This is a genomic window from Streptomyces asoensis (assembly GCF_016860545.1).
GTDB lineage: Bacteria > Actinomycetota > Actinomycetes > Streptomycetales > Streptomycetaceae > Streptomyces > Streptomyces asoensis.
The window spans coordinates 450,942-681,627 of the sequence record NZ_BNEB01000003.1 but is presented as its reverse complement, the minus strand read 5'-3'; the positions used below and the strand labels follow the sequence as shown (position 1 = coordinate 681,627).

Annotated in this window: 181 protein-coding genes, 2 tRNA genes, 3 rRNA genes, 1 other RNA gene, 2 pseudogenes and 1 riboswitch (2 of these 190 only partly in view); of the genes and pseudogenes, 108 read left to right on the top strand and 81 right to left on the bottom strand. The window is 72.0% G+C overall.

The window, feature by feature from the left end; genetic code table 11:
* From Saso_RS15740 to Saso_RS15730, 3 genes are all read left to right on the top strand, one after another.
* Positions 1–3, top strand: partial view of a helix-turn-helix transcriptional regulator gene (locus Saso_RS15740; protein WP_189920787.1) — the end only. It extends 702 nt beyond the left edge of the window; 3 of the gene's 705 nt are visible here — the last part of the coding sequence; its start codon lies off the left edge, out of view; the stop codon is at positions 1–3.
* Between the two features lie 5 nt (positions 4–8).
* On the top strand, positions 9–509 hold the full coding sequence (locus Saso_RS15735) for a hypothetical protein (protein WP_189920785.1): 501 nt from the start codon (positions 9–11) through the stop codon (positions 507–509).
* Between the two features lie 108 nt (positions 510–617).
* Complete coding sequence (locus Saso_RS15730) at positions 618–887, top strand: hypothetical protein (RefSeq protein ID WP_189920783.1); 270 nt, start codon at positions 618–620, stop codon at positions 885–887.
* A gap of 137 nt (positions 888–1,024) precedes the next feature.
* Here the strand turns inward: Saso_RS15730 and Saso_RS15725 are convergent, their stop codons facing one another.
* Both Saso_RS15725 and Saso_RS15720 read right to left on the bottom strand, forming a co-directional pair.
* The gene (locus Saso_RS15725; protein WP_189920781.1) at positions 1,025–1,414 is read right to left on the bottom strand and encodes a hypothetical protein; all 390 of its coding nucleotides are present in this window, start codon (positions 1,412–1,414) and stop codon (positions 1,025–1,027) included.
* Between the two features lie 36 nt (positions 1,415–1,450).
* Positions 1,451–3,142 (bottom strand): sodium:solute symporter family protein, encoded by a 1,692-nt coding sequence (locus Saso_RS15720; protein WP_189920779.1) that lies wholly within the window; start codon positions 3,140–3,142, stop codon positions 1,451–1,453.
* A gap of 148 nt (positions 3,143–3,290) precedes the next feature.
* On the opposite strand from Saso_RS15720, the gene galT reads away from it, so the two are divergent.
* From galT to galK, 3 genes are read left to right on the top strand one after another with little or no spacing between them, the layout of a single operon-like run.
* Positions 3,291–4,352 (top strand): galactose-1-phosphate uridylyltransferase, encoded by a 1,062-nt coding sequence (gene galT, locus Saso_RS15715; protein ID WP_189920777.1) that lies wholly within the window; start codon positions 3,291–3,293, stop codon positions 4,350–4,352.
* The gene (galE, locus tag Saso_RS15710; RefSeq protein WP_189920775.1) at positions 4,349–5,335 is read left to right on the top strand and encodes a UDP-glucose 4-epimerase GalE; all 987 of its coding nucleotides are present in this window, start codon (positions 4,349–4,351) and stop codon (positions 5,333–5,335) included. Before galT ends, galE begins: the two co-directional genes overlap by 4 nt.
* On the top strand, positions 5,335–6,492 hold the full coding sequence (gene galK, locus Saso_RS15705; RefSeq protein WP_189920773.1) for a galactokinase: 1,158 nt from the start codon (positions 5,335–5,337) through the stop codon (positions 6,490–6,492). Before galE ends, galK begins: the two co-directional genes overlap by 1 nt.
* A 49-nt stretch (positions 6,493–6,541) precedes the next feature.
* Here the strand turns inward: galK and Saso_RS15700 are convergent, their stop codons facing one another.
* On the bottom strand, positions 6,542–7,027 hold the full coding sequence (locus Saso_RS15700) for a GNAT family N-acetyltransferase (RefSeq protein WP_189920771.1): 486 nt from the start codon (positions 7,025–7,027) through the stop codon (positions 6,542–6,544).
* A gap of 281 nt (positions 7,028–7,308) precedes the next feature.
* Here Saso_RS15700 and Saso_RS15695 point away from each other — a divergent pair, with 281 nt between their 5' ends.
* Complete coding sequence (locus Saso_RS15695; RefSeq protein ID WP_189920769.1) at positions 7,309–8,076, top strand: LuxR C-terminal-related transcriptional regulator; 768 nt, start codon at positions 7,309–7,311, stop codon at positions 8,074–8,076.
* Here Saso_RS15695 and Saso_RS15690 read toward each other — a convergent pair.
* A complete protein-coding gene (locus Saso_RS15690) occupies positions 8,035–8,532 on the bottom strand; it encodes a MarR family winged helix-turn-helix transcriptional regulator (protein WP_189920768.1) in 498 nt (165 codons plus the stop codon). The two genes, Saso_RS15695 and Saso_RS15690, sit on opposite strands and share 42 nt — an antisense overlap.
* An 89-nt stretch (positions 8,533–8,621) precedes the next feature.
* On the opposite strand from Saso_RS15690, the gene Saso_RS15685 reads away from it, so the two are divergent.
* From Saso_RS15685 to Saso_RS15675, 3 genes are all read left to right on the top strand, one after another.
* Entirely contained in the window at positions 8,622–9,419 is a 798-nt protein-coding gene (locus tag Saso_RS15685; protein ID WP_189920766.1) for a trans-aconitate 2-methyltransferase, read from the top strand.
* Positions 9,420–9,788 (top strand): VOC family protein, encoded by a 369-nt coding sequence (locus Saso_RS15680; RefSeq protein WP_189920764.1) that lies wholly within the window; start codon positions 9,420–9,422, stop codon positions 9,786–9,788. It begins immediately after the preceding gene.
* Positions 9,789–9,853: 65 nt separating this feature from the next.
* Positions 9,854–10,027, top strand: a complete 174-nt coding sequence (locus tag Saso_RS15675; protein WP_189920762.1) for a CsbD family protein — start codon at positions 9,854–9,856, stop codon at positions 10,025–10,027.
* A 249-nt stretch (positions 10,028–10,276) separates the two neighbouring features.
* Here Saso_RS15675 and Saso_RS15670 read toward each other — a convergent pair whose 3' ends face one another.
* Both Saso_RS15670 and Saso_RS15665 read right to left on the bottom strand, forming a co-directional pair.
* Positions 10,277–10,963, bottom strand: coding sequence for a TetR/AcrR family transcriptional regulator (locus Saso_RS15670; RefSeq protein ID WP_189920760.1), 687 nt, complete (start codon positions 10,961–10,963; stop codon positions 10,277–10,279).
* A complete protein-coding gene (locus Saso_RS15665) occupies positions 10,960–11,973 on the bottom strand; it encodes an acyl-CoA desaturase (RefSeq protein WP_189920758.1) in 1,014 nt (337 codons plus the stop codon). The genes Saso_RS15670 and Saso_RS15665 overlap by 4 nt, the downstream gene beginning before the upstream one ends.
* Before the next feature lie 311 nt (positions 11,974–12,284).
* Between Saso_RS15665 and ppc the strand changes: the two genes are divergently transcribed.
* Positions 12,285–15,026, top strand: a complete 2,742-nt coding sequence (gene ppc / locus Saso_RS15660) for a phosphoenolpyruvate carboxylase (RefSeq protein ID WP_189920757.1) — start codon at positions 12,285–12,287, stop codon at positions 15,024–15,026.
* Between the two features lie 99 nt (positions 15,027–15,125).
* Here ppc and Saso_RS15655 read toward each other — a convergent pair whose 3' ends face one another.
* The 6 genes from Saso_RS15655 to Saso_RS15630 form a co-directional block, all read right to left on the bottom strand.
* Positions 15,126–15,587: a hypothetical protein gene (locus Saso_RS15655; protein WP_189921404.1), complete on the bottom strand. Its 462-nt coding sequence runs from the start codon at positions 15,585–15,587 to the stop codon at positions 15,126–15,128.
* Positions 15,588–15,821: 234 nt separating this feature from the next.
* Complete coding sequence (pth, locus tag Saso_RS15650) at positions 15,822–16,424, bottom strand: aminoacyl-tRNA hydrolase (protein WP_189920755.1); 603 nt, start codon at positions 16,422–16,424, stop codon at positions 15,822–15,824.
* A 127-nt stretch (positions 16,425–16,551) separates the two neighbouring features.
* A complete protein-coding gene (locus Saso_RS15645) occupies positions 16,552–17,136 on the bottom strand; it encodes a 50S ribosomal protein L25/general stress protein Ctc (RefSeq protein ID WP_189920753.1) in 585 nt (194 codons plus the stop codon).
* 187 nt (positions 17,137–17,323) lie between these two features.
* A complete protein-coding gene (locus Saso_RS15640) occupies positions 17,324–18,298 on the bottom strand; it encodes a ribose-phosphate diphosphokinase (protein WP_189920751.1) in 975 nt (324 codons plus the stop codon).
* A gap of 134 nt (positions 18,299–18,432) precedes the next feature.
* Positions 18,433–19,881 (bottom strand): bifunctional UDP-N-acetylglucosamine diphosphorylase/glucosamine-1-phosphate N-acetyltransferase GlmU, encoded by a 1,449-nt coding sequence (gene glmU, locus Saso_RS15635; RefSeq protein ID WP_189920749.1) that lies wholly within the window; start codon positions 19,879–19,881, stop codon positions 18,433–18,435.
* 115 nt (positions 19,882–19,996) lie between these two features.
* Positions 19,997–20,068 (bottom strand) — tRNA-Gln (locus Saso_RS15630).
* 248 nt (positions 20,069–20,316) lie between these two features.
* On the opposite strand from Saso_RS15630, the gene Saso_RS15625 reads away from it, so the two are divergent.
* The gene (locus Saso_RS15625) at positions 20,317–21,597 is read left to right on the top strand and encodes a sensor histidine kinase (RefSeq protein ID WP_189920747.1); all 1,281 of its coding nucleotides are present in this window, start codon (positions 20,317–20,319) and stop codon (positions 21,595–21,597) included.
* 111 nt (positions 21,598–21,708) lie between these two features.
* Here Saso_RS15625 and Saso_RS15620 read toward each other — a convergent pair whose 3' ends face one another.
* Positions 21,709–22,203, bottom strand: a complete 495-nt coding sequence (locus tag Saso_RS15620) for an SUKH-3 domain-containing protein (RefSeq protein WP_189920745.1) — start codon at positions 22,201–22,203, stop codon at positions 21,709–21,711.
* 96 nt (positions 22,204–22,299) lie between these two features.
* Positions 22,300–22,887, bottom strand: coding sequence for a YwqJ-related putative deaminase (locus Saso_RS15615; RefSeq protein WP_189920743.1), 588 nt, complete (start codon positions 22,885–22,887; stop codon positions 22,300–22,302).
* A gap of 307 nt (positions 22,888–23,194) precedes the next feature.
* Between Saso_RS15615 and Saso_RS15610 the strand changes: the two genes are divergently transcribed.
* The 3 genes from Saso_RS15610 (at position 23,195) to Saso_RS15600 (ending at position 28,224) form a co-directional block, all read left to right on the top strand.
* Positions 23,195–24,193: an SMI1/KNR4 family protein gene (locus tag Saso_RS15610; protein WP_189920741.1), complete on the top strand. Its 999-nt coding sequence runs from the start codon at positions 23,195–23,197 to the stop codon at positions 24,191–24,193.
* Positions 24,194–24,201: 8 nt separating this feature from the next.
* Positions 24,202–27,084, top strand: coding sequence for an SUKH-4 family immunity protein (locus Saso_RS15605; protein WP_189921402.1), 2,883 nt, complete (start codon positions 24,202–24,204; stop codon positions 27,082–27,084).
* 255 nt (positions 27,085–27,339) lie between these two features.
* Entirely contained in the window at positions 27,340–28,224 is an 885-nt protein-coding gene (locus Saso_RS15600) for a cellulose-binding protein (protein WP_189920739.1), read from the top strand.
* 95 nt (positions 28,225–28,319) lie between these two features.
* Here Saso_RS15600 and Saso_RS15595 read toward each other — a convergent pair whose 3' ends face one another.
* From Saso_RS15595 to Saso_RS15585, 3 genes are all read right to left on the bottom strand, one after another.
* Complete coding sequence (locus Saso_RS15595) at positions 28,320–29,930, bottom strand: sodium/solute symporter (RefSeq protein ID WP_189920737.1); 1,611 nt, start codon at positions 29,928–29,930, stop codon at positions 28,320–28,322.
* Positions 29,927–30,355 carry a DUF485 domain-containing protein gene (locus Saso_RS15590; protein ID WP_189920735.1) on the bottom strand — a complete coding sequence of 143 codons (429 nt, stop codon included), beginning with the start codon at positions 30,353–30,355 and terminating at the stop codon, positions 29,927–29,929. Before Saso_RS15590 ends, Saso_RS15595 begins: the two co-directional genes overlap by 4 nt.
* A gap of 203 nt (positions 30,356–30,558) precedes the next feature.
* Complete coding sequence (locus Saso_RS15585) at positions 30,559–32,073, bottom strand: MFS transporter (RefSeq protein WP_189920733.1); 1,515 nt, start codon at positions 32,071–32,073, stop codon at positions 30,559–30,561.
* Positions 32,074–32,527: 454 nt separating this feature from the next.
* Between Saso_RS15585 and Saso_RS15580 the strand changes: the two genes are divergently transcribed.
* The 3 genes from Saso_RS15580 (at position 32,528) to mfd (ending at position 39,721) form a co-directional block, all read left to right on the top strand.
* Positions 32,528–33,316, top strand: coding sequence for an ABC transporter ATP-binding protein (locus tag Saso_RS15580; protein ID WP_189920731.1), 789 nt, complete (start codon positions 32,528–32,530; stop codon positions 33,314–33,316).
* Complete coding sequence (locus Saso_RS15575) at positions 33,313–35,892, top strand: ABC transporter permease (RefSeq protein WP_189920729.1); 2,580 nt, start codon at positions 33,313–33,315, stop codon at positions 35,890–35,892. Before Saso_RS15580 ends, Saso_RS15575 begins: the two co-directional genes overlap by 4 nt.
* A gap of 280 nt (positions 35,893–36,172) precedes the next feature.
* Complete coding sequence (gene mfd, locus Saso_RS15570; RefSeq protein WP_189920725.1) at positions 36,173–39,721, top strand: transcription-repair coupling factor; 3,549 nt, start codon at positions 36,173–36,175, stop codon at positions 39,719–39,721.
* Between the two features lie 153 nt (positions 39,722–39,874).
* Here the strand turns inward: mfd and Saso_RS15565 are convergent, their stop codons facing one another.
* Complete coding sequence (locus tag Saso_RS15565) at positions 39,875–40,060, bottom strand: antitoxin (protein ID WP_189920724.1); 186 nt, start codon at positions 40,058–40,060, stop codon at positions 39,875–39,877.
* Positions 40,061–40,250: 190 nt separating this feature from the next.
* On the opposite strand from Saso_RS15565, the gene Saso_RS15560 reads away from it, so the two are divergent.
* A complete protein-coding gene (locus tag Saso_RS15560) occupies positions 40,251–41,003 on the top strand; it encodes an HNH endonuclease family protein (RefSeq protein WP_189920722.1) in 753 nt (250 codons plus the stop codon).
* A 43-nt stretch (positions 41,004–41,046) separates the two neighbouring features.
* A complete protein-coding gene (locus Saso_RS15555; RefSeq protein ID WP_189920720.1) occupies positions 41,047–41,790 on the top strand; it encodes an N-acetyltransferase in 744 nt (247 codons plus the stop codon).
* 21 nt (positions 41,791–41,811) lie between these two features.
* On the opposite strand, the gene arr is transcribed toward Saso_RS15555, so the two are convergent.
* On the bottom strand, positions 41,812–42,237 hold the full coding sequence (gene arr, locus Saso_RS15550; RefSeq protein ID WP_229901211.1) for an NAD(+)--rifampin ADP-ribosyltransferase: 426 nt from the start codon (positions 42,235–42,237) through the stop codon (positions 41,812–41,814).
* Between the two features lie 36 nt (positions 42,238–42,273).
* Positions 42,274–42,678 carry a hypothetical protein gene (locus tag Saso_RS15545; protein ID WP_189920718.1) on the bottom strand — a complete coding sequence of 135 codons (405 nt, stop codon included), beginning with the start codon at positions 42,676–42,678 and terminating at the stop codon, positions 42,274–42,276.
* Positions 42,679–42,953: 275 nt separating this feature from the next.
* Here Saso_RS15545 and Saso_RS15540 point away from each other — a divergent pair, with 275 nt between their 5' ends.
* From Saso_RS15540 to Saso_RS15485, 12 genes are all read left to right on the top strand, one after another.
* Positions 42,954–43,784: a glycoside hydrolase domain-containing protein gene (locus tag Saso_RS15540; protein ID WP_189920716.1), complete on the top strand. Its 831-nt coding sequence runs from the start codon at positions 42,954–42,956 to the stop codon at positions 43,782–43,784.
* A 190-nt stretch (positions 43,785–43,974) separates the two neighbouring features.
* Complete coding sequence (locus Saso_RS15535; RefSeq protein WP_189920714.1) at positions 43,975–44,619, top strand: SurA N-terminal domain-containing protein; 645 nt, start codon at positions 43,975–43,977, stop codon at positions 44,617–44,619.
* 79 nt (positions 44,620–44,698) lie between these two features.
* Positions 44,699–45,751 carry a nucleoside triphosphate pyrophosphohydrolase gene (locus tag Saso_RS15530; RefSeq protein ID WP_229901210.1) on the top strand — a complete coding sequence of 351 codons (1,053 nt, stop codon included), beginning with the start codon at positions 44,699–44,701 and terminating at the stop codon, positions 45,749–45,751.
* 109 nt (positions 45,752–45,860) lie between these two features.
* On the top strand, positions 45,861–47,156 hold the full coding sequence (locus tag Saso_RS15525) for a cytochrome P450 family protein (protein WP_189920712.1): 1,296 nt from the start codon (positions 45,861–45,863) through the stop codon (positions 47,154–47,156).
* A gap of 205 nt (positions 47,157–47,361) precedes the next feature.
* Positions 47,362–48,414, top strand: coding sequence for a LysM peptidoglycan-binding domain-containing protein (locus Saso_RS15520; protein ID WP_189920710.1), 1,053 nt, complete (start codon positions 47,362–47,364; stop codon positions 48,412–48,414).
* A 205-nt stretch (positions 48,415–48,619) separates the two neighbouring features.
* A riboswitch (cyclic di-AMP (ydaO/yuaA leader) is annotated at positions 48,620–48,806 on the top strand.
* Positions 48,807–48,809: 3 nt separating this feature from the next.
* Entirely contained in the window at positions 48,810–49,523 is a 714-nt protein-coding gene (locus Saso_RS15515; protein ID WP_189920708.1) for a LysM peptidoglycan-binding domain-containing protein, read from the top strand.
* A 433-nt stretch (positions 49,524–49,956) separates the two neighbouring features.
* Positions 49,957–51,249: a phosphopyruvate hydratase gene (gene eno / locus Saso_RS15510; protein WP_189920706.1), complete on the top strand. Its 1,293-nt coding sequence runs from the start codon at positions 49,957–49,959 to the stop codon at positions 51,247–51,249.
* A 112-nt stretch (positions 51,250–51,361) separates the two neighbouring features.
* Positions 51,362–51,838 carry an FtsB family cell division protein gene (locus Saso_RS15505; RefSeq protein WP_189920704.1) on the top strand — a complete coding sequence of 159 codons (477 nt, stop codon included), beginning with the start codon at positions 51,362–51,364 and terminating at the stop codon, positions 51,836–51,838.
* Positions 51,839–51,882: 44 nt separating this feature from the next.
* The gene (locus tag Saso_RS15500) at positions 51,883–52,428 is read left to right on the top strand and encodes a DUF501 domain-containing protein (protein WP_189920702.1); all 546 of its coding nucleotides are present in this window, start codon (positions 51,883–51,885) and stop codon (positions 52,426–52,428) included.
* On the top strand, positions 52,425–53,366 hold the full coding sequence (locus Saso_RS15495) for a Ppx/GppA phosphatase family protein (protein WP_189920700.1): 942 nt from the start codon (positions 52,425–52,427) through the stop codon (positions 53,364–53,366). Before Saso_RS15500 ends, Saso_RS15495 begins: the two co-directional genes overlap by 4 nt.
* A 454-nt stretch (positions 53,367–53,820) precedes the next feature.
* The gene (locus Saso_RS15490; protein ID WP_189920698.1) at positions 53,821–55,215 is read left to right on the top strand and encodes an NAD(P)/FAD-dependent oxidoreductase; all 1,395 of its coding nucleotides are present in this window, start codon (positions 53,821–53,823) and stop codon (positions 55,213–55,215) included.
* Positions 55,216–55,409: 194 nt separating this feature from the next.
* On the top strand, positions 55,410–56,699 hold the full coding sequence (locus Saso_RS15485) for an SAM-dependent methyltransferase (protein WP_189920697.1): 1,290 nt from the start codon (positions 55,410–55,412) through the stop codon (positions 56,697–56,699).
* A gap of 78 nt (positions 56,700–56,777) precedes the next feature.
* Here the strand turns inward: Saso_RS15485 and Saso_RS15480 are convergent, their stop codons facing one another.
* The gene (locus Saso_RS15480) at positions 56,778–59,306 is read right to left on the bottom strand and encodes an ABC transporter permease (protein WP_189920695.1); all 2,529 of its coding nucleotides are present in this window, start codon (positions 59,304–59,306) and stop codon (positions 56,778–56,780) included.
* 89 nt (positions 59,307–59,395) lie between these two features.
* Positions 59,396–60,166 carry an ABC transporter ATP-binding protein gene (locus Saso_RS15475; RefSeq protein ID WP_189920693.1) on the bottom strand — a complete coding sequence of 257 codons (771 nt, stop codon included), beginning with the start codon at positions 60,164–60,166 and terminating at the stop codon, positions 59,396–59,398.
* Between the two features lie 414 nt (positions 60,167–60,580).
* On the opposite strand from Saso_RS15475, the gene Saso_RS15470 reads away from it, so the two are divergent.
* The 3 genes from Saso_RS15470 (at position 60,581) to Saso_RS15460 (ending at position 63,115) form a co-directional block, all read left to right on the top strand.
* Positions 60,581–60,664 (top strand) — tRNA-Leu (locus Saso_RS15470).
* Between the two features lie 181 nt (positions 60,665–60,845).
* Positions 60,846–62,021, top strand: coding sequence for a 4-hydroxybenzoate 3-monooxygenase (locus Saso_RS15465; protein ID WP_189920691.1), 1,176 nt, complete (start codon positions 60,846–60,848; stop codon positions 62,019–62,021).
* Between the two features lie 203 nt (positions 62,022–62,224).
* Positions 62,225–63,115 carry a Bax inhibitor-1/YccA family protein gene (locus Saso_RS15460; RefSeq protein WP_189920689.1) on the top strand — a complete coding sequence of 297 codons (891 nt, stop codon included), beginning with the start codon at positions 62,225–62,227 and terminating at the stop codon, positions 63,113–63,115.
* A gap of 132 nt (positions 63,116–63,247) precedes the next feature.
* Here Saso_RS15460 and Saso_RS15455 read toward each other — a convergent pair whose 3' ends face one another.
* Positions 63,248–63,475, bottom strand: a complete 228-nt coding sequence (locus Saso_RS15455; protein WP_109005477.1) for a DUF4287 domain-containing protein — start codon at positions 63,473–63,475, stop codon at positions 63,248–63,250.
* Positions 63,476–63,579: 104 nt separating this feature from the next.
* Here Saso_RS15455 and Saso_RS15450 point away from each other — a divergent pair, with 104 nt between their 5' ends.
* Positions 63,580–63,891 carry a hypothetical protein gene (locus Saso_RS15450; RefSeq protein ID WP_189920687.1) on the top strand — a complete coding sequence of 104 codons (312 nt, stop codon included), beginning with the start codon at positions 63,580–63,582 and terminating at the stop codon, positions 63,889–63,891.
* A gap of 3 nt (positions 63,892–63,894) precedes the next feature.
* Here Saso_RS15450 and Saso_RS15445 read toward each other — a convergent pair whose 3' ends face one another.
* The 3 genes from Saso_RS15445 to Saso_RS15435 form a co-directional block, all read right to left on the bottom strand.
* Positions 63,895–64,695, bottom strand: a complete 801-nt coding sequence (locus Saso_RS15445; RefSeq protein WP_189921398.1) for a hypothetical protein — start codon at positions 64,693–64,695, stop codon at positions 63,895–63,897.
* Between the two features lie 305 nt (positions 64,696–65,000).
* Entirely contained in the window at positions 65,001–66,221 is a 1,221-nt protein-coding gene (locus tag Saso_RS15440) for an acetyl-CoA C-acetyltransferase (RefSeq protein WP_189920685.1), read from the bottom strand.
* Positions 66,222–66,629: 408 nt separating this feature from the next.
* The gene (locus Saso_RS15435; RefSeq protein ID WP_189920683.1) at positions 66,630–67,658 is read right to left on the bottom strand and encodes an SGNH/GDSL hydrolase family protein; all 1,029 of its coding nucleotides are present in this window, start codon (positions 67,656–67,658) and stop codon (positions 66,630–66,632) included.
* A 161-nt stretch (positions 67,659–67,819) separates the two neighbouring features.
* On the opposite strand from Saso_RS15435, the gene Saso_RS15430 reads away from it, so the two are divergent.
* Entirely contained in the window at positions 67,820–69,208 is a 1,389-nt protein-coding gene (locus tag Saso_RS15430) for a cystathionine beta-synthase (protein WP_189920681.1), read from the top strand.
* 399 nt (positions 69,209–69,607) lie between these two features.
* Here the strand turns inward: Saso_RS15430 and Saso_RS15425 are convergent, their stop codons facing one another.
* A complete protein-coding gene (locus Saso_RS15425; protein WP_189921396.1) occupies positions 69,608–70,033 on the bottom strand; it encodes a hypothetical protein in 426 nt (141 codons plus the stop codon).
* A gap of 331 nt (positions 70,034–70,364) precedes the next feature.
* On the opposite strand from Saso_RS15425, the gene Saso_RS15420 reads away from it, so the two are divergent.
* Both Saso_RS15420 and Saso_RS15415 read left to right on the top strand, forming a co-directional pair.
* A complete protein-coding gene (locus Saso_RS15420; protein ID WP_229901209.1) occupies positions 70,365–71,291 on the top strand; it encodes a MurR/RpiR family transcriptional regulator in 927 nt (308 codons plus the stop codon).
* Between the two features lie 97 nt (positions 71,292–71,388).
* Entirely contained in the window at positions 71,389–71,973 is a 585-nt protein-coding gene (locus Saso_RS15415) for a hypothetical protein (protein WP_189920679.1), read from the top strand.
* Positions 71,974–72,077: 104 nt separating this feature from the next.
* Here Saso_RS15415 and Saso_RS15410 read toward each other — a convergent pair whose 3' ends face one another.
* The 4 genes from Saso_RS15410 to Saso_RS15395 are packed head-to-tail and all read right to left on the bottom strand — an operon-like array spanning position 72,078 to position 74,420.
* On the bottom strand, positions 72,078–72,452 hold the full coding sequence (locus tag Saso_RS15410; protein ID WP_054244176.1) for a roadblock/LC7 domain-containing protein: 375 nt from the start codon (positions 72,450–72,452) through the stop codon (positions 72,078–72,080).
* 21 nt (positions 72,453–72,473) lie between these two features.
* The gene (locus tag Saso_RS15405) at positions 72,474–73,013 is read right to left on the bottom strand and encodes a roadblock/LC7 domain-containing protein (protein ID WP_189920677.1); all 540 of its coding nucleotides are present in this window, start codon (positions 73,011–73,013) and stop codon (positions 72,474–72,476) included.
* Between the two features lie 34 nt (positions 73,014–73,047).
* The gene (locus tag Saso_RS15400; RefSeq protein ID WP_189920675.1) at positions 73,048–73,944 is read right to left on the bottom strand and encodes a transcriptional regulator; all 897 of its coding nucleotides are present in this window, start codon (positions 73,942–73,944) and stop codon (positions 73,048–73,050) included.
* Positions 73,941–74,420, bottom strand: a complete 480-nt coding sequence (locus tag Saso_RS15395) for a hypothetical protein (RefSeq protein WP_189920673.1) — start codon at positions 74,418–74,420, stop codon at positions 73,941–73,943. Before Saso_RS15395 ends, Saso_RS15400 begins: the two co-directional genes overlap by 4 nt.
* Positions 74,421–74,909: 489 nt before the next feature.
* Between Saso_RS15395 and hutU the strand changes: the two genes are divergently transcribed.
* The 4 genes from hutU (at position 74,910) to hutI (ending at position 80,531) form a co-directional block, all read left to right on the top strand.
* Positions 74,910–76,574 carry a urocanate hydratase gene (hutU, locus tag Saso_RS15390; protein WP_189920671.1) on the top strand — a complete coding sequence of 555 codons (1,665 nt, stop codon included), beginning with the start codon at positions 74,910–74,912 and terminating at the stop codon, positions 76,572–76,574.
* A gap of 140 nt (positions 76,575–76,714) precedes the next feature.
* Complete coding sequence (locus Saso_RS15385) at positions 76,715–77,917, top strand: allantoate amidohydrolase (protein WP_189921393.1); 1,203 nt, start codon at positions 76,715–76,717, stop codon at positions 77,915–77,917.
* Entirely contained in the window at positions 77,914–79,263 is a 1,350-nt protein-coding gene (locus Saso_RS15380; RefSeq protein ID WP_189920669.1) for a formimidoylglutamate deiminase, read from the top strand. Before Saso_RS15385 ends, Saso_RS15380 begins: the two co-directional genes overlap by 4 nt.
* Positions 79,264–79,334: 71 nt before the next feature.
* Complete coding sequence (gene hutI / locus Saso_RS15375; RefSeq protein ID WP_189920667.1) at positions 79,335–80,531, top strand: imidazolonepropionase; 1,197 nt, start codon at positions 79,335–79,337, stop codon at positions 80,529–80,531.
* On the opposite strand, the gene Saso_RS15370 is transcribed toward hutI, so the two are convergent.
* The 3 genes from Saso_RS15370 to Saso_RS15360 form a co-directional block, all read right to left on the bottom strand.
* On the bottom strand, positions 80,471–81,463 hold the full coding sequence (locus Saso_RS15370; RefSeq protein WP_229901208.1) for a DMT family transporter: 993 nt from the start codon (positions 81,461–81,463) through the stop codon (positions 80,471–80,473). The genes hutI and Saso_RS15370 overlap by 61 nt on opposite strands.
* Before the next feature lie 203 nt (positions 81,464–81,666).
* Entirely contained in the window at positions 81,667–83,205 is a 1,539-nt protein-coding gene (locus Saso_RS15365; protein WP_189920663.1) for an RICIN domain-containing protein, read from the bottom strand.
* Positions 83,206–83,535: 330 nt separating this feature from the next.
* A complete protein-coding gene (locus tag Saso_RS15360; protein WP_189920661.1) occupies positions 83,536–84,468 on the bottom strand; it encodes an RNA polymerase sigma factor SigF in 933 nt (310 codons plus the stop codon).
* 237 nt (positions 84,469–84,705) lie between these two features.
* Between Saso_RS15360 and Saso_RS15355 the strand changes: the two genes are divergently transcribed.
* From Saso_RS15355 to Saso_RS15330, 6 genes are all read left to right on the top strand, one after another.
* Positions 84,706–85,101: an STAS domain-containing protein gene (locus Saso_RS15355; RefSeq protein WP_189920660.1), complete on the top strand. Its 396-nt coding sequence runs from the start codon at positions 84,706–84,708 to the stop codon at positions 85,099–85,101.
* 203 nt (positions 85,102–85,304) lie between these two features.
* Entirely contained in the window at positions 85,305–85,853 is a 549-nt protein-coding gene (locus tag Saso_RS15350) for an ATP-binding protein (protein WP_189920658.1), read from the top strand.
* A gap of 1,652 nt (positions 85,854–87,505) precedes the next feature.
* Positions 87,506–88,228, top strand: coding sequence for an LPXTG cell wall anchor domain-containing protein (locus Saso_RS15345; RefSeq protein ID WP_189920656.1), 723 nt, complete (start codon positions 87,506–87,508; stop codon positions 88,226–88,228).
* 33 nt (positions 88,229–88,261) lie between these two features.
* Positions 88,262–89,092: a COG1470 family protein gene (locus Saso_RS15340; RefSeq protein WP_189920654.1), complete on the top strand. Its 831-nt coding sequence runs from the start codon at positions 88,262–88,264 to the stop codon at positions 89,090–89,092.
* Positions 89,089–90,216, top strand: a complete 1,128-nt coding sequence (locus Saso_RS15335) for a hypothetical protein (protein ID WP_189920653.1) — start codon at positions 89,089–89,091, stop codon at positions 90,214–90,216. Before Saso_RS15340 ends, Saso_RS15335 begins: the two co-directional genes overlap by 4 nt.
* 64 nt (positions 90,217–90,280) lie before the next feature.
* Complete coding sequence (locus tag Saso_RS15330; protein ID WP_189921391.1) at positions 90,281–91,558, top strand: hypothetical protein; 1,278 nt, start codon at positions 90,281–90,283, stop codon at positions 91,556–91,558.
* 85 nt (positions 91,559–91,643) lie between these two features.
* Here Saso_RS15330 and Saso_RS15325 read toward each other — a convergent pair whose 3' ends face one another.
* Positions 91,644–93,140 (bottom strand): oligopeptide:H+ symporter, encoded by a 1,497-nt coding sequence (locus Saso_RS15325; RefSeq protein ID WP_189920652.1) that lies wholly within the window; start codon positions 93,138–93,140, stop codon positions 91,644–91,646.
* A gap of 528 nt (positions 93,141–93,668) precedes the next feature.
* Here Saso_RS15325 and Saso_RS15320 point away from each other — a divergent pair.
* Together Saso_RS15320 and Saso_RS15315 are read left to right on the top strand one after the other, a co-directional pair.
* Entirely contained in the window at positions 93,669–94,346 is a 678-nt protein-coding gene (locus Saso_RS15320) for a response regulator transcription factor (RefSeq protein WP_020128522.1), read from the top strand.
* Positions 94,347–94,482: 136 nt separating this feature from the next.
* Complete coding sequence (locus Saso_RS15315) at positions 94,483–95,757, top strand: ATP-binding protein (protein WP_189920651.1); 1,275 nt, start codon at positions 94,483–94,485, stop codon at positions 95,755–95,757.
* Between the two features lie 28 nt (positions 95,758–95,785).
* Here Saso_RS15315 and Saso_RS15310 read toward each other — a convergent pair whose 3' ends face one another.
* Positions 95,786–96,307, bottom strand: coding sequence for a GtrA family protein (locus tag Saso_RS15310; RefSeq protein WP_189920650.1), 522 nt, complete (start codon positions 96,305–96,307; stop codon positions 95,786–95,788).
* 198 nt (positions 96,308–96,505) lie between these two features.
* Here Saso_RS15310 and Saso_RS15305 point away from each other — a divergent pair, with 198 nt between their 5' ends.
* The 4 genes from Saso_RS15305 (at position 96,506) to Saso_RS15290 (ending at position 100,823) form a co-directional block, all read left to right on the top strand.
* Positions 96,506–97,678, top strand: a complete 1,173-nt coding sequence (locus Saso_RS15305) for a 5-(carboxyamino)imidazole ribonucleotide synthase (protein ID WP_189920649.1) — start codon at positions 96,506–96,508, stop codon at positions 97,676–97,678.
* On the top strand, positions 97,675–98,214 hold the full coding sequence (purE, locus tag Saso_RS15300) for a 5-(carboxyamino)imidazole ribonucleotide mutase (RefSeq protein ID WP_189920648.1): 540 nt from the start codon (positions 97,675–97,677) through the stop codon (positions 98,212–98,214). Before Saso_RS15305 ends, purE begins: the two co-directional genes overlap by 4 nt.
* A gap of 5 nt (positions 98,215–98,219) precedes the next feature.
* Positions 98,220–99,398: a dipeptidase gene (locus tag Saso_RS15295; protein WP_189920646.1), complete on the top strand. Its 1,179-nt coding sequence runs from the start codon at positions 98,220–98,222 to the stop codon at positions 99,396–99,398.
* Between the two features lie 156 nt (positions 99,399–99,554).
* Complete coding sequence (locus tag Saso_RS15290) at positions 99,555–100,823, top strand: dipeptidase (RefSeq protein ID WP_229901207.1); 1,269 nt, start codon at positions 99,555–99,557, stop codon at positions 100,821–100,823.
* A gap of 79 nt (positions 100,824–100,902) precedes the next feature.
* On the opposite strand, the gene Saso_RS15285 is transcribed toward Saso_RS15290, so the two are convergent.
* Both Saso_RS15285 and Saso_RS15280 read right to left on the bottom strand, forming a co-directional pair.
* Complete coding sequence (locus tag Saso_RS15285) at positions 100,903–101,301, bottom strand: VOC family protein (RefSeq protein ID WP_189920644.1); 399 nt, start codon at positions 101,299–101,301, stop codon at positions 100,903–100,905.
* A gap of 62 nt (positions 101,302–101,363) precedes the next feature.
* Positions 101,364–101,723 carry a VOC family protein gene (locus Saso_RS15280; RefSeq protein ID WP_189920642.1) on the bottom strand — a complete coding sequence of 120 codons (360 nt, stop codon included), beginning with the start codon at positions 101,721–101,723 and terminating at the stop codon, positions 101,364–101,366.
* Positions 101,724–101,827: 104 nt separating this feature from the next.
* Between Saso_RS15280 and Saso_RS15275 the strand changes: the two genes are divergently transcribed.
* Positions 101,828–102,361, top strand: coding sequence for a CGNR zinc finger domain-containing protein (locus tag Saso_RS15275; protein ID WP_189920640.1), 534 nt, complete (start codon positions 101,828–101,830; stop codon positions 102,359–102,361).
* A gap of 131 nt (positions 102,362–102,492) precedes the next feature.
* On the opposite strand, the gene Saso_RS15270 is transcribed toward Saso_RS15275, so the two are convergent.
* Positions 102,493–103,836, bottom strand: coding sequence for a UDP-glucose dehydrogenase family protein (locus Saso_RS15270; protein WP_189920638.1), 1,344 nt, complete (start codon positions 103,834–103,836; stop codon positions 102,493–102,495).
* 200 nt (positions 103,837–104,036) lie between these two features.
* On the opposite strand from Saso_RS15270, the gene Saso_RS15265 reads away from it, so the two are divergent.
* A complete protein-coding gene (locus Saso_RS15265; protein WP_268253210.1) occupies positions 104,037–105,194 on the top strand; it encodes an acyl-CoA dehydrogenase in 1,158 nt (385 codons plus the stop codon).
* Between the two features lie 130 nt (positions 105,195–105,324).
* Here the strand turns inward: Saso_RS15265 and Saso_RS15260 are convergent, their stop codons facing one another.
* Complete coding sequence (locus Saso_RS15260) at positions 105,325–105,885, bottom strand: acyl-CoA thioesterase (RefSeq protein ID WP_189920636.1); 561 nt, start codon at positions 105,883–105,885, stop codon at positions 105,325–105,327.
* Between the two features lie 120 nt (positions 105,886–106,005).
* Between Saso_RS15260 and Saso_RS15255 the strand changes: the two genes are divergently transcribed.
* Positions 106,006–107,286, top strand: a complete 1,281-nt coding sequence (locus Saso_RS15255) for an LCP family protein (protein WP_189920634.1) — start codon at positions 106,006–106,008, stop codon at positions 107,284–107,286.
* Positions 107,287–107,350: 64 nt separating this feature from the next.
* On the opposite strand, the gene Saso_RS15250 is transcribed toward Saso_RS15255, so the two are convergent.
* Together Saso_RS15250 and Saso_RS15245 are read right to left on the bottom strand one after the other, a co-directional pair.
* On the bottom strand, positions 107,351–107,713 hold the full coding sequence (locus Saso_RS15250) for a four-helix bundle copper-binding protein (RefSeq protein WP_189920632.1): 363 nt from the start codon (positions 107,711–107,713) through the stop codon (positions 107,351–107,353).
* A gap of 131 nt (positions 107,714–107,844) precedes the next feature.
* Positions 107,845–109,302: an LCP family protein gene (locus Saso_RS15245; RefSeq protein WP_189920630.1), complete on the bottom strand. Its 1,458-nt coding sequence runs from the start codon at positions 109,300–109,302 to the stop codon at positions 107,845–107,847.
* 133 nt (positions 109,303–109,435) lie between these two features.
* Between Saso_RS15245 and Saso_RS15240 the strand changes: the two genes are divergently transcribed.
* On the top strand, positions 109,436–110,482 hold the full coding sequence (locus Saso_RS15240; protein WP_189920628.1) for a glycosyltransferase family 2 protein: 1,047 nt from the start codon (positions 109,436–109,438) through the stop codon (positions 110,480–110,482).
* A gap of 36 nt (positions 110,483–110,518) precedes the next feature.
* On the opposite strand, the gene Saso_RS15235 is transcribed toward Saso_RS15240, so the two are convergent.
* The 4 genes from Saso_RS15235 to Saso_RS15220 form a co-directional block, all read right to left on the bottom strand.
* Positions 110,519–112,162, bottom strand: coding sequence for an LCP family protein (locus Saso_RS15235; RefSeq protein WP_189920626.1), 1,644 nt, complete (start codon positions 112,160–112,162; stop codon positions 110,519–110,521).
* Positions 112,163–112,242: 80 nt separating this feature from the next.
* Positions 112,243–114,024, bottom strand: coding sequence for an LCP family protein (locus tag Saso_RS15230; RefSeq protein ID WP_189920624.1), 1,782 nt, complete (start codon positions 114,022–114,024; stop codon positions 112,243–112,245).
* Between the two features lie 243 nt (positions 114,025–114,267).
* A complete protein-coding gene (locus tag Saso_RS15225) occupies positions 114,268–115,497 on the bottom strand; it encodes an LCP family protein (RefSeq protein WP_189920622.1) in 1,230 nt (409 codons plus the stop codon).
* Between the two features lie 150 nt (positions 115,498–115,647).
* Positions 115,648–116,406 (bottom strand): TIGR03089 family protein, encoded by a 759-nt coding sequence (locus Saso_RS15220; RefSeq protein ID WP_189920621.1) that lies wholly within the window; start codon positions 116,404–116,406, stop codon positions 115,648–115,650.
* A gap of 139 nt (positions 116,407–116,545) precedes the next feature.
* Here Saso_RS15220 and Saso_RS15215 point away from each other — a divergent pair, with 139 nt between their 5' ends.
* Positions 116,546–118,132: a peptidoglycan recognition protein family protein gene (locus Saso_RS15215; RefSeq protein WP_189920619.1), complete on the top strand. Its 1,587-nt coding sequence runs from the start codon at positions 116,546–116,548 to the stop codon at positions 118,130–118,132.
* Between the two features lie 231 nt (positions 118,133–118,363).
* Entirely contained in the window at positions 118,364–119,446 is a 1,083-nt protein-coding gene (manB, locus tag Saso_RS15210) for a mannose-1-phosphate guanylyltransferase (protein WP_189920617.1), read from the top strand.
* Between the two features lie 611 nt (positions 119,447–120,057).
* Here the strand turns inward: manB and Saso_RS15205 are convergent.
* From Saso_RS15205 to Saso_RS15190, 4 genes are all read right to left on the bottom strand, one after another.
* A complete protein-coding gene (locus Saso_RS15205) occupies positions 120,058–121,062 on the bottom strand; it encodes a DNA-3-methyladenine glycosylase family protein (RefSeq protein ID WP_189920615.1) in 1,005 nt (334 codons plus the stop codon).
* A 131-nt stretch (positions 121,063–121,193) separates the two neighbouring features.
* Positions 121,194–122,507: a coenzyme F420-0:L-glutamate ligase gene (locus Saso_RS15200; RefSeq protein ID WP_189920613.1), complete on the bottom strand. Its 1,314-nt coding sequence runs from the start codon at positions 122,505–122,507 to the stop codon at positions 121,194–121,196.
* The gene (gene cofD / locus Saso_RS15195) at positions 122,504–123,463 is read right to left on the bottom strand and encodes a 2-phospho-L-lactate transferase (RefSeq protein ID WP_189920611.1); all 960 of its coding nucleotides are present in this window, start codon (positions 123,461–123,463) and stop codon (positions 122,504–122,506) included. Before cofD ends, Saso_RS15200 begins: the two co-directional genes overlap by 4 nt.
* Before the next feature lie 81 nt (positions 123,464–123,544).
* Positions 123,545–124,117, bottom strand: coding sequence for a cysteine dioxygenase (locus tag Saso_RS15190; RefSeq protein ID WP_229901206.1), 573 nt, complete (start codon positions 124,115–124,117; stop codon positions 123,545–123,547).
* A gap of 729 nt (positions 124,118–124,846) precedes the next feature.
* Here Saso_RS15190 and Saso_RS15185 point away from each other — a divergent pair.
* The 3 genes from Saso_RS15185 (at position 124,847) to Saso_RS15175 (ending at position 130,711) form a co-directional block, all read left to right on the top strand.
* On the top strand, positions 124,847–125,116 hold the full coding sequence (locus Saso_RS15185) for a WhiB family transcriptional regulator (protein WP_020128551.1): 270 nt from the start codon (positions 124,847–124,849) through the stop codon (positions 125,114–125,116).
* Positions 125,117–125,402: 286 nt separating this feature from the next.
* Positions 125,403–129,161, top strand: coding sequence for a glycosyltransferase family 2 protein (locus Saso_RS15180; protein ID WP_189920609.1), 3,759 nt, complete (start codon positions 125,403–125,405; stop codon positions 129,159–129,161).
* On the top strand, positions 129,158–130,711 hold the full coding sequence (locus Saso_RS15175) for a DUF5719 family protein (protein ID WP_189920607.1): 1,554 nt from the start codon (positions 129,158–129,160) through the stop codon (positions 130,709–130,711). The genes Saso_RS15180 and Saso_RS15175 overlap by 4 nt, the downstream gene beginning before the upstream one ends.
* A 74-nt stretch (positions 130,712–130,785) precedes the next feature.
* On the opposite strand, the gene Saso_RS15170 is transcribed toward Saso_RS15175, so the two are convergent.
* Complete coding sequence (locus tag Saso_RS15170; RefSeq protein WP_189921385.1) at positions 130,786–131,238, bottom strand: metallopeptidase family protein; 453 nt, start codon at positions 131,236–131,238, stop codon at positions 130,786–130,788.
* A gap of 293 nt (positions 131,239–131,531) precedes the next feature.
* Here Saso_RS15170 and Saso_RS15165 point away from each other — a divergent pair, with 293 nt between their 5' ends.
* The 8 genes from Saso_RS15165 (at position 131,532) to Saso_RS15130 (ending at position 140,318) form a co-directional block, all read left to right on the top strand.
* Positions 131,532–131,951 (top strand): DUF3499 domain-containing protein, encoded by a 420-nt coding sequence (locus tag Saso_RS15165; RefSeq protein ID WP_189920605.1) that lies wholly within the window; start codon positions 131,532–131,534, stop codon positions 131,949–131,951.
* A 391-nt stretch (positions 131,952–132,342) separates the two neighbouring features.
* A complete protein-coding gene (locus tag Saso_RS15160; RefSeq protein WP_189920603.1) occupies positions 132,343–133,719 on the top strand; it encodes a phosphomannomutase/phosphoglucomutase in 1,377 nt (458 codons plus the stop codon).
* A gap of 184 nt (positions 133,720–133,903) precedes the next feature.
* The gene (locus Saso_RS15155) at positions 133,904–134,077 is read left to right on the top strand and encodes a Trm112 family protein (RefSeq protein WP_189920601.1); all 174 of its coding nucleotides are present in this window, start codon (positions 133,904–133,906) and stop codon (positions 134,075–134,077) included.
* Positions 134,078–134,271: 194 nt separating this feature from the next.
* Positions 134,272–135,405 carry an SIS domain-containing protein gene (locus Saso_RS15150; protein ID WP_189920600.1) on the top strand — a complete coding sequence of 378 codons (1,134 nt, stop codon included), beginning with the start codon at positions 134,272–134,274 and terminating at the stop codon, positions 135,403–135,405.
* Between the two features lie 59 nt (positions 135,406–135,464).
* The gene (gene manA / locus Saso_RS15145; RefSeq protein WP_189920598.1) at positions 135,465–136,616 is read left to right on the top strand and encodes a mannose-6-phosphate isomerase, class I; all 1,152 of its coding nucleotides are present in this window, start codon (positions 135,465–135,467) and stop codon (positions 136,614–136,616) included.
* A 141-nt stretch (positions 136,617–136,757) separates the two neighbouring features.
* Positions 136,758–137,738 (top strand): cation diffusion facilitator family transporter, encoded by a 981-nt coding sequence (locus tag Saso_RS15140; RefSeq protein WP_189920597.1) that lies wholly within the window; start codon positions 136,758–136,760, stop codon positions 137,736–137,738.
* A gap of 344 nt (positions 137,739–138,082) precedes the next feature.
* Positions 138,083–139,540, top strand: a complete 1,458-nt coding sequence (ahcY, locus tag Saso_RS15135; protein ID WP_189920596.1) for an adenosylhomocysteinase — start codon at positions 138,083–138,085, stop codon at positions 139,538–139,540.
* A 163-nt stretch (positions 139,541–139,703) separates the two neighbouring features.
* The gene (locus tag Saso_RS15130) at positions 139,704–140,318 is read left to right on the top strand and encodes a hypothetical protein (RefSeq protein ID WP_189920595.1); all 615 of its coding nucleotides are present in this window, start codon (positions 139,704–139,706) and stop codon (positions 140,316–140,318) included.
* Between the two features lie 21 nt (positions 140,319–140,339).
* On the opposite strand, the gene Saso_RS15125 is transcribed toward Saso_RS15130, so the two are convergent.
* On the bottom strand, positions 140,340–141,386 hold the full coding sequence (locus tag Saso_RS15125; RefSeq protein ID WP_189920594.1) for an RDD family protein: 1,047 nt from the start codon (positions 141,384–141,386) through the stop codon (positions 140,340–140,342).
* A gap of 129 nt (positions 141,387–141,515) precedes the next feature.
* Here Saso_RS15125 and Saso_RS15120 point away from each other — a divergent pair, with 129 nt between their 5' ends.
* The 4 genes from Saso_RS15120 to rrf all read left to right on the top strand — a co-directional run bounded on the left by Saso_RS15120 (position 141,516) and on the right by rrf (position 148,260).
* Positions 141,516–142,523, top strand: coding sequence for a stage II sporulation protein M (locus Saso_RS15120; protein ID WP_189920593.1), 1,008 nt, complete (start codon positions 141,516–141,518; stop codon positions 142,521–142,523).
* A gap of 568 nt (positions 142,524–143,091) precedes the next feature.
* Positions 143,092–144,617: ribosomal RNA gene (locus tag Saso_RS15115) — 16S ribosomal RNA — on the top strand.
* A 318-nt stretch (positions 144,618–144,935) separates the two neighbouring features.
* Positions 144,936–148,058 (top strand): 23S ribosomal RNA (locus Saso_RS15110).
* An 85-nt stretch (positions 148,059–148,143) separates the two neighbouring features.
* Positions 148,144–148,260 (top strand): 5S ribosomal RNA (rrf, locus tag Saso_RS15105).
* Together the 16S, 23S and 5S rRNA genes form the textbook arrangement of a ribosomal RNA operon.
* Before the next feature lie 108 nt (positions 148,261–148,368).
* Here the strand turns inward: rrf and Saso_RS15100 are convergent.
* From Saso_RS15100 to Saso_RS15080, 5 genes are all read right to left on the bottom strand, one after another.
* A complete protein-coding gene (locus Saso_RS15100) occupies positions 148,369–149,679 on the bottom strand; it encodes a DUF58 domain-containing protein (protein WP_189918441.1) in 1,311 nt (436 codons plus the stop codon).
* Positions 149,679–150,668, bottom strand: coding sequence for an AAA family ATPase (locus tag Saso_RS15095; protein WP_372442443.1), 990 nt, complete (start codon positions 150,666–150,668; stop codon positions 149,679–149,681). Before Saso_RS15095 ends, Saso_RS15100 begins: the two co-directional genes overlap by 1 nt.
* Complete coding sequence (locus Saso_RS15090) at positions 150,668–151,864, bottom strand: DUF4350 domain-containing protein (RefSeq protein WP_189918438.1); 1,197 nt, start codon at positions 151,862–151,864, stop codon at positions 150,668–150,670. The genes Saso_RS15095 and Saso_RS15090 overlap by 1 nt, the downstream gene beginning before the upstream one ends.
* Positions 151,861–152,607 carry a DUF4129 domain-containing protein gene (locus Saso_RS15085; protein WP_372442470.1) on the bottom strand — a complete coding sequence of 249 codons (747 nt, stop codon included), beginning with the start codon at positions 152,605–152,607 and terminating at the stop codon, positions 151,861–151,863. The genes Saso_RS15090 and Saso_RS15085 overlap by 4 nt, the downstream gene beginning before the upstream one ends.
* Before the next feature lie 103 nt (positions 152,608–152,710).
* Positions 152,711–154,078 (bottom strand): glycerophosphoryl diester phosphodiesterase membrane domain-containing protein, encoded by a 1,368-nt coding sequence (locus Saso_RS15080; RefSeq protein WP_189918436.1) that lies wholly within the window; start codon positions 154,076–154,078, stop codon positions 152,711–152,713.
* A 153-nt stretch (positions 154,079–154,231) separates the two neighbouring features.
* Here Saso_RS15080 and mtnA point away from each other — a divergent pair, with 153 nt between their 5' ends.
* Entirely contained in the window at positions 154,232–155,377 is a 1,146-nt protein-coding gene (mtnA, locus tag Saso_RS15075; RefSeq protein WP_189918434.1) for an S-methyl-5-thioribose-1-phosphate isomerase, read from the top strand.
* A 101-nt stretch (positions 155,378–155,478) separates the two neighbouring features.
* On the opposite strand, the pseudogene Saso_RS39065 reads toward mtnA, so the two are convergent.
* Positions 155,479–155,673, bottom strand: a pseudogene (locus Saso_RS39065) (FUSC family protein); the annotation flags it as partial.
* Between the two features lie 326 nt (positions 155,674–155,999).
* Positions 156,000–156,363 (bottom strand): annotated as a pseudogene (locus Saso_RS15065) (aquaporin); the annotation flags it as partial.
* 648 nt (positions 156,364–157,011) lie between these two features.
* On the opposite strand from Saso_RS15065, the gene mtrA reads away from it, so the two are divergent.
* The 6 genes from mtrA (at position 157,012) to Saso_RS15035 (ending at position 164,888) form a co-directional block, all read left to right on the top strand.
* Positions 157,012–157,701, top strand: a complete 690-nt coding sequence (mtrA, locus tag Saso_RS15060; RefSeq protein WP_187281934.1) for a two-component system response regulator MtrA — start codon at positions 157,012–157,014, stop codon at positions 157,699–157,701.
* 1 nt (position 157,702) lies between these two features.
* Positions 157,703–159,868 carry an MtrAB system histidine kinase MtrB gene (mtrB, locus tag Saso_RS15055; protein ID WP_189918432.1) on the top strand — a complete coding sequence of 722 codons (2,166 nt, stop codon included), beginning with the start codon at positions 157,703–157,705 and terminating at the stop codon, positions 159,866–159,868.
* Positions 159,843–161,693 carry an LpqB family beta-propeller domain-containing protein gene (locus Saso_RS15050; RefSeq protein WP_372442442.1) on the top strand — a complete coding sequence of 617 codons (1,851 nt, stop codon included), beginning with the start codon at positions 159,843–159,845 and terminating at the stop codon, positions 161,691–161,693. Before mtrB ends, Saso_RS15050 begins: the two co-directional genes overlap by 26 nt.
* Positions 161,694–162,035: 342 nt before the next feature.
* Positions 162,036–162,929 carry a ComF family protein gene (locus Saso_RS15045; protein ID WP_189918585.1) on the top strand — a complete coding sequence of 298 codons (894 nt, stop codon included), beginning with the start codon at positions 162,036–162,038 and terminating at the stop codon, positions 162,927–162,929.
* Positions 162,930–163,242: 313 nt separating this feature from the next.
* Complete coding sequence (hpf, locus tag Saso_RS15040) at positions 163,243–163,935, top strand: ribosome hibernation-promoting factor, HPF/YfiA family (protein WP_189918428.1); 693 nt, start codon at positions 163,243–163,245, stop codon at positions 163,933–163,935.
* A 206-nt stretch (positions 163,936–164,141) separates the two neighbouring features.
* Positions 164,142–164,888, top strand: coding sequence for a response regulator (locus tag Saso_RS15035; RefSeq protein ID WP_189918426.1), 747 nt, complete (start codon positions 164,142–164,144; stop codon positions 164,886–164,888).
* Between the two features lie 99 nt (positions 164,889–164,987).
* Here the strand turns inward: Saso_RS15035 and Saso_RS15030 are convergent, their stop codons facing one another.
* On the bottom strand, positions 164,988–166,187 hold the full coding sequence (locus Saso_RS15030) for a winged helix-turn-helix domain-containing protein (RefSeq protein WP_189918424.1): 1,200 nt from the start codon (positions 166,185–166,187) through the stop codon (positions 164,988–164,990).
* 134 nt (positions 166,188–166,321) lie between these two features.
* A complete protein-coding gene (locus tag Saso_RS15025) occupies positions 166,322–166,912 on the bottom strand; it encodes a GNAT family N-acetyltransferase (protein ID WP_189918422.1) in 591 nt (196 codons plus the stop codon).
* A gap of 280 nt (positions 166,913–167,192) precedes the next feature.
* Here Saso_RS15025 and secA point away from each other — a divergent pair, with 280 nt between their 5' ends.
* Entirely contained in the window at positions 167,193–170,039 is a 2,847-nt protein-coding gene (secA, locus tag Saso_RS15020; protein WP_189918421.1) for a preprotein translocase subunit SecA, read from the top strand.
* A gap of 198 nt (positions 170,040–170,237) precedes the next feature.
* Here secA and Saso_RS15015 read toward each other — a convergent pair whose 3' ends face one another.
* Positions 170,238–170,897: an Rv3235 family protein gene (locus Saso_RS15015; protein ID WP_189918419.1), complete on the bottom strand. Its 660-nt coding sequence runs from the start codon at positions 170,895–170,897 to the stop codon at positions 170,238–170,240.
* Positions 170,898–171,229: 332 nt separating this feature from the next.
* Between Saso_RS15015 and Saso_RS15010 the strand changes: the two genes are divergently transcribed.
* Entirely contained in the window at positions 171,230–171,745 is a 516-nt protein-coding gene (locus tag Saso_RS15010) for a DUF6912 family protein (RefSeq protein WP_189918417.1), read from the top strand.
* An 85-nt stretch (positions 171,746–171,830) separates the two neighbouring features.
* Positions 171,831–172,496: an HAD family hydrolase gene (locus Saso_RS15005; RefSeq protein WP_189918415.1), complete on the top strand. Its 666-nt coding sequence runs from the start codon at positions 171,831–171,833 to the stop codon at positions 172,494–172,496.
* A gap of 423 nt (positions 172,497–172,919) precedes the next feature.
* Here the strand turns inward: Saso_RS15005 and Saso_RS15000 are convergent, their stop codons facing one another.
* Positions 172,920–173,486, bottom strand: a complete 567-nt coding sequence (locus Saso_RS15000; protein ID WP_189918413.1) for a DJ-1/PfpI family protein — start codon at positions 173,484–173,486, stop codon at positions 172,920–172,922.
* Between the two features lie 881 nt (positions 173,487–174,367).
* Here Saso_RS15000 and Saso_RS14995 point away from each other — a divergent pair.
* Positions 174,368–179,320, top strand: coding sequence for an NAD-glutamate dehydrogenase (locus Saso_RS14995; RefSeq protein ID WP_189918411.1), 4,953 nt, complete (start codon positions 174,368–174,370; stop codon positions 179,318–179,320).
* Positions 179,321–179,496: 176 nt separating this feature from the next.
* Here the strand turns inward: Saso_RS14995 and Saso_RS14990 are convergent, their stop codons facing one another.
* Both Saso_RS14990 and Saso_RS14985 read right to left on the bottom strand, forming a co-directional pair.
* Positions 179,497–180,336, bottom strand: a complete 840-nt coding sequence (locus tag Saso_RS14990) for an ABC transporter ATP-binding protein (RefSeq protein WP_189918409.1) — start codon at positions 180,334–180,336, stop codon at positions 179,497–179,499.
* Positions 180,329–181,243, bottom strand: coding sequence for an ABC transporter permease (locus tag Saso_RS14985; RefSeq protein ID WP_189918407.1), 915 nt, complete (start codon positions 181,241–181,243; stop codon positions 180,329–180,331). The genes Saso_RS14990 and Saso_RS14985 overlap by 8 nt, the downstream gene beginning before the upstream one ends.
* Before the next feature lie 171 nt (positions 181,244–181,414).
* Here Saso_RS14985 and Saso_RS14980 point away from each other — a divergent pair, with 171 nt between their 5' ends.
* Together Saso_RS14980 and Saso_RS14975 are read left to right on the top strand one after the other, a co-directional pair.
* The gene (locus Saso_RS14980) at positions 181,415–182,062 is read left to right on the top strand and encodes a TetR/AcrR family transcriptional regulator (RefSeq protein WP_189918406.1); all 648 of its coding nucleotides are present in this window, start codon (positions 181,415–181,417) and stop codon (positions 182,060–182,062) included.
* 5 nt (positions 182,063–182,067) lie between these two features.
* Complete coding sequence (locus Saso_RS14975; RefSeq protein ID WP_189918404.1) at positions 182,068–182,712, top strand: response regulator transcription factor; 645 nt, start codon at positions 182,068–182,070, stop codon at positions 182,710–182,712.
* 20 nt (positions 182,713–182,732) lie between these two features.
* Here Saso_RS14975 and Saso_RS14970 read toward each other — a convergent pair whose 3' ends face one another.
* Positions 182,733–183,230, bottom strand: coding sequence for a MarR family winged helix-turn-helix transcriptional regulator (locus tag Saso_RS14970; RefSeq protein WP_189918402.1), 498 nt, complete (start codon positions 183,228–183,230; stop codon positions 182,733–182,735).
* Positions 183,231–183,373: 143 nt separating this feature from the next.
* Between Saso_RS14970 and Saso_RS14965 the strand changes: the two genes are divergently transcribed.
* A complete protein-coding gene (locus Saso_RS14965) occupies positions 183,374–183,787 on the top strand; it encodes an organic hydroperoxide resistance protein (protein WP_020132372.1) in 414 nt (137 codons plus the stop codon).
* Here Saso_RS14965 and Saso_RS14960 read toward each other — a convergent pair.
* The 9 genes from Saso_RS14960 to Saso_RS14920 all read right to left on the bottom strand — a co-directional run bounded on the left by Saso_RS14960 (position 183,777) and on the right by Saso_RS14920 (position 201,430).
* Positions 183,777–185,420, bottom strand: coding sequence for a hypothetical protein (locus tag Saso_RS14960; protein ID WP_229901047.1), 1,644 nt, complete (start codon positions 185,418–185,420; stop codon positions 183,777–183,779). The two genes, Saso_RS14965 and Saso_RS14960, sit on opposite strands and share 11 nt — an antisense overlap.
* Before the next feature lie 105 nt (positions 185,421–185,525).
* A complete protein-coding gene (locus tag Saso_RS14955; RefSeq protein WP_372442440.1) occupies positions 185,526–186,815 on the bottom strand; it encodes a hypothetical protein in 1,290 nt (429 codons plus the stop codon).
* On the bottom strand, positions 186,812–189,043 hold the full coding sequence (locus tag Saso_RS14950) for a bifunctional glycosyltransferase/CDP-glycerol:glycerophosphate glycerophosphotransferase (protein WP_189918400.1): 2,232 nt from the start codon (positions 189,041–189,043) through the stop codon (positions 186,812–186,814). The genes Saso_RS14955 and Saso_RS14950 overlap by 4 nt, the downstream gene beginning before the upstream one ends.
* 8 nt (positions 189,044–189,051) lie before the next feature.
* On the bottom strand, positions 189,052–191,256 hold the full coding sequence (locus tag Saso_RS14945; RefSeq protein ID WP_189918399.1) for a bifunctional glycosyltransferase/CDP-glycerol:glycerophosphate glycerophosphotransferase: 2,205 nt from the start codon (positions 191,254–191,256) through the stop codon (positions 189,052–189,054).
* A 213-nt stretch (positions 191,257–191,469) separates the two neighbouring features.
* On the bottom strand, positions 191,470–193,746 hold the full coding sequence (locus Saso_RS14940; protein ID WP_189918398.1) for a bifunctional glycosyltransferase/CDP-glycerol:glycerophosphate glycerophosphotransferase: 2,277 nt from the start codon (positions 193,744–193,746) through the stop codon (positions 191,470–191,472).
* A 177-nt stretch (positions 193,747–193,923) separates the two neighbouring features.
* Positions 193,924–194,751, bottom strand: coding sequence for a carbohydrate ABC transporter permease (locus tag Saso_RS14935; RefSeq protein ID WP_229901087.1), 828 nt, complete (start codon positions 194,749–194,751; stop codon positions 193,924–193,926).
* Positions 194,752–194,771: 20 nt separating this feature from the next.
* Complete coding sequence (locus Saso_RS14930) at positions 194,772–196,115, bottom strand: carbohydrate ABC transporter permease (RefSeq protein ID WP_189918396.1); 1,344 nt, start codon at positions 196,113–196,115, stop codon at positions 194,772–194,774.
* Between the two features lie 7 nt (positions 196,116–196,122).
* Positions 196,123–197,508: an ABC transporter substrate-binding protein gene (locus Saso_RS14925; RefSeq protein ID WP_189918395.1), complete on the bottom strand. Its 1,386-nt coding sequence runs from the start codon at positions 197,506–197,508 to the stop codon at positions 196,123–196,125.
* A 220-nt stretch (positions 197,509–197,728) separates the two neighbouring features.
* Positions 197,729–201,430, bottom strand: a complete 3,702-nt coding sequence (locus Saso_RS14920; protein ID WP_189918583.1) for an FHA domain-containing protein — start codon at positions 201,428–201,430, stop codon at positions 197,729–197,731.
* 335 nt (positions 201,431–201,765) lie between these two features.
* On the opposite strand from Saso_RS14920, the gene Saso_RS14915 reads away from it, so the two are divergent.
* From Saso_RS14915 to Saso_RS14900, 4 genes are all read left to right on the top strand, one after another.
* Positions 201,766–203,463 (top strand): serine/threonine-protein kinase, encoded by a 1,698-nt coding sequence (locus tag Saso_RS14915; RefSeq protein WP_189918394.1) that lies wholly within the window; start codon positions 201,766–201,768, stop codon positions 203,461–203,463.
* Between the two features lie 131 nt (positions 203,464–203,594).
* Complete coding sequence (locus Saso_RS14910) at positions 203,595–204,842, top strand: serine/threonine-protein kinase (RefSeq protein ID WP_189918392.1); 1,248 nt, start codon at positions 203,595–203,597, stop codon at positions 204,840–204,842.
* Between the two features lie 57 nt (positions 204,843–204,899).
* On the top strand, positions 204,900–206,003 hold the full coding sequence (gene prfB / locus Saso_RS14905) for a peptide chain release factor 2 (protein ID WP_189918390.1): 1,104 nt from the start codon (positions 204,900–204,902) through the stop codon (positions 206,001–206,003).
* 270 nt (positions 206,004–206,273) lie between these two features.
* Positions 206,274–207,128 carry a hypothetical protein gene (locus tag Saso_RS14900; protein ID WP_189918388.1) on the top strand — a complete coding sequence of 285 codons (855 nt, stop codon included), beginning with the start codon at positions 206,274–206,276 and terminating at the stop codon, positions 207,126–207,128.
* Positions 207,129–207,213: 85 nt separating this feature from the next.
* Here the strand turns inward: Saso_RS14900 and Saso_RS14895 are convergent, their stop codons facing one another.
* Complete coding sequence (locus Saso_RS14895) at positions 207,214–207,408, bottom strand: hypothetical protein (protein WP_189918582.1); 195 nt, start codon at positions 207,406–207,408, stop codon at positions 207,214–207,216.
* Between the two features lie 236 nt (positions 207,409–207,644).
* Between Saso_RS14895 and ftsE the strand changes: the two genes are divergently transcribed.
* The 5 genes from ftsE (at position 207,645) to ssrA (ending at position 211,684) form a co-directional block, all read left to right on the top strand.
* Complete coding sequence (gene ftsE, locus Saso_RS14890) at positions 207,645–208,334, top strand: cell division ATP-binding protein FtsE (RefSeq protein ID WP_020132390.1); 690 nt, start codon at positions 207,645–207,647, stop codon at positions 208,332–208,334.
* Between the two features lie 60 nt (positions 208,335–208,394).
* Entirely contained in the window at positions 208,395–209,312 is a 918-nt protein-coding gene (gene ftsX, locus Saso_RS14885; RefSeq protein WP_189918386.1) for a permease-like cell division protein FtsX, read from the top strand.
* 68 nt (positions 209,313–209,380) lie between these two features.
* The gene (locus Saso_RS14880) at positions 209,381–210,547 is read left to right on the top strand and encodes a S41 family peptidase (protein WP_189918384.1); all 1,167 of its coding nucleotides are present in this window, start codon (positions 209,381–209,383) and stop codon (positions 210,545–210,547) included.
* Positions 210,548–210,642: 95 nt separating this feature from the next.
* Entirely contained in the window at positions 210,643–211,179 is a 537-nt protein-coding gene (gene smpB, locus Saso_RS14875; protein ID WP_189918580.1) for an SsrA-binding protein SmpB, read from the top strand.
* 118 nt (positions 211,180–211,297) lie between these two features.
* Positions 211,298–211,684: a transfer-messenger RNA gene (ssrA, locus tag Saso_RS14870) on the top strand.
* Positions 211,685–211,759: 75 nt separating this feature from the next.
* Here the strand turns inward: ssrA and Saso_RS14865 are convergent.
* From Saso_RS14865 to Saso_RS14845, 5 genes are read right to left on the bottom strand one after another with little or no spacing between them, the layout of a single operon-like run.
* On the bottom strand, positions 211,760–212,770 hold the full coding sequence (locus Saso_RS14865) for a LacI family DNA-binding transcriptional regulator (RefSeq protein WP_189918382.1): 1,011 nt from the start codon (positions 212,768–212,770) through the stop codon (positions 211,760–211,762).
* Positions 212,764–215,046: an alpha-xylosidase gene (gene yicI, locus Saso_RS14860; protein ID WP_189918380.1), complete on the bottom strand. Its 2,283-nt coding sequence runs from the start codon at positions 215,044–215,046 to the stop codon at positions 212,764–212,766. The genes Saso_RS14865 and yicI overlap by 7 nt, the downstream gene beginning before the upstream one ends.
* Before the next feature lie 30 nt (positions 215,047–215,076).
* On the bottom strand, positions 215,077–215,907 hold the full coding sequence (locus Saso_RS14855; RefSeq protein WP_189918378.1) for a carbohydrate ABC transporter permease: 831 nt from the start codon (positions 215,905–215,907) through the stop codon (positions 215,077–215,079).
* Entirely contained in the window at positions 215,904–216,872 is a 969-nt protein-coding gene (locus Saso_RS14850) for a carbohydrate ABC transporter permease (protein ID WP_189918376.1), read from the bottom strand. The genes Saso_RS14855 and Saso_RS14850 overlap by 4 nt, the downstream gene beginning before the upstream one ends.
* On the bottom strand, positions 216,869–218,179 hold the full coding sequence (locus Saso_RS14845; RefSeq protein ID WP_189918375.1) for an ABC transporter substrate-binding protein: 1,311 nt from the start codon (positions 218,177–218,179) through the stop codon (positions 216,869–216,871). Before Saso_RS14845 ends, Saso_RS14850 begins: the two co-directional genes overlap by 4 nt.
* Before the next feature lie 847 nt (positions 218,180–219,026).
* Between Saso_RS14845 and Saso_RS14840 the strand changes: the two genes are divergently transcribed.
* From Saso_RS14840 to Saso_RS14800, 9 genes are all read left to right on the top strand, one after another.
* Positions 219,027–219,698 (top strand): hypothetical protein, encoded by a 672-nt coding sequence (locus Saso_RS14840; protein WP_189918373.1) that lies wholly within the window; start codon positions 219,027–219,029, stop codon positions 219,696–219,698.
* Between the two features lie 1,078 nt (positions 219,699–220,776).
* The gene (locus tag Saso_RS14835) at positions 220,777–222,855 is read left to right on the top strand and encodes a glycosyltransferase (protein WP_229901086.1); all 2,079 of its coding nucleotides are present in this window, start codon (positions 220,777–220,779) and stop codon (positions 222,853–222,855) included.
* A complete protein-coding gene (locus Saso_RS14830) occupies positions 222,855–224,135 on the top strand; it encodes an acyltransferase family protein (protein ID WP_189918370.1) in 1,281 nt (426 codons plus the stop codon). The genes Saso_RS14835 and Saso_RS14830 overlap by 1 nt, the downstream gene beginning before the upstream one ends.
* Positions 224,136–224,382: 247 nt before the next feature.
* On the top strand, positions 224,383–225,777 hold the full coding sequence (locus tag Saso_RS14825; RefSeq protein ID WP_189918368.1) for a nitrate/nitrite transporter: 1,395 nt from the start codon (positions 224,383–224,385) through the stop codon (positions 225,775–225,777).
* Between the two features lie 99 nt (positions 225,778–225,876).
* Positions 225,877–227,049, top strand: a complete 1,173-nt coding sequence (locus Saso_RS14820; protein ID WP_189918366.1) for a uroporphyrinogen-III synthase — start codon at positions 225,877–225,879, stop codon at positions 227,047–227,049.
* A gap of 141 nt (positions 227,050–227,190) precedes the next feature.
* Positions 227,191–227,790, top strand: coding sequence for an ABATE domain-containing protein (locus Saso_RS14815; RefSeq protein WP_189918364.1), 600 nt, complete (start codon positions 227,191–227,193; stop codon positions 227,788–227,790).
* Positions 227,791–228,124: 334 nt separating this feature from the next.
* On the top strand, positions 228,125–228,646 hold the full coding sequence (locus tag Saso_RS14810) for a sigma-70 family RNA polymerase sigma factor (RefSeq protein ID WP_010039908.1): 522 nt from the start codon (positions 228,125–228,127) through the stop codon (positions 228,644–228,646).
* A gap of 50 nt (positions 228,647–228,696) precedes the next feature.
* Positions 228,697–229,479, top strand: coding sequence for an anti-sigma factor family protein (locus Saso_RS14805; protein WP_189918362.1), 783 nt, complete (start codon positions 228,697–228,699; stop codon positions 229,477–229,479).
* 64 nt (positions 229,480–229,543) lie between these two features.
* Positions 229,544–230,686: the 5' portion of a HelD family protein gene (locus tag Saso_RS14800; RefSeq protein WP_189918360.1), read on the top strand. It continues 1,224 nt past the right edge of the window; the window shows 1,143 of its 2,367 coding nt (coding positions 1–1,143); its start codon is at positions 229,544–229,546; the stop codon falls past the right edge of the window.

Sequence of the window (230,686 nt, the reverse complement as noted above, 5' to 3'; positions counted from 1 at the left end):
TGAGGGACGTGCGGACCCGTGCGGTCGTCGGGCGAGGCGCCCGCTTCGGCCTCCTCGTCGGAGCGTGGCCCGCGGGCATCGCCGGTGTCCTGTGCCTGGTGGCCGCGTTCGTCTTCCTGGTGGGCGGTCTGCGGGGCACGGCGTACGCGCTGGCGCTCGCCGGCGGCTGCGCCGTCCTGGGCGGCATGGCGGCGGGCGTCACCGTGGGCACGGCCACCGGCCTCGCCCTGGCGCTCGCCCCGCGGTGGCTGCTGGTCCGCCCTTCCTTGCGCGCACTGCTCGCCGCGCTCGTCGCGGGGGCGCCGGTCGCGGGCCTCGGCGTCCTGTCCCTGACCGGGGACGGCTACACCCTCGCGAGCTATCCGCCCTCGATCCACGTCGTCGTCTGGTCGGTGACGTCGGTGGTCGCGCTGGTGGCGGCGGCCCGCAGCGAGGACATCGCCGGACGCGGGGCTGCCGGCGGCCCGGGAGCGGGCACGGGGACGGGCCACCGGAGTGGCGCGGGGTGAGCCCCCGGTGGCGTGAGGTGCGGGATGGATGATCGCGACATACCGTCTGTAATCGTAACGTTTCGTTCTGTGACGAAACATGACCGCTCAGACGGAAAAGGGAAAGTAATGCGCAAGCTTCGCAACGCCGCTCTCGTGGCCGCCATGATCGGAAGCCTCGGCCTGGCAGGGGCCGGCTTCGCCTCCGCCACGGTCGCCGGCGCGGACGGGGACTCCCGGGAGTGCGCCAACCACGTGGAGAACATCTCGTTCGGGCTCATCAACATCCCGAACCTGAACCTCCCGCTGCTCGGCCTCTCGTCCAACCAGGACGCGACCCAGCAGATCTGCAACAACGGGGACGACGCCGTCAACGCGAACGTCGCCGACCACGGCTAAGCGGGACGGGACGGCTGCGGGGTCCTGAACAACGGTGACCCCGTGAGCCGGCTCCGCCTCGTCGAACGGGTCCGGGCCCGGGGCGCGCGCCCCGGGCCCGGACCCGTGTCCGTCCGCCGACGGCCCCGGGCCCGCCGTCAGCCGCCCCGCGGGGCGTCCCCCGGCTGCCCCTCCACCGCCTCCGGCGGCAGCGTCGGCGTCACGGGCGCCGCCGGCCGCAGCTTCAGCCAGGCCAGGAAGAACAGGCCGAGGGCCAGCATGCCCAGGCCGGTCCACAGGTTGATGTTGATCCCCTGGGCCTTGTCGATCTCCGCGTCGCTGTCCGTGAGCCCGGCGATCGTGACGATCACGCCGTAGACGACGAACAGGCCGCCGATGATGCGGCGCAGGTCGAAGATGCGGGCCGCGGTGGCGGACTTCTCCTCGAGCGCGGTGACCTCCCGCTGGAGGTCGGCCTCGGAGTAGCCCGCTCGCCGCAGCCGCTCGGCGGCCGGGTCGCGCTCGGACGGTTCGAATTGCTCGGACATGGTCTCTCCAGTCTCCCGCGTCGGTCGCGGCCGGGCTCAGAACGAGAACGGGATGTAGCAGGCGGCGGCCAGGATCACCGCACCCCAGCCCAGCAGGGCCGGACGCCGGTACCAGGCGTCGTCGCCCGCCGCCGGCGGTTCGGCCATGCCGGGGGAGACGGTGCCGTAGACCAGGCCCTGGAGCTCCTCGGCGGGCTTGGGGGCCGTGAACAGCGACACGACCACCATCACGACCGCGCCGGCCACGAAGCCCGCGATCGCGGAGACGAAGTTGGCGCCCTGGTCGGTGGGGATGCCGATGATGTCCTGCTTGTAGAGGACGAAGTAGTTCACCATCGCCGCCGTGGTGCCCGCGAGGAGCCCCCAGAAGCCCGATTTCTTCGACGCCCGCTTCCAGAACATGCCGACGATGAACACCACGAACATCGGCACGTTGAAGAAGCTGAACAGCGTCTGGAGGTAGCTCATGATGTTCGAGAACGACGACGCGAGGAACGCCGTGCCCACCGAAGCCGCCACGCCGATCGCCGTGATCAGCCGGCCGAAGCGGACGTAGTAGGCGTCGTCGCGCCCCAGCACCACGTACTTCGCCCAGATGTCCGTCGTGAACACCGTGTTGAACGACGAGATGTTCGCCGCCATGCCCGCCATGAACGCCGCCAGCAGACCCGTCACCGCGATGCCCAGTACCCCGTTCGGCAGCAGTTCCTGCATGAGGTACGGGATCGCGTCGTTGTACTGGAGGTCCGAGCCGCTGGTGCCGATCTTCGGTACCAGCACCGCCGCCACCAGGCCCGGGATCATCACCAGGAAGACCATGAAGATCTTCGGGTAGGCGGCGATGAGCGGGGTGCGCTGGGCCGCCGACAGGTTCTTCGCCGACAGGGCGCGCTGCACCTCCGCGAAGTTCGTCGTCCAGTAGCCGAAGGACAGCACGAAGCCGAGGCCCAGCACGATGGTCAGCCAGTTGGCGCCCAGCGGGTTGTCGCTGCCGATGCCGGTGCCGCCCCAGGCGGTGACGAAGTCGTCCCCGTGGCTCGCGGTCAGCTTGTCGGTCAGGCCGCCCCAGCCGCCCACCTTCTTCAGGCCGAGCACGGACAGCGGAATGAGGGCCGCCAGGATCACGAAGAACTGGAGGACCTCGTTGTAGATCGCCGAGGACAGGCCGCCGAGCGTGATGTACGCCAGCACGAAGAAGCCCGCCACCACGATCGCCACCCACTGCGGCCAGCCCAGCAGCGCCTCCACGACGATCGCCAGCGCGTAGAGGTTCACCCCGGCGATGAGGATCGCGGCGAAGGCGAACAGGGCCGAGCTGAGCAGGTGGGCCGCCTTGTCGAAGCGCAGCAGCAGCATCTCCGGCACCGAGCGGACCTTGCTGCCGTAGTAGAACGGCATCATCACCAGGCCCAGGAACACCATGGCCGGGATGGCGCCGATCCAGTACCAGTGGACGGTGTACGCGCCGTACTGCGCGCTGTTCGCGGCCATGCCCAGGATCTCGGTGGCGGCCAGGTTCGCCGAGATGAACGCGAGGCCGGTGATCCAGGCGGGCAGGGAGCGGCCGGACAGGAAGAAGTCGAGGCTGGTCTTCACCGAGCGCCGGGCGGCGAAGCCGATGCCCAGGACCACCACGAAGTAGATGCCGAGGATCGTGTAGTCGAGCCAGTTCGTCGGGAGGCGTAGCTCCGCCGCCAGCCGTGCTGCCGAGTGTGTGGGGGTTCGCATGCCCTGCTCACTTCTTTTGGTGTTCTTTGTTTGGTTGTGGTGGTGACTCGCGTGGGGGTTTATGGTTTTATGTGTTTGGTTCTGTTGGAAGCTTCGCTAGGTGTACGGATCTGGGTCCGCGGGTCCAGAGGTACGGAGGAGAGTCGCGGTGAAGAAGACCTCGACCCGCTTGGCCGACGGTCGTGAGCTGATCTACTACGACCAGCGGGACGACTCGGTGCGCGACGCGGTGGACAGGCGTCCGCTGGACCCCACCGTCACCACTTCGGAGGTACGGCGGGACCCGCTGCTCGGCGATTCCATCGCCGTCGCCTCGCACCGCCAGGGGCGCATCTACCACCCGCCGGCCGACGAGTGCCCGCTCTGTCCCTCCCAGGGCGACCGGCTGAGCGAGATCCCGGACTCGTCGTACGACGCCGTCGTCTTCGAGAATCGTTTCCCCTCCCTGGCCGGGGACTCCGGGCGCTGTGAGGTCGTCTGCTTCACCTCCGACCACAACGCGTCCTTCGCCGACCTCACCGAGGAGCAGGCGCGACTGGTCCTCGACGCGTGGACGGACCGGACGTCCGAGCTGTCGCATCTGCCCTCCGTGGAACAGGTGTTCTGCTTCGAGAACCGCGGCGCCGAGATCGGCGTGACACTGGGTCACCCGCACGGGCAGATCTACGCCTACCCGTTCACCACTCCGCGCACCGCCCTGATGCTGCGTTCGGTGGCGGCGCACAAGGAGGCGACCGGCGGGGAGAACCTCTTCGACGACGTCCTGCGGCGTGAACTCGCCGACGAGCGGGTCGTCCTGGAGGGTGAACACTGGGTCGCGTTCGTGCCGTACGCCGCGCACTGGCCCTACGAGGTGCACCTCTACCCCAAGCGCCGGGTGCCGGACCTGCTCGCCCTCGACGAGGACGCGCGCACAGAGTTCCCCCAGGTCTATCTGGAACTCTTGAGGCGCTTCGACCGGATCTTCGGCGAAGGTGAACCGCCCACGCCGTACATCGCCGCCTGGCACCAGGCGCCGTTCGGCGCGCTGGAGGAGTTCGAGGGCGTCAACCGGGACGACTTCGCGCTCCATCTCGAGCTTTTCACCATCCGCAGGACTTCCGGCAAGCTGAAGTTCCTCGCGGGCTCCGAATCCGGCATGAACGTCTTCATCAACGACGTGCCGCCGGAGGCCGCGGCCCGGCGACTGCGAGAGGTAGCGAGTTCATGAGCGGCACGAGCGGCAAGTATCTGGTCACGGGCGGCGCGGGCTACGTCGGCGGCGTGGTCGCCCAGCACCTGATCGAGGCCGGCCACGAGGTCGTCGTCCTCGACAACCTGTCCACCGGGTTCCGCGAGGGCGTCCCGGCGGGCGCCTCGTTCATCGAGGGCGACATCCGCGACGCGGCCAAGTGGCTCGACGGCTCCTTCGACGCCGTTCTGCACTTCGCCGCGTTCTCGCAGGTCGGCGAGTCCGTCGTCAAGCCCGAGAAGTACTGGGACAACAACGTCGGCGGCACCATGGCCCTGCTCGCCGCGATGCGCGAGGCGGGCGTGCGCCGGTTGGTCTTCTCCTCCACGGCGGCGACCTACGGCGAGCCCGAGCAGGTCCCGATCGTCGAGTCCGCGCCCACGAGGCCGACCAACCCCTACGGCGCCTCCAAGCTGGCCGTCGACCACATGATCAGCGGTGAGGCGGCGGCCCACGGCCTGGGCGCCGTCTCCCTGCGGTACTTCAACGTGGCGGGCGCCTACGGCGCACAGGGCGAGCGTCACGACCCCGAGTCGCACCTCATCCCGCTCGTCCTCCAGGTCGCGCAGGGCCGCCGCGAGTCCGTCTCGGTCTTCGGCGACGACTACCCGACGCCCGACGGCACCTGCGTGCGCGACTACATCCACGTCGCCGACCTCGCCGAGGCGCACCTGCTCGCCGTCGCCGCCGCGAAGCCCGGCGAGCACCTCGTGTGCAACCTCGGCAACGGCAACGGCTTCTCCGTGCGCGAGGTCATCGAGACCGTGCGCGAGGTCACCGGCCACCCGATCCCCGAGGTCGTGGCCCCTCGCCGCGGCGGCGACCCGGCCGTCCTGGTCGCCTCGGCGGCCACCGCCCGCGAGCAGCTGGGCTGGAACCCGTCCCGCGCGGACCTCGCGGGTATCGTCGCGGACGCGTGGGAGTTCGCGCAGCACATCGCAAGCAGCGCAAGGGAGTCGTAGTGGGGGCACAGGAAGTCCGCGAGGGGTTCGTCCGGCTGTACGGGGCCGAGCCCGACGGGGTGTGGGCGGCGCCCGGCCGCGTCAACCTCATCGGTGAGCACACCGACTACAACGACGGCTTCGTGATGCCCTTCGCGCTGCCGCACATCGCCGTCGCGGCGGTCTCCCCGCGCACGGACGGCGTGCTGCGACTGCACTCGGCCGACCTCGACAGCGGCGTCGCCGAGCTGCGCCTCGACGACCTGTCGCCCGGCTCCGACAGCAAGTGGACGGCGTACCCGGCCGGTGTGGTGTGGGCGCTGCGCGAGGCCGGCCACCCGGTGACCGGCGCCGACGTCCACCTGTCCTCGACGGTCCCGTCGGGCGCGGGCCTGTCGTCGTCCGCCGCCATCGAGGTCGTCGTGGCCCTGGCGCTGAACGACCTCTTCGGGCTCGGGCTCCAGGGCTGGCAGCTGGCCCGGCTGTGCCAGCGCGCCGAGAACGTCTACGTCGGCGCGCCCACCGGCATCATGGACCAGACGGCGTCCGCCTGCTGCGAGGCCGGCCACGCGCTGTTCCTCGACACACGCGACCTGTCCCAGAAGCAGATCCCCCTCGACCTGGCCGCCGAGGGACTGCGCCTGCTGGTCGTCGACACCCAGGTCACGCACGCCCACAGCGGCGGCGAGTACGGCAAGCGGCGGGCCGGCTGCGAGAAGGGCGCCGCCCTGCTCGGCGTCGACGCGCTGCGCGACATCGCGTACGCCGACCTGGACGCGGCGCTCGACCGCCTCGGCGACGAGGAGGAGGTGCGCCGGCTGGTGCGCCACGTGGTGACGGAGGACCAGCGCGTCGAGCAGGTCGTCGCCCTCCTGGAGTCGGGCGGCGACACCCGCGCCGTCGGCCCGGTCCTGACGGCGGGTCACGCCTCCCTGCGGGACGACTTCCGGGTCTCCTGCCCCGAGCTGGACCTCGTCGTCGACACCGCCCTCGCGGGCGGGGCGCTCGGTGCGCGGATGACGGGCGGGGGCTTCGGCGGATCGGCGATCGTGCTGGCCGAGGCCGCCGACGTCGAGGGCCTCACCAAGGCGGTCCAGGAGGCCTTCGCGGTGGCCGGGTACAAGGCCCCCCGGGTCTTCGAGGCCGTTCCCTCCGCGGGCGCGCGCCGACTGGGCTGAGCGGAGCTCTTCGGGGCGGTGGGGGCGCGGACCGCGCCCCCACCGCCCTTCACCGTCCCGGCCCCCCGGCCCCGGTCGGGCCGGGGGCGGCCCGCCCCAGTCGCTTGGTCAGGGTGTACTCCGTCAGGCCCGGGGGGTAGTCCTCGATCGTGCACACGATGTCGTACCCCTGCCGCCGGTAGAACTCCGGTGCCTGGAAGTCCCAGGTCTCCAGGCGTACGCGGTCGCAGCCGCGTTCCGCGCGCGCGACGCGCTCCGCCTCGGCGAGGAGACGGCCGCCGAGGCCCCCGCCGCGGTGCCGGGCGTCGACCCAGAGGTAGGTGACGTGCAGCCAGGTCGTCCAGGTGTGGCCCACCAGGCCGCCGGCCAGCTCGCCCTCGAGGTCCGAGGCCCAGATGTGCAGAGGCGACTCGCGTTCGGCGGGGGTGCCGCGCAGCGCGCGCAGCGTGGGGGAGGCCTCCGTGTTGGTGGCGAGCAACCGCGAACGGAGAAGATCGCGACGGGCCTTGTCGATTTCTGTCTCAAGACGAAACATGCGGCACACGATAAACGCGGCCCCGGACCAGTTCTGCTATTTGCCTTCCGCTGTACGCCCACAGCCCTACCCTGTGAACAGTGCCGGTGGGGGCCGGTGCTCATCAGGGGGCGAGACAGTCGGGTACGACGCCCGCGGTGGGGGTAGCAGTCTCTGCACGGCGGCGGCCGTTGCGGCAGCGGCACCCTCTCCGGGCGTCGTGCCCGCGCCGGTCGTCGTTCTCCGTCTCCGGACCTTGGGGTATCCCCAGCTCTTTCAAGGAGCTCGGGGAAGGGGGTTTCGTGGTTCGCATTCGTGTACTGGTCGTCGACGACCACCGCATCTTCGCCGAGTCGCTCGCCGCGGCGCTGGCCGCCGAGCCCGACGTGGACGTGTCCGCGGCCGGCAGCGGCCCGGCGGCGTTGCGCAGCCTGGAGCGCGCGGCCGCCGAGGGCCGCCGCTACGACGTGCTGCTCGTCGACGCCGACCTCGGCGGCACCCTGCCGGGCATACGGCCCGCGGTGCCCGTGCAGGAGGTCGGGGAGGACGGCCTCGTCGACGGGATCTCCCTGGTCGCCGGGGTCCGCGGCGCGCAGCCGCAGGTCCGTGTCGTCGTCCTCGCCGAGAAGGACGACCCGCGTCGCGCGGCTCTCGCCCTCCAGGCCGGGGCGTCCGGCTGGGTGGCGAAGGACTGTTCGCTGTCCCGCCTGCTGACCGTGATCCGCGGGGTGCTGCGGGAGGAGACCCATCTGCCTCCGGCCCTGCTCACCGGTGTCCTGCGGGAGTTGACGGCGGCCCGCAAGCACCGCACCGAGAGCGAGCGGCTGGTGGAGTCCCTCACGCCGAGGGAGCGGGAGGTGCTGCGCTGCATGGTCGCGGGGCTGGGCCGCAAGGCGGTGGCCGACCGGCTGTTCCTCTCCCCGCACACCGTCCGCACCCATATGCAGAACGTCCTGGGCAAGCTGGGCGTCCACTCCACCCTCGCCGCGGTCGCCCTCGCCCGGCGCGCGGGTGTCGGACCGGTGGACCTAGCCGGGGATGTTGTCGAACGGGGCGGTCAACTGGCGTAGCAGTCCCGCCAGTTCACCGCGCTGGGTCTGGGAGAGCTCGGCCAGGATGGCCCGTTCCTGGTCGAGCAGTCCCGCGAGTGCCTGGTCGGCGCGGTCCTTGCCGTCGTCCGTGAGCCGCACGAGCACGCCCCGGCGGTCGCTCGGGTCCGGCAGGCGCTCCACCAGGCCCTTCTTCGCGAGCCGGTCGATACGGTTCGTCATCGTGCCCGACGTCACCAGCGTCTGCGTCAGCAACTGGCCCGGCGAGAGCTGGTAGGGCGCCCCCGCGCGCCTGAGCGCGGTCAGCACGTCGAACTCCCAGGGCTCCAGCTGGTGCTCGGAGAAGGCCAGCCGGCGTGCGCGGTCCAGGTGCCGGGCCAGTCTGCTCACCCGGCTGAGTACTTCCAGCGGCTCCACGTCGAGGTCCGGGCGCTCCCGGCGCCACGCTGCGACCAGCCGATCGACCTCGTCCTCCATGACGATCAGTGTAGTGGTTGTGTCGACATGAAGTCTCTTGATATCAAGTCTCTTGACATCGAGAGAAAAGCGGGGGGAGGGTGGGAGGCATGACGACCAGCCCCACCTGGGACCCCGCCCAGTACCTGCGGCACGCGGGCCACCGCGCCCGCCCCTTCGCCGACCTCCTCGCCCGCGTCCCCGCCCTCCCCGGCGAACCGCCCCGCATCGCCGACCTCGGCTGCGGCCCCGGCAACCTCACCGCCCTCCTCGCCGACCGCTGGCCCACCGCCCGCGTCACCGGCTACGACAGCTCGCCCCGGATGCTCGCCGACGCGGCCGCGCACGCCGGCGCACGCCTCGACTTCGCCCACGCCGACCTGACCACCTGGGCGCCGGCGGAGACCTACGACCTCCTCCTGTCGAACGCCGCGCTGCACTGGGTCCCCGGCCACCTCGACGCCTTCGCCGGCTGGCTGGACGCCCTCGCACCCGGCGGCACGTTCGCCTTCCAGGTCCCCCACAACCTCGACGCGCCCCTGCACGCCCTCATGCGCGAGCTCGCCGGCACCGCACGCTGGAAGGGCCGCCTCGGCGACGTCCTGCGCCAGGAGGACTCCGTCCACGACCCCGGCGTCTACCTGGACCGGCTGGCCCGCCTCGGCTGCGCCACCGACGTCTGGACGACCACCTATCTGCACGTGCTCCAGGGCGAGGACCCCGTCCTCGACTGGGTCGGGGGCACCGGCCTGCGTCCCGCCCTGGACGCCCTCGCCGACGACCCCGAGGCCCGCGACGCCTTCGTCGCCGCATACCGCGACCTGCTGCGCGAGGCCTACCCGAGCGCCGGGTACGGCACCGTCCTGCCGTTCCGCCGCCTGTTCGCCGTGGCCACGAAGGAGGCCTAGATGCTGACCGCCGTCGACCACGTGCAGCTCGCCGCCCCGCCCGGCTCCGAGGACCGGCAGCGCCGCTTCTACACCGGCGTCCTCGGCATGACCGAGGTGCCCAAGCCGCCGGCGCTCGCGGCCCGGGGCGGCTGCTGGTTCCGCGCCGGGCCCGTCCACCTGCACCTGGGGATCGAGCCCGGTTTCCGCCCCTCGGACAAGGCCCACCCCGGACTGCGGGTCACCGGCATCGAGGAGCTCGCCGCCCGCCTGGAGGCCCACGGCACGCCCGTCACCTGGGACACGCTGCTGCCGGGACACCGCCGCTTCTACGCCCACGACCCCGTCGGCAACCGGCTGGAGTTCCTGGAACCCGACAGCGGGGTTTGACCGGCGCGAGGCGGGTCACCCGTAGTTCTGAGATCACACGCAGACCTGACTGGGAGTGATGAACGGTGGCAGGCGAGCAGAAGTCCAAGGCGAAGATGGAACAGGCCAAGGGCAAGGCGAAGGAGACCGTGGGCCGCGCCGTCGGCAACGAGAGGCTCGAGGCCGAGGGGCGCGCCGAACAGGCGAAGGGCGACGCCCGCCAGGCCAAGGAGAAGACCAAGGACGTCTTCAAGCACTGAGCGACACCGGCGGGCGCCGGGGTGCGGACGGGTGCCGGCAGGCACGGCAGGAAGCCACGGCGCCGGCGGGCACGGACGCGCTGTGGGGCGCCGACGGTACATGTACGGGCGGGGTCCCGGCCTTGGTGGCCGGGACCCCGCCCGTACATGTGTGCCGCGCGCCGCCCGCGCCCTCGAGCCTGGCTGCTCCGGCGGCCGGGTCGCTCATGATCCGCGCGGTGGGGACCTGCGTGGTCGAGGCCCGCGTGCTCAGGACTTGCGGCGGCCTATCAGGTGCGGCTTGGCCTCCAGGCGCTCCAGGCCGTGCCAGCACAGGTTCACCAGATGCGCCGCCACCTCCGCCTTCTTGGGACGGCGCACGTCCAGCCACCACTGGCCCGTCAGGGCCACCATGCCGACCAGGGCCTGGGCGTAGAGGGGGGCCAGCTTCGGGTCGAAGCCGCGGTTCTTGAACTCGCGGCCCAGGATGTCCTCGACCTGCGTCGCGATGTCGGAGATCAGCGAGGCGAACGAGCCCGTCGACTGCGGGATCGGGGAGTCGCGCACGAGGATGCGGAAGCCGTCCGTGTACTCCTCGATGTAGTCGAGGAGCGCGAACGCCGCCTGCTCCAGCAGCTCCCGGGGATGACCCGCGGTCAGCGAGCTCGTCACCATCTCCAGCAGGCGCCGCATCTCCCGGTCCACCACGACCGCGTACAGCCCCTCCTTGCCACCGAAGTGCTCGTACACCACCGGCTTGGAGACCCCGGCCTTCGCCGCGATCTCCTCCACCGACGTGCCCTCGAACCCCTTCGCCGCGAACAGGGTGCGACCGATCTCCAGCAACTGCTGCCGGCGCTCCGCACCCGTCATACGCGTGCGTCGCGCCCGGCGCGGCTTCGGCTCACCACTGGGACTGGAGGTACTGCTGGGATCGGTCGCCACGCTGTCAATCATGCCGCCTCGGCGGTCGTCCTCTCCCGCCGGGAACCGTCCTCACCCGAGTTGCGGCGCGAATCGATACGCGAGCGTGACGGCCAGCGCACGTCGTACGCCCACCCCAGCATCTCGAACCAGCGGATGAACCGCGCCGAGGAGTCCACCTGGCCCCGCATCACCCCGTGGCGTGCCGAGGTCGGGTCCGCGTGGTGCAGGTTGTGCCAGGACTCGCCGCAGGACAGCACCGCCAGCCACCACACGTTGCCGGAACGGTCCCGCGACTTGAACGGGCGCTTGCCCACCGCGTGACAGATCGAGTTGATCGACCAGGTCACGTGGTGCAGCAGCGCCACCCGCACCAGCGAACCCCAGAAGAACCCCGTGAACGCGCCCCACCAGGACATCGTCACCAGGCCGCCCACCAGCGCCGGCAGCGCCAGCGACAGGATCGTCCAGTACACGAACTGCCGGGAGATCGCGCGGATCGCCGGGTCCTTGATCAGATCCGGCGCGTACTTCTCCTGCGGGGTCTGCTCCTCGTCGAACATCCACGCGATGTGGGCCCACCACAGGCCCTTGACCAGCGCCGGGAACGTCTCGCCGAACCGCCACGGCGAATGCGGGTCGCCCTGCGCGTCGGAGAACTTGTGGTGCTTGCGGTGGTCCGCCACCCAGCGCACCAGCGGCCCCTCCACCGCCATCGACCCCATGACCGCGAGCGCGATCCTGAGCGGCCGCTTCGCCTTGAACGAACCGTGCGTGAAGTACCGGTGGAACCCGATGGTGATGCCGTGGCAGCCGAGGAAGTACATGAAGACGAGCAGGCCCAGATCCAGCCAGCTCACCCCCCAGCCCCAGGCGAGCGGCACCGCCGCCAGCACCGCGAGGAACGGGACGACGATGAAGATCAGCAGCATGATCTGCTCGATCGAACGCTTCTGCTCGCCCCCCAGAGTGGCGGAGGGCGTGGGGGTGCCGTCCGGCGCCTTCGAAGGGTCATCGATCACGTTGGAGCTGCCTGTGGCCATGCGCGTCCCCTGGGGGGTCTTGGGATGAGGGTGATGCCGTGACACGGCAACCACGGAAAGCCACGGAACAAACGCATACGGCTCTCCCTACGGTTCCGTAACCTACGGCAACGTAAGTATGGCAGCGCGCCGCCCGGCGGCAAGAGCCCGCCAACCTGCGCGTCCCGGCGGACACCTATCCTTGGAACGGTCGGACAGCGCGGTCCGCTCTCTTTTCTTCCCGGATGTCCGGCCCCTGTGCGACGCCCGCCGCGGGGCCGACGACCGGGTTCCCACCCGGACGAGCTTCAACACTGCAAGGAGCCGCACCTGTGAGCAGTGCCGACGACCTTGGCCAGGCCATCACAACGAACAGCACCGAGCTGCGCGCCGACATCCGCCGACTGGGTGACCTCCTCGGGGAGACCCTCGTCCGGCAGGAGGGCCCCGAGCTCCTCGACCTCGTCGAGAAGGTGCGCCGCCTCACCCGCGAGGACGGCGAGGCCGCCGCCGAGCTGCTGCGGGGCATCGAGCTGGAGACCGCGGCCAAGCTGGTACGCGCCTTCTCCACGTACTTCCACCTCGCCAACGTCACCGAACAGGTCCACCGGGGCCGCGAGCTGCGCGACCGCCGCGCCGCCGAGGGCGGCCTGCTGGCCCGCACCGCCGACCGCCTCAAGGACGCCGACCCCGAGCACGTCCAGCAGACGGTCCGCCACCTCAACGTCCGCCCCGTCTTCACGGCGCACCCCACCGAGGCCGCGCGCCGGTCGGTACTCAACAAGCTCCGGCGCATCGCGGCGCTCCTCGAGACCCCCGTCATCGAGTCCGACCGCCGCCGCCACGACACCCGTCTGGCGGAGAACATCGACCTCGTCTGGCAGACGGACGAACTGCGCGTCGTGCGTCCCGAACCCGCGGACGAGGCCCGTAACGCCATCTACTACCTCGACGAGCTCCACGCCGGCGCCGTCGGTGACGTCCTCGAGGACCTCACGGCCGAACTCGAACGCGTCGGCGTCAAGCTCCCCGAGAACACCCGCCCCCTCACCTTCGGCACCTGGATCGGCGGCGACCGCGACGGCAACCCCAACGTCACCCCCCAGGTGACCTGGGACGTCCTCATCCTCCAGCACGAGCACGGCATCAACGACGCCCTGGAGATGATCGACGAACTGCGCGGCTTCCTCTCCAACTCCATCCGCTACACCGGAGCCACCGAGGAACTCCTGGAGTCGCTCAAGGGCGACCTCGAACGCCTGCCCGAGATCAGCCCCCGCTACAAGCGCCTCAACGCCGAGGAGCCCTACCGGCTCAAGGCCACCTGCATCCGGCAGAAGCTCGAGAACACCAAGCAGCGCCTCGCCAAGGGCATCCCCCACGAGGAGGGCCGCGACTACCTCGGCACCAGCGAACTCCTCGCGGACCTCACCCTCATCCAGACCTCCCTGCGCGAACACCGCGGCGGCCTGTTCGCCGACGGCCGGATGAACCGCACCATCCGCACCCTCGCCGCCTTCGGCCTCCAGCTCGCCACCATGGACGTCCGCGAACACGCCGACGCCCACCACCACGCCCTCGGCCAGCTCTTCGACCGGCTCGGCGAGGAGTCCTGGCGCTACACCGACATGCCCCGCGACTACCGCACCAAGCTCCTCGCCAAGGAGCTCAGGTCCCGCAGGCCCCTCGCGTCCAGCCCGGCCCCCGTCGACGCCGCCGGCGAGAAGACCCTCGGTGTCTTCCTCACCGTCAAGCGCGCCCTGGAGGTCTTCGGGCCCGAGGTCATCGAGTCCTACATCATCTCCATGTGCCAGGGTGCCGACGACGTCTTCGCCGCCACGGTCCTGGCCCGCGAGGCCGGACTCCTCGACCTGCACGCCGGCTGGGCGAAGATCGGCATCGTCCCGCTGCTGGAGACCACCGACGAGCTCAAGGCCGCCGACACCATCCTGGAGGACATGCTCTCCGACCCGTCGTACCGCCGGCTGGTGGCACTGCGCGGAGACGTCCAGGAGGTCATGCTCGGCTACTCCGACTCCTCCAAGTTCGGCGGCATCACCACCAGCCAGTGGGAGATCCACCGCGCCCAGCGCCGCCTGCGCGACGTCGCCCACCGCTACGGCGTGCGGCTGCGGCTCTTCCACGGCCGCGGCGGCACCGTCGGCCGCGGCGGCGGCCCCTCCCACAACGCCATCCTCGCCCAGCCCTGGGGCACCCTCGAAGGCGAGATCAAGGTCACCGAACAGGGCGAGGTCATCTCCGACAAGTACCTCATCCCGTCCCTGGCCAGGGAGAACCTGGAGCTGACGGTCGCGGCCACCCTCCAGGCCTCCGCCCTGCACACCGCCCCCCGCCAGTCCGACGAGGCCCTCGCCCGCTGGGACGCCGCCATGGACGTCGTCTCCGACGCCGCCCACGCCGCCTACCGCACCCTCGTCGAGGACCCGGACCTGCCGACGTACTTCCTCGCGTCGACGCCGGTGGACCAGCTCGCCGACCTGCACCTGGGCTCGCGGCCCTCCCGCCGCCCCGGCTCCGGTGTCTCGCTCGACGGCCTGCGCGCCATCCCGTGGGTGTTCGGCTGGACCCAGTCCCGCCAGATCGTCCCCGGCTGGTTCGGCGTCGGCTCCGGCCTCAAGGCGCTGCGCGACGCCGGCCTGGACAGCGTCCTGGACGAGATGCGCGACCAGTGGCACTTCTTCCAGAACTTCATCTCCAACGTCGAGATGACCCTCGCCAAGACCGACCTGCGGATCGCCCAGCACTACGTGGACACCCTGGTCCCCGACGACCTCAAGCACGTCTTCGACCGGATCAAGGCCGAGCACGCCCTCACCGTCGCCGAGGTCCTCAAGATCACCGGCGAACAGGAACTGCTCGACGCGACCCCCGTGCTGAAGCAGACCTTCACCATCCGCGACGCCTACCTCGACCCGATCTCCTACCTCCAGGTCACCCTGCTCAAGCGCCAGCGCGACGCCGCCGCGGCCGGTGCCGAGCCCGACCCGCTCCTCGCCCGCGCCCTCCTCCTCACCGTCAACGGAGTCGCCGCCGGCCTGCGCAACACCGGCTGACCCGGGCGCCCGCCGCCCGGCACGCACGAAGGGTGCCCCCGGATCCGCACGGACCCGGGGGCACCCTCACGTCATGGGGCCGGCCACGGCCCGGCGCGCTCACACGGCGACGAACGCCGCCGTCAGCAACGCCACCCCCGACCCCGCCAGCACCCAGCCCGCCCGCACCCGCCCCAGACCGCCCGCGACCACCACCGACGCCAGCAGCAGCGCCCCGCCCAACGGCACCCACGCGTACAGCACCCCGGCCGGACCCGACCGAACGGCCTCGTCACCGCCCGGCTTGATCACCACCGTGTAGACCCCGCCCTTGCGGACCGCCACCGACTTCTCGATCACCACGCGCGCGCGTGCCGTCGACCCGGCGGACAGCGGCGTGTACGGCCCCGCGCACGTGTCCGCGCCGCACCGCGTCACCACGACCGTGCCCTGCTCCCGGCCCTTCGTCAGCATCACGTGCTGGGCGGACCCCCAGGAGCCCCACACCCCCGCGACCAGGATCAGCACGGCGATCACACTCATCGCCACCACCCGCCCGAACCGCAACGCGGCCACCGGCACGGAGGCCCGCGCCCCACCCGGACCACGGGCACCGCCCGGGCCGGGCGCCCCGGCCGCACCCCCGGCGGACGTCTTTCCCGGACCCTTGGCCGGGCCCGCGCCGCCCGCGGCCCGGCCCTTGGCCGAACCCTTGCGGGAGTGCGCCCGATGGCGAGGGGACGAAGCGGCGGTGGCAGGCATGGCCGGGATCATTGGCCATGCCTGAACGGCCCGTCAACCTCTCCGGGCGACAAGTCAGGAGTTGTACGTGCTCTGGGCCCGCTCCAGGCCCTCCAGCACCAGTGCCTCCACCGCGTCCGCCGCACGGTCCACGAAGTAGTCCAGTTCCTTGCGCTCGGCCGAGGAGAAGTCCTTCAGCACGAAGTCCGCCACCTGCATGCGCCCCGGCGGCCGCCCGATCCCGAACCGCACCCGGTGGTACTCCGCGCCCATCGCCTTGGTCATCGACTTCAGGCCGTTGTGCCCGTTGTCCCCGCCGCCGAGCTTGAGCCGCAGCACGCCGTAGTCGATGTCCAGCTCGTCATGGACCGCCACGATGTTCGCCACCGGGACCTTGTAGAAGTCCCGCAGCGCGTTCACCGGACCGCCCGACACGTTCATGAACGACATCGGCTTCACCAGCACCACCCGCCGGCTCCCCGGACCCGGCGGACCCAGCCGGCCCTCCACCACCTGGGCCTGCGCCTTCCCCGCCCGCTTGAACCGGCCCCCGATCCGCTCGGCCAGCAGATCCGCCACCATGAAACCGACGTTGTGCCGGTTCATGGCGTACTCCGGACCGGGATTGCCCAGGCCCGCGATCAGCCAGGGGGCACCGGCATCGGTCGTCACGTCCATGTCTCCTCGACTCCACGCAGCGGCTGCACACACGAAAAGGCGCCCCCCGGGCCGCACCCGCGGGGGCTACACGCAGGCCGCCGCTCCCCGGGGGAAGCGGCGGCCGACGGGATGAGAATCCGGAGGATCAGGCCTCGGTGGCCTCGGCCTCGGCCTCGGCCGGGGCCTCCTCCGCCTGGGCGGCCAGGACCTGGAGGACGACCGCGTCCTCGTCGATCGCCAGCGTCGTGCCCTTGGGGAGCGGGATGTCCTTCGCGAGGATGGAGGCGCCGGCCTCCAGGCCCTCGATGGAGACCGTGACCGACTCGGGGATGTGCGTGGCCTCGGCCTCGACGGTCAGCGTGCTCAGGACGTGCTCGAGCAGGTAGGCACCCGGGGCCAGGTCGCCCTCGGTGTGGACGAAGACCTCGACGTTGACCTTCTCGCCGCGCTTGACGAGCAGCAGGTCGACGTGGTCCAGGAAGCCCTTGATCGCGTCGCGCTGCACGGCCTTCGGGATGGCCAGCTGCGTCTTGCCGTCGATCTCCAGGCTCAGCAGGACGTTCGGGGTGCGCAGCGCGAGCTGGAGCTCGTGGCCCGGCAGCGTGATGTGCACGGGGTCGACACCGTGGCCGTAGACCACGGCGGGAACCTTGCTGTCACGGCGGATACGGCGGGCGGCGCCCTTGCCGAACTCGGTGCGGGTCTCGGCTGCGAGCTTGACCTCGGCCATGTTCACTCCTCGTAGAAAAGGGGGGAAGGTGGTCACCCGGCCAAACCGTCGGCCTGCTACGAAGAGCGCGTCGATAACGGACCGCCGTACACACGCGGAACACACGTGTACGGCCTCCCTCGCCGAGCAACTGGGACAGTTTACGCAGCGGGAAGGCCGTACACGAAATCGATCTAGACGGGGACCGTCACTGCTCGTCGAAGAGGCTCGTCACCGAGCCGTCCTCGAACACCTCGCGGACCGCGTTGGCGATCGTCGGCGCGATGGACAGCACCGTGATCTTGTCGACCTCCAGCTCGCCCGGGGTCGGCAGGGTGTTGGTGAAGATGAACTCGCTCACCTTCGAGTTCTTCAGGCGGTCGGCCGCCGGACCCGACAGCACACCGTGCGTCGCCGTCACGATCACGTCCTCCGCGCCGTGCGCGAACAGCGCGTCCGCGGCGGCGCAGATCGTGCCACCGGTGTCGATCATGTCGTCGACCAGCACACAGACCCGGCCCTTGACCTCGCCCACGACCTCGTGGACCGTCACCTGGTTCGCCACGTCCTTGTCGCGCCGCTTGTGCACGATCGCCAGCGGCGCGCCCAGCCGGTCGCACCACCGGTCCGCGACCCGGACCCGGCCCGCGTCCGGCGACACGACGGTCAGCTTCTCGCGGTCCACCTTGCTGCCGACGTAGTCGGCGAGCAGCGGCAGCGCGAAGAGGTGGTCCACCGGGCCGTCGAAGAAGCCCTGGATCTGGTCCGTGTGCAGATCCACGGTCAGGATGCGGTCCGCACCCGCCGTCTTCATCATGTCCGCGATCAGACGGGCCGAGATGGGCTCACGCCCGCGGTGCTTCTTGTCCTGACGGGCGTAGCCGTAGAACGGCACGATCACCGTGATCGAACGGGCCGACGCGCGCTTCAGCGCGTCGATCATGATCAGCTGTTCCATGATCCATTTGTTGATCGGAGCCGTGTGGCTCTGGATCAGGAAGCAGTCCGCGCCACGCGCCGACTCCTGGTAGCGCACATAGATCTCACCGTTGGCGAAATCGAAGGCCTTGGTCGGAACGACCCCGACCCCCAGCTGGTGGGCGACCTCCTCGGCAAGCTCGGGGTGGGCGCGGCCGGAGAAGAACATCATCTTCTTCTCGCCGGTCGTCTTGATCCCGGTCACAGCACTGTCTCCTCAGAGGTGTCTCAGCTGGATGTCGAGATACCTCGCCGCTGGGCGCGACGGGGCCGTCTCAGCTGGTGGGGTGCGGGTGTGCACTTATCACGGTACGCCGTGTTCGACGCGCCCGTTTCCGGTCAGCTTTCGCTTTCGGCCTGGCGGGAGGCCGTCTCGGCCGCCTTCGCCGCGGCGCTGCCCGGACGCTTACGGGCCACCCAGCCCTCGATATTGCGCTGCTGACCACGGGCCACGGCCAGCGAACCGGGCGGCACATCCTTGGTGATCACGGACCCGGCGGCGGTGTACGCGCCGTCCCCGACCGTGACAGGAGCCACAAACATGTTGTCCGAACCCGTCTTGCAGTGCGAGCCGACGGTGGTGTGGTGCTTGCTCTCCCCGTCGTAGTTCACGAAGACGCTGGCCGCACCGATGTTGCTGTAATCACCGATCGTCGCGTCCCCGACGTAGGACAGGTGGGGGACCTTCGTGCCCTCGCCGATGGAGGCGTTCTTCGTCTCCACGTACGTGCCGATCTTGCCCTTCGCCCCCAGCCGCGTGCCCGGCCGCAGATAGGCGTACGGCCCCACCGACGCGTCCGGGCCGAGGTCGGCGCCGTCGGACACCGTGTTGTTCACCCGGGCCCCCGCACCCACCCTCGTGTCCTTCAGCCGGCTGTTCGGACCCACCTCGGCGCCCTCGCCGAGGTGCGTGGCGCCCAGCAGCTGCGTACCGGGGTGCACGACGGCGTCCTGCTCGAAGGTGACGGTGACGTCGACCCAGGTCGTCGCCGGGTCGATCACGGTCACCCCCGACAGCATCGCCGCGGTCAGCAGCCGGTCGTTGAGGATCCGGCGCGCCTCGCTCAGCTGCACACGGTTGTTGATCCCGGCGATCTCGCGGTGGTCGGCGGCCACGGAAGCCCCGACCCGGTGACCGGCCTCCCGCAGGATCCCCAGCACGTCGGTCAGGTACTCCTCGCCCTGGCTGTTGTCCGTGCGGACCTTCTTCAGCGCGTCGGCCAGCAGCTGCCCGTCGAACGCGAACACCCCGGAGTTGATCTCCCGGATCGCCAGCACGGCCTCGGAGGCGTCCTTGTGCTCGACGATCGCGGTCACGGCGCCCGAGGCGTCGTCGCGCACGATGCGTCCGTAGCCCGTCGCGTCCGGCACCTGTGCCGTCAGCACGGTGACGGCGTTGCCGTCCGCGTGGTGGGTGGCCGCCAGCGCCGCGAGGGTCGCGCCCGTCAGCAGCGGGGTGTCACCGCAGACGACGACCACCGTGCCGTCGACGCCGCCGCCGAGCTGCTCCAGGCCCATCCGGACCGCGTGCCCGGTGCCGTTCTGCTCCTCCTGCACGGCGGTGCGCACGGCCGGGTCGATCCCGCTCAGGTGCGCGGTGACCTTCTCGCGCGCGTGCCCCACGACGACGACCAGGTTCTCGGGGTCCAACTCACGGGAGGCGGCGAGCACATGGCCCACGAGAGAGCGGCCGCTGATCTCGTGCAGGACCTTCGGTATGGCCGACTTCATACGGGTGCCCTCACCCGCTGCGAGAACGACGACGGCTGCCGGGCGATTGGCGCTCACGGAAGATGCCCTTCGGCTGTGGAGTGGGGTGGGACATCCGAAGGATACCGGGGCGTTTCCGGGGGGACATGAGAGCGGGCCCTGACAGTGCTGTCAGAGCCCGGTTCTGGTAAAGCTCCCCCGCCAGGACTCGAACCCGGACAGATGGCACCAAAAGCCACAGTGCTGCCAATTACACCACGGGGGAATGAAATCGACCGGACCGGACATTCGGCCGGGCCGTCGAGTGGCGCCCCCCACTATGCCGTACCACCGACCCTCGATGCGACGGTGTAGGTCGGCTTGCGCACTGAATGTGCCGCGGGCATACCGTGCGTGCGGAACGATCGATTCCGGCATCGAACGGTCCTGGATCGCCTGTTCGAGCGATATCGGTGGGATTCGGCCGCAGAAAGTCGCCGGAAAAGCCGGGTGCCGCGCCCGTAGGCTGGAGCCATGACCACGACGGGGGAAGAGGACACCGCGGCCCGGGGAGGGCCGCTGTGGTGGGCCAGACGGCGGAGCGCGGCGTTCGACTGGAGCCTCGGGCTCGTGTCCGCCGTGGAGTGCGCGGTGGAGGGCGTCCCGTTCGCGCGGGACGCGGGGATCCCGCCCGCGGCCGGGGTGGTGTTCGGGCTGCTGGCCGGTTCGGTGCTGGTGGTCCGGCGCAAGTGGCCCATCGCCGTGGTGCTGGTGTCGATCGCGATCACGCCCGCCCAGATGGGCTACCTGATGGGCATCGTGGGGCTGTACACGCTGGCCGCTTCGGAGCTGCCCCGGCGGATCATCGCCTCGCTCGCCGGGATGCAGCTGGTGGGCACGCTGATCGTGACGTTCGTGCGGGTACGCCAGAGCATGGACCAGGGCCGGCTGACCATCGGCGACTGGTTCATCCCGTTCGCCGCCATCACGACCTCGCTGGGACTCACGGCGCCGCCCCTGCTGCTGGGGATGTACGTCGGCGCGCGGCGGCGGCTCATGGAGAGCCTGCGGGAGCGGGCCGACAGCCTCGAGCGGGAGTTGCAGTTGCTCGCGGAGCGGGCGGAGGAGCGCGCGCAGTGGGCGCGGGGCGAGGAGCGCACCCGGATCGCGCGGGAGATGCACGACGTGGTGGCGCACCGGGTGAGTCTGATGGTGGTGCACGCGGCGGCGTTGCAGGCGATCGCGCGCAAGGATCCGGAGAAGGCGGTGCGCAACGCCGCTCTGGTGGGCGACATGGGCCGGCAGGCGTTGACCGAGCTGCGGGAGATGCTCGGGGTGCTGCGCAGCGGCGGGGCGGGGGAGCGGGCGGCCTCGGTGCCGTTGGTGGCGGTGGCCGCCGCCGTGGTGGTGGAGGAGGGGGAGGGGCCGTGTCTGTCGGAGCTGGAGGAGCTGGTCGGGCAGTCGGCGGCCGCGGGGATGGTGGTGGAGCTGTGGGTGGAGGGTGAGGTGCGCTCGTACGCGCCGGAGGTGGAGCAGACGGCGTACCGGGTGGTCCAGGAGGCGTTGACGAACGTCCACAAGCACGCGGTCGGCGCGAAGGCGCATGTGCGGTTGGCGCACCGGGCGGGGGAGATCGCGATGCAGGTGGAGAACGGGGCGCCGCCGGAGATGGGGTCGGTGTCGGCGGGGCTGCCGTCGGGGGGCAACGGCCTGGTGGGGATGAAGGAGCGGGTGGTGGCGCTGGGCGGGGTGTTCGTGTCCGGGCCGACGGAGGCGGGCGGTTTCCGGGTGTCGGCGGTGATTCCGGCGTCGTAGGCCCAGGGCTCCCGGGCCGGGGCTCGCTGCCGGCGCGGGCGGGTGCGCGGGCCCGGACGTGGGAGCGGGCGCGGGCGTGTGGGGGGTGCCCGGCGCGGGGTGGCCGGTCGGTCAGCCTGCGGTGAGGCGTACGGGTTCGATGCCGCCGGTGAGTGCGCCGAGGGCTTGGTCGATGTCGGGGCCGAGGTACCAGTCGCCGGTGTGGTCGAGGGCGTAGACGCGGCCGATGGCGTCGATGGCGAGGAGCCCCTGGGTGTCGGTCTCGGTGCCGAGGGGGGCGACGTCGGTGTCCAGGGCGCGGCCGAGGTCGGCGAGGGTGCGGGCGAGGTGGAGGCCGTGCAGGGGGTCGAGGTGGAGGGTGGGGGGCGCGACCTGGCGGCCGGGTCCCGCGGGGGTGATCGTGAGACCGCCGAACTCGGCCCAGGCTTCGACGGCCGCGGGGAAGACCGCGTGGCGGTGGCCGGCGGGCGAGGTGTGGTCGCGCAGGGTGTCGGCCCAGATCTCGGCCTGTTTGATGTCCCACCGTCCGGGCTGCCAGCCGGCGGCGCGCAGGGCGGCGTCCACGGGGACGGGGAAACGGGTGGTGGAGGTGCGGTCGGGGTGCATCGGCCCTTCGTTCGTCGAGCTGGTGGTGCGGGGCCCGGTGGGGCCGTCGTGCCGTTCTGTGCGGGGGCGGACGGGGGGACTGGGGTGGTCGTGGGTTCAGCTGCCGTCGGCCGAGGGGTCGACGATCCGGACGCCGAAGTGGTCGCTGAGGGCGGTGCACGCGCGGCAGGGGGTGGCGAAGCTGCCGTGCAGGGGGTCACCGTCCTCGCGGATGCGGCGGGTGGTGAGCTTGGCCTGTCTGAGGGTCTTGCGGGCTTCGCCGTTGGTCATGGGGCGGCGGGCGGCGCGTCTGCTGCGGGCGGCGTCCGCGGCGGTCAGATGGCGGGAGATGAGCAGCGCCTCGGCGCAGCGGCCGGTGAAGCGGTCGCGCTGGGCGCTGGTGAGGGTGTCGAGGAAGTCCTGGACGAGCGGGTGCAGGGCGGGGGCCCGGTCGCCGCGCGCGGCGGTGCTGGTGAGGGTGGCGCCGCGGACGGAGAGGGCGGCGGCGACGGTGGGCAGTATGCCGTCGCGGCGGTGGCGCAGGACGGGGGTGCCGGGGCCCTCGGTGGCGGACCAGCCGATGCGGGGATCGCCGGACGGGCCGGTGCGCGGGCCGTCGTCGGGCCCGGTGCCGTGGGCCGCCGTGTCGCGGGTGTGCAGGTCGTCCGGCCTGCCGGTGTGCGGCCCCGTCTGTGTCGCGTTCATGATCGTCTTCCCCTCCCGTGCATCCCCCCGGACGTCACAGAGTGCCAAATGGCGTGGCCGGTGGGGAAGCTGGGGCGGTGCGACACGCCCGGGTCCGGGCCGGTCGTGACGGCGGGGTGACGGCTGGTCACGGAAGCGGAGGGCCGGTGACCGCCGTCGTCGTACCGCATAGGCTGTCGGCACCGTCGGCGCGCGGTTGACGCGCGTTGGAGATTGTTGGAGACAGTCGATACGGGGCGTGGTGGGCGGGTCCGGAAACGGAACCGGCCGCCGCGGGCCGTACAGAGTGCCGCAGGGGGCAACCGCCATGACGACAGGTCGGCTCGGGCAACAGGCCGCGCCGCCGAACGCGGCCTACGCGGGGCAGGTCGTGCATTTCCCGGACCCGGTCCGGGCGGCACGGCACCCGAGGGGTGTGCGGATGGACGAGCGGGGCTACCCGGATTTCTCGCCGTACGCGCGAGCGGCGGCGGAGATCGCGGATCCGCCGGAGGGCTTCGGCGTGGACGAGCTGCGGCTGACGGACTACGTCTCGGCGAACGCGGCCCTGGCGGCCTCGGGGCACACGCTGTGGGACACGGTGCCGAGCGTGGCGACGCCGCACGGCTGGACGTGGCACCACGTGGTGGGGTCGCGGCGGCTGGAGCTGGTCCCGGTCGAGGTGAAGGCGCTGCTGCGGCACCACGGCGGGGTGTCGTCGGCGGTGGTGGACCAGGCGAAGCGGGGGACGCGGCCGTTGCAGGAGACGCGTCCGGCGCACTTCGGTCTGCCGAAGTCGGGTGTGGCGGTGACGGAGCAGCAGGTCCAGGGCGTCGAGGAGGACCTCGGCTACCGGCTGCCCGGGGCGTACCGGTCGTTCGTGAAGGCGGCGGGCGGGTGCGCTCCGGTGGGCACGGCGCTGGACGCGGAGCTCGGGCTGCTGGTGGACCAGCCGTTCTTCACGGTCCGCGACGAGGCCGCGGTGAACGACCTGGTGTACGTGAACAAGTGTCTGCGCGACCACCTGACGAAGGACTATCTGGGTGTCGGGTTCGTGCAGGGCGGCCTGCTGGCCGTGAAGGTGCGGGGCGAGCGGGCCGGTTCGGTCTGGTTCTGCGCCTACGACGACGTGCGGGACGTGGATCCGGCGTGGTCGCCCGCCGAGCGCATGGAGCGGCTGCTGCTGCCGTGCGGTGAGGACTTCGACGCCTTCCTGTCGCGGCTGGCGGGCAGCCCGCCGGAGTTGGAGACGGTGGCGAATCTGATGGTGGACGGCGGGTTCGCGCGTGCGGTGCCGGTGGACGCGGCGTCTTCGGTGGGGGAGTGAGCTGGACGATGGTGACGTTCGCGCAGGCGCAGGAGCGCGCCGAAGAGTGGATCAACGGGGACGTTCCGGCGTACCAGCACCGTGAGGTGCGGGTACGGGAGTTCGGACTCGGGTTCGTGGTGTGGGCCGAGGACCGGGCCGAGGGCCCGCGTTCGGACGGCGGCGCGCAGCGGCTGGTGATCGCCCGGGACAGCGGGGAGGCCACGCTGTGGCCGGCGGTGCCGGTGGGGGAGGTCGTCCGCCGGTACGAGGAGGAGTACGGCCGTCCGGACGCTCCCGCGGACGCGGTGCCGGCGCCCGCGGCCCGGGTGGACCTGAACCAGACGTCGTTCCTGCTGTCGCCGCCGGAGTGGTTGCAGGAGGCGGCGGACAAGCTGGGCATCGCGGACCGGGCCGAGGGCGAGCGGGCGGATGCCGGGGCCTCCCCGGACGCCGCTCGGGCCTCCGGTGCGGACACGGGTCCGGGCTCCGGCGCGGATTCCCGCGCGGATTCCGGTGCGAACTCCGTACGGGACTCCGGTCCGGTGCCGGGTCCCGCGGCGGGGCCGTCGTCCGGCGCGCCCGGTTCCGGCGGTGGTGTGCCCGCCGGTGGTGACCCCTCGCTTCCGCGGACCCAGGGCGGCGTGCCGGGGAGCGGGCTGCCCGAGACCCAGGCCGGGGTGCCGGGGGGTGCGGGTGCCGGCTCGGCGCCGGGGGCCGGGGGACCGGCCGGTCCCGCCGCGCCCGCCGCTCCGGTCGGTGCGACACCGTGGGCGGGTACGGACACCAACGCCGACGCCGGTGACGACCGTTCCGTTCCGCTGCCCGCCACCGTGTCCGCGCCGCCGTTGAGCGGCTCCGACGACGAGGCGGTGCCGCCGGTCTCCGCGCCGGACGCCAAGACGGCGCTGATCTCGGGCGGCAGCCGGCTCCCTCCGACGGCGGTCTCGCCGGCGCTGGGTGCTCCGGGACAGGGCGGCTCGGGACCGGGCGGTGCGGGCGCCGGGAACACCCCGGCTCCGTCGTCCTCCGGCCCGGCGGCCGCGTCGTACGGCTATCCGCAGACGCCGGGTGCGCCCGGCGGACCGGGGACACCGCCTCCCGTCGGCGGGTCCCACGGTCATCCGCAGGGCGTGGACGTCCCGCCGCCCCCGGCCGGTCCGGGCACTCCCCTGCGGCCGCTGGCGGCGAACGCCGGTGACATCGCCGACGCCGCGACCAGCAAGGCGGCGCCCCCGCCGCGCCGCAACCGGGGCGCGGGGTCGCAGCCGCCGCCTCCGCCGGGCGCGCCGGGAACCCCGGGCGCCCGCCCGGGCGACACGCCCGCGCCGCCGCCTCCGGGACCGGGTGCGCCCGGCGCCCCGGGGGGCGCCTACGTGCCCACGCAACTCGTGTCGTCCCTGGGTCCCGACGGCATCGGCGCTCCGGTGGCACCGGGTACGGCAGGCGCGCCGCAGCCGCCGGGACCGCCCGGCGCACCCGGCGCTCCCGCCGGCCCGAACGCGCCCGGGGGCACGCCTCCCGGTGGCGTCCACCATGCCGCGACGATGCTCGCCGACCCCGGTCGCATGGGTCCGGGCGCGCCGCAGCCTCCGGGCGGCCCCGGTGCGCCCGGTGCTCCTGGTGCGCAGCCGGTTCCGGGTGCCCCCGGCGCGGGTTCCCCGGGCTTCCCGGGTGCTCCCGGTGGGCAGGGCGCCGTCCACCACGCGCAGACCATGCTGGCCGGGCCCGGCGCGGGCGGTCCCGGCGCGCCCCCGCCCCCGCAGGCTCCGGGCGCTCCGGGTGCCGGTTTCCCGGGTGGTCCCGGTGGCCCCGGCTTCCCGGGCGCCCCCGGTCCGGCTCCCGCCGCCCCCGGTGCTCCGCGTCCGCCGGCCCCGCCGCAGGGCGGGCCGGTGCCGGGGCAGCCGCCCGCGTACGGGTATCCCCAGCAGCAGGGGCTGCCCACCGTGGGTCCGGGCTACCAGGCGGTGCTGCGCTACCGCGCGCAGGACGGCTCGGAGCAGCAGCTGATCCGGCGTTCGGCGCCGGGGACGCCGCACCCGGAGTGGCAGATCTTCCACGAGCTGCGGGCGATGAACGTGCCCCCGGACCAGGTGCTGGAGCTGCACACGGAGCTGGAGTCGTGCGAGCTGCCGGGCGCCTACTGCGCGCGGATGATCCGCGAGCAGTGGCCGCAGGCGCGGATCACGAGCATCGCGCCGTACGGCACGGACCACGCGAGCCGGCAGCAGGGCATGCAGCAACTGCTCGCCCATCAGGGCGAGTTGCATCAGGTGGCGGACGGTCCGGCGCGTCCGGCGCCCGTCCGTGCGCCGCTGCCGCCCGTGCAGGCGGTGCCGCCGGTCCCGCCGGAGGCGATCGGCCAGGAGCTGGCGGGGGTGTTCGGGCCCTCGGTGTTCCGCTTCGAGCAGGCCGCGGTGTCCCGCCAGGGCGTGCCGCCGGTCGTCGCGCACACGCTGGTGGTCGCGGGTCTCCCGGCGGACCTCGGGCCGTTCTTCTGGGCGCAGGCCCAGCCGGGCAGGCCGGTGCCGACGCTGGCGGAGATGGCGGCCGAACGCGGCGTGCAGCCGGCGTCCGACGCGGGCTCGTATCTCGTCATGGGCACCGACTTCGGCAAGGCGATCTGTGTGCAGTACGGGACGGCGAACATCGTCGCCGTGCCGGTGGAGGCGGGTCCGGGCGGTGCGCCCGTACCGCCGCAGTTCGTGAACACCGGGCTGCCGGAGTTCGCGCGCTGCCTGGCGCTGCTGGGGCGGATGTGGCGGCTGCGGTTCGGCCTGAACCAGGAGCAGGCGGGCCGCTGGACCGTCGACTTCCAGGCGCAGCTGGCCTCGCTCGACCCGGCGGCGCTGGGTTCGCCCGAGAGCTGGTGGTCGGTCCTGCTGGAGCAGATGTGGGACGGGCTGCTGTGAGACGCGGCCGCCGTGTCCCGCGGCGGCGGCAGCGGCGGCGGGTCGCCGACGCGTGAGGGCCGGGCCCGATCGGATGATCGGGCCCGGCCCCTTTTCTGTCCGGTCCGGCCCCTTCGGGCTCGCGCCGGGACCTCTTGTGTCCGGGTTCGGCCGTGACCATGGGCGGAGTGTCGCGTTATGAACACTTGGTCCCGATACATCAAGATGTGCGCGGCATCATCGTGTCGTGTCCGTCGGGTGGCGAGGGGTTCCAGGATGAGCAGCGCATCGGTGTCACCGCCGGGGTTCGTGACCGTTCGCGGCCGCGGATACCGGCCGGAACAGGTCGAGGCCCACACCGCCGCGCTCTGCGCCGACCGGGACGCCGCCTGGGAGCGGGCCGCCCGGCTCACGGTGCTCGCCCGGGAGATGGAGGCCGAGGCCGGGCACCTGCGCGAGGTGGTGACACGGCTCGCGCCGCAGACGTACGAGGCCCTGGGGGAGCGCGCACGACGTCTGCTCCAGCTCGCTCTGGAGGAGGCGGCGGACGTCCGCGACCGCGCGCGGGGCGAGGCGCGGGAGCACGTCGCGCAGGCCGAGGAGCGCGCCCTGGAGGTGCGCCGGGCGGCACAGGAGGAGGCGGACGAGCGGCGTGCGGAGGCCGAGGAGCGCGCCCGTCTGTGGCTGCTGGCCGCGCGCGCCGAGGCCGACGAACTGCGCGTCGGCACCCGGCGCGACGTCAAGGAGTACCGCGGCGAGGCGCTGGCCGCCCTGCGCGAGGTGCGCCAGCGCACCGCGGGCATGCTCGCCGAGCAGGAGAAGGAGCACGCCGAGCGGTGGGCCGCGGCGGAGCGCGAGGCGGCCGGGCGGGCGGAGGCGCTCGACGCGCGGCACGAGCGGTCGGTGGCCCGCGCGCAGACGGCACTGTCCGAGGCCGAGCGGGCGTTGGCGGAGGCCGGGGAGTCGGCCCGGCTGCTCCAGGAGGAGGCACACGCGCGTGCGGCCGAACTCCTCGCCGAGGCACGCGCGCGTGAGGAGCGCACCGCGCGCGAGACCGAGCGGCTGCTGCGGGAGCACGGCGAACGGCGGGACGACGTGCAGGCGCACATGGACCACGTCCGCAACAGCCTGAGCGCCCTCACCGGCCGCGCGGTCGACTGAACCGCGCGCGCCTCCGCTCACTACACCCCGCTCACTTCACCCCGCTCACTTCGCTCACCGCACCTCGCTCACCGCACTCCACCACTCGACCCCGTTCATTTCTCCCCCCGTACCGCGCCCGCGAGGATGCGGCCCTCGACCGCCTCGTAGTGGCGGCGCTGCTCGTCCGCCTTGTGGCGGCCGGAGGCCACCGTGCCCAGCCAGCCGAGGGCGAAGCCGAGGGGGACGGTGACGATGCCGGTGGTGGTGAAGGGGAACCAGTTGAAGTCCGCCTCGGGGAAGGCGGAGACCGGTGAACCCGACACGAGGTTCGTGCCCGGCATGAGGACCAGGACGGAGACGGTGCCGCCGATGAGGGTGGCGAGCAGGCCCGTCCGGGTGTAGCGGCGCCAGAAGAGGCTGTAGACGAGGGCGGGGGCGAGGGCCGAGGCGCCGAGGCAGAAGGAGAGGGTGACCAGGGGCTGGAGGCTGCGGTGCTGGACCTGGGTGGCGAGCAGGATCGTCGGGGCGCCGACGGCGAGCGCGGACAGCCGGGCCAGGAGCATCTCGCGGTGCGGGGCCGTCTTGGTGGCGCGTGCGGCGAAGACGTCGTGGGCGAGGGAGTTGGCGCAGGCGAGGATCATGCCGGCCACCGAGGCGAGGACGGTGAGGAAGATCGCCGTCGTGACCGCGGTGAACAGGAGGGCCTCGCCCGTGGAGACCCCGTTGCCGAAGGCGGCCCGGGAGCCGAGCAGATAGGCGGTGTTGCCCTGCGGGTCCGCCCGGGCGATCACCACGCGGCCGACGAGCGCCGTCGCGCCGAAGCCGACCACCGTCATGACCAGCACGAACAGGGCGACCGCGGACACCGCCCAGGACATCGAGCGGCGCACCTGGCGGGCGCTGGAGGCGGTGTACATGCGCATGGTGATGTGCGGCAGACAGGCACCGCCCAGGACGACGGACAGCTGAGCGGTGATCATGTCGACGCGCGGGTAGGGGCCGCCGGCGAACTCCAGCCCCGAGCGCAGGAAGGCGTCGCCGACACCGCTGCCCTCGGCCGCCGCGTCGAAAAGGGTGCCCGGGTTCCAGTCGAAGCGGTGCAGGACGAGCGCGGCGACGGCGGCGCCGGAGCCGAGCAGCATCACGATCTTCATCATCTGGATGAGCGCGGTGCCCTTCATGCCGCCGATGGCCGCGTAGCTGATCATCAGCACGCCCATGCAGACGACGCAGCCCGTCTTCACCGAGGCGCCCGAGAAACCCAGGATGAAGGCGAGGAGCTGGCCGGTGCCGGCGAGCTGCACGAGCATCATCGGCAGCAGCGCGGCGAGCGTCACCGCACAGGCCGTGATCCGCACGGCGCGTCCCGGCATACGGCGGGCCAGCGCGTCGCCCATCGTGAACCGGCCCGCGTTGCGCAGCGGTTCGGCCAGCAGGAACATCAGCAGCATCAGGGAGAGCGCGGTGCTGAGGGCGAGGACGACACCGTCGTAGCCGCACAGGGCGATCACGCCGCCGGTGCCGAGGACGGTGGCGGCCGAGATGTAGTCGCCCGCGACGGCCAGGCCGTTGCGCAGCGGGGACAGGGACCGGTAGCCGGTGTAGAACTCGTCGAGGTCGTCGCGGTCGGGCCCGGTCATCACGCACAGCAGCAGGGTGATCGTCGCGATCGCGGTGAACGCGACGAGGGACATCGTCTGCGCGCTGTCGCTGAACTCCGTCATCGTCCGGCCTCCCTGGGGCGGTTTCCGCGCGCGTCCCGCTTCGCGTCGATCTCGGAGAGCTTGCGGATGCGGTCCGCGAGGGGGTCCACCTGGCGGCTCGCGGTCCGTTCGTACAGGGCGATCGCCAGCAGGGTGACGGGGAGTTGGACCAGGGCGAGCAGCAGTCCGGCGGGCACGCCGGCGGTCACCGAGGCGGTCATCAGGGACGGCGCGAACGCCGACAGGACCAGGAAGACGACGAAGTAGCCGAGCGCGGTGAGCGTGGCCACCCGCCGCTGGCGTCGGTAGGCGCCGCGCAGGACCCGCAGGTCGCTGTGGCGGCCCGGCGGGACGCGGTCGGGCGACGGGCGCGGCGGGGGCTCGGGCGGGCGGGGCGGCGGCTGCCACGGGTAGGTGGGGGCGGGGCGTGACGGGTCGTGTGACATCCCGTGCTCCTTGCGCGGCTCGGGTCCGTGGCGGCGGACCGCAGGGAGTGGGGGGCGGGGCGAGGGACGCACGTTACTCGGGAGTACGAGGGCTGCGAAGGGTTTTCACCAAACTGGTCGGTCGGTATGCGCTTACTGCGCGAAATACCCTCTGAGCTGGGGTGTTACCCGCGTTAACCCGTGCGCCGAGGCCTGCGGAGGTGTCACTCCGTCAGCACGGGGAAGCGACGCGGGGCCACGCACAGCAGGACCAGGAAGGCCAGCGCCGCCGCGCACGCCGCGCCCAGGTACACGGCGTGCACGGCGCTCGCGATGGCGTGCCGGGTGACGTCGGGCGCCGTCCCGGCGTCGAGGGCGCGGGTGACGGAGTCCAGGTCTCCCGCGCCGCCCAGCCGCGCCGCCAGGACCCCGTTGGCGACCGCGCCGAACACCGACGCGCCGATCGTCTGCCCGGTCTGGCGGCAGAACAGCACCGAGGCCGTCGTGGTCCCGCGTTCCGACCACCCCACCGTCGACTGCACGCCGACCAGCAGCGGGAGCTGGAAGAGGCCCAGCGCCGCGCCGAGCAGCAGCATCAGCAGGGCCGGCTGCCAGGCCGCGCCCGGGTACGGCAGGAACGGGAACGCGAACAGGATCAGCGTGGCCGCGCCGATGCCCAGCAGCGCGGTGTCCCGGAAGCCGATGCGCCGGTAGACGTGCTGGCTGAGGGCGGCGGACAGCGGCCAGCTCAGCGTCCAGACGGAGAGCACGAACCCGGCGGCCACCGGCTCCAGCCCCAGCACCGACTGGGCGTACGTCGGCAGGAACACCGTGGGGGCCACCATCAGCAGGCCCAGCGCGCCCAGCGCGAGGTTGACCGCCGCGATCGTGCGCCGCCGCCACACCCAGCCCGGGATGATCGGCGCGGCGGCCCGGCGTTCGACGACCACGACGAGCCCGGACAGGGCCAGCCCCGTGCCGAACAGGGCCAGCGACGGCCACGACAGCCAGGGCCACGCCACCCCGCCCTGTACCAGCGCGATCAGCAGCACCCCGCCGCACGCGAACACGGCGAGCGCCCCCGCCCAGTCGACACGCGCGCGTACGGGCGCGTTCCCCGCGGACGGCGCCGGTTCGCGCCGCGGCTCGTGCAGGTGACGGACGATCAGCCACAGGGCCACCGCCCCGATGGGCAGGTTGACGAGGAAGATCCAGCGCCAGTCCGCGTAGGCGGCCAGGATCCCGCCCAGGCCGGGCCCCGCGACCGCGGAGACCGCCCACACCGTCGACAGCTTCGCCTGGATCTTCGGCCGCTCCTTCAGCGGGTACAGATCGGCGGCCAGCGTCTGCACCGTGCCCTGCAACGCCCCGCCGCCCAGGCCCTGCACGACCCGGAACGCGATGAGCGCGCCCATGTTCCAGGCCAGCGCGCACAGCAGCGAGCCGAGCAGGAAGAGGGCCGCCCCGGCGATCAGCACCGGCTTGCGGCCGAAGGTGTCGGACAGCTTGCCGTAGACCGGCAGGGTGACGGTCACGGCGAGCAGATAGCCGGAGAACAGCCAGGAGAAGACGGAGAAGCCGCCCAGGTCGCCGACGATCTGCGGGACTGCGGTGGAGACGACGGTGGAGTCGAGCGCGGCCAGGGCCATGGAGAGCATGAGGGCGGCGACGACCGCCCGCCGTCCGTGGGGCGCGGCCGCCCGCGCGTCCTCGCGTGTCGCCGGTCGGATGTCCCCCACCTGATGCCCCCCGCCGTTCCGGTGCCCCTTGCACCCACTTCGCCGGAGGTCAGCTTCCCACTTGATCCTCACGTCACGGGAGGACGGATCCTGGACGGGCCGGACCGCGTCCGCCGGCGCCGGTCGGGGGCGGCGGGTGGAGACAACCCCTAGGGAGCCTCCACCCCGCGGTGGACGGCCCCTAGGGGTAACTCCGTCCTACGGCCCGGGGAGGGTTCGTACCGGCGGAGGAGGAGAAGGCCAGGACCCGTCCTTAACCTGGCTTTATGCCGCTGGGGGGCGGCAGGCACCACGTCAGGGGGGTGGGGTTAACCCCCCCGGGAAGACGGGCCCGAGCACCAGCGCGCGGGACCCCCTCCCGCCGACAGACTCTTTCGCACGGCGCCTCGCACATCCGGCACCTGTCCGACGCGCCACCCATTCGTCAGCGCATTCCGACATGAGGAGAACTACCGTGACTTCGGCTGTGACCATTCCCAGGCACGGGGGCACTGGAGGGCGAACGGCCGTAGCCGCGCGGGCGCGGCAGGTCGTCAAGGCCTACGGGTCCGGTGAGACCCGTGTCGTCGCGCTCGACCACGTCGACGTGGACATCACCCGCGGTCAGTTCACCGCGATCATGGGACCCTCCGGGTCCGGCAAGTCCACCCTGATGCACTGCCTCGCCGGTCTCGACACCGTCTCGTCCGGGCAGATCTACCTGGACGAGACCGAGATCACCGGGCTGAAGGACAAGAAGCTCACCAAGCTGCGCCGGGACCGGATCGGGTTCATCTTCCAGGCGTTCAACCTGCTGCCCACGCTGAACGCGCTGGAGAACATCACGCTGCCGATGGACATCGCCGGCCGCAAGCCCGACAAGGCCTGGCTGGACCAGGTCGTTCAGACCGTCGGTCTCGCCGACCGTCTCAGGCACCGGCCCACCCAGCTCTCCGGCGGCCAGCAGCAGCGCGTCGCCGTCGCCCGCGCCCTCGCCGCCCGCCCGGAGATCATCTTCGGGGACGAGCCGACCGGAAACCTCGACTCGCGCGCCGGCGCCGAGGTCCTGGGCTTCCTGCGCCGTTCCGTGGACGAGCTGGGCCAGACCATCGTGATGGTCACGCACGACCCGGTGGCGGCCTCGTACGCCGATCGTGTGCTGTACCTCGCGGACGGCCGGATCGTCGACGAGATGTTCAAGCCGACCGCCGAGACCGTCCTCGACCGGATGAAGGACTTCGACGCGCGGGGGCGTACGTCATGACCGTCCTCAAGACCTCGATGCGCAACTTCTACGCGCACAAGGGACGCATGGCCCTGTCGGCCGTGGCGGTCCTGCTGTCGGTGGCGTTCGTCTGCGGGACGCTCGTCTTCACCGACACGATGAACACCACGTTCGACAAGCTCTTCGCCGCGACCTCCTCCGATGTCACGGTGAGCGCCAAGGGTGCCTCCGACACCGGCGAGACGACCGCAGACAACGGCAAGCCGCCGGTCATGCCGGCCGCCGTGCTCGGCGAGGTCCGCAAGGCGCAGGGGGTGAAGTCGGCGGAGGGGACCGTCTTCTCCACCTCCGTGACCGTGGTCGACGCCGACAAGGACAGCCTGTCGCCGTCCAGCGGCGCGCCCACCATCGTCGGCAACTGGAACGCCAACGACGCCCGCACCATGAAGATCACGGACGGCGCGGCGCCCAAGGGCTCCGACCAGGTCATGGTCGACGAGGACACCGCCGACAAGCACCATCTCAAGCTCGGTGACGAGATCGGTGTGATCACCGCGGTCGGCACGCACACCGCGAAGATCTCCGGCATCGCCGCCTTCCAGGTCACCAACCCCGGCGCGGCGATCTTCTACCTGGACACCGCGACGGCCCAGAAGGCGCTGGTCGGCGAGCCGGACGTCTACACGAACGTCAACGTGACGGCCGCGGCCGGCGTGAGCGACGACCAGCTGAAGAAGAACGTCGCGGCCGGGATCGGCGCCGGCTACAAGGTGCAGACGGCCAAGGAGACCGCGGACGCCAACCGGCAGGACGTCGGGAGCTTCCTGGACGTGATGAAGTACGCGATGCTCGGCTTCGCCGGGATCGCCTTCCTCGTCGGCATCTTCCTGATCATCAACACGTTCTCCATGCTGGTCGCCCAGCGCACCCGGGAGATCGGCCTGATGCGGGCCATCGGCTCCAGCCGCAAGCAGGTCAACCGGTCCGTCCTCGCGGAGGCCCTGCTGCTGGGCGTGGTCGGTTCGCTCCTCGGGGTCGGCGCGGGCGTCGGTATCGCGGTCGGCCTGATGAAGCTCATGGGCATGACCGGCATGAACCTGTCCACCGACGACCTGACGGTCGCCTGGACGACCCCGGTGGTCGGCATGGTCCTCGGTGTCGTCGTCACCGTCCTGGCCGCCTACCTCCCCGCCCGCCGCGCCGGCAAGGTCTCCCCGATGGCCGCGCTGCGCGACGCCGGAGCCCCGGCCGACGCCCGGGCCGGCGTGGTGCGGGCCGTCATCGGCCTGGTCCTCACCGGTGCGGGCGCCGCGGGTCTCTACCTCGCCTCCGCCGCCGACAAGGCCACCGAGGGCTCGCTCTGGCTGGGCCTCGGCGTGGTGTTCAGCCTGATCGGCTTCGTGGTGATCGGCCCGCTGCTCGCCGGCGTCGTGGTCCGGGTGCTCGGCGCGATCGTCCTGCGCGCCTTCGGTCCGGTGGGACGGATGGCCGAGCGCAACGCGCTGCGCAACCCGCGCCGCACGGGCGCCACCGGCGCGGCCCTGATGATCGGCCTCGCCCTGGTCGCCTGTCTGTCGGTGGTCGGCTCCTCCATGGTGGCCTCCGCCACCGAGGAGCTCGACAAGAGCGTCGGCACGGACTTCATCATCCAGAGCGACAGCGGCCAGCGGATGACCCCGCAGGCGGTGCAGGCCATCAAGTCGACGGCCGGCCTGGAGCGGGTCACCGAGTACAAGTGGACCGAGGCCGACTTCACCACCCCCGACGGCAAGACCCTCGACAAGACGGCCATCACGGCGGCCGACCCGACCTACGCGACCGACCTGCGCGTCGAGACCGTCGCGGGCGACCTCGCCGACGCCTACCGGCCCGACTCGATGTCCGTCCACGACGAGTTCGCCAAGGACCACAAGATCACGATCGGTTCCACGGTCTCCGTCGCCTTCAAGGACGGTTCCACGGCCCGGCTGACGGTCCGCGCCATCACCAGCAGCGACGCCGTCATCGACCAGGGCGCGATGTACACCTCCATCGACACCCTGAAGAAGTACGTCCCGGCCGACAAGCTGCCGCTGGACCAGCTGGTCTTCGCCACGGCGAAGGACGGACAGCAGGACACCGCGTACACCGCGCTGAAGAAGGCGCTGCACGACTACCCGCAGTACAGCGTCCGCGACCAGACCGACTACAAGCAGGAGCTGAAGGACCAGATCGGGCAGCTGCTGAACCTGATCTACGGCCTGCTCGCCCTCGCGATCATCGTCGCGGTCCTCGGTGTGGTGAACACCCTGGCCCTGTCGGTGGTGGAGCGCACCCGGGAGATCGGCCTGATGCGGGCGATCGGCCTCTCCCGCCGCCAGCTGCGCCGCATGATCCGCATGGAGTCCGTCGTCATCGCCCTCTTCGGCGCCCTCCTCGGTCTCGGCCTGGGCATGGGCTGGGGCGCGACCGCCCAGCAGCTCCTCGCCCTCCAGGGCCTGGACGTCCTCGAGATCCCGTGGCCGACGATCATCGGCGTGTTCATCGGCTCCGCGTTCGTGGGCCTGTTCGCCGCCCTGATCCCGGCGTTCCGCGCGGGCCGCATGAACGTCCTCAACGCGATCGCGACGGACTAGACCGCACGACCCACGGGGGCTCGGGGCCCGGCATCGAGGAGGACGGGGGTCTTCTCGGTGCCGGGCCCCGTGCTGTGCGGCCCCCGGGGAGCGGCCGGTGCGGGCCCCGTCCGTCCCGGGGGTTGTCCACAGCCCCGGCGAACGTCACCGCCCCGACGTACTCTGGACACCCCCGGCCCGTGACACGCGTCGGGCCCTTCGCGTTGCCCACCCCGGACCGGTGCGCCCCCGCTCCCGACAGGGACGGGGCGGACCCGGCCCCTCGGACGGAAAGCCCTCCATGAGCCTGCACGGTCTGCTCGACGCCGTCGTCAAGGACACCGCCCTCGCGGAAGCGATCCCCGCGGCCGCCGACGGCAACCGCATGCACATCGACCTGGTCGGCCCTCCGGCGGCCCGCCCGTTCGCCATCGCCGCCCTCGCCCGCGAGACCGGCCGCACGGTCCTCGCGGTGACCGCCACCGGCCGCGAGGCCGAGGACCTGGCCGCCGCCCTGCGCTCGCTGCTCCCGCCGGACGGCGTGGTCGAGTACCCCTCCTGGGAGACGCTGCCGCACGAGCGGCTCAGCCCGCGCAGCGACACCGTCGGCCGGCGCCTCGCCGTCCTGCGCCGGCTGGCCCACCCGCGCCCCGACGACCCCGAGACCGGCCCCGTCTCGGTTGTCGTGGCACCGGTCCGCTCGGTGCTCCAGCCGCAGGTCAAGGGCCTCGGCGAGCTGGAGCCGGTGGCCCTGCGCACCGGCGGCACGGCCGACCTGAACGAGGTCGTCGAAGCCCTCGCGGCAGCCGCCTACGCGCGCGTGGAGCTCGTCGAGAAGCGCGGCGAGTTCGCCGTACGGGGCGGCATTCTGGACGTGTTCCCGCCCACCGAGGAGCACCCCCTGCGCGTCGAGTTCTGGGGCGACGACGTCGAGGAGATCCGCTACTTCAAGGTCGCCGACCAGCGCTCCCTGGAGGTCGCCGAACACGGCCTGTGGGCCCCGCCCTGCCGTGAACTCCTCCTCACCGACGACGTCCGCACCCGCGCGGCCGCCCTCGCCGAGGAGCACCCCGAGCTGGGCGACCTGCTCGGCAGGATCGCCGAGGGCATCGCCGTCGAGGGCATGGAGTCCCTCGCCCCCGTCCTGGTCGACGACATGGAGCTCCTGATCGACGTCCTGCCCAAGGGCGCGATGGCCGTCGTCTGCGACCCGGAGCGGGTACGCACGCGTGCCGCCGACCTCGTGGCGACCTCCCAGGAGTTCCTCCAGGCGTCCTGGGCGGCCACCGCGGGCGGCGGCGAGGCCCCCATCGACGTCGGCGCGGCGTCCCTGTGGTCCATCGCGGACATCCGCGACCACGCGCGCGAGCTGGACATGATGTGGTGGTCGGTGTCGCCGTTCGCGGCCGACGAGTCGTTCACGGACGCCGCGGGCTCCGCCGACACGCTGAAGCTCGGCATGCACGCCCCCGACACCTACCGGGGCGACACGGCCAAGGCGCTGGCCGACACCAAGGGCTGGCTGGCCGACGGCTGGCGCGTCGCCTTCGTCACCGAGGCGCACGGCCCGGCGGCCCGCACCGTGGAGGTACTGGGCGGCGAGGGCGTCGCGGCCCGTCTGGACTCCGACCTGACCGAGCTGAGCCCCTCCGTCGTCCACGTCTCCTGCGGTTCCATCGACTACGGCTTCGTCGACCCGGCGCTGCGCCTCGCCGTCCTCACCGAGACCGACCTGACCGGCCAGAAGGCCGCCGGCAAGGACGGCGCCCGGATGCCCGCGCGCCGCCGCAAGACCATCGACCCGCTCACCCTCGAGGCGGGCGACCACATCGTCCACGAGCAGCACGGGGTGGGCCGTTACATCGAGATGGTGCAGCGCACCGTCCAGGGCGCCACCCGCGAGTACCTGGTCGTGGAGTACGCGCCCGCCAAGCGCGGGCAGCCCGGCGACCGCCTCTACATCCCCACCGACCAGCTGGAGCAGATCACCAAGTACGTCGGTGGCGAGGCGCCCACCCTGCACCGGCTCGGCGGCGCCGACTGGACGAAGACCAAGGCCCGCGCGAAGAAGGCGGTCAAGGAGATCGCCGCCGACCTGATCAAGCTGTACAGCGCCCGGATGGCGGCACCGGGCCACGCCTTCGGCGCGGACACCCCCTGGCAGCGCGAACTGGAGGACGCCTTCCCCTACGCGGAGACGCCCGACCAGCTCACCACCATCGCCGAGGTCAAGGAGGACATGGAGAAGACGGTCCCGATGGACCGCCTGATCTGCGGCGACGTCGGCTACGGCAAGACCGAGATCGCGGTCCGGGCCGCCTTCAAGGCCGTCCAGGACGGCAAGCAGGTCGCCGTGCTGGTGCCCACGACCCTCCTCGTCCAGCAGCACTTCGGCACCTTCAGCGAGCGCTACGCCCAGTTCCCGGTGAACGTCAGGGCGCTGTCCCGCTTCCAGACGGACACCGAGGCGAAGGCCACCCTGGAGGGGCTGCGCGAGGGCGCGGTGGACATCGTCATCGGCACCCACCGTCTGTTCTCCTCCGAGACCAAGTTCAAGGATCTGGGGCTGGTCATCGTCGACGAGGAGCAGCGGTTCGGCGTCGAGCACAAGGAACAGCTGAAGAAGCTCCGGGCGAACGTCGACGTCCTGACGATGTCGGCGACCCCCATCCCGAGGACCCTGGAGATGGCGGTGACGGGCATCCGCGAGATGTCGACGATCACCACCCCGCCGGAGGAGCGCCACCCGGTGCTCACCTTCGTCGGGCCGTACGAGCAGAAGCAGATCGGCGCCGCCGTCCGCCGCGAGCTGCTGCGCGAGGGCCAGGTCTTCTACATCCACAACCGGGTCGAGTCGATCGACCGGGCTGCGGCGCGGCTGCGCGAGATCGTGCCCGAGGCGCGCATCGCCACCGCCCACGGGCAGATGTCGGAGACGGCGCTGGAACAGGTCGTCGTCGACTTCTGGGAGAAGAAGTTCGACGTGCTCGTCTCGACGACGATCGTCGAGTCCGGCATCGACATCTCCAACGCCAACACGCTGATCGTGGAGCGCGGCGACAACTTCGGCCTGTCCCAGCTGCACCAGCTGCGCGGCCGGGTGGGCCGGGGCAGGGAACGCGGCTACGCGTACTTCCTCTACCCCCCGGAGAAGCCCCTCACGGAGACCGCGCACGAGCGGCTCGCCACCATCGCCCAGCACACCGAGATGGGCGCGGGCATGTACGTGGCGATGAAGGACCTGGAGATCCGGGGCGCCGGCAACCTGCTGGGCGGCGAGCAGTCCGGCCACATCGCCGGTGTCGGCTTCGACCTGTACGTCCGCATGGTCGGCGAGGCCGTCGCGGACTACCGGCGCCAGCTGGAGACCGGCGGGGTCGAGGAGGAGCCGCCGCTCGAGGTCAAGATCGAGCTGCCCGTCGACGCGCACGTCCCGCACGACTACGCGCCCGGCGAGCGGCTGCGGCTCCAGGCCTACCGGGCCATCGCGTCCGCCGATTCGGAGGCCGACGTCAAGGCCGTCCGCGAGGAACTCGTCGACCGCTACGGCAAGTTGCCCGAACCGGTGGAGAACCTGCTGCTGGTGGCGGGACTGCGGATGCTGGCACGCGCGTGTGGCGTCGGCGAGATCGTCCTCCAGGGCAACAACATCCGCTTCGCGCCCGTGGAACTGCGCGAGTCGCAGGAACTGCGTCTGAAGCGGCTGTACCCCGGTTCGGTCGTCAAGGCGGCCGCGCACCAGGTCCTGGTGCCCCGCCCGAAGACCGCGAAGGTCGGCGGCAAGCCGCTGCTCGGCCGGGAACTGCTCGGCTGGGTCGGCGAGTTCCTGGCGGCGATCCTGGGTTCGTAACCCCGGCGGCCGGCAGAGCGGCCTGTCCGGTTCACCGGGGTCGCCCCGGTGAACCGGACAGGCGGGCCGCCGGTCCGGCCGCGACGGGCCGGAGCCGGACCGGCGGGTGCGCGCCGCGCGACGAGTGAGGGGCGGGGGCCGCCGTGGGGCCGGTTACGGCCGGTCCGGGCGGTCCTCGTCCATGCCCATCCGCTCGTGCATCTTCTGCTGGGCGGAGTCGATCTGCGACTCGTACTTGTCGCCCGTCTTCTCGTTCGCCTTGCGCTCCGCGGCGTCGGACATGTCCCTGGCCTTGTCCTGTGCCGCCTTGCTGCTCTTGAACCGGTCGAAGATGCCCATCCGGAGCTCCCTTCCCGAAAATGACTCCCCACCGACGATATTCCCGGTAAGTGCGGTATGCCCAGTTGGGCCGGCGCGGTGCGGACCTCCCGGCTGCTTCCGGGCGCCCCCTCGCTACCGTGTGTGGCACCGCCCGCCGGGGGAATGCGCCCTGTGCGGGGTCGCAGCCGGCGGGCAAGGGGAGGGGCGCGTGAGGCGTCTGAGGGGTGGGGCGGCGGTCGCCGTCGCGTTGATGTGTGCCGTGACGGTGGCCGGCTGCAAGGAGCAGGTCACCGGCTCGGGTACGGGCTCCGGCGGCGCGGGAGCGACGGCGGGCGGCGGACCGGGCGGCGGATCGGGCGGCGCTGCCCTCGCGGCGGCCGAGGCGCTGCCCGTGAAGGGGCGGGCCCCGAAGACCGGCTACGAACGGGAGAAGTTCGGCACCTCCTGGGCGGACACGGACTCGAACTCCTGCGACACCCGCGACGACATCCTCAAGCGGGACCTGGCCCGGGTGAAGTTCACCGGCGGTGTCTGCAAGGTCTCGTCCGGGGTGCTGGAGTCGGACCCGTACTCCGGCAAGGACGTGACGTACCGGCGCGGCAGCAGCAAGGTCGACATCGACCACGTCGTCGCCCTGTCCGACGCCTGGCAGAAGGGCGCCAAGTACTGGGACGCCGGCAAGCGGATAGCGCTCGCCAACGACCCGCTGAACCTCCTGGCCGTCGACTCGAGCACCAATCGCTCCAAGGGCGACGGCGACACCGCGACCTGGCTGCCGCCCAACAAGGCCTACCGGTGCACGTACGTCGCGGCGCAGGTCGCGGTGAAGAAGAAGTACGAACTGTGGGTCACCGCGGCGGAGAAGTCCGCGATGGAGAAGGTCCTGGAGACGTGCCCCGGCCAGAAGCTGCCCACCGGGGGCAACCCCACGAAGGCGCCGGACCGTTTCCGCGCGGGCTGAAACGCGGAGGCGGGGGCCGTCGCCCCTCGCCTACGGTGACCGCATGGAAACCGAGGTGCTCAGTCTCGCCGACCGTCCCGACCTGCTCGGCCCGGTCCGGGAGATGCCGGACAGCTGGCCGGAGTTCGTCCGGCACGACCCGGTGGGCGACGCGCACTACGACCGGATCCCGGTGGAGTTCCCGGAGTACGTGCTGTTCGCGCGGGACGGGCACGGGCAGGTCGTCGCCCACGCCTACAGCGTGCCGTTCGCCCTGCACGCCGACGGCCCGGGGACGCTGCCCGCGCGGGGCTGGGACGAGGTCCTCGTCCGGGCCTTCGCCGGCCGGCGCGCCGGGGTGCGGCCCGACACGGTGAGCGCGATCTCGATCGTGGTCGCCCCGCACGCCCAGGGCCTCGGCCTGTCCGGCCGGATGCTCTCGGCGATGCGTGAGGGCGCCCGGGCGAAGGGCTTCACCGAGGTCGTGGCCCCGGTCCGGCCGAGCGCCAAGCACCGGGAGCCGCGCACGCCGATCGAGGAGTACGCGCACCGGGTCCGCGAGGACGGTCTGCCGTACGACCCGTGGCTGCGGGTGCACGTCCGCGCGGGGGCGAGCATCGACCGGGTCGCGCCGGCGTCGATGACGGTGGCGGGTTCCCTCGCGCAGTGGCGCGGCTGGACCGGGCTGCCCTTCGACACACGGGGCGACGTCGAGGTGCCCGGCGCGCTGGTGCCGGTGAGGTGCGAGCCGGAGCGCGACCACGCGGTGTACGTCGAGCCCAACGTGTGGATGCGGCACCCGCTCTGACGTGCCGTCAGCGGCCGGTTCTCAGTTGATGATCTCGGCCCGGTCGTCCAGCCGGATCGCGGCCAGCCGGTCGCGCCACATACGGAGGGCCTCGGGTGTCAGCCGCGTCCAGTCGGTGACCTCTCCGACGATCCGCAGGGGCTCCCCGCTGCGGTAGGAGCGGGTGGGGTTGCCGGGGAACTTCCTGTCGGTGACGTTCGGATCGTTCTCGAACGCCCCGGTCGGTTCGACGAGGTACACCCGCGGGGCCCCGTCGCCCGCGGCGAGTTCGGCGGCGAGCCCCGCGCCGTCGCGCAGCGCGGTGAAGTAGATGTGGTTCATCACGATCTCGGGCCGGTAGTTGGAGCGGAAACCGGCGGTGAGACGGTCTCCGACCCGCAGATCGGCCTTGGTGCCGTGGTAGAACGGCCCGTCGTCCAGCACCTCGTCGTCCACCGTCTCGTCCAACTCCTCGTCCAGCCCCCCCGGTCCGTCGCCCCCGGGTCAGCGCCCGTACGGATAGCCCTGCTGATACGGCTGTCCCTGCGAGGGCAGGGCGGTGCCGTAGGAGGGCCGGGCGGCCGGGACGCTCTTGTCGAACATCGCGAACAGCAGCAGGCCCGTCGCCGTCAGCAGGCTCACCATGATGGCGATGCCGAGGTACGGGTCCCCCTCGCCGTCGGCCGTCATCACCGCCCACGGCAGCGTCACGCACTCGTACAGCGCGAACGAGGCGAAGGCCGCCCAGTCCGAGGAGTGCCCGCGGCGGATCGCCACGTAGAGGAAAGGCACCCAGACCAGCAGGCCGAGCGAGCCCCACACCAGGAACCCCCAGGCGAGCCGCTGGGCCCAGCCGCCCGCGAGTCGTCTCTCCGTGCCCGCCGCCGTCGGCGCAGTCGGCATCGTCATGTCGCCCCCCAAATCACCAGGGGCTAAGGGTAGGACACCGGCGGCCCGCCGCACCCCGCCGCATCTTTACTGTGACATGGGCGAATCTTGTGCCGATGGGGGAGCTGTGTTTCCTGATCACTGGGGTGGCCCGGGTTACGGTGCGATCCGCCGGTGCGCACGTCGAGTCGACACCGTATCGTCGCATCGGCTCAGGGGACTTCGGCCCGGCACGGACACGTGTCACGGGTCCGCGCGGCACAGGGCCGTAGACGGAGACGAACGATGGGGTGGGGATGGCCGAGCACCGGCAGTCCAGGAAGCGCAGATACATCACGTGGGGCGTGGCCGGCGCGGCCGTCCTCGCAGGGGCCGGCATAGCGGCGCAGACCTCGATGGCGGCCACCACCTGGCCCGCCCAGAAGACGTACACCGGCCGCGCCTTCGACGCCTGCACGGCGCCGTCGCTCGCCGCCATGAAGGCCTGGAAGACCGACGGGTACTACGGGGGCGCCGCCGTCTACGTCGGTGGCAAGAACCGTGGCTGCGCGCAGCCCAACCTCACCGCCTCCTGGGTGAAGTCGGTCAACACGGCCGGCTGGAAGCTGATCCCGCTCTACGTCGGCGCCCAGCCGCCCTGCCAGACGGGCTCCAGCCCCGAGAAGATCACCGCCGCCACGGCCACCTCCCTCGGCGCGACCGACGGCGCGGACGCGGTCGCGAAGGCCTCGGCGCTCGGCATGAAGGCCGGCAGCCCGATCTACCTCGACATGGAGGCGTACGACATCACGAACAAGGCGTGCAACGACGCCGTGCTGGCGTACGTGCGCTCCTTCACCAAGACCCTGCGCGCCAAGATCTACCGGAGCGGCTACTACGGCTTCAGCAGCTCCAGTGCGAAGGCCGTCGCCACCGCGACCGACAAGACGGACCTGCCGGGCAACCTCTGGTACGCGCTGTGGGACAAGAAGGACACGACGACCACGGACTGGCCGTGGGGCGCCACCCAGTTCACCGGCCACAGCCGCGGCCACCAGTACCAGGTCAACAGCAAGGAGACCCGCGGCGGCTACACGATCACCGTGGACCGCGACTCCTGGGACGCCCCGGTCGCCATCGTCGGCTGACCCGGATCGCGCGGCGCGCGGCGCGCGGGGCTGAGGCCTCGCACCGACGAGCGGACGGCGAACGGGCGCGGCGGTGCCCGAAGTCCTGGTGAATCGTTGGTCGAATGGGTTGGCCCCGGCCGTCCCACTGCCTAACATCGATCACCGCAAGACTTTGTGCACCGTCGCACAATCTCCTCGGGAGGTTCCCTTGCACCGCCGTCGTCGCACCGCGCTCCTGCTGTCCGCCGCGATCGTGGCGGCCCCTCTCCTCGCCGCCTGCGGGAACGACGCGCATCCGGGCGCGGCGGCCGTCGTGGGCGGCCAGCGGATCACCGTCGCCCAGCTGGAGAGCCGGGTGGACGAGGTGCGCACCGCCCAGCGCGCCGCGGTCACCGACGAGGCCCAGTACAAGCAGGCCGTCGCCCAGACCGGCTCCCTCGCCCGCGACACCCTGCACGGCATGGTCCTCGACAAGGTGCTGCACCGTGCCGCCGAGGACGCGGGCATCACCGTCAGCCGCCACGAGGTCCAGGAGATGCGGGCCGGCCTGGAGCAGCAGGCGGGCGGCGCGAAGGGACTGGAGACGGCGTGGCTCCAGCAGTACGGCGTCCCGCCGCAGCGCCTGGACGAGAACCTGCGCCTTCAGCTGGAGGCCCAGAAACTCGCCGCCCGGCTGGGGACGAACACCAGCCAGCCCGCGTTCTGGAACGCGCTGTCCAAGTCGTCGAAGGCGCTCGGCGTCGACCTCAATCCGCGCTACGGGAACTGGGACGCGCAGAAGGTGGCCCGCGTCGACGCGAAGACACCGTGGGTGCGCGAGATCTCGACGGCGGGCACCCAGCAGGCATCGTGACCGTGTGATCGTATGACCGGGCGACCTGTCCTGTGGACAACCCCGGAGGCCGCCGGCGGCCGTGGGTTACGTTCGGGGGGTGAACGCAACCAGCTCCGCCGCCGCCCACGCCGAGGACGCCACCCCCGGCCGGGTCGTCCTGCTCACCACCAGCCACCGGGTCGCCCCCGGGCTGCTGTCCTGGCCCGCCTGGCAGGCCCTGCGCGCGGCGGACCGGGTGCTGTGCGCGGACGGCGCGCACCCGCAGCTCCCCTATCTGCGGGAGGCGGGCATCACGGTCGAGGAGGACTCCCCGACCGCCGAGGAGCTGCTCGCCGCCTGCGCCGGCGGCCGCACGGTCGTCGTCGTGGCCACGGGTGAGGGCGAGCCCGCACTCACCGACGGGCTGGCCCGGCTGGCCGGGTCGGGCCGTGTGTCGATGCCCGAGCTGGAACTGCTGCCCGCCTCCTACGACCTGCCCGGCGCCCGCCTCCTCGACCTCGTCCAGGTCATGGACCGCATCCGTGTCGAGTGCCCGTGGTCCTCGCGGCAGACCCACGAGGGCCTGGCGAAGTACGCCGTCGAGGAGTCCTACGAACTGGTCGAGGCGATCGAGGACGGCGACCGCGACGAACTCCGCGAGGAGCTGGGCGACGTCCTGCTCCAGGTCGTCTTCCACTCCCGGATCGCCGAGGAGGACGCGGAGGCCCCCTTCTCCGTCGACGACGTCGCGGGCACGATCGTCGCCAAGCTCGTCCACCGCCACCCCCATGTCTTCGGCGACGCCACCGCCACGACCCCGGAGGAGGTGAAGGAGCACTGGCTGCGCACGAAGGCGGCGGAGAAGCGGCGGGAGTCCGTGACCGACGGCGTCCCCCTCCATCAGCCCGGACTGGCCCTCGCGGCGAAGCTGGTCGCCCGGGCCCGCACCGCACGCCGGGAGGTGCCGCTCCCCGCGGCCGAGGGCATCGGCTACGAACTCCTCGCCCTGGCGGCCCGCGCCGAAGCGGAGGGCACGGACCCGGAGGCGGCACTGCGCGCGGCGGCCCGCACGTACCGGGACGCCATCCGCGACGCCGAGGGCATCACGAACAGGGACACCGACACGGATACGGACATGAACACGGACATGAACATGGACACGGACACCTGACCCCCGCCCGGCCGAAGCGCTCCTCGCGCGCAGACGCCTCCCGCGCAGGCTCGCCCTACGCAGGCCCGCCCCGCGCGGGGCCCCTCGGGATCCCCGATACCGTCGTGGGGTGACCGACCAGCAGCGCCCCCCGACCGACGTCCCGGCCGCCCCCGACCTGTTCACCTGGGAATTCGCCACCGACCCCTATCCCGCCTACGCCTGGCTGCGTGAGCACGCGCCGGTGCACCGCACCACCCTGCCCAGCGGGGTGGAGGCCTGGCTGGTCACCCGTTACGCCGACGCGAAGCAGGCCCTGGCCGACCAGCGGCTGTCCAAGAACCCCGCGCACCACGACGAACCGGCGCACGCCAAGGGCAAGACCGGTATTCCGGGGGAGCGCAAGGCGGAGCTGATGACGCATCTGCTCAACATCGACCCGCCGGACCACACCCGGCTGCGACGCCTCGTCAGCAAGGCGTTCACGCCCCGCCGGGTGGCCGAGTTCGCCCCCCGGGTGCAGGAACTGACGGACCACCTCATCGACCGGTTCGCCACCGAGGGGAAGGCCGACCTCATCCACGACTTCGCCTTCCCGCTCCCCATCTACGCCATCTGCGACCTCCTGGGCGTCCCCCGCGAGGACCAGGACGACTTCCGGGACTGGGCCGGCATGATGATCCGGCACGGCGGCGGCCCGCGGGGCGGGGTCGCGAGGTCGGTGAAGAAGATGCGCGGATATCTGCTGGAGCTGATCCACCGCAAACGCGCCGCGCTCCCGGCCGAACCGGTTCCCGGCGAGGACCTCATCTCCGGCCTCATCCGCGCCTCCGACCACGGCGAGCACCTCACCGAGAACGAGGCCGCCGCCATGGCCTTCATCCTGCTGTTCGCCGGATTCGAGACCACGGTCAATCTGATCGGCAACGGCACCTACGCCCTCCTCACCCACCCCGAGCAGCGCGAACGCCTCCAGCGCTCGCTGACCGGGGAAGGCGGCGACCGCACGCTCCTGGAGAGCGGCGTCGAGGAACTCCTGCGCTACGACGGCCCCGTGGAGCTGGCCACCTGGCGGTTCGCGACGGAGCCGCTCGCCCTCGGCGGGCAGGACATCGCGCCGGGCGACCCGGTGCTCGTCGTCCTGGCGGCCGCCGACCGGGATCCGGCCCGCTTCACCGATCCCGACACCCTCGACCTGCCCCGCCGGGACAACCAGCACCTCGGCTACGGCCACGGCATCCACTACTGCCTGGGCGCGCCGCTGGCCCGGCTCGAGGGCCAGACCGCGCTGGCCACCCTCCTCACCCGGCTGCCCGACCTCCGACTCGCCGTGGATCCGGCCGAGTTGAGATGGCGCGGCGGGCTCATCATGCGGGGACTGCGCACCCTGCCGGTCGAGTTCACTTCGGCGCATACCCGTTCATAAGGGCCGCGTACCTGACCGGATGTCAGCCGGAGTGTGACCGTTCGGCGGAGCAAAGGTGACCGACACTCAACTCTGTGATCTTCACGTGATCTGCGCGGCATGAACTTGTGACAAGTGATCGTCTGCCGATACGTTCACTCGTCAGCGCGACGCATCGGTCCCACGCGCCGCGCCGGTCAGTGCTGTCCAGAGAAAGGCCCTCCGCATGCTCTCCGGGAACGGTCGTCACCGTCGCCCCCGCCAGGCCCCGGCCCTCCTCGTCGCGGCCGGAGTGACGGGCTCCGCCATCGCCATCCCGCTGCTCGCCGCCTCCGGTGCGAGCGCCGCGGAGGGCACGGTCTGGGACAAGGTGGCGCAGTGCGAGACCGGCGGCTCGTGGAGCGCCGACCAGGGCGACGGTGAGTACGGCGGCCTGAACCTCACCCAGAAGGACTGGGAGGCGTACGGCGGTCTCGACTACGCGGCGAGCCCCGATCTGGCCAGCCGCAACCAGCAGATATCCGTGGCTCAGAAGGTGCTGGCCGCCAAGGGCGTCGGTGCCTGGGGCACCTGCGGGCTGACCTCCGGACTCACCCAGGAGAACGGCGCGCTGAACGTGGACACCGGCGTGGCGGACGACTCGTCCGGCTCGTCGGACTCGTCGGGGTCGTCCGGATTGTCCGACCTGTCCCGGGGGTTGTCGGGATCGTCCGGCTCCTCGGGCTCCTCGGCTTCGCCGGGCTCGTCGAGCGGTGACGGCGCCTCGACCGGATCGTCCGACTCCTCCGGTTCGGCAGCCGATTCCTCCGGTTCGCCCTCCGCGTCCGCTTCCTCACCTTCCTCCTCTTCCTCCGCGACCGCGGACGGCTCCGGCGCCTCCGGCGGTTCGGCCGGGCGCGACGCCGGGAAGGCCGGCGACGATGCGGCCTCGGTGTCACCGGAAGCGGACTACTCGGACAATTCCGGTCAGGAGGCGGGCTCTTGGAGCCTCGTCGACACCGGCTCCCTCGGTTCCGGCCGTCACCGCGGCGCCACCGCCGACGAGCCCGCGCCCAAGAGTGCGACCGACGACGTCGTGGACGGCACCAGCACCGCGTCCACCGGCCGGCACGCCGCGGCCACCTACCTCGTCCAGGAGGGCGACTCCCTGGAGTCCATCGCCGACTCCCTTGGCCTGGACGGCGGATGGCGCGCCCTGTACGCCGAGAACCGGGATGTCATCGGCGCCGACCCGAGCGACATCACCCCCGGTCAGACCCTCGACACAGGGGTCGAATAGGGCGCAAAACCCAAGAAAAACAGCGGGAGTTCACGTCACGCTTCGCGCCGAATGTCCGCTTTGGTGAAAGTGTGGGATGAGTCTCAGAAGCCCTGATCGTCTTTGAAATTCCGTCGATCGCGTGTCTACGGTCGAGGCCGCTCGGCAACCCGAGCCCCGGCTTCCGCAACGCCGAATCCTGCCAGCGGCCGCCCGGGAACAGTCGTCGCGTCAAGCGCCGCAGGCAGGAGCGGGGGACCCAAGGTAAGTGCCGGACCGGGGTGGTCGACCGGAACGGCTCGGGGTGAAGCCACACCTCCCACGGAGCAGCGCTCCGGCGGGTGAGGGGTGGCCGGGCAACTCACACGGCCCGAACCCGACAGCTCACCTCGCAGGCGTCGGTGAGGGGATCCACCATGCTGTTTTCCGCCAAGGGCAAGCACCGCCGTCCCGCCAAGGCCACCCGCGTCGCCGCACTCGCCGGTGTCACCGGTGTCGCCATCGCCGCCCCGCTGATGGCGGCCGGCAACGCCTCCGCCGCCACCACCTCCGAGTGGGACGCGGTGGCCCAGTGCGAGTCCGGTGGCAACTGGTCCATCAACACCGGCAACGGCTACTACGGCGGCCTCCAGTTCTCGGCCTCGACCTGGGCCGCGTACGGCGGCACGCAGTACGCCGCGCAGGCCGACCAGGCCTCCAAGTCCCAGCAGATCGCCATCGGCGAGAAGGTCCTCGCGGGTCAGGGCAAGGGTGCCTGGCCGGTCTGCGGCACCGGCCTGTCCGGCGCCGCCTACGACGGCGGCGCCGCGAGCTCCGGTTCCTCGAACTCGTCCGGTTCCTCCAGCTCCGCCGGCTCCTCGGACAGCGGCAGCAGCACCCGCTCGACCGAGAAGCAGAGCTCCTCCCGCTCGGCCGACCGCCCGGCCGCCTCCAAGACGGTCACCACCCCGACCGGCAAGAAGGTCAAGAAGGGCGACGGCGAGTACAAGGTCGTCAAGGGCGACACCCTCAGCTCCATCGCCGGCGCGCACAAGGTCAAGGGCGGCTGGGAGAAGCTGTTCAAGCTGAACAAGGACATCGTCACGGACGCCGACCTGATCTACCCGGGCCAGCAGCTCCACCTGAAGTGACACCCGGCCCCCGGAGAAGCCACAGCGCCCTCACATCCGAGGTCGGCACACTGAAGACCTCGTGAGGGTCACCCCCGTCCCCACGGGCTCCCCGCTCCGGTGCGTGTTCCCCCGTACGCACCGGGGCGGGGTTTCTCTTTGCGCCCGCGCGCCCGCGCGCCCGCGCGCCCGCGCGCCCGCGCTCATGCCCGCGCCCGCACGCGCCCCCACCCCCTCGTCACCGCCCAGCTGTTCGCCGGTCCGACACCTCCTGGCCGCCTTTCTCGGCCACCCCCTTTGTTCCGGGCGGAAACAATGGGTACGGTCTGTCTGTCCACGGGACGGTCGGTCGGCTGCCGACGGCCCCGGGGCGGTTAGGCTCTAGTCGCAAGGCTCACCAAGGGCTCATCGGCCCCCGGGCCCCGCACAACCAGCGTCACATCCCAAGAAGGAGATGCTCGTGCCGTCCATCGACGTCGTCGTAGCCCGGGAAATCCTGGACTCCCGAGGCAACCCCACGGTCGAGGTCGAGGTCGGCCTCGACGACGGCAGCACGGGTCGTGCCGCCGTTCCGTCCGGCGCCTCCACCGGTGCCTTCGAGGCCATCGAGCTCCGTGACGGCGACCCCAACCGTTACCAGGGCAAGGGTGTCGAGAAGGCCGTCCTCGCCGTCATCGAGCAGATCGGCCCGGAGCTCGTCGGCTACGACGCCACCGAGCAGCGCCTGATCGACCAGGCGATGTTCGACCTGGACGCCACCGACAACAAGGGCTCGCTCGGCGCCAACGCCATCCTCGGCGTCTCGCTCGCCGTCGCCCACGCCGCCTCCGAGGCCAGCGACCTGCCGCTGTTCCGCTACCTGGGCGGCCCGAACGCGCACCTGCTGCCCGTTCCGATGATGAACATCCTGAACGGCGGCTCGCACGCCGACTCCAACGTGGACATCCAGGAGTTCATGATCGCTCCGATCGGCGCGGAGTCCTTCTCCGAGGCCCTGCGCTGGGGCGCCGAGGTCTACCACACCCTCAAGAAGGTGCTGAAGACCAAGGGCCTGTCCACCGGCCTCGGCGACGAGGGCGGCTTCGCGCCGAACCTCGAGTCCAACCGTGCCGCGCTCGACCTCATCATCGAGGCCATCCAGCAGGCCGGTTACGTCCCCGGCGAGCAGATCGCGCTCGCGCTCGACGTCGCCGCGTCCGAGTTCTACAAGGACGGCAAGTACGAGTTCGAGGGCAAGTCCCGCTCGGCCGCCGAGATGACCGAGTACTACGAGGAGCTCGTCTCCGCGTACCCGCTGGTCTCCATCGAGGACCCGCTGTACGAGGACGACTGGGCCGGCTGGAAGGTCATCACCGACAAGCTGGGCGACAAGGTCCAGATCGTCGGCGACGACCTCTTCGTGACCAACCCCGAGCGCCTCGCCCGCGGCATCGAGGAGGGCTCCGCGAACGCCCTACTCGTCAAGGTGAACCAGATCGGCTCGCTGACCGAGACCCTGGACGCCGTCGAGATGGCCCAGCGCAACGGCTTCAAGTGCATGATGTCCCACCGCTCCGGCGAGACCGAGGACGTCACCATCGCCGACCTCGCCGTCGCGGTGAACTGCGGTCAGATCAAGACCGGCGCCCCGGCCCGCTCGGACCGCGTCGCCAAGTACAACCAGCTGCTGCGCATCGAGGAGATCCTCGACGACGCCGCGGTCTACGCCGGCCGCTCCGCGTTCCCGCGGTTCCGCCCCGCGAACTGACCGGCACAGCAAGGGCCCGGTGAAGGCCCCGCCAGTCGTACGTACGTCCCCGTACCCGGTCCCGTACCGTGTGCGGGGACGTACGCACGTGTGAGACGGGAGGCGGGAAACAGTGGCCGTGAAGGACCGGGACCGTTTCTCCACCGCGACCAGGATCAAGCTGCTCGGCGAGCAGACCGCGGCCCGGGTCTACCGCTCACAGACCAAGCGCCAGGCCCGCCGCTCCCGGCTGACCGGCCGCGCCGCGCTCCTCGCGATGGTCCTGTGCACGCTGATCGTGGCCCTGGCCTACCCGATGCGCCAGTACGTCTCCCAGCGCGCCGAGATCGCCGACCTGGAGCGCGAGAAGCAGCAGGCCGCCGAACGCGTCGAGCAGCTGCGCGACCTCAAGGCGCGCTGGCAGGACGACGCCTACGCCGAGCAGCAGATCCGGCTGCGGCTGCACTACGTACTGCCCGGGGAGACCGGGTTCGTGGTGATCGACCCGGACGCCGCCCGGCAGTCCCGCGCCGACCTCGGGGCGGCCGACCGCCCGTGGTACTCCAACGTCTGGGACGGCGTCGACAAGTCCGACGCCTCCGACAGGTGATCCGACCGCCGGTGGACCGACCGGTGAACTAGAGAAAGACAGGCATGGACACGCCCCCGCCGACCACCCCGCGCACCGAGCCCACCGACGCGGACGTCGAGGCCTTCCAGCAGCAGCTCGGCCGCCCGCCGCGCGGCCTGCGCGCCATCGCGCACCGCTGCCCGTGCGGCCGGCCGGACGTCGTGGAGACGGCCCCCCGGCTGCCCGACGGCACGCCCTTCCCGACGCTGTACTACCTGACGTGCCCCAAGGCCAACTCGGCCATCGGCACGCTGGAGGCGAACGGCGTGATGAAGGAGATGACGGAGCGGCTGCGCACCGATCCCGCACTGGCCGCCGCCTACCGTGCCGCGCACGAGGACTACATCCGGCGCCGGGACGAGATCGAGGAACTGAAGAACTTCCCCAGCGCCGGGGGCATGCCGGACCGCGTGAAGTGCCTGCACGTGCTCGTGGCGCACTCCCTGGCCGCCGGCCCGGGGGTCAACCCGCTCGGCGACGAGGCCCTCGGGATGCTCCCGCAGTGGTGGCGCAAGGGCAGCTGTGTGACACCGGTGGCGCAGGACGGCGCGCAGGAGGCCGGACGGTGACCCGGGTCGCCGCCGTCGACTGCGGCACCAACTCGATCCGGCTGCTGGTGGCCGACGCCGACCCGCAGACCGGTGAGCTCGTCGACCTGGACCGCCGGATGACGATCGTCCGTCTCGGCCAGGGCGTCGACCGCACCGGCCGGCTCGCCCCCGAGGCGCTGGAGCGGACCTTCGCGGCCTGCCGGGAGTACGCGGCCGTCATCAAGGAGCACGGCGCCCAGCGGCTGCGTTTCGTGGCCACCTCCGCCTCCCGCGACGCGGAGAACCGGGACGAGTTCGTGCGCGGGGTGCTGGACATCCTCGGTGTCGAGCCCGAGGTCATCACGGGCGACCAGGAGGCCGAGTTCTCCTTCATGGGCGCCACGCGCGAGCTCGACGGCCGGGCGGACCTCGCGGGGCCGTTCCTCGTGGTGGACATCGGCGGCGGCTCGACCGAGTTCGTCGTCGGTGACGACCGGGTGCGGGCCGCGCGCTCCGTCGACGTGGGCTGTGTGCGGATGACCGAACGGCATCTGGTCGTGGACGGGAAGGTCACCGACCCGCCCACCGCCGGGCAGGTCGCGGCGATGCGCGCCGACATCGAGGCCGCGCTCGACCTCGCCGGGCGGACCGTCCCGCTGCGCGAGGCGCACACCCTGGTCGGCCTGGCGGGCTCGGTCACCACGGTCGCGGCGATCGCGCTGGGACTGGACGCGTACGACTCCGCGGCGATCCACCACTCGCGGATCGGCGTCGAGCGGGTGAAGGGCATCAGCGACGCCCTGCTGAAGGCCACGCACGCGCAGCGCGCGGCGCAGCCGGCGATGCACCCGGGCCGGGTCGACGTGATCGCGGCGGGCGCGCTCGTCCTGCTCGCGATCATGGAGCGGACCGGTGCGCGGGAGGTCGTCGTGAGCGAGCACGACATCCTCGACGGCATCGCCTGGTCGATCGCGTAGCGGTCGTACGGCCCGGTAGGCGCACTCTGCTGAGCAGGCAGGATGCCCGGATGAGCAGTCCCGGGGGGCCCTGAGCGGCCCCCCGGACGCGTTCTGGGGGCACCCCCTCGGGAAAGTTCGTGAAGTTCTTCACAAGGAATTCGGCCCTGTCGGAGGACGGAGAGGTGCCGGTTGACCCTTCCGGGGGCCCAAGACCCGTGTGAACGTGTTCAAAAGAGACGCGCGGGTGTCCCCCGCGGGGCGGTCGGAAGGGGGTGTCGCGGGGCCCTCACGGAGGCTCCCTGAGCCCGGAGAGGCAGCTCACGCGGCATTGACAACGCCATGCCCTACACGCTGGTTCCCGTCCGGCGCCATGACGTGGATCACGCGGGCCGCGGAGGATAGCACACACCCCCTCGAAGCTTGTGAAGGGGCGCACGAGCGACCCCCCTGGGGCGGGTGGATACTCGATGGCATGAGCACCACGGAGCGTCCCAGGATCCTCGTAGTAGGCGGTGGGTACGTAGGCCTGTACGCAGCTCGGCGCATCATGAAGAAGATGCGCTACGGCGAGGCGACCGTCACGGTCGTCGACCCCCGGTCGTACATGACCTACCAGCCCTTCCTCCCCGAAACCGCCGCCGGCAACATCTCCCCGCGTCACGTCGTCGTCCCGCTGCGACGCGTGCTGCCCAAGGCGGAGGTTCTCACCGGCCGGGTCACCACCATCGACCAGGACCGCAAGGTCGCCACGATCGCCCCGCTGGTCGGCGAGGCGTACGAGCTGCCCTTCGACTACCTGGTGATCGCGCTCGGCGCGGTCTCCCGCACCTTCCCGATCCCCGGCCTCGCCGAACAGGGCATCGGTATGAAGGGTGTCGAGGAGGCCATCGGCCTGCGCAACCACGTCCTCGAGCAGCTCGACAAGGCCGACTCCACCACCGACGAGGAGATCCGCCGCAAGGCGCTCACCTTCGTCTTCATCGGCGGCGGCTTCGCCGGCGCGGAGACCATCGGTGAGGTCGAGGACCTGGCCCGGGACGCGGCCAAGTACTACAAGACGGTCTCCCGCGAGGACATGCGGTTCATCCTCGTCGACGCCGCCGACAAGATCCTTCCCGAGGTCGGCCCCAAGCTCGGCCAGTACGGCAAGGAGCACCTCGAGGGCCGCGGTGTGGAGATCTACCTCTCCACCTCCATGGACTCCTGCGTCGACGGCCACGTCGTGCTGAAGAACGGCCTCGAGGTCGACTCCAACACGATCGTGTGGACCGCCGGCGTCAAGCCCAACCCCGTCCTGGCCCGCTACGGCCTGCCGCTGGGCCCCCGCGGTCACGTCGACACCGCCCCGACCCTCCAGGTCCAGGGCACCGACTACATCTGGGCCGCCGGCGACAACGCCCAGGTCCCCGACATCGCCGCCCGCAAGGCCGGTGTCGAGAACGCCTGGTGCCCGCCGAACGCGCAGCACGCGCTGCGTCAGGCCAAGGTCCTCGGCGACAACGTGATCTCCGGTATGCGGGGCTTCCCGCAGAAGGAGTACGCGCACTCCAACAAGGGTGCGGTGGCGGGCCTCGGCCTCCACAAGGGCGTCGCGATGATCGTCATGGGCAAGATGAAGATCAAGCTCAAGGGCCGTCTCGCCTGGTACATGCACCGCGGCTACCACGGCCTGGCCATGCCGACGTGGAACCGCAAGATCCGCGTCTTCGCCGACTGGACCCTCGGCATGTTCCTCAAGCGCGAGGTCGTGGCGCTGGGTGCGCTCGAGTCCCCGCGCGAGGAGTTCTACGAGGCCGCGAAGCCGGCACCGGTCGCCGCGAAGCCGGCCGCCGAGAAGACCGAGAACGAGAAGGCCAAGGCCTCCTGACCCTCGGTCACCGATCCACCCCCGAAGGGGCCGTCCGCCATCCGTGGTGCGGGCGGCCCCTTCGGCCGTGCCGGGCACATGTGGTGTGCATGTATTTTGCCGAGCCGTAACGGCCGCGCGGGACTGGACAGCGCGCTTCTCCGTGTTTACGTGGTGTCAGGACATTGCGGGATCTCTGTCACGGAGGTTGCATCATGGCTGACGCCGCGCCGCGGCTCCATGCCCTCGTCGAACAGCTGCTGGGTGCTCCCTTCCCGGTGCGCGTGCGCACCTGGGACGGTTCGCAGGCGGGCCCGCCCGGCGCGCCGATCCTGGTCGTACGCAACCGCAGGGCCCTGCGCCGGCTCCTGTTCAAACCCGGCGAACTCGGCCTCGCCCGCGCCTGGGTGGCCGGTGACGTGGAGATCGAGGGAGACCTCTACCGCGCGCTCGACCTGCTTTCCGGCCTGCTGTGGGAGCGGGGCGAGGACGCCCCCACCCTCGCCCGTTCCCTGCGCGACCCCCGCTTCCGCGCGGCCGTCTACGGCCTGCTGAGACTCGCCGGACCACCGCTGCCGCCCGCCCCGCCGCGCGAGGAGATCCACCGGACGGGCCACCGGCACACCCGGCACACCGACCGGCGCGCGATCAGCCACCACTACGACGTCGGCAACGACTTCTACGCGCTGGTCCTCGGCCCCTCGATGGTCTACTCGTGCGCCTACTGGGAGTCCGAGGACAGCACCCTCGAACTCGCCCAGCGCGACAAGCTCGAACTCGTCTGCCGCAAGCTGGACCTGCGCCCGGGCTCCCGGCTGCTGGACGTGGGCTGCGGCTGGGGCTCACTGGCCGTCCACGCGGCCCGCGAGCACGGGGCGACCGTCGTCGGGGTGACGCTCTCCCAGGAGCAGGCGGCGTTCGCCCGCAAGCAGGTCGCCGAGGCCGGACTCACCGACCGCGTCGACATCCGCGTCCAGGACTACCGGGACGTCACCGACGAGCCGTTCGACGCGATCTCCTCCATCGGCATGGCCGAACACGTCGGCTCCGCCCGGTACCTCGAGTACGCGCAGGTCCTGTCCGCGCTGCTGCGCCCCGGCGGCCGGCTGCTCAACCACCAGATCGCCCGCCGCCCGCAGCGCGACGAAGCGGCCTACGACGTGGACGCGTTCATCGACGCCTACGTCTTCCCGGACGGCGAGCTCGCCCCCGTGGGCACCACCGTCACCCAGCTCGAACGCGCCGGTTTCGAGGTCCGGGACGTCGAGTCGATCCGGGAGCACTACGCCCTGACGCTGCGCCGCTGGGTGGAGCGCCTGGAGGACGGCTGGGACCGGGCCGTCCGCCTCACCGGCCCCGGCCGCGCCCGGGTCTGGCGGCTGTACATGGCCGCCTCCGCGGTCGCCTTCGAACGCAACCGGATCGGCGTCAACCAGGTCCTGGCCGTCCGTACCCCCGCGTCGGGCGGCTCCGGCATGCCGCTGCGGGCCCGCACCTGGAACTGACGGCCCGCCCGGTCCCGGTGGCCGCGCACGCACGAGGGCCCCGCCGCACCGCGCGACGGGGCCCCGGCCGGGTCCGCGCTACTCGGACTTGATCGCGGCCAGCATGTTCAGACGGGACGCCCGCCGGGCGGGCCACAGCGCCGCCAGGATGCCCACGCCGGCGGCCAGCAGCAGGAAGACCGCCATCCGGGCCCACGGCACGACGAGTTCGTACGTCGCCATGCGGGTGCCGAGGAGTTCGCCGGCCGCCCAGCCGAAGAACACGCCCAGGCCGATGCCGAGCACTCCGCCGAAGAGGGAGATCACCAGGGACTCCAGCCGGACCATCCGCTTGACCGAGCGCCGGTCCAGGCCGATGGCCCGCAGCATGCCGATCTCCTGGGAGCGCTCGAAGACCGACATCGCGAGGGTGTTGACGACCCCGAGGACGGCGACGATCACGGCCATCGCGAGCAGCCCGTAGAGCATGTTCAGCATCAGTGTGAACATCTTGGCGACCTCGTCGGACAGGTCCTGCTTGCTCTGCACCTTGACGGCCGGGTTGGAGCCGAGGGCCTTCTCCAGCTTGTCCTTCGTGCCGTCCGAGGCGCCGCCGGACGTCTTCACCATGACCCGCATGTCGGTCGGGTCGGCCAGATGCGGGGTGAGGGAGGCGTTGTCCAGCAGGATGCCCTCGATCAGCTCGTTGCCCTCGTAGACCCCGGAGACCGTCAGCTGCTGCTTCTTGCCGTCCTCGTAGTTCACGGTGAAGACCGAACCGGCCTTCCAGTGGTGGGAGCTCGCGGTCCGGTCGTCGACGACGACGCGTGCGCCCGCGACCTCGAAGGCGCCGTCGCGCACGGTGAGGTCGGTCAGCTCGCCGATCGTGGAGCCGGTGACACCGGTGAGGTACTCGGTGGTGCCGTCGATCCTGGCGGGCGCGTTGCGCATCGGGCTGGTGGCGGTCACCCCGTCGGTGGCCCGCAGCTTGCCGTCGATGTCCGCGGAGAGGTAGTTGCCGTTCGCCATCGACACGACGTAGTCGGCGCTGATCGCGGAGGACGCCATCTTGTCGATGGACTTCTGGAGGCTGCCCGCCATCACCGTCATCCCGGTGATCAGGGTCAGGCCGATCATCAGCGCGGAGGCCGTGGCCGCGGTACGGCGCGGGTTGCGCACCGAGTTCTGCCGGGCCAGTTTTCCGGACACCCCGAAGACCCGCAGGAGGGGCGCGGAGGCCGCGATCAGCGGCCGGGACAGCAGCGGGGTCAGGATGAAGACGCCGATGATCAGCAGGACCGCGCCGAGACCCATGGGGGCCTGTCCGTCGGAGCCGCTCATCGTCGTCGCGGCCAGGACCACGGCGACGCCGGCCGCCGAGAACAGGGCGCCCAGGGTGTTGCGCAGCACCAGGGAGCGGGTGGTCGCGGTGGCGTGCACGCTGCTCATCGCGGCGACCGGCGGGATCTTCGCGGCCCGGCGGCCGGGCAGCCAGGCGGCGAGCATGGTGATGACGACGCCGACGACGAGGGCGGCGGCGACCGTGCCGCCCGAGACGACGAGCGGCCCGTCGGGGACCGTCGCGCCCAGCTTGCCCAGCAGCGCGCGCAGTCCGGCGCCGATGCCGATGCCGGCGATCAGCCCGGTCACCCCGGCGACCGTGCCGACGACGAACGCCTCGATCAGCACCGAGCGGGTGACCTGCCGGCGGGAGGCGCCGACGGCCCGCATCAGCGCGAGTTCCTTGGTGCGCTGGGCGACCAGCATGGTGAAGGTGTTGGCGATGATGAACGTGCCGACGAACAGGGCGATCCCGGCGAAGACCAGCAGCCCCTGCTTCATCCCGCTCATCGACGCGGAGATCGCCTCGGCCTGGTCGTCGGCCAGCTGACGGCCCGTCGTGGTCTCGACCAGGTCCTTGGGCAGCGCGCTGTCCAGCGCGGACTTCAGCGCGCCCTGCGAGGTCCCGGCGGCCGCCCGCACGTCGATCTCGTCGTAGGTGCCGGGCTTGCCGAAGAGCTTCTGCGCGGTCGCCGTGTCGAACAGGGCGAGGCTGCCGCCGGCCGCGACGTTGCCGTCGTCGGTGGTGAAGACGCCGGTGATCCTCGGGGTGAGGACGGGACCGTCGACGGAGATCCGGACGGTGTCGCCGACCGCGTACCCGGCCCGCTCGGCGGTCTTCGCGTCGACGGCGACCTCGTCCGCGCCGTGCGGGGCGCGCCCGGAGGCGAACGGGTACCGGGCGTCCTTCTCGCCCCAGTAGTTCCCGCCCTGCGACTGGAAGCCGCCGCCGATGAGCTTGCCGTCCTTGTCGGCGATGGCGGTGAAGCCGGTGACGACGCCGACCGCGGAGGCGGCGCCGGGGACCTTCGCGCTCCGCTCCAGCAGGGCCTGGGTCAGCTCGGGCGTCTTGACGATGCGGTCGCCGACGTCGGCCTGGGCCTCGGCGGTGACGGCGACGTCGACCTGGTCGAAGCCCTTGGCCGAGCTGTTCTGGAGGGCGCCGGAGAGGGTGTTGGTGAAGACCAGGGTCCCCGACACGAAGGCCACGCCGAGCATCACGGCGAGCACGGTCATCAGGAGCCGGGCCTTGTGCGCGAGCACGTTGCGCAAGGCGGTACGGAACATGGGTGTGTCTTCTCAGTCCTGCTCGTGGTCGAGCGGTCGGTCCCGGTCGGGGATCGGCGGGTGCGGCCCTGGGCGGCCGGACCCGGGGATCAGCTGGTGCGGCCCTTGGCGTCGAAGCGCTTCATGCGGTCGAGCACCGAGTCGGCCGTCGGCCCGTGCATCTCGTCGACGATCCGGCCGTCCGCGAGGAAGACCACGCGGTCCGCGTAGGCGGCGGCCACCGGGTCGTGCGTCACCATCACCACGGTCTGGCCCAGCTCCCGCACCGAGTTGCGCAGGAAGCCCAGGACCTCGGCGCCCGAGCGCGAGTCCAGGTTCCCGGTCGGCTCGTCGCCGAAGATGATGTCGGGCCGGGAGGCGAGGGCGCGGGCGACGGCGACCCGCTGCTGCTGGCCGCCGGACAGCTGCGAGGGCCGGTGGCCCAGCCGGTCGGCGAGCCCCACCATCGCGATGACCTTCTCCAGCCACTCCTTGTCCGGCTTACGGCCCGCGATGTCCATCGGCAGCGTGATGTTCTCGAGCGCCGTCAGCGTCGGCAGCAGGTTGAACGCCTGGAAGATGAAGCCGATCTTGTCCCGGCGCAACTTGGTGAGCTGCTTGTCCTTCAGCGAGCCGAGCTCGGTGTCGCCGATGCGCACGGAGCCGGAGGAGAAGGTGTCGAGACCCGCCACGCAGTGCATCAGCGTGGACTTGCCGGAGCCGGACGGTCCCATGATCGCGGTGAACTCGGCCTGCCGGAAGTCGACCGAGACCCGGTCCAGGGCGACCACCTGGGTCTCGCCCTGTCCGTAGATCTTGGACAGGTCCGTGGCGCGCGCGGCCACGGCGGTGGTCCGGTCGGCGAGGGGGCTGGTGGTCACGGGCGTGGCTCCTGACGGGACGACGGCTTGTCTGGGGGACGTGAACCATCGTCGCCGCCGGGGGCCGCCGTGTAGTCAGCCGCTGTTCCGGTTCCGAAGGGAGACTCGGGGCGGACGGTGGGCCGTCGTGTCATACCTGGGTATGACTCCCGGCCCCTACGCGCTCCCGCCGCCGTCCGAGGGCCGGACGTTCGTCGAGAACCGGTGGAGCACCCTCGTTCGGGCGGTGAAATTCCGTCATTCCGCATACGCAAGCGGTTGCCGCACGCCAGGCTATTGGCAAGTGCAGATGGCGAGTTCCGGGTGCTGATGCACCCTCAGGCGCCAATAAAATAAGACAACATCGGTCCGCTGCTCCGCTGTCCGGGTGACGGATCCCGATAGGGTCTGAAGCTCAAGTGGAGCCCTCGGCCTGCCCAGATGGTGGAATGCAGACACGGCGAGCTTAAACCTCGCTGCCCCTTCGCGGGCGTGCCGGTTCAAGTCCGGCTCTGGGCACTTCCGACGTCCCGGCGATCGCTGCGTCCTCCCTCGGGGCACTGACCGCCGCGGCGGTCGGCCCCCTCGCCGTCCCGACCGTTGACACCCGGTGCACTCGGGCGCAGACTCACGTCCCAAGACGGTGAAGAAAACTTCACTGTGCGAACAAGTCTGTTCGAATCCCGAAGGGAATCGCCCGATGCGCACCACCGTCGGCATCGTCGGCGCCGGCCCCGCCGGCCTCCTCCTCGCGCGTCTGCTCCACAACGCCGGTATCGACTCCGTCGTACTGGAGAGCCACGACCGCGCCTACGTCGAGCAGCGGCAGCGCGCCGGGATCCTCGAGCAGGGCACGGCGGACGTCCTGCGCGCCGCCGGGGCCGCGGACCGCATGGACCGGGAGGGGCTGCGGCACGACGGCATCGAACTGCGCTTCTCCGGGCGGCGCCACCGCGTCGACTTCCCCGCGCTCACCGGCGGCCGCTCCGTGACGGTGTACGCGCAGACCGAGGTGTGCAAGGACCTCATCGCCCTGCGGCTGGCGGACGGCGCCCCGCTGCTGTTCGAGGCGGAGGCGCTGGCCGTCGAGGACGCGGACACCGACCGGCCGCGGGTCCGCTTCCGGCACCGGGGCGTCGAGGACGTCCTGGAGTGCGACTACGTCGTGGGCTGCGACGGCTTCTGGGGCATCGCCCGCCGGGCGGTCCCGGCTGCGGCGGCCCGCGTCTTCGAGCGGACCTACCCCTTCGGCTGGCTCGGCATCCTCGCCGACGTGCCGCCCTCGCACGACGAACTCGTCTACGCCCGCCACGACCGCGGCTTCGCCCTGCTGTCCATGCGCTCCCCGGCCGTCTCCCGCCTCTACCTCCAGGTGCCGGAGGGCACGGAGGCGCAGGCATGGGGCGACGAGGAGATCTGGGACGAGCTGGAGCGCCGCTTCGCGACCGACGACGACTGGAAACTGGAGCGCGGCCCGATCACCCAGAAGTCGGTCACCCCCATGCGCTCCTGGGTCCACGAGCCCATGCGGCACGGCCGCCTCTTCCTCGCCGGGGACGCGGCCCACATCGTGCCGCCCACCGGGGCGAAGGGGCTCAACCTCGCCGTGGGGGACGTCGTCACGTTCGCGCGCGCCCTCACGCACCTCAGGGACACGGGATCCGCCGCCCTGCTGGACGCCTACTCCGAGACCTGTCTGCGCCGGGTCTGGCAGGCCGAGCGCTTCTCCTACGACATGACGACCCTGCTGCACCCCGCACCCGGCGCGACCCCCTTCGAGGACCGCCTCCAGCTGGCCCGGCTGGAGCGGATCGTCTCCTCCCGCGCCGCCGAGACCGACCTGGCCGAGGCGTACACCGGGTTCCCGTTCGGGTGAGCGGACGGCACGGTCTCCGTGCGGTACCGGCCAGGTCCCGGCTTGGTCATGAACACAGCCCTCCGGCCCGGGGAATCAGGGCGCCGCGTAGCGTGTTGCGCAGCAGCAACAGGGAAAGATCCTCCCCAAGCACTAGGGTCAATCCTTTGCCTACCTATTACCCTTGAGCTCAAGGCCGCGCAGGGCGGCCACGGAGGAGTGCAATGAGGAGCAGAAACCCGGTCTTCTCGCGACGGGGGTTCAGCCGCGACAACGGCTACGCGGGCTTCAACGCCGCGCCGCAGGCCGGGGGACCAGCAGTCGGCACCCAGCCGGGCAACCCGTACGCCCAGCAGGCCGGCAACCCGTACGCGCAGAACCCCTACGCGCAGCAGGACCTTCAGTACGGCGCACCGCCGCAGGCACCGGCCGCCGGCCGGATGACCATGGACGACGTCGTCGCGCGCACCGCGACCACGCTCGGCCTCGTGGTCCTCACCGCGGTGCTGTCCTGGGTGCTGCTGCCGGTCGACGAAGCCAACATCAACAAGTCGTACGGCATCGGCGTCGCCGCCGGTCTGGCGGCGATGGTGCTGGCGCTGGTCCAGTCGTTCAAGCGCCGCGCGGCGCCCGCGCTGATCCTGTCGTACGCCGCCCTCGAGGGCGTCTTCCTCGGCGTGATCTCCAGCGCGGTGTCCACGTACATCGCGGACGGCGTCGTCGCGCAGGCGGTCCTGGGCACCATGGCGGTCTTCGCCGGTGTGCTCGTGGCCTACAAGGCGGGCTGGATCCGCGTCAACCGGCGCTTCTACGGCTTCGTGATGGCCGCGGCGCTCGGCTTCGTGCTGCTCATGGTGGTGAACCTGCTGTTCACCGTCTTCGGCGGCGGTGACGGCCTCGGCTTTCGCAGCGGCCCCCTCGGCATCGTCTTCGGTGTCATCGGCATCCTGCTCGGCGCCTGCTTCCTCGCCCTGGACTTCAAGCAGGTCGAGGACGGCATCGCCTACGGCGCCCCGCGCGAGGAGGCCTGGCTCGCCGCCTTCGGTCTCACGATGACGCTGGTCTGGATCTACATGGAGTTCCTGCGACTCCTGTCGATCCTCAACAGCGACTGACCGCACGCACCCGGCGGCCGCCCGGCCGCCGCGCCGGACCACCGGCGGATGTGACGCAGCAGCGGGAAGGGCCCCGGGATCTCGATCCCGGGGCCCTTCCGCGTAGCCGTGGCGTGGTGTGTCGCGAGCGCGCTAGAGGAGTTTGCGCGCGGCCCTCCTCAGGTCGTACTCGTGGATGATCGCCTTGGCGTGGCCGTACGCGAGGTCGTGCTCGGCGCGCAGCCAGCTGACCTTCTCCTCGAAACGGAGGGCGGGGCCTTCGTCGACGGTGCGCAGCCAGTCGGAGACCTCACGACCGGTGCAATGGGGGATGCGGGCCAGTATGTTGCGGTGGGTCTCCTCGGAGAGGACATGGGACATCGGCGCCTCCGGTAGCAAAGGGGATGTAGGCCGGTCCTTCAGGTCACGGTGCCTGAGTGTTCGCCCGTTGGCAACAGTCCCGGTGCGACGCGTACCCTCACGGCGTGGCTGATACGACGTCCCTGACCCGTGCGGTGGACCACTTCGCCGACCGTCTGCGTGCCGCTCCGCAGAGCCGGCTGCAAAGAAGCGCGGCCGGCGAGGCGCTCGCCCTCGCCAGGGAGCTGGCCCGGCGGGCGCAGCTCATCGAGGATCCCGCGGCGCCGCCCCGCGAGATGCCGGACGCGGGCATGTTCGCCGCCGCCGACCAGATCACCGTCGCCGCGCACGACCTGGCCCTCGTCCTCACGGACGAGGGCCAGGTGCGGGAAGCCGTGGAGTTGGTCGCGCAGGCGCAGAAGCGGGCCGGGGTGTGAGCCTCACAGGCTCGCTATGACCCGGTCGGCCAGGATGTAGACGTTCTCCGCGCCGCACTGGAACGTCAGGGTGTAGGCGCCCGATATGCCCGAACCGCCCAGCAGGAACGGCGTCTCGCCCGCGGTGAGGGCCGCGGCGAGGCGTTCCGCGGTCTCGCGGTGACCCGGCGTCATGCACAGCGTGGTGCCGTCGGCGAAGACGTAGACGTCGAGGGTGCCGAGCGGACCCGGGCGGACGTCGGTCAGTTCGGTCCGGTCCGCGGCCAGTTCCTCCAGGGCCGCCACCGTGCGCTCGTGGTCGTTCACGACCGGTGACTGCACCGGGACGAAGTCCGGGTGGGAGGGGTGCCGGCGGCGGGCCGCGGCCAGTTCGGCGGAGTCCCCGGCGAACTCGTCGGCGTCCGAGGACGGTTCGGAGACGGGCTCCAGCGGCTCCAGACCCACGAAGTCGGCCTGCCGGGGCAGGAACAGCTCGCTGTCGGGGAGACCCAGCAGGGAGGGTGCGTCGGAGGCGTCCCGGGATTCCTGGGCGGCCCAGAACGCCCGTGCCTCGGCGAGTTCGCGCTCCCGCTCCTCGGCGAGCGCCTCGGCGACGGCGGCGCGTATCTCAGCCGCGTCGGCCGTGGTGCGGGCGGCCGGGACGAAGCCGCGCAGTTCGGCGGCCGTCTCCTCGGCGTTCCTGGCATCCCTGGCCAGCTGGTGGTGCAGGGCGGCGACCTGCCGGCGCAGCTGCACCAGCGTGCGCAGGACGGCGACGCCCACGGCGCCGGTGGCGGCCGTGGTGACCAGCAAGGCGATCGGCATGGCGCTCACTGACGTACTCCCGGTTCAAAGTCGACCCCCGACTTCCTACATCAGCTTGAAGGGCGGACTATCCAGCTGTCAGTGCGTAACGTCACGAAACGGGCAGGATTTCGGGCCCGGGAATCGGTGCCGAGCGGCGCTGAGCTGCGTAAATCCTCCGGAGAGGGAGATAGGTCACATCCTGGAGGAGATTGAATCACCAAATGGCCCGGAGTCCGGGGGCTTTCCGGACTCCGGGCCATTCGGTCACGGCAGGTGCCGGGACGGTCACGCAGGGGCCCTGTGCGGCCCCCTCGCGGGGGTGATCAGCTCAGGCGCTCGATGACCATCGCCATGCCCTGGCCGCCGCCGACGCACATCGTCTCCAGACCGAACTGCTTGTCGTGGAACTGGAGGGAATTGATGAGGGTGCCGGTGATGCGGGCGCCCGTCATGCCGAAGGGGTGGCCGACGGCGATGGCGCCGCCGTTGACGTTGACCTTGTCGAGGTCGATGCCGAGGTCGCGGTAGGAGGGGATCACCTGGGCGGCGAACGCCTCGTTGATCTCGACCAGGTCGATGTCGCCGACGGTGAGGCCGGCGCGGCGCAGGGCCTGCTTGCTGGCCTCCACCGGTCCCAGGCCCATGATCTCGGGGGACAGTCCGGAGACGCCGGTCGAGACGATCCGGGCGAGCGGGGTCAGGCCGAGCTCGCGGGCCTTGGTGTCGCTCATGACGACGAGGGCGGCGGCGCCGTCGTTCAGCGGGCAGCAGTTGGCGGCGGTGACCATGCCGTCGGGGCGGAAGACCGGCTTCAGCCCCTGGACGCCCTCCAGGGTGACGCCGGCGCGCGGGCCGTCGTCCTTGCTGACGACCGTGCCGTCGGGGAGCGTCACCGGGGTGATCTCCCGCTCCCAGAAGCCGTTCTTGATGGCTTCCTCGGCGAGGTTCTGCGAGCGGACGCCGAACTCGTCCATGTCCTGGCGGGTGACGCCCTTGAGACGGGCGAGGTTCTCGGCGGTCTGGCCCATCGCGATGTAGGCGTCCGGCACGAGGCCGTCCTCGCGCGGGTCGTGCCAGGTGGTGCCCTCCTGCGCGGCGACGGCCGCGGTGCGGGCCTCGGCCTCGGCGAAGAACGGGTTGTGCGTGTCGGGCAGGCTGTCGGAGTTGCCCTTGGTGAAGCGGGAGACCAGTTCGACGCCGGCCGAGATGAAGACGTCGCCCTCGCCGGCCTTGATGGCGTGCAGGGCCATGCGGCTGGTCTGGAGGGACGAGGAACAGTAACGGGTGATCGTGCAGCCGGGGAGGTGGTCCATCCCCATCTGCACCGCCACCACGCGGCCCAGGTTGTTGCCCTGCTCGCCGCCGGGCAGACCGCAGCCGAGCATCAGGTCGTCGATGTCCCGCGGGTCCAGCTCGGGGACCTTGGCGAGGGCCGCCTGCACGATGGTGGCGGTGAGGTCGTCCGGGCGCAGGTCCTTCAGGGAGCCCTTGAATGCGCGGCCGATGGGCGAGCGGGCGGTCGAGACGATGACGGCTTCGGGCATCACGGCTCCATTGGCGAGGGGTTCGTACGGGCGGGACTGTCTGGGAAGTTACCCGTACGTATGGGCTGGGTCACTGGTGTGGCCGTGTGACTCGCGCCGCAATTTACTAAGCGCTTGCTTGGGCCTTCGGCGGTTGGCCGAGATCGTGCGGGCGGGACCACGCACCGGGCCCCCGGGGGCGCAGCCCCCGGACCCCTTCCCGGGGCGGTGCCCCGGGCCCGCTTCCGGGGGCTGCGCCCCCGGACCCCCCCTTCGGCCCCGAAAGGGCCTCGTCCTCAAGCGCCGGACGGGCTGGTGGGTCGGGCCCTGGTCGGGAGAGGGGCCGGACGGGCTGGTGGGTCGGGTTGGCGTCGGGGGAGGGGCCGGGCGGGCTGGTGGGTCGGGCCGGCGTCGGGGGAGGGAGGAGGGTCAGGCTTTTGTGGGGGTGGTGGGTTCTGTTTCCGGGACGCGCCGGCGGCGGCGGCGCTTGAGGAGGGCCCAGGGGCCGCGGGGGCCCGTCGGCATCGCCGCGGTCACCTCGGTACCGGGCTCCGCGGCCGCTTCCGCCGCCGCCCGCGCCACCGGCAGGAAACCCTCGCGACGGGTGACGTCCGGGCGTTCCTCCTCCGCCGGCCACAGGCCGAGGGCCGCGCAGACCGTGGGCAGGACCGCCATCGCCGCCGTCGCGTACCCCTCCGCCGAGGGGTGGTAGTGGTCCGGCCCGAACAGCTCCCGCGGGTTGGCCTCGAACTCGGGGCCCAGCAGGTCGCCCAGCGACACCGTGCGGCCGCCCTGCTCGACCGCGCCGATCGTCTGCGCGGCCGCCAGTTGCCGCGACGCCCGACGGGCCAGCCAGCGCAGCGGCTGCTGGACCGGCTCGATGGTGCCCAGGTCGGGACAGGTGCCGACGACGACCTCCGCCCCGGCCGTGCGCAGCCGCCGTACCGCCGAGGACAGATGACGCACCGAGCGGGTGGCCGGCATGCGGTGGGTGACGTCGTTGGCGCCGATCATGATCACGCAGACGTCGGGCACCCGGTCGGTGTCCCCGAGGACCAGGGCGACCTGGCGGTCGAGATCGTCGGACCGGGCACCGGGCAGTGCCACGTTGCGCAGTTCCACCGGGCGTTCGGCGACCGCCGCGAGCCCCGACGCCAGCAGGGCGCCCGGGGTCTGGCCGGAGCGGTGGACGCCCTGGCCCGCCGCCGTGGAGTCGCCCAGCATCGTCAGGCGCAGGGGTTCCTTGCCGGGTCCGGGGGCGTCGTAGGCGACGCCGTAGCGGCCCTCCGCGTGCGGGACGTGCGGCCGCGCCCCGTTGTTCACCTGGCGCCGGGCCAGATGCGCCTCCGCCACCACCAGCCCGACCGCCGCCGCCCCGGCCAGGCCGATCCCGCCGCCGCCGTAGGCCGCGCCGGCCGCGATGCGCCGGGCCACTCTCGCCCTCGACATGCTCGTCATGCCTCGACGCCACCTCCTCGTGTCCGTACACCCACTCCTTGCCCCGTACGCACCGTCGGTCAATCTCCACCGGGAGTGAACGTGCCGCCCCGGCCGCTGCCCGGGCCGTACCCTGGCGTAACCACTACGACCACTGTTTTTGCAAGCAACCGGAGACAACGGTGCAATTCCACGACTCGATGATCAGCCTCGTCGGCAACACCCCGCTGGTGAAGCTCAACAGCGTGACCAAGGGCATCCGGGCGACCGTCCTGGCCAAGGTGGAGTACTTCAACCCGGGCGGTTCCGTGAAGGACCGCATCGCCCTGCGCATGATCGAGGCCGCCGAGAAGAGCGGGGAACTCCTGCCGGGCGGCACCATCGTCGAGCCGACCAGCGGCAACACCGGGGTCGGGCTGGCCATCGTGGCGCAGCAGAAGGGGTACAAGTGCATCTTCGTGTGCCCCGACAAGGTGTCGACGGACAAGATCAACGTGCTGCGGGCGTACGGCGCCGAGGTCGTCGTCTGCCCCACCGCCGTGGACCCCGAGCACCCGGACTCCTACTACAACGTCTCCGACCGGCTGGTGCGTGAGACGCCGGGCGCGTGGAAGCCGGACCAGTACTCCAACGCCAACAACCCGCTCTCCCACTACCACTCCACCGGCCCCGAGCTGTGGGAGCAGACGGAGGGGCGGATCACCCACTTCGTCGCGGGCGTGGGCACCGGCGGCACCATCTCCGGGACCGGCCGCTATCTGAAGGACGCGAGCGACGGCCGGGTGCAGGTCGTCGGCGCCGACCCCGAGGGGTCCGTGTACTCCGGCGGCAGCGGGCGGCCGTACCTCGTCGAGGGCGTCGGCGAGGACTTCTGGCCGTCCGCCTACGACCGGACCGTCGCCGACGAGATCGTCCCGGTGTCCGACAAGGACTCCTTCCAGATGACCCGCCGGCTGGCGAAGGAGGAGGGGCTGCTGGTCGGCGGTTCCTGCGGGATGGCCGTCGTGGCCGCCCTGCGCGTCGCCGAGCGGCTCGGTCCGGACGACGTCGTGGTCGTGCTGCTGCCGGACAGCGGCCGCGGCTACCTCTCCAAGATCTTCAACGACGAGTGGATGGCCGACTACGGCTTCCTCGAGGACGAGGGTCCCAGCGCGCGGGTCGCCGACGTCCTCAACGACAAGGTGCACGGCGCCATCCCGTCCCTCGTCCACATGCACCCGGACGAGACCGTCGGACAGGCCATCGAGGTGCTGCGCGAGTACGGCGTCTCGCAGATGCCGATCGTGAAGCCGGGCGCCGGTCACCCGGACGTCATGGCCGCCGAGGTCGTCGGTTCGGTCGTGGAGCGGGAGCTGCTGGACGCGCTGTTCACCCAGCGGGCCTCGCTCGAGGACCCGCTGGAGAAGCACATGTCGGCCCCGCTGCCGCAGGTCGGTTCCGGTGAGCCGGTCGGCGACCTGATGTCCGTGCTGGGCACCGCCGACGCGGCGATCGTCCTCGTCGAGGGCAAGCCCACCGGGGTCGTCAGCCGCCAGGACCTCCTGGCTTTCCTGGCCAAGGGCGGTAAGTGACATCAGGGCGACGGGGGCCGCACCCACGGGGAAACCTGCGGTGAACGGCCCCCTCGGGCGCTGAACTTCCGTTTGCCTACCGAAGTGGTGGACTTCGCGGAAGTGGTACGAGCGTGTCACGTGTACGCAGCACCCGGTTAACACGCGTCCGGCATATTTGTGGGTGTCGGCAGGGCGGGAGCGGCTCCCCGCCAGGCCGGCAACGAAACGGCGTCACGGACCTCCGGAGCGGCTCCCGGACCTCCCACGACGCCTCGGACGCGCCAGCCCGGCCTGACCCGGCACGCGTCCCTCGCGGGGACCGCCGTCGTCCCGCCCCCCGGTAACGGGGGTGCGGCGGTCCCCGCGCAAGCTTCCCCGCGCGCGGACGCCGTCACGGGGCGTCCGGCGCGGCGGGTCTCACTCCTGCCAGTCGCCGTCCTTCGAGGCTCGGCGGCGGGTGCCGAAGAGGCCGGGGTGGGAACGGGCGGCCTGGACCGCGTTGACGCCGACGATGCCCACCCAGGAGACGATCAGGCCCGGCAGGTGTGCCGTGCCCGCGCCGATCGCGGACAGCGGGACGGCCAGCACCAGCGAGACGATCCCGAAGCCGAAGCGCTCGCCCCAGGAGTCCGTCGCCCCGGGCGAACGGGCGTCGCGGGCGGCCACCATCTGCTGCTCGGCGAACTGCCGCCGCACCCGCCGCTCGACCGCGCCGTCGATGCGCTGGTCGACCTTCTCCAGGAACGAGTCCACCAGCGCGGACTCGTACTCCTCGCCCAGTTCCCTGCGGGTCTGCAAGGTGGCGTCGAGGTCCTTCTTCAGGTCAGTGTCCCGCGCTTCCATGATGGTCTCCCGTCCCGTCATGAGGACCAGGCTAGGGAGCGGGGAGGCCCACCGCACTGGGGGTAACCCCCGTGTCCGCGGTGGGGCCGGCCCGCTTCGCCGGTCCGTTCCGCTGGATCACGCGTTCGATCGCGGGGCGTCCCTTGCCCGGCTGTATGACGTCATGCAGAGTTCTCGGTAGATGAATAGCCGGTCGGGGGCCGGGAAGGCCGCCGGACCCGGCCGAGGCGGCGCTCGACGCGGGACGGCCCGGCCGCCGCGCACGGACGACGTGCGCGCGGCGGCCGCACTGCCGGACCGGTTTCACGGAGATCTGGAGGGGGAGCGGGGCATGGGCGCGGAGACGGGGACCGGCGGCGCAGTACCGGGGGCGGGACTGCCGGACGCCGGCGCGGGGGACGCCGACCCGCCGGGCGCCGGTGCGCCGGACAGTCCCGCCGCCCGGTTGCAGGCGCTCTTCGAGGGGCACCGCCTGACACCGACCCAGCGGCGCATCGCGCACAGCATGGTGCGCCGCGCCTCCGACGTGCCGTTCCTGTCCAGCGTGGAGCTGGCCGAGCTCGCGGGCGTCAGCCAGCCGTCCGTGACGCGCTTCGCGGTCGCCCTCGGCTTCGACGGCTACCCCGCCCTGCGCAAGCACCTGCGCGAGGTGGCCCCCGCCGAACAGACGGCGGGCTCGGCCTCGTACAACGAGTACCAGCAGGCCGTCGAGGCCGAGATCGAGAACCTGCGGCACCTCGCCGAACTCCTCGCCGACCCCCGGCCGGTGCAGCGGGCGGGCCGGCTGCTGGCGGCCTCGCGCCCGCTGCCCGTGCTCGGACTGCGGGCCGCCGCCTCCCAGGCGTACGGGTTCGCGTACTTCGCCGCCAAGGTCCACCCGGACGTCCGGCTGCTGAACGAGGGCGGCACCATGATCCAGGACCGGATCGACGCCGCCGTCCGGGCGGGCGCCTCGGCCCTGCTCTGCTTCGCGCTGCCCCGGCATCCGCGCGAGGTCGTCGACACCCTCGCCTACGCCCGGGAGGCGGGCCTGAGCGTGGTGACGGTCGCCGACTCCGCCTTCGCGCCGGTCGCCAAGGTCTCCGACCTGCTGCTGCCGGCCGCCGTCGGCACCGGCCTCGCCTTCGACACGGCCTGTGCGCCGATGCTGCTGGGGCGGGTGCTGCTGGAGGCGATGTGCGACGACCTGCCCGACGCGCAGGGCCGGCTGGAGGAGTTCGACGCGCGGGCCGCGGCACGGGCGCTCTTCGTCGACTAGCCGCGGCTGCCTTCCGCGCTTTCTCTCAGACTTGTCTCACGTTCGCTCACTAGTCTGAACGGCCACGGAATTGTGCCGGAGAGACCAGGAGGCGGACGTGGCGCGCGGAGGGCAGGGACTGGCTCGGGTGGCCGTCGTCGTACGGGCCGGAGCCGCGCCGTTGTGGTGGTGCGGGGTGTTCGCGGCGGGTGTCGGGGTGCTGGTGCCCGGCCTCACCGGGCGGCGGATCGGCGTGCTCGCCGGGGCCGCGCTGTTCGTCGTCGCCGTCGCCGTGGTGGCGACGCGCGGGCGCCGGCGGCTGACCGCGCTCGGCCGGGGCGCCGCCCGGGCCGGCAAGCACGACGTGCTCCAGGACCGGGGCGTGACCGTGCGCACCTGGCGGCGCGGTCACCGCTGGTGGCTGCTGCTCGCCTTCGCGGCCGCGCTCGGCAGCTCCTTCGCGGTGCCCGCGGCGGCCGGCCTGCTGCTCGCCGGCTGCGGCACCGGACTGCGGCTGAAGGCCGCCTGGCTCGGGCGCCTCGAACGGGCCGAGGACGCGCTGCTCTGGGTGCGCGTCGACTGGCTGGACCGGCGCGGCGGACGCCCGGCCGGCAAGGCCGTCAAGGCGTACCGCAGCACCGGCATCGCGGCCGGCGACGCGGCGCCGGGCGGATCGCGCCGCCGTACCGCGGCGCTCGTCTAGGGCGGGTCCCGCCCCGGCCGTGCCCCCCTGGAAACGGACCGGACCCGACCGGTGAGCCGGTCGGGTCCGAGCGCGGCGGCCGTGCGGCCGGGCCGCGGGGCCGGTCACACCTCGAGGTCCTCCTCGATCTTCTTCAGCTGGTGGCGGGCCATCGCCAGGTTGGCCCGCTTGGCGTCGAGCACCAGGTACATGAAGAGCCCGTTGCCGCCGCGGCCGCTGATCAGCCGGATCAGGTGGTACTGGTCGGCCAGGGTGATCAGGATGTCCTCGATCTGGCCCTTGAGCCCGAGGTGCTCCATGGTGCGCATCTTGGCGCGCACCACGTCGGTGTTGCCGGCGGCGGCGACGTTCAGGTCGAACGTCTTGCTGCCGCCCAGCGTGCCCAGCGCCATGCCGCTGGTGTAATCGACGAGCGCCACTCCGGTCGCGCCCTCGATCGAGGCGAGACATTCCTTCAGGGTGGTTTCGGTGTTGGCCATGACTGTGCTCCTGGTTCCTTCTCAACTATCCGAGGTGGTACGCGCGCTGGTCGTCGCCGACCCGCGCGCCGATCTGGTCCGTACGACAGGTGGCTTGGCGGGCGTGCGCACGGGCGGCTTCGCGGGGGTCTTCGCCGGCGCCCTGGCCGACGCGTCCGCGGAGGCCGTCCTCGCCTCCCGCGCCCGCACCTCCCACGCGTCGACGAGCTCCCCGATGCGGGCCCCGGCCCGGCGGCCCTCCAGATGCAGCCGGCCGACGTTGACGCGGTCCTGCGCGAGCAGGGTCAGGACCGCGCTCTCGCCGGCCGCGTAGGTGGCCACGTAGCCGTGGACACCGCGCACGAGCAGTTCGCGGAAGTCCCCCTGGCCCGTGGTGTCCGCCATCCGCACCGCGACCCCGAGGGCGGCGGCCGTCAGCGCGGCCACCACCTCCGGTTCCACACCGGGTGTGTCGTGGGCGAGGACGAGACCGTCCACCCCCGCCGTCAGCGCGCCGGTCAACTGGGGCACCCGGGCCCGCAGCCGCCGCAGTTCGTCGAGTATCTCGGGCTCGGAGACCATCAGCTCGCTCCTCTCGGCGCGCGGTCGCTGCCGTTCAAAGGGCCTCCAGCGCATCCCTGAGCCTCTTCAGCAGGGTGATGTCGGGGTCGTTGACACGGGGCAGGGTGATGCCCGGTGCCGGGTCCGGGGCCGCGGGGCCCGCGGTCGGACCGGGGTGGACCGGGGGCCCGGGCGGCCGCCGGTGCGGCCGGGGCGGCGGGAAGAGGCCGGTCAGCAGGCCCGCCGCCGCCAGCCGTCGCACGTCCACCAGCGTGTGGAAGGCCTGCCGGCCCAGCTCCCGCGCGATGTCCGAGGCGGTGCGCACGCCGTCCGCCAGGGCCAGTACCGCGCTCTGCCGGGCGGTCGGGGTGGGTGCGGCGGTGGTCTCGGAGCGCCGCAGCGGCGCCCCGTCCGTCAGCGGGTCGGGCCACAGCCGGTTCAGAAGTTCGCGCCGGCGCAGCGTCTCGCGCTCCACCGCCTCGACCGGGACCGGCCGCAGCGCGCCCAGCCAGTGCCCGGCGCCGTAGCGGAAGTGGCCCGGGGTGCTGCTGGGGGTGAGCGCGAAGTAGGCCGCGTCGTACACGGCCTCCAGGTGGCACAGCTCCAGCGCACCCCGCGGCACGCGGCCTGCGTCGAGCAGGAGGCGGGCGGCGCCGTACTCCTCGTCGGCCCGGTCGACCGCGTCCTGCCAGACGGCGGACGCGAGGGTGCCGTGGGCCAGGAGGAGCACGTCGAGGCCCGGGGCGAACGGGCTCTCGGCGTGCACCACCCGGCCCTCGGCGAGATACAGCGAACCGCGCTCGCGCTCCAGGACGCCGGTGGCCCGTTCGGCGGCGAGCCGGGTCAGCATCGGCGACAGGCCGCCGCCGCGCTCCCGGGGCGCCGACTTCTCCCGGACGGGCAGCCGGGGCGGCGGGGTCGTCCCCTGGGGGGGCGTTCTCACCGCGGTCACCCCAGCACCAGCCGTCCGGCCATCTCGCCCAGCCGGATCCGGGCCAGCGCGAGGTTGCCGTCCGGCCGGCCCAGCCACACGTGCAGGAACACGCTGCTGTCGAAGGAGGTCGGTACGAAGCGCAGCACGTGGTAGCTGTCGCGGTTGCTGATGATCAGGTCCTCGACCGGGGGATCGGCGGCCCCGGACCCGGGCCCGGCCGCGGTCCCGGGGGCCGAGGGCTGCGTCCCGTCGCCGACGGGTCCGCCGGGGCCGCCGTAGCCCTCGGCACCGCCGTAGCCGTCGGGGCTGAACGCACGCTGTTCCGCCGTCAGCCGGGCGACCTCCGCGGCCTCGGCGGCCGCCGCCTCGTGGTCGCCGCCGGGGAACTCCCCGACCGAGCCCAGGGCCAGCCCGCTCGTCCAGTCGACCAGCGCGGCGCCCCTGGCACCGGGCAGCCGCATGGCCTCCAGTAGACACTCGTCGATTCCGGGCATCGTTGGGCTCCCCTCCCGCCTGCCGTTCGGCTGAGTGATGGAGACGCTACGCAACGTATGCGGGAAGGATGAGTCTTCTGGCATTTTCCGGCGGAACATGCGGCGAGGAGACTAAGGTGGGTCGGCTGTCCCCGTCCCGGCCCCTTCCGGCGTCCCGGCTGCCCCTCCCTCCCCGTTCAACACGGGCCCACCGGCGCATGTCAACGGCGTGCGGTGGTGCGAGGGGTGGTGAACGCAACCCGCGCGCCCCCTGTCCGGCCCCGCCACGCCTGATGCTGCCCCGCTGCCCCGCTGCCCCGCTGCCCCGCTGTCCGTCGGCTCCGGGTCCGCGCTCCCGGCCCTGCCTCCGCCCCGGCTGCACGGGGCGTCCACTACCGGCCACTCCCCGCTCGTGGGCGCCCGGCGTATTGACTAGTTCTATTCATCGGGTCAGGATGTGAATAACAAGAGGAACATCGTCGGGATCACCCGTCCGCAAGGAGGCAGACCATGTCAGGACCCCGCCCCGTACGAGCGCCACGCGGTACGGAACTGAGCGCCCTGGGATGGCAGCAGGAAGCCGCCCTGCGGATGCTCCAGAACAACCTCGACCCCGAGGTCGCCGAACACCCCGACAAGCTCGTCGTCTACGGCGGCACCGGCAAGGCGGCCCGTGACTGGCGCTCCTTCGACGCGATGGTCCGCACCCTGCGCACCCTCAGGCAGGACGAGACCATGCTCGTCCAGTCGGGCCGCCCGGTCGGCGTGATGCAGACCCACGAGTGGGCCCCGCGCGTCCTCATCGCCAACTCCAACCTCGTCGGCGACTGGGCCAACTGGGAGGAGTTCCGCCGCCTGGAGCAGCTCGGTCTCACCATGTACGGCCAGATGACGGCCGGTTCGTGGATCTACATCGGCACCCAGGGCATCCTCCAGGGCACCTACGAGACCTTCGCCGCCGTCGCCGCGAAGAAGTTCGGCGGCACCCTCGCCGGCACGATCACCCTCACCGCGGGACTCGGCGGCATGGGCGGTGCCCAGCCCCTCGCCGTGACGATGAACGACGGCGTCGCGATCTGCGTCGACTGCGACCCGCGCGCCATCGACCGCCGTATCGAGCACCGCTACCTGGACGTGAAGGCCGACAACCTCGACCACGCCCTCCAGCTGGCCGTCGAGGCCCGCGACCAGCGCAGGCCGCTCTCCATCGGCGTCCTCGGCAACGCGGCCGAGCTGGTCCCGCAGCTGCTCGCGATGGGCGCCCCGATCGACATCGTCACCGACCAGACCTCGGCCCACGACCCCCTGGCTTACCTGCCGACCGGGATCGCCTTCGAGGACATGGCCGACGCGGCGGCGAAGGACCCGGCCGGGTTCACCACCCGGGCCCGCGAGTCGATGGCGAAGCACGTCGAGGCGATGGTCGGCTTCCTGGACGCCGGCGCCGAGGTCTTCGACTACGGCAACTCCATCCGCGGCGAGGCCCAACTGGCCGGATACGACCGGGCGTTCGCTTTCCCCGGGTTCGTCCCCGCCTACATCCGCCCGCTCTTCTCCGAGGGCAAGGGCCCCTTCCGCTGGGCCGCCCTGTCCGGTGAGGCCTCCGACATCCACAAGACGGACAAGGCGATCCTCGACCTCTTCCCGGAGAACGAGTCGCTGCACCGCTGGATCAAGCTGGCCGGTGAGCGCGTCCACTTCCAGGGACTGCCCGCCCGCATCTGCTGGCTCGGCTACGGCGAGCGCGACAAGGCCGGCGAGCGCTTCAACGACATGGTGGCGTCGGGCGAGCTGGCGGCCCCCCTCGCCATCGGCCGCGACCACCTCGACTGCGGTTCCGTCGCCTCCCCGTACCGCGAGACCGAGGCCATGCTCGACGGCTCCGACGCGATCGCCGACTGGCCCCTGCTGAACGCCATGGTCAACGTGGCCTCCGGGGCGTCCTGGGTGTCGATCCACCACGGCGGCGGCGTCGGCATGGGCCGCTCCATCCACGCCGGCCAGGTCACCGTCGCCGACGGCACCGCGCTCGCCGGGGAGAAGATCCGCCGCGTCCTCACCAACGACCCCGGCATGGGTGTCATCCGGCACGTGGACGCCGGGTACGACATCGCCGAGTCCGTCGCCGACGAACGCGGTGTCCGGGTCCCGATGCGCGAGGGTGACGACGCGTGACCCTTCCGGGAGACGAGCGGGGCGGCGCGCGGCCGGTGCGGGACGAGCTCTCGGTGCCGGACCCCACCGCCCCGCGCGGTGACCGCCGGCCGGCGGCCGCGGGCCCCCGCCCGGCGGCGGCCCGCGCGTCCTTCCAGGACATGTGGCGCGAGCTTTCGCCCATCGGCCGGCACGCCGACTCCGGCGGCTACCGCCGCTACGCCTGGACCGCCGCCGACACCGACTGCCGCGCCTGGTTCCGGACCCAGGCCGAGGCACGCGGCCTGACGTACGAGGTCGACCGCAACGGCAATCAGTGGGCGTGGCTCGGCGACCCGGCCGCCGGGGACGCCGTCGTCACCGGGTCGCACCTCGACTCCGTGCCGGACGGCGGCGCCTTCGACGGCCCCCTGGGCGTGGTGTCCTCCTTCGCCGCCCTCGACGAACTGCGCGCCCGGGACGTCACGCTCGGCAGGCCGCTCGCCCTCGTCAACTTCGGCGACGAGGAGGGGGCCCGCTTCGGGCTCGCCTGCGTCGGCTCCCGGCTCACCGCGGGCCGGCTCACCCGGGAGCAGGCCCACCGGCTCACTGACGGCGACGGCGTCACCCTCCCGCAGGCCATGGAGGCCGCCGGGCACGATCCCGACGCCATCGGCGCGGACCCGGAGCGGCTCGCCCGCATCGGCGCCTTCGTCGAACTGCACGTGGAGCAGGGGCGTGCGCTCGACCTGAGCGGGGACCGGGTCGGCCTCGCCAGCGCCATCTGGCCGCACGGCCGCTGGCGGTTCGACTTCCGCGGCGAGGCCAACCACGCGGGCACCACCCGGCTCGTGGACCGGCGCGACCCCATGCTGCCGTACGCCGAGACCGTGCTGGCCGCCCGCCGCGAGGCGCGGTTCGCGGGCGCCGTCGCCACGTTCGGCAAGATCTCCGTCGAACCGAACGGCGTCAACGCCATCCCCTCCCTGGTGCGCGGCTGGCTCGACTCGCGGGCCGCCGACCAGGCCACCCTGGACACCGTGGTCACCGGCGTCGAGCAGGCCGCCCGCGAGTACGCCGGGGCCCACGGCATCGACCTGGACGTCGTACGCGAGTCGTTCACGCCCGTCGTCGAGTTCGACCATGCCCTGCGGGACGAACTCGGCCGGATCCTCGGCACCGACACCGACCTCAAGGTCCCCGTCCTGGGCACCGGCGCCGGACACGACGCCGGAATCCTCTCCGGGACCGTCCCGACCGCCATGCTGTTCGTGCGCAACCCCACGGGCGTCTCGCACTCCCCGGCCGAGTTCGCCGCCGAGGACGACTGCGTGGCCGGGGTGCACGCCCTCGCCGACGTACTGGAAGGACTGGCCCGCAGGTGACCTCCCCGCAGCGGACACGGACGTACTGGCTGGAGCACGCCTGGCTCGACACCGCCGTCGAGCCGGGCGTCGCCCTGGAGGTGACGGGCGGCCGTATCACCGCCGTCCGGACGGGAACCGGCACCCCGCCGCCCGGCGCCGAGATCCTGCGCGGCCTGACCCTTCCCGGCCTCGCCAACGCCCACAGCCACGCCTTCCACCGTGCCCTGCGCGGCACCGTCCAGGTCGGCTCCGGCACCTTCTGGACCTGGCGCGAGGTCATGTACGCGGTCGCCGACCGGCTCACCCCGGACACCTACCACCGGCTGGCCCGCGCCGTGTACGCCGAGATGGCGCTGGCCGGCATCACGGCCGTCGGCGAGTTCCACTACCTGCACCACGCCCCCGGCGGCACCCCGTACGCCGATCCCAACGCCATGGGCGAGGCCCTGATCGAGGCCGCCGCCGAGGCGGGCGTCCGGATCACCCTCCTCGACACCGCCTATGTGTCCTCCGGGTTCGGCAAGGCCCCCGACGCCCACCAGCTCCGCTTCTCCGACGGCGACGCGGACGCCTGGGCCGAACGCTGTTCACTTCTCAAGGAACGGGATCACGCGAGGATCGGGGCCGCCGTCCACTCCGTACGGGCCGTGCCCGCGGACCAGCTGGCGACCGTGGCGGGCTGGGCGCAGGAGCGCCGGGCGCCGCTGCACGTGCACCTGTCCGAGCAGACCGCCGAGAACGACGCCTGCCTCGCCGCCCACGGCCGCACGCCCACCCGGCTCCTCGCCGACCACGGCGTCCTCGGGCCGGGCACCACCGGTGTCCACAACACCCATCTCACCGACGAGGACATCGCCCTCCTCGGCCGGTCCGGCACCGGCACCTGCATGTGCCCGACGACCGAACGGGACCTCGCCGACGGCATCGGCCCGGCCGTCGCCCTCCAGGCCGCGGGCTCACCGCTCTGCCTGGGCTCCGACAGCCACGCCGTCATCGACCTCCTCGAAGAGGCCCGCGCGATGGAGCTGAACGAGCGGCTGCGCACCCGCACCCGGGGGCACTGGACGGCGGCCGCCCTGCTGCGCGCGGCCTCCGCCGACGGGCACGCCGCCCTCGGCAACCCGGACGCGGGCACCCTGGAGACGGGTGCGGCCGCCGACTTCACGACGATCGCGCTCGACTCGGTCAGGACCGCGGGCCCGGTGCCCAGGCTCGGCGCCGAGACGGCCGTATTCGCGGCGACCGCGGCGGACGTGCGCCATACGGTCGTGGCCGGACGGCACGTCGTACGCGACGGGGCGCACACCCTCGTACCGGATGTGCCGCAGGCCCTCGCGCGGGCCGTGGCGGCCCTGCACTCCTGACCGCCGCCCGCCCGGCCCCGGCGGCCGCGGCCGCCCCTTCTCCCGCCCCCGTCGACCACGAGGACACGACGATGAACAGCAGCACCGGCACGACCGGCACGAGCACCGCCATCACGGGCATCGCCACGCTGGTCACCAACGATCCCTCCCTCGGCGACAACTCTCCCCTGGGTCTGATCCGGGACGCGGCCGTCGTCGTCGAGGGCGACCGCGTCGTGTGGACCGGTGAATCAAGCAAAGCACCCGCCACTGACAACCGGGTCGACGCCGGCGGCCGGGCGGTCCTCCCGGGCTTCGTCGACTCCCACTCCCACCTGGTCTTCGCGGGCGACCGCACCGAGGAGTTCAACGCCCGCATGTCCGGCCGCGGGTACACGGCGGGCGGCATCCGCACGACGGTGGCGGCGACCCGGGCGGCCACCGACGCGGAACTCGAGGCGAACCTCACCCGTTTCCTGTCCGAGGCCCTCCGCCAGGGCACCACGACCTTCGAGACCAAGTCCGGCTACGGCCTGACCGTCGCCGACGAGGCCCGCGCCCTGCGCCTGGCCGCCGCCCACACCGACGAGGTCACCTACCTCGGCGCCCACATCGTCTCCCCCGACTACGCCGACGACCCGGCCGGTTACGTGGCCCTGGTCACCGGCGAGATGCTCGACGCCTGCGCGCCGCACGCCCGCTGGATCGACGTCTTCTGCGAGAAGGGCGCCTTCGACGGGGACCAGGCCCGCGCGATCCTCACCGCAGGCAAGGCGAAGGGGCTGCACCCCCGCATCCACGCCAACCAGCTCTCCCACGGGCCCGGTGTGCAGCTGGCCGTCGAGCTGGACGCGGCCAGCGCCGACCACTGCACCCACCTCACGGACGCGGACGTGGACGCCCTCGCGAGCGGTGATACGGTGGCCACGCTGCTGCCCGGCGCCGAGTTCTCCACCCGCGCCGAGTGGCCGGACGCCCGGCGGCTGCTGGACGCGGGGGTCACCGTCGCCCTCTCCACGGACTGCAACCCGGGCTCGTCCTTCACGTCGTCCGTGCCGTTCTGCATCGCGCTCGCGGTGCGGGACATGGGGATGACCCCGGACGAGGCGGTGTGGTCGGCGACGGCGGGCGGGGCCGCTGCCCTGCGCCGCACCGACGTGGGACGGGTGGCGCCGGGCGCGTACGCCGACCTGACGCTCCTCGACGCCCCGAGCCATGTCCACCTGGCCTACCGGCCCGGCGTACCGCTCGTTTCGGGCGTCTGGCGACGCGGCGTACGGCTCGTCTGAGCCGGGCTCTCCTCGGGGTCCCGTGCCCGGTCCGGTTCGCCGCGCCGGTCCGCCACCGACCGTCCCCACCCGGTGCCGACGAGCACGAGCACCGAGCCCACCAGGCCGGGCCACCCCGGCCGGTCCCCGGCGAGCGCGATGCCCAGGGCCGCGGCCCACACCGGTTCGGTGCCCAGCAGCAGACCGACCCGGGACGGCGACGTACGGCGGACCGCCCACATCTGCACGAAGAACGCGAACAACGTGCAGAACACCGAGAGGTAGAGCAGCCCCAGCCAGTCGCCGCCGTCGAAGTCCACCGCGGCCGCCCACGGGGACGCGCCCGTTCCCGGCACCGCTGCCAGCACCGCGAACACGGCGACCGCGGAACCCAGTTGGACCGTCGTCAGCGACAGCGCGCCGGCGCCCCGAACCGAGTCCGCGCGGGCCATGGCCAGCACGTGCACGGTACGGGCGACGGCCGCCCCCAGCATCAGCAGGTCGCCCCCGGATGGTGCGGTGAACCCGGCGCCCTGGGTCAGCAGGGCCACGCCGAGCACCGACAGCCCCGCCGCCGCCATGAAGGCCCCGGGCAGCCGCACCCGGCGCACCCGGCTCTCCGCGATCGGGGTGAACACCATGGTCAGGCTGATGATCAGACCGGCGTTGGTCGCGGAGGTGTGCACCACGCCGTACGTCTCCAGCAGGAAGATCGCGGCCAGGATCAGCCCCAGCATCCCGGCTCCGCGCCACTGCGGCCCGCTCAGCGCCCGCAGCCGCCGCCGTCCGGCGACCACCAGCACCGGCAGCACCACGGCGAACCGCAGCACCAGCACGGCCGTCACGGTGTCCGCCGTCGTCACGCCCTTGGCGGCGAGATAGCTGGAGCCCCAGACGGCGGCGACGAGCAGGACGGGGACGTCGGCTAGCCGCCCGAGTCGGGACGGCGACACGGAGGATGAGAGGGAGGCAGGTGATGCAGGCGGCGCAGTTGATGCAGGTGAATCGGGCACGGGCTTCGGGCTCCTCAGGGCAGATGACGCGTCCGGCCCAGCGGCTCTGCTGGTCAGAGGGCTGGGCCAGCGTAGTCACCGGCGCGATTCCGGCCGACGGGATTCCGGCATGAGGACAGCCGCCCGCGTACGACCCGGGTGGCTCAGGCGGCTCCGGCCCGCCACAGCTGGTCCCCGGCCTCGTCCAGCGGTTCCAGCGACACCCCGCCGCCCACGTCGGCCGTCAGCGCCGTCAGGATCGCGACGGCCGGACGGACGGTCCCGTCGGCGTCCACGGTGAACCGCAGGTTGGCGCCGTGGTCGCCCTCCACGGAGGCGCACTCCCACACCCCCACGCCCTTGTCCACGGACCCCCTGCTGTCCAGACAGAAGTCCTGGTCGGCGTAGGACTGGAGCACCCCGCGCCCCGCGTCCACCCGCCATCGCTGGCTGGGCGAGGCGGAGCACGGGACCGTCACCACGTCGGTGCCGTTGTCGAAGTCGCCCCCGACCTCCAGGCAGAGTCCGCTGGCCACGTTCACGACCTGGGCGTACGCCGCGCCGGGCGCACGCGTCGGGGACGCCGTGGGGGTGGGCTTCGGCTTCGGCGGCGCGCTGGTGCGGGACGGCGGCGAACTGGGCGTCGGGGAGGGGGAGGGAGCCGCGGGGGAGGACACGGGCGGTGCGGAGACCGTCGCCGTCACGGTCACCGGCGGCGGTGCGGCCGGCGTTCCGGTGGTGACGTTCCCCGCCGTGTCCTGGTTCGGGGAGCCCCCTTGGGCGACGAGCAGGACCAGCAGCGGCACCACGGCGATCCCGAGCGCCGCCGAGGCCAGCACGGCCCGGCCGGCCGGTCTGCGCGCGGCGCGCGGGGCCGGGCCCGGCGGCTCGCGCTCGTCCGTCAGGTACGCCGTCGCGCCCCACGGCAGCAGCCCCTCGGCGAGGGCGGCGCGCGGGGTGTCGCGCAGCGCGCACTGCTCCTCGTAGGCGGTCGCGCAGTGCGGGCAGTGCGCCCTGTGGGCGTCGAGGTCGGGGCTGTGTCGCGGGGCGTCCGGGCGCACGGACCCCTCGATCAGACGGCGGAAGTCCACGCAGCGCGGGTCGTCGGAGGCGGCGAGGCGGTGCCGCAGACAGGCCTGGGCCAGCGCCTGGAGTGCGGGGCCGGTGCCGTACGCGACGTCCTCGGGGGTCAGGCCGAGCAGCGTGGCCGTCCGTTCCGCGGGCTCGCGTTCCACCACGCCGTACCAGACGAGGCCCCGCGCGCGGGAGGGCAGCGAACGGAACGCGGCGAGCAGGGGCGGGACCGGGCCGCCGGGGGCCGCGTTGCTGAGGACGAGCAGCAGTCCCGCGTCCAGCCCGGCGGCCCGGTCGTCGGCGGCCCAGGCCGTGGCCACCTGCCAGGACAGCAGGAGCAGCTGGTGCCGCCAGGGGCCGCCGGGGTCGTTGCCGCGGGCCGTCTCCCGGGCGGCGACGGTGAACGCCTCGGCCGCGAGGCGCCGCGCGGCCGGTTCGCTCGTCGTGCAGCCGCGGGCGTAGGCGAGGACGGCGGGATGGTGGCGGGCACGCAGCACGCGCAGCGCCGGGTACGCGGCCGCGGGGGCGGCGCGGAGCCGGTCGGTGAGGTACGCGTCGGGACGGTCGTGACCGTCGGATCCGCCGGCGTTCACGTCGTCGCCGTCGCCGACACCGTCGGCAGGGGCCATGGGGGTCGCCTCCTCGCCGGATGCCGGGGCAGCATCCGCTTGCTGACGTACTGGTCAGTCTGGGGTGAGGGTGACCCTAGCGGCGAGAGGGGCCCGTGGGGAGGTTTCCCGGGGTAACGAGAAGACCACCGCCCCGGCCCGGAGGTCGCGCGCACGGAGTCGGGACGCCCGTGGGCTTCGATGTCCGTGGCCGGCGGGGCCGGTCACGGACATCGGTGCGGGGTGCGGGGTGTCGGGTACGGGTGCGCGCCGCACGGGGCGCGCGGGAGTGCGGACGCGTCGCACGCGACGACGGGCAGCGCCGTGGGGCTGCCCGCGCGTGCCGCCGTCCTACTCCTCGACCGTCAGGCCCTTGCGCAGCCGCACCAGCGTTCGCGACAGCAGCCGTGACACGTGCATCTGCGAGATGCCGAGCTCCTCGCCGATCTCCGACTGGGTCAGCCCGGCGACGAAGCGGAGGGAGAGGATCTGCCGGTCGCGCGCCGGGAGTTCGGCGATCAGCGGCTTCAGCGACTCCATGTACTCGATGCCTTCGAGCCCGTGGTCCTCGTAGCCGATGCGGTCGGCGAGGGTGCCCTCGGAGTCGTCGTCCTCCTGCTGGGCGTCCAGCGAGGCGGCCGTGTACGCGTTGGAGGCGGCCATGCCCTCGACGACCTCGTCGTGGGTGATGCCGAGGCGTTCGGCGAGCTCCACGACGGTCGGCGCCCGGTCGAGCTGCTGGGCGAGTTCGTCGCCCGCCTTGGCCAGTTCGAGCCGCAGCTCCTGGAGCCGGCGCGGCACGCGCACCGACCACGAGGTGTCACGGAAGAAGCGCTTGATCTCGCCGATGATGGTGGGCATCGCGAACGTCGGGAACTCGACGCCGCGCGCCAGCTCGAACCGGTCGATCGCCTTGATCAGGCCGATGGTGCCGACCTGGATGATGTCCTCCATCGGCTCGCTGCGGGAGCGGAAGCGGGAGGCGGCGAACTTGACCAGCGCGAGGTTCAGTTCGACGAGGGTGTTACGGACGTACGAGTAGTCGTACGTGCCCTCTTCGAGGGACTCGAGCCGCGCGAACAGCGTCTTGGACAGGGCCCGTGCGTCGACGGCCGTGACCTCGTCGTACGGGGGGATCTCCGGAAGGCCGGCGAGGGCGTCGGTGGGGTCGACGTCCGCCGCGTCCCGCGCGATGGGTTTCGGATTTTCGTGTTCCGGAGGGGGTGTCGACGTCGCTCCGCGGGTAGGCGGTGCGTCGAGCCGGGGTGACATGATGTCCTCCATCGTTCTCGGCGTATGGCTGCCGAAGCCAGTCAGCGCACTTCGGTGTGCGGCGCCTCCAAAGCCGGCCGTGTCGGTTGCGTGTCCCCCTAGCCCTACCCGCTTTACTTGCCCCGCCGCAAGTGCATTTTGTAGGGTTATGTCCGTTTGTGTGCGATTGTTCGGGTGTTGAGGCGCGGGCCGAAGGCGTAAGGTTCGAGGGCGTCAGCAAGAGTCAACAACCCCAGGAGAAGAGACGGCATGGACCGCGGGACGGTCGGCAGCGCACAGTCTGGCCGGCTTCTGGTCGAGGTGCGGCAAGAAGGCTCCAGCGCCGTGGTGACCCCGGCGGGTGAGCTCGATCACCACACCGCCGAACTGTTGCGTGAGCCACTCGACGACTGCCTCTCCAAGGGGATCAGTCGCCTCGTGGTGGACTGCGCCCGTCTGGAGTTCTGTGACTCCACCGGGCTGAACGTGCTGCTCGGCGCCCGCCTGAAGGCGGAAGCGGCCGGTGGCGGGGTCCATCTGGCGGGCATGCTGCCCGTGGTGGCGAGGGTCTTCGAGATCACCGGAGCGGACGCGGTTTTCACCGTGCACGCCACGGTGGAGGAGGCCCTGGCGGACGGGCACGACGAGAGCGGCACGGACGGCTGAGTCGCGCCGTCCGCCGGAAACGGGTGAGAACGGACGTGAACGGGGGGTGTTCCGGCGGCTCTCTCGGGCAGGAGACATCCTGAGCCCGAACGGGGCGGCGGGGAGACCGAGGTGAACGCCGTCCGTCCACGGACAGACTCTGTAGAGATTCGACTCTTGAATTGTGAACTGGTGAATCGGGGAATCGGTGAGGTGAAGCGCTGATGAGCACCACCCGGCCTTGCTCGCCGGGCGATCGCGGCCCGGAGCCCAGCGGCGCTTCCGAGGCGTCCGGGGCGGGCGCACAGGGGACCGTTGCGCCCGAAGGGGGAGCGGCGACCGTCGCGTCGGGATCGCCGAGCGGCCGTCAGGTACGCCGCCTGAGCTTCGACGACACCGGCGGGGTCGTCCCGCTCGCCCGTGACTTCGCCCGTCAGGCGCTGTACGCGTGGGACTGGCTGCCCGCCGCCACCGCGGACCGGCGTGCCGCCGCGGAGGACGTGCTGCTCGTCGTCTCCGAGCTGGTCACCAACGCGTGCCTGCACGCCGAGGGGCCGGAGCTGATGGTTCTCAGCTGCGACAACAAGGTGATCCGGGTCGAGATCTCCGACCGGGGCGCGGGCCAGCCGGCGCCCCGGACCCCGCACCGCGCTGGCCGCCCCGGCGGTCACGGCATGTTCATCGTCCAGCGACTCTGCCTGGACTGGGGTGTCGTCCGTACGCCGGGAGTCACCGGCAAGACGGTCTGGGCCGAACTGGGCGCCCCGGCCTGACCCCTTCGGGCCCGGCCCCACCCCCGGGCCCACCCGACCGAAGCCGTCCCCGCCGGCCGACCGACGCCGGACCGCCTTGGCCGGACCGTCCCGCCGACCGGGCCGGGGTGCGCCTCGCCGACCGGGTCGGGGCAGGCCCCGTCGGCGGACTCCGGAAGGCGCCACCCCGGACCCCGGGCCGCAGTGGGACCCGTCCCACCGGCGTCGGAGCCGCCCGGCCCCCTGGGCCGACTTCCCGTTCCGCCGTGCCGTCGTGCCGCCGCGCAGGCACATGCCGGGACCGCTGCCCGGTGCCGCCGTTCCCCCCGGATGTTCCGGCGGGACCGCCCGCCTGCCGGGCCGCTGACCGACTCCTGACCCCGGCACACCGGCGCTGCCTCGGCCCGGCCCGCTGGCCGACGCCTGCGTCCCGTCCGCGGGCCGACATCCGCGCGCGGCCCTCGATGGATTCCTGGGTTCGGCTGCCCGGCCGGATCCGCAGGCTCGCCCCGGACAACTCCCCTGCCGGGCCGACCGGCCGAGGTTTGCGTCCGGCCCGCCCACCCGAACCTGTGCTCGGCCCGGCGACCGCTTCCGGGGCCCGGTCCGCAGGCTTGCTCCGGGCCGACTCATCTGCACGGCCTGCCGGTCGACGTCCGTGCCTACCGCGCCGGACGCGATTCCTGGCTCGGCCCACCGACCCGATACGCAGACTGACCCCGCATCAACTCCCGCGCGCGGCAGTTCGGTCGACATGTACGTGCGCCCCCGGCCGATTCCCGAGTTCGGAGGCCCGGCCCGGTCCGCGGGCCTGCCCCGGCCCAACTCCCGTGCGCAGCAAGTCGGTCGACATGTGCGTGCGGCCCCCGGCCGATTCCCGGGTTTGGTCGCCCGGCCCGCCCCGCGGGCCCGCCCCGGCCCAACTCCCGTGCGCGGCAAGTCGGTCGACATGTGCGTGCGGCCCCCGGCCGATTCCCGGGTTTGGTCGCCCGGCCCGGTCCGCGGGCCTGCCCCGGCCCAACTCCCGTGCGCAGCAAGTCGGTCGACATGTGCGTGCGGCCCCCGGCCGATTCCCGGGTTTGGTCGCCCGGCCCGCCCCGCGGGCCCGCCCCGGCCCAACTCCCGTGCGCGGCAAGTCGGTCGACATGTGCGTGCGGCCCCCGGCCGATTCCCGGGTTTGGTCGCCCGGCCCGCCCCGCGGGCCCGGCCCGGCCCAACTCCCGTTTCCGGCAAGCCGGTCGACCCCTTGCGCCTCGCCCCCGGCCGGTACCCGCCCCCCCGGGGCGACACCCGTACCTGCCCGCCGACCGGCACCCGCACCAGCCCCCCCCGGGGCGACACCTGCACCTCGTCCACTGGCCGACACTCGCCCCGGCCTCGGCCAGCAGCTGCACCCGCCCGCCCCCGGCCGGCACCCGTACCCGCCCCCCCCGCCGGTACCGCACCCCGGTCCCCCCCGCCGCACCGCGCCCCGCGCGGCCGCCGTGCCCCGGGCCTCGTGGGCCTTCCGGGCCGTCGGGGTCGGGTCTTGTGGGTCCCCGGGGCCGGGCCCGGGTCGGTGGGACTTCGGGGCGTGCGTTCTCTTCCTTCCTCAACGGCCCGGGCGTACCTTGACGGCTCAATCTGATGCCTCGTCAGTAAGGGCGGGGCGGTGGGAGTGAGGGGACGGGACCGTGTCGAACCGGAAGCGAACCGCCGTGCTCGCGACTGCCGCGGCCCTGGCCAGCTCGGCGGTGTGGACGGCCGCCCCCGTGGCCGTGGCCCAGGTCGTGAACGTCAACTACGCCTGTCAGACGCCCATCGGTGCCAAGAGCGCCGTGTCGCCCATAGACATCAGGAGCGTCAGGAGCGGCAGCGGCTACAGGATCACCATGTCCTGGCAGAAGGGCGTCTCATCCAGCCCCGTCGAACTCGGCGCGGGCTCCATGGAGCCCAGCGCCACCATCAAGCTCGGCGGCGCCGACAGCGGCACCCTGAACGTCACCGGCTCCGCCAACCAGGCCGCGATCCCCGAGAACACCCCGATCAAGATCAACGACCTGAGCGGCACCTACACCCCGAAGAAGACCGGCAAGGTCACCTTCACGGCCGGTGTGCTCACCATCAAGGCGCTCGGCACGACCACCACCTGCACCCCCGGCAACAACCCCGGCCCCTCGCTGACCCTCGACGTGACCGCCGCGGGCGGCGGGGGCGGCACGAGCGGCACGAGCGGCGGGAGCGGCGGCTCGGACGGCACGACGAGCGACGGCGGTTCCGGCGGCGACCTCCCGCAGACCGGCCCCGAGGACTCCGCCATAGCCCTCGGCACCTTCGGCGGCACGGTGCTGCTCGCGGGCGCCGCGGGCGCCCTGTGGCTGACCCGGCGGGGCCAGACGGCACGCGCCCGCCGCTGACACCGCCCGCCCGTACGAGTGCTGGAGCCGCCGATGCCGTACGCCGCCGCCCGTGTCCTGCTGCTGACCCTGTCGCTCCCGCTGCTGCTCGCGGCCGGTCCGGCCACCGCCGGCGGCTGGTCGGCCGCGCCCTCCGGCGGCGGGCGGCCGTCGTTCTACGCGGAGGGCATCCCCGGGGCGTCGCTGCGGGACACGGTCTGGGTGACCAACCGGGGCACGCGGCCGCTCACCGTGCGGCTGCGCGCCACCGGGGACGGCCTGCGGGTCGCCTTCGTGGAGCGGGCCCTCGCGGTGCCCGCCCGCACCCGCGCCGAGGTGCCCTTCACGGTGACGGTCCCAGCGGACGCCCCGCCCGGCGACCGGTCCGCCGAGGTCGTCGTACGGGACGCGGGCGGCCGGGAGTCGGCCGTCCCGCTGCTGATCCGGGTCGGCGGCCCCGCGCTGGCCGCGCTGACCGTCGAGCACGTGACCGTGCGCGGCGACCGCATCACGTACGAGCTGGTCAACCGGGGCACGACGGCCCTCGTGCCCCGGCTCGCCGTGCACGCGGACGGTGTCCTCGGCGCCGTCCTGGACCGGGCGCCGCGCACCCTGCCCGTCCGCCTGGCCCCGGGCCGCCGCCTGGAACTCGACGAACCGTGGCCCGACCGTCCCGCCCTCGACGCGGTCACCGTCCGGCTGACGGTGACGGCGCCGGGTGCGGCACGCGCCACCGGGCGGGCGTCGGCCCGGTTCGTGCCGTGGGGCGCGGCGGCGGGCACGGCCGCCGGCGTGCTGCCGGCCGCGGTGGCCGCCGTGGCCGTACGACGACATCGGCGCCGGACGGCCACGGTCCGGGCCGGGACGAGGGGAGCGCGGACGTGAGAGGCAATGCGCGGACCGCGGTGCCGTTGGCGGCGCTGCTCCTGACGCTGCTCCCGCTCTGGCCGGTGCCGGCGCACGCCTCCGCCACGGCGGACGGAAAACCGGCCGTCACCCTCTCCACGGCACAGGCGGGGACGGGCGGCTCGGTCACCGTCAGCGGCAGCGGATGGCGGTCGCGCACCCTGCTGATGCTGCTGGTCTGCGGGCAGGCGACACCGGCCCGGGGCCTGGTCGGCGGGACCAACTCCTGCGCCAACGCCGACGGCCGGGCCGTCACCACCGACGCCGACGGCCGCTTCAGCCGGGCGCTGCCGGTGGCCGAGCCGCCGGTGCCGTGCCCCTGTGTGGTGCACGTGGCCACCGCGACCGGAGCGAAGGCGCAGGCCGACGCGGTGTTCCAGGTGGCCGGACACCCCGTCGAACCGCTGCCCGCGCAGACTGCCGGGGGGCGCCTCTCGGTGCTCAGCGACACCCGGCTGGACGGCTCGGGCTCCCTGCTGACCTGGTTCGGGGCGCCGCCCTCGCGCACGCTGGTCTTCACCGTCGGCAACGCGGGCACCGCGGCCGTCAAGGACCCCGTCTTCCAGGTGGGCACCGCGCACGGGGTGTTCGCCCCGGAGTGGGACGAGCGGCAGTGGCACGGCACGCTCGGCCCCGGCGAGAGGGCCCGGGTGGAACTGCCCGTCGAACTCGCCGCCGGCGCGCACGGCGACTACACCGTCTCCCTGAAGTACGGCGCGACGGTCCTCGCCGAGCAGCCGTGGGGCGTGGGCCGTCCGTGGGGCGTGACCCTGTTCTGGATCCTGCTCTGCCTGGTGGTGCCGGCCGCGGTCTTCCGCGTCGGCATGGCGGTGGTGGACCGGGTGCGCCCACCCCGCGCCGCCCGGCGGCCCGCCCACGCGCCGGCGGCTACGCGGCGCGCCCCGGGCCGCGGGCGCCGGCGCCGGACGGCGGGTCCGCCCTCGCGGACCGCGCCCTCCGCCACGCCCTCCGCCCCGAACACGACCCTGCCCTGGTTCGGCCCGGACACCGGTCCGGTCGGCCCGGCGGGCCGGCTCTCCGCACCGCACGAACAGCGACCGACGAACCCCACGACTCCCGCAGGAAGGGATCCACGTGAGTGAGAGAGCCGTATCACCCGACCGCGCGCCCGTACGCAGGAGAGCGGCGGCGGCGGGCGCCGCCGTCCTGTTCACCGGGGCGGCCGTCCTGCTGGGCGTGAGCGCCGGACAGGCGCAGGCCGCCGAGGTGTCCTACGCCACCAAGTGCGTACCGCCCTCGGGCATCGGCCTGCCGGACGTCAACGGCACCACCAAGGTCGACATCACCGCCCCGGCCACGGCCGAGGTGGGCGACACCGTCGACATCGTCTGGAAGTTCACCCAGGCCGCCTCGAAGAATCCCGACATCATCGACCTGCCCGCGAACTCGGTCCAGCCGTCCGGCACCCTGAAGGCGGCCGGCGCGCAGAGCGCCGACATCGCGATGCAGGGGCCGCGCGAGAACCCGGCGATCCCCAAGGGCGGCGCGATGACGCTGTCCGACATGAAGGGCACGCTGAAGCTGACGGCGGCCGGGCAGGTGACGCTGACGCCGGACGCGTACGTCGTCAACGCGCTGTCCACGGACACCAAGTGCGCGCCGACGGAGGCCGTCCGGCCGGCGGTGACCATCACCGTGACGGCGGGGGGCGGCGGTTCGGGTTCCGGCTCGGGTTCGCCCTCGACGAGCACGTCCCCCGACCCCTCGCAGAGCCAGAGTCCGTCGCCCTCGACGAGCCCGTCGGGCACGCCCGGCACCTCGCCGTCGGCGTCCGCGACCGGCGGGGACGGCGGACAGACCGACTTCACGGGGAAGGTCGTCGACATCCCCTACACCTGCGCCTCACCCATCGGGGAGAAGAGGGCGACCTCGCCGATCCAGATCAACGCCAAGAAGAGCGGCGGGAGTTACGACCTCACCGTGCAGTTCAAGAAGTCGGTGATGGACAGCCCGATCGACATCCCGGCCGGCAAGGTCAAGCCGACGATGCAGATCGTGCTGGGCGGCGCGGACACGGGCTCGGTGACGGTGGAGGGGCCGCTGAACGCGGCGACGATCCCGCAGGGCACACCGATCGAGATCCCGGACCTCAAGGGCGTCTACAAGCCCGGCGCGACGGGTGACTCCACGCTCTCCCCGGGTGTCCTCACCATCGAGGCCATGGGGACGAAGACCGTCTGCACGCCGGACAGCACGGCCGTCTCGCTCACCCTGAACACGGCGGAACAGGCGAGCGGCGCGTCCGGCGGCAGCGGTTCGTCCTCGTCCTCGTCCTCCGGAGGGGCCGCCTCCACGAGCGGCGGCCTCGCGGAGACGGGATCCGGCGACCACGGCGCCCTGAAGGCGCTGGGCTTGGTGGCGGGCACGGCGATCCTGCTGGGCGGTGCGGTCTTCACGTTCATGCCGGGACGCAGGACCCGCTGACCGCGCGGAACCACCGGAACGGGCGGAGGGCCGCCGCACCCCCCTCGGGTGCGGCGGCCCTCCGCGTCGTCGCTCGGGACGGGCGTCAGCGGACGGCGCCCATGAGCTCCTTGACCTTGTTGCGGTACATCCACACCGCGACACCGGCGACCACGGCGAGCGTGGCCTCCAGGGCGACGATGCCCGTCTTGTTGAGGTCGACGCCGGCGATGGACAGCAGGCCGGTCGTGGCGTCACCGGCGGTGACGGCCAGGAACCAGACGCCCATCATCTGGGAGGCGTACTTGGCAGGCGCCATCTTCGTCGTGACGGAGAGGCCGACGGGGGAGAGCAGCAGCTCACCGACGGTCTGCACGAAGTAGATCGCCACCAGCCACATCGCGGCCGCCTTGTGACCGCCCTCGGCGATCGACAGCGGGGCCAGGAAGAGGAAGAAGGACGCACCGACGAGGACCAGGCCGGAGGCGAACTTCACGACCGTGCTCGGCTCCTTGCCGCGCCGGTTCAGCGCGAGCCACACCCAGGCGAAGACCGGGGCCAGCGCCATGATCAGGACCGGGTTGACGGACTGGTACCACGAGACCGGGAACTCCCAGCCGAAGACGGTGTTCTCGGCGGAGGAGTCGGCGAAGATCGACAGGGTCGAGCCGCCCTGGTCGTAGATCATCCAGAAGACGGCCGCGGCGACGAAGAACCAGATGTACGCGGACATCGACGACTGCTCCGTGCGGTCCAGCTCCTTGTCGCGCTTTATGCGGGTCAGGACCAGGACCGGGATGATCACGCCGAGCAGGGTCAGCGGGACCAGCAGCCAGTTCAGCGTGTAGTGGCCGGAGAAGCCGACGATCGCGTAGAAGACGAGGGCGACGACGGCCCAGATCGCGGCCTTGCGCAGCGTCGAGGACTTCTCCTGGGCCGACAGCGGCTTCGGGACGACGCTGGAGCGGTCCGCGAGGTGGCGGCTGCCGAGCAGGAACTGGCCCAGGCCCAGGGCCATGCCGAGCGCGGCGAGCGCGAAGCCCAGGTGCCAGCTGACGTTCTCACCGATGGTGCCGATGACCAGCGGCGCGGCGAAGGCGCCGAGGTTGATGCCCATGTAGAAGACGGTGAAGCCACCGTCGCGGCGGGCGTCGTCCCGGCCCTCGTAGAGGTGGCCGACCATCGTGGAGATGTTGGCCTTCAGCAGGCCCGAGCCGATCGCCACGAGACCGAGGCCGGCGTAGAACGTGCCGGACGAGGGCAGCGCCAGCGTGAGGTGGCCGAGCATGATGACGGCGCCGGCGACGGCCACGGTCCTGCGCGGGCCCCAGACCCGGTCGCCGAACCAGCCGCCGGGCATCGCCAGCAGGTACACCAGGGACACGTACACGGAGTAGATCGCGGTCGCGGTCGCCGCGCTGAGGTGCAGGCCGCCCGGAGCGACGAGGTACAGCGGGAGCAGTGCCCTCATGCCGTAGTAGGAGAAACGCTCCCACATCTCGGTCATGAAGAGAGTGGCCAGTCCGCGGGGGTGGCCGAAGAAGGTCTTCTCGGAACCGGGGGTGCCCGGAGTCACCGAGTCCTTCGTCAGGCTGGACGCCATGGTCGTTCCTTGCTGGTCGGGACGCGCCGCACGTGAGTGCCGCGCGCCCGGTGGGGGGCGGCCGGCACCGGCGGACCGCTTCGTCCCACCCCTACGCCCCAGGGGAGTCCGCTCCGGGTCTCGGAGCGGCGGACGACGGCCACCGGGATCCACGCCCCCTCGCTTCGGGGGGCCCGGCCACAGGTCATTCCTTTCGAGGCCGGCGGGAACCGGCCCGCACACAAAAGTGACCTTCGGGAGTCGAGCCGACCGCCGAAGGTCGTTGCGTGCTACAGGCGTTCTTTCACCATACGGCAGCACAACGCCGGATATGGAAGGACTTGAGACACGGATCACAGGTGATCAAGGAACCGTGATCGGGTATTTGAAGGTCTGCACCAGGATGCCATCCCCCGACCGTAGGTCCGTACCAAGATCGACGGCGGGACGGCGGGTCACGGACACGCCGTCTGTCCGGCATGTCCGTGAGTAAGAAACAGCCGGGCGATCACACTTCGGCCGCCGCCCGGCGCGGACTACCATCAGCTCATGACCCGAGTACTGCTCGCCGAGGACGACGCGTCCATCTCGGAGCCGCTGGCCCGCGCCCTGCGCCGGGAAGGCTACGAGGTCGAGGTGCGTGAGGACGGTCCCACCGCGCTCGACGCCGGAATGCAGGGCGGCGTCGACCTGGTCGTGCTCGACCTCGGGCTGCCCGGCATGGACGGTCTGGAGGTGGCCCGCCGGCTGCGCTCCGAGGGCCACGCCATCCCGATCCTCATCCTGACCGCGCGCGCCGACGAGGTCGACACCGTCGTCGGACTGGACGCGGGCGCCGACGACTACGTCACCAAGCCCTTCCGGCTGGCCGAGCTGCTGGCCCGGGTCCGGGCCCTGCTGCGCCGCGGCGCGTCCGAGCCGCAGCAGCCGCCCGCCACCCACGGCGTGCGCATCGACGTCGAGTCGCACCGCGCCTGGATGGGCGAGGAGGAACTCCAGCTCACCGCGAAGGAGTTCGACCTGCTGCGGGTCCTCGTCCGCGACGCGGGCCGGGTCGTGACCCGCGATCAGCTGATGCGCGAGGTCTGGGACACCACCTGGTGGTCGTCGACGAAGACCCTCGACATGCACATCTCCTGGCTGCGCAAGAAGCTCGGCGACGACGCGGCGAACCCCCGCTACATCGCCACCGTGCGGGGCGTCGGCTTCCGCTTCGAGAAGAGCTGAGCGCTGCCGCCGGGGCTCGGCCGATGACGCGGTCGCGTTGTCGGCCGCGGGCCGTGGGGGCTGGTCGCGCAGTTCCCCGCGCCCCCGGGCCGGCCGTCCTCGCCGGCCTCACCCCGTCATCCCCCCGGAGGGTCTCGTGCGCCGCCGTCTCATCCAGTCCACGCTTGCCGTCGTGCTGGTCGTCATCGCCGTCTTCGGGGTGTCCCTCGTCATCGTCGAGACCCGCACGATCAGCAACAGCGCCCAGGAGCGGGTGGACTCCGAGGCGCTCCGGCTGGCCAGCATCGTGGACAGCCGGCTGGTGGGCGCGGAGGACGTCACCGCCGAGATACTGCGCGACCAGGTCACCCAGGACCGCTACGCGGAGATCAGGATCCCCGGCCGGCCCGCGATCCAGGTCGGCGCCCAGCCGCAGGGCGACGTGATCACGTCGACCGCCAAGGGCGAGGAGGGCGAGACCGTCCTGGTCCAGGAGCCGCGCTCCACGGTGACCCGTGAGGTCGGCCGCACGCTGCTGATCATCGGCCTGGTGGCACTGCTCGCGGTGATCGCGGCGGTGCTGCTGGCCATCCGCCAGGCCAACCGGCTCGCCTCCCCCCTCACCGACCTCGCCGAGACGGCGGAACGCCTCGGCTCCGGCGACCCCCGGCCCCGGCACAAGCGCTACGCCGTCCCCGAGCTCGACCGGGTCGCCGACGTCCTCGACGCCTCGGCCGAGCGCATCGCCCGCATGCTGACCGCCGAACGCCGGCTGGCCGCGGACGCCTCCCACCAGCTGCGCACGCCCCTGACGGCACTGTCCATGCGCCTGGAGGAGATCACCCTCACCGACGACCCGGACACCGTGAAGGAGGAGGCGACGATCGCCCTCACCCAGGTCGAGCGCCTGACGGACGTCGTGGAACGCCTCCTGACCAACGCCCGGGACCCGCGCACCGGCTCGGCGGTCACCTTCGACCTCGACGAGGTCATCCAGCAGCAGCTCGCCGAGTGGCGCCCCGCCTACCGCGGGGTGGGCCGGGCCATCGTCAGCTCGGGCAAGCGCGGGCTGCGCGCGGTGGGCACCCCCGGCGCGGTCGCCCAGGTGCTGGCCGCCCTGATCGAGAACTCCCTGATGCACGGCGGCGGCACGGTGGCGCTGCGCACCCGCGTGACCGGCAACCAGGCCGTGGTGGAGGTGACGGACGAGGGCCCCGGCGTCCCCGCGGACCTCGGCGCCCGGATCTTCGAGCGGACCATCAGCGGCCGCAACTCGACGGGCATCGGGCTGGCGGTCGCCCGCGACCTCGCGGAGGCCGACGGCGGCCGTCTGGAGATGCTCCAGGCCCAGCCGGCGGTCTTCGGTCTGTTCCTGTCCCGCACGGCCCCGCCGAAGCGGTCCGCCGAGGACGACGAGCCGACGGTCAGGTAGCCGCCGCGCGCCCGCAACGGCCGACCGCTCAGCCCACCCGCTGCCCGGCCCTCGGCTCGGGCTCGGGCTCGCGGGACCGTCCGGCCGCCGCGAGGAACGACTCGGCGTCGGCGACGGCCTCCTTCGCCGGCAACGCCCGGAACACCCACGTCCGGTACGACCAGAACCTGAACAGGGTCGCGACGCCGATGCCGACGAACTTGAACACGTTGTTCTGGAGCGGGCTGTCCCAGCCGAAACCGTAGGTCGCCGCGAACAGCAGCCCGTTCTCGATCACCAGTCCGACCGCGCTGAACAGCAGGAACAGCGTCAGTTCCTTCGTGCGCCCGCTCTTGTCGCGGTCACGGTAGGTGAAGTAGCGGAACCCCACGTAGTTGAAGACGATCGACACCACGGTCGCTATGACGCTGGCGCGCACCACCGGCAGGTCGGTGATGTGCCGGACGAGGTTGAAGACGCCCAGGTTGACGAGCAGACCCGCGCCGCCCACGGCTCCGAACTTGGCGAGCTCGTGGACGACCCTCCTCAGCCCCGAGGAACCATGTGCCATGGTCGTGCAGGCCCCCGTCCGGGATCGGTTTCGTCAACCCAGCCATGCTAACCACCACTCCTGCCGGTTTCCTGTGGTCCGGCTCACGAGGCCGTGACCAGCGGGGAAGAAGCGGGGAAAGGGCGGGTATGAGACGGGGAAGGTGCCGGTAAGAGGCGCGGAATTCGGCCTCGGTGGCCTGGCCGATACCCTGGGGGCGTGACGTTCCCGGTAGTCGGCATGGTCGGCGGGGGGCAGCTCGCTCGTATGACACACGAGGCGGGCATCCCGCTCGGCATCAGGTTCAAGCTCCTCAGTGACACCCCACAGGATTCCGCGGCGCAGGTCGTGAGCGATGTCGTCATCGGCGACTACCGCGATCTCGACACGCTGCGCGAGTTCGCGCGGGGGTGCGATGTGATCACCTTCGATCACGAACACGTACCCACCGAGCACCTCAGGGCGCTGGAGGCGGACGGCATCCCCGTCCGCCCCGGCCCCGACGCGCTGGTGCACGCCCAGGACAAGGGGGTGATGCGCGCGCGGCTCGACGCCATCGGCGTCCCCTGCCCCCGGCACCGGATCGTGACCGACCCGGCGGACGTCGCCGCGTTCGCCGCCGAAGGCCTCGGGCCGGGCGCGCAGGGCGACGGCTTCCCGGTGGTCCTCAAGACCGTCCGCGGCGGCTACGACGGCAAGGGCGTGTGGGTCGTCGACTCCGTCGAGGAGGCCGCCGACCCCTTCCGCGCCGGCGTCCCCGTGCTGGCCGAGGAGAAGGTCGACTACGTCCGCGAGCTCGCGGCCAACGTCGTGCGCTCCCCGCACGGCCAGGCGGTCGCCTATCCCGTGGTCGAGTCGCAGCAGGTGGGCGGCGTCTGCGACACGGTGATCGCCCCCGCGCCCGGCCTCGACGGGGCCCTCGCCCTGCGGGCCGAGGAGATGGCCCTGCGCATCGCCAAGGAACTGGACGTGGTCGGCCACCTCGCGGTCGAGCTCTTCGAGGTCCGCGGCGCCGACGGCTCCTCCGCCGTCCTCGTCAACGAACTGGCGATGCGCCCGCACAACTCCGGCCACTGGTCGATGGACGGCGCGATCACCTCGCAGTTCGCCAACCACGTGCGCGCCGTCCTCGACCTCCCGCTCGGCGACCCGCGCCCGCGCGCGCCCTGGACGGTCATGGTCAACGTGCTGGGCGGCGACTACCCGGACATGTACGCCGCGTACCTGCACTGCATGGCCCGCGACCCCCAGCTGAAGATCCACATGTACGGCAAGGACGTGAAGCCCGGCCGCAAGGTCGGCCATGTCAACACCTACGGCGACGACCTGGACGACGTCCTCGAACGCGCACGTCACGCAGCCGGTTACCTGAGAGGCACGATCACCGAATGAGCGCTGTGAGCCCTGTGGGCCCCGTTGTCGGCATCGTCATGGGGTCGGACAGCGACTGGCCCGTCATGGAGGCGGCCGCCCAGGCCCTCGACGAGTTCGAGATCGCCTACGAGGTCGACGTCGTCTCCGCGCACCGCATGCCCCGCGAGATGGTCGCCTACGGAGAGCAGGCGGACGGACGCGGCCTCAAGGTGATCATCGCGGGCGCCGGCGGCGCCGCCCACCTCCCCGGCATGCTCGCCTCGGTGACCCCGCTCCCCGTGATCGGCGTCCCCGTGCCCCTGAAGTACCTCGACGGCATGGACAGCCTGCTGTCGATCGTGCAGATGCCGGCCGGGGTCCCGGTCGCCACGGTGTCGGTGGGCGGCGCCCGCAACGCCGGACTGCTGGCCGCCCGCATCCTCGCCGCCCACGACGAGGAGCTGCTGGCCCGGATGCGGGACTTCCAGCAGGAGCTGAACGACCAGGCCACCGAGAAGGGCAAGCGCCTGCGCGCCAAGGTCGAGGGTTCGAACGGCTTCGGTTTCGGAAAGTGACCCAGATGACCTCACTGGACACGGCCCGCGAACTCCTGCGCGAGTTCCCCGTGGTCGACGGCCACAACGACCTGCCCTGGGCCCTGCGCGAGCAGGTCCGCTACGACCTCGACGCCCGGGACATCGCCGGCGACCAGCACGCCCACCTGCACACCGACCTGCCCCGGCTGCGCGCCGGCGGGGTCGGCGCGCAGTACTGGTCGGTGTACGTGCGCGCCGACCTGCCCGACGCGGTCCCGGCCACGCTGGAGCAGATCGACTGCGTGCGCCGGCTCATCGACCGCCACCCCGGCGACCTGCGCGCGGCGCTGACGGCCGCCGACATGGAGGCTGCCCGCGCCGAGGGCCGCATCGCCTCGCTCATGGGCGCGGAGGGCGGCCACTCCATCGCCAACTCGCTCGGCACGCTGCGCGGCCTGTACGCCCTCGGCGTGCGCTACATGACGCTCACCCACAACGACAACGTGGACTGGGCGGACTCCGCGACCGACGTGCCCAGGGCCGGCGGCCTGTCCTCCTTCGGCCGCGAGGTCGTGCGGGAGATGAACCGCGAGGGCATGCTCGTCGACCTCTCGCACGTGGCGGCGACGACGATGCGGGACGCCCTCGACGTGACGAGCGCGCCGGTGATCTTCTCGCACTCCTCCGCGCGCGCGGTGTGCGACCACCCCCGCAACATCCCGGACGACGTCCTGGAACGCCTCCCCGCCAACGGCGGCATGGCGATGGTGACCTTCGTGCCGAAGTTCGTCCTCCAGGCGGCGGTCGACTGGACGGCCGCCGCCGACGACAACATGCGCGCCCACGGCTTCCACCACCTCGACACCACCGCCGAGGGGATGAAGGTCCACCGGGCCTTCGAGGAGACCCACCCGCGCCCGATCGCCACGGTCGCCACGGTCGCGGACCACCTCGACCACATGCGCGAGGTCGCCGGCATCGACCACCTGGGCATCGGCGGCGACTACGACGGCACCGCCTTCACCCCCGACGGCCTCGACGACGTCTCCGGCTACCCCCGCCTGGTCGCGGAGCTCCTCGACCGGGGCTGGTCCGCGCCGGACCTCGCCAAGCTGACCTGGCAGAACGCGGTCCGTGTGCTCGGCGCGGCCGAGGACGTCGCCCGTGACCTGCGGGCCACCCGGCCGGCCTCCCACGCGACGATCGAGTCGCTGGACTGCTGACCGGACGGCCGCCGCGCGCGGCACGGGGCGGCCGGTGCGAGCCGGCGGCCCCGTGCCCGCCCGGGGCGCGCGTCCCCCGAACGCACCGCCCACCAGGAAGCGCGCCGCCCCGCGTGCGACGGTGACCGTACTGCCGATCGACGTACGGAGACCGCCGTGGCCGACCTCCATGACGAGCCGCAGACCCTTCCCGAGGTCGGCGGGCTCGACGACGAGGGGCCCGCGGCCCGCCCCGCCCCGGGCAAGGGACCCACCGCCGCGCAAACCACCCGGCCCAGCCGCGACACCCGCAACGGCCGCAGCACCCGCAACGGACGGCCCACCGAGGGCACCGGGCGAGCGGGGGACGCACGGAGCGCCGAAAGCGCCCGCAAGCCCGCAGGGGGTTCGGGGCGTGGGGGTGGCCGGGACGGGGTGGACGGCGCGCTGGAGCGGGCCCGTGACCTGCTCGCCGGGCATCCCGTCGCCGACGGCTACAGCGGGCTTCCCTGGGCCCTGCGCCACCTGCCCTGGTACGACCTCCAGTTCGGCGAGAGCGCCCTCTCCACGGACGTGCCCCGGCTGCGCGAGGGCCACGTGGGCGCGCTGCTGTGGTCGCTGCACCTGCCCGAGGGGCTCGCCGCGGGCCGGGCCGTCGGCGCCACCCTGGAGCAGCTGGACCTGGTCCGTTCGGTGATCGACGCCCACCCCGAGGGCCTGCGGCTCGCCCGCAGCGCCGGCCAGGTCATCGACGCCCGCAACTGCGGCCGCGTCGCCGTCGTCCTCGGCCCGGCCACGGCCGCCGCGCTCGACGACTCCCTGAGCATCCTGCGCGTGCTGCACTCCCTGGGCCTGCGGGTCCTCACCCTCGTCGGCGCCTCCTGGGCGGACGGCGCGGGACTGACCCGGTTCGGTGAGGAGGTCGTGCGCGAGATGAACCGCCTCGGCGTGCTCGCCGACCTGTCCGGGGCCGTTGAGGCCACCGTCGGCCGCGTCCTCGCCCTCTCCAAGACGCCGGTCGTGTTCACCCGCTCGGCGGCCCGCGCCCTGCGTCCGCACCCCTGCAACCTGTCCGACGCCCAGCTCGCCGAGCTGGGCGTCGCCAAGGGGCTGTGCATGGTGCCGCTGACCGCCGAGCAGACCGGCCCGGACGTCCGTGACGTCGCCGACCACCTCGAGCACGTCCGCGCGGTCGCCGGGCCCGACTGCGTCGGCCTGTCCGGCACCCACGACTCGGGCGCCGCCCACCCGCAGGGCCTCACCGACGCCTCCGGCTATCCGCACCTGATCGCCGAGCTGCTCGACCGGGGCTGGCCGGAAACCGACATCGCCCTGCTGACCTGGGGAAACATTCAGCGTGTGCTGCGCACCGCCGACTTCACGGCCCGCGCGGTGCAGGACCGCCGAAAGCCCTCGACCGCGAGGATCGAGGAGCTCGACGGGTAGTCCCCGCCCGCACACGACGGACGGGGACCACGGGCAGGCACCACGGCCGGAGGCCGCGAGCGGGAACCGCGGGCCGGGGTCACGGGCGTTCGACCCGGCACAGGCAGAAGGGGTGCCCGGCCGGGTCGGCGTACACCTGGAAGTCCTTCTTCTCCCGGTCCTCCAGGTCCAGCGGCCGCGCGCCGAGCGCCAGCACCCGCTCGTGGGCCGCGTCGATCTCCGCCCAGGTGGAGCCGCCGTCCAGGTCGAGGTGGAACTGCTGCGGATTGCGGTCGGCGCGCGGCCACTCCGGCGGGGTGTACCCCTCCACCTGCTGGAACGCGATCCGGGGACCGCCGGGCACGTGCAGCACGTACCAGTCCTCCTCCCCGTCCTCGGCCTCGGGCGTACCGCCCAGGACCGCCGCGTAGAAGTCGGCGAGCGCGCGCGGATCGGGACAGTCGAGGACCACGGAGCGGAAGCGGGCGACGGACGGCATGGATTCCTCCTTGATCGGACACGGGCGGCGGACTGCGTGACCGCGCGTGCCGCCGCGGTGGTTCAGCAGCGGCACAGGCAGAACGGGTGCCCGGCCGGATCCGCGTACACACGCCACCCGCGCGAGCGGTCATCGGTATCGAGCGGCTTCGCGCCCAGCGCGAGCACACCCCGCTCGGCCTCGTCCAGGTCGTCGACGGTCAGGTCCAGGTGGAACTGCTGCGAGTGCCCGGACGCCGGCCACGCGGGCGCCACGTGGCCGGGCGCGGCCTGGAAGGCCAGGGACTGTCCGCCGGGGACCTTCAGGTCCACCCAGTCCCCCTCGCCCTCGACGCTGCCGCCCAGCACCTCGGCGTAGAACCCGGCGAGCGCGCCCGGGTCGGGACAGTCCAGTACGACGACACCCAGTGCGGCGAGAGCCATGACTCCTCCTCGGGACGAAACGTGCCTGACTCGCGGTTACCCATAGAGCCGGGTAACCGGTAACGGTTACTGCATGCTCCCGCACAGGAGGTAACGTCGCAACCATGAATGACCGATCGGCCGCTCCCGGAGGCCTGGCCCTGATCGAGTCCCTGGTGAACACGCTGGACGTGGAGTCGGGCGTGGACGCCCTCGACACCCCCGAGGGCCGGGCCCGCTTCGGACTGCCGGAGCACCCGGCGGCCGCCGGGAACGCCGACGACGCGCTGGCACACGCCCGTGAGCTGCGGGAATCCCTGCGCGCGGCCCTGCTCGCGCACGCCGGCCACCCGCCGCACCGTGAGGTGACCCCGCTGGGACGGCTCCTCGCGGCGGCGCCCCTGCTGGTGACGGTCGACGAACACGACGGCTCGGCCGCCCTGGCGCCCCGGGACCGGGCCGCGGCCCCGCTGCTCTCCCGTACGGCCGCCGCCGTGGCGGAGGCGCTGATCGCGGGCACCTGGACCCGGCTGAAAGCCTGCGAGGCCGTCACCTGCCACTGGGCGTACTACGACCGCAGCCCGGCGGGCCGGGGCCGCTGGTGCTCGATGCAGGTGTGCGGGGCCCGCGAGAAGATGCGGCGGTACCGGGCGAAGTAGTTCGGCGGCCGAGGCACAGCCCGGTGGTGCAGAATGCAGCAAGACGCCGGTTCGGCCGACTGAGCCTCGGCCGAACCGGCGTCGCCGCGTACGCCGGCCCGGCCCCGATGCCCGGCCCCGACCCCCGGCGCCTACGCGGTCGGGCGGCCCATCGCCCGGTACGTCCATCCGGCCTTGCGCCACAGGACCGGGTCGAGCGCGTTGCGCCCGTCGAGGACCAGCCGGGCCGAGACGACCTCGCCGAGCTCCGCCGGGTCGAGGTCGCGGAACTCCCGCCACTCCGTGAGGTGCAGCACGACGTCGGCGCCCCGGACGGCCTCCAGGGCCGAGTCCGCGTAGCCGAGCGTCGGGAAGACCTTGCGCGCGTTCTCCATCCCCTTCGGGTCGTACACCGTGACCTGGCCGCCCTGGAGATGGATCTGCCCGGCGACGTTCAGGGCGGGCGAGTCCCGTACGTCGTCGGAGTCCGGCTTGAAGGTCGCGCCGAGCACCGCCACCCGCTTGCCCAGGAACGAGCCGCCGCCGAGCGCCTGCCGCGCCAGCTCGACCATCTGCCCGCGCTGACGCATGTTGATGGAGTCGATCTCCCGCAGGAAGGTCAGCGCCTGGTCGGCGCCGAGCTCGCCCGCACGGGCCATGAAGGCCCGGATGTCCTTGGGCAGACAGCCGCCGCCGAACCCGATCCCGGCCCGCAGGAACTTCTTCCCGATCCGGTCGTCGTAGCCGATGGCCTCGGCCAGCTTCGCGACGTCGCCACCGGCGGCCTCGCAGACCTCCGCCATCGCGTTGATGAAGGAGATCTTGGTGGCGAGGAAGGAGTTCGCCGAGGTCTTCACCAGCTCGGCGGTGGGGAAGTCGGTGACCACGAACGGCGAGCCCTCGCCGATCGGCGTCTCGTAGACCTGCCGCAGCAGCGCCTCGGACCGCTCGCTGCGCACCCCGACGACGATGCGGTCCGGGTGCAGGGTGTCCTGGACGGCGAACCCCTCGCGCAGGAACTCCGGGTTCCAGGCGAGCTCGGCGTCCGCGCCGGCCGGCGCGAGCTCCGCGATCGTCCGGGCCAGCCGGTCGGCCGAGCCCACCGGCACCGTCGACTTGCCGACGACGAGCGCGGGCCGCGTCAGATGGGGGGCCAGGGAGCCGACGGCGGACTCGACGTACGACATGTCGCACGCGTACTCGCCGTGCTTCTGCGGAGTGTTCACGCAGACGAAGTGGACATCGCCGAAGGCGCCCACCTCGGCCCAGTCCTGCGTGAAGCGCAGCCGCCCGCTGGACCCCTCGAAGCCGGGGACGTGCCGGCGCAGCAGCTCCTCGAGCCCCGGCTCGTACATCGGGGTCTCGCCGCGTTCGAGCATCGCGATCTTCTCCGGCACCACATCGAGAGCGAGCACCTCGAAGCCCAGTTCGGCCATGGCCGCGGCGTGCGTGGCGCCGAGATAGCCGGTGCCGATCACGGTGATCTTGAGGGCCATGGATGCTCCTGGTGGGGGTGTCGTCGCTGCGCGCCCGAGCATAGTCGGGGCGTCTCGCGTCCCCTCACCGGGCAGTTGTCGCAAGAGGAAGGCCCTTGTCGCCAAACTCACGTATCACTGGGCTTTGTAGACCCTTAAAATTTGAGTTACTTAACGGTAATTAGCGTCGGTGACCGTAGCGTTTTGGAGCGTGAGACACCTTGGCCGGATCGGCTGACTTCGACCTGTACCGCCCGTCCGAGGAGCACGACATGCTCCGTGACGCCATCCGCTCGCTCTCCGAGGCGAAGATCGCGCCGTTCGCCGCAGCGGTGGACGAGGACGCCCGGTTCCCGCAGGAGGCGCTCGACGCCCTCGTGGCGAGCGACCTGCACGCGGTGCACGTTCCCGAGTCGTACGGCGGCGCCGGCGCGGACGCCCTCGCCACGGTGATCGTGATCGAGGAGGTCGCCCGCGTCTGCGTGTCCTCCTCGCTGATCCCGGCGGTGAACAAGCTGGGCTCCCTGCCGGTGATCCTCTCCGGCTCCGAGGACCTGAAGAAGAAGTACCTGGCGCCGCTCGCCAAGGGCGACGCGATGTTCTCGTACGCCCTCTCCGAGCCGGACGCCGGCTCGGACGCGGCCGGCATGAGGACCAAGGCGGTCCGCGACGGCGACCACTGGATCCTGAACGGCGTGAAGCGCTGGATCACCAACGCCGGCGTGAGCGAGTACTACACGGTCATGGCCGTGACGGACCCCACCAAGCGCAGCAAGGGCATCTCCGCCTTCGTCGTCGAGAAGTCCGACCCGGGTGTCTCCTTCGGCGCCCCGGAGAAGAAGCTCGGCATCAAGGGCTCCCCGACCCGCGAGGTCTACTTCGACAACGTCCGCATCCCGGCCGACCGCATGATCGGCGAGGAGGGCACGGGCTTCGCGACGGCGATGAAGACGCTGGACCACACCCGTATCACGATCGCCGCGCAGGCCCTCGGTGTCGCCCAGGGCGCCTTCGACTACGCCAAGGGCTACGTCCAGGAGCGCAAGCAGTTCGGCAAGCCGATCGCCGACTTCCAGGGCATCCAGTTCATGCTCGCCGACATGGCGATGAAGATCGAGGCGGCCCGTCAGCTGACGTACGCGGCGGCGGCCAAGTCCGAGCGCCTCGACGCCGACCTCACCTTCCAGGGCGCGGCCGCGAAGTGCTTCGCCTCGGACGTGGCGATGGAGGTCACCACGGACGCGGTCCAGCTCCTCGGCGGCTACGGCTACACCCGCGACTACCCGGTCGAGCGCATGATGCGCGACGCCAAGATCACGCAGATCTACGAGGGCACGAACCAGGTCCAGCGCATCGTGATGGCCAGGAACCTTCCGTAACGCAGCACCGGCGCGGGCCCCGGACGGTGGTCCGTGTCACTGCGTGAGGTGTGCGACGCGCGGCCCCGGGGCATGCCCGGGGCCGCGCGCCGGGGGAGCGGCGGGTGCTCGTGGGCCGGTCCCGAACCCTTCAGTCGCCGAAGCCTTCCGCCGTCCGGCGTTCGCGCAGTTCCCTGATCGCGCGGCGGCGGGCCAGGCGGTGGGTGCGGCGGATCTGGGCCTCCTGGTAGCGGCGCTCGTCGCGTTCCGTCTCCGGCAGGACCGGGGGGACCGCCCGCGGCTTGCCGTCGGCGTCCACGGCGGCGAAGACCAGGTAGGCGGAGCCGACCTGGGTGGCCGGGGCGGACTCGTTCCAGCGTTCGGCGAGGACCCGCACGCCGACTTCCATCGAGGTCCGGCCGGTCCAGTTGACCTGGGCCTTCACATGGACCAGGTCGCCGACGCGGACCGGCTCCAGGAAGGCCATCTCGTCCATGGACGCGGTGACGGCGGGCCCGCCGGAATGCCGCCCGGCCACCGCCCCCGCCGCGTCGTCGACGAGCTTCATGATCACGCCGCCGTGCACCGTCCCCAGCAGGTTGGTGTCGGCGTGGGTCATGATGTGGCTGAGGGTGGTGCGGGACGCGGACGTGGGCTTGCCCGGGATGTCCGGGGTGCTGCCCGAGTCCGCCGCGGTGACCTGGTCTGTCATGTCCTCCACCTTATGCCGAGGGGGACAACCCGGGATTTTGTGTCAGCTTGGCAACAGCGGGGCCCTGATTCTCCGACGGCCCTTGTAAGGCACACAGCACTGCCCTGCACACTGGTCCGCATGAACGATTGGCCCGAGGGACGGTCCGACAGCGACCGCGGCAACCGGTACGGCGGCGGCAGCGCGAACGCGCAGCCCGAGAGCCCGCGCGTCATGCGGCAGGTCCGGCGCGGCCCGGCCGCCCCGCCGCGGGGCGCCGGAGTCCCGCCGCAGCCGTCGTACGTGAACGGTCAGGGGTACGGCGACTACACCAACGCCCAGAACACCGGGTACGACAGCGGCTACAGCTCGGGCCAGGTCTACGGCGGCGGGGGCGACTCCGGCGGGCCGGGGTCCTTCGACACCCGCGCCCCGCGTCCCGCGCCGAACTGGCGCCGTCGTATCAAGTGGACGGCGATCACCGTCCTGACCGTGCTGGTCGTGACGTCGGTGGGCACCTACATCTGGGCCGACGGCAAGCTGAAGCGCGAGGTCGACCTGTCCAAGGTCATCGACCGGCCCGAGGGGGGCGACGGGACGAACTACCTGATCGTCGGCTCCGACAGCCGCGAGGGCCTGTCCGCCGAGGAGAAGAAGCAGCTGCACACCGGCTCCGCCGAGGGCAAGCGCACGGACTCGATGATGATCCTGCACGTCGGCTCCAACGGAGACACGCTGGTCTCGCTGCCGCGCGACTCCGACGTGGAGATCCCGACGTTCGTCGGCTCCGAGTCCGGCAAGACGTACAAGGGCACCGGCCGGCACACGAAGCTGAACGCCGCCTACGCGACGGACGGCCCCGAGCTGCTGGTGCGCACGGTCGAGTTCAACACCGGTCTGCGCATCGACCACTACGTGGAGATCGGCTTCGCCGGCTTCGCGAACATCGTGGACGCGGTCGGCGGTGTCGAGATCACCATCGACAAGGGGTTCAAGGACAAGTACTCGGGCGCCGACTTCCAGGCGGGCAAGCAGACGCTGAACGGCGAGGAGGCGCTCGCCTTCGTCCGCACCCGGCACGCCTTCGCCGCGTCCGACCTGGAGCGCACGAAGAACCAGCAGAAGTTCCTCGCGGCCCTCGCCCACGAGGTGGCGACCCCGACCACGGTCCTGAACCCCTTCGCGCTCTACCCGACGATGAGCGCGGGCCTGGACTCGCTCATCGTCGACAAGGACATGGGGCTCTACGACCTGGGGTCCATGTTCTTCGCGATGAAGGGCGTCAACGGCGGCGACGGCACCTCGCTGAACATGCCGATCTCCGGCTCCTCCGGCGGCAACCTCGTCTGGGACAAGGCGAAGGTGAAGCAGCTGGTGAGCGAGTTGAACAACGACGAGAAGGTCACCGTCACGGGCAACTGACCCGGGCGGTGCGCACAGAACGGGGGCGCCCGGCCCGGGCGCCCCCGTTCTGTGCGGACGGCGGTCACATGGTGGCGCCGGCCATCGTGCGGCACATGTCGGCGCAGCGGCGACACGCCTCGGCGCAGCGCATCATCTGCGGATCGTCCGGCATGGACATACACGCCTCGGCGCACATGTCACAGGCCTTGGCGCACATCGCGCACATCTCGGTCGCCATGGGCGAGCGCCGCATCATCATGTCGGCGCACATGCGGGTCGTCTCCGAGCAGTCCATCAGCGCGCGCATGATCTGCATCTGGGCCTGGCCGCCCAGCTGCATGCAGGAGCTCATGGTCTCCTCGCAGACGCTGTGGCAGGACATGCACGCCTCGACGCAGTCCTGCATCTCCTTGCTCATGGCGGTCATGGTTCCGGGCTGGGTCATGGCTCCTCCTGGGGGTGAGGGGGCCCGTGCGGGCCCCGGGCGTGCCCTTCCGTCGTACGCCTCCCGGGTGCCCCGCGCCATCGGGGGGACGGGACCGTTTCGCACGTTTTGCACCAGAAGGCCACATCCGCCTAGGAGCAGCCCACCTCGTCCCCTCTCACCACCCCGAACTCCCCCTGATCCGCATGGGCGGCCCGTACCTTGCGCACCTGGCGGAAGTCGGCTCCGGCGATGACCTTCAGGGTCGCTCCGAGGCCCTTCACGGCGCGCAGTTCGCTGCCCGGCAGGGCGGTCGCGAGGGACTTCGCGGAGCGGTCCCAGCGGGGGTCGTAGGCGACGACCGTGCGCAGGGCGGTGGGGGCGGCGGCGCTGACCGGCTGCCGGGTGGTGCGGAAGCCGGTCGCGGCGAGTGCCGCGTCGACCCGTCGGCCGAGTCCGGCCGTGCGGGTGCCGTTCTCGACCTGGACGCGGATCTGCTGCGGGGCCACGTCCACGCGGACGGCGCCGCCGCCGGGCCGGGCGCCCGTGGCGAGGGGCTCGTCGTCGCGCAGGGCCCGGAAGAGGCGCTGGGCCCGCACCGGGTCCCACTTCAGGGTCGAGCCGATGCCCTTCACGACGTATCCCATCTGTCCGATGGGCACGGTGGTGAACTCGGAGGAGGAGGGGGAGAAGGTGCGCATCGCGCGGCCGAGGTCGAGGAGCTCGTCGGTGCCGAATCCCCGGTCGGCCCGCACCGAGCCGAGCACCGCCCGGGTCACGTCCCGGAACCTCAACGGGTTCAGCAGCACCCCGGAGGAGGTGGCGCGCTCCACCAGGGCCGCCAGGAAGCGCTGTTGGCGTTTCATCCGGCCCAGGTCGGAGGAGGCGTCCGCGTGCCGTGAGCGGACGTACTGGAGGGCCTGGCCGCCGTTGAGGGTGTAGGTGCCCGGCGCCAGGTCCAGCCCGGTGTACGAGTCCTTCAGGGGCTGCGCGGTGCACACCTTGACGCCGCCCAGCACGTCCACCGTCTTCATGAAGCTGGTGAAGTCGACCTCCAGGTAGTGGTCGATCTTCACGTGCGTCATGTTCTCGACCGTGCGGACGGTGAGCTGCGGCCCGCCCTCCGCGTACGCCGAGTTGATCCTGATCGGGTGGCCGTGGTGCGCCTTGCCGGTGACCCGGTCGGTGTGCGGGGGCGTCTCGGCGTAGGAGTCGCGCGGGAGACTGACGACGCTGGCCCGCTCCCGGTCCTCCGAGATGTGCACGATCATGATCGTGTCGGTGCAGTGGCAGGGGGCGCCGCCCAGCCGGTAGCGGCGGCGTTCCGCCCGGGTGATGTCGTCGCGCCCGTCGGTGCCGACCAGCAGGACGTTCATGCCGTGGCCGGCCCGGGGGCGGTTCTTCATGTCCTTGAAGGGGTCGACCCGGGCGATGTCCGCGTCCAGACCGGCGACCACCGAGTGACCGATCCCGGCGGCGGCCAGGAGCACCACCGAGAGCGTGGTCGTCGCCCGCATGGCCCAGCGGGGGCGTCCGCGCCGGCCGGGCGGACGGCGTACGCGGCGCGGCGGTAGGGGTTGACGCGGGGACCGGGGCGGTGTGGCGGGCATACGGGGGCACCTCCGGGCGGCGGCCGTGGGCGGGGCGAGCCGTTGGAACAGTAGGCCCATACGATCGGCCGACCGGTGCAGCGCACCCGGCGGGGCGGGCCCTGTCCCCCGTTCGCGGTAACGTGAGTCCCCTATGAACGCCAAGCCCGACGTGCGCCTCCCCGCAGTGTCCGTCATCATGCCCGTCCTCGACGAGGAGCGGCATCTGCGCGGAGCCGTCCAAGCGATCCTCGCGCAGGAGTACGCCGGCGAGATGGAGGTCGTGATCGCCATCGGTCCGTCCAAGGACCGTACGGAAGAGATCGCGGCCGAGCTCGTCGCCGAGACCGCCTCCCACGCCAACAAGCGCGTGCACACGGTCCCCAATCCCACCGGGCGGACGCCCGCGGCGCTCAACGCCGCGATCAAGGCCTCCCGCCATCCGGTCGTCGTCCGCGTCGACGGGCACGGCATGCTCTCGCCGGACTACATCGCCACCGCGGTGCGGCTCCTGGAGGAGACCGGCGCGCAGAACGTCGGCGGGATCATGCACGCCGAGGGCGAGAACGACTGGGAGCACGCGGTCGCCGCGGCCATGACCTCGAAGATCGGGGTCGGCAACGCCGCCTTCCACACCGGAGGGCAGGCCGGCCCGGCGGAGACCGTGTACCTCGGTGTCTTCCGCCGGGAGGCGCTGGAGCAACAGGGCGGCTACAACGAGGAGTTCGTCCGCGCCCAGGACTGGGAGCTGAACTTCCGGATCAGGGAGGCGGGCGGCCTGATCTGGTTCTCGCCCGAGCTCAAGGTGTCGTACCGGCCGAGGCCCAGCGTCAGGGCGCTCGCCAAGCAGTACAAGGACTACGGCCGTTGGCGGCACGTCGTCGCCCGCTACCACGAGGGCTCCATCAACCTGCGCTACCTCGCCCCGCCGGTCGCGGTGTGCGCGATAGCCGCCGGCATCGTGGTGGGCGCCGTGCTCACCCCGCTGGGCTTCCTCGTCCCCGCCGGCTACCTCGCGGCGATCACCGCCGGTTCCCTGCCGGCCGGCCGGGGGCTGCCGCCGAAGGCACGGCTGCGGATCCCCGTGGCCCTCGCCACCATGCACATGTCGTGGGGATTCGGCTTCCTGACCAGCCCCAAGGCGCTGGCCAGGAAGGTCATCGCGTCACGGCGCCCCGCGGTCCTCAGCGACACGCACTGAGCGCCGCGCGGCGCACCGAGCACCACGGGACCCGGGCTACCAGGTGTAGGCCGGGTCCACGTGCATGCACTGGGTGGTGTCGGAGGCGTTGATCGCCCCGGCGGTGTCGGGTGTCTTGTCGTCCTTCACCGGCGCCTTGTACGCCGTCCCCGAGCGCCAGTCCGCTCCGACGAGGACCGTGACCCCGGAGACCGCGGTGGACTTCTTCACCTGGGCCGCCGGGACGCCGAGGGCCTTGGCGACGGCCAGGGCGTCCCCCTGGAGGTCGGCGCTCGGGTAGCGGACCACGGTGCTCGCCACGGCCGTGGCCGGAGAGGTGTCCGCGACGGCCTTGGTGAAGCCCTTGCCCGTCAGCAGCTCCGTCACCGCCGTCGCGCGTCCGCGGACCGCCCCCAGGGTGTCCGAGTAGGTCCCGTTGTGGACCTGCACGGCGATCCGGTCGTTCGGCGCGGCCGCGTCCGTCACCGTCGGCGACGGGCTCGCGGTGGCCTTCTTGGCGTCCTTGCCGTCCAGGGCGATGTCCTCGCGCACCAGGCGGAACAGCTGCTTGGCGTCCTCCGTGGGCACGACCCGGCTGCCCTGGTAGCGGTTGGGCATCGTCGTCATCGTGATGCGGTCGGTGGGCACCTTCTGCAACTCGCCCGCCAGGTCGTACATCTTCGTGATGGTGTCGAGGCCGTCGTCGACGGTGATGGCCTTGGTGGCCGCCTCGGCGAGCTTGCGCAGCTTGTTGGGGTTGGTCAGCTTGGCGTTGGCGCGCAGCTCGCGGACCATCGAGTTCATGTACATGTGCTGCGCCTTGGCACGGGCGAGGTCGGTGTCGTCCTCGAAGCCGTAGCGCGTGCGCAGCCACTGGAGGGCCTGCTTGCCCTTGACGGAGTGCGTGCCCTCCTCCAGCTTCAGGCCGGAGCCCTTGCCGGTGCTGGTGTGCGAGTAGACGTTGGCGTCCACACAGACCGGCACACCGCCGATCGCGTCCGCCATGGAGACGACACCCGAGAAGTCGATCATCATGAAGTGGTCGATGTGGATGTCGGTGAGCTTCTCCCAGGTGGCCACCGTGCAGCCCGGACCGCCGCGGCCGAGCGACACGTTCGTCATCTCGCCCTGCAACGCCCCGTAGGTCTTCCCGTCGTCGGGGTCCGTGCACCTGGGGATGTCCAGCAGGGTGTCGCGCGGCATGCTCACCACCGACATGTTGCTGCGGTCCGCCGATATGTGCAGCAGCATCTGGACGTCCGCGAGCGGGGGACCGCCGAAGTCGTACTTGGCGCCGCCGAGCTTCTGGTTCGCGGCGGTGTCCCGGGCGTCCGAGCCGATCAGCAGGATGTTCAGCGCCGTCTGGCCCGCCGAGTTGGCCTTGGTGTCGGCCGCGCGGTCCTTGTCGTCGCCGATGTTCAGGTCGTCGTGCTTGATGTTCGCGTTGAGGTGCTCGTAGTACAGGTAGCCGGCCCCCGCGGCCCCGAGTATCACCACCGCGAGCACCGTCGCCGACCAGCGCAACGCGCGTCGACGTCGGCGTTTGCGGTCCGGGCCGCGGCCCGCGCCGCGTCCGCCGCCGCGTCTTCCGTCGCCGGCCGGCTCCCCCTTCTCGCTCTTCTCGCCCTTCTCCTGCGCCGTCAAGGACATCGTGTCCTCGACCGCGGGAACCTCCCCGCGCACCCCGCTGCTCCCCGCCATTCCCCTGCCCCTCCCCGCCCTGCGCCTGACACGGGCCCGTCCCGCGTCAAGTCAGACGCACAACGGGCCCGAAGGGTTACCTACTTGGCGCACTCGACCTTGTCCGCCGTGGACTTCTGCACCGTGTCCGGCACGGCGGTCGGAGCCGTGAGCGAGACTCCCGCGCCCTTGAAGTCCTTGCCCAGCGTCAGTGTCATCGTCGGCAGACCCTGGGAGTTCTCGACGCTCTTGCCCGGTTTCAGCGCGGTCCCGGGCAGCCCCATGACGGCGGCGAGCTTACGGGCCTGATCGGCCTGGTCGGGCGCGTACTCGAGCGTCGTCCTGCTCAGCACCGCGGGCGCGTTGCCCGCGTTCTCGGACTTCGTCACGCCCTCATCATTCTGGAGCCAATTAAGAGTTTCCTGTGCGCTGCCGGCCGGGGCGCCCCCGTTCATGACCTGCACCCGCACCGCGGAGGCCGCCGACTGCGTGCCCTTGAGACGCGCCGCCGCGGCCGCGGCCGCCGCGTTCTTGGACGCCGCCGCCTGCTCCTTCACCTCGGTGAACGAGACATCGTCCTTGATCATCTGGAAGACCGTGGGCGCGGTCGACTTGTTCACGACGACCGTGGCCTTGACCTTCTCGGCCGGGTTGTCGACCACCGGCACGGTGGTGAAGGTCAGGTTCTTGACGTTGAGCTTGCCCAGCTCCAGACCGAGGTCCTTCAGCTTGTCGATGCTGTCCAGCTGGGAGTCGACGGTCAGCGCCTTGGTGCCCGCCTCCGCCAGCTTGATCATCTTGGTGGGGCTGGTGAGCGTGTCGTTCGACTTCAGCTTGCGCATCAGCGCGCTCAGGAACTGCTGCTGCAACGCGATCCGGCTGAGGTCGCCGCCGAAGCCGACGGAGTGCCGGGTGCGCACGAAGGCCAGCGCCTGCTCGCCCTCGATGGTGTGCGTGCCCTTCGACAGCTTCAGGTGCGAGTCCTCGTCGTCGATGTCCTTGGCCAGGCACACGTCGACACCGCCGACCGCCGTGGTCAGCGTCTTGACCGCGTTGAAGTCGGCGACCATGAAGTTGTCGGCCTGGATCCCGGTCAGCGCGGTGACCGTGCGCACGGTGCAGCTCGGCGTGCGCTCGTCCTGTCCGAGACTGGTGTTGAAGCGGACGTTGTCCGAGCCCTTGATGACCTTGGTGGAGCCGTCCGCCTGCTCCGTCTGGCAGTCCGGGACGTTCACGATCAGGTCGCGCGGGATGCTCAGCGCGGTCGCGTTCGTGCGGTCCTTGGAGACGTGCAGCAGGATCGTGGTGTCCGCGTGCCCCACGCTGTTGGCGTCGCCGTAGCCCTCGTTGCCCGAACCGGTGCGCTTGTCGGTGCCGATCACCAGCAGGTTGATCGCCTTGTCCTTGCTGAAGCCACCGGTGCTCGCGCCGTCGTCGGAGACGGAGGTGATGTTGTCGTTGAGGTGCTCCAGATACAGGTAGGCCGCACCTGCGGTGCCCACCAGGACGAAGGCCATGATCCCGCCGGTCCACAGCAGGATCTTCTTCGCCTTCGACTTCTTCTTCACCGGCCGGCGTCCGCGCCGGTTCGCGGCCGGCTCCTCCGCCGGTACGCCCCGGCGGCGGCGTGGCGACGGCACCGCCGCGTCCGCTGCCTCGCCGGGCGAGGACGACTGCCGGTCCGGCGCCGCCGTACGGCCGCGCGCGGCGCCCGCGGTCCCCCCGCCGGAGCCGGAGCCGGAGCCGGACCGACGAGGCCCGGGCACCGCCGACTGCGGAGCGGAAGGGCCCAGTCGCAGTTCGTATTCACCGGTGTTCGGATTGAGCACCCACTGGTCTGCGGGATCGATGTTCTCCGCCCGCCCACGGCCTTGCGCGTCCACGGTTGTCCGAATCCTCCGTCGGGGCCACGCGGCGCCTTTCCCCCCTCAAGGCGCTCGGGTCTCGGTCACTCGGTGCACGACCCCGGGAGAGACCTCGTGGCCGGGTGCACCGGATCGCTCACACTATCCGCCCCGTTCGGCGTCGAGCGACGGCCGTGACAAATTCCACGCCCCTACAACCGGGCAATCCGACCTATTTCTTTGAACTTGTGTTCGCCGCGCGGGATCTGCTTGGCAAGCGCTTTACCCGCAGCCGTCCTCGGCGGCGGTGTTGCCGCGGAACGTGGGGGCGGGCGGAGTGGGCGAAACCCCTGCGGAAGCCGCAGGCCCCACCACCCGCGTCACGAACGGACCGTAATCACCCGACTCCACAGGGGCGGGATTCGTGGGAATCTTCTGAGAAATCACCACGGGCGCGTCCGTGCGCAGCCGTTCGAACAGTTTCTCCGCCTCGGGCTCCACCAGTTGGTCGCGATTGGGGTCACGGACGTACGACTCCCGCGGAACGGTCAGGAATTGCACATGTTCGGTGGGAATGTCCCGCAAACCGCGCACGAGTTCGTAGAGACCGCGCAGACTCGCCAGGGCCGGGTCGGTGGTCAGCGACGAGGTGGCCGCGTCCAGCACCGGGTACAGCTTCACCGGGTTCAGCAGGACGTCATTGCTCTGCACCTTGTTGACGAGCGCCCCGAGGAACCGCTGCTGCCGGTCCATCCGGTCGGTGTCGCTGCCGTCCCCGAGCGTCTTGCGGACCCGGACGTAACCGAGCGCCTGCTCCCCGTCGAGGGTGACCTTCCCGGCGGGCAGCCGCAGCTTCGCGTCCTTGTCGTCGATCGGCTCCCGCAGGCACACCTGCACCCCGTCCACGGCGTCCACCATGTCCTTGAAGCCGCTGAAGTCGACGACCACGTGATGGTCGACACGCACCCCCGTCAGCTTCTCCACCGTGCGGATCGTGCAGGCCGAACCGCCGCTCTGGAAGGCGTGGTTGAACATCGTGAACACCGGCCGGGTCCGCTTGCCGTCCGGCCCCAGACAGCCCGGCACGTCCACCATCAGGTCGCGCGGGACGGAGACGGCGGTGGCGCTGCGCCGCCCGGCCGCCAGATGCAGCAGGATCGTGGTGTCGGACCGCTCGGTCCCGGAGTCCCGCCCGTACTTGCGGTTCCCGTCCCCCGACCGTGAGTCGGACCCTATGAGCAGGATGTTCTGCGCGTCCTTCACCAGCGAGGTCGGCCGCTCCGCGGCGTACCGCGCGAGTTCCGCGGCCGCCGCGTCGTCGGGCGTGATGTTCCCGTCGAGCTTCGCGTAGACGACCCACCCGGCCACCCCCGTCCCCAGGACGAGCACACCCGCCACCGCCGCCCCGCACCCCAGCCACCGCCGCCGGCGCCGCCGCAGAAGGCCCCGCCCGTCCGCGGACGCCCCCGCGCCCGGCCCGAGGAGCCCACCGGAACCCGCCGTTTCCCTCACGTGCGATCCACCCTCCCGCTTCGGGGCCCGACCGGGCCGTACGAGCGTGCGGTGCTGCACCTACGACGATGCCGCGAAGCCCGGCCCCGGGGCGGCCGGGGATGAGCCGAACGGGTGAACCGCGCGGGCCGAGGGGGAGTGGCCGCGGGGTCAGCGGACGGTCGCCGTGACCCGCTCGCTCTCCACCCGCCGCGCCACCGCCTCCTCGCTCGCCTCTGCCAGGTTCCTGCACAGCACCACGGACCCTCCGCTCGCCAGCGGCGCGTACAGCCCGGCGCAGAGCCCCTCCCAGGTGTCGTACGGCAGCCCCGACAGCAGCCGGGACCCGGGACCCGTCAGTCCGAGTCCCGCCGCCGACGCCCGGGCCCGCTCCACGGTCTCGGCGCCGGTGTACTCGGCCCCGGCCACGATCAGCGCGGGCGCCTCGGGGTCCACGGGGACGTAGGGCGCGAACCGGTCCCCGAAGGACGGGACGTTCACGGCGTAGTCGTCGTAGCCCTCGGGAGGCCCGGGCACGAACCGCCGGCCGAGCGGTGCCAGGGACAGCGCGTACCGCTCGCCCTTGCAGGCCAGCCCCGCCTCGAACATGCCGGGCCCCGCGACCACGAAGTCCGCGCGCGCCGGATCCCCGGCCACGTCCGCGACGACCCCCACCGACGAGCACGCCAGCAGCCACACGGCCGTCTGCCAGTGCGCGGGCAGCAGCAGCGCGACCCGGTCGCCGGGTTCGGCGGACAGCCCGTCCTGGAGGAGATTGGCGGTCTTGGCCACCCAGTTGGCGAAGGTGGCCACGGACAATTCGACCCGCTCGCCCGTGGCGTCGTCGTAGAAGGTCACCAAGGGGCGCGCGGGGTCCGCGGCCAGCGCGGAACGCAGCAGGTCGGCAGGGGTGCGATCAATGGCAGTCACCCGCCGAAGGGTACGCGCCGCCGGGCCTGCCGCACCCGTCGCGGGGCGCCCGCGGAGCCACCGGTTCGGCGGAACGCGCCCGACGGCCCGTCAATTCACCGATGGACAGAAATGTATGACTATGTCCAGGATCGTTGGCATGCGCGGATTGCTTGCTACCTCGATCGGTGTCACCTGCGCGGCGGCACTCGCCCTCCCGCTGACGCCGCCCGCCGACGCGGCGACGGCGCGACCGGCGCCGGCCACGAAGACGGCGCCCACCGGGACGGCCAGGGCCACGAGCCCCGACACCCCGACCACCCACACGACTCACACGACTCACACGACGCGGTCGACGAACGCGACTCGGTCGACTCGGACCACTTCTACCCTCCCCGACCTCCCGGGCAGCACCCAGTCGCTGCCCCTGACCCCTCTCGCCGGTGACCGTGCGCTGGGCGGCACCGGCGCCGACCGGGGCCTGTCCCGACGGGACGTGCACCGCTTCTCCCTCCTGGGCGTCGTCTGGGACGACCCGGACACGGAGCTCCACGGCCGCGTCCAGGTCCGCACCCGTCCGTCGGGCGCCGGCGCCTGGTCCGGCTGGCAGGACGTCGAGACCCACAACGCCGACCACGGCGCCGACCCCGGCACCCGGGAGAGCGCCTCCGGCCGGGTCCGCGGCGCCACGGCCCCCCTGTGGGTCGGCGACTCCGACGGCGTGGAGATCCGCGTCCACCCGGACACGGAACGCCGTACGGAGGAGACCGCCAAAGGCACCCGCACCCTCTCCACGATCGCCCCGCTCCCGTCCGGCCTGCGACTGGAACTGGTCGACCCGGGAGCGGCACCCCCCGAGCGCGCCCCCGCGGACGGGGACGACACGGTGAACGCCGAGGACGCGGAAGGCCCCGAGGACGCGGACGGCACGCAGGACGCCGACGGTCCCGAGGGCGCCGAGGGCCCGGCGGGTTCCGTCATCCCGGGCATGACCGCCGAGGTGGCCGAGACCTCCGCCGCCAACGCCGCCCTCGCCCCGCTCGGCGCCCTGGAGATCCCCGCCCTGGACCGTGCGGGCACCGAGCGCGAACTCCTCGCCCTGCGCGGGACCGAACTGACGGCGGCCCAGCGGGCGAAGCCGTACATCGGCGCCCGCCCGAGCATCGTCACCCGCCGCGGCTGGGGCGCCGACGAGAACCTGCGCGAGAGCGGCTTCCGCTACACGACGCAGGTCAAGGCCGCGTTCGTGCACCACACGGCCTCGGGCAACGGCTACAAGTGCTCACAGGCCCCGTCCGTCATCCGCGGCATCTACCGGTACCACGTCAGGAGCATGGGCTGGCGGGACATCGGCTACAACTTCCTGGTCGACAAGTGCGGGAAGATCTACGAGGGCCGCGCCGGGGGAGTGGCGAAGCCCGTACTCGGCGCCCACACCCTCGGGTTCAACAGCAACAGCATGGGGATCGCCGTCCTCGGCACCTTCACCAGCGCCAAGCCGAACACCACCACGCTCAACGCGATCGCGCGGCTGACGGCCTGGAAGCTCGGCCTCTTCGGGGCGAATCCCCAGGGGAAGACATACCTGAAGTCCGCCGGTGGCAATCTCTACGGAAAGGGAAAGAACGTACGACTGAACGTGATCTCGGGTCACCGGGACGGGTTCGCCACGGAGTGCCCCGGCAAGCAGCTCTACGGCAAGCTCACCTCGGCCCGCTCGACCGCGGCGCGCTACCAGGGGCGCTGAGGCCGGACCAGCCGTTCACGACCGCCGGGGCCCGGGAGGGCCCCGGCGGCCGCGCGTCCGGGACGGCCGGTGACCAACCTCGGAGGGGACACGTGCCCGGCGGCCGCCGGGGGAGCGTCCGCCGGGGCCGGGACGCGACACCCACGGTCCGGAAGCCGCCGCACGACGGTCTGCATACACTGGCCGGTCGAATGACGGTTCGGCCGGTCCCGGCAGGAAGCAGAGACGACGGTGACAGAAGCGATCCTCCTGGTCGGCGGCAAGGGCACCCGGCTGCGCCCCCTCACGGTGCACACGCCCAAACCCATGGTCAGGGCGGCGGGGGTGCCGTTCCTCACGCATCAGCTGGCGCGGGCACGAGCGGCGGGCGTGGACCACATCGTCCTCGCGACGAGCTATCTGGCCGAGGTCTTCGAGCCGTACTTCGGCGACGGCTCCGCGCTCGGCCTGCACCTCGAGTACGTGACGGAGGAGGAGCCCCTCGGCACGGGCGGCGCGATCCGCAACGTGGCGTCGCGGCTGCACTCGGGACCCGACGACCCGGTCCTGATCTTCAACGGTGACATCCTCACCGGCCTGGACATCGGCGCCCTGGTGGCCACCCACGAGGAGACCCGGGCGGACGTCTCCCTGCACCTGACGAAGGTGGCGGACCCGAGGGCCTACGGCCTGGTCCCCACGGACGGCACGGGCCGGGTCCTCGCGTTCCTGGAGAAGCCGCAGACGCCCGAGGAGATCGTCACCGACCAGATCAACGCGGGCGCGTACGTCTTCCGCCGCTCGGTCATCGACACGATCCCGCAGGGCCGCCCGGTGTCGGTGGAGCGCGAGACGTTCCCCGGCCTCCTCGCGGCCGGCGCCCACCTCCAGGGCATGGTCGACTCGACGTACTGGCTGGACCTCGGCACACCCGAGGCCTTCGTGCGGGGCTCGGCCGACCTGGTCCTCGGCCGGGCGCCGTCCCCGGCCGTCCCGGGACGCTGCGGCGACCGCCTGGTCCTGCCGACGGCCCGGGTCGCGCCCGACGCGAAGCTGACGGGCGGCACGGTGGTGGGCGAGGGCGCGTTCGTCGCCGAGGGCGCGCGGATCTCCGGCTCGACGATCCTGCCGGGCGCGGTCATCGAACCCGGCGCGGTCGTCACCGACTCCCTCATCGGCACCCGGGCCCGCGTGGGCGAACGCTCCGTGCTCACCGGCACGGTCATCGGGGACGGCGCGGTCGTCGGCCCCGACAACGAACTCCGCGAGGGCGTGCGGGTGTGGTGCGACGCGAGGATCCCGGCCGGCGCCGTCCGCTTCTCCTCCGACCAGTAGCCCTGCTCGCGGGCAGTGACCCGGATGGCTCCGTGGGCGGGGTCGCGGGCGGTGACCCGGGCGGGGGCGCGGGCACGGCAACAGCCAGGCCGACGGGAGCACGGAGGGGCGGCGACGGGGCAACCCCACGCGGCCCGCCCCCGCCGAGCCGCCCGCCGGGCCACCGCGCCACAGACGTTCGGGCTGCGCTACAGGCCGCCGAGCCACAGTCCGCCGGGCTGCGCTCCGGGCCACTGCGCTCCAGACCGCCGTGCCACAGCCCACCGGGCCACCGCGAGACCGCCGAGCCGCCCGCCGGGCCACCGCGCTCCAGGCCGCCGTGCCACAGACGGCCGGGCTGCGCTACAGGCTGCCGCGCCACAGACGTTCGGGCTGCGCTCCGGGCCACTGCGCTCCAGGCCGCCGTGCCACAGCCCACCGGGCCACCGCGAGACCGCCGAGCCGCCCGCCGGGCCACCGCGCTCCGGGCCGCCGCGCCACAGCCCGCCGGGCTGCGCTCCGGGCCAGCGCGCTCCGGGCCGCCGAGCCACAGTCCGCCGGGCTGCGCTCCGGGCCACCGCGCTCCAGGCCGCCGAGCCACAGCCCGCCGGGCTGCGCTCCGGGTCGTCGGGCTAGAGGCTTCCGATGTCCCACCGGGGCATCTTCGGCATCCGCCGGGCCGGCACCCGGCCGCTCAGCAGGATGAGCCGGGCCGCCCGGTGCCGCTGCCCGGCGTACGGCTCCAGCAGCTCCAGCATCACCGAGTCGTCCGCGTCACGGTTCCCCGCCAGCGCCCACCCGACGATCCCCGGCAGATGCAGATCGCCCACGGTCACCGCGTCCGCAGCCCCGTGGCTGCGCTGCACCGTCTCCGCGGACGTCCACGGTCCGATGCCCGGCACGACCTCCAGCCGGGCCTGCGCCTCGGCCGCGGTCATCCGCGTCGCCTCCTCCATCCGCCCGGCGACCCGGACGGCCCGCAGGATCGTCGAGGCCCGCTTGTCGTCGACGCCCGCCCGGTGCCACTCCCAGGAGGGGATCAGCGCCCAGGTCCGGGGCGCCGGCATCACCCAGAGCCGTCCGCCCGCCGCGGGGCCCGGCGCGGGCTCCCCGAACTTGCGCACCAGCAGGCGCCAGGCCCGGTACGCCTCGTCGGTGGTGACCTTCTGCTCCAGCACCGAGGGGATCAGCGACTCAAGGACCAGCCCGGTCCGCGTCAGCCGCAGGCCCGGCCGCCGGTGTCCCGCCGTCGCCACCACGCGGTGCCGGGGCACGAACGCCTCCGGCGCGTCGGAAGCGCCGAGCAGGTCGGGCATCCGGTCGAGCAGCCACTCCGCGCCCGGACCCCACGCCTCCCCGCGCACCGTGCCGCCGGCCGCGGCGACGCGCAGTGTCCCCGGCCCGGAGGGCGTGAGCGTGGCCCGCCACACCGATCCGTCGGGCGTCGCGCGGAACGTGGGATCACCGGGCCCCCGTCTGAGCGGCCCGAGCACCAGCCCGAGATCGAGCGGCCCCTGCGGCACCCAGTCCCGCACCCGCCCCGCCGCCGACGCCTGCCGCGGCACGCCCGCGGGCACCGTGGTGTACCCGCCGCGCACGGTGGTGCGCGTGGGCCGGGGGGAGAACCGTCCTGACACGAGAGAAGTCCTGGTGGAGAGTGCTGCTGCGTCGCTCGCGGGAGCGCCGCGGGAGCCGGAGTGCTGCTACGAGGGTAGGCGCACCGCGGCCCCGGGGCACCGCCCGGCACCCGGCACCGCGGGGACGGGACCTATCTCACCGCGATGAAGTCCCCCGCCTCCCGTTCGGCCCGGGCCCGGGGCTCCTGTGCCGGATGTCCGACGGCGACCGCTCCCATCGGGTCCCAGTCGTCCGGCAGTTCCAGTGCCTCGCGCACCACGTCCCGGCAGAACATCGTCGAGGACACCCACGCGGAGCCCAGCCGTTCCCCGGCGAGGGCGACCAGGAAGTTCTGCACGCCGGCCCCGGTGGCGACCACGAACATCTCGCGCTCGGCCGCGTCCCGCCGCGCGTCGCCGTAGGTGTGCGAGCCGTCCATGACCAGACACGGCACGACCAGGCAGGGCGCGTCGCGCAGGACGTCCCCCCGCCGCACCCGCTTGGCGATGGACTCCTCCGACTTCCCGTCCCGCCGCAGATCGGCGATCCAGGCGTCCCGCATGGCGTCCAGCAGCCGGACCCTCGACGCGGCCGACTCCAGCAGCACGAACCGCCACGGCGTCGTGTGGTGCGGCGCCGGCGCGGTGACGGCGGCCGCCACCGCCCGCCGGACCGCCCCCGGGTCGACGGGCTCGTCCGTGAAGGACCGCACGGTCCTGCGCTGGGTGACCGCCAGCCGCACCGCTTCGGAGGTCCCGAGCCGGAACATGTCGTCGCGCGCCCCGCGCACCATGACCCGGGCCCCGGCGTCGTCGGTCACGACGACGTGCCCCAGTCCCCGGACCACGGCCACGGGAAGCGCGGAGGCCTTTCCCTTGACGAGGTCCCCGGCGGCTGCCAGTTCGTCCGCGGTGGCGACGACCGTCGCGCTGAGCGGATTGCCGTGCGCGTCCGTGCCTCCGCGCAGGTCGTCCAGGACCCGCACCCCGGCGGCGCCGATCGCCACGTCGGTGAGGCCGGCGCGCCAGGGCCGCCCGAAGGTGTCGGTGACGACGACGCCCACCTCGACACCGAGCGCGTCCCGCAGCCCGTCCCGGATGAGCCGCGCCGAGGCGTCCGGGTCCTCGGGCAGCAACAGCACGGTCCCGGCCGGGGTGTTGGAGGCGTCGACCCCGGCGGCCGCCATGACGAGGCCCTGCCGGTTCTCGACGATCCGCAGGGTGCCGCGCCGGGCGACGACCCGTACGGTCTCGGCGTCGATCGCGGCCTCCCGGTCCTCCGCATGGACGATCCGTCCCTCGGCCTTGGACACGATCTTGGAGGTGACGAGCAGGACGTCACCGTCGGCCAGCCCGGGTTCGGCGGCCGCGATCAGCTTCGTGAGGTCGTCCCCGGCGCGTACCTCGGGCAGCCCGCCGACCGCCCAGACCCGGTAACCGGTCCCGGTGGACCCGGAGCCGCTCATACCGTCCGCACCTCCTCGGCCAGCGCCAGCGCCTCCCGCGCCATCCGCGCGGTCGCGTCCAGGTCGGTCATCATCAGCGGGACGGCCCGGCAGCGGATCCCGGCCGCCTCGACCCGCTCCACGGCCCCCGCGTCCACGGTGTCGACGAGCCAGCCGTCCAGCAGACCCGAGCCGTAGTGCTCGGCCACCGCGGCCGCCGCCGACTCCACGCCGACCGCCGCGAGCACCTTGTCGGCCATCCCGCGCACGGGCGCGTCCCCGACGATGGGGGAGAGGCCCACCACCGGCACCCCGGCGTCGGCGATCGCCTCGCGGATGCCCGGCACGGCGAGGATCGTGCCGACCGAGACGACCGGGTTGGACGGCGGGAAGAGGATCACGTCCGCCGCCGCGACGGCCTCCAGCACCCCGGGCGCCGGCTTGGCCTGCTCGGCGCCGACGGGCACGACGGCCCGCGCCGGGACCGAGGCCCGCAGCCGCACCCAGTACTCCTGGAAGTGCACGGCCTTGTTCTCACCGTCCACCTCGACCGCGACATGGGTCTCCACCCGGTCGTCGGTCATGGGGATGAGCCGGACGCCCGGCTTCCACCGGTCGCACAGCGCCTCGGTCACCGCGCTCAGCGGGTACCCGGCGCCGATCATCTGCGTCCGCACGATGTGCGTGGCGAAGTCCCGGTCGCCCAGTCCGAACCACCCGGGTCCGGCGCCGTACGCCGCGAGCTCCTCCTTCAGGTGGAAGGTCTCGTCGGCCCGCCCCCAGCCCTGTTCCTCGTTGATGCCGCCGCCGAGCGTGTACATCACCGTGTCGAGGTCCGGACAGACCTTCAGCCCGAAGAGGTGGATGTCGTCGCCGGTGTTGCCGATGACCGTGATGTCCGCGTCCGGCACGGCCTGCTTCAGACCGCGCAGGAACCGGGCACCGCCGATGCCGCCTGCCAGAACCACAATGCGCATGGGAGCAAGTCTCGCAGGCGACCGCGACGGTCCGTCGGCCGGTTGTGGACAACCACCCGCCTGTGGAAATCCCGGTCACCCCTACGGGCCGACGGGGTCCGTCGGTCCGTGCGCCGCGAGCGCCGTGCAGGCCATCGGTGTCCGGCGGGCGCCCTCGGCGGACCCGGTCCCCGCGGCCGTGAGGAGCCCGGACCCCGGGTGCATGGGCATCTCCGTCAGGCCCGGGAAGTAGACGTGCAGGCTGACCGCCGGCTCCAGGGCGTCGTTGACGACCTCGTGCGCGTACCCCGGCGCGAAGACCCGCTGCACACCGGCCGTGAGCACCCGCTTCCCGCGCTCCGTGCGCTCGGTCAGCTCGCCGTCCAGGACGGTGAGCACGCCCGAGGAGCGGCCGTGGTCGTGCAGCCCGCTGCCCTGTCCGGGCACCCAGGACAGCAGCCACACCTCGTAGCCGGGGCCGGTGCGCAGCCGGTGGTACCAGCGGGTCGTCGCGTCGTACCGGACCAGGTGGGCCCACCGGTCCCGGTCGGCGGCGACGGAGCGGGCCAGGCCGACGAACTCGGCGACGGTGGCCGGGTGTTCGCGCGGAGCCTGGAGGAGGTGCGGGACTTCGAGGAGGTCGCCCGCGATCTGGAGGTCGCTGTCGCTGTTCATTGGGGTGCGTGTTCCTCGGCGGAAGAGGCGGAAGGAAGTGGGGGGCTGGGTGTCACGTACCGTCCGCCCGGATCGCGGGAGGAGCAGGGGCGCCCTGGTGTGGGCCGGAGGGAAACAGCAGCCGAGTCGCGGTGGACTCAGGGGGAGCGGCCGGAGCGCGTTGGCTCAACAGCTGGAACGACGACAACAGCTACAGCGAGCGCGGGCAGCACCGTGGGACCCGGCGGAGCGGGTCGAGGTGAGTGCCAAGTTCGCGAGCATGCCCACAAGGACAGCGGTTCACACCTCCACTGTCAACTCGACGCCCGGTATGTGGGACCCGGTTCACCTCATTCGGTTCATCTGCGAGGTGAAAGGTTTGTGCATGCCCCGACCGGGACACATGGCGCACATGCCGGGCGCGCAAGCCTCCTGGCGATCCCGTGATCCTTCTGTGATCAGGTTCGCTTCCGCGTGCGTGCCGCAACGGGATCGCACCTGTGGGCGTCTTCTCCGTACGAGCACCGTGCGGGGCCGACGGCCTTCCGGGGCTCCATCTGCGTGTCAAGGTTTATGGCGATTTGAACACTTACCGCTTGGCCTTGGTTCCGCAGAGTGAATAAGGGGCCCAATAGCAGATCTCGGCTTGACTCGCCCGGAGCAGCACACTTGTAATTTCACTCGTGTCGTTCAGCCGGAATCGGTAACGGCCACGTCACGGGGACGCGAAAGACAGAGCGAGGGGCGCACATGACCGAGCTGGTGCAGCAACTGCTGGTCGACGTCGACGACGCGGACGAGGAACTCGGCTGGCAGGAGCGCGCGCTGTGCGCCCAGACCGATCCCGAGTCCTTCTTCCCCGAGAAGGGCGGCTCCACCCGCGAGGCGAAGAAGGTCTGCCTCGCCTGTGAGGTCCGCTCCGAATGCCTCGAGTACGCCCTGGCCAACGACGAGCGCTTCGGCATCTGGGGCGGCCTGTCCGAACGGGAGCGCCGCCGGCTGAAGAAGGCGGCGGTCTGAGCCAGGACCGCATCGACGGGCACGAAAGACACCGCGGCGGTCGCGGTACGGGAGACGACCGCGGTGCCGCACTACGGGAAGCAAGGGTCCGAACGGCCCGTCGCACGTGGGTCGTCCACGCGCGGCGGGCCGTCGCCCGTCCACCGCCCGGCGGCCGCCCCCGGTCACAGCGCCGCGCTCCGCCCCTTCCGGTTCAGCCGATAGTGTGGGCGCTCGTCCGAGACACCCCGCCGCCCACACGGCGCAGGCGTCCACCGCAGTCCACCGAACCGGGGCCCGTACCTCGATGTCCGTGCACAGCCACACGGCAGCCCGCCACGACGGCGCTGCCACACCTGAGTTCCCGCGTCACGCAGTGACCGCGGTGATCGTCTCCCACGACGGTGCCCGCTGGCTGCCCGACGCGCTCGCCGGGCTGCTCGGCCAGGAGCGCCCCGTCCAGTCCGTCATCGCCGCCGACACCGGCAGCTCGGACGACTCCGCCCGCCTGCTCGGCGAGGCCCTCGGCGACGACCGCGTCCTGCACCTCGCCCGGCGCACCGGCTTCGGCCAGGCCGTCGAGGAGGCCAACCGCACCGCACCGGTCCTCACCCCCGAGGAACTGCCCTACCTCAAGCGCCCCAGCGGCTGGGACCCCGTCACGCGCACCTGGCGCGACGACGCCTACGACCTGCCGGAACTCCCGTACGGCGAGCCCGTGCAGTGGCTGTGGCTGCTGCACGACGACAGCGCCCCCGAACCGGGCGCGCTCGCCGAACTGCTGCGCGTGGTCGACAACGAACTCGAACTGGGCCGCGACGACGTGGCCGTCGTCGGCCCCAAGCTCCGCGGCTGGTACGACCGCCGCCAGCTCCTCGAGGTCGGCGTCACCATCGCCCACTCCGGCCGCCGCTGGACCGGCCTCGACCGCCGCGAACAGGACCAGGGCCAGCACGACCACGTCCGGTCCGTGCTGTCCGTCTCCACGGCCGGCATGCTGATCCGCCGCGACGTCTTCGACCGCCTCGGCGGCTTCGACCGCCGTCTGCCCCTGATGCGCGACGACGTAGACCTGTGCTGGCGCGCCCAGGCCGCGGGCCACCGCGTCCTCATCGCCCCCGAGGCCGTCGTCCGGCACGCCGAGGCCGCCTCCCGGGAGCGCCGCACCGTCGACTGCGCGGGCCGCACCAGCGCCTCCCCGCACAAGGTCGACAAGGCCGGCGCCGTCTACACCCTCCTCGTCAACAGCCGCACCGCCCTGCTGCCCTGGGTCCTGCTGCGGCTCGTCGTCGGCACCCTGCTGCGCACCGTCGCCTACCTCGTCGGCAAGGTCCCCGGACAGGCCCTCGACGAGATCCGCGGCCTGCTGGGCACCCTGCTGCGGCCCGAACGGATCATCGCCGGGCGGCGCAGCCGCGGGAAACCGGCGGTCGGCAAGGACGAACTGCGCCCCCTGTTCCCGCCTCCCGGCGCCACCGTGCGGGCCACCGTCGAACAGGTCGCCGGCGACTTCTTCGGCTCCTCCGACCCCGACGCCGTCTCCGGCGCCGGCCGGCACGGCGGCGCCGTCGAGTCCGGACCCGGCGGTGACGACGCCGACTTCCTGGAGATCGAGCAGTTCGCCCGCCTCAAGCGCATCGCCCGCAAACCCGGCCCGGTGCTCTTCCTCGTCCTGCTGCTCGTCTCCCTGGTCGCCTGCCGCAACCTCCTCGGCGGCGGCGCGCTCGCGGGCGGCGCCCTGCTCCCCGCCCCGGCCGACGCCTCCACGCTGTGGTCGAGCTACCTCGACGCCTGGCATCCGATCGGCACCGGCGGCACCCCGTCCGCCCCGCCCTACCTCGCGATCATCGCGACACTGGCCACCCTGCTGTTCGGCTCGACCGGCCTCGCCCTCACCGTGCTGCTGGTCTGCTCGGTGCCGCTGGCCGGCTTCACCGCCTACTTCGCCTCCCGGCCGCTCGTGGAGTCCCGTCTCCTGCGTGCCTGGGCGGCCGTCGTCTACGCCTTCCTGCCCGCCGCCACCGGCGCCCTCGCCGGCGGCCGGGTCGGCACCGCCGTCCTGGCCGTCCTGCTGCCGCTCATCGCCCGCGCGGGCGTCGCCGCGAGCGGCCTCACGCACGCGTCCGGTGCCCGCGGCAGCTGGCGCGCCACCTGGGCCTACGCCCTGCTGCTGACGATCACCACCGCCTTCACGCCGATCGTCTGGCCCGTCGCGCTCGTCCTGGGCCTCGCGGTCCTCGCCGTGCGCCGCGGCGAGATCACCGCCTACGGGCTGCGCTTGCTGGCCCAGCTGGGCACCCCCCTGCTGATCCTCGCGCCCTGGTCGCTGTCCCTGCTGCCGTTCGGCTTCTTCACCCAGGCCGGCCTCGACTTCGGACCGTCGTCCGCCACCGCGATCGACCTGCTCGGCGCCAGCCCCGGCGGCCCGGGCACCGTCGACGGCCTCATGCTCATCGGCATCGTGCTCGCCGCGCTGGCCGCCCTGCTGCGCTCGGAGCGCACCTTCGGCGTCCGGGCGTCCTGGGCGGTCGCCCTCGTCGGGCTCGTTTTCGCGGTGCTGTCCAACGGCTCCACCTGGGCCGGACCGGCCACCCTCGTCTACGGCCTCGCCCTCCTCGCCGCCGCCGTCATCGGCGCCGACGGGGCACGCACGCGTGTCGCCGAGCAGAGCTTCGGCTGGCGCCAGCCGGTGGCCGCCCTGATCGCCTTCGCCTCGGCGGCCGGACCGCTGCTGCTCGCCGCCGGCTGGATGATCGGCGGCGCCGACGGCCCCCTCGAACGACGCGACCCCGTCCAGGTGCCCGCGTTCGTCGCCGCGGAGGCCGGCAACCGCGACCAGCCCCGCACCCTCGTCCTCGACAGCGACTCCGCCGCCCACGTCGGCTACATGCTGGTACGCGGCTCCGGCGCCCGCCTCGGCGACGCCGAACTCGCCGCGGCCGACGGCGAGAACGGGCGGCTCGACAAGATCGTCGCCAACCTGGTCGCCGGTTCCGGCGCCGACCAGGCCGACGAGCTCGGCAAGTTCGCCGTGGGCTACGTCCTCGTCCACAAGGGCGCACCCCGCGAGGTCACCCGCGTCCTGGACGCCACACCCGGCCTGAAGCGGCTCAGCCAGCAGAACGGCAGCGCCCTGTGGCGGGTCGACCAGGAGGTCTCCCGCGCGGCCGTCGTCGCGAAGTCCGGCACGGGCACACCGGTCCCCGTCGCCGCGGGCCCCGTCGACATCCACACCACCCTGCCGGGCGGTTCCGGCGACCGGGTCCTGCGCCTGGCCGACGCCGTCGCCGACGGCTGGACGGCCACCCTCGACGGCGAGGCCCTCACCCCCACCACCGTCGACGGCTGGGCCCAGGGCTTCGAACTCCCGGCCTCCGGCGGTGTGCTGGACGTCACCTACGACGACCCGTTCACCCACACCGTGTGGCTGTGGACCCAGGGCTTCCTCGCCCTCGTCCTCGTGGTCCTCGCCCTCCCGGGCCGTCGTCGCGACGTCGATGACGACCTCCCCGAGGAGGAGCCGCTCGCGGAAGGGGCGGCCGACGGCGAGGGCCGCCGCGCCCGCCGCCTGCGCGCCCAGGCCGAGGCGGAGACCGAGGCCGAGGCCGACCCCGGGTTCGGGTTCGGTTCCGGTTCCGAAGAGGCCGCCCACGACGGGGAGTTCCCGTCGCAGGCACCCGAGGAGAGCCCGGTCGTGGTCCCGCAGCAGCAGTCCTACGGCGAGTGGGACCAGGCGGACTACAGCGATCAGTACGCGGGTGAGCAGTACCAGGGCGCCCAGCAGTACCAGGGCGGCGGCTACGACCAGCAGGCCTACGACCCCTACCAGGCCGGCCAGTACGACCCGTACGCCTACGACGGGCAGCCCCAGCAGACGCCGTACGACGGGCAGGCGGAGCAGTCGGCGTACGACGGCCAGGCGCAGCAGGCGGCCTACGACCAGAACTACCAGCAGCAGGGCTACGACCCGGCGGCCTACGGCCAGGGCGGCTACGACCCCGCCTACGACCCGGACCGGCACCCCCACGGCACCGGCAGCGAGCGCCCCGACAGGAGCCAGCAGTGAACCGCACCACCCTGTCCCTGATCGCCGGCACGGCCGCGCTCGCCGCGGTCACCGGGTTCGCCACGCTCAACCAGCCCGGCGCGTCGGCCCCGGACACCGGCAAGGCGGCCGCCGAACTGCCCGTGGAGCGCACGAGCCTGGTCTGCCCCTCGCCTAGCACGTCCGACCTCGCGGAGACGTCGTACACGTCCTTCACGCCCGTCACCAAGGGCACCGGCGCCGACGGCGCCGCCCGACTGACGGCGGCCACCGGGCAGTCGGCGGACGCGGCGACCGGCAAGCCGACCGGGAAGGCGACGGACAAGGCCGGCGACAAGGCGGACGACAAGGGCGACAAGGGCGACAAGAAGAAGGCCGTGAAGCCGGTCCTCACGCCCAAGGCACCCGGCACCCCGGCCGTCGGCGACACCACCGGAGGCGAGGCGCCCGCCCTGCTGGGCACCGCCGACGGCAAGTTCGCCCCCGGCTGGACCGTCCAGGCGACCACCGAGGTCCCCGCCGGCACCGGCCGCGGCCTCCAGGGCGTCACCTGCACCCCGCCGGACACCGAGTTCTGGTTCCCCGGCGTCAGCACCCTCGCCGACCGCACGGACTACGTCCATCTCACCAACCCGGACGACGCCGCAGCCGTGGCCGACATCGAGCTCTACGGCAAGGACGGCGCCCTGCCGACCACCGTGGGCGACGGCATCACGATCCCGGCCCACTCCAGCGAGCCCGTCCTGCTGTCCACGCTCACCGGCGAGAAGCAGGAGGACCTCACCGTCCACGTGAACGTCCGCAGCGGCCGCGTCGGAGCCGCCGTCCAGGCCCTCGACGAGAAGCTCGGCGGGGACTGGCTGGCCGCCTCGACGGACGCGGCGGGCACCCAGGTCGTCCCCGGCATCCCCAAGGACGCCACCGCCGTCCGCCTCGTCGCCCACGCGCCCGGCGACGCCGACGCGGACCTCAAAATCCAACTCGCCTCCCCCTCCGGCCTGATCACCCCCGCCGGACACGAGACCCTGCACGTCAAGGCGGGCATGACGGCCTCGGTCGACCTCGGCGACGTCACGCGCGGGGAGGCCGGCTCGCTGGTCCTGACGCCCACGGGCCGGTCGGTGCCCGTCGTCGCCGCCGTACGGGTGCTGCGCGGCAAGGGCGCCGACCAGGAGTCCGCCTTCATCAGCGCCACCGCGCCGGTCCGCACGCGCGCGTCCGCCGCCGACAACAGCGCCAAGGGCACCACGCTCTCCCTCACCGCGCCCGAGGGCACCGCTCAGGTGAAGGTCACCGCGTCCGCGGGCAGCGGCGGCGGCACGGCCGTGTCCAAGACGTACACCGTCAAGGCCGGCACCACCCAGGACGTCCAACTCCCCGTCCCCACCGGCCTGAAGGGCACCTACGCGCTGACCGTCGAACCCCTCACGGACACCCCCGTCTACGCCGCCCGCACCCTGACGGCCACCCAGGACGGCGTCCCCGGCTTCACGGTCCAGACCCTCCCCGACGACCGCGGCACCGTGGCGGTCCCGGAGGCCGACCAGGACATCACGGTGCTCCAGAAGTAACCCGAAAGGGCTGTCGGGGCACCCCGGAAGAGGGGCACCGGGGCGCCGGGACGGCGGTGGAGCGCGAGAGGACCTCAGTCCTCGCCGTAGCGCGGATCCACCGTCTCCGGTGTCAGCCCCAGCAGCTCCGCGACCTGCTCGACGACCACCTCGTGCACCAACGCGGCCCGCTCGTCGCGCCCCTTGGTGCGGATCTCCACCGGCCGCCGGTAGACGACCACCCGCGGCGGCCGTCCCTCACGCGCGGCGATCGTCCCGCCCAGCGGCACCGCCTCGTCGTTCCACGGCTCCGGGGCCGCGTCCAGGCGCGGCACCTCCAGCACCATGAAGTCGATGTCGGCGAGCTGCGGCCACCGCCGCTCCAGCCGTTCCACGGAGTCCTGCACGAGATCGGCGAACACGTCGGAACGACTGGCCGCCAAGGGGACCTGCGGGGGCGCGACGGGCCCCCGCATGCCCCGGCCGTGGCGGTCGCGACGACGGGGTCCGGGGCCTGCGGCGGGCGGCGGCGGTACGGGGCTGTCCATCACTACTGAAGCGTAGTCCCCGCCGTGACCCGCCGCCCGGCCCCGCACGGCGACACCGCCCCGTCGGCCACCGTGCCCCGCATGTCGCCAGATGACCATTCCAGCCAAGGTTGGGCTCGATTCCGTATCTCTCCGAGACCGGCGAAGTCATCGCAATTGATGCCGTTTGTGTCGAACGGTGACTGCGAGTCGAGGTCTTCCTGCGTTTAACCACTGGTGTTCGCGCAGGTCAGCGGGGTATGACTGAGGAAGCGCGTGGGGCGTTTCACAACACGACACGGTGGAGTGACCTGGTGGAGAGTCGTCGCGGCCCGCTCAAGAGTGCGGTACCGTCCAACGTCGTGAGCCCTGTACGTCGCTGTTCGCGAACTGCCTGCGGCCGACCCGCCGTCGCGACGCTGACGTACGTCTACGCCGACTCGACCGCGGTCCTCGGCCCGCTCGCCACCTACGCCGAACCCCACTGCTACGACCTGTGCGCCGAGCACTCCGAGCGCCTCACCGCCCCGCGCGGCTGGGAGGTCGTCCGGCTCCTCGACGGTTCGGCCCCTGCCCGCCCCAGCGGTGACGACCTGGAAGCACTGGCCAACGCCGTCCGCGAGGCCGCCCGCCCGCAGGGACGCGCGGCCGGCGCCGGCGGCGGACGCGCGGCGGACCCCATGGAGGTCGCGCGCCGCGGCCACCTGCGGGTGCTGCGCTCGCCGGACAACTGATCCCGCACCCGCCCGCCCCTGCGCGCGGACCGGTGCCGCCCGATCCCCTCCGACAGGCCCGCGCGCCAGGCGCGTTGCCTCCCGGCCCGGCCGAACAGCCCGCCCCGAAGCCGGTTTGACAGCCGTCGGTCACTCTCCGGCCGCAACCGACCTCCCGGGCCGCCGACTTGAAGCACCTCGACCGTCGCTCGCGCACGCGCCGGTCCGCCGACGCCCACGCGCGCGTGCCCCACCCCCGAAGAGCTCCGCCGCAGCCGTGCCGGCCCGGCCGACGGGCCCACCGCGGACGGCGGACCGGTCCGGGTACTTTGTGGTGACTCACCGACCCGATGACCTACCGACCCAAAGACCTACCGACCCAAAGACCTACCGGACCTCAGGAAGGGTGGCCGTGGCCGCTGATCTGTCACAGCTCGTGAAGGCGTACGACGTACGCGGGGTGGTCCCCGACCAGTGGGACGAGTCGCTGGCCGAGCTGTTCGGAGCCGCCTTCGCCCTGGTGACCGGCGCCGGAGCCATCGTCGTCGGCCACGACATGCGCCCTTCCTCGCCCGGCCTGTCCGGCGCCTTCGCGCGCGGCGCGGCGGCCCTCGGCGTGCACGTGACCCAGATCGGCCTGTGCTCCACGGACCAGCTCTACTACGCCTCGGGCGCCCTCGACCTGCCCGGCGCCATGTTCACGGCCTCGCACAACCCGGCCCGCTACAACGGCATCAAGCTCTGCCGCGCCGGCGCCGCCCCGGTCGGCCAGGACACCGGACTCACCGAGATCCGCGAACTCGTCGAACGCTGGACCGACCCGGACACCGCCGACTCCGTCCCCGCGCCGGCCACGACCCCGGGAACCCTCACCACGGCCGACACGTTGAAGGACTACGCGGCGCACCTGCGCGCCCTCGTCGACCTGACGTCCGTCCGCCCCCTGAAGGTCGTGGTCGACGCGGGCAACGGCATGGGCGGCCACACCGTGCCCACCGTCTTCGACGGCCTGCCCCTGACGCTCGTCCCGCTGTACTTCGAACTGGACGGCACCTTCCCCAACCACGAGGCCAACCCCCTCGACCCGGCGAACCTCGTGGACCTGCAAAAGCGCGTCCGCGAGGAATCCGCCGACCTCGGCCTCGCCTTCGACGGCGACGCCGACCGCTGCTTCGTCGTCGACGAGCGGGGCGAGCCCGTCTCCCCGTCCGCGATCACTGCCCTGGTCGCCGCCCGCGAACTCGCGCGCAACGGCGGCGAGGGCACGGTCATCCACAACCTGATCACCTCCCGGACCGTCCCGGAGGTCGTGAAGGAACACGGCGGCACCCCCGTCCGCACCCGCGTCGGCCACTCCTTCATCAAGGCGGAGATGGCCCGCTCCGGCGCGATCTTCGGCGGCGAGCACTCCGCGCACTACTACTTCAAGGACTTCTGGAACGCCGACACCGGCATGCTGGCCGCCCTCCACGTCCTCGCCGCCCTCGGCGGCCAGGACGGCCCGCTCTCCACCCTGGTCGCGGAGTACGACCGCTACAGCGGCTCCGGGGAGATCAACTCCACGGTCGCCGACCAGGCCGGCCGCATCGCCGCGATCAAGGCCGTGTACGGCGACCGGGAGGACGTCACCCTCGACGAACTCGACGGCCTGACCGTCTCCGCCGCCGACTGGTGGTTCAACGTCCGCCCCTCCAACACCGAACCCCTCCTGCGCCTCAACGCGGAGGCCCGCGACGAGGCGACGATGACCAGGATCCGCGACGAGGCCCTCGCCCTCATCCGATCCTGACCCTGCTGCCTGCTGCCTGCTGCCTGCTGCCTGCTGCCTGCTGCCTGCCCCGCCCGTCCGCCCGCCGCGGGGGCGGGGGGGCAGGGGCAGGGGCGGCGCGGGCCCGTCCCTCGTCCATCCTCCGCCCCAACTCCACCAGCGGTACCCTGACCAGGCACATCCGCGCACCCCGAAGGGACACCCCATGCCGCTCGAAGCCGGCCTCCTGGAGATCCTCGCCTGCCCCGCCTGCCACGCCCCCCTGGAGGAGCAGGACGCGGAGCTGATCTGCACGGGCAAGGACTGCGGCCTGGCCTACCCCGTCCGCGACGGCATCCCCGTCCTCCTCGTCGACGAGGCCCGCCGCCCCGCCGCGTAACGGCACACCGCGGCCGCGCCGCACCCCCGCGCCCACCCGCCGCGACGGCGCCCCGGGCCGGAGGCCACCTCGGCGGCCCCGGCCGAGCCGCCCCGGCACGGACACCCGGCGCCACGCGGCCCGCACCCCGCGCCCGCGCCGCGCCGAGCGGCCCCGCACACCGACGACGCCCCAGGCGATCGGAGACTGCCGACATGCTGGACGACTCGCTGCTCGACACACCGGACGCCCTCGCCGAGGCCGACCGCCGGGCCCTCCTGCGCGGCGCGGCCGAGGCCGGCGCCCGCGTCCGCACCGCCGCCCGGCACGCCGCGGAGGCAGGCGTCCACACCCTCCGGCCCGACGGCCGCCCCCGCGCCATCCTCATCGCGGGCCCCGGCGCCGCCGCCATCTGTGTCGCCGACCTCCTCGGCACGCTCGCCGGCGCCGCCTGCCCCGTCATCCGCCTGACCCCCACCGGCGTCGCCCCCGCCGCCGGCGCCATGCGCTGGGAACTCCCCGGCTGGGCGGGCTCCGTCGACCTCCTCCTCATCGCCACCCCGGACGGCAGCGAACCCGGCCTCTCCCTCCTCGCCGAGCAGGCCTACCGCCGCGGCTGCACCGTCGCCGCCGTGGCCCCCGCCGACTCCCCGCTCACCGAAGCGACCGCCGCCGCCCACGGCCTGTTCGTACCGCTCGCGACCGCCCCGTACGAACAGGACGAGCAGGTCCCCGCCGCGGCCTCCGCCCCCGGAGTCCTCTGGGCCCTCCTCACCCCGCTCCTCGCCCTCCTCGACCGCATCGCCCTGCTCTCCGCCCCGCCCGAGGAACTCGAACGGGTCGCCGACCGTCTCGACCGCGTCGCCGAACGCTGCGGCCCCGCCGTCGCGACCTACAGCAACCCCGCGAAGACCCTCGCCGCCGAACTCGCCGACTCCCTCCCGGTGATCTGGACCGAGGGCACCAGCGCGGGCCCCGCCGGCCGCCGCTTCGCGGGCGCCCTCGCCGAACTCGCCGGCCGCCCCGCCTTGGTAGCCGAACTCCCCGAGGCCCTCGCCGAACACCAAGCGATCCTCGCCGGCCCCCTCGCCGCCAGCGCCGACCCGGACGACTTCTTCCGCGACCGCGTCGAGGAAGCCCCGGCGCTGCACGCGTGCGTAGTGCTGCTGCGCGACCGCCCGATCGGCGGCCTCACCGCCGCCCCGGCCGCCCGTGACCTGGCCCTCAGCCACGACGCGCCGATCAGCGAACTCGAGCCCGAGGCCGGCGACGAACTCGTCACCCTCGCCGAACTGATCGCCACCACGGACTTCGCCGCCGTCTACCTGGCCCTCGCCTCGGGCGCCTGACCGGCCCCCGCCCGCTTCCCGAAACGGCAGACCGCACACCGGCAGGCAGAGAGAACCCCATGGACCGCCTCGACAACACCGTCCGCCCCTACGCCTGGGGTTCCACGACCGCGATCCCGCACCTGCTCGGCACCGAGCCGACCGGCGAACCGCAGGCCGAGATGTGGATGGGCGCCCACCCCGGCGCACCCTCCCGCACCGGCCGCGGCACCCTGGTCGAGATCATCGACGCCGACCCCGAACGCGAACTCGGCGCACCCACGCTCACCAAGTTCGGCCCCCGCCTCCCCTTCCTCCTCAAGATCCTCGCCGCCGGAGCGCCCCTCTCCCTCCAAGTCCACCCCGACCTGGACCAGGCGCGAAAGGGGTACGAGGACGAGGAGCGCAGGGGCGTCCCCCTCGACGCCCCGCACCGCAACTACAAGGACGCCAACCACAAACCCGAACTCATCTGCGCCCTCACCGAGTTCGACGGCCTGTGCGGCTTCCGCGCCCCCGCGCACGCGGCCGACCTCCTGGAAGGCCTCGGCGTCGACTCCCTCGAGCCGTACGTCGACATCCTGCGCGCCCAGCCCGAGGAAGCGGCCCTGCGCGAGGTCCTCACGGCGATCCTCACCGCCGACCGCGACGAGATGGCCCGCACCGTCGCCGCCGCCGCGGCCGCCTGCGACCGCCTCGGCGGCGACTACACCCCCTACGCTGGCATCGCCCACCACTACCCCGGCGACCCCGGCGTCATCGCCGCCATGCTGCTCAACCACGTCCGGCTCCAGCCCGGCGAAGCCCTGTTCCTCGGCGCCGGCATCCCGCACGCCTACCTCGACGGCCTCGGCGTCGAGATCATGGCCAACTCCGACAACGTCCTGCGCTGCGGCCTCACCCCCAAACACGTCGACGTACCCGAACTCCTGCGCGTCGTGCGCTTCGAGCCCGCCGACCCCGGCGTCCTGCGCCCCGAAGCCGCCCCCGACGGCGAAGAGGTCTACGACACCCCCATCGACGAGTTCCGGCTGTCGCGCCACGTCCTCCCGCCCGACGCCCCCGCCCACGACCTCACCCTGCCGACCCCCCAGATCCTCCTGTGCACCGCGGGCACCGTCCGGGCGGACGACCACACGCTCACGCCCGGCACGTCTGTCTTCGTCCCCGCGGGGCACAAGGCCGAAGTGACCGGTCCCGGTACGGTCTTCCGGGCCACGGTCGTCGCATGACCCCGGGCGCGACGCCCTGACACACCGCCGCCGCGCCGGGCTGCAAGAATGACCCCCCGGCAAAGGACGGGCAAAACCGAAGACGGGCCGCGCCGCGCCCAGCACGGCGTACGCACGGAAGCGAAGGGACAACGCGAACACATGAGCGCGTCAGGCGGCACCAGGGCGATCGTGGCGGCACTCGGCGCCAACCTCGCGATCGCGGCATCGAAGTTCGTAGCGTTCGCGTTCAGCGGCTCGTCGTCGATGCTCGCCGAGGGCGTGCACTCGCTCGCCGACTCCGGCAACCAGGCCCTGCTCCTCATCGGCGGCAAGAAGGCCCAGCGCGAGGCCACCCCGCAACACCCCTTCGGCTACGGCCGCGAGCGCTACATCTACGCCTTCCTCGTCTCCATCGTCCTCTTCTCGGTCGGCGGCATGTTCGCCATCTACGAGGGCTACGAGAAGATCAAGCACCCGCACGAGATCGAGCACTGGTACTGGCCCGTCGGAGTCCTCGTCTTCGCGATCATCGCCGAGGGCTTCTCCTTCCGCACCGCCATCAAGGAGTCCAACCCTCTGCGGGGCGACCACTCCTGGAAGGAGTTCGTCCGCCGCGCCAAGGCCCCCGAACTCCCCGTCGTCCTCCTGGAGGACTTCGGCGCCCTCGTCGGCCTCGTCCTCGCCCTCGGCGGCGTCGGCCTCGCCCTGCTCACCGGCGACGGCGTCTGGGACGGCATCGGCACGCTCTGCATCGGCGTCCTGCTCATCCTGATCGCGCTCGTCCTGGCCGCCGAGACCAAGTCCCTCCTGCTCGGCGAGGCCGCCAACAACGAGGACCTCCGCAAGATCGAGACGGCCGTCGTCGACGGCGACACCGTCACCCGCGTCATCCACATGCGCACTCTCCACCTCGGCCCCGAGGAACTCCTCGTCGCCGCCAAGATCGCCGTCCGGCACGACGACACGGCCGGCCAGGTCGCCGCCGCCATCAACGCCGCCGAGGCCCGCATCCGTACGGCGGTCCCCATCGCCCGCGTCATCTACCTCGAGCCCGACATCTACAGCGAGACCGAGGCGGCCAAGGGCGCCGACCCCGAGGCGACCCCGGGCGGCCCCTCCCAGCACCCGGCCGAACACTGACCCGCACCCACCACCGACGACAGGGCCCGCCGCACCACCGGCGGGCCCTGCCGCCGTTGCGGCCCGCGACCCGGCCGCCCGCTCACCCACCGTGTTCGGCGCGATCCGATCGGAGATGGACTGGGGCCGCCCCGCGACTCCGGTGTAGCTTGGAACGGAGCCAGACGTCGCTGCTGATGGCGGTCGGGCGGTCCCGGTGCGGACCGTCCGAGGGAGAGAGGGCCTCCGACGGACTGCGCTGCGCGTACCGGGCATGCCTGTGTCCATCTCGGGCACCCCTGTGTCCGCCGCCGCGCAGACCAGCCGTATCCACTCTCTCGACCCAACCCGAGGAGCAGCTCACCATGACGACTGTCGACAACCGACAGGACTTCAAGGTCGCCGATCTCTCCCTGGCCGCCTTCGGCCGCAAGGAGATCACCCTCGCCGAGCACGAGATGCCCGGCCTCATGTCGATCCGCAAGGAGTACGCCGAGGCCCAGCCCCTCGCCGGCGCCCGCGTCACCGGCTCCCTGCACATGACCGTGCAGACGGCCGTCCTCATCGAGACCCTGACCGCCCTCGGCGCTCAGGTCCGCTGGGCCTCCTGCAACATCTTCTCCACCCAGGACCACGCGGCCGCCGCCATCGCCGTCGGCCCGAACGGCACCCCCGACAACCCCCAGGGCGTCCCCGTCTTCGCCTGGAAGGGCGAGACGCTCGAGGAGTACTGGTGGTGCACCGAGCAGGCGCTGACCTGGCCGGACAGCCCCACCGGCGGCCCCAACATGATCCTGGACGACGGCGGTGACGCCACCCTCCTCGTCCACAAGGGCGTCGAGTACGAGAAGGACGGCAAGGTTCCCGCCGTCGACACCGCCGAGAACGACGAGCACCGCGTCATCCTCGAACTGCTCAACCGCACCATCACCGACGGCTCGCAGAAGTGGACGCAGCTCGCCTCGGAGATCCGCGGTGTCACCGAGGAGACCACCACCGGCGTGCACCGCCTGTACGAGATGCAGCGCGACGGCGTCCTGCTGTTCCCCGCGATCAACGTGAACGACGCGGTGACGAAGTCGAAGTTCGACAACAAGTACGGCTGCCGGCACTCCCTCATCGACGGCATCAACCGCGCCACCGACGTCCTCATCGGCGGCAAGACCGCCGTGGTGTGCGGCTACGGCGACGTCGGCAAGGGCTGCGCGGAGTCGCTGCGCGGCCAGGGCGCCCGCGTGATCATCACGGAGATCGACCCGATCTGCGCGCTCCAGGCGGCGATGGACGGCTACCAGGTCACGACCCTGGACGAGGTCGTCGAGACCGCCGACATCTTCATCACCACCACCGGCAACAAGGACATCATCCTGGCCTCGGACATGGCGCGGATGAAGCACCAGGCGATCGTGGGCAACATCGGCCACTTCGACAACGAGATCGACATGGCCGGCCTGGCCCGCATCCCCGGCATCGTCAAGGACGAGGTCAAGCCGCAGGTCCACACCTGGACGTTCTCCGACGGCAAGGTCCTCATCGTGCTCTCCGAGGGCCGCCTGCTCAACCTGGGCAACGCCACCGGCCACCCCTCGTTCGTGATGTCCAACTCCTTCGCCGACCAGACCCTCGCCCAGATCGAGCTGTTCACCAAGCCGTCCGAGTACCCCACGGGCGTCTACACGCTGCCCAAGCACCTGGACGAGAAGGTCGCCCGCCTGCACCTGGACTCGCTCGGCGTCAAGCTCACCCGGCTGCGCCCCGAGCAGGCCTCGTACATCGGTGTCGAGGTGGACGGCCCCTACAAGTCGGACCACTACCGGTACTGAGTCCGCAGGACCGCCCGCCGGCAGCGCGTCCGTACACGCACGCGCTGCCGACCGGCAGTTCCCCGAGACAGGCCCCCCGCACCCCCGTGCCGGGGGGCCTGCCCCGTCGGCCCACAGCCGGACCCGGCCGGCCAAGACCGGACCGTCACACCCCAGGACCCCCATGCCCCGCGGCCGATATTCGCTCCACGATCCGCACGATCACACCCCCCTCGCTCACGAGCACTTCCAGTGCGCCCCCGGCCCGTCCGGCTGGCGCTACGTGTCCCGGCTGACCACTCCCACCGGCGAAAACACCGGCTCGGTCGACCTCACCCTCGACGACCTGGGCCGCCCCCTGCGCCTCGAACTCCACGCGAGCAGCTGGCAGGTACGCGGCGCCGCCCTGGAGGGCGTCACCTGGGTCCGCACCGACCCCACCGGCACCGAGGCCACGGAAGGCAACGTCCCCGCCCACGCCTTCACCGGCACATCCCCCGCGTTCCTCGTCGCCACCAGCCGGCTCCTGCGCCTCACCCCCTCCTCCTCGGCGACCCGCGTCCGCCTCGTGGCGTTCACCGATCCGGTCCTCGCCCCCCGCACGGTGGACCAGTCCTGGGCCTTGCTGAGAAGAGAAGCACACCCCACTGACAACGGCCCCCTGACCGTGGACGAATACCAGGTCACAGCCCTGGACACCGGGGAACAGCACACCGTGCACCTCGCCGGCGACGTGGTCCTCGCGGCCCCCGGCATCGAGCTGGAGGACCTCGAGACACCTCCGTCGGCATTCGACTGAGGACAACCCGCGACGGGACGCCTAAGCCGGAGGCACGAACCCCGACCCCGGTCCCTTCCTCTGTCCTTGTACCTGCCCCTGCCCCTCGTCCGCGGACGCCTCCTCCGCGGGCCCGTGAGGAGCCGGGGCTCCGTAGGGAGCGGGGCCGTACGAGGCCGGGGGAGCGTGGGAAGCCGGGGGAGCGTAGGCAGAGGGCCGGTCATACGAAGCGGCCTCGCCGTACGCGGCCGGAGCGGGAGGGCCGTACGGGTTCGGCGGACCGTAGACGCCCGGCGCACCACCCACGCCGCCCGCACCCGCGTGCCACTCCGCCACCGGACCGTTCCCGAAAGCCCGCCGCGCCTCGCGGACCTGCCGCTCCTGCACCACCGCCGCCAGATACGCGGCCGGCGGCACCCCCGGCGGCACCGGCGTCCCCGTGCGCGCCGCCACATCCTCGGCCAGCTGCCCCGCCATCGCCCAGCCGACCTGAGGATCCAGCTGGTTCATCCGCCCCAGACACTGGCGCACCGCCAGCCACAGACCGTCCGGCACGGCCGACAGGTCGACCGCCTGGAACCGCCCCGCCAGCCACGGCGGAGGCGGGGGGAGGAATCCGGACCGCGACACGGGCACCCGCTCACGCACCACCAGGGTGCCGGCGAACACATCACCGAGCCGCCGTCCCCGGGCCGACACCAACGAGGCGATGCACGCGACCACCCCGATCGTCAGCAGGATCTCGACCACCCCGATCGCGCCCCGCACGAGCGCGTGCCGGAACCGGATCGGCCCGCCGTCGTCCCGCACCACGCGCAGCCCGCACGCCATCTTCCCCAGGGACCGCCCGTGGCTGAGGGTCTCGACCGCTATCGGCCCGCCGACCAGGACCAGCAGGAACGTGGCGATCGACAGCGCGACCTGCGCCGCCTCGTCCAGGGAGGCCGACGCCGCCAGCACGCCGATGCTCACCACTACGTAGACCACGAACACCACGACCAGGTCCAGCAGCGTGGCCAACGCTCGGCTGGGCAGCCTGGCAGGCCGCAGCTCCAACGCCACGGCCTCACCCGTCACCAGCTCACTCACGCCCGTCGTCCCTTCCCTGGCCTGCCCCGAGAACGGCCAGTCTGCCAAGCTGAAGGCACATCGCGCCGCAGTACGACAAGCTGACATCGATCACCGGCCGCCGACGAACGCCGAGGAGCAGGCACACCGATGGACCTCGACGTCTTCGTCTCCGCCCACCGAGCCGAGTGGGACCGTCTCGACGCCCTGTTGCGCCGCCGACGCAGCCTCACCGGCGCCGAGACCGACGAACTCGTCACGCTCTACCAGCGCACCGCCACCCACCTCTCGCTGATCCAGTCCAGCGCCCCCGATCCACAGCTCACCGGTCGGCTCACCCAGCTGGTGGCACGCGCGCGTAGCGCGGTGACGGGCACCCGGCGAGCCTCCTGGCGCGACGTGACGCGCTTCCTCACCCAGAGCTTTCCCGCCGCGGTCTACAGATCGCGTCACTGGTGGGTCCCGACGGCGTTGATCTCCACCGCCGTCGCGGCGCTCCTCGGCTGGTGGATCGGCGCCCACCCGGAGGTCCAGTCCTCCCTGGCGCCGCCCGACGAACTGCGTGAGCTCACCCGACCCGGTGGCCTGTACGAGACGTACTACTCGAGCCACCAGGCCGCGGCCTTCGCCGCGCAGGTGTGGACCAACAACGCCCAGGCCGCCGCCATGTGCCTGGTCCTGGGCGTCTTCCTGGGGCTTCCGGTCCTCTGGATCCTCTTCCAGAACATGCTCAACCTCGGGATCGGCGCCGGCCTCATGTCCTCCGCGGGACGGCTCGACACCTTCCTGGGTCTCGTGCTCCCGCACGGCCTCCTCGAACTCACCGCCGTCTTCGTCGCGGCCGGCACCGGACTCCGCCTGGGCTGGACGGTCATCGATCCGGGCCCGCGCTCCCGGCGCACCGCGCTCGCCGAAGAGGGCAGGGCCGCGGTCGGCATGGCCATCGGACTCGCCCTGGTCCTCTTCGTCTCCGGTGCCATCGAAGGCTTCGTCACCCCATCGGGTCTGCCGACCTGGGCCCGCATCACCATCGGCATCGCGGCCGAACTGGCCTTCCTCGTCTACGTCTACGTCGTCGGCGGCAGAGCCGCCCGGGCCGGCGACACGGGCGACCTGGGGGCCACCGAGCGCAGCGCCACGGTGCCGACGGCCGCCTGATGTGCGGATGGCCCCGACGGGCTGCTAGTCTCCTCTTCGCCCCACAAAAACCGTTGACACGGAGCGCGTGGGGAGGTAGATTCGAACAGTTGCCTGGAACTGGACAGGGTCCGGTCGGCAGCGGTTAGTATCTGTCAGCCTCCTGAATCCGAGATTCTACCGAGGCTCCCGATAACTCGGAAATGAATGACCGGTCAGACCGGCCTGAAACTTCTGATAAAGTCGGAACCGCCGGAAAGGAAACCGCGAAACAAAAGCGGGAACCTGGAAAGCACCGAGGAAATCGGGTCGAGAAAAGATCTGATAGAGTCGGAAACGCAAGACCGAAGGGAAGCGCCCGGAGGAAAGCCCGAAGAAGTTCGGGTGAGTACAAAGGAAGCGTCCGTTCCTTGAGAACTCAACAGCGTGCCAAAAATCAACGCCAGATATGTTGATACCCCGTCCCCGGCAGTGATAGCCGAGGATGAGGTTCCTTTGAAATAAACACAGCGAGGACGCTGTGAACGGCCGGGCTCATTCCGCCTGGCTGTTCCGCTCTCGTGTGTGTGCACCGGATTACCGGTAAACATTCACGGAGAGTTTGATCCTGGCTCAGGACGAACGCTGGCGGCGTGCTTAACACATGCAAGTCGAACGATGAACCACTTCGGTGGGGATTAGTGGCGAACGGGTGAGTAACACGTGGGCAATCTGCCCTTCACTCTGGGACAAGCCCTGGAAACGGGGTCTAATACCGGATATCACTTCCACTCGCATGGGTGGGGGTCGAAAGCTCCGGCGGTGAAGGATGAGCCCGCGGCCTATCAGCTTGTTGGTGAGGTAATGGCTCACCAAGGCGACGACGGGTAGCCGGCCTGAGAGGGCGACCGGCCACACTGGGACTGAGACACGGCCCAGACTCCTACGGGAGGCAGCAGTGGGGAATATTGCACAATGGGCGAAAGCCTGATGCAGCGACGCCGCGTGAGGGATGACGGCCTTCGGGTTGTAAACCTCTTTCAGCAGGGAAGAAGCGAAAGTGACGGTACCTGCAGAAGAAGCGCCGGCTAACTACGTGCCAGCAGCCGCGGTAATACGTAGGGCGCAAGCGTTGTCCGGAATTATTGGGCGTAAAGAGCTCGTAGGCGGTCTGTCGCGTCGGATGTGAAAGCCCGGGGCTTAACCCCGGGTCTGCATTCGATACGGGCAGACTAGAGTGTGGTAGGGGAGATCGGAATTCCTGGTGTAGCGGTGAAATGCGCAGATATCAGGAGGAACACCGGTGGCGAAGGCGGATCTCTGGGCCATTACTGACGCTGAGGAGCGAAAGCGTGGGGAGCGAACAGGATTAGATACCCTGGTAGTCCACGCCGTAAACGGTGGGAACTAGGTGTTGGCGACATTCCACGTCGTCGGTGCCGCAGCTAACGCATTAAGTTCCCCGCCTGGGGAGTACGGCCGCAAGGCTAAAACTCAAAGGAATTGACGGGGGCCCGCACAAGCAGCGGAGCATGTGGCTTAATTCGACGCAACGCGAAGAACCTTACCAAGGCTTGACATACACCGGAAAGCATTAGAGATAGTGCCCCCCTTGTGGTCGGTGTACAGGTGGTGCATGGCTGTCGTCAGCTCGTGTCGTGAGATGTTGGGTTAAGTCCCGCAACGAGCGCAACCCTTGTTCTGTGTTGCCAGCATGCCCTTCGGGGTGATGGGGACTCACAGGAGACTGCCGGGGTCAACTCGGAGGAAGGTGGGGACGACGTCAAGTCATCATGCCCCTTATGTCTTGGGCTGCACACGTGCTACAATGGCCGGTACAAAGAGCTGCGAAACCGTGAGGTGGAGCGAATCTCAAAAAGCCGGTCTCAGTTCGGATTGGGGTCTGCAACTCGACCCCATGAAGTCGGAGTTGCTAGTAATCGCAGATCAGCATTGCTGCGGTGAATACGTTCCCGGGCCTTGTACACACCGCCCGTCACGTCACGAAAGTCGGTAACACCCGAAGCCGGTGGCCCAACCCCTTGTGGGAGGGAGCTGTCGAAGGTGGGACTGGCGATTGGGACGAAGTCGTAACAAGGTAGCCGTACCGGAAGGTGCGGCTGGATCACCTCCTTTCTAAGGAGCACTTCTTACCGATCCCTTCGGGGTGAGGTCAGAGGCCAGTACATCGGCGAATGTTCGATGCTGGTTGCTCATGGGTGGAACGTTGATTATTCGGCATTCTCAGTCATCTCGGGCTGTAAGTACTGCTCTTCGGAGCGTGGAAAGCTGATCACGAGTGGCGGGGGTGCCGGGCACGCTGTTGGGTGTCTGAGGGTGCGGCCGTGAGGTCGTCCTTCTGATGCCGGCCCCAGTGCACTCGGACCGTAAGGGTTCGGGGTGATGGGTGGCTGGTCGTTGTTTGAGAACTGCACAGTGGACGCGAGCATCTGTGGCCAAGTTTTTAAGGGCGCACGGTGGATGCCTTGGCACCAGGAACCGATGAAGGACGTGGGAGGCCACGATAGTCCCCGGGGAGTCGTCAACCAGGCTTTGATCCGGGGGTTTCCGAATGGGGAAACCCGGCAGTCGTCATGGGCTGTCACCCGCTGCTGAACACATAGGCAGTGTGGAGGGAACGCGGGGAAGTGAAACATCTCAGTACCCGCAGGAAGAGAAAACAACCGTGATTCCGGGAGTAGTGGCGAGCGAAACCGGATGAGGCCAAACCGTATACGTGTGAGACCCGGCAGGGGTTGCGTGTACGGGGTTGTGGGATCTCTCTTTCACAGTCTGCCGGCTGTGAGACGAGTCAGAAACCGTTGATGTAGACGAAGGACATGCGAAAGGTCCGGCGTAGAGGGTAAGACCCCCGTAGTCGAAACGTCAGCGGCTCGTTTGAGAGACACCCAAGTAGCACGGGGCCCGAGAAATCCCGTGTGAATCTGGCGGGACCACCCGCTAAGCCTAAATATTCCCTGGTGACCGATAGCGGATAGTACCGTGAGGGAATGGTGAAAAGTACCGCGGGAGCGGAGTGAAATAGTACCTGAAACCGTGTGCCTACAAGCCGTGGGAGCGTCGGACATCAAGCTTGCTTGGTGTCTCGTGACTGCGTGCCTTTTGAAGAATGAGCCTGCGAGTTTGCGGTGTGTTGCGAGGTTAACCCGAGTGGGGTAGCCGTAGCGAAAGCGAGTCCGAACAGGGCGATTCAGTAGCACGCTCAAGACCCGAAGCGGAGTGATCTAGCCATGGGCAGGTTGAAGCGGAGGTAAGACTTCGTGGAGGACCGAACCCACCAGGGTTGAAAACCTGGGGGATGACCTGTGGTTAGGGGTGAAAGGCCAATCAAACTCCGTGATAGCTGGTTCTCCCCGAAATGCATTTAGGTGCAGCGTCGTGTGTTTCTTGCCGGAGGTAGAGCACTGGATAGGCGATGGGCCCTACCGGGTTACTGACCTTAGCCAAACTCCGAATGCCGGTAAGTGAGAGCGCGGCAGTGAGACTGTGGGGGATAAGCTCCATGGTCGAGAGGGAAACAGCCCAGAGCATCGACTAAGGCCCCTAAGCGTACGCTAAGTGGGAAAGGATGTGGAGTCGCAGAGACAACCAGGAGGTTGGCTTAGAAGCAGCCACCCTTGAAAGAGTGCGTAATAGCTCACTGGTCTAGTGATTCCGCGCCGACAATGTAGCGGGGCTCAAGCGTACCGCCGAAGTCGTGTCATTGCAGCAATACGCCCAACGGCGGCTGTGATGGGTAGGGGAGCGTCGTGTGCCGGGTGAAGCAGCACCGGAAGGTAGTTGTGGACGGTTCACGAGTGAGAATGCAGGCATGAGTAGCGATACACACGTGAGAAACGTGTGCGCCGATTGACTAAGGGTTCCTGGGTCAAGCTGATCTGCCCAGGGTAAGTCGGGACCTAAGGCGAGGCCGACAGGCGTAGTCGATGGATAACCGGTTGATATTCCGGTACCCGCTGTGAAGCGTCAAACATCGAACCAGGCGATGCTAAGTCCGTGAAGCCGTTCCGGACCCTTCGGGGAAAGGAAAGTGGTGGAGCCGACGAACCAGACTTGCAGTAGGTGAGTGATGGGGTGACGCAGGAAGGTAGTCCATCCCGGGCGGTGGTTGTCCCGGGGTAAGGGTGTAGGGCGAACGGTAGGCAAATCCGCCGTTCACGTGTCTGAGACCTGATGCCGAGCCGATTGTGGCGAAGTGGATGATCCTATGCTGTCGAGAAAAGCCTCTAGCGAGTTTCATGGCGGCCCGTACCCTAAACCGACTCAGGTGGTCAGGTAGAGAATACCGAGGCGTTCGGGTGAACTATGGTTAAGGAACTCGGCAAAATGCCCCCGTAACTTCGGGAGAAGGGGGGCCATCACTGGTGATTGGATTTACTCCATGAGCTGGGGGTGGCCGCAGAGACCAGCGAGAAGCGACTGTTTACTAAAAACACAGGTCCGTGCGAAGCCGTAAGGCGATGTATACGGACTGACGCCTGCCCGGTGCTGGAACGTTAAGGGGACCGGTTAGTCACATTTCGGTGTGGCGAAGCTGAGAACTTAAGCGCCAGTAAACGGCGGTGGTAACTATAACCATCCTAAGGTAGCGAAATTCCTTGTCGGGTAAGTTCCGACCTGCACGAATGGCGTAACGACTTCTCGACTGTCTCAACCATAGGCCCGGTGAAATTGCACTACGAGTAAAGATGCTCGTTTCGCGCAGCAGGACGGAAAGACCCCGGGACCTTTACTACAGTTTGATATTGGTGTTCGGTTCGGCTTGTGTAGGATAGGTGGGAGACTTTGAAGCGGCCACGCCAGTGGTTGTGGAGTCGTCGTTGAAATACCACTCTGGTCGTGCTGGATGTCTAACCTGGGTCCGTGATCCGGATCAGGGACAGTGTCTGATGGGTAGTTTAACTGGGGCGGTTGCCTCCTAAAGAGTAACGGAGGCGCCCAAAGGTTCCCTCAGCCTGGTTGGCAATCAGGTGTTGAGTGTAAGTGCACAAGGGAGCTTGACTGTGAGACCGACGGGTCGAGCAGGGACGAAAGTCGGGACTAGTGATCCGGCGGTGGCTTGTGGAAGCGCCGTCGCTCAACGGATAAAAGGTACCCCGGGGATAACAGGCTGATCTTCCCCAAGAGTCCATATCGACGGGATGGTTTGGCACCTCGATGTCGGCTCGTCGCATCCTGGGGCTGGAGTCGGTCCCAAGGGTTGGGCTGTTCGCCCATTAAAGCGGTACGCGAGCTGGGTTTAGAACGTCGTGAGACAGTTCGGTCCCTATCCGCTGCGCGCGCAGGAATATTGAGAAGGGCTGTCCCTAGTACGAGAGGACCGGGACGGACGAACCTCTGGTGTGCCAGTTGTTCTGCCAAGGGCATGGCTGGTTGGCTACGTTCGGGAGGGATAACCGCTGAAAGCATCTAAGCGGGAAGCCTGCTTCGAGATGAGTATTCCCACCCCCTTTGAGGGGTTAAGGCTCCCAGTAGACGACTGGGTTGATAGGCCGGATGTGGAAGCCCAGTAATGGGTGAAGCTGACCGGTACTAATAGGCCGAGGGCTTGTCCTCAGTTGCTCGCGTCCACTGTGTTGGTTCTGAAACCACGAACAGCCCCATGTGCCACACATGGTGCGGCTGGACAGTTTCATAGTGTTTCGGTGGTCATAGCGTGAGGGAAACGCCCGGTTACATTCCGAACCCGGAAGCTAAGCCTTACAGCGCCGATGGTACTGCAGGGGGGACCCTGTGGGAGAGTAGGACACCGCCGAACAAATTTTATGGGAGACCCCCGCACCTGATGGTGCGGGGGTTTTCTGCGTTCCGGGCAGATTTCTGAATTCCACGGCCCTTTCGTGAATGGGAAGAGGGCCCGTGGAGCTCAGAGGCGTCCGGCTGCTTTCAGTGCGAGGTAGGCGTCCGCCAGGGCCGGGGCCAGTTGGTCCGGTGTCGCGTCCACGACGGTGACGCCGTGCCGGCGGAGCTGTTCGGCCGTGTGCTGACGTTCCGACTGGGCGCGGGCGGCGGCCGCGGCCTCGTACACGGCGTCCGCGGTGCCACGGGACATGGTCATGCGGGCGATGTGCGGGTCGGCCACCGAGGCCACCAGGACGGTGTGGCGCTGGGTGAGTTGAGGGAGGACCGGGAGGAGGCCTTCTTCGACGGGGGCGGCGTCCAGCGTCGTCATCAGGACGATGAGGGAGCGGCGGGGGGCTGTGCGCAGGGCCGCGGCGGTGAGGCCACGGGCGTCCGTCTCGACCAGTTCGGGTTCGAGGGTGGCCATGGCGTTGACGAGCGACGGGAGGACGTCGCGTGCTGTTCGGCCCTGGACGAGGGCGCGTACGCGACGGTCGTAGGCGAGGAGGTCGACCCGGTCGCCGGCGCGGGAGGCCAGGGCGGCGAGCAGGAGTGCGGCGTCGAGGGAGGCGTCGAGGCGGGGAGCGTCGTCGACCCGTCCCGCCGAGGTGCGGCCGGTGTCGAGGACGAGCAGGATGTGGCGGTCGCGTTCGGGGCGCCAGGTGCGGACGGCGACCGTGGAGTGGCGGGCCGTGGCGCGCCAGTCGATGGAGCGGGTGTCGTCACCAGGCACGTACTCGCGCAGGCTGTCGAACTCCGTGCCCTGGCCGCGGGTGAGGACGCTGGTGCGGCCGTCCAGTTCGCGCAGGCGGGCGAGTTTGGACGGGAGGTGCTTGCGGCTGGTGAACGGGGGGAGGGCGCGCACGGTCCAGGGGACCTTGTGCGTGCCTTGGCGGGTGAAGAGGCCGAGGGGGCCGAAGGAGCGGATCGTGACGCGGTCGCTGTGGTGGTCGCCCCGGCGGGTGGGGCGCAGGCGGGTGGTGACGCGGCGGCGCTCTCCGGACGGGACGGTCAGACGGTGACGGGAGGCCTCCGTCTCCGTTCCCGGTGGCCAGCTGCTCGGGGGCCAGGCGTCGCGGAGGTGGGCGCGCAGGGGACGGCGGGAGGGGTTGGTGATCGTGAGGGTGATGTCGGCCGGGTCGCCGAGGCGGGCGGAGGTGTCGCCGGAGCGCGTGAGCTTCAGACGGCGTACCGGGGAGGCGAGGGCGAAGTCGCAGGCGCACGCCAGAGCCAGGGGGGCGTTGACGGCGAGGAGACCCGTCCAGCTGGGATCCCAGATGCCGACGGGGAGGGAGCCGAGGGCCGCGAGGAGCGCGGTGCGTCCGGTGAGGGCCATCAGCGGGGCACGGGGACGTGGGTGAGGAGCGCGGTGATGACGGAGTCGGCCGTCACGCCTTCCATCTCTGCCTCCGGGCGGAGCTGTACGCGGTGGCGCAGGGTGGGCAGGGCGAGGGCTTTGACGTCGTCGGGGATGACGTAGTCGCGGCCGGTGAGCCAGGCCCAGGCGCGGGCGGTGGCCAGGAGGGCGGTCGCGCCCCGGGGGGAGACGCCTAGGGTGAGGGAGGGCGAGTCGCGGGTGGCGCGGCAGATGTCGACGACGTAGGCCGTGATCTCGGGGGAGACCGTCGTTTTGGCGACGGCTGCGCGGGCCGCCTCGAGGTCGGCGGGTCCTGCGACGGGGCGTACGCCGGCGGCCTGGAGGTCGCGTGGGTTGAAGCCCTCGGCGTGCCGGGTGAGGACGTCTATCTCCTCCTGGCGGGAGGGGAGCGGGATCGTCAGCTTGAGGAGGAAGCGGTCCAGCTGGGCTTCGGGGAGGGGGTAGGTGCCCTCGTACTCGACGGGGTTCTGGGTGGCCGCGACGAGGAACGGGTCGGGGAGGGGGCGGGGGGTGCCGTCGACGGTGACCTGGCGTTCCTCCATCGCTTCGAGGAGGGAGGACTGGGTTTTCGGCGGGGTGCGGTTGATCTCGTCGGCGAGCAGCAGGTTGGTGAAGACCGGGCCGGGCTGGAAGGAGAACTCGGCGGTGCGGGCGTCGTAGACGAGGGAGCCGGTGATGTCGCTGGGCATCAGGTCGGGGGTGAACTGGACGCGTTTGGTGTCGAGTTCGAGGGCTGCGGCGAGGGCGCGGACGAGGAGGGTCTTGGCCACCCCGGGGACTCCTTCGAGGAGGACGTGTCCGCGGCACAGGAGGGCCACGACGAGGCCCGTCACGGCGGGGTCCTGACCGACCACGGCCTTGGAGATCTCGGCGCGCAGGGCCTCCAGGGAGGCGCGGGCGCGGTCGGGGTCCCCGGTGTTCCCGGCGTTGTCAGTGGTCGGGTCCATCATGGACGGCGTACCTCTCTTTCGAGGGCGTCGAGGTGGTCGGCGAGCGCGATCAGTGCCGTGTCGTCGGCGGGTGGTGGTCCGAAGAGGAGGGCGTGCAGGGACTGTCCGTCGCCGTGGAGGTGGTCGGACAGGGCGGGCAGGAGGGACTCGGGGGTGTGTGCCCGGGTGACGGGGATGCCGAGGAGGGGGGCGAGGCGGGTGCGGGTGGTGGAGCGGAGAGCGTCTGCCGCGCGGTCGCGGGCGTCGGCTTTGCGGTAGAGGCGGGCGCGGCCTTCGGCGGTTTCGGAGGCGCGGATGGCCACGGGGAGTTTTTCCGGTACGAGGGGGCCGAAGCGGCGTGCCCGCCACAGGGCGGCGAGGGCTGCGGCGACGAAGAGCTGGAGGGTGCCCCAGAGCCAGCCGGAGGGGAGCAGGTCGAGGAAGCTCTTCTCGTCGGCGGGGTCGGTGGCGGCGGTGTCGGAGAGTGAGGGGAGGTACCAGACCAGGTGGCTGCGGGAGCCGAGGAGTTGGAGGGCGAGCGAGGCGTTGCCCTGTTCGTCGAGGCGGTCGTTGTAGAGGATGTCGGGGGCGCCGAGGACGACGGTGTCGCCGTCGCCGGTGGTGTCGGGGATGCGCAGCAGGGTGGCCAGGCGGGCGCTGGGGTAGCACGAGTCGGCGTCGAGGTGGCGGGTGGTGTAGCGGATGCCGCCGGTTTCCGCGGTGCCGGCGCGGCGGGCGGCGGGCAGGGCGCAGTCGGGGGAGAGCGCGGAGGCGCGGCTGTTGGCGGGGTCCGCGGTGACCCCGGGGGCGAGGGTCTCCACGGACCAGGCGGTGGGGGCGACGAGGAGGGTGCGGCCGCCGGAGCCGGTGATCGACGTGTGCAGGTCGCGTTGTTGACGTTCGGTCAGCAGGTCGGGGGTGGCGACCAGGAGTGTGGTGCCGGGGCCGGCCTCGGCGCGGGCCTCGGCGAGGGTGGTGACGACGCGGGTGGACACGCCGCGGTCGGCGAGGAGTTCGGCGAGGGCCCGGCTGCCGTAGGGGTCCGCGGAGCGCGGGTCGAGGGCGCCGTGGCGGGCGTCGGACTGGAGGACCGCGAGGGTGACGGCGCCCGCGAGGAGCAGCACGAGGGCGAGGGTGATGCCGCGCGTGCGGGTCCACAGCGCGCGGGCGGTGGGCGAGGTGGAGGTGGAGGGGAGGGTGGCCCCGGTCGTCATCCGGAGGCTCCCTGGTGGGTGTCGTGGGCCGTGGTGCGGGGGCTGTCCGCCGTCAGCCGGGGGCGGGCGCGTTCGAGGTCGAGGTCCAGGTCGGCCATGCGGGTGTACCACTGGCGGGTGGCGAGGCGTCCGCCGTACGTCACGTCGTCGAAGTCGCGGGCGGCGGCGTGCAGGCGGTCGGTGTGGCCGGGCAGGGCGCGTCCGGCTTCGGCGGCGGCCTCGTCGGCCGTGCGGCCGGGGCGGACGTCGAGGAGGGCGCGTTCCTCGAGGGAGCGGACGATCGCCCGGGTGCGTTCCTGGACGGCCTGGTTCCAGTGGCCCTGGGCGGCGTGTGCCTCGGCGGTCGCGCGGTGTTCCGCGGCGCTGCGCGGGCGGTCGTCGAAGAGGGCGGCGGTGGAGGCGGGCGTGCGGCGCGGGGTGCCCAGGCGCCACCACAGGGCGCCGACGACGGCCGCCACGGCCAGGGCGACGACCAGCAGGCCGAGCGTGCCGCCGGGGGTGGCCGTCGACGCGGTGTCGAAGAGGCCGCCGACCCAGTCCCAGAGGGCGTCGAGGGCGCGCTGCATCAGGCTGGGGTCGTTCTGGTGGTACAGGCTCTTGGACAGCTCACGGCGGGCCGCTTCCCGTGCGGGGTCGCGCGGGATCGTGACCGGTGGTTCGTCGCCGCCGCGGGCGAGGACCGGCGCGGTCCTGTCGCCCGCCCGCAGCAGGGCCGCCACGGCGCCGCGGGTGAGACGCGGCAGGGCCGTCGGCGACGCTTCGGCGTTGCCGGGCAGCCCTGCCCCCACGGTGGGGCCGCCCGGGAGTGGTACCGCGGTGAGGAGCACCCCCGCCAGGTTCACCGCATCAGCTCCCCGGGATCGTGGCGGCGGCGGTGGTGGTGCCGTTGTCCGGGAGGCCGGCGGCGCGGGCCAGGACGACGTCGAGGGCCTCGCGGCGGATGCGCTGGTCGATGTAGAGGAGCACGATGACCCCTGCCGAGATCGGGAAGGTGATCATGGAGCCGATGACCGAGCCGATGCCGCTGACGACGAGGTAGGTCCAGCCCAGGTCGCTGCTCGCGTCGAGCATGCCGCTGACGCCGCCGTCGCTGAGGGCGGCGCCGAGGACGGCGAAGGGGACGACGGCGATCATCGACACGATGTTCGCGATGATCATGGCGAGCAGCTGGATGCCGAAGATGCGCCACCAGGAGCCGCGGGTGAGCTTCGCGGAGCGGGCGAGTGCCTTCTTGATGCCCTGCTTCTCCAGCATCAGGGTCGGCGAGGCGAGGGAGAAGCGGACGAGCAGCCACAGCACGAGGACGACCGAGCCGAGGATGCCGAAGGCCATCAGGGCGGCCCCCGCGTCGGCGTTGTCGGCGGCGGTCACGAGGATGCCCGGGAGCAGGCAGACGAGGACGGTCACCGCGGCGCCCAGTATGAGCAGGAAGATCAGTCCGAACAGCCGGGGCAACTGGGGGCGGGCGTCGCGCCAGGCCTCGCCGAGGGTGACCGGTTTGCCGAGGACGGCCCGGCTGGTGACGGCCGTGAGCAGGGCGGTCGCCGTGATGGTGCCGACGAGGGTGATGAGCAGGACGGGGCCGGAGGCGCGCAGGGCGTCGCCCATGGCGCTGAGCTGCTCGTCAGGGGTGGCGCTCGGGTCGCCGAGGGCGTTCGGGTCCGTGGCGTCCAGGACGAGGCCCTGCACGAGGACGACGAAGATCTGGGTGACGACGGCGACGGTCAGCGAGATGCCGAGGACCGTGCGCCAGTAGGTGCGCATGGTGGTGACGGCGCCGTCGAGGATCTCGCCCACGGCGAGCGGACGCAGCGGGATCACGCCGGGCTTGGCCGCGGGCGGCGGGCCGCCCCAGCCGGCACCCCAGCCGCCGGGAGCGCCCCAACCGCCGTAGCCCGCGGGGCCGCCGGGGTGTCCGCCGCCCGGTCCGGGAGGCGGGGGGCCGCCCCAGCGGGAGCCGGGCGGCGGGGGCGGTGGCGGCGGGGTCGGGCCCGCGGCGCGGTCCGGGGCCGTGGGCGCGGACCACTGGCCGGGGCCGGGTGGCGGCTGTTCCTTGGACCACTTCGTGCCGGGGCTCTGCGGGTCCGTGCCCGGCTGCTCCGCGGGCGGGGCGCCGACGGGACGGTCGGTGGGCCCGGCGGGACGGGACGCGCCGGGCTCCTGTCCGTCGGACGGGGCGGATCCGGGCGAGGCCCAGCCCGGAGTGTCGTTCATCGTCGCTCCTTCACGGTGCCCGTCCGCCGTCGCGGCGGCAGGTTGGGGGCCATCGTGCCATGGGGTGCTGATCGGGTGACCGGCCGCGGTACGGGCTGCGCACCTTCAATCGTCCGCTTCAATTGTCCGCCGGATCGGGGGCAGACTGATCGCATGGCTGATCAGCACGCGCAATCCGGTGAGGACAAGCGGCCGAGCGAGACCCCTGCGATCCGTTGGGAGGAGCTACCCGAAGGCCCGGTACTCGTTCTGCTCGACCAGACGAGACTGCCGGCCGAAGAGGTCGAACTGGTGTGTACGGACGCATCCGCGCTGGTGGAGGCGATCGGTTCGCTCGCCGTGCGGGGCGCTCCGCTGCTCGGGATCGCGGGGGCGTACGGCGTCGCGCTCGCCGCCGCGCGGGGCTTCGACGTGGAGGACGCCGCGAACGCCCTCGCGGGCGCCCGGCCCACCGCGGTGAACCTGTCCGTCGGTGTGCGGCGGGCGAAGGCCGCCTACGAGGAGGAGACCGCGAAGAGCGGTGACCCCGCGCAGGGCGCGCGGGCCGCGCTGGCCGCGGCGCGGCAGTTGCACCGGGAGGACGCCGAGGCGAGCGCCCGGATGGCCGAGCACGGGCTGGCGCTCCTCGACGAGCTGCTGCCGGGCGGCGGACACCGGGTCCTCACGCACTGCAACACCGGTTCGCTGGTGTCGGGCGGGGAAGGGACGGCGTTCGCGGTGGCGCTCGCCGGGCACCGGGCGGGGCGGCTGCGGCGGCTGTGGGTCGACGAGACGCGTCCGCTGCTCCAGGGCGCCCGCCTCACGGCGTACGAGGCGGCCCGCAACGGCATGGCGTACACCCTGCTGACGGACAACGCGGCGGGTTCGCTCTTCGCGGCGGGCGAGGTGGACGCGGTGCTGATCGGGGCGGACCGCATCGCGGCCGACGGGTCGGTGGCCAACAAGGTGGGCAGCTATCCGCTCGCGGTGCTGGCGCGGTACCACCATGTGCCCTTCATCGTGGTCGCGCCGGTGACGACGGTCGATCTGGAGACGCCGGACGGCGCGTCCATCGAGGTGGAGCAGCGGCCCGGGTTCGAGGTGACGGAGGTGATGGCGTCGCAGGCGCCGGTGACCGGGGCGGGCACCGGGACCCCGGTGGCGCCGTTGGGGACCCAGGCGTACAACCCCGCGTTCGACGTGACGCCGCCCGAGCTGGTGACGGCGATCGTCACGGAGGAGGGCGTGGTGTCGCCGGTGACGGCCGACGCGCTCGCCGGGCTGCGCGGCAAGGTCGCCGGGGCCGGCGAGGTGGTGTGACCGGCCGTCGGCGGTCGTCCGCGTGAGCGGCGGCCGCCGACGGCCGTCCACAGCAGGACGAGCGCGACCACTTCGAGTCCGCGATGCACCGCGAACAGGTCGAGGCCGCTCTCGCTCGCGGGCACCCACAGCAGGAGAGCGGCCACGATGGCGCCGATCAGGGCACCAGCCAGGCGCTGTGCGCCGGCGAGCGCCGCCTGCTCGAGGCTCGGCTTCAGCGCGATCATGGCCGCGATCGGGATCCAGGAGCCGTACGAGAGATCCAGTCCGAAGGCCAGCGCGACGGTGCCGGCCATGACCACGGCGCGGATCAGCGCGAACAGGACCAGCGGGCGGGTCAGCTTCTTCCGGGAAGTGTCACCCGGGAGCTCCGAGAAGGGCCGGCTCTGATCCCTGCGCCCCCGGATGAGCCACCAGAGGAACGTCACGGTGATCCACAGTGCCGCCCCTCCGGTCCACGAGAGCACCTGGGCCCATACGTAGCTGGTGACGTGGTCGTCGTCGCGGATGCCGAACTCGAAGCCGACGGCGACGACGAACCAGATGTTGAGAAGCAGGGCGCTGATGAACCTGCGCACCCCGAACGCGGCTGCCGTCCCGGCCACGAGTGTGATGACGAACGACCGAGCCAGAGATGACCCGCGGAGCGGTCATGGGTGGACCACTGGAGCAGTGGCTCGGCGAACATGGCGTCGGCCAGGACGGCGCCACCGATCGCCCCGGCCGTCTGCGCGGGGAGGTAGACGACCAGGTCCCGCAGGGGTAGCCCGTCGGGGGTGCGGCGGCCGGTGAACCAGGCCACGAGCGTGACCACGGGGTTGAAGGGCGCGCCGGAGACCTGACCGAACAGCGCGATGAGGGCGCCCAGGCCGAACACGGTGGCCAGGGAGTCGGCGAGCAACTGGACGCCGATGTCATCGGTCAGTTCGGTGGCCTGCCCGGATGCCGGAGCCGACCACCACCGTGACCAGAACGGCCGACCCCACCGCCCCTGGCGACGGCTGCTGCACCGGCCAGGCCGCCGAGGGGGCCCCGGCCGCTGTCGGGTGTTCCTGCGGCTGACCGACCCAAACCGGCTACGCGATCGGCCGACCGTGCTTCCGGGCGCGTTGTACCCTCCGGTTTCAGAGAGGGGGATCTCCATGGCGCACCTGGCACGGCCGGACGCCCGCCTGCGGACCCGCCTTCGGGAGTACCTCCTGCTGAGCGCATGGTTCGGCCTCGTGGCAGTCGCCGCACACAAGTGGGTCCCCGAGACGTGGAGGCAGGCGACCGAAACGGCGATCACACTGTTCCTGGGTTGGGTCGTCCGGCTCGAGCTTCGCGCGGCAAAGTACCGACGCCGCACCGGGCAAGGGCTCGAACCGTAACCGGCCACTGGCGGCACGGCATCCGCCTCACCTTCGCAGCGCCGCTGCACGCTCACCCCGGTACCTGCGAAACATCACCACTTTCTCGCCGACATCGACCCGGGTGCGCCGGATCGGCGACGGTCGGCCGCGGGTCGACCGGGCTGACATCAGCGCTGACATCAACGCTGACGGACGGGGGCAGACAGTGACGGTCCCCTGCGGCTAGGGTCACAGGCCGGTGACCCTGCTCACCTGCGTGTCCTTCACCGTTATGAGAATGGGATGATGTCGTTTATGAAGGGACGAGTCCTTGTCGTCGACGACGACACCGCACTGGCCGAGATGCTCGGCATTGTGCTGCGTGGTGAAGGTTTTGAGCCGTCTTTCGTAGCTGACGGCGACAAGGCGCTGGCCGCTTTCCGTGAGGCGAAACCCGACCTGGTGCTGCTGGACCTGATGCTGCCCGGCCGGGACGGCATCGAGGTGTGCCGCCTGATCCGGGCGGAGTCCGGGGTGCCGATCGTGATGCTCACGGCGAAGAGCGACACCGTCGACGTCGTCGTCGGCCTGGAGTCCGGCGCCGACGACTACATCGTGAAGCCGTTCAAGCCGAAGGAGCTGGTCGCCCGCATCCGGGCGCGGCTGCGCAGGTCCGAGGAGCCGGCGCCCGAACAGCTCGCCATAGGCGACCTCGTCATCGACGTGGCCGGTCACTCCGTGAAGCGGGAGGGCCAGTCCATCGCACTGACCCCGCTGGAGTTCGACCTGCTGGTCGCGCTGGCGCGCAAGCCGTGGCAGGTCTTCACCCGCGAGGTGCTCCTCGAACAGGTGTGGGGCTACCGGCACGCCGCCGACACCCGCCTGGTCAACGTGCACGTCCAGCGGCTGCGCTCCAAGGTCGAGAAGGACCCCGAGCGTCCGGAGATCGTCGTGACCGTCCGTGGCGTCGGATACAAGGCAGGACCCAGCTGACATGTCCGGTGACAGTGCCGCTTCGGCCCCCGGTCGGTCCGGGGCCCGTCCACAGCGGCCTGTCGGCCGTGGGACGCCGGGTTCACGCTTCGCCCGCCTCCTCGAGGGCGGGCTGCTCCAGGGCGGGATGCAGAACAGCCCTGTCCTGCGCCTGCTCCTGCGCTGGGTGCGCAGGCCGCTGCTGCCCGTCATGCGGCTGTGGCGGCGCAACATCCAGCTCAAGGTCGTCGCCACCACGCTGCTGATGTCGCTCGGCGTCGTGCTGCTGCTCGGCTTCGTCGTCATCGGGCAGGTGCGCAACGGGCTGCTGGACGCCAAGGTGAAGGCGTCCCAGAGCCAGGCCACCGGCGGCTTCGCCGTGGCCAAACAGAAGGCGGACGAGGCCGCCAGCTCCGCCGCCGACGACGGCAACCCCGCAGGCGGCGGCGCGTCCCAGAACGTCATCGAGTGGATGAGTGAACTCGTGCTGTCGCTGTCCAGCGGCGGCCAGGGCGCCTTCGACGTCGTCACCCTGCCCCCCGGCGACGTCAGCGGCGTCGCCCGCGGACCGCGCGCCTCCGGCTACGTCGACCCTGACAAGAGCGTCCCCGAGAACCTGCGCGAGCAGGTCAACAGCAGCAACGGCGCCGCGCAGAGCTACTCGCGCATCATCTACCTCAACGACAAGGAATCGCAGCCGGCCCTCGTCATCGGCAAGCAGGTCAACGACCCCAACGGCGACCCCTACGAGCTGTACTACCTCTTCCCGCTCACCCAGGAGGAGAAGTCGCTGAGCCTGGTCAAGGGCACGCTGGCGACCGCCGGACTGTTCGTCGTCGTCCTCCTCGGGGCCATCGCGTGGCTCGTGGTGCGCCAGGTCGTCACACCGGTCCGGATGGCCGCCGGGATCGCCGAGCGGCTGTCCGCAGGCCGCCTCCAGGAACGTATGAAGGTCACCGGCGAGGACGACATCGCCCGCCTCGGCGAGGCCTTCAACAAGATGGCCCAGAACCTCCAGCTGAAGATCCAGCAGCTCGAGGACCTGTCGCGGATGCAGCGACGGTTCGTCTCCGACGTCTCGCACGAACTGCGCACGCCGCTGACGACCGTCCGCATGGCCGCCGACGTCATCCACGACGCCCGCGTCGACTTCGACCCCGTCACCGCGCGGTCCGCGGAACTCCTCGCCGACCAGCTCGACCGGTTCGAGACCCTGCTCGCCGACCTGCTCGAGATCAGCCGCTTCGACGCCGGCGCCGCCGCCCTCGAAGCCGAACCGATCGACCTCAGGGAAGTCGTCCGCCGGGTCGTCAGCGGCGCCGCCCCGCTCGCCGAGCGCAAGGCGACGACCGTACGCGTCGTCGGCGACCAGCAGCCCGTCGTCGCCGAGGCCGACGCCCGGCGCGTGGAGCGCGTCCTGCGCAACCTGGTGGTCAACGCCGTCGAACACGGCGAGGGCAAGGACGTCGTCGTCAAGCTGGCCTCCGCGGGCGGCGCCGTCGCCGTCGCCGTACGCGACTACGGCGTGGGCCTCAAGCCCGGCGAGGCCACGCGCGTGTTCAGCCGGTTCTGGCGCGCCGACCCGGCACGCGCGCGTACCACCGGCGGCACCGGCCTCGGACTGTCCATCGCCCTGGAGGACGCCCGCCTGCACGGCGGCTGGCTCCAGGCCTGGGGCGAGCCCGGCGGCGGCTCGCAGTTCCGGCTCACGCTGCCCAGGACCGCCGACGAGCCGCTGCGCGGCTCCCCGATACCGCTCGAACCCAGGGACTCCCGGCGCAACCGCGGCGACCTGGACGGCACGGGTCAGCCGCGCGGCGGAGGCGAGAAGAGCGCCACGGTGCCGGTCCAGCCCGCGGGAGAGCAGCGGGCGGCCGCGCGCAGCCCGCTCACGCCCCGCACGGGCGGCGCCGCGCCCACGGCCGACCCGACGGCGCTGCCCGGCAACGGCGCGCGCGTCGTACCCCGGTCCGCCCCCGGCACGGTCGGCGGCGGACGCGGCCAGGACGCGGCGCGCACCGAGGGGACCGCGGGCGGCCCGAAACCGGAACGGGCCGACCCGGCCCGCGCCGGAGACCCGGGCGACACGAGTGACATGGGTGACACGACACCGAGGGGGACCGCGGACCGGCCGAGCGCCGCAGCGGAGTGCTCGGACCAGCATGGGGAGGCATTTCGTGGGCGCTGAGTGGCGCGAGGGGGGAACCCGGCGCACGCCGGGGCGCGCGGTGGCGTACACCGCGTGCGGGGTCGTCCTGCTGGCCGGGTGCGCCTCGATGCCCGACAGCGGGGACCTGCGCGGCGTCGAGTCCACGCCCCGCCAGGACACCCAGGTACGGGTGTTCGCGATGCCGCCCCGGGGCGACGCACAGCCCTCCGAGATCGTCCAGGGCTTCCTCGAAGCCCTCACCAGCGACGACCCGGGCTACTCGACCGCACGGCAGTACCTGACCGCCCGGGCCGCCCAGAAGTGGCAGCCCGAACGGTCCACCACGGTCCTCGCCGACGGTCCGGCCACCGAATCCCGGCCCGCCGGCAGCAGGGAGGACGGCGACGACTACTCCTACGTCCTCACCGGCACGAAGGTCGCCACCGTCGACGCCCAGCAGTCCTACGCGCCCGCCTCGGGCACCTACGGCCAGACCGTCCACCTCAGCCGCGACAAGAAGTCCGGGCAGTGGCGCATCGACGCCCTCCCCCAGGGCGTCGTCATGGGCAAGTCGGACTTCCAGCGCAACTACGTCTCCGTCAACAAGTACTACTTCGCCTCCAACACCGCGGCGGACAGCTCCCGGCAACCCATGACCGTCGCCGACCCCGTCTACGTCCGCGAGCGCGTCGACCCCATGACCCAGATGGTGCGCTCCGTCCTCAACGGACCCACCAGCTGGCTGCGCCCCGTCGTCAGATCCAGCTTCCCCACCGGGACGGCACTGCCCAAGGGCGTCACCGCGCTGACACCCGACGACCAGAACAAGCTCACCGTGCCGCTGAACGACAAGGCGGCCCACATCGGCCGGAGCAAGTGCGACGAGATGGCGGCCCAGCTGCTGTTCTCCCTCCAGAGCCTGACCCCCACCGTCGACGAGGTCGCGCTGCGCGCCGGTGACACCCAGCTGTGCTCCCTCGCCGAGGAACGCGCCCCGACCGTCGCCGCACGCGGCTCCGAGACCACCCCCGACTACCTGTACTTCATCGACGGCCAGCACCGCCTCGTGCGGATGACGAGCGGCAGCGGCAACACCAAGGCCGACCCCGTGCCCGGCGCGCTCGGCGACGGCGCCAAGGCACTGCGCTCCGTGGCCGTCGCCCGCGACGAGCACATCGCCGCGGGAGTCGCCCTCGACGGCAAGACGCTCTACGTCACCTCCACCGTCTCCGGCAGCTCCATCGGCGACCCCGTCCTCCAGAGCAAGGGCAAGACCGAGTCCGACCGGCTCACCACGCCCAGCTGGGACTCCCAGGGCGACCTGTGGGTGGCCGACCGCGACCCCGCGGCCGCCCGGCTGCTCATGCTGGAGAAGGGCCGCGGCCAGCCGCTGGAGGTCCTCACCCCGGGGCTGGACGGCCGTATCAACGCCGTGCGCGTGGCCGCCGACGGGGTGCGTGTCGCGCTCGTCGTCGACAAGGGCGGCAAGCAGTCCCTGCTCATCGGACGCATCGAACGCGGCCCGGGCAGCGGTGACCGGCCGTCCGTGTCCGTCCAGGAACTGCGCTCCGCAGCGCCGGAGTTGGAGCAGGTCACGGCCGTGGCATGGGCCGGGGACAGCCGGCTCGTCGTCGTCGGGCGCGAGGCCGGAGGCGTCCAGCAGGTGCAGTACGTGCAGTGCGACGGCTCGATCCCCGAGGCGGGAACGCTGCCCGGCCTCACGGAGGTCACCAGCATCGCCGCCTCCGAGGACACCGACATCCCGCTCTTCGCGACCTCCAAGGACGGGCTGCTGTGGCTGCCCGGCGGAAGCGGCTGGCGGACGCTGAAGGAGACCGCCTCGGTCGCGTTCTACCCGGGCTGACCATTTCCGGGACACGGGTACGGGTTCGAGGGCCGGTTCGCTCGGGACGGCGTGGTGGCATGCCCCCGCCCGTTCGTCGTAGCTGTTCTGCGTAGCCGTTCCTCGTTCTCGTCGAGTGATTTCGGCCGGTTCCTATTCGCCGGCCGGATCGCCGACCACTCACATCGCCTTTCGGCCGTCTTCCGGCGTCCGACGTCCTCAAGGCGGTTCTCCGCCGCCTTCCCGGACTTTTCCACAGGCCTCCGGGACCGTTTTCCACAGGGGTGGCAGGACCCTTCCCCCGTTGGCAGAGTGGTCCACGTGGAAGGCGTTCGCAGGTGGTGGCACGAACTCGCCGGTCTGATGCTGCCCGCCGAGTGCGGAGGCTGCGGAAGCCCGCGCACCGTGCTCTGCCCTCGGTGCCGCACGGCACTGGGCGCAGCCGGGCCGTTCCGGGTCCGTCCGGTGCCGCGGCCGCCCGGGCTGCCCGCGGTGCACGCGGCGGCCCGGTACGCCGACGAGGTACGGGCCGTGCTGCTCGCGCACAAGGAACGCGGAGCGCTGGCGCTCGCACGACCGCTGGGCTCGGCGCTCGCGGGGGCCGTGAGAGCGGGGCTGGGGGAGGCGGGGGTGGGGGAGGGGGAGGCCCCCCGGCCCCCCACCGGAGTACTGCTCGTCCCCGTCCCGTCGGCCCGTGCCGCCGTGCGGGCGCGTGGTCATGATCCGGCGCGGCGGATCGCGCTCGCCGCGGCGGGGGAGTTGCGGCGGGCCGGGGTGCCGGCGCGGGTGGCCGCCGTACTGCGGCAGCGGCGGGCCGTGGCCGATCAGTCGGGGCTCGACGCCCGGGGGCGGCTGGACAACCTGGTGGGCGCGCTGACGGTGGTGCCGGGGGGTGTACGGGTCCTTCGCGGCGGCCCGGTGGTCCTGGTGGACGACGTGGTCACGACCGGTGCATCGCTGGCGGAGGCGGCGCGCGCGGTGCGGGCGGCCACGGCGGCGGAACGGGCCGTACGGGGGGAGAGTGGAGGGAGCGGGGAACGCGCGGAGGACGTCGTAGGAGCGTCGGGTGGTGTTGGGGTGACGGCTGTGTACGCGGGCTTCTGCCGGGAAGGCAGAAAGGAGTCGTCCGGAGCGGAGGAGGAAGGTGTGGGCGAGGTGCGGGAGCCGCCGTCGGGTGGTGCGTGCGGAGCCGGTGACGTGCTCTGCGCGGCCGTGGTCGCCGCGTCGCCGGACTCCCCCGGAATAAACCGGAACTGAGTGAGAACTTGCGTCGTTGCAGGTAATGAGAGAGCCAATTCCCCTGAACGGAGGTACGCCGCAGTAGAGGGTGACGACATCCGTCCGGGCGAGATATGTTCGGTTGTGAGGGAAAGCCGCAGGCCACCCTCTCAAATCCGAATGCCGTGCTGCGGTTTTCGTAATCTTCCGTGGCACCTGGGGTGTAGATCTCGCCCATGGGGGAGGAGGAGGTGGAAGTCACCAAGTCGGAGGTTCCGGTGCTCACCGGGGCCTGGTGCAAAAGGGAGACGCTCCGCCGTCGAAGCGGGGCGATCCGGGAACGGAGTTCTGCGTGGACATCGTCGTCAAGGGACGCAAGACCGAGGTGCCCGAGCGGTTCCGCAAGCACGTGGCCGAGAAGCTGAACCTGGAGAAGATCCAGAAGCTCGACGGCAAGGTGATCAGCCTCGACGTGGAGGTGTCCAAGGAGCCCAACCCGCGACAGGCGGACCGGTGCGACCGAGTGGAGATCACGCTCCGCTCCCGCGGTCCTGTGATCCGGGCGGAGGCGTCGGCCAGCGACGCGTACGCGGCACTCGACCTGGCGGCGGAGAAGCTGGACGCCCAGCTGCGCAAGCAGCACGACAAGCGATACACGCGCCGCGGTGCCCGCCGGCTGTCCGCGGCGGAGGTTTCCGACCATGTCCCCGGTGTGGCGACACTGAACGGTGACGGCACTCCCGTCCCCACCGGAGAGTCGGACAGCGTGCCGACCAAGCGGATCGGCTCGCTCGAGGTGCAGGGCGACGGCCCCCTCGTGGTGCGCGAGAAGACCCACGTCGCCGCTCCGATGACCCTCGACCAGGCCCTCTACGAGATGGAACTGGTCGGACACGACTTCTACCTGTTCGTCGACTCCGAGACCAAGCAGCCCAGCGTCGTCTACCGGCGCCACGCCTACGACTACGGCGTGATCTACCTCGACACCGACCCGATGGTGGCCCAGGCGCACTCCCCCGAGGCGGGCGGAGCGCTGGGCGGCTGATCCTGCCCGGTGACAGCTGAGCGGTGTGCCCCTGGAGCGCTGCGTGCGCCCCCAGGGGCACCCGTGTGCGACCCCTTGGGGCAGCGCTCTGTCACCGCGTTGCCGTCCAGGCATGGAATCATGGCCAGGGCGGCTCAACCGGTGGGCCGCTGCCTTGGGTTGGCGACGGCACAGGACCACGGCCACAGCCTTCAGGGGGAGGAACGATGGCGGACAGCTTCGGACCGATGCGGGACGACGATGCCGACGACGGCGTCGTCGGCATGGGCCCGGACGGGGGAACCTCACGCAAGGAGCCGATCAGAGTCCTTGTCGTGGACGACCACGCCCTGTTCCGCCGCGGACTGGAGATCGTGCTCGCGGCCGAGGAGGACATCCAGGTCGTCGGTGAGGCCGGGGACGGTGCGGAGGCCGTCGACAAGGCGGCCGACCTGCTGCCCGACATCGTGCTGATGGACGTACGGATGCCCAAGCGCGGCGGTATCGAGGCGTGCACCTCCATCAAGGAGGTGGCCCCCAGCGCGAAGATCATCATGCTGACGATCAGTGACGAGGAGGCCGACCTCTACGAGGCGATCAAGGCCGGCGCGACCGGCTATCTCCTCAAGGAGATCTCCACGGACGAGGTCGCCACCGCGATCCGCGCGGTCGCCGACGGCCAGTCGCAGATCAGCCCCTCGATGGCGTCGAAGCTGCTCACCGAGTTCAAGTCGATGATCCAGCGGACCGACGAGCGCCGGATGGTGCCCGCGCCCCGGCTCACGGACCGGGAGCTCGAGGTGCTCAAGCTGGTGGCCACGGGGATGAACAACCGGGACATCGCCAAGGAGTTGTTCATCTCCGAGAACACCGTGAAGAACCATGTGCGCAACATCCTGGAGAAGCTTCAGCTGCACTCCAGGATGGAGGCGGTGGTGTACGCGATGCGGGAGAAGATTCTCGAGATCCGGTGAGCCGGCCGGACGGGGTCGGTCAGCTCGGCCGGTGCCGGTCCGTCGGGCCGGGGTCGGTCAGCTCGGCCGGAGTCGGTTCGCCCGGCCGGTGCCGGTCCGTCAGGCCAGTGCGCGGTTGAGCTCCGTGGTGAGGGACTCGCGCAGTTCCGGGGCGTCCACGCGCTCCACGCGGACGTCCGTGCAGTCCACCCAGGTCGCCGCCTCCAGCAGGGCCTGCGCCACGGCCGGGACCGCCTTGGGGCCGTCCAGCGTGACCTGCCTGGCGATGAGGGTGCGGCCCTCCCTGGCCGGGTCCACCCGGCCCACGAGCCGGCCGCCGGCCAGGACCGGCATCGCGAAGTAGCCGTGGATCCGCTTCTGCTTGGGGACGTAGGCCTCCAGGCGGTGGGTGAAGCCGAAGATCCGCTCGGTGCGCGCCCGTTCCCAGACCAGGGAGTCGAAGGGGGACAGGAGCGTGGTGCGGTGGCGGCCGCGCGGCGGGGTCTCCAGCGCTGCCGGGTCGGCCCAGGCGGGCTTGCCCCAGCCTTCGACGGTGACCGGGACCAGGCCCGAGTCGGCGATCACCGCGTCGACCTGTTCGCCCTTGAGACGGTGGTAGTCGGCGATGTCCGCGCGCGTGCCCACGCCGAGGGAGCGGCCGGCCAGTCGGACGAGACGGCGCAGGCACTCGGTGTCGTCCAGCTCGTCGTGCAGCAGGTCGGCGGGTACGGCGCGTTCGGCGAGGTCGTACACGCGCTTCCAGCCGCGGCGTTCGACGCAGACCACCTCGCCGTACATCAGCGCGCGTTCCACGGCGACCTTGGTGCCGGACCAGTCCCACCACTCGCTGGTCTTCTTCGCTCCGCCCAACTCGGTCGCGGTGAGCGGTCCTTCGGTGCGGAGCTGCTTGACCACCTGGTCGTACGTGCCGTCCGGGAGGGCGTGGTTCCAGTGCGGGCGGGCCCGGTAGGCGCGGCGGCGGAAGGCGAAGTGGGGCCATTCCTCGATGGGGAGGATGCACGCGGCGTGGGACCAGTACTCGAAGGCGTGGGGCCGTACCGGAGGGGTGTCCGTGGCCGACGCATTCCAGTAGGCGTCCTCGACGGTTCTGCGGCCCACGGCGCCCAGGCGGGCGTAGGGGATCAGTTCGTGGGAGCGGGCCAGGACGGAGATGGTGTCGAGCTGGACCGCTCCGAGGTGACGGAGGACTCCGCGGACGCCGGCCCTGCGGTCCGGAGTGCCGAGGAAACCCTGTGCGCGCAGGGCGATGCGGCGGGCTTCGTCGGCCGAGAGGGCGGTGGCGGGGCGCGGGGTCGTCATGCCTCGCACGATAGGGGGTGGGACTGACAGTGGGCGGTGAGCCGGGGGTGAGCCGGGACCGGGCGGGAGCCGCGGCGAGCGCGAGCGCGGGGACAGGGGCAGGGACGGGGGTGTGGGGTGGCGGGTCGTGCGGGTCAGTCGCCGGTGGTTCTGGTGGGGGCCGGGAGGTACGGGGCCGTCGACGGGAGGCCGAGGTCCGAGGGGAGCAGGGAGGCGACCCAGCAGTCGCGGCGCACGCCCTTGTTGTCGATGGCCGAGCGCAGGGTGCCCTCCTGGGTGAATCCGGCGTTCTCGGCGACCGCGCGTGAGGCGGTGTTGCCGAGTTCGGCGCGCCATTCGACGCGGTCGACGGCGAGGCGGGTGAAGGCCCAGCGGACGGCGGTGAGGACGGCTTCGGTGGTGTAGCCGCGGCCGCGGTGTTCCTTGGCGGTCCAGAAGCCGACCTCGGCCGTGCCCGGCAGGCGCATGGTGAGGCTGAGGGCGCCGGTGAGGGCTCCGTCGGGGAGGCAGACGGCGAAGGTGAACATGGAGCCGGTCGCCCATCCTTGCGGGGCGAGCTGCTCGGTGAAGCTTCGGGCGTGTTCGGGGAGGTAGGGGGAGGGGATCGTCGTCCAGCGCTGGATCTCGGGGTCCTGGGCGGCGGTGTACACGGCGTCGGTGTCGCGCGGGTCCAGGGGGCGCAGGACGAGGCGGGGGGTGGTGAGGGTGACGGGCTCGGGCTCCATCGGCCGATTCTGCGCGGGCGTCCGCCGGAGCGCCATCCCTTTGCCGTGCGTGAGCGGGTGATCACAATTCGCGCAATTCGTCTGCCGTGCGCGGCACCATCGGCGGGGCCCGGCCGTTGTCCCCTTTGAAGAAGATTTTGGAGCAGGTGCGCAGCAGTGTGCGGTCCTCGTCGCGGCAGGCCTCCCGGCGCGGCGGGGTCCTCGCATACGATGGCCGTTGCTCAGTAAGTCCATTGGAAACCGACCGTCCCAGGCCCGACCGGCAAGGAGACCAACCCCCGTGTCCGTCCTCTCGAAGATCATGCGTGCAGGCGAAGGCAAGATCCTGCGCAAGCTGCACCGCATCGCGGACCAGGTCAACTCCATCGAAGAGGACTTCGTCGACCTCTCCGACGCCGAGCTGCGGGCCCTCACCGAGGAGTACAAGCAGCGGTACGCCGACGGTGAGAGCCTGGACGACCTGCTGCCCGAGGCGTTCGCCACCGTGCGCGAGGCCGCCAAGCGCGTCCTCGGCCAGCGTCACTACGACGTGCAGATCATGGGTGGCGCGGCGCTGCACCTCGGCTACGTGGCCGAGATGAAGACCGGCGAGGGCAAGACCCTCGTCGGCACGCTGCCCGCGTACCTGAACGCGCTGTCCGGCAAGGGCGTGCACCTGATCACGGTGAACGACTACCTGGCCGAGCGCGACTCGGAGATGATGGGCCGCGTCCACAAGTTCCTGGGTCTGGACGTCGGCTGCATCCTCGCCAACATGACGCCGGCCCAGCGCCGTGAGCAGTACGCGTGCGACATCACCTACGGCACGAACAACGAGTTCGGCTTCGACTACCTGCGCGACAACATGGCGTGGGCGCAGGACGAGCTGGTCCAGCGCGGTCACAACTTCGCCATCGTCGACGAGGTCGACTCCATCCTGGTCGACGAGGCGCGTACGCCGCTGATCATCTCGGGTCCGGCCGACCAGGCGACCAAGTGGTACGGCGACTTCGCCAAGCTGGTGACGCGCCTGAAGAAGGGCGAGGCGGGCAACCCGCTCAAGGGCATCGAGGAGACCGGCGACTACGAGGTCGACGAGAAGAAGCGCACGGTCGCCATCCACGAGGCCGGTGTCGGCAAGGTCGAGGACTGGCTGGGCATCGACAACCTCTACGAGTCGGTGAACACGCCTCTGGTGGGCTACCTGAACAACGCCATCAAGGCGAAGGAGCTCTTCAAGAAGGACAAGGACTACGTCGTCATGGACGGCGAAGTCATGATCGTCGACGAGCACACGGGCCGTATCCTCGCGGGCCGCCGCTACAACGAGGGCATGCACCAGGCGATCGAGGCGAAGGAAGGGGTGGACATCAAGGACGAGAACCAGACGCTCGCCACGATCACCCTCCAGAACTTCTTCCGCCTCTACAAGCGTCACAACCACGACGGCAAGGAGCAGCCCGGTCTCTGCGGCATGACCGGTACGGCGATGACCGAGGCCGCCGAGTTCCACCAGATCTACAAGCTCGGTGTGGTGCCGATCCCGACGAACAGGCCGATGGTCCGCAAGGACCAGTCCGACCTGATCTACCGCACCGAGGTGGCGAAGTTCGAGGCGGTCGTCGACGACATCGCCGAGAAGCACGAGAAGGGCCAGCCGATCCTCGTCGGCACGACGTCGGTCGAGAAGTCCGAGTACCTGTCGCAGCAGCTGTCGAAGCGGGGTGTCCAGCACGAGGTGCTGAACGCCAAGCACCACGAGCGTGAGGCGTCGATCGTCGCCCAGGCCGGCCGCAAGGGCGCCGTCACGGTCGCCACCAACATGGCCGGCCGTGGTACCGACATCAAGCTCGGTGGCAACCCCGACGATCTCGCCGAGGCGGAGCTGCGCCAGCGCGGTCTGGACCCGGAGGAGCACATCGAGGAGTGGGCGGCCGCGCTGCCCGCCGCCCTGGAGAAGGCCGAGCAGGCCGTCAAGGCCGAGTTCACCGAGGTCAAGGAGCTGGGCGGCCTCTACGTGCTCGGTACGGAGCGGCACGAGTCGCGGCGTATCGACAACCAGCTGCGCGGTCGTTCCGGCCGGCAGGGCGACCCGGGCGAGTCCCGTTTCTACCTGTCGCTGGGTGACGACCTGATGCGCCTGTTCAAGGCGCAGATGGTCGAGCGCGTGATGTCGATGGCGAACGTGCCGGACGACGTGCCGATCGAGAACAAGATGGTCACGCGGGCGATCGCGTCGGCGCAGTCGCAGGTGGAGCAGCAGAACTTCGAGACGCGCAAGAACGTCCTGAAGTACGACGAGGTCCTCAACCGTCAGCGTGAGGTCATCTACGGCGAGCGGCGGCGCGTCCTGGAGGGCGAGGACCTCCAGGAGCAGATCCACCACTTCATGGACGACACGATCGACGCGTACGTGGGCGCGGAGACCGCCGAGGGCTTCCCGGAGGACTGGGACCTGGACCGGCTGTGGGGCGCGTTCAAGCAGCTGTACCCGGTGAAGGTCACCGTGGAGGAGCTGGAGGAGGCGGCCGGTGACCGGGCGGGTCTGACGGCCGAGTTCATCTCCGAGTCCATCAAGGACGACATCCGCGAGCAGTACGAGTCGCGGGAGACGCAGCTGGGCTCCGAGATCATGCGTGAGCTGGAGCGGCGGGTCGTGCTGTCGGTCCTGGACCGCAAGTGGCGCGAGCACCTCTACGAGATGGACTACCTCCAGGAGGGCATCGGGCTGCGCGCGATGGCGCAGAAGGACCCGCTGGTCGAGTACCAGCGCGAGGGCTTCGACATGTTCTCCGCGATGATGGACGGCATCAAGGAGGAGTCCGTCGGCTACCTGTTCAACCTGGAGGTCCAGGTCGAGCAGCAGGTCGAGGAGGTCCCGGTGCAGGACGCCCGGCCGGTCGACATGGACAAGCAGGACGTCGTTCCGGCGCAGGCGGGTTCGCGTCCGGAGATCCGGGCGAAGGGGCTGGACGCTCCGCAGCGTCGTCAGCTGCACTTCTCGGCCCCGACGGTGGACGGCGAGGGCGGCACGATCGAGGGCGACTTCGACAGTGACGACGACGAGCCGGTGCGTTCCGAGGCCGACGGTCTCACGCGCGCCGAGCGCCGCAAGCAGGCGAAGGCCGGGCGGCGCCGCAAGAAGTAGCCGGGAGCGCTCGCCGGGTGCGGGCGCTGAACGGTGCGTCACGGCTCGAGGGCCGGGTCGTCTTCGGACGGCCCGGCCCTCGGGTTTTCGGGGGTCGTGGGAGCCGCTGGGAGGAGTGGAGTGCGGTTCGCTGCCGCCGTGTGCTGCCGTGTGTCGCCGAATGTCGCTGCGTGCTGTTCGGGGCCCTCCGCGGGGCGTTCAGTCGTCTTTCGGGTGGGGCCTGCGGGTGCCGTCGAGTTCGACGGCGGTGCACCGCCAGCGGCGGTCCGTGCCGAGTTCCAGGCGGAAGGCCATGGCTCGCAGGCGGTCGCCGGCGCCGATGCGGGCGAACGCCTCGATGGCGCCGGGGCGCGGGACGTAGTAGCCGATGTCGCGGACGACGGGGCGGGCGCCGCCGGGGGTGTCGCGCAGGGGGCCGCGTTCGGCGAGGCGGGCGAGGTCGTCGTAGGCGTGGCCGAGGGTGTGCCGGAGCATGAAGTGCACGGGGCGCCGGCCGGTGAGGACGGCGAGGAGGCGGTCGGCGAAGAGGTCCGTGGGGCGCGGCTGGGCGACGGGCGTCTGCCGGGACGGGCTTTGGGCGGGGACGCGGTCGGGCGCGGCGGTGGTGGTGCCGGTGGAGGCGTTGTCGGCCGGGTGGCGGGTGAGGGAGCGGGGGGTCGTGGGGCGGCCGTCGGCGGGGCGGGTGCGGGTGGGAGCGGTCGCGCCCGGGGAGCCGGGTGGGCGGCCGCCGCCGCAGGCCGTGCGGGTGCCGGCGCCGCTCGGGGTGCGGGGCGGGGCGCCCGCGGGGCGGCGGTTGTCGCGCCGGCCGGGCGGCCGGGCGCCGGGGTGGTGCTGCGTCCTCGTCATGACCTTGTTCATGGATGTCCCCGTTCACCGGGCCCGGCTCTACCGGGCGGTAACTTGCCGTTGTGGATCTTGTACGGGGTCGCGGCCGGTGACGGCAAGGAAGCCGGACACCCGTGGCGGGGCCCGGGGAGATTCACCTATCAGGGGTGGTGGAGGGCACGGGAACCCTGAATTCGCGGGGGTGTGCCGGGTGAATCGGACGGTCCGCGGTTGACGTCGGCGTTGGTGTGGACAGGGGCCCGAAAGGGGACGCCCGCACGTATCCTGAGAGCCCTCGGGGCGGCACGGAAACGGCCCTCCCGGGCACTCAGCCAGAGCGTCGACCACGAAGAGAGCGGCCAGCCATGCGCGTCTACGTCCCCCTGACCCTCCCCGGCCTCGCCGAGGCGCACAAGACGGGTGAGCTGGGACCCGGACCGCTCGTCGCGTACGCCGTCACGCCCGGGCTGCGCGAGTGGTACCTCTCCGACGACATCGAGGAACTGGAGTACGCGGCGCTCAGCAGGGCCGCGCTCGCCTCGCTGCGGCTGCTCTCGGCCGACCCGGGTGCCGCGCGGCGCCGGGTCGTGGTCGCCGTCGACGTGCCCGACCGGACGGCCGCCGCGGACCCCGACCGGGGGCTCGATCCGGCGGCGCTGGGCGAGGTGCGGGTGACGGGCGCCGTGCCGCTCGCCAAGGCGGCCGCCGTGCATGTCGACGCCGGGGAGGCCGAGTCCGACGTCACCGCCGCCGTGGAGGCGCTCGCGGCGGCGGACGGCGGGGACGACGACGCACAGTTCGTCGTGGACGGCGCCGAGGACCACGAGCTGCTGTGGTTCGCGAGGCAGGAGATCCCGAACCTGGTGGGCACGGGCGACTGAGCGCGCCGCGCGGACCCCGTCCGGGCAGCCCGGTCGGGGTCCGGCCGGGAATGGACTGTCGGTGGTGGCGGGTACGTTTGCAGGTATGGGGAAGCAGCGAGCGGCGCACATCGTCTGGGACTGGAACGGGACGCTGTTCCACGACAACGACGCGATCATCGGGGCGACGAACGCGGCGTTCGTGGAGCTGGGGCTGGAGCCGATCACGCTGGAGCGTTACCGGGCGCTGTACTGCGTTCCGGTGCCGAAGTTCTACGAGCGGCTGCTCGGAAGGCTGCCCACCGACGCCGAGTGGGAGGTCATGGACGAGGTCTTCCACCGGTACTACGCCGAGCACCGGGTGCGGTGCCGGCTCACCGCCGGCGCGGCGGACCTGCTCGCCGGATGGCGGTCGGCGGGACACAGCCAGTCCCTGCTGAGCATGTACGGGCACGAGGAGCTCGTGCCGCTCGTCCGGGGGTTCGGGATAGAACCGCACTTCCTGCGGGTCGACGGGCGGACCGGGCCCTCCGGGGGCAGCAAGGCCGAGCACATGGTCCGGCACCTGGAGGCGCTGACCGGGGTCGAGGTGACGCGCACCGTGGTGATCGGGGACGCCGCAGACGACGCGGTGGCCGCGCTGCACGTGGGCGCGCAGGCCGTGCTGTACACCGGCGGGTCGCACAGCCGGGCCAGCCTGGAAGGGGTGGGGGTGCCGGTGGTGGACACCCTGGGCGAGGCGGTGGAGGTCGCGGGGCGACTCGCCGCGTAGCCCTGCCGGGGGCTGTGCGGGTGTCGGCGGCGGGCCGAGTGCCGACGCGCGGGCGGGTGTCGCTCCGGGGCTTGTGCGCCGGCCGCCGGCGGTCTGCCGTCGGGGCGCGGGCCCGCACCCGTGCCGGCGGGCACGGTCCCCGGAGCGTCGCGTCGCCGGGCCATGGGCGTCCGGAGCGTCCTGCCCCCGGGGCGCGGGCATCCCGAGCGTCCTGCCGCACGGGGTGTGGGCACCCGGCGTGTGGTGCCGCTGGGTGTGGACATCCGGGAGTGCCGTGCCGCCGGGCCTTGGGTCACCTCTCCGTGCCGTCGGGGCCTGGAGGCGCGTGGCAGTGCCGGGTGGCCGCTCCCTACGCTCTGCGTCCCTGCGTGCCTGCGTGCCCGTGTCCCCGCGACCGGCGGGAGGTGGCAGGTGGGCGGTGGGTCAGGTCGCCGGGGCCTTCGTGCGCAGGACCGTCAGGAACTCGCGCATCCAGGCCGAGTGGTCCGGCCAGGCGCGGGCGGAGACCAGGGTCCCGTCGACCACCGCCTCGGAGTCCTGGAAGGTGGCGCCCGCCGCCTGCATGTCGAGTTCCAGGGCCGGGTACGCCGTGACGCGCCGGCCGCGCAGGGCGTCGGCGGCCGCGGTGAGCAGGGGGCCGTGGCAGATCTGGGCGACGGGCTTGTCGGCGTCGAAGAACGACTTCAGGATCTTGCGGAGCTCGGGGTCGTTGCGGAGGTACTCGGGGGCCCGGCCGCCGGGGATGACGACGGCGGCGTACTGGCCGGGGTCGACCTCGGAGAAGGCGAGGTCCGCGGGCCAGGTGTAGCCGGGTTTCTCGGTGTAGGTGTCGAAGCCGGGCTCGAAGTCGTGGACGACGAACCGGAGCGTCTTGCGGGTGGGGGCGGCGATGTGGACCTCGTACCCTTCCTCGCGCAGACGCTGGTAGGGGTAGAGGACTTCCAGGGATTCCGCCGCGTCGCCGGTGACGACGAGGATCTTCGTGGTCATGCTGGGGGCTCCTCTCGGACGGGCGTTGCCGAAAGGCAACGTGCCTCTTGGGCGCGGGCTTGCCAAGAGGGGGCGCTTACAGCGTCCCGCGGGGCATGACCGCCGTCGACTTTTCGGGCCATCCGGCCCGCACCCCGGCTCCGCCTCCGGCCGACGCCTCCCGCGGCCCCGGCGCCGGGCCCCACGACATCCAGCCCCCGTGGCCCCGCCCCGCCGTCCGGCCCCCCTACCCCCGCCCGACCGCATGGCGCCGTCCGGCTCCCCGACCCCCGCCCGACCGCATGGCGCCGTCCGGCTCCCCGACCCCCGCCCGACCGCTTGCCGCCGTCCGGCTCCCCGGCCCCCGTCCGACTCGTCGGCCACACCGCCCGCCCTCGGCCCCTTCCTGCCCACCCGGCCTCCCGATCCCGGGGTTCGGCGGGGTTGCCATGCCATGGGTGGGGGGATTTGGCGCCTGTGCAGAACGGCAAAGTTATGGGTCGGGTTTTGTACACATACGGCTCATGACGAGGGGCCCGTACGGGGCGATAGCCTTAGTGGCGTGATCAGCGCGATAGTTCGCGGGGGCATCGTCGCCTCCGCCCTGCGCCCGGTGTGTGCGGACCATCTCCGCGACCGGGCTGCGGACGCTGATCGGCGCGGGCGGGACGGGGTCTCCAGGAGCCCCGGGACGCCGTACACACCCCGGACGCAGCGGACGCGGAGAGCAGCGTCACACCCGGGAGTGGTGTCGAGAATGGCTGATATCCCCCCGCTCATCTCACCTTGCGGCATAGCGTCGGAGCAGACCGGAGACCCCGGGCCGTGGCGTCGAGCCGCAGGGGAAGAGACCGTACTTCCTTCTACGTCACGCAACGGCGCGCGACAGGAGCCAGAGGACAATGCAGACCAAGCTGGACGAAGCCAAGGCCGAGCTGCTCGAGAGGGCGGCCCGGGTCGCTGAGAACAGCCCGGTCGGGGGGCACCTACCGACTGGGACGACGGGTGAGGGCGGCGGTACTCCGGGGACCCCGGACCACGACTCCCTCCTCGCGTTCCTCCAGCGCTACTACCTGCACACCGCCCCGGAGGACCTGCACGGCCGTGACCCGGTCGACGTCTTCGGAGCCGCTCTCTCGCACTACCGGCTGGCCGAGAACAGGCCGCAGGGGACGGCCAACGTCCGGGTGCACACGCCCACCGTCGAGGAGAACGGCTGGACGTGCAGTCACTCGGTCGTCGAGGTCGTGACGGACGACATGCCCTTCCTCGTCGACTCGGTCACCAACGAGCTGACGCGGCAGGGGCGGGGCATCCACCTCGTCATCCACCCGCAGGTCGTGGTGCGGCGCGACGTGGCCGGCAAGCTCATCGAGGTGCTCGGCGTCCCGCCCACCACCGGTGACCTGCCGCACGACGTGCACGTCGAGTCGTGGATCCATGTCGAGACGGACCGGGAGACCGACCGCGCCGACCTGAAGCAGATCACCGCCGACCTCGTGCGCGTCCTGTCCGACGTCCGGGAGGCCGTCGAGGACTGGGAGAAGATGCGTGACACGGCGCTGCGGGTCGCCGACGAGCTCCAGGAGGAGCCCGTCCCCGGTGACCTGGCGCGGCCCGACGTCGACGAGGCCCGCGAGCTGCTGCGCTGGCTGGCCGCCGACCACTTCACCTTCCTCGGCTACCGGGAGTACCAGCTGCGGGGCGACGACTCCCTCGCCGCCGTCCCCGGGACCGGGCTCGGCATCCTGCGGTCCGACCCGCAGCACAGCGACGACGACGCCCACCCCGTCAGTCCCTCGTTCGAGCGGCTGCCGGCCGACGCCCGTGCCAAGGCCCGCGAGCACAAGCTGCTGGTGCTGACCAAGGCGAACAGCCGGGCCACCGTGCACCGGCCGTCCTACCTCGACTACGTCGGCGTGAAGAAGTTCGACAAGGACGGCAACGTCGTCGGGGAGCGCCGCTTCCTCGGCCTGTTCTCGTCCGCCGCGTACACCGAGTCCGTGGTGCGGGTGCCGGTCGTGCGGCGCAAGGTGGAGGCGGTGCTGAGGGGCGCCGGGTTCTCGCCCAACAGCCACGACGGGCGCGACCTGCTCCAGATCCTGGAGACCTACCCGCGCGACGAGCTGTTCCAGACCCCGGTGGACGAGCTGCGGTCCATCGTCACGTCCGTGCTCTACCTCCAGGAGCGCCGCCGGCTGCGGCTGTACCTGCGCCAGGACGAGTACGGGCGCTACTACTCCGCGATCGTCTACCTGCCCCGCGACCGCTACACGACGGGTGTGCGGCTGCGGATCATCGACATCCTCAAGGAGGAGCTGGGCGGGACGAACGTCGACTTCACCGCCTGGAACACCGAGTCGATCCTGTCCCGCCTGCACTTCGTCGTGCGGGTCCCGCAGGGCACCGAGCTGCCGGAGCTGTCCGACGCCGACAAGGAGCGCATCGAGGCGCGCCTGGTGGAGGCGGCGCGCTCCTGGGCGGACGCCTTCGGCGAGGCGATGAACGCGGAGCTGGGGGAGGAGCGGGGCGCGGAGCTGCTGCGGCGCTACGCCAACGCCTTCCCCGAGGGCTACAAGGCCGACCACACCCCGCGCTCCGCCGTCGCCGACCTGGTCCACCTGGAGCGGCTCACCGAGGAGCGCGACTTCTCGCTCAGCCTGTACGAGCCGGTGGGCGCGGCGCCCGGTGAGCGGCGCTTCAAGATCTACCGCAAGGGCGACGCGATCTCCCTGTCGGCGGTGCTGCCGGTGCTGAGCCGGCTCGGTGTCGAGGTGATCGACGAGCGGCCGTACGAGCTGCGCTGCGCGGACCGCACGCACGCCTGGATCTACGACTTCGGCCTGCGCATCCCCAAGTCGCTGGCCGGTCCCGGCGGTGACTTCCTCGGCGACGACGGGCGTGAGCGCTTCCAGGAGGCGTTCTCGGCGACCTGGACCGGCAAGGCGGAGAACGACGGGTTCAACGCGCTGGTGCTGGGCGCCGGGCTGCACTGGCGGCAGGCGATGGTGCTGCGGGCGTACGCCAAGTACCTGCGGCAGGCCGGGTCCACGTTCAGCCAGGACTACATGGAGGACACCCTCCGCACCAACGTCCACACCACCCGGCTGCTGGTGTCGCTGTTCGAGGCGCGGATGTCGCCCGACCGGCAGCGCGCCGGGCACGAGATCGTCGACGCCCTCCTGGAGGAGCTGGACGCCGCCCTGGACCAGGTGGCCTCGCTCGACGAGGACCGCATCCTGCGTTCCTTCCTCACCGTCATCAAGGCGACCCTGCGCACGAACTTCTTCCAGGAGCGCGCGGACGGCCTGCCGCACGACTACGTGTCGATGAAGTTCGACCCGCGGGCCATCCCGGATCTGCCCGCGCCGCGGCCCGCGTTCGAGATCTGGGTGTACTCGCCGCAGGTCGAGGGCGTGCACCTGCGGTTCGGGAAGGTCGCGCGCGGCGGTCTGCGCTGGTCCGACCGGCGTGAGGACTTCCGGACCGAGGTGCTCGGCCTGGTGAAGGCGCAGATGGTGAAGAACACCGTCATCGTGCCGGTCGGCGCCAAGGGCGGATTCGTCGCCAAGCAGCTTCCCGACCCGGCCGTGGACCGTGACGCGTGGCTGGCCGAGGGCATCTCCAGCTACCGCACGTTCATCTCGGCGCTCCTCGACATCACCGACAACATGGTCGGCGGGGAGGTCGTGCCGCCGGCCGACGTGGTGCGCCACGACGAGGACGACACCTACCTGGTGGTCGCGGCCGACAAGGGCACGGCGACGTTCTCCGACATCGCCAACGAGGTCGCGCAGTCGTACGACTTCTGGCTCGGGGACGCCTTCGCGTCCGGTGGTTCGGCCGGCTACGACCACAAGGGCATGGGCATCACGGCCCGCGGCGCCTGGGAGTCCGTGAAGCGGCACTTCCGGGAGCTGGGCGTGGACACCCAGTCCGAGGACTTCACGGTCGTCGGCATCGGTGACATGTCCGGTGACGTGTTCGGCAACGGCATGCTGCTCAGCGAGCACATCCGCCTGGTGGCCGCCTTCGACCACCGGCACATCTTCATCGACCCCCGGCCGGACGCGGCGACCTCGTACGCCGAGCGCCGCCGGCTGTTCGAGCTGCCCCGCTCCAGCTGGGCCGACTACGACAGCGCCCTGATCTCGTCCGGCGGCGGCGTCTTCCCGCGGACGGCGAAGGCGATCCCGGTCAACGCGCACATCCGCGAGGCCCTGGGCATCGAGGGGAACGTCACCAAGCTGACCCCGGCCGACCTGATGAAGGCGATCCTGCGGGCGCAGGTGGACCTGCTGTGGAACGGCGGCATCGGCACGTACGTGAAGTCCGGCGCGGAGTCGAACGCCGACGTCGGGGACAAGGCGAACGACTCGATCCGGGTGGACGGCGACGATCTGCGCGTCAAGGTCGTCGGCGAGGGCGGCAACCTGGGGCTGACCCAGCTCGGCCGGATCGAGTTCGCGCTGCACGGCGGCCGGATCAACACGGACGCCATCGACAACAGCGCGGGCGTGGACACCTCCGACCACGAGGTGAACATCAAGATCCTGCTCAACGGCCTGGTCGCCGAGGGCGACATGACCGTCAAGCAGCGCAACAAGCTCCTCGCGGAGATGACCGACGAGGTGGGCGCCCTCGTCCTGCGCAACAACTACGCGCAGAACACGGCGATCTCCAACGCCCTCGCCCAGTCCAAGGACATGCTCCACGCCCAGCAGCGCTTCATGCGCCACCTGGTCAGGGAGGGGCATCTGGACCGGGCGCTGGAGTTCCTGCCCACCGACCGGCAGATCCGTGAGCGGCTCGGCGCCGGCCAGGGTCTCACCAGCCCGGAGACGGCCGTCCTGCTGGCGTACACGAAGATCACGGTGTCCGACGAGCTGCTGCACACGTCGCTGCCGGACGACCCGTACCTGCGCGGGCTGCTGCACGCCTACTTCCCGCAGGCGCTGCGCGAGCGGTTCCCCGAGGGCATCGACAGCCACCCGCTGCGCCGTGAGATCACCACGACCGTGCTGGTCAACGACACGGTCAACACGGGCGGTACGACGTATCTGCACCGGCTGCGGGAGGAGACCGGGGCCTCGCTGGAGGAGATCGTGCGGGCCCAGACCGCGGCCCGGGCGATCTTCCGTTCGGCGCCGGTGTGGGACGCGGTGGAGGACCTCGACAACCGGGTCGAGGCCGAGGTCCAGACCCGTATCCGGCTGCACTCGCGGCGGCTCGTGGAGCGCGGTACGCGCTGGCTGCTGAACAACCGGCCGCAGCCGCTCCAGCTCGCCGAGACCGTCGAGTTCTTCGCCGAGCGGGTCGAGCAGGTGTGGTCGCAGCTGACGAAGCTGCTGCGGGGCGCGGACCTGGAGTGGTGGCAGCGCATCCACGACGAGCTGGCCGACGCCGGTGTCGCGGAGGAGCTGGCCACGCGGGTGGCCGGGTTCTCCTCGGCCTTCCCGGCGCTGGACATCGTCTCGGTGGCCGACCGTATGGAGCGCGACCCGCTGGACGTCGCCGAGGTGTACTACGACCTCGCCGACCGGCTGCGCATCACCCAGCTGATGGACCGCATCATCGAGCTGCCGCGCGCGGACCGCTGGCAGTCCATGGCCCGCGCCTCCATCCGTGAGGACCTGTACGCGGCCCACGCGGCGCTGACGGCGGACGTGCTGGCCGTCGGCAACGGCACGTCGACGCCGGAGCAGCGCTTCAAGGCGTGGGAGGAGAAGAACGCGGCGATCCTGGGCCGGGCGCGCACCACGCTGGAGGAGATCCAGACGTCGGAGACGTTCGACCTGGCCAACCTGTCGGTGGCGATGCGGACGATGCGCACCCTGCTGCGCACGCATTCGTAACCGCGGGGCGGCGGCCCGCACCGGAGACGGTCGCGGGCGACGGCCCACCGGCGAAAAGGGGGGGGTGCCCCCGAGCCTTCGTGGCTCGGGGGCACCCCCCCTTTTCCGTCGCGTGCGGGCGGCCGTGGCCGGGCTGTCGCTCCGGCGTTCCGTCCCGCGTCCCGCCGGATGTCCCGTCAGGCGGGCTTCGGCTTGGCCTTCTTCTTGTCGCCGGTGAACGCCTCGTAGGCCTCCAGGACCTCTTCGGTCGGGCCGTCCATGCGCAGTTCGCCGCGTTCCAGCCACAGCACCCGGTCGCAGGTGTCGCGGATCGCGGCGTTGCTGTGGCTGACCAGGAAGACCGTGCCTGCGTGGGCCCGCATCTCCTGGATGCGCTCCGCCGAACGCGCCTGGAACCGCGCGTCGCCGGTCGACAGCGCCTCGTCGATGAGCAGCACGTCGTGGTCCTTGGCGGCGGCGATGGAGAAGCGCAGCCGGGAGCCCATACCGGAGGAGTAGGTGCGCATCGGCAGGGAGATGAAGTCGCCCTTCTCGTTGATGCCCGAGAAGTCGACGATCTCCTGGTAGCGCTCCTTGATCTGCTCGCGGGTCATACCCATGGCGAGGCCGCCGAGGTAGACGTTGCGCTCGCCGGTCAGGTCGCCCATCAGGGCCGCGTTGACGCCGAGGAGGGAGGGCTGTCCATCGGTGTAGATCTTGCCGTTCTCCACCGGCTGGAGGCCCGCGATGCCCTTGAGCAGGGTCGACTTGCCGGAGCCGTTGGTGCCGATGAGGCCGATCGCCTCGCCCTTGTACGCCACGAAGCTGACGTTTTTGACGGCGTGCACCGTGCGCATGCCGGCGGCCTTCTGGGCCTGCCTGGGGCGCAGGATGCGGTTGAGGGCGGCGGTGGCGCTGCCCCGGCCGCTGCCGGTGCCGTTGATCCGGTAGACGATGTCGACGCCGTCCGCGATGACGGTGGGGGCCCGTTCGTCGACGGGCTCGGTGAGCGCGGTGCGCGTTGCGTTGTCAGCCACGGCCGTACGTCTCCTCAGCCTTCCAGAAGTAGATGAACCCGCCGACGCCGGCGAGCAGCGCCCAGCCGGTCGCGACCAGCCACACGTGGGGCGGCAGCTGGCTGGCGTGGAAGCTGTCGATCAGCGCGAAGCGCATGAGGTCGATGTACACGGCGGCGGGGTTGGCCCGCAGCAGGTCGGCGACCCAGGTCGGCATGCCGTGGTGCTTGTCGATCAGGTTGTCGATGCTCCACATCACACCCGAGATGTACATCCAGGTGCGCAGGATGAACGGCATCAGCTGTGAGATGTCCGGCGTGTTGGCGCCGAGCCGGGCCAGGATCATCGAGACGCCCGCGTTGAAGACGAACTGGAGCGTCAGGGCGGGGAGGACCAGCACCCAGGACAGCGCCGGCGGCACGCCCACGGCGAACAGGATGATCAGCAGGGCGGCCATCGAGAACAGCAGCTGCTGGAGCTGCTGGAGGCAGAAGGAGATCGGCAGTGCGGCGCGGGGGAAGTGCAGGGCCCGCACCAGGCCGATGCTGCCGCCGATGGCCCGGGTGCCCGCCATGATCGAGCTCTGCGTGAACGTCCAGACGAACACGCCCGTGACCAGGAACGGGATGAAGTCCGCCACACCCTTCTTGGTCTCCAGCAGGACACCGAAGATGAAGTAGTAGACCGCCGCGTTCAGCAGCGGGGTCATCACCTGCCAGACCTGGCCCAGCTTCGCCTGGCTGTACTGGGCGGTCAGCTTGGCCGTGGCGAACGCGGTGATGAAGTGGCGGCGTGCCCAGAGCTGACGGATGTACTCCGGCAGGGACGGGCGGGCGCCGCTGACCGTCAGGCCGTGACGGGCGGCCAGGGCCGCGAGGTCGCCGTGGGGGGCGGCCTGGGTCGGCGGTGTGTGGAGAACCTGACTCACATCCGCTGCTTTCGCTCGGGGGAAGGGTGCTGGCGGCGGCGTTCCGCGACTGTCCGACGGTTTCCTTACGCTTTTCTTTACTTCTTCTTACGTCGGGACGGGACCGTATCGTCGCAACGTGAGAGTAGGCCGATCTGACGTCGGAACGCAACCGTTTCGTCGTAACGGCCTATGCTGGTCGGCATGACGACGAACGCGACGAACGCCGACGGGTCCCAGGTGCGGCCGCGCCGCCGGGCCCCCGCGGGCGCGGCCGTGCTGCGCGAGGATGTGACGGAAGCCATCCGGGGCGCCGTCTTCGCGGAGCTCGCGACCGTCGGCTACGCCCGGATGTCCATCGAGGGCATCGCCCGTCGCGCGGGCGTCGGCAAGACCGCCGTCTACCGGCGCTGGCGCTCGAAGCTGCACCTCGTCCTCGACATCGTCTCGGCGATCGCCGTGCAGGGGCTGCCCGCCCCGGAGACGGGGAGCCTGGAGGGCGATCTGCGCATGCTCTACGAGGTGACCTCCCGGGCGCTGCGGCACCCGGTGGCCTCGCAGATCATTCCCGACCTCCAGGCCGAGGCGGCCCGCAACCCCGAGATCGCCGACGCGCTCCAGAAGGCGCTGAAGGAGGGGCAGGAGGAGGTCGCCCTGAAGATCGTCGCGGCGGCGGCCGGGCGCGGCGAGATCCGCGAAGGCCTCGACGGGGAGCTGGCGCTGGACCTCATCTCGGGTCCGCTCTACTGGCGTTCGGTGGTGATCCGCAACCCCGGGCTGCCCAAGGGCTACCTGGGGTCGCTCGCCCGGGCGACGGCCGCGGCGATCAAGGCGCTGTAGCCGCGGTGAGGGTCGTGATGGCGGAGGACAACGCCCTGCTCAGGGAGGGTCTGGTCCTGCTGCTGACCTCGGCGGGGCACGAGGTGGTGGCCGTCGCCGGGTCGGGACCCGAGATCCTCCCCGCGCTGCTGCGCCACCGGCCGGACGTGGCGGTGCTCGACGTGCGGATGCCGCCGGGTTTCCGGGACGAGGGCCTGCGGGCCGCCCTGGAGGCCCGCAGGGAGATCCCCGGCCTGCCGGTGCTGGTGCTGTCGCAGTACGTCGAGGAGTCCTACGCCGCCGAGCTGCTCGGCGGGGGCGCGGGCGGGGTCGGGTACCTGCTCAAGGACCGCGTGGGCCGGGTGGACGAGTTCCTCGACGCGCTGGAGCGGGTCGCCTCCGGCGGTACGGCCCTCGACCCCGAGGTGGTCACCGCACTGATGGGCCGGCGCCGCGGCTCACCGCTCGGCTCGCTGACCCCGCGCGAGCGTGAGGTGCTGGAGCTCATGGCCGAGGGTCACGACAACGCCGCCATCGCCGCCACCCTCGTCGTCACGGAACGGTCCGTGAGCAAGCACATCGGCAACGTCTTCCTGAAGCTCGGCCTCCCGGTGGGCGACAGCGGCCACCGGCGCGTCCTGGCGGTCCTCGCGTACCTGGACAACGCCTGAGCCGGCCGGCTCACGGGTTCCTACGCGTGCTCCGGCTCCTCCTCCAGGATCGCCGCGTCGAGCGCCAGGGTGAGCTGGTCGAGGTGTTCGCGCAGCTCGCGGATCTCGTCCAGGCCGAAGCCGGTCGCCGACGCGATCCGGCGCGGCACCCGCAGCGCCTGCCGGCGCAGGGCGGAGCCCTCCTCGGTGAGCCGGATCTCCACCGAGCGCTCGTCGCGGGCGCTGCGTTCCCTGGTCACCAGGCCCGCCGCCTCGAGCCGCTTGAGCAGCGGGGAGAGGGTGCCGGAGTCGAGGCGGAGGTGTTCGCCCAGCTTCTTGACGGGCAGTTCGCCGTGCTCCCACAGGACGAGGAGCACCAGGTACTGGGGGTAGGTCAGCCCGAGTTCCTTGAGGATCACGCGGTAGACGCCGTTGAAGGCGCGTGAGGCGGCGTGCAGGGAGAAGCAGATCTGGCGGTCCAGGCGGAGCCAGTCCTCCTCGGCGTTCTCCGGTGCGGGAGAGGTGGACGTCGGGGTCATGCCTCCAGGGTAGCCCCAGCGGACCATTTAGTTGTGCACAACTGAATTGTGTGCTCTACTTCTCTGCGTGAGGCGGTCCGGACGCGAACGGCGCGAGGGCCGGCCACCCCCCGACACAGACCTCCGAGAGGGATGGTTCATCCATGGACGCGCTCTACACCGCAGTCGCCACCGCCACCCACGGCCGTGACGGTCGCGCCGTCTCCTCCGACGGCCGGATCGACCTCCAGCTGGCCCCGCCGGTGGAGCTGGGCGGCAACGGGCAGGGCACCAACCCGGAGCAGCTGTTCGCCGCCGGCTACGCGGCCTGCTTCGGCAGCGCCCTCGGCCTCGTCGGCCGTCAGGCGAAGGTCGACGTCACCGACGCCGCCGTCACCGCCGAGGTCGGCATAGGCAAGCAGGGCGAGGGCTTCGGCCTGAAGGTGACGCTGCGCGTCGAGCTGCCCGAGGGCCTGGACGAGGCGACCGGCCGCAAGCTCGTCGAGACCGCCCACCAGGTCTGCCCCTACTCCAACGCCACCCGCGGCAACATCGAGGTCGACCTCGTCATCGAGTAGCGGCGACGGCGCCCGGCGGCCGCGGCCCCGGAGCACCCGGGGCGCGCGCGGCGGCCGGGGCGGCCGGGGCGCTCCGATGGTCGCCGACCCGCGCCAGCACCTCCCCCGTCCGCCTGCTCCACGCCACCACCACGGCCTCCTCGGGCACCGGGTGCCAGCGCGTCAGCAGCAGCCAACGGACGCCGTAGCGGCGGACGATCACCGCGCGCCCGGCGCGGGTCGAACCGGGGGAGAGGTAGGCGCGGACGTCGGCGAGCCGCCGCAACCGCTCCCGTTCGTCCAGGGCCGCGTCCGGCCAGGCCGGCGCGGCCAGGTTCGGCCCGTACCCGGCGAGCGAGTGGATCGCGTAGTACCCGTCGGTCACCACCACCTCGCCGGGCCCGATGTACCGCGCGGCCCAGTCGTAGGCGGGCCAGCGCGGCGGCTGCGCGAAGCCGACCGGATCCAGTGAGCGCGGCACCACCGCCCCCGCCTGCACGGTGAGGAAGCCGACACAGGCGCCCCCCGCCGCCAGCACCCCCAGCACCCGCCGCCCCGTCCGCCACGGCCGGGGCGCCGCCAGTTCCACGGCCAGGGCGAACTGGAACGGCACCAGGGCGAGCCCGAGGATGCGCCCGTAGGTGTAGTGACCGGCGGCGAAGCCGAAGGCCACCACCAGGCAGTCCAGGACGCACATCAGCACCAGGGGGTCCCGCGCCGAGCGCCGCGACCGCGCCCACAGCGCCGGCGCCCCCAGCAGCGCCAGCCAGAAGTGCCCGGGCATCCCGTCGTACAGCCGACGGTGCATCGCGTCGACGCTGCGGTCCCCGGCCAGCGCGAACACGTCGTAGTACGGCCAGGACCCGGCCACCAGCAGCGCCGCGGCCACCGCCACCGCCCACCGCACGGCCACCGCCGCCCCCCGGCCCCGCCGCCCGCCCAGGACGAAGGCCGCGCCCCCGGTCACCGCCGCGACCGCCGTGATCGGATGCACCAGCAGGATCAGCCCGTACAGCGCGCCCAGCACCGCGTAACCGGTGTGACCGCGCAGCCCGCTCGGGCCCACGAACCGCACCCGGCGCGCGTCACGCGTGCGCGTGCCCGTCAGCGCCCACGCCCAGAAGGTGAGCCCGATGGCGAAGGTGGACGGATAGCCGAGGTTACCGGTCAGCGACATCAGCCCCGGATAGCCGCTCCACCAGGCCCGCTCGGTGCCCCACAGCAGGGTCATCGCCGCCAGCCCGAGCACCGGCGCCCACGGCCTCGGCGTCAGCGCGCGCGTGAAGCGGCCGACGCCGGTCAGCAGCACCAGCAGGTTCACCGGACCCGCGACCCGCAGCACCTCCCAGCCCGTCAGCCCGCTCACCCGGGCGAACGCGCCCTGCGCGACCGTGTACGGCGAGTAGTACGGGCTGCCCGCGCCCGGCAGGTCGGCCATCGGGTGCCGGGGATGCAGCAGACGGTCCTTCAGGCGCTCCACGACCGCCGCGTGCAGCCCGGCGTCGCAGCACTGCGGCACCCGCCAGTACGCCAGCGACATCACCAGCCAGAACAGCAGGCCGAAGACCTGGTACGGCGTCGGCCGCCACACCCGTCCGCCACGCAGCGCCGTCGCACCGCGCGCGGGCCGCCGGACCAGGACGCCGGTGCTCAACGGAGCGCGCCGCATCGGACCGCGCCGCGGGGGAAGGAGTCGCCGAGCCGGGCAAAGAGGGCCATTCGTCCTGTCTTCCCGCCTGCGTCAACACTTGCGCCGGACTCACCTCATCGAGTGAGCCCGATCGGCGCCCTCCTGGGCCGGCACCGACACCGTCCCCCGCAGCACGGGTTCGAGCAGCAGCGGCACCCCCAGCACCGGCAGCAGCCAGGCCAGCACGATCAGCCGGTCGCCCCAGATGCCGATGTCCGGGTGCGCGGCCTGGGTGAGGAACCCGGTGCACGCGGCGCCGAGCAGGAAGACCCCGAAAGCCCGCCGCCGTCCCCGCACCACCCCGAGGGCCCCCGCCGCCAGCGCGGCCACGAACAGCGGCTCCCACGCCTGCCGGCGCAGCCACTCCACCCAGAAGTTCACCTCCAGGGTGCGCAGATGCGCCCACGCGTGCGGGCGGTCGGGCCGCGCGAAGTGACGGGTCAGCAGATCCTGGAGACTCTCCGACTCGGCCGGATAGTGCAGCAGCCTCGCCAGCACCACCGTGCCCAGCGCCCCGCAGCAGCCGACGACCGCGACCGTGACCGCCCCGCGCCCCGGCGGACGCCCGCGCCGCCGGCGCCGTACCGCGACCAGCGCGCCCGCGCCCGCCAGACACAGCCCGAGGAAGAGCGCCTGCGAGTGCTTGACGGCGAACAGCGCGGCCAGCGAACCGCCGACCAGCCAGGCCGCCGCCCGCACCGACCCCTCCAGCGCCAGCGCGCACCCCCACAGCGCCGTCAGCGTCAGCGCCAGCAGCAGGCCCTCGGTCATCGGACGCACGGCGGTCGCACCGCACGGCAGCACGTAGTACAGGGCCTGTCCGGCCGCGCAGACGTGGACCGGGGAGCGCAGCGTGCGCAGGATCAGGAACACCAGCACCCCGCCCGCCACCGCCCCCACGACACCCGCCAGCCACACGCCCCAGGTGACGCCGAACACGGTGACGAACGGCAGCAGGAACACCGGATAGCCCGGACGCGCCTCGAAGATCCGCATGAAGCGCTCCGGCATGAACGGCACGGTGTGCCCGCCCGCCGGCCCCGCCCGCAGCCGCGCCCCGACGTCACGCCACTGGCGCTCGCGGCACGCGGCGGCGACCCGGCGGCCGGGGTCCGGAGCCTCGAAACGCAGCACGTCCACGCGCTGCCGGCGGTCCGCCACCGAGGCCTCGCCCGCGCAGACGTAATCGATGGTGAGGGCCGCCGCCTCCCGCTTGCCGTCCCCGCGCAGGGAGAGCGCGTACGACAGGTAGTTCTTGCTGTCGGGGGTGTCCCGGCCGGTCACGTTCGCGAGCTGGAGCAGCGCGAACACGGCGGCCAGGACCAGCACCCAGGTGCGCGGCCCCGGGCGGGACCTCACGTCGACGTGAGCAGATCGCGGCTCACGGCCTGACCGGGCACCCGCGCGACGGCGCCGCCCGGGAGGAACTCCTCGCCCAGCAGCAGCCGCCGTACCACCCGCTCGGCGGCCCGCCCGTCCTCGTAGGCGCAGAACCGCTCCCGGAAGCCCGCCCGCAGCCGGGCCGACTCCCCGTCGCGCCAGCGGCCGGAGACCAGCAGGCGGCTCAGCTCGCCGTAGGTGCGCGAGACATGGCCCGGGGCGTCGGCGGTGATGTCGAAGTAGGCGCCCCGGCTCGCCCGGTACGCGGCCCAGTCGTCGGCGTGCACGACGATCGGCCGGTCCAGGTTGGCGTAGTCGAACATCAGGGCCGAGTAGTCGGTGACCAGGACGTCCGAGGCGAGCATGACGTCCTCGACGCGCGGCTCGTCCGTCGCGTCCACCAGCACCCCGCGCCGGTGCAGTTCCGTCAGCCCGAGGCCGCGCGCCGGACCGGCCGCCAGCGACGGGTGCAGCCGCACGACGAGGGTGTGACCCTCGCCGAGATCGGCGGCCAGCCGCGCCAGGTCGACCCGCTCGGCGTGTCCGCCGCGCACGTACTCGCGGCGGGTCGGCGCGTACAGCACGACCGTGTGAGCGGCCGGGACGCCGAGCCGTGCGCGGACCGCGGCGGCCGCCCGCACGCCGGCCGCCCCGCCCGCGTTCACCAGCACGTCGTTGCGCGGGCTCCCGCTGCGCACCGAGGTGAAGTGGCACGGGTAGGCCCGCTCCCACACCAGTTCCGCGTGCTGGTTGGCGACCAGGCTGTAGTCCCAGCGGTCGGCGCGGCGCAGCATCTGCGGCACGTCCACGCCGTGCCGGGCGCCGGGCCGCCGCAGCAGGTCGGCCGCCATGTACTTCAGCGGGGTGCCGAGGTGGGTGTGGACGTGGACGCTGCCCGGCCGTTTGACCAGGGAGCCGGGCCAGTTCACGTTGTTGACGAAGAACCCGGCCCGCGCGCAGAGGCGCCGGTAGGCGGGGGAGTCGAGCAGGACGTGCTCCACGTCCCGCGGCAGCCGGGCGGCCGTCTCCTCGTCGCGCACGACCCACACTCCCCGCAGGTGCGGAGCGATCTCGCGCGCCTTGGCGTAGACGGCCCCCGGGTCGCCGAGCACACCCCGATGCGAGAACGCCGAGTACAGGACCAACTCCGGGTCCAGGGGGCGGAGCCCGTGCAGGGCGGTCAGACCCCGGCGCGCCCGTCCCGCCGCCGCGCCGCGCACCTGTCCGCCGCGCCGGGCGAGCTCGCGGCCCGCCTGCCCGGCCCGGCGCTTCGCCCGGTAGGCGGTGTACCCGCCCTCCAGGACCTTCAGCGCGGCGGGCACCGGTTCGCCGGCGGGCTTGTGGCGCGCGAACAGCTCGGCCGTCCGGCGGAAGAACTCGCCCTTGTCGCACGGCGGCAGCCGGTCGGGCTTGGCCAGGATGTCGAGACAGTGCTCGCCCATCTTGCGGTGCAGGTAGGGCCGCCAGCCGGCGAGGGCGGGGCGGGAGTCGACAAAGGCGAAGACCCGCTCGTACTGGTCGTGGATGTCGAAGTGCTTGCGGCTGGTGGTGGACAGGATGTTGCCCTGCCGGCGCTGGCGGTAGTCGAGGCAGATCCGGTCCAGCGTGACGATCCGCTCGGCGCTGAGCATGACCGGGAACGTCCAGGGTGTGTCCTCGTAGTAGCCCGGCGGGAACGAGAAGCCGTTGCTCTCGACGAAGTCGCGTCGGTAGACCTTGTTCCACACCACCATCAGCAGGTCGAGGATCTCGGGGTGCGCCGCCGCGGTGAACGCGCCGTCGCCCGCCTCGGCGAGGACGTGCGCGAGGGCGTTGCGACGGGTGCCGCCCCACCAGTAGGTGCGCGCGTAGTCGAAGACCAGCACGTCCGGGTCGCCGGTCTCGTCGAGGCGGTCGGCCATCGCGCGCAGCGCGCCCGGGGTGAGAGTGTCGTCGCTGTCGAGGAAGAACAGGTAGTCGCCGCCCGCGAGGGGCATGCCCGCGTTGCGGGCCCGGCCGAGACCTGCGTTCTCGGGCAGGTGCAGGACCCGGACGCGGTCGTCACGGGCCGCGTACTCGTCGAGGATCGCGCCGCAGCCGTCGGGCGAGCGGTCGTCGACGGCGATCACCTCGATGTCCCGGTACGACTGCTCCAGGACCGAGTCGAGACACTCGCGCAGGAAGCCCTGCACCTTGAAACACGGGACGATGATGCTGAAGCGGGGCACTGCGGCGGTCAGCTCCTTACGAGGGTGGCGGCGGCGGGGGCGGGAACGCGCTCGGCGAGCGGCCGCACGGGCGCGATCGACTCCGGGGGTTCGCCGAGCAGCACCCGGCGCACCACCCGCTCGGCGGCCCGGCCGTCGTCGAACTGGCAGAAACGGGACCGGAAGGCGGCCCGCAGGGCGGCGGCACCTGCGTCCGCGTACGAGCCGTCGCGGAACACGCGCGCCAGTTCCTCCGGCGTGCGGGCGACCGGTCCCGGCGGGGCCGCGGGGAGGTCGAAGTAGACGCCCCGGGTCTCCCGGTAGACGTCCCAGTCGTCGGCGTACACGACGATCGGACGGTCCAGGTTGGCGTAGTCGAACATGATCGACGAGTAGTCGGTGACCAGCACGTCGGCGGCCAGACAGACCTCCTCGGAGGAGCGGTGCCCGGTCACGTCGATGACACGGCCGGTGCCGCGGCCGGCGCCCCCGTCGTAGAAGTAGTGCGCCCGCAGCAGCACGACGACGTTCTCGCCGGCCGCCTCGCAGAAGGCCTCCAGGTCCAGTCCCGGCTCGAAGCCGGTGCGGTGGTCGCGGTGGGTGGGCGCGTACAGGACGGCCGTGCTGCCCTCCGGCACGCCGAGTTCGCGCCGCAGACGGATCACGTCGGCCGCGGTCGCCGTGTGGAGGACGTCGTTGCGCGGATAGCCGTACTCCAGCTGCTCGTACGAGCCGGGGAAGGCGCGCTCCCACATCTGCGTGGAGTGGGTGTTGGAGGAGAGGTTGTAGTCCCAGCGGTCCACCCGGCCGAGCAGCTTGGTGAAGGACCCGGTCGCGGCGGCCACGACCGGGTACGTGGACTGGTCGACGCCCATCTTCTTCAGCGGGGTGCCGTGCTGCGTCTGCACGTGCACGCTGCCCTCCCGCTTGACGACGCCCTCCGCGAAGTTGGCGTTGTTGACCAGGTACGTGGCGCGGGCCAGGACCTGCCAGGCGCGGCGGCTGCCGATGACGGCGTGGTCGACGCCCTCCGGCATCGTGTGCGCCTGGTCGGCCTCGACGAGGAACACCGAGCGGATGTGCGGGGCGAGTTCGGCGGCCTTGGCGTGGATGGCGGCCGGGTTGCACGCGTAGCCCCGCCCCCAGTAGGCGCAGAAGACGGCCAGGTCGGGGTCGAGGGGGCGGCGCAGCTGGCGCCGGTAGTACCAGCGGGTGCGCAGTCCACGGGGGCGCGGCACCCGCCGGGCGGCGGCGCAGGCCTTCCGGTTGGCGCCGCCCAGCAGGCGGAACGCCGTGTACGCGCCGGTCGCCAGCAGCCGGTGCTGCACCCCCAGGCTGCCACCCGGCCCGCGGTACCCGGCGGGGCGGTGACGCCGGTAGAGCCGGCCGGCGCGGCGGAAGAAGGCCCGGCGGCGGCGCCCGGTCAGCCGGGCCGGGTGCGCGGCGGTCTTGAGGACGGCCGCGAAGAGCTGCTCGAAGAGCGGACCCGACCGGTCCGCCGGGAGCCCCTGTCCGGCGGCGCGGGTGAGCACGTCCTCGACCCGGTCCAGGAGGTCGAGATGGTGGTCGCCCGGCAGGTTCGGCCGGCTGCCCTGGCGGCGCAGCAGGTGTCGTACGACGACCGAGCGCAGCACCGCGACCCGCTCGGCGTGCACGGTGACCAGGCCGCCGAAGCCGACGTCCGTGAAGTGGCCGTCGGGGAAGACGAGCCGGTGGGCGCCGACGAAGGAGCGCCGGTAGGCCGTGCCCCAGGCGGGCAGCAGCACGCCGGTGACGTCCGGGGCCCGGGCGGGGCCGAAGGCGTCCTTCGGCGCCTTCGCCAGCAGCGGGGCGGCGGGGTTGGCGGGTTCGCCCTCCCACCAGGGGGTGCGCTCGTGCTCGGCGTAGAGGACGTCGACGTCGCCGGTCTCGGCCAGCCGACCGTCCAGGGCCGCCAGGGCGCCCGGGGCGAGGACGTCGTCGCCGTCGAGGAACAGCAGGTAGTCGCCGGTCGCCGCCCGCATGCCGGTGTTGCGGGCCCCGCTCAGCCCGGCGGACGGCGGCGAGTGCACGGGGGTGACCCGGGGGTCCCGGCGCGCGTACCCGGCGGCGAGGACCGCGGCCGGGGTGCCCGGCGCGTCGCCGACGGGGATCAGCTCGAGGTCACCGAAGGACTGGGCCAGGACGGAGTCCAGCGCCAGGGACAGCCGGCCCGCGACCCCATGGGACGGGACGATGATGCTGAAGCGGGGCATTCTGCTCTTTCTCTGTCGGTGCGGTGCGGTGCGGTGCGGTGCGGTGCGGGGCTGGGCTGGGTGGGGTGGTCGGGGCGGCCGGTGGTGGTCGGTGGCGGCCGGTTCAGGCCGTGCGGCCGGGGCGTCCGGCCGGCCGCCAGGTGGACGGCCGGGTCGGGGTGGGCCGCGACGAGCCGGAGGGCATGACGACTCCCTGGGCGTGGGGGGCGGGGTTCAGCGCCGGTCGGTGACGGGCAGGACCGGGCCGGCGGGCGGGGGCACGTGGTCGAGCGCGGGGCGCCCCGCGGGCATCGCCGCCGAGGCGGCGGCCGACGGCACCGGGCGGCGCTCGGCGAGCGGCACGACCGGCGGCAGCCGCGTCTCGCCCAGCACCACCCGGCGTACGACGCGCTCGGCGGCGCGGCCGTCGTCGTGCGGGCAGAACCGCTCACGGAACGCAGCCCGCAACCGGTTCGAGCGGGAATCGCGCCAGTGGCCGCTCGTGAAGATGTCGACCAGCTCGTCCTCGCTGCCCGCGACCGCGCCCGGCGGGGAGGCCCGCAGGTCGAAGTAGGTGCCCCGGGCCGCGTCGTAGGCCTCCCAGTCCTCGGCGTGGATGACGATGGGGCGGTCCAGTCCCGCGTAGTCGAACATGAGCGACGAATAGTCGGTGACCAGGGCGTCCGAGGCCAGGCAGAGGGACTCCACGCTCGGATGGCCGGTGACGTCGATGACGCCGGGCACCTGCCGCACCAGCGGCGCCTGCTGCCAGTAGTGGGCGCGGGCCAGGATCACGTAGCGCGGCCCCAGGCGGCGCAGCACGCGCTCCAGGTCGAGCGGGGAGCGCTGTACACGGCGGTAGTCGCGGTGCGTGGGCGCGTACAGGAGGGCGACCGTGTCGCGGGGGATGCCGAGCGACTCGCGCAGCCGGGCCACGTCCTGCGGCGTCGCCCGCTGGAAGACGTCGTTGCGGGGGAAGCCGTACTCGAGCGTCTCGTAGCTCCCCGGGTAGACGCGCTCCCAGGTGAGGGTGGTGTGGCGGTTGGCCGACAGGAGGTAGTCCCATTTGTCGACGCCCTTCAGCAGCTCGGCGAAGTCCGTGCCGCGGGCGGCCGCCGGACGCTCCTGGAGGTCGAGGCCCATGTGCTTGAGGGGGGTGCCGTGCTGGGTCTGCACGAAGACCTGCCCGGGGCGCTTGACCAGCCGCCGGTCGAAGTTGACGTTGTTCACCAGGTACTTGGAGCGGGCCAGCGCCGTCCAGTACGCGGCCGTCCCGGGGCGCACGTGCCGCGGACCCGGCGGGACGGCCGGACGGTGCTCGGGGTGCGCGATCCACGCGGTGCGCACATGCGGCGCGAAGGTGCGGAACGCGGCTTCCAGCGCCCCCGGGTTGCAGCTGTGCCCGCGGCCCCAGTAGGCGGCGAACACGGCCCGGTCGGCACGCAGCGGCAGCCGCAGCTGGACGCGGTAGTGGGCCTGGAGGACGGCCGCCCGCAGCGCGCGGGTGAGTTTGGAGACGGCCTTGTGGGTCCGCCGCCGCACGGTCATGGACGCCTGGAGCACCCGGTAGGTGCGGTGCACGCCGAAGTGGACCAGGGTGTGCCGCAGCCGGGAACGCAACGGCACCGCGGCGCCCGGGGTGCGGTATCGGCGGTAGTGCGCACGGGCCTTGCGCAGGAACTCGGCGCGCGACCCGCGCGGGAGCCGGTCGCGCTTGGTGAAGACCGTCGAGAGGTGGTCGACCATGCGGCGGAACAGCACCGGCCGCCACCGGTCGAGTTCGGGCCGCTGGTCGACGAAAGCGAAGACCCGGTCGTACTGGTCGAAGACGTCGAAGTGCCCCCGGCTCGTGGTGGACAGGATGTTGCCCCGGCGGCGCTGGCGGTAGTGCACGCAGACCCGGTCCAGCGTCGCGAGCGTGCGCGCCGCCATCAGGGCCGGGTACGTCCACGGCGTGTCCTCGTAGTAGCCGGGCGGGAACGTCAGGCCCACGGACCGGACGAACTCCCGCCGGTAGGCCTTGTTCCAGGCCACCATCAGGACCCTGAGCAGCTCCGGGCGGTCCTCCAGCCGGAAGGGCGCGGGGCCTTCCTCGGTGAGCAGCTCGGCGAACTTGTTGCGGACCGTGTCGCCCGACCAGTACGTGCTCGCGTAGTCGTAGACCAGGACGTCCGGCTCGCCCGTCTCCCGCACCCGGTCGGCGATCGCGTGCAGCGCGCCCGGGGTGAGCGTGTCGTCGGAGTCCAGGAACAACAGGTAGTCGCCGCTCGCCCGCTCCATGCCCGCGTTGCGGGCCCGCCCGAGGCCGCCGTTCTCCGGCAGGTGCACGGCGTGCACGCGCGCGTCGAGGGCCGCGTACTCGTCGATGATGTCGCCGCAGGCGTCCGGCGACCGGTCGTCGACGACGATCAGCTCCAGGTCGGTGAACGACTGGGACAGCACCGATTCGAGGCACTCGTGCAGGTACGCCTGAACCTTGTACGCGGGGACGATGACACTGAACCTGGGCAAGGGACATCCATCCATGGGTCGGCGCGGGTGGAATACGCGGAATACATCGCCTTGCCCGGGAACGGCCGATGGAGTGAATCGGTTACGTTTCGTACGGCATACGGGGGAATTGCGGGTGAACGGAAAGGGGCGGGCCGGTGATCCGGTCCGCCCCTGCGGTAAAGGGCCGCCCGAGCGCTACTTGACCGCGCCCGCCATCACGCCGGACACGAACTGCCGCTGGAACGCGAAGAACACGGCCAGCGGGATCACCATCGAGATGAACGCGCCGGGCGCCAGCACGTCGATGTTGTTCCCGAACTGCCGCACCTGCGTCTGGAGCGCCACCGTGATCGGCTGGCTGTCGGCGTTGGTGAACACCAGCGCGACCAGCATGTCGTTCCACACCCACAGGAACTGGAAGATGCCCAGGGACGCGATCGCGGGCCCGCCCAGCGGCATCACGACCCGTGCGAACAGGCGCAGTTCACCCGCCCCGTCGAGACGGGCCGCCTCCAGCAGTTCGCGGGGGATCTCCGCGAAGAAGTTCCGCAGCAGGAACACCGCGAAGGGCAGACCGAACCCGACGTGGAACAGGATCACCCCCAGGATGTTCCCGAACAGACCGATCTTGCCGAAGAGTTCGGCGATCGGGATGAGCGCCACCTGCACCGGCACCACCAGGAGCCCCACCACGCCCAGGAACCACCAGTCCCGGCCGGGGAACTCCATCCACGCGAACGCGTAGCCCGCGAGGGCGCCGATGACGACGACCAGGATCGTCGCCGGCACCGTGATCAGCACGGTGTTGACGAGGGAGCCGGTGATGTCGCCGTTCTCCAGCAGCTTGCGGTAGCTGTCGAAGGTGAGCTGGGAGGGTTCGCCGAACACCGTCCACCAGCCGCTCGCGCTCATGTCCTCGGGGGCGCGCAGCGACGAGATCAGCAGCCCGATCGTCGGCACCAGCCAGAACAGGCCGACGACGATCAGGAAGGCGCGCACCACCGTGCCGTTGAGCTTGTCCATGACCCATGCGAGCCGTCCGGTCACCGCCGCACCTCCCGCCTGAGCCGACGCACGTTGAACCACATCACCGGGATCACCAGCAGCAGGAGGAACACCGCGATGGCGCTGGCGATGCCGGGCTGGTCCTCGGAGAAGCCCTTGCGGTACAGCTCCAGGGCGAGCACGTTGGCGTCGTCCTGCGAGGAGCCCGGGGCGATGATGAAGACCAGGTCGAAGACCTTCAGCACGTTGATCATCAAGGTGACGGCGACGACCGCGAGGACCGGCGCGAGCAGCGGGACGGTCACCCGGCGGAACACCTGCCACTCGTTCGCGCCGTCCACCCGGGCCGCTTCCAGCAGTTCCCTGGGGATCCCCGCGAGGCCCGCCGCGATGAGCACCATTGCGAAACCCGCCCACATCCAGATGTACGAGCCGATGATGGCCGGAGTGACCAGCGAGGGACCGAGCCAGTCCAGGCCGTTGTACGGCTCCTTGAAGTTGCTCGCGGGCAGCCGCAGCAGGGCGCCGTCGGCCGCGGCGGGGAGCGCGAAGGTGCCGTCGTCGGCCGCCTTCGTCGACGCCACCACCTCGCCGTCCTTCACCGCCTCGATCCTCATCCCGGCGTAGCCCAGTTCGGACGGGTCGGGGGCGCCGAGGGTGCCGACGCCCTTGCCGCGGGTGAAGTCCTGCCAGGCGGTCCCGGTGACCTTGTCCTTCTCGGGCCGCGCCCGCACCGCCTTCGCCGCGCCGCCGGGCATCTGGTCGGGGGCGACGCCCACCAGGGGGAGCGCGACCGGTGCGCCCGTGTGCACGGCCGCCTCGGTGACGAAGCCGCCGTCCTGCGCCCTGAGCGGCGAGTCACGGCCCGGGTGGGCCTTCGGGAACGCCGACGACTCGGCGAACGTGTCGTGGACGCCCACCCACACCGCGTTGGCGACGCCCTTGTCGGGGTCCTGGTCGTAGACGAGCCGGAAGATGATGCCGGCGGCGAGCATCGAGATCGCCATCGGCATGAAGACGACCAGCTTGAACGCGGTGCCCCAGCGCACCCGTTCGGTGAGCACCGCGAAGATCAGACCCAGTGCGGTCGCGACCGTCGGCGCGAACACCACCCAGATCACGTTGTTCTTCAGGGCGGTGCGGATGCCGTCGTCCGTGAAGAGGGCCTTGTAGTTGTCGACGCCGGCGAAACCGTCGCCGGACTGGTCGTAGAAGCTGCGGACGACCGAGTACCCGATCGGGTAGACCACGAGCGCGCCGAGCAGCACCAGGGCGGGCAGCAGGAACAGCGCCGCCACGGTCCTGCGGGTGCCGGTCACGCTCTTGCGCGGGCGAACAGGGGCGGGGGCTCCGGGAGCCCCCGCCGCCGCGGGTGTCGCCATCTCCGCGTCAGTTCCCGTACGCCGCTGCCGCGTCCGACTCCAGTTTCGCCTGGGTGCCGGCCACGTCCGTCGGGTTCTTCAGGAAGTCCTGGAGGTCCTTCCACTCGCCCTTGCCGGGGGTGCCGCCGAAGGCCTGCGGGGCCTGGTCGGACATGTCGAAGCGGAAGTCGTCGCCCGCCGCGATCAGCGCCTTGGCGATCGTCCGCTGGACCTCGTTCGGGTACGCGGAGACGTCGACGTTCTTGTTCGGCGAGAGGTAGCCGCCGAGCTTCGCCTGGATCTCCGCCGCCTGCGGCGAGGCGAGGAAGGTGGCCAGCGCCTGCGCGCCCTTGGAGTCCTTCAGGACGACGGCCGCGTCACCGCCGGAGACCACCGAAGCGGTGCCGCCGGCCGGTGGGAACGGGAACACCTTGGCGTCCGTGCCGACCTTCGCCTTGGTGTCCGCGATGTTGACCTGCACGAAGTCGCCCTCGTAGACCATGGCCGCCTTCGGCTGGTCGCCGCCGGTGAAGGTCTGCGTCACCGAGGCGGGGAACTCGGTCTGGAGCGCGCCGCTCGCGCCGCCCGCGACCCAGTCCTTCTTGCCCCAGACCTGGGCGAGCGTGGTCAGGGCCTCCTTCACGGAGGGGTCCGTCCACTTGATCTTGTGCTGGGCCAGCTGGTCGTACTTCTCCGGGCCCGCCTGGGAGAGGTAGACGTTCTCGAACCAGTCGGTGAGGGTCCAGCCGTCGGCACCGCCGATCGAGAACGGCGTGACACCGGAGTCGTACACCGTCTGCGCGGTGTTCAGCAGGTCCTTCCACGTCTTCGGCTCGGAGGCACCCGCGTTCTCGAAGACCTTGGCGTTGTACCAGATCAGCGACTTGTTGGCGGCCTTGTAGTAGACGCCGTACTGCTTGCCGCCCACCTTGCCGATGTCCTGCCAGCCCTGCGCGTAGTTCTTCGCGAGCTCCGCTCGGGCCTCGGCGCCCAGCGGTTTGGCCCAGCCCTTCTCGGCGGCCTGTTTGATGGCGCCGGGCTGCGGCAGCATGGCCACGTCCGGCGGTGAGCCACCCGCGATCTTGGAGCCCAGGAAGTTGATGATCGGGTCCTGCGCGGGCACGAAGGTGATCTTCGCGCCGGTGCGCTTCTCGAACTCGGCGAGGACCTTCTTGAAGTTCGCCTGTTCGGTGCCGGTCCACACGGCGGCCACCTCGAGCGTGGTGCCGTCGAGTTTCGGCAGATCCAGGGTGCTGCCGGAGGCGGCGCCCGTGGGGCTGCCGCTGCTGTCTCCGCCGTCGCTCTTGTCGTCGCCGCCGCACGCGGTGAGCGAGAGCGCCAGGGCTCCCGCCAGGGCCACGGCGGCGCCTCTCACGGTCCTGCGTGTCCGGATGGTGCTGCTCGTCCTGCGCATCACTGCCCCGTTCTTCGTCCTCGTCGACTCGTGAACGTTCGGGCGCTGTCCCGTGGCACTGGTCTACGCCGGGTGCTGTGGCTCGGCAAGGGCGCCTGTGCCGCCGACCGGGGGATCGTGACCGCGTCGTGATCACAGCGCGCGATTTCGCCGCCGGCCCGCCCCTTGCGCGCGGGGGACCGGCCGGGCGGGGGCGGCACCGGGGCGAGAGGGGCGGGGGTCAGCCTGGGGTGGGGGAGCCGCCCGACGGGCTCAGTTGGCGGGCCGCCCGTTCCAGAGCACTGGCCAGGAGCGCCAGGTCCGTCGGACCGTTGCCCAGTTCGCGGACCGGGCGGCGGGTCGGCGGGTCGCCCATCCGGTGCCACTCCAGGGGGACCACCGTGGGGCGCTGCGTCGCCGTGCGCGGGATGCGGCCCGTGACGCGGCCGCCCTGGAACGGGGTGAGACGGCCGTCGGCGCCCTTGAGGCGGCCGCGGCCCGGCGCCGGTTCGTCCGTGCCCGAACCCGGCGGCTCCAGAGTGATCCGAACGGTGGACAGCCGGGCGGGCTCCGACTCCGCCGTGCGGCCGCCGGGGGCCGCCGCCGTCACCAGGTGCACACCGAGCCGCTCCCCCTCGCGGGCCACCGCCTCCAGCGCGCGCATCACCGAGCCCGCGGCCGGCCGGCCCGGGGAGCCGAGCGCGGGGGACACCAGGGCGTCCAGATCGTCGACGACCACCACCAGCCGGGGCAGCGGCGGCGCCACCTCGGCCTGGCGGCGGGCGGCCGCTCCCGGGCGCAGCCGCAGGGTGGCGCTGGACGGGGTCTCTATGTCGGCGGCGCCGCCCGAGCCGCCCCCGGGCGCCTGGGACGGGGTGTGCGCGGTGCGCTGCGGGACGATCCGGCCGGAGACCGTGCGCCGGGTGTGCCACTCGGCGAAGCCGCACCGGCCCAGCAACTCGGACCGCCGCTTCAGCTCGGCGCTCAGCGACTGCGCGAACTCGCGCATCCGGACCGGGTCGTTGGCGGTGAGGTGGGTGGTGACATGCGGTACGTCCGTGCAGATCCCCAGGCCGTCGCCGTGGCCGTCGCCGCCCTTGCCGACGGTGTCACGGCCGTCCAGCAGGACGATGCCCAGCCGGTCCGGCCGCTCGGCGGCGGCCAGCGAGGCCACGACCGCCCGCAGCAGCTCCGTGCGTCCGCTGCCGGCCGGTCCCTCGATCAGGAGGTGGGGGCCCTCGGCTACCAGGTCCACGCCGACCGGGCCGCGCGGACCGGCGCCGAGCACGGCCCAGGCCCGGCCGCCGAGCGCCTCGGCGTCGTCGGCGGCGTCAGCCCAGCGGGCCATCAGCGAGGCGGGGGTGGCCCTGGCCAGCCCCAGCTTGTCCAGCAGGCGGGCCGACTGGGGCAGCGGCGCGGACACGCGCGTGTGCCGCTCGCCGTTCCCGCCCGAGCCCTCGGGGCGCAGCGGCGCCAGGGCCCGCGCGAAGCGTTCCGCCCAGGCCGCGGAGACCGCGTCCACCGCGCCGACCGTGCCCGGGCCGACCGGGCCGGGCCGCTCGGTGGGCGCTCCGGCGGGCGCGACCCGCAGCAGCCGCAGCGCGGTCGCCACGTCCCCGCTGAGCAGGGCGACGGCGCCGCAGGCGCGGAACGTGGGCGCCGCGGCGCAGGCTGCCTCGTACGTCTCCGTCACCGGCGAGGAGGGGGAGGCGGCGGGCGTCTCCGCCAGGCACAGGAGGTGTATCCCGGCGCGCGGCCCGACCTGCGCGAGCCGGGTCACCGCCTCGCGCAGGTCGGCCCCGCCGGGATCGCCGTCCACGACGACCACCGTGCAGGGTCCGGCATAGGCGCCGTCGCCCGTGTCGTCGGCCACGGCCCAGGAGGGGCGGCGGGCGGTGCCGCGGGGCGCGGGTACCGGGAGCCGTCCCGTCGTGTCCGGGACGCCCGCGCCGTCGCAGAGCTGGTCCTCCAGCCGGCGCAGCAGTTCGTCGGTGCGGGCCGTGGCCTGGTCGCGGTCGTAGGCGAGGAGGAGACGGCAGTCCTGGCCGTGCCCCGGACGCAGGTGCGGCAGCCAGCCCAGCCAGGACCACTCGGCGACGCGCTCCTCCTCGGAACGCGCGCGGTCCGTGCTGACGAGGACGATCTCCAGGCTGTCGGGGGAGTGCAGCGCGGCGAGCTGGGCCAGCACCGCGCGTGCCAGCCCGGACAGCCGCGGCCGCGGCCCGGCCAGTCCGAGCGCGCCGACCTCGCGCAGCCCCACCGTCACCGGCACGGCGGGCAGCAGCCCCGAGCCGTCGGGCGCGGGCCGGTCGGCGGTGCCCAGCCGCACGGCGAGCGCCTCGGGGTGCCCCGGGCCGCGTTCCCACAGCCGGGGGCCGGGGCCCAGCGCCGTGAGCAGCAGGGCCGCCGGGTCCGGCCAGGTCTCGGGCGCCGGGGACGCGCCGGCCGGCAGGTACGGCTGCGGGTCGTCCGTCCGCTCGTCGAAGGCGTCGTCGGTGTCGGTGCCCTGGGGGCCACCGCGGCCGCCGGCCAGGCGGCGCGCCCACGCGGACAGGCCGCCGCGCCTGCGGACGCCGGGCGGGACGTCGGTGCCGCGCAGCGGGGTGCCCTTGCGGCGCGTGTCCGCCCGCGGATCGGCCCCGGGGTCCTCGTCGTAGGGCGACGGGGACGGCGCCGGTTGCGTGGGGGCGGGTCCGGAGGCCGGGGAGCCCGCAGAGTGGCCCCGCGCGGCGCGGGCCTCGTCGTGGGCGCACGCCGTGTCGTGCGGGCCGTGCGGGCCGCGCACCTCGTCGTCGTCCGCGCCGGTCCCGGTGAAGGAGCCGAGTCCGCAACGGCCGCCGTGGGTGGCCGGGAACCCGTCCGCCGTCGCCGCTGTGCCGTCGGGGGCGGCCGCCGCGGGCGGGGTCCGGCGCGGCGGGGCCGTCCGGCGGGTCTCGCCGCCGTGCCGGCTCTCGATGTACGGCGCCGTGCCCTGGCCCGGCACGACCGCGGAGGCCTGCGCCGGCTCCCCGGGGGCGCGCGTGTGCCCGTCCGGTGTCCGGGACGAGCCCTGGGGCGAGCCGCTCCAGTCCACCGTGCCGTAGGCGTGGCCGGTCGGTCCCGAGGGCCGTTCCGAGGCGCCCGTGCCGTCGGCCGTCGCACGCGTGGGTGCGGCGCCCGGGGCGGGGTGGCCCACGGACGGGCCGTCCGCCGCCGGGTCCGTGCGTCCCGGTCCGGTGTCCTGCGGGGCCGTGTCCGGACAGGGCACGCGGACGTGTCCCTCTCCGTCCGGCGTGGTCGCCGCCCGGGGGCCGGGACCGCCGGGCGGGGCCAGGCGCAGGGCCGACTCGCCGACGCGCAGCAGGGCGCCCGGCGTCAGACGGACCGGGCGGGCCTGCACCGGGGCGCCGTCCAGGGTGGTGCCGTTGGTGGAGCCCAGGTCGGCGACGGTGAGGCGGCCGTCGGGGGAGAGCGTCACGGCGCAGTGCAGCCGGGAGACGTCCGGGTCGTCGAGCGGCACGTCGGCCTCGGCGGAGCGCCCCACCCGGACCTGACCGCCGTGCAGGAGGTGGACGCCGCCCGCGTCCGGCCCGGCCACCACGTGCAGGCGGGCCGGGGCCTCGTCCACCTCGGGGTGCGGCTCGGGGTCGGCGGGGGCGCCCAGGGACAGCACGGCGCCGTCGACCAGCGGCGGCTCGCCGAGCGTGCAGCGCTGGGTGTCGAGCCGCTCCACGCCCGCGTAGAGCACCACGGCCGCCGCGGACGAGGAGGATGCGGAGCCCTCCCCGGAGACGGCCGCGGCCAGCGCGGACGCCACCGCGGCCAGGGCCGTGCCGGCGGGCGCCGTGACCAGCACGTCGCAGCTCGCGGAACGGGTCCGCGCCGGGGGACTTCCCGCACGGGCGGAGCCCGGCGCGGCCAGGGGCGCGCCCGTCGGGTCTACGACGGTCAGCCGGATCTGCATCGCCGTCAGCGGTCCCTTCTGCACGGGCGCGGACTTCCCCACCCCACACGAGCACAGCGGCCAGTACTTGCAGGCATCCTCGCACCTGTCACTGACAACGCGCCCCACACCCGGGAACAAGTGATCTTGATTGGTCGGCTCTGCCCGCAAAAGTGCCGGACAAGTGCGTCGCCGGCGATCAGTTGAGATCGGTCACGTCCGGCCCCGGCAACCAGGAAGACCGGGCCGCGCGTCCTTCTTTCGGGAAAAGACGGCAGCCCGGCGTCCGCACACCGGCACTACAGTGGGTCGGAACACGGACAGGACAGGCAAGCAAGCAGCAGGGAGCGCGTGACGTGCGGCCAGTCGGCAGCAAGTACCTGCTCGAGGAGCCGCTCGGACGCGGCGCCACGGGCACCGTCTGGCGAGCCCGCCAGCGCGAGACCGCGGGCGCCGAGGCGGCCGTGGCCGGCCAGCCCGGGGAGACCGTCGCGATCAAGGTCCTCAAGGAGGAGCTCGCCAACGACCCCGATGTCGTGATGCGCTTCCTGCGGGAGCGGTCCGTGCTGCTGCGCCTGACCCACCCGAACATCGTCCGGGTCCGTGACCTGGTGGTCGAGGGCGATCTGCTGGCGCTGGTCATGGACCTCGTCGACGGCCCCGACCTCCACCGCTACCTGCGCGAGAACGGGCCCTTCACGCCCGTGGCCGCCGCCCTGCTCACCGCCCAGGTCGCCGACGCGCTCGCCGCCAGCCACGCCGACGGCGTCGTGCACCGCGACCTGAAGCCCGCCAACGTCCTGCTGATGCAGAACGGCGGGCAGATGCACCCGCTGCTCACCGACTTCGGCATCGCGCGTCTCGCCGACTCCCCGGGCCTGACCCGGACCAGCGAGTTCGTCGGCACGCCCGCGTACGTCGCGCCGGAGTCCGCCGAGGGCCGCCCGCAGACCTCGGCCGTGGACATCTACGGCGCCGGGATCCTCCTGTACGAGCTGGTCACCGGGCGGCCGCCGTTCTCCGGCGGCTCCGCCCTCGAGGTGCTGCACCAGCACCTCAACGCGGAACCGCGCCGCCCGTCCACGGTCCCCGACCCGCTCTGGACGGTCATCGAGCGCTGTCTGCGCAAGAACCCCGACGACCGGCCGAGCGCCGAGAACCTCGCGCGCGGTCTGCGGATCGTCGCCGAGGGCATCGGGGTGCACGCGAACTCGATGCAGATCGCCGCCGCCGACGGCGTCGGCCACCTGCTCGCCCCCGACCCGGCGCCCGCGACCGTGCCGGGCGGCACCTACGACCCCAACGCGGCGACCAGCGTCCTGCCGCACACCTCCGGCCCGGCGGGCGCGGCCGACCCGACCGCCGTCCTGCCGCACACCTCCGGCGCGGCCGACCCGACGGCCGTCCTGCCGCCGGTGCCTCCGCACCAGCCCGGACAGCAGGGGCAGCAGCCCGAGCAGCCGCATCCCTGGCAGTCGCAGATGCAGGGTGCCCGCGCCCGCAACGAGCAGACCCAGGTCCAGCAGTACCTCGACCCCGACGACGACCCGCTGCGCCGCCGCCCCCAGCGGCAGGTCTCCCGCCAGCAGCAGCCCCAGCAGCCGTATCCGCAGCAGAACCAGCAGCAGCGCCCGCAGCAACGGCCCCAGCAGCGCCCGCAGCAGCCCGGCTACGGATACCCGGGGCAGCAGCAGCCGCAGCAGCAGTACGCGCCTCCGCAGCACCAGCAGCCCCGTCAGCAGCCCCAGCGGTACGCGCCGCCGCCCCAGCCGCAGCCGCAGCGGCCCCAGCCGGAGCCCCGCCAGCCCCGGCAGCGCAGCGCCAACCCGATGAAGATCCCCGGGCTGGGCTGCCTGAAGGGCTGCCTGTTCACGATCGTCATCCTGTTCGTGGCCGGGTGGCTGATCTGGGAGCTGAGCCCGCTCCAGGAGTGGATCGGCACCGGCAAGAGCTACTGGCAGCTGATCAGCGGCTGGTTCGACGACGTCACCGGCTGGATCGGCGACCTGGCCGATTCGGGCGGTTCGGGAGGCACGACCGGGACCGGCAACTGAGACACCGCCTCCGGTTCTGACCGCGAGTCTGTGTACTTGTCGACATCTGGCGGGTGATTTCCGTCTCCGCGGTGAAGGTTGGCTCCTCGGACGCGTACTTTGATGGGCAACACGCGTCTGTAGGAGCAGCCTTGGCACGGAAGATCGGCAGCCGGTACACCGCCCACCAGATCCTGGGACGGGGCAGCGCCGGCACGGTGTGGCTGGGCGAGGGACCGGACGGGCCCGTCGCCGTCAAACTGCTGCGCGAGGACCTCGCCTCCGACGAGGAGCTCGTGGGCCGCTTCGTGCAGGAGCGCACCGCCCTGCTCGGCCTGGAGCACCCGCACGTGGTCTCGGTGCGCGACCTGGTGGTCGACGGCAACGACCTGGCCCTGGTCATGGACCTCGTCCGCGGCACCGACCTGCGCACCCGTCTGGAGCGCGACCGGCGCCTGGCCCCCGAGGCCGCCGTGGCGATCGCCGCGGACATCGCGGAGGGACTGGCCGCCGCGCACGCGGCCGGGATCGTGCACCGGGACGTGAAGCCCGAGAACATCCTGCTCGACATGCAGGGGCCGCTCGGCCCCGGCGGCTCGCACCGCGCGCTGCTGACCGACTTCGGCATCGCGAAACTGATCGACACCCCCAAACGGACCCGCGCAACGAAGATCATCGGGACGCCGGACTACCTGGCGCCGGAGATCGTGGAGGGTCTGCCGCCGCGCGCCTCGGTCGACATCTACGCCCTGGCGACCGTCCTGTACGAGCTGCTCGCCGGTTTCACCCCCTTCGGCGGCGGTCATCCGGGCGCGGTGCTGCGCCGCCACGTCACGGAGTCCGTGGCCCCCCTGCCCGGTATCACCGACGAACTGTGGCAGCTCCTCGTGCAGTGCCTGGCGAAGGCGCCCGCGTCCCGGCTGCGGGCGTCCGAGCTGGCGGCCCGCCTCCGGGAGCAGCTGCCGTCACTGGCCGGGATGCCACCGTTGGACGTCGACGAGCCCGACCCCGGGCAGGAGGAGGGCGGCCCGGCCGACACCGAGCCCTCCGCCGCCTCGCCCGCGGCCCCGTCGGGGCGGGAGCGGCGCGGCTCGGTGCCCCTCGTGCCGCACGCCAAGCCCGACTCCAACCGCGACACCCACACGTCGATGCGGGTGCCCGCGCCCGACGAGCTGGCGGGCGGGGCGCACGGCACCGCACGGGTGCCGAGGGCGGCGGGCGCGCCGCGGCCCGGTTCGGCCCGCAACCGTTCCGCCACCCGGCGCCGGCGCATCACGCTGGGCGTGGCGGCCGCGGCCCTGGTCGCCGCGGCCGGCGTCGGGACCTGGGCGGCCACCTCGGGCGACGACGCGGGGGCGACCCCGCAGGACACGAAGAACTCGGCGCCGGCCTCTCCGTGACCGGCCGGGACGCCGAGGCCGGGCGGGCTCGGATGCCGGGTCCGTTAGGCTGGAGGCGTGGCAGTCGTCGATGTATCCGAAGAGCTCAAGTCCCTCTCCTCGACCATGGAGTCGATCGAGGCCGTTCTGGACCTCGACAAGCTGAGGGCAGACATCGCCGTGCTCGAGGAGCAGGCGGCCGCGCCGTCCCTGTGGGACAACCCGGACGAGGCGCAGAAGATCACCAGCAAGCTGTCCCACCTCCAGGCCGAGGTCAGGAAGGCCGACGCGCTGCGCGGACGGATCGACGATCTCTCCGTGCTGTTCGAGATGGCCCAGGAGGAGGACGACCCGGACACCCTCGCGGAGGCCGAGGCGGAGCTCACCGCCGTCAAGAAGGCGCTGGCCGAGATGGAGGTCCGTACGCTGCTCAGCGGGGAGTACGACTCCCGCGAGGCGCTCGTGAACATCCGCGCCGAGGCCGGTGGCGTCGACGCCGCCGACTTCGCGGAGAAGCTCCAGCGGATGTACCTGCGGTGGGCGGAGCAGCACGGCTACAAGACCGAGGTCTACGAGACGTCGTACGCGGAGGAGGCCGGCATCAAGTCGACCACCTTCGCCGTGCAGATCCCGTACGCCTACGGCACCCTCTCCGTGGAACAGGGCACCCACCGGCTCGTGCGGATCTCCCCCTTCGACAACCAGGGGCGCCGGCAGACCTCCTTCGCGGGCGTCGAGATCCTGCCCGTGGTGGAGACGACCGACCACATCGAGATCGACGAGTCCGAGCTGCGGGTGGACGTCTACCGCTCCTCCGGTCCGGGCGGCCAGGGCGTCAACACCACCGACTCCGCGGTGCGCCTGACCCACCTGCCCACCGGCATCGTCGTCTCCTGCCAGAACGAGCGCTCGCAGATCCAGAACAAGGCGACCGCGATGAACGTCCTCCAGGCCAAGCTGCTCGAGCGGCAGCGTCAGGAGGAGCGGGCCAAGATGGACGCCCTGAAGGACGGCGGCAGTTCGTGGGGCAACCAGATGCGTTCGTACGTCCTGCACCCGTACCAGATGGTCAAGGACCTGCGCACCGAGTTCGAGGTCGGTAACCCCGAGGCCGTGTTCAACGGCGAGATCGACGGGTTCCTGGAAGCCGGAATTCGCTGGCGCAAGCAGCAAGAGAAGTAGTTTTGTCGACAAGGCAACCGCCCCTGAATCAGGGGCGGTTGCCTTTTTATGTCACATTCACAGCACCGACATAGCGCAAAGCGGCCCGACTTGGACATTGCGTACGCAACGGCCTTGACGATGCTTTGAAAGTTGGGGAGGGTGCAGTGTGGCATGCGTATCTCTGGGGCGCATGTGAACCGGGGGCTTCAGCACTACTCAGCTACCTCCGTCGATCACGGCCCCGGGCGCGGCCTCATCGACGATTCGGCTACTGGGGGTAGCAGCTATATGACCAAGAAGACGCGGATCCGGCTCGCGCGGATAGCCGCCGGCGCCGTGATCGCCGCAGGCGCCTCGCTGACGGTTGCGGGCGTCGCTTCGGCCGACGACGACGCTCTTGTCGACACGAGCAAGATCGTCCCCATGGACGGCGAGGACGACTGCACCATCGTCGTCACCCCGGAGTGCGAGACCGGCGGCACGGGGAACGGCGGTGCGACCGACGGTGGTACCGCAACTGACGGTGGCACGGCCACCGACGGTGGGACGGCGACCGACGGTGGGACGGCGACCGACGGCGGTACGGCCACCGATGGTGGTACCGCGACTGACGGCGGTACCGCGACTGACGGTGGCACGGCGACCGATGGTGGTACCGCGACTGACGGTGGCACGGCCACCGATGGTGGTACGGCGACTGACGGTGGTACGGCCACCGACGGCGGTTCCGGCAACGGCGGCTCGGACAACGGTGGCTCCGGCAACGGCGGCTCGGGCAACGGTGGCTCCGGCAACGGTGGTTCCCAGAACGGCGGCTCCGGCAACGGCGGCAGCACGTCCTCCGGTTCCTCCTCGACCGGTGGCTCCGGCAGCACCGGTGGCTCCGACAGCACCGGCGGTTCCGTGACCGGTGGCACCGACACCGACGGTACGTCCACTCAGGAGGAGGGCAGCTCCGCGCTGACCGACACCTCGGACACCGCCGCCGACACCACCGCCCAGGGCGGTGGCAAGGAGCTCGCCGAGACCGGTGCCGGCGAGACCACGTTCCTGATCATCGGCGCCGCCACGATGATCGCCGGCGGCATCGGCTTCCGGGTGCTCCCGCGCCTGGTGGTCGGCCGTGACGGGGCCGCTGCCTGACGCCGGGTAGCCGTACCCGTACGTGACGTACACGCGAAGGGCCCGGAGCGCTCGGCTCCGGGCCCTTCGTGGTGTCCGTCCCGCGCTACGCGGTCTGGTGGGCCAGCAGCGCCAGCGCCGCCACCAGTACCGCCAGCAGCGCGATCAGCGCCATCGGGTTCAGCCCCGCGAAGAGGTTCTCCTGTTGCTGCATCCGCTCGCGGTTCGCGCGGCACACGGGGCACCGGCCTTCGCTCACGGGCGCGGCGCAGTTAGCGCACACCAGCCGGTCGTACGTCATGCGCTCGCCCTCCTTGCACCGGTTCCACGTGTTCAACGCTTCGAGGAACGGGAACGTTCCCCCTCCACTGTGCCAGGTTCCCGCGGGGGCCGCGCGGCTCACCCGGAGACCGGGGGGCGTACAAAGTCCCGTACAAAAACGCACAAGCCCCACTCAACCCCTCGCGACGCCTGCGCCGCCCTCCCCGGTTCGCGTATGGTCACGCTCATCTACCCCCGGCGACCCGTGGTGCATCCGTGATCCGATTCGACAACGTCTCCAAGGTCTACCCCAAGCAGACCCGCCCCGCACTCAGGGATGTCTCCCTCGAGGTGGAGAAGGGCGAATTCGTCTTCCTCGTGGGATCCTCCGGTTCCGGAAAGTCCACCTTCCTGCGACTGGTCCTGCGCGAGGAGCGCACCAGCCACGGTCAGGTGCACGTCCTGGGCAAGGACCTCGCGCGCCTGTCCAACTGGAAGGTGCCGCAGATGCGGCGCCAGCTCGGGACGGTCTTCCAGGACTTCCGGCTGCTGCCGAACAAGACGGTGGCGGAGAACGTCGCCTTCGCGCAGGAGGTCATCGGCAAGTCGAAGGGCGAGATCCGCAAGTCCGTGCCCCAGGTGCTCGACCTCGTCGGGCTGGGCGGCAAGGAGGACCGGATGCCCGGTGAGCTGTCCGGTGGTGAGCAGCAGCGGGTGGCCATCGCCCGTGCCTTCGTGAACCGGCCCAAGCTGCTGATCGCGGACGAGCCCACCGGCAACCTCGACCCGCAGACCTCCGTCGGCATCATGAAGCTGCTCGACCGGATCAACCGGACGGGCACGACCGTGCTGATGGCCACGCACGACCAGAACATCGTGGACCAGATGCGCAAGCGCGTCATCGAGCTGGAGCAGGGCCGCCTCGTGCGTGACCAGGCACGCGGCGTCTACGGCTACCAGCACTGACCGCCCCCGCCATCGCGCCCGCACCCGCGGACGTCCCCCGAAAGGCCTGAACAACTCGCCATGCGCGCCCAGTTCGTACTGTCGGAGATCGGCGTCGGTCTCCGCCGCAACCTGACGATGACCTTCGCCGTCGTCGTCTCGGTGGCCCTGTCGCTCGCCCTGTTCGGTGGGTCGTTGCTCATGAGCGACCAGGTCAGCACCATGAAGGGCTACTGGTACGACAAGGTCAACGTCTCGGTCTTCCTCTGCAACAAGAGCGACGCCGAGTCCGACCCGAACTGCGCCAAGGGCGCGGTCACCGCGGACCAGAAGAAGCAGATCAAGTCCGACCTCGACAAGATGGGGGTCGTCGAGAAGGTGACGTACGAGTCGCAGGACGACGCGTACAAGCACTACAAGGAGCAGTTCGGCGACTCCCCGCTGGCCAGCTCCCTGACCCCGGACCAGATGCAGGAGTCGTACCGGATCAAACTGAAGGACCCGGAGGAGTACAAGGTCATCGCGACCGCCTTCGACGGGCGGGACGGCGTGCAGTCCGTGCAGGACCAGAAGGGCATCCTGGACAACCTGTTCGGGCTGCTCAACGGCATGAACTGGGCGGCGCGGGCCGTGATGGCGCTGATGCTGGTCGTCGCCCTGATGCTGATCGTCAACACCGTGCGGGTGTCCGCGTTCAGCCGTCGGCGTGAGACCGGGATCATGCGGCTGGTCGGCGCCTCCGGCTTCTACATCCAGGCTCCGTTCATCGCCGAGGCGGCCGTCGCCGGACTGATCGGGGGCACGGTCGCCTGCGGATTCCTGGTGATCGCCCGGTACTTCATCATCGATCACGGACTGGCGCTGTCGGAGAAGCTCAATCTGATCAACTTCATCGGCTGGGACGCGGTGCTGACCAAGCTCCCGCTCATCCTCGCCACGAGCCTGCTGATGCCCGCGCTGGCCGCGTTCTTCGCGCTGCGCAAGTACCTGAAGGTGTGACGCACGCCCCCCGGGGCCGTACGGTCAACCGGCCGTACGGCCCTTCCTGTTCCCCTAGACTCACCGCCATGTCAGGCCGTGACCTGTTCTGTCAGCCCCGCCGTTTCGGCCGCGGGGCCGCCCTGACCTTGTTGTTCGCGAGCGTGCTCGTCGCCGGCGCCGCCACCGGATCGCTGCCGGGGGACCCCGGGGAAGCCGCGCCGGGCGCCACGGGCGCCGCCCCCGGCGGCCGTTCCGAGGACGTGACGCGGGCCGCCGAGGAGGCCGCCGCGGACGGCAAGTCCCCGATGGAGGCCGCGGAACGCGCCGTCAGCCGCAGCGGTGACCGCTGGGCGGCCGTCTACTCCGAGGGCGAGTACGAGGAGTTCGCCGAGTCCCTCGACGGCCGCTACACCGGCGTCGGTCTGGAGGCGCGGCGCGAGCGGGGCGACCGGATCGAGGTGACCAAGGTGCAGCCCGGATCGCCGGCGGCCGCCGCCGGGGTGCGCGCGGGCGACCGGCTGCGCAGCGTCGACGGACGGTCCGTCGACGGGCTGCCGGTGACCGACGTCGTCTCCTTACTGCGCGGTGACGCCACGGACGCGCACGCCGGCACCACCGTCCGTCTCGGCCTGGAGCGCGGCACCCGCGTGTGGACCGAGACCCTGCGCCGGGCCCTGCTCTCCACGGACTCCGTCACCGTCCACCGGCTCTCCGACGACACCACCGTCATCACCGTCGCCGCCTTCACCAAGGGCGTCGGCGACAGCGTGCGCAGCGCCGTGCGCGACGCCCCGGCGGGCGCCGGGATCGTCCTGGACCTGCGCGGCAACTCCGGCGGCCTGGTCACCGAGGCCGTCTCCACCGCCTCCGCCTTCCTCGACGGCGGCCTGGTCGCCACCTACGACGTGGACGGCGACCAGCGCGCCCTGCACGCCGACGGCGGCGGCGACACCACCAGCCCCCTCGTCGCGCTCGTCGACGGCGGCACCATGAGCGCCGCCGAACTGCTCACCGGCGCCCTCCAGGACCGCGGCCGAGCGGTCGTCGTCGGCTCCCGCACCTTCGGCAAGGGCTCGGTGCAGATGCCGCGGCGGCTGCCCGACGGCTCCGTCGCCGAGCTGACCGTCGGGCACTACCGCACCCCCTCCGGCCACGGCGTCGACGGCCGGGGCATCACCCCCGACCTGGAGGCGGACGACGGGGCGCTCCAGCGGGCCGAGACCGTGCTGAGCGGCCTCGGGGACGTGTCCTGACCGGTCCCCGCCCGACCCTGCGCGAGCCGGCCGCGTAATCGGCTTTCCCCCGGCGGGCCTGCGGATGCGAAAATGGCCGGACTATGAGCAAGGGAATGTACGTACCGAAGGAGTCCCAGCCGAAGCAGGGCGGGGCGGCCGCGTCAGGCAAGGCCAAGGACGGCAAGCGCAAGATCGTCGCGCAGAACAAGAAGGCCCGGCACGACTACGCGATCATCGACGTGTACGAGGCCGGCCTGGTGCTCACCGGCACCGAGGTGAAGTCGCTGCGCGAGGGCCGCGCCTCGCTGACCGACGGCTTCGTCCAGATCGAGGGGAACGAGGCGTGGCTGCACGCCGCCCACATCCCCGAGTACTTCCAGGGCAGCTGGACCAACCACTCCGCGCGCCGCAAGCGCAAGCTGCTGCTGCACCGCGAGGAGATCGACAAGCTGTCGGTGAAGTCCGAGGAGACGGGGCACACGATCGTGCCCCTCGCCATCTACTTCAAGGACGGCCGGGCGAAGGCCGAGATCGCGCTGGCGCGCGGCAAGAAGGAGTACGACAAGCGCCAGACGCTGCGCGAGCAGCAGGACCGCCGGGAGACCGACCGGGCGATCGCGGCGGCCAAGCGCCGGCAGCGGCACGCCTAGCCCCGGCGGCGCGGCCGCCGGGAATACAGTGGCACCGACGTGCGTTGGTCACGTACGATGGCACCTGTGCCCCTCGGTGGGCACGGGCCCTCTCCGGAGGGAATTGAAAAATCAACATGGGGATGATCGGTTTCGACAGCGACTGTTGAAGCAGGGGAAGCGTGTCGAGGAAGCGGCAATGATCTCGTAAACCATATGTCGCAAAAAATAATCGCCAATACCAAGAGCGATTCCCAGTCCTACGCTCTCGCTGCCTGATAAGCAGTGAGGTAGGACCCTAAAGGGTGTCAGCCCGGGAGTGTTCCCGGCCCGGATCCTGGCATAATCTAGGGAACTAAACCATCGAGCCCGGTCACGGGGCCCGATGGGAAATCAAACAGTGACTGGGCCCGTCGGCGACCTGTTCGCGGGATTGCCGGGGCCGAGAAAATCGCAGCGAACTGCACACGGAGAAGCCCTGATTCTGCACCGTTGGACGCGGGTTCGATTCCCGCCATCTCCACTCATCCCATGTGAACGAGAACCCCGTCGCTTTCGAGCGGCGGGGTTCTCGTCGTTCCGTGCCCTGGTGCGGGCAACCTCAGCGGGGGTCGACCGTGCGCGGTGCCGTGCTCGCCCTGCGGGTCAGCGTCGGCGGCAGCAGGGTGGCCTCCGGCACGGCCTCGCCGCCGAGCTTGCGCATCAGCAGTTCCACCGCCCGCTCACCCACCTCCGCGGACGGCAGCGCGACGGAGGTCACGGGCACCCGCAGGGTCGAGGCGAGTCTGTCGGGGCAGATCGCCGTCACCGACAGGTCTCCGGGGACCCGCAGCCCCAGCTCCTCGAAAGCGTCGACGAGCGGTTCCAGCGCCGCCTCGTTGTGCACGACCACTCCCGTCAGCGCCGGCTGCTCGCTCAGGAGCCGCTCGGCGACCCGGCGGGCCTCGGCCGGCGTCGTCCCGCACGGGTGGACGGCCGAGGCGATCCCCGCCCGGTCCGCGGCCGCCGTGAACCCCTGCACCACCCGCTGCGCGAACGCCGTCCCTCGGACGTACACCTGCGGCGGTGACCCGACCAGGGCGACCACCCGGTGTCCGAGCTGCGCCAGATGCTCCACGCACCGCTCGCCCGCCGCCCGGAAGTCGAGGTCGATGCAGGTCAGTCCCTCTGCCTCCAGCGGGAAGCCGATCATCACGGAGGGCCGGTCCAGGGTGCGCAGCAACGGCAGCCGGGGGTCGTGGAGCTGGACGTCCATCACGATCAGCGCGTCGACCAGGGCGGTGTCGGCGACCCTGCGCAGTCCTTCCTCGCCCTCCTCCTGGGTCACCAGCAGGACGTCGTGGTCGCGGGCCGCCGTCACCACCGACACCGCGAACTGCATGACGACCGGGACGTGGATGCCGGTGCGCAGCGGCACCACGAGCGCCAGCACGTTCGAACGGCTGCTGGCCAGCGCCCGGGCGCCGGCGTGCGGGCGGTAGCCCAGCGCCCGGGCGGAGTCCTCGACCCGCCGGCGGGTCTCCTCGGAGATCGGCCGCTTGCCGCTCAGCGCGTAGGACACCGTGCTGGGGGAGACCCCGGCGTGCCGCGCCACATCGGTGATCTTCACCATCGGTCCAGTTCCTCCGGTCCCTCGTCCGGGGTCTCCAGGGTCAGGAACCCGGTGCCGGCCCCGGCCCGCGCGATCCGGTCCCCGGCGGCGAGCGCCCACGGCGCCCGGGGGTCGCTCGCGGACGCCCGCAGCGTGTCCCCCTCCCGTACGACGGTGAACGTCACGTCCCCCACCCGTACCGTGACCTGGGCGCCGCGCTCCAGACCGTACGCGCGCAAGGTGACCCCGTCGGCGTGCGGATAGTCCGGCCGGTCGGCGTGGGCGCCCACCGGGAGCACCGCGCCCGGCCGCACCAGCAGCGGTGCGCTGAGGAACCCGTGGCGCTCGCGCACCCAGCGCGGTCCGGTCACCGTCCGCCCGGTGAGGTAGTGCGTCCAGGTGCCCTCGGGCACGTAGTACGTCACGTCGCCCTCGTCGTCGAACACGGGCGCGACCAGCAGGTCCGGGCCGAGCATGTACTGCCGCTCCAGGTGCGCGCACCCGGGGTCGGACGGGAACTCCAGCACCATCGCCCGCATCACCGGGGTGCCCTCCTCGTGGGCCGCGCGGGCGGCCTCGTACAGGTAGGGCATGAGCCGCAGCTTGAGCCGGGTGAAGCACCGCAGCACGTCGACGGACTCCTCGTCGAACAGCCAGGGCACCCGGTACGAGGAGCTGCCGTGCAGTCTGCTGTGCGAGGAGAGCAGTCCGAAGGCCAGCCAGCGCTTGAACAGGGCCGGTGTCGGGGTGCCCTCGAAGCCGCCGATGTCGTGGCTCCAGAAACCGAACCCCGACAGACCGAGGGAGAGACCGCCGCGCAGCGACTCCGCCATCGACGCGTACGTCGCCTCGCAGTCGCCGCCCCAGTGCACCGGGAACCGCTGGGCGCCCGTGGTCGCCGACCGTGCGAAGACCACCGCCTCCCCTTCGCCCCGGTGCTTGCGCAGCACTTCGAAGACGGTGCGGTTGTAGAGGTAGGTGTAGTAGTTGTGCATCCGCTCCGGGTCCGAACCGTCGGACCAGGTCACGTCGAGCGGGACACGTTCGCCGAAGTCGGTCTTGAAGCAGTCGACGCCCTGGGCGAGCAGAGCCTCCAGCTCGGCCGCGTACCAGTCGCGGGCGGCGGGGCTGGTGAAGTCGACGAGGGCCATGCCGGGCTGCCACAGGTCCCACTGCCAGACGCTGCCGTCCGGCCGCTTCAGCAGGTGGCCGAGGGCCCGGCCCTCGGCGAAGAGCGGCGACCGCTGGGCGATGTAGGGGTTGATCCACACGCTGATGTGCAGACCCTTCGCCTTCAGCCGGGCCAGCATGCCCTCCGGGTCGGGGAAGACCCGCGGGTCCCAGCGGAAGTCGCACCAGTGGAACTCCCGCATCCAGAAGCAGTCGAAGTGGAAGACGGAGAGCGGCAGTTCGCGCTCACGCATGCCCTCGATGAACGAGGTCACCGTCCCCTCGTCGTAGGAGGTGGTGAACGACGTCGACAGCCACAGGCCGAACGACCAGGCGGGCGGCAGGGCCGGGCGGCCGGTGAGGGCGGTGTACCTGCGCAGGATGTCCTTCGGGGTGGGCCCGTGGATGACGTAGTACGTCAGCTCCTGGGTCTCGGCGCTGAACTGGACCCGTGACACCGCCTCCGAGCCGACCTCGAAGGACACCTTGCCCGGGTGGTCGACGAAGACGCCGTAGCCGGCGTCCGTGAGGTAGAACGGCACGTTCTTGTAGGCCTGTTCGGTCGCCGTGCCGCCGTCGGCGTTCCAGACGTCGACGACCTGGCCGTTCCTGACCAGCGGGCCGAAGCGTTCGCCGAGGCCGTAGACGGAGGTCCCCACCCCGAGGTCGAGCTGTTCGCGCAGGTAGTGGCCGCCGGTGGCCGGGTCCCGCATGATGCCCATGCCCTTGGGGCCGCTGGAGGTGAGCGTGCGGCCGTGGGCGGAGAACTCCACGTGCCAGGGGCCGGAGCGGGCGACCCGCACCCGGAGGGCGCCGGAGGTCAGGCTCGCGTGGTCGTCGTCGCAGGAGAGCTGCGGGTCGGGGTCCGCGCCGGTGAGCTCGAAGGCGGGCCCGGGGGGTCTTCCGCCGGTGAAGTGGGTCAGGGTGAGGCCGATGACGTCGGGCATCGGACTGTGGACGGTGAGCGTCATGACGGGCCCCGTCATCAGGTCGCCGCGGCCCCGGATCGGCCGGGTCGGCGCGTGGATCTCCAGGGCGCCCTGCGATGCGGTGACGTCGAGGACCTCGGCGGGATGGGCGGCGGTGACGCCCTCCCGCAGCAGCCAGTAGCCGTCGGTGAACTTCATGGGTGGGGGGTCCTTACTGCTCGGTCCGCACTACTTCACGGCACCCACGGCGATACCGCGGGTGAGGGTCCGCTGGAAGACGAGGAAGAAGACCAGGGCCGGGAGCACGCCGAGGAGGGCGGCCGCGTCGGTCATCGTGGCGTCCATCAGGCGCTGCCCCTGGAGGACGCCGAGGGCCACCGACACCGTCTGGTTGTCGTTGGAGATCAGCATGACCAGGGGGAGCAGGAACTCGTTCCAGGTCCAGATGAAGAAGAAGACGAGGAGCACGCCGAGGGTGGGGCGGCTGACCGGGACGACGATCCGCCACAGCACCTGCCAGGTGCCCGCGCCGTCGATCCGGGCCGCCTCGATGATCTCGCGCGGGAACCGGCTCAGCACCGAGGAGAGCAGATAGGTGCCGAAGGCGGCCTGGAGCACGGTGAAGACGATGATCACGCTGAGCCGGGTGTCGTACAGACCGGCCTGCTTGCTCAGGTAGTACACGGGGTAGACCAGCGCCTCTTGCGGGATCATGTTCGCCAGCACGAAGAAGGCCAGCACCCAGGTGCGGCCCCTGATCCGCCCGATCCCGATCGCGTACGCGTTCAGCACCGACAGGACCACCGCCCCGACCGCCACCGAGCCGCTGATCAGGACCGAGTTGAGCAGTTTGCGGCTGTAGTCGACGCGCTCCCAGAAGTCCTTCAGCCCGTCCAGGTACAGCCCGTCGGGCAGGCTCAGCGGGCCGTCCTGCGAGTACTGCGCGGGGGACTTGACCGCGTTGACGACGACGATCAGGAACGGGACGGTCATGAAGAGGGCGGCCAGGCACAGGGCCACCAGGACGGGGGAGCGGCGCAGGAGCCGGGCGGTCCTCATGGGCGCGGTCCTTCCTCCGCGTCCTCCGCCCGGGTCTGGAGCCGCAGGCCGACCAGGGAGAGGGCGAGGATGATCACGGTGAGCACGGTGGAGACCGCGGCGCCGTAGCCGACCTGTGTCTTCTCGAAGAACGTGGTGAAGGAGAAGTAGGAGGGGACGTTCGTCGCGCCGCCGGGGCCGCCCTTGGTCAGGACGTACACCGCGCCGAACACCTTCAGCGCGGCGATCGTGCACCAGGTGAGCACGACGTAGATCTCCGGGCGGATCTGCGGCAGCGTGATGTGGACGAAGCGGCGCCACCAGCCGGCGCCGTCCAGCTCGGCCGCCTCGTACAGCTGCGGGTCGACGCGTTCCAGGCCCGCCATGAAGACCACCAGCGGGAAGCCCAGCTGCACCCACACCATCACGCCCATGACGCTGTAGAGGGCGAGGTCGGGGTCGCCGAGCCAGTCCTGCCGCCACGAACCGAGCCCGACGACCCGCAGGAACTCGTTGAGCGAGCCGTCGTCGGGCGCGAGGATCCAGCTCCAGACGATGCCGGCGACCGCGACCGGCAGCACCTGCGGGAGGTAGAAGCAGGCCCGCAGCACGGCCGCGGTCCGGCTGCCGAAGTGCTTGCCCACATGGTCGAACAGGGCGGCGGCCAGGACCAGTCCGAGGGCGGTGGGCAGCGCCGCCATCGCGACGACCATGAACAGGCTGTGCCGGAAGCTCTCCCGGAACTCCGTGTCGTCCAGCAGCGCGCGGTAGTTGGCGAGGCCGGTCCACTCGGGGCTGCCCACCCCGTGCCACTCGGTGAGACTCACCCCGGCGTTCATCAGGAACGGGACGACGACCACGGCGAGGAAGGCGAGGGCGCCGGGGAGCAGGAACAGGGCGTAGGAGTCGCGGGCGCGGCGCGGGTGAACGGCCCTGTGCCGTCCGCCGGTCACCCGCCGGGCGCGTGCGGCGGTGGTCGCCGTCATGTCTTCGGTACGCCCTTGTCGTAGGCCTCCTGCAACGCGTCCAGGTAGTCGTCCGGCCGCACGCTGCCGGTGAGCAGCTTCTGTGTCTCGGAGACGAGGACGTCGTAGAAGCCGGGGACCGGCCAGTCGGGGTAGAAGGCCAGGCCGTCGCGGCCGGACAGGGTGTTGAACTGGGTGATGAGCTCCTTGGACTTGGGGTCGGTGAGGGCGGCGGCGTCCGCGGCGACCGGGACGCCGCCCTTGTTGCCGAGCAGGTTCTGGATCTTCTTCGACAGGGTGATGTCGATGAAGTCGTAGGCGAGTTCCTTGTTGCCGGAGCTCTCGGGGACCACCCAGAGGTTGCCTCCGGAGCCGGGGCTGAGCGTGGAGCCGGGCCACAGGGTGGTGCCCCAGTCGAACGTCGCCTCGTCCTGGAAGCGGCCGTACCACCAGCTGCCGGAGAACAGGATCGGCGCCTTGCCCTGGAGGAAGGAGACGCCCGCGTCCTCGGCCTTGGCGCTGACGGCGTTCTTGCCGAGGTAGCCCTTCTTCACCCAGTCGGCGAACGTCTTCGCCGCGTAGGTCCAGGCGGCGTCGTGGAAGTCGGTCCTGCCCTGGTACAGCTCGTAGGCGTCGACCCACGGGCGGTCGGCCTTGGACAGGGCGAGCTGGTAGACGTACTGCTGGGCCGGGTACTCGGCGCCGGAGTTCGCGAGCGGGGTGATCCCCTTGTCGACGAAGGTGTCCATCGCCGCGACCAGCGCGTCGGAGGTCTTCGGCTCGGCCAGCCCGTACTTCGCGAACAGGTCCTTGTTGAAGTAGACCATCGTGTACTCGGCGTAGTTGGGCACCCCGTACCACTTGCCGGAGCCCATCACGCCGTTCGCGTCGTACCGGCTGGTGGTTTGCACGCCGGGGCTGAGCAGCTTGTCCCAGCCGCGCTCGGTCACCTCGGCGGACAGGTCGGTGAGGAGTCCCTGCCGGGAGAGCAGGCCCGCCGTCGCGTTTCCCTTGTTGTACTCCATGAGGTCGGGCGCGTCGGAGGAGTTGAGGACCATGGGGGCGGTCTTCTGGATCTGGTCGAAGCTCTTCTCCTCGAACTTCACCCGCACCCCGGGGTGCCGGGCCTCGAACTCCTTGATCGCCTCGGTCCAGGCCGCGCCCATCGCGCTGTTCGGTGCCTCGTAGTGCCACAGCCGCAGGGTCCGGGAGTCGGCCGAGCCGCCGTCCGAGCCTCCGCACGAGGCCAGGAGCAGCGAGCAGGCGACCGCCGTCGCCGCGCACGCCGTTCCCCGTCGTGTCCTCACACGCCTTCGTGCCGTCAACATCCTGTGCCTCCAGGGGAGCCGGATGGTTCTGAGGGCGTCACGGTGCGTCCATCGAATCGATTCGATGGGTGACGTCGAAGCGCTTCGACGGGGGAACGTAGGTGGGCTGATGTGGCCGCGTCAATGGTGCGGGTGGGGAAAACGGGCATTCCGGGTCCGGTACGGGTGCGATTTCCGGCCATGCCTGACGCGGTGCCCTTCTCCCTCGGGAGAAAGTTATTTTTGGGCACTTCTATCCGATTATGTGGGGAGTCATTTCGACTCCCTCGATCGTCGTTCCGTCCCGGGTGATCGCATTCGGATGGGTGCGGTCGGGCTGCGACGGTGAGCTGTCACGCGGGGGCGATTTCGGGCCATAGGCATGAACATGATCTCTACCCGTAAATGACGCATCGCGAACACCGGGCGCAAGCCTGCGCTAGATTCGTGGACCTGAGCGCAATGGGGTAAAAGGGGCGCTGGAGTTGGGTGGGGGCCTGGTTCCGTCGACTGCGCTCAGGGTCGTAGGCGCACCCAGAACAGTTCCTTGGGGGGAAGTGCGCACATGAAGAATTGGCGAGAAGACGCCCAACCGGAGTGGCCGGCGGCGGCATCGCCGACCCTGGGCTCACCCGTGGTGGGCGCGGGGTCGCAGAGCCTTTCGGGGATCGGGGGGACTCCTCTGGCATCCCGATCGGGAGACGGCACCCGATACCGCTCACTGCTGGACTTACCGTCCGAAAGCGGTCCGCCGCCGACCCCGGCCGCGTCGAACGGCGTTGCCGAAAACGAACGGTCGAGCGATCTGCGGGATCCCTGGGAGGAGCCGTCCGGCGGCCCGGACGCGACGGCCAACGACCCGGGCGAGGTGACCGTCCAGCTCGACTCCCTCAAGAAGGGGCGCCCCGAGGCGGACGCCGCCTCCGACGTCCCGGTGTTCGTCGACGAGTCGGGCCGCCGCAGCCGCACGTTCCGCCGCATCGGCATCCTCGTGGGCATCGCCTGCGGGGCGTACGCCGTCGTCATCGTGGCCGCGCTGCTGTCCGGCAACGCGGGAGCGCCCTGGCTGCCGATCCCGGTGCCGGGCCAGGCCGACGAGAAGCCGTCGGCCGGCAACGTGGACAGCCCGTCGTCGCCGGACGCGTCCGCGAGCCCGGGGCGCGACGGTTCCGGCCGCAGGGCGCCGGGCGCCCCGGACGTCACCGCCTCCGCCACCGCCGCGGCGCCGGGCAGGCCCGGTGCGAGCGCGTCGCCCGGCGCCTCCGGCAGCGCGGCCCCGTCGAAGGGCGCGTCCCCGGCGGCGCGGTCCTCGGCGAGCGGCACCGCGCGCCCCAGCACCGGTCCGACGGCGTCGGCCCCGGCCGCCGGCGCGAGCACCCCGGTGGTCGCCCCGCCCGCGTCCACTCCGCCGCCCCCGCCGACCTCGCCCGCCGCGTCCCCCTCGGTGGCCTCCTCCCCGTCCCCGGCCGGAGGAGCCTCGACCACGGTCGCCGACGGCCCCCCGGCCCCGGCGCCGGCGGCCTCCAGCCCGGCGGCCTGACCACCCCGGTGCCCACCGCCGACCACTGCCCCGCAGCCACCCCGGTTCCCGGGGAGTGCCGGCCGGACGGGACCCGCGGCAGCCGCGGCCCGGTCGGACCGGCGGGGCGTCCGGGGACGGCGGCCGGAGCGGGGCCCACGGGCTGTGGCGCCGCACGGGCGCCGTAGGGCGTCCGCGCGGTGGATGTCCGACCGCACGACCCACCGGTCCACGGGCCCACGAACCCGTGACGGCCGGTACCGCGCGGGAGACACCGCACCCGCTGTGTCCCGCCCCGGCGGCCCCGGCGGCCCCTGCGGTGGCCCTGGCGGTGTCACCTGCGGTGGCCTCGGCGGGCGGCACCTGCGGTGGCCTCGGCGGTGTCACCTGCGGTGGCTCCGGCGGTGTCACCCGCGGTGGCCCCGGCGGCGGCACCCACGGCGGCACCCGCGACGGCCCCGGCGGTCGGCACCCGCCGTTGGGCCCACGCGGTGGCTCCGGTGACGGTCGCCGACCGCGTGCCGGACCCGCCGCCGTACGACCCGGTCCCGGCCCCGGTCCCGGCCCCGGGCCGGTCCCGGGCCGGTCCCGGTCCGGCCGACGGGCCGGGTCTTCCGCCCGTCCGCGGGCCCGCGGAGCACCCCGGTGCCCGCAGGCCCTCGGGGGCCGCCGGACCTCGGTCCGCCGGCCCCCGGCCCCCGTCTTCGGTGAGCTCCCCACGCTCACTCCCCGCCGCTCGCCCAGCGGCCCTACCTCGCCCGCTCTCGTCCCCGGAGAACCACCTCTCATGGCACCACGTACCAGCCGGCGCTCGACCCGACGGTCCCCCGTCGGACAGCCGGCGCACTCGTCAGGCGGCAACGCCGCGTCCGCCTCGCCTTCGGCCGGGGATCCCCCGGGCGGGGAGCCCGCCGAGGCGCCGCGCGGCGCCGGACGGCGGTCGGCCGGGCGGCGGTCCGGCCCCCGGCAGGGGCGGGGCCGGGCCCCGGGCCGCGCCGCCGGCGGTTCCGCGCACGCCGCCTCACCGCCGGCCGGACGCCGGCGCCTGGTGGTCCCGCTCCGGCTGCGCCGCGTCCTGCCGCTCCTCGTGCTCGGCGCGATGATGGCGATGCTGATGCTGCGCGGCTACGTGCACAGCGAGATCCTCGCCGACCACCGGGTCCGCCCCGAGGCCGCCGCCGACAAGGTCCCGAAGTCGGTCCTCCAGGGCGGACCGGTCGTCGACACCCGCAACGGGCAGCGGACCAGCCTGGACGTGCCGGACCACCGGATCGTCCTCACCTTCGACGACGGCCCCGACCCGACATGGACCCCCAAGGTCCTCGACGTCCTGAAGAAGCACCACGTGCACGCCGTCTTCTTCATCACCGGCACCATGGCCTCCCGCTATCCCGACCTCGTCGAGCGGATGGTCGAGGAGGGCCACGAGATCGGCCTGCACACCTTCAACCACCCCGATCTCTCCTACCAGTCGAAGAAGCGCATCGACTGGGAGCTCACCCAGAACCAGCTGGCCCTGGCGGGAGCGGCGGGCATCCGGACCTCGCTCTTCCGCCCGCCCTACTCCTCCAGCGCGGACGCCCTCGACGACGCGTCCTGGCCGGTCACCCAGTACGTCGGCACCCGGGGCTACCTCACCGTCTTCACCACCGCCGACAGCGAGGACTGGCGCAGGCCCGGTGTGCGGCAGATCATCCGCAACGCCACACCGCGGGGCGGCAAGGGCGCGATCGTGCTGATGCACGACTCCGGCGGCGACCGGCACCAGACGGTGCAGGCACTCGACACCTACCTGCCCGAACTCCGGGCCAAAGGCTACGAGTTCGAGAACCTCACCGAGGCGCTGAAGGCCCCGAGCGCGCACACCCCGGTCACCGGGGTCGACCTGTGGAAGGGCAAGGCCTGGGTCTTCCTCGTCGAGGCCTCCGACGACGTCACCGGCGTGCTGGTCGTCGGACTCGCCGTCATCGGCGTCCTGGTCTTCGCCCGCTTCGGGCTGATGCTCCTGCTCTCGGCGATCCACACCCGCCGCACCCGCCGCAGGGGGTTCGTCTGGGGGCCCGACGCGCCCGTCACCGAACCGGTGTCGGTGCTCGTCCCGGCGTACAACGAGGCCAAGTGCATCGAGAACACGGTGCGTTCGCTGATCGAGAGCGAGCACCCGATCGAGATCCTCGTCATCGACGACGGCTCCAGCGACGGCACCGCCCGGATCGTCGAGGACCTGCGGCTGCCCGGCGTCCGGGTCGTCCGCCAGCTCAACGCGGGCAAGCCCGCCGCCCTCAACCGGGGCATCGCCAACGCCCGGCACGACCTCATCGTGATGATGGACGGCGACACGGTCTTCGAGCCGTCCACCGTCCGCGAACTCGTCCAGCCCTTCGCCGATCCCCGGGTCGGCGCCGTCGCGGGCAACGCCAAGGTCGGCAACAAGGACACCCTCATCGGCGCCTGGCAGCACATCGAGTACGTGATGGGCTTCAACCTCGACCGCCGCATGTACGACGTGCTGCGCTGCATGCCGACCATCCCCGGCGCGGTGGGCGCGTTCCGCCGCACCGCGCTGGAACGGGTCGGCGGCATGAGCGACGACACCCTCGCCGAGGACACCGACATCACCATGGCCATGCACCGCGACGGCTGGCACGTCGTGTACGCGGAGAAGGCCCGCGCCTGGACCGAGGCACCCGAGTCAGTCCAGCAGCTCTGGTCGCAGCGCTACCGCTGGTGCTACGGCACCATGCAGGCGATCTGGAAGCACCGCAGGGCGCTGGTGGAGTCGGGCCCCTCGGGACGCTTCGGCCGCGTCGGGCTGCCCCTGGTCTCCCTCTTCATGGTCGTCGCCCCGCTCCTCGCCCCCCTCATCGACCTGTTCCTCGTCTACGGCCTGCTCTTCGGTCCGACCGGCGAGACGGTCGCGGCCTGGTTCGGCGTCCTCGCCGTCCAGGCGGGCTGCGCGGCCTACGCGTTCGTCCTGGACCGCGAGCGCCTCACCCCGCTCATCTCCCTGCCGCTCCAGCAACTCCTGTACCGCCAGCTGATGTACATCGTGCTGCTCCAGTCGTGGATCACCGCCCTCACCGGCGGCCGCCTGCGCTGGCAGAAACTCCGCCGCAAGGGACAGGTGGCCGCGCCGCCCGGTGCGCAGGCGGCGACCGCGGACGCAGGAGCGGCCTGATGAGCATCCGTCCGACCGACACCACGTCCGAGCTGCCCGAACTGCCCGACCCGCCGACCCGGAACACCGCGGCGGATCAGCAGGGTCCGGAGCAGGGTCCGGAGCAGCGGGGTCCGCAGTCGCAGGGTTCCGAGCAGCGCGGTGCCCGGAAGAAGGGCGGCGGACGCGACCTCTACTTCGACCTGCTGCGTGCCGTCGCCCTGTTCCGGGTCGTCCTCTACCACCTGATGGGCTGGGCCTGGCTGCCCATCGTCTTCCCTTCCATGGGCGTGATGTTCGCGCTCGCCGGCAACCTGATGGCCCGTTCGCTGGCCAGGCGCCCCGCGCCGGAGGTCGTGCGGGGCCGGCTGCGCAGGCTGCTGCCCCCGCTGTGGCTGCTGGGCGCGGTCGGTGTGACCGGCATGCTGGCGGCGGGCTGGGGCCCGGACGAGGACGGACACCCCGGCTGGTGGTGGCTCCACCTCGGCTACTGGATCCTGCCGCTCAGCGACCCGCCGTACGGTGACGGGCTGCCCGGCGTGCACGGGCTGATCGGCGACGACTGGGCCACCGACATGGGCGTCCCGCTGTGGTACATCCGCGCCTACCTGTGGTTCGTGCTGCTCTCCCCGCTCCTGCTGCGCGCCCTGCGCCGGCTGCCCTGGCTCACGGTCGTCGCACCGCTCGTGCTGTCGGCCGCCCTGGAGGCCGGGATGCTCCCGGTGCCGGGCTGGCGGCTGGAGGCGCAGCTCAGCGACTTCGGCGCGTTCGGCGCGTGCTGGCTGCTGGGGATGGCCCACCAGGAGGGGATCCTGCGCCGGCTGCCCCGGTACGTGGTGCCGTCGCTGGCCCCGGCGGTGGCGGCGGCCGGCCTCTGGTACGCCCTGGCCCATCATCTGGAGGAGGGCCACGACCTGGACGACATGCCGTTCGCCCAGTCGCTGTGGTCGTTCGCCGCGGTCCTGCTGCTCCTGCACCTCAGCCCGTCCTGGTCGCAGTGGCCGGGCAGGCTGCGCCGCTGGGACCGGCTGATCACCCTGCTCAACTCCCGGGCCGTGACGATCTACCTCTGGCACAACGTGTGCATCGGGATCGTCGAGGCGCTGTGGGACCGGCTGTGGGCCGTCCCGGGACTGGAGACCGGCGCCCCGTGGATCCTCCAGAGCCCGTGGCCGCAACTGCCGGTCATCTGGCTGCTCACGGCGCTCTGCGTGGTCTGCTTCGGCTGGGTGGAGGACCTGGCGGCCCGCCGCAGGCCCCGGCTGTGGCCGGACGGCCGGGCGGCGGCGCACCGCGCCTGAGCCCCGCGCGGCGCACGGGCCCCGCGCGGCGCACGGGCTTCGCGCGGGGTCCCTCACCGGGCCCCGAGCGCCGCGCGGCGGGCGGGGCCCGCCCTGGACCTCTCACCGGGCCCGCGCGCAAGGTGAGAGCAACGTTCCTTTCCGGTCACCCACAGCCACAGCGCGGAAACGCGGCCTCCCTACCTTCGGGACTCATCACCGCTCATCCCCTCGAAACACCCGAGCCCCGGAGCACCGTGGAGGCGTCATGACAGCCCCGAGTACAGCCCCCGCATCCCCGCCCCCCGTGAAGAAGGGGAGCCACTGGATCGAGGAGTGGGACCCGGAGAACGAGGCCTTCTGGAACGAGAAGGGCGAGAAGATCGCCCGCCGCAACCTCCTCTTCTCCGTCCTCTCCGAGCACATCGGCTTCTCGATCTGGACCCTGTGGTCCGTGCTGGTGCTCTTCATGGGCCCGGAGTACGGCCTCACCCCGGCCGACAAGTTCCTGCTCACGTCGATGGTGACGCTGGTGGGGGCGGTCGTCCGGGTGCCGTACACCTTCGCCGTCGCGATCTTCGGCGGGCGCAACTGGACGATCATCTCGGCCGGTCTGCTCCTGATCCCCACGACCGCCGCGTTCACCGTGATGGAGCCGGGGACCTCCTTCGGCACGTTCCTCCTGGTCGGCCTGCTGGCGGGCATCGGCGGCGGCAACTTCGCCTCCTCGATGACCAACATCAACGCGTTCTTCCCGCTCCGCAAGAAGGGATGGGCGCTGGGGCTCAACGCGGGCGGCGGCAACATCGGCGTGCCGGTCCTCCAGCTGATCGGTCTCGCCGTCATCGGCGCGAGCGGCGGACCGCGCGTCCTGCTCGGGATCTACATCCCGCTGATCCTCGTCGCCGCCACCCTCGCCGCGCTGTACATGGACAACCTGGCCTCCGTGAAGAACGACACCGGCGCCGCCGTCGACGCGGCGAAGGACGGCCACACCTGGATCATGTCCTTCCTCTACGTGGGGACGTTCGGGTCGTTCATCGGCTACAGCTTCGCCTTCGGCCAGGTCCTGACGAACCAGTTCGGCCGGACGCCCCTCCAGGCGGCCTACCTCACCTTCATCGGCCCGCTGCTCGGTTCCCTGATCCGGCCCGTCGGCGGCTGGCTCGCCGACCGTTACGGCGGCGCCCGCATCACCCTGTACAACTACGTCGGCATGGCCGCGGCCACCGCCGTCCTGGTCTTCGCGAGCATGCGCAAGTCGCTGCCGCTGTTCGTCTGCGTCTTCGTGGTGCTGTTCGTGCTCAGCGGCCTCGGCAACGGTTCGACGTACAAGATGATCCCCGGCATCTTCCAGGCGAAGGCCGTCGCCCAGGGGCTCACGGGCGAGGAGGCGGCCGCCCACGGCCGGCGGCTGTCCGGCGCCTCCATGGGTCTCATCGGGGCGGTCGGCGCGCTCGGCGGGGTGGGGATCAACCTGGCCTTCCGGCAGTCCTTCCTCTCCTACGGCTCCGGCACCGGCGCGTTCGTCGCCTTCCTCGCCTTCTACGCGGCGTGCTTCGCGGTCACCTGGGCCGTATACCTTCGCCGCCCGGCCGGCCGGACCACGGCGGGCAGCGCCGCTTCCGAGGCGAAGCCGCAGCTCAGCTACGCCGAGGTGTGACGTAACACCGGCGACATGTGGCCGAACCGAGCCTGTCATGCACCATTGACAGGCTCGTCGGCATGTAGGTGTGAACGGGACTCGAGCGGGACGAGAGTGATGTACGAACAGCAGCGATCCGACGCCGGCCCCGAGGGCGCCGTCGAACACGGGCCCCTCGCGGGCTTCACCGTGGGCGTGACGGCCGCGCGCCGCGCCGAGGAGCTCGGCGCGCTGCTCCAGCGACGCGGGGCGGCGGTGCTGCACGCGCCCGCCCTGCGCATCGTGCCGCTCGCCGACGACGGCGAACTGCTCGCCGCCACCAAGGAACTCATCGACCAGGCGCCGGACGTCGTGGTCGCGACGACGGCGATCGGCTTCCGGGGCTGGATCGAGGCGGCCGACGGCTGGGGACTCGGCGAGCAGTTGCTCGCCCGGCTCGGCGGGGTCGAGCTGCTGGCCCGCGGCCCCAAGGTCAAGGGCGCCGTACGGGCCGCCGGGCTGACGGAGGAGTGGTCGCCGTCCAGCGAGTCCATGGCCGAGGTGCTCGACCGGCTCCTGGAGGAGGGCGTCGACGGACGGCGGGTCGCCGTCCAGCTGCACGGTGAGCCGCTGCCCGGGTTCGTGGAGTCGCTGCGGGCCGCGGGCGCGGAGGTCGTGGGGGTCCCCGTCTACCGGTGGATGCCGCCGGAGGACATCACACCGCTGGACCGGCTCCTCGACGCCGCCGTCTCGCGCGGTCTGGACGCGATCACCTTCACCAGCGCGCCCGCGGCCGTCTCCCTGTTCTCGCGGGCGGAGCAGCGCGGGCTGCTGGCGGAGCTGGTCGCCGCACTGCACCACGACGTGCTGCCGGCCTGTGTCGGCCCGGTCACCGCGCTGCCGTTGCAGGCGCGGGGCGTGCCCACCGTCTCCCCCGAGCGGTTCCGGCTCGGGCCGCTCGTGCAGTTGCTGTGCCAGGAGCTGCCGGTGCGGGCCAGGGCGCTGCCGGTCGCCGGGCACCGGGTGGAGATCCGGGGCCACGCGGTGCTGGTCGACGGCAGTCTGCGCCCGGTGCCCCCGGCGGGGATGTCCTTGCTGCGGGCGCTGGCCCGCAGGCCGGGGTGGGTGGTGCCGCGCGCCGAGCTGCTGCGGGCGCTGCCGGGCGCCGGGCGCGACGAGCACGCGGTGGAGACGGCGATGGCCCGGCTGCGGACGGCCCTCGGCACGCCGAAGCTGATCCAGACGGTGGTGAAGCGGGGATACCGGCTGGCGCTGGACCCGGCGGCGGACGCCAAGTACGCCGACGGATAGGCGGCTTCACCACCCGGCCCGGGAGATCCCGGGATCTCTCCGGGAGGGGTACGCCCCACGGGCTGGTGGTCGGCACCGCGCGCTGGCACTGTGAAGGGACGGATTCCCGAGCAGGGCAGCTGGGTTGGCGGTGACACGCGCATGGACGAGCTCCGGTTCGACGCCGGCCGGATCTGTCTCGACCTGCTCGCGACCGCGCATCCCGTCGAACGGCTGGACGCCGTGGCGCCGTTGTGCGCGTGGATCCGCGGCAGCGGCCTGGTCCCGCCGGGCACCCCGCTCACCCACGCGGACTCCTCCTGGCCGCCGGCGTTCCGCGAACTGCGACGCAATACCGGACAGTTGGTGCACGGGTGGCTGGCCCTGCACGACAGCGGACCTCTCGCCCGGCACGACAGCGGGCCCGACGACCCCGCGCTGGCCCGCGTCAACGACTTCGCCCGGGCCGCGCCCCCCGCCCCGCGGGCCGTACGCGGCGAAGAGGGCGCGCTCGTGCGCGCGTTGGCCGGACCGCCGGCGTGTGCCGCGCTGCTGGCCGCGGTGGCCCGGGACGCGGTGGAGCTGCTCACCGATCCCGTCGCCCGGGCGGGCCTTCGGCAGTGCGAGGGCGACAACTGCCCGATCGTGTACGTCGACATGTCCCGGGGGCGCCGGCGGCGCTGGTGTTCCAGTGAGGTCTGCGGCAACCGGGAACGGGTGGCGCGGCACCGCAGACGGGCGGCACTCGCGTCACGTCCGTAACTCCCCTGCCTGGTATGCGGCTTTCGTGGAGGGGGCGGAGAGCGGCCTTCGAAGTGATTTCGATTACACGCCGTTTACCCGGACGGAAGCCGGGGCAGCCAGCGCGATCTTGTCGGTGTGGCGGAAATGTAAAGAAAAAGCGGTGGGAATGTGCCGCCATGTCCCCCTCGTCATGACACCCCGAAGAAAAATGTCCCGGTGGTTTGAACACCCAACACCCCGTCTGCGTACCCGTCGTCGAGCGACCGACTGGGGGATCCCCCGGACACCGGAGGTGGGCGTGCGCAAGGATGCGGCCGTGGCCAATGAACGTGGATCGAGGGCCCGACATCGCATGTCCCAGCCCTCGGAACCTGACGAGGAGCTGATGCGTGCTCTGTATCGGGAGCATGCCGGACCCCTGCTTGCGTATGTCCTGCGCCTGGTTGCCGGAGATCGGCAGCGCGCCGAGGACGTCGTGCAGGAGACGCTCATCCGTGCCTGGAAGAACGCCGGTCAGCTCAATCGTGCGACCGGATCTGTACGCCCCTGGCTGGTGACGGTCGCACGCCGCATCGTCATCGACGGCCACCGCAGCCGGCAGGCCCGGCCGCAGGAGGTCGACCCGTCGCCGCTGGAGGTCATTCCTGCGGAGGACGAGATCGACAAGGCGCTGTGGCTGATGACGCTGTCCGACGCGCTCGACGACCTGACCCCGGCCCACCGGGAGGTGCTCGTCGAGACGTACTTCAAGGGGCGTACCGTCAACGAGGCGGCCGAGACGCTGGGCATACCCAGCGGCACCGTGCGCTCACGGGTCTTCTATGCCCTGCGGTCGATGAAGCTGGCTCTGGAGGAGCGGGGGGTGACGGCGTGATGAGCGTTTACGGGGGATTCGGAGCAGGTGGTTCGGGTATGTCTGGTCCCATGCAGGGATCTGCGGGATCTCCGAGCCCGAGCGAACACGAGACCGTCGGCGCCTATGCCCTCGGGATTCTCGACGACGCCGAAGCAACCGCTTTCGAGATGCATCTCGCCGGCTGCGAGTGGTGCGCCCAGCAGCTCGACGAGCTCGCGGGCATGGAACCCATGCTGGCCGCCCTCGCGGACCTGCCGGGCACCGGCACCCCCGCGATCGGCGAGTCCCTGTCGGCCCGTCCCAGTCCGCGGCTCGCGGAACGGCTGGTCGACGAGGTGTCCGAGCGCCGCGCGGTCAAGCGCCGTCGTTCCTTCTTCCTGGTGGCCGCGGCGGCCGCGCTGATCATCGGCGGTCCGCTCACCGTCCTGGCGGCGACCGGCGGCGACAGCGGGACCAAGGGGACCGAGGCGAGTGCGCCGAAGTCGGCGAACAGTGCCCAGACCACCTTCGCCGCGCTCACGGACCGGGTCTCCGCGACCGACCCCGCGAGCAAGGTCTCGGCGACCGTCGCCATGGGCGAGAAGGCGTGGGGCACGGAGATCGGCGTCGAGCTGAAGAACGTGGCCGGCCCGGAGAAGTGCTCGCTCATCGCCGTCGGCAAGAACGGCGAGCGCGAGACGGTCTCCTCCTGGTCGGTCCCGGAGTGGGGCTACGGTCTCCCCGGAGCCAAGACCGAGCAGGCCAAGAACCCGCTCTACGTCGTCGGCGGCGCCGCCTTCAAGACCGGCGAGATCGACCACTTCGAGGTCATGACCTTCGACGGCAAGAAGCTCGTCCAGATCGACGCGTAACTTCCTTCGGCGGGCCCCCTTCGCGTACGGTTGACGGCTGCCCAGCACGTCAGAAGGGGGCCCGGTGGCCGTTCAGGCACAGCAGGAGACCGCGGTCGGATCGGATCGGCACCCCGCGCCGGATTCGGTGCGGGACCGAGAGATCGGCGTCGAACAGGAACACCTCGACCGGGTGTACCGGCGCCTCGAGGAGAAGATCCACGAGGCCGAGTTCCTCATGGACGACGCGGCCAAGCGCGGCCAGGTCGGCACCCCCGGGGCCCTCGCCGAGCGGGACGCGCAGGTGTTCCGCGCCGGCGTCCACCTCAACCGGCTCAACAACGAGTTCGAGGACTTCCTCTTCGGGCGGATCGACCTGCTCCTCGGCAAGGACGGCAAGAAGGGCCCGGACGGCGCCTACACCGCCGTCGAGCCCGCCGAGGGGGCCGTCCGCCCCGACAACACCGCCGACATCGCGGAAACGCTCCACATCGGCCGGATCGGGGTCCTCGACTCCGACTACGCCCCCCTGGTCATCGACTGGCGGGCACCGGCCGCGGCCCCCTTCTACCGGTCCACCCCGGTCGACCCGGGGCGGGTCGTACGGCGCCGGGTGATCCGCTCGAAGGGGCGGCGCGTCCTCGGCGTCGAGGACGACCTGATGCGTCCCGAGCTCAAGGCGGCCCTGGACGGCTCCGAGCTGCCCGTCATCGGCGACGGCGCCCTCATGGCCGCCCTCGGACAGGCCCGCAGCCACACCATGCGCGACATCGTCGCCTCCATCCAGGCCGAGCAGGACCTGGTGATCCGCGCGCCCGCCGCCTCCGTGACCTACGTGGAGGGCGGCCCCGGCACCGGGAAGACCGCCGTCGCGCTGCACCGGGCCGCCTACCTGCTCTACCAGGACCGGCGCCGGTACTCCGGCGGCATCCTGATCGTCTCGCCCACGCCCCTGCTGGTGGCGTACACCGAGGGCGTGCTCCCCTCGCTCGGCGAGGAGGGCCAGGTCGCCATCCGCGCCATCGGCTCCCTCGTCGACGGCGCCGAGGCCACCCTGTACGACTCCCCGGCGGTGGCCCGGGCCAAGGGGTCGTACCGGATGCTGAAGGTGCTGCGCAAGGCCGCGCGCGGCGCGCTGGAGAGCGGCGGGCGGGCCGCGGCGCAGCCCACCCTCGACGAGCCCGACGAGTCACCGGCGCCCTCGGCCACCCCCACCCGGCTGCGGGTC

Coding starts and splice junctions, on each gene's coding strand:
- Saso_RS15730 (WP_189920783.1), top strand. CDS start 618: ATGCGCAAGCTTCGCAACGCCGCTCTCGTGGCCGCCATGATCGGAAGC.
- Saso_RS15725 (WP_189920781.1), bottom strand. CDS start 1,414: ATGTCCGAGCAATTCGAACCGTCCGAGCGCGACCCGGCCGCCGAGCGG.
- Saso_RS15720 (WP_189920779.1), bottom strand. CDS start 3,142: ATGCGAACCCCCACACACTCGGCAGCACGGCTGGCGGCGGAGCTACGC.
- galE (WP_189920775.1), top strand. CDS start 4,349: ATGAGCGGCACGAGCGGCAAGTATCTGGTCACGGGCGGCGCGGGCTAC.
- Saso_RS15700 (WP_189920771.1), bottom strand. CDS start 7,027: ATGTTTCGTCTTGAGACAGAAATCGACAAGGCCCGTCGCGATCTTCTC.
- Saso_RS15690 (WP_189920768.1), bottom strand. CDS start 8,532: ATGGAGGACGAGGTCGATCGGCTGGTCGCAGCGTGGCGCCGGGAGCGC.
- Saso_RS15685 (WP_189920766.1), top strand. CDS start 8,622: ATGACGACCAGCCCCACCTGGGACCCCGCCCAGTACCTGCGGCACGCG.
- Saso_RS15680 (WP_189920764.1), top strand. CDS start 9,420: ATGCTGACCGCCGTCGACCACGTGCAGCTCGCCGCCCCGCCCGGCTCC.
- Saso_RS15670 (WP_189920760.1), bottom strand. CDS start 10,963: ATGATTGACAGCGTGGCGACCGATCCCAGCAGTACCTCCAGTCCCAGT.
- Saso_RS15665 (WP_189920758.1), bottom strand. CDS start 11,973: ATGGCCACAGGCAGCTCCAACGTGATCGATGACCCTTCGAAGGCGCCG.
- pth (WP_189920755.1), bottom strand. CDS start 16,424: ATGGACGTGACGACCGATGCCGGTGCCCCCTGGCTGATCGCGGGCCTG.
- Saso_RS15645 (WP_189920753.1), bottom strand. CDS start 17,136: ATGGCCGAGGTCAAGCTCGCAGCCGAGACCCGCACCGAGTTCGGCAAG.
- Saso_RS15625 (WP_189920747.1), top strand. CDS start 20,317: ATGACCACGACGGGGGAAGAGGACACCGCGGCCCGGGGAGGGCCGCTG.
- Saso_RS15620 (WP_189920745.1), bottom strand. CDS start 22,203: ATGCACCCCGACCGCACCTCCACCACCCGTTTCCCCGTCCCCGTGGAC.
- Saso_RS15615 (WP_189920743.1), bottom strand. CDS start 22,887: ATGAACGCGACACAGACGGGGCCGCACACCGGCAGGCCGGACGACCTG.
- Saso_RS15610 (WP_189920741.1), top strand. CDS start 23,195: ATGACGACAGGTCGGCTCGGGCAACAGGCCGCGCCGCCGAACGCGGCC.
- Saso_RS15605 (WP_189921402.1), top strand. CDS start 24,202: ATGGTGACGTTCGCGCAGGCGCAGGAGCGCGCCGAAGAGTGGATCAAC.
- Saso_RS15600 (WP_189920739.1), top strand. CDS start 27,340: ATGAGCAGCGCATCGGTGTCACCGCCGGGGTTCGTGACCGTTCGCGGC.
- Saso_RS15595 (WP_189920737.1), bottom strand. CDS start 29,930: ATGACGGAGTTCAGCGACAGCGCGCAGACGATGTCCCTCGTCGCGTTC.
- Saso_RS15590 (WP_189920735.1), bottom strand. CDS start 30,355: ATGTCACACGACCCGTCACGCCCCGCCCCCACCTACCCGTGGCAGCCG.
- Saso_RS15575 (WP_189920729.1), top strand. CDS start 33,313: ATGACCGTCCTCAAGACCTCGATGCGCAACTTCTACGCGCACAAGGGA.
- mfd (WP_189920725.1), top strand. CDS start 36,173: ATGAGCCTGCACGGTCTGCTCGACGCCGTCGTCAAGGACACCGCCCTC.
- Saso_RS15565 (WP_189920724.1), bottom strand. CDS start 40,060: ATGGGCATCTTCGACCGGTTCAAGAGCAGCAAGGCGGCACAGGACAAG.
- Saso_RS15555 (WP_189920720.1), top strand. CDS start 41,047: ATGGAAACCGAGGTGCTCAGTCTCGCCGACCGTCCCGACCTGCTCGGC.
- Saso_RS15545 (WP_189920718.1), bottom strand. CDS start 42,678: ATGACGATGCCGACTGCGCCGACGGCGGCGGGCACGGAGAGACGACTC.
- Saso_RS15540 (WP_189920716.1), top strand. CDS start 42,954: ATGGCCGAGCACCGGCAGTCCAGGAAGCGCAGATACATCACGTGGGGC.
- Saso_RS15520 (WP_189920710.1), top strand. CDS start 47,362: ATGCTCTCCGGGAACGGTCGTCACCGTCGCCCCCGCCAGGCCCCGGCC.
- Saso_RS15515 (WP_189920708.1), top strand. CDS start 48,810: ATGCTGTTTTCCGCCAAGGGCAAGCACCGCCGTCCCGCCAAGGCCACC.
- eno (WP_189920706.1), top strand. CDS start 49,957: ATGCTCGTGCCGTCCATCGACGTCGTCGTAGCCCGGGAAATCCTGGAC.
- Saso_RS15500 (WP_189920702.1), top strand. CDS start 51,883: ATGGACACGCCCCCGCCGACCACCCCGCGCACCGAGCCCACCGACGCG.
- Saso_RS15490 (WP_189920698.1), top strand. CDS start 53,821: ATGAGCACCACGGAGCGTCCCAGGATCCTCGTAGTAGGCGGTGGGTAC.
- Saso_RS15485 (WP_189920697.1), top strand. CDS start 55,410: ATGGCTGACGCCGCGCCGCGGCTCCATGCCCTCGTCGAACAGCTGCTG.
- Saso_RS15480 (WP_189920695.1), bottom strand. CDS start 59,306: ATGTTCCGTACCGCCTTGCGCAACGTGCTCGCGCACAAGGCCCGGCTC.
- Saso_RS15465 (WP_189920691.1), top strand. CDS start 60,846: ATGCGCACCACCGTCGGCATCGTCGGCGCCGGCCCCGCCGGCCTCCTC.
- Saso_RS15460 (WP_189920689.1), top strand. CDS start 62,225: ATGAGGAGCAGAAACCCGGTCTTCTCGCGACGGGGGTTCAGCCGCGAC.
- Saso_RS15455 (WP_109005477.1), bottom strand. CDS start 63,475: ATGTCCCATGTCCTCTCCGAGGAGACCCACCGCAACATACTGGCCCGC.
- Saso_RS15445 (WP_189921398.1), bottom strand. CDS start 64,695: ATGCCGATCGCCTTGCTGGTCACCACGGCCGCCACCGGCGCCGTGGGC.
- Saso_RS15440 (WP_189920685.1), bottom strand. CDS start 66,221: ATGCCCGAAGCCGTCATCGTCTCGACCGCCCGCTCGCCCATCGGCCGC.
- Saso_RS15435 (WP_189920683.1), bottom strand. CDS start 67,658: ATGACGAGCATGTCGAGGGCGAGAGTGGCCCGGCGCATCGCGGCCGGC.
- Saso_RS15425 (WP_189921396.1), bottom strand. CDS start 70,033: ATGGAAGCGCGGGACACTGACCTGAAGAAGGACCTCGACGCCACCTTG.
- Saso_RS15420 (WP_229901209.1), top strand. CDS start 70,365: ATGGGCGCGGAGACGGGGACCGGCGGCGCAGTACCGGGGGCGGGACTG.
- Saso_RS15410 (WP_054244176.1), bottom strand. CDS start 72,452: ATGGCCAACACCGAAACCACCCTGAAGGAATGTCTCGCCTCGATCGAG.
- Saso_RS15405 (WP_189920677.1), bottom strand. CDS start 73,013: ATGGTCTCCGAGCCCGAGATACTCGACGAACTGCGGCGGCTGCGGGCC.
- Saso_RS15395 (WP_189920673.1), bottom strand. CDS start 74,420: ATGCCCGGAATCGACGAGTGTCTACTGGAGGCCATGCGGCTGCCCGGT.
- hutU (WP_189920671.1), top strand. CDS start 74,910: ATGTCAGGACCCCGCCCCGTACGAGCGCCACGCGGTACGGAACTGAGC.
- Saso_RS15385 (WP_189921393.1), top strand. CDS start 76,715: ATGTGGCGCGAGCTTTCGCCCATCGGCCGGCACGCCGACTCCGGCGGC.
- hutI (WP_189920667.1), top strand. CDS start 79,335: ATGAACAGCAGCACCGGCACGACCGGCACGAGCACCGCCATCACGGGC.
- Saso_RS15365 (WP_189920663.1), bottom strand. CDS start 83,205: ATGGCCCCTGCCGACGGTGTCGGCGACGGCGACGACGTGAACGCCGGC.
- Saso_RS15360 (WP_189920661.1), bottom strand. CDS start 84,468: ATGGAGGACATCATGTCACCCCGGCTCGACGCACCGCCTACCCGCGGA.
- Saso_RS15355 (WP_189920660.1), top strand. CDS start 84,706: ATGGACCGCGGGACGGTCGGCAGCGCACAGTCTGGCCGGCTTCTGGTC.
- Saso_RS15350 (WP_189920658.1), top strand. CDS start 85,305: ATGAGCACCACCCGGCCTTGCTCGCCGGGCGATCGCGGCCCGGAGCCC.
- Saso_RS15340 (WP_189920654.1), top strand. CDS start 88,262: ATGCCGTACGCCGCCGCCCGTGTCCTGCTGCTGACCCTGTCGCTCCCG.
- Saso_RS15325 (WP_189920652.1), bottom strand. CDS start 93,140: ATGGCGTCCAGCCTGACGAAGGACTCGGTGACTCCGGGCACCCCCGGT.
- Saso_RS15320 (WP_020128522.1), top strand. CDS start 93,669: ATGACCCGAGTACTGCTCGCCGAGGACGACGCGTCCATCTCGGAGCCG.
- Saso_RS15310 (WP_189920650.1), bottom strand. CDS start 96,307: ATGGCACATGGTTCCTCGGGGCTGAGGAGGGTCGTCCACGAGCTCGCC.
- purE (WP_189920648.1), top strand. CDS start 97,675: ATGAGCGCTGTGAGCCCTGTGGGCCCCGTTGTCGGCATCGTCATGGGG.
- Saso_RS15295 (WP_189920646.1), top strand. CDS start 98,220: ATGACCTCACTGGACACGGCCCGCGAACTCCTGCGCGAGTTCCCCGTG.
- Saso_RS15285 (WP_189920644.1), bottom strand. CDS start 101,301: ATGCCGTCCGTCGCCCGCTTCCGCTCCGTGGTCCTCGACTGTCCCGAT.
- Saso_RS15280 (WP_189920642.1), bottom strand. CDS start 101,723: ATGGCTCTCGCCGCACTGGGTGTCGTCGTACTGGACTGTCCCGACCCG.
- Saso_RS15275 (WP_189920640.1), top strand. CDS start 101,828: ATGAATGACCGATCGGCCGCTCCCGGAGGCCTGGCCCTGATCGAGTCC.
- Saso_RS15270 (WP_189920638.1), bottom strand. CDS start 103,836: ATGGCCCTCAAGATCACCGTGATCGGCACCGGCTATCTCGGCGCCACG.
- Saso_RS15260 (WP_189920636.1), bottom strand. CDS start 105,885: ATGACAGACCAGGTCACCGCGGCGGACTCGGGCAGCACCCCGGACATC.
- Saso_RS15255 (WP_189920634.1), top strand. CDS start 106,006: ATGAACGATTGGCCCGAGGGACGGTCCGACAGCGACCGCGGCAACCGG.
- Saso_RS15250 (WP_189920632.1), bottom strand. CDS start 107,713: ATGACCCAGCCCGGAACCATGACCGCCATGAGCAAGGAGATGCAGGAC.
- Saso_RS15245 (WP_189920630.1), bottom strand. CDS start 109,302: ATGCCCGCCACACCGCCCCGGTCCCCGCGTCAACCCCTACCGCCGCGC.
- Saso_RS15240 (WP_189920628.1), top strand. CDS start 109,436: ATGAACGCCAAGCCCGACGTGCGCCTCCCCGCAGTGTCCGTCATCATG.
- Saso_RS15235 (WP_189920626.1), bottom strand. CDS start 112,162: ATGGCGGGGAGCAGCGGGGTGCGCGGGGAGGTTCCCGCGGTCGAGGAC.
- Saso_RS15215 (WP_189920619.1), top strand. CDS start 116,546: ATGCGCGGATTGCTTGCTACCTCGATCGGTGTCACCTGCGCGGCGGCA.
- Saso_RS15200 (WP_189920613.1), bottom strand. CDS start 122,507: ATGAGCGGCTCCGGGTCCACCGGGACCGGTTACCGGGTCTGGGCGGTC.
- cofD (WP_189920611.1), bottom strand. CDS start 123,463: ATGCGCATTGTGGTTCTGGCAGGCGGCATCGGCGGTGCCCGGTTCCTG.
- Saso_RS15190 (WP_229901206.1), bottom strand. CDS start 124,117: ATGAACAGCGACAGCGACCTCCAGATCGCGGGCGACCTCCTCGAAGTC.
- Saso_RS15185 (WP_020128551.1), top strand. CDS start 124,847: ATGACCGAGCTGGTGCAGCAACTGCTGGTCGACGTCGACGACGCGGAC.
- Saso_RS15180 (WP_189920609.1), top strand. CDS start 125,403: ATGTCCGTGCACAGCCACACGGCAGCCCGCCACGACGGCGCTGCCACA.
- Saso_RS15170 (WP_189921385.1), bottom strand. CDS start 131,238: ATGGACAGCCCCGTACCGCCGCCGCCCGCCGCAGGCCCCGGACCCCGT.
- Saso_RS15155 (WP_189920601.1), top strand. CDS start 133,904: ATGCCGCTCGAAGCCGGCCTCCTGGAGATCCTCGCCTGCCCCGCCTGC.
- Saso_RS15150 (WP_189920600.1), top strand. CDS start 134,272: ATGCTGGACGACTCGCTGCTCGACACACCGGACGCCCTCGCCGAGGCC.
- manA (WP_189920598.1), top strand. CDS start 135,465: ATGGACCGCCTCGACAACACCGTCCGCCCCTACGCCTGGGGTTCCACG.
- Saso_RS15140 (WP_189920597.1), top strand. CDS start 136,758: ATGAGCGCGTCAGGCGGCACCAGGGCGATCGTGGCGGCACTCGGCGCC.
- ahcY (WP_189920596.1), top strand. CDS start 138,083: ATGACGACTGTCGACAACCGACAGGACTTCAAGGTCGCCGATCTCTCC.
- Saso_RS15130 (WP_189920595.1), top strand. CDS start 139,704: ATGCCCCGCGGCCGATATTCGCTCCACGATCCGCACGATCACACCCCC.
- Saso_RS15120 (WP_189920593.1), top strand. CDS start 141,516: ATGGACCTCGACGTCTTCGTCTCCGCCCACCGAGCCGAGTGGGACCGT.
- Saso_RS15100 (WP_189918441.1), bottom strand. CDS start 149,679: ATGGCCCTCACCGGACGCACCGCGCTCCTCGCGGCCCTCGGCTCCCTC.
- Saso_RS15095 (WP_372442443.1), bottom strand. CDS start 150,668: ATGGACCCGACCACTGACAACGCCGGGAACACCGGGGACCCCGACCGC.
- Saso_RS15090 (WP_189918438.1), bottom strand. CDS start 151,864: ATGACGACCGGGGCCACCCTCCCCTCCACCTCCACCTCGCCCACCGCC.
- Saso_RS15080 (WP_189918436.1), bottom strand. CDS start 154,078: ATGAACGACACTCCGGGCTGGGCCTCGCCCGGATCCGCCCCGTCCGAC.
- mtnA (WP_189918434.1), top strand. CDS start 154,232: ATGGCTGATCAGCACGCGCAATCCGGTGAGGACAAGCGGCCGAGCGAG.
- mtrA (WP_187281934.1), top strand. CDS start 157,012: ATGATGTCGTTTATGAAGGGACGAGTCCTTGTCGTCGACGACGACACC.
- mtrB (WP_189918432.1), top strand. CDS start 157,703: ATGTCCGGTGACAGTGCCGCTTCGGCCCCCGGTCGGTCCGGGGCCCGT.
- Saso_RS15050 (WP_372442442.1), top strand. CDS start 159,843: ATGGGGAGGCATTTCGTGGGCGCTGAGTGGCGCGAGGGGGGAACCCGG.
- Saso_RS15045 (WP_189918585.1), top strand. CDS start 162,036: ATGCTGCCCGCCGAGTGCGGAGGCTGCGGAAGCCCGCGCACCGTGCTC.
- Saso_RS15035 (WP_189918426.1), top strand. CDS start 164,142: ATGGCGGACAGCTTCGGACCGATGCGGGACGACGATGCCGACGACGGC.
- Saso_RS15030 (WP_189918424.1), bottom strand. CDS start 166,187: ATGACGACCCCGCGCCCCGCCACCGCCCTCTCGGCCGACGAAGCCCGC.
- Saso_RS15025 (WP_189918422.1), bottom strand. CDS start 166,912: ATGGAGCCCGAGCCCGTCACCCTCACCACCCCCCGCCTCGTCCTGCGC.
- Saso_RS15015 (WP_189918419.1), bottom strand. CDS start 170,897: ATGAACAAGGTCATGACGAGGACGCAGCACCACCCCGGCGCCCGGCCG.
- Saso_RS15010 (WP_189918417.1), top strand. CDS start 171,230: ATGCGCGTCTACGTCCCCCTGACCCTCCCCGGCCTCGCCGAGGCGCAC.
- Saso_RS15005 (WP_189918415.1), top strand. CDS start 171,831: ATGGGGAAGCAGCGAGCGGCGCACATCGTCTGGGACTGGAACGGGACG.
- Saso_RS15000 (WP_189918413.1), bottom strand. CDS start 173,486: ATGACCACGAAGATCCTCGTCGTCACCGGCGACGCGGCGGAATCCCTG.
- Saso_RS14995 (WP_189918411.1), top strand. CDS start 174,368: ATGCAGACCAAGCTGGACGAAGCCAAGGCCGAGCTGCTCGAGAGGGCG.
- Saso_RS14980 (WP_189918406.1), top strand. CDS start 181,415: ATGCTGGTCGGCATGACGACGAACGCGACGAACGCCGACGGGTCCCAG.
- Saso_RS14970 (WP_189918402.1), bottom strand. CDS start 183,230: ATGACCCCGACGTCCACCTCTCCCGCACCGGAGAACGCCGAGGAGGAC.
- Saso_RS14965 (WP_020132372.1), top strand. CDS start 183,374: ATGGACGCGCTCTACACCGCAGTCGCCACCGCCACCCACGGCCGTGAC.
- Saso_RS14945 (WP_189918399.1), bottom strand. CDS start 191,256: ATGCCCCGCTTCAGCATCATCGTCCCGTCCCATGGGGTCGCGGGCCGG.
- Saso_RS14935 (WP_229901087.1), bottom strand. CDS start 194,751: ATGGACAAGCTCAACGGCACGGTGGTGCGCGCCTTCCTGATCGTCGTC.
- Saso_RS14930 (WP_189918396.1), bottom strand. CDS start 196,115: ATGGCGACACCCGCGGCGGCGGGGGCTCCCGGAGCCCCCGCCCCTGTT.
- Saso_RS14925 (WP_189918395.1), bottom strand. CDS start 197,508: ATGCGCAGGACGAGCAGCACCATCCGGACACGCAGGACCGTGAGAGGC.
- Saso_RS14920 (WP_189918583.1), bottom strand. CDS start 201,430: ATGCAGATCCGGCTGACCGTCGTAGACCCGACGGGCGCGCCCCTGGCC.
- Saso_RS14900 (WP_189918388.1), top strand. CDS start 206,274: ATGACCAAGAAGACGCGGATCCGGCTCGCGCGGATAGCCGCCGGCGCC.
- Saso_RS14895 (WP_189918582.1), bottom strand. CDS start 207,408: ATGACGTACGACCGGCTGGTGTGCGCTAACTGCGCCGCGCCCGTGAGC.
- ftsX (WP_189918386.1), top strand. CDS start 208,395: ATGCGCGCCCAGTTCGTACTGTCGGAGATCGGCGTCGGTCTCCGCCGC.
- Saso_RS14880 (WP_189918384.1), top strand. CDS start 209,381: ATGTCAGGCCGTGACCTGTTCTGTCAGCCCCGCCGTTTCGGCCGCGGG.
- smpB (WP_189918580.1), top strand. CDS start 210,643: ATGTACGTACCGAAGGAGTCCCAGCCGAAGCAGGGCGGGGCGGCCGCG.
- Saso_RS14865 (WP_189918382.1), bottom strand. CDS start 212,770: ATGGTGAAGATCACCGATGTGGCGCGGCACGCCGGGGTCTCCCCCAGC.
- yicI (WP_189918380.1), bottom strand. CDS start 215,046: ATGAAGTTCACCGACGGCTACTGGCTGCTGCGGGAGGGCGTCACCGCC.
- Saso_RS14855 (WP_189918378.1), bottom strand. CDS start 215,907: ATGAGGACCGCCCGGCTCCTGCGCCGCTCCCCCGTCCTGGTGGCCCTG.
- Saso_RS14850 (WP_189918376.1), bottom strand. CDS start 216,872: ATGACGGCGACCACCGCCGCACGCGCCCGGCGGGTGACCGGCGGACGG.
- Saso_RS14845 (WP_189918375.1), bottom strand. CDS start 218,179: ATGTTGACGGCACGAAGGCGTGTGAGGACACGACGGGGAACGGCGTGC.
- Saso_RS14835 (WP_229901086.1), top strand. CDS start 220,777: ATGATGGCGATGCTGATGCTGCGCGGCTACGTGCACAGCGAGATCCTC.
- Saso_RS14830 (WP_189918370.1), top strand. CDS start 222,855: ATGAGCATCCGTCCGACCGACACCACGTCCGAGCTGCCCGAACTGCCC.
- Saso_RS14825 (WP_189918368.1), top strand. CDS start 224,383: ATGACAGCCCCGAGTACAGCCCCCGCATCCCCGCCCCCCGTGAAGAAG.
- Saso_RS14820 (WP_189918366.1), top strand. CDS start 225,877: ATGTACGAACAGCAGCGATCCGACGCCGGCCCCGAGGGCGCCGTCGAA.
- Saso_RS14815 (WP_189918364.1), top strand. CDS start 227,191: ATGGACGAGCTCCGGTTCGACGCCGGCCGGATCTGTCTCGACCTGCTC.
- Saso_RS14810 (WP_010039908.1), top strand. CDS start 228,125: ATGTCCCAGCCCTCGGAACCTGACGAGGAGCTGATGCGTGCTCTGTAT.
- Saso_RS14805 (WP_189918362.1), top strand. CDS start 228,697: ATGCAGGGATCTGCGGGATCTCCGAGCCCGAGCGAACACGAGACCGTC.